Here is a 223,389-nt window from a genome sequence, read left to right on the forward strand (position 1 = left end):
AACCCGGCGGGCGTGCCGGTACGCATCCTCGACCCGCACTGTGTCGCCAAGACCTTCCCCGACTACTTCGAAACCCTGTTCTCGGTCGCCGAAGCCACCGAGGTACCGGTGATCTGCATCGACGGCCCGACCGCCTCCGGCAAGGGAACGCTTGCGGCCGAAGTGGGGCGCCTGCTGGGCTATCACTACCTGGACTCGGGCTCGCTCTACCGCGTGACAGGCCTGGCCATGCGGCGCGCCGGGCTGAGCGCCGAGACCCGACACGAGGCCGAGATCGCCACCCTTGCGGCCGCCCTGCCCCTGCAGTTCACCGATGGCAAGGTGCTCCTCGCCGGCGAGGACGTCAGCGAGGACATCCGTACCGAAGCCGCCGGCATGGACGCCTCGCGGGTCTCCACGCTGCCGGCCGTGCGCGCCGCGCTGCTGGCCCTGCAGCAGCGCTTTCGCCGCCTGCCGGGCCTGGTGGCCGACGGCCGCGACATGGGCACCGTGATCTTCCTCGACGCGGCGCTCAAGGTGTTCCTCACGGCCAGCGCGGCCGAGCGCGCCGAACGGCGCCATAAGCAGTTGATTTCAAAGGGTATTTCGACTACACTCGACAGTCTTCGCTCCGACTTGGAAGCACGTGACGCCCGGGACTCCTCCCGCAGCGTCGCCCCTCTGAAGCCGGCGCAGGATGCCCGCCACCTCGACAACTCCCGGCTGTCCATCGAGCAATCGATCGACACGGTGTTGAACTGGTGGCAGCAAGTACAGCCTTTCAAGTCCGCTTGAAGGGCTCGCGCCAACCGGGTGTTCCGGCGGGCGCATACCGCTCCAGCAGGCTCTTCTCGCGCGACAGCGCACTGGCCTTCTGGTTGTTCAACGAACCCGGGCTCACGCCCAACCAACCGCCGTCTACAGACCCACAGCAGCCGCACGCAATTTCGCACGAGCGCCTGCCAACCCTGCCTGACGGAAGGAACCATAAATGTCTGAATCTTTTGCCGACCTATTCGAAGAGTCCCTGAAGCGTTCCGAAATGCGCACCGGCGAGGTCATCACGGCCGAAGTCGTGCGTGTCGAACACAACCACGTCGTCGTCAACGCCGGTCTGAAGTCCGAAGCGTATGTGCCGATCGAAGAGTTCAAGAACGACAAGGGCGAACTCGAAGTCCAGGCCGGCGATTTCGTTTCCGTTGCCATCGGCAGCGTTGAAAACGGCTACGGCGACACCATCCTCTCGCGCGACACCGCCAAGCGTCTCGCTTCGTGGCTCGCCCTGGAGAAGGCCCTGGAATCGGGCGACTTCGTCACCGGCACCACCAGCGGCAAGGTCAAGGGCGGCCTGACCGTCCTGGTCAACGGCATCCGCGCGTTCCTGCCGGGTTCGCTGATCGACACGCGTCCGATCAAGGACCTGACCCCGTACGAGAACAAGACCCTCGAATTCAAGGTCATCAAGCTCGACCGCAAGCGCAACAACGTCGTGCTGTCGCGCCGTGCCGTGGTCGAAGCCAGCATGGGCGAAGAACGCGCCAAGCTGATGGAAACCCTGAAGGAAGGCGCTGTTGTCCGCGGCGTGGTCAAGAACATCACCGAATACGGTGCGTTCGTGGACCTCGGCGGCATCGACGGCCTGCTGCACATCACCGACATGGCATGGCGCCGTGTCCGCCACCCGAGCGAAGTCGTTCAGGCCGGCCAGGAAATCACCGCCAAGATCCTCAAGTTCGACACCGAAAAGAACCGTGTCTCGCTGGGTCTGAAGCAAATGGGTGACGACCCGTGGATGGGCGTTTCGCGCCGCTACCCGCAATCGACCCGCCTGTTCGGCAAGGTCACGAACATTGCCGACTACGGCGCGTTCGTCGAGCTCGAACCCGGCATCGAAGGCCTGGTGCACGTGTCCGAGATGGACTGGACCAACAAGAACATCGCTCCGAACAAGATCGTCTCGCTGGGCGACGAAGTCGAAGTCATGGTCCTCGAAATCGACGAAGACAAGCGCCGCATCAGCCTCGGCATGAAGCAGTGCAAGGCCAACCCGTGGCAAGAGTTCGCGCAAAACACCAAGCGCGGCGACCGCGTCAAGGGCCCGATCAAGTCGATCACCGACTTCGGCGTGTTCGTGGGTCTGGCTGCCGGCATCGACGGCCTGGTTCACCTCTCGGACCTCTCGTGGAACGAAACCGGCGAAACCGCCGTTCGCAACTACAAGAAGGGCCAGGAAGTCGAAGCGCTCGTGCTGGCTGTGGACGTCGACCGCGAACGCATCAGCCTGGGCATCAAGCAGCTCGACAGCGACCCGTTCACCACGTTCACCACCGTGAACGACAAGGGCCAGATCGTGACCGGCAAGGTCAAGACCGTGGACGCCCGTGGCGCTGAAATCGACCTGGGTGAGGACATCCTCGGCTACCTGCGTGCTTCGGAAATCTCGCGCGACCGCGTCGAAGATGCCCGCAACGTGCTGAAGGAAGGCGACGAAGTCACCGCCATCGTCGTGAATGTGGATCGCAAGACCCGCAACATCCAGCTGTCCATCAAGCAGAAGGACATGGTCGACGAACAAGGCGCCATGGCCAACCTGAGCCAGCAGTCGGCACGCGAGAACGCGGGCACGACGAGCCTGGGCGCCCTGCTGCGCGCCAAGCTCGACAACAGCGACAACAAGTAAGCTGAGGCCGAAGACAGAGCAGGCCCTTGGGGCCGCTCTGTCTTTTTTTTCGTCCACGTTTTTGTGTTTGGCCCATGACCCGCTCAGACCTCGTCGAAGAACTTGCAGCGCGCTTTGCGCAGCTCACGCACCGCGATGCCGAATACGCCGTCAAGACCATCCTCGACGCGATGAGCGACGCACTGGTGCGCGGACACCGCATCGAGATCCGTGGCTTCGGCAGCTTCTCGGTCAACCGGCGTCCGCCGCGCATCGGGCGCAACCCGCGCTCGGGCGAGAGCGTGCAGATTCCAGAGAAGCGGGTGCCTCACTTCAAACCGGGCAAGGCGCTGCGCGAAGCGGTCGATGCAAAGACCGCGGAGCTCGATGCCGGCAAGGAAGCCAGGGCCCGCAAGGCCTGACACGCAGGCGATTCGAAATGCCTGCAAACGTAGAATGCTCCCGGCAACGGGAACAGCTATGAAATACCTCCTGTGGCTGCTCAAGGCAGCCATTTTTTTTACGCTCTTCGCTTTCGCGCTGAACAACCAGCAGGACGCGACCGTCTACTTCTTCTTCGGCACCTACTGGCGCGCGCCGCTGGTGCTCGTGGTGCTCGCGGCATTCGCCGGCGGGCTCGTGGTCGGTGCGCTGGGCATGCTGCCCGGCTGGTGGAAACACCGCGCCGCAGCCGCACAGGTGCCCGCGACGCCCGAAGCCCAGATGCCGATGCCGCCGACCGCCGCGGCGGTTGCCGCCGCAGCGCCCTCCATTTCCGCCACCGACCTTCCCGCCGTACGTCAACATGGACTTTGATCCCAGCTGGCTGCTGATCAGCCTGCCCGTCGCCTTCGTGCTGGGCTGGCTCGCATCGCGCTTCGACATCCGGCAACTCAAGCTCGAGAACCGCCAGGCCCCCAAGGCCTACTTTCGCGGCCTGAACTTCCTGCTCAACGAGCAGCAGGACCAGGCCATCGACGCCTTCATCGAGGCCGTGCAGAACGACCCCGACACGCAGGAACTTCACTTCGCGCTCGGCAACCTGTTCCGCCGCCGCGGCGAGTACCAGCGCGCCGTGCGCGTGCACGAGCACCTGCTCGGACGCGGCGACCTGAGCCGCAGCGACCGCGAACGCGCCCAGCATGCGCTGGCGCAAGACTTCCTGCGCGCCGGCCTGCTCGACCGCGCCGAGGCCGCGCTGCAGAAGCTCGAAGGCACGCGCTACGAGAACGAGGCGCGCCTCTCGCTGCTGGCCATCTACGAACGCTCGCGCGAATGGATGCAGGCAGCCGACGTGGCGCAAAAGCTCGACGAGTCCGACCAGGCCAGCTACAGCACGCGACGCGCGCACCACCTCTGCGAGCAGGCGACCGAGCACGTGGCCTCCGGCGACCTGCCGGGTGCGGCCGGGCTGCTCGCGCAGGCCGTCGCGCTGGCGCCGCAAGCTCCACGCCCCGCCATCGACACGGCCAACCTTCAACTGCGCAACGGCGAGGCGGCCGCGGCCTTCGACACGCTGGTGGCGCTGAGCGGCACCGCCCCGCTCGCGCTGCCGCTCTACGCCGCCGCACTGCAGCAGGCCGCCGTGGCCGCGCACCGCGAAGCCGACGCGCTCGCACTGCTGCAGCGGCGCTATGTGGAGTCGCCGTCGATCGACGTGCTCGAATCGATGATCGCGCTCGGCGGCACGCCGACCGCCACGGCCGAAGACCCGCAGCCCACCCCGCGCGACGGCTACATCGCGCACCTGGCGCAACAGCCCTCGCTGGTCGCGGCATCGCGCTGGCTGGCGGGCGAAAAATTCGAGCACGAACAGTTCCATCCGCAGGTGCAACGCGCGCTCGACCAGGCCACCCGCCCGCTCATGCGCTACCGCTGCGCGGCCTGCGGTTTCGAGGCGCACCAGTACTTCTGGCACTGCCCCGGCTGCCAGGCCTGGGACAGCTATCCGCCGCGCCGCGTCGAAGAACTCTGAGAACTCCGATCACGATTCTGAACAATGGTCACGTGGGCGCTGAATATGCTTTTGCGCGTCAACGCCCCGTTTCCTGCTCCCGTTGAGCGCGGGCCGACGTTCTTGTCGGCTGTCAGCCATACCAACCAATCAGGGAGTAAAAAATCATGTTCAAGAAGATCCTGGCCGCAACCGCCATGCTGTTCGCGGTCGTCTCTTTCGCCGCGGTCGATGTCAACAAGGGCACGGCCGCCGACCTCGACGGCATCAAGGGCGTCGGTCCCTCGATGTCCAAGCGCATCCTCGATGCGCGCAAGGAAGGCGAGTTCAAGGACTGGCCCGACTTCATGCAGCGCGTGAAGGGCGTGAAGGAAAAGAACGCCGAGAAGCTGTCGGCCGAGGGCCTCACGGTCAATGGCCAGAGCTTCGGTGGCGCGGCATCCGCCAAGCCGAAGGAGGCCAAGGCAGCCAAGGCCCCCAAGTCCTGATGCCGGCCTGATGCCGCGCTGATCCCACCCGGATCGATGCAACGCAAGCCGCCTTCGGGCGGCTTTTTCATGCGCGAAGCACATGCGGCGAACATGTGACACGGGCAGGGAAAGGCCGCGGAGAGTCGCAGCCACGAGCACCCTGAAGCGCGGAACAACGCGCCGACAATAGACGCATGCTGCTTCCGATTCTTGCGATCTGCGTCGGCGCCTCGATCGGCGCGCTGGCCCGCTGGGGCCTTGCACTCTGGCTCGGCACCGGCGGCCTCATGCCCTGGGGCACGCTCGCCGCCAACCTGATCGGCGGCTACCTCATCGGCATGGCCATTGCCACCTTCCAACTGCTGCCGGACCTCGATCCGGTCTGGCGACTGGCGCTGGTGACCGGGTTTCTCGGCGGCCTCACCACCTTCTCGACGTTCTCGGCCGAGGTCACGACCATGCTGCTGGAGGGCAGGCTCGGCGTGGCCATGGTGACGGCCATGGCCCACCTCGGCGGATCGCTCTTTTTCACCTGGCTCGGCATCCGAACGGTGCATGCCTTCTCGAGCTGAATGCCCCGAAAACAGCCTTATGTCTTACGGTTATAGATAAGGCTTTCCATAAGGGCGGCCGATAGAATCAACCCCAATGCCCCTGGTCTTTCTCGTCGCACTCCCCTTTATCGCCAGCGTGCTGGCCGCGTTGATGCCGTCCAACGCTCGCAACAGGGAGTCGACCCTTGCGGGGCTGGTCGCACTGGGCTGCGCCATCCAGGCCGCATGGTTCTTCCCGCAGATCGCGCACGGCAATGTGCTGCGGCAAGAAATCGAATGGCTGCCGGCCCTGGGCCTGAACCTCGTGTTCCGCATGGACGGCTTCGCATGGCTGTTCTGCATGCTGGTGCTGGGCATCGGCGCGCTGGTGGTGCTCTATGCGCGCTACTACATGTCGGCCTCCGACCCGGTGCCGCGCTTCTTCTCGTTCTTCCTCGCGTTCATGGGCGCGATGATGGGCGTGGTGCTCTCGGGCAACCTTGTCCAGATGGTGCTGTTCTGGGAGCTCACCAGCCTGTTCTCGTTCCTGCTGATCGGCTACTGGCACCACCGGCGCGACGCGCGGCGCGGGGCGCGCATGGCGCTCACCGTCACCGGTGCGGGCGGGCTGTGCCTGCTGGCCGGCGTGCTGGTGCTCGGGCGCATCGTCGGCAGCTACGACCTCGACGAAGTGCTGGCCTCGGGCGACCTGATCCGCGCGCATGCGCTCTACCCCGTGGCGCTGGTGCTGGTGCTGCTGGGCGCCTTCACCAAGAGCGCGCAGTTCCCGTTCCACTTCTGGCTGCCGCGCGCCATGGCCGCGCCCACGCCTGTCTCGGCCTACCTGCACTCGGCCACCATGGTGAAGCTCGGCGTGTTCCTGATGGCGCGCCTGTGGCCGGTGCTCTCGGGCACCGAGCAATGGTTCTGGCTGGTGGGTGGCGCGGGGGCCATCACGCTGCTGCTCGGCGGCTTCATCGCCATGTTCCAGCGCGACCTGAAGGCGCTGCTGGCCTACTCGACCATCTCGCACCTCGGCCTCATCACGCTGCTGCTGGGCCTGAACAGCCCGCTCGCGGCCGTGGCGGCCGTGTTCCACGTGATGAACCACGCGACCTTCAAGGCCTCGCTTTTCATGGCGGCCGGCATCATCGACCACGAGACCGGCACGCGCGACATCCGCAAGCTCAGCGGCCTGATGCGGCTCATGCCCATCACCGGCACGCTGGCCATCATCGCCAGCGCCTCGATGGCCGGCGTGCCGCTGCTCAACGGCTTTCTGTCGAAGGAAATGTTCTTCGCCGAGACGGTCTTCATCCAGGCCACGCCCTGGGTCGACTTCAGCCTGCCGGTGATCGCCACCATCGCGGGCATCTTCAGCGTGGCGTACTCGGCGCGCTTCGTGTTCGATGTGTTCTTCGGCCCGCCCTGCGGCAACGACGTGCCCAAGCACCCGCACGAGCCACCGCACTGGATGCGCGTGCCGGTCGAACTGCTGGTGCTGGTGTGCCTGGTGGTCGGCGTGGCGCCGGCCTGGTCCATCGGCCCGCTGCTCGCGGCTGCCGCCACGCCGGTGGTCGGCGGCACGCTGCCCGAGTACAGCCTGGCCGTGTGGCACGGCTTCAACCTGCCGCTCATGATGAGCTTCGTGGCGCTGGTGGGCGGCGGCGCGCTGTACCTGCTGCAGCGCCGCCAGCGCGCGCGCGGCGGCCTGGAGCACACGCCGCTGCTGCACCGCTTCGACGGCCAGGTCATCTTCGAACACCTGCTCGCGCTGCTGAGCGAAGCCGGCCGGCGCAGCCGCCGCCTGTTCGGCACACGCCGCATGCAGTGGCAGTTGCTGCTGCTGGTGCTCGTGGCCGTGGCCGGCGCCGCCGCGTCGCTGTGGACCTCGCCCGCCGCACCCGGCACACGCGAGCTGCTTCCCTTCTCGCCGATGTTCGCCATGACCTGGATCATCGGCGGCACCTGCGCGCTGGCCGCTGCCTGGCAGGCCAAGTTCCACCGGCTCGCAGCGCTCATGCTCGCTTCGGGCGCGGGGCTGGTGTCGTGCGTCACTTACATCTGGTTCTCCGCCCCCGACCTCGCGCTGACGCAGCTGGTGGTCGAAGCCGTGACCACGGTGCTGATTCTGCTGGGCCTGCGCTGGCTGCCGATGCGCAGCAAGGACGTCATTCAGCCCGCACGCGTGCGGCTGCGCCCCTGGGGCCGGCGCGGGCGCGACCTGCTGGTGGCCAGCATCGCCGGCGCCGGCATGGCGGCCATGGCCTGGGCCATGATGACGCGCACCTTCCCCCAGAGCATCTCGCCCTTCTTCCTGGAGCGCGCGCTCACCGAAGGCGGCGGCACCAACGTGGTCAACGTGATGCTGGTCGACTTCCGCGGCTTCGACACCTTCGGCGAAATCACCGTGCTCGGCATCGTGGCGCTCACCGTGTATGCACTGCTGCGGCGCTTTCGTCCCGCCATCGAGTCGATGGCCCTGCCGGTCCAGCAGCGCCTGCAGGTCGACGACGGCAGCAGCGACCTGCTGAACCCGCGCCGCGCCACGGACACCGCCGTCGGCTACCTGATGGTGCCGGCCGTGCTGGTGCGGCTGCTGCTGCCGCTGGCGGTGCTGGTGTCGGTGTATTTCTTCATGCGGGGCCACAACGCGCCCGGCGGCGGCTTCGTCGCGGGGCTGGTGATGTCGGTGGCGCTGGTGCTGCAGTTCATCGTGTCGGGCACCGAGTGGGTGGAAGAGCACCTGCGCATCTACCCGCGCCGCTGGATCGCCATCGGCCTGCTGCTGGCGCTGGCCACCGGCGGCGGCGCAGTCGCGATGGGCTACCCCTTCCTGACCACGCACACCGCGCACCTGCACCTGCCGCTGCTCGGCGAAGTGCACGTGCCCAGTGCCCTGTTCTTCGACATCGGCGTGTTCGCGCTGGTGCTCGGTGCCACCATGCTGATTCTGACTGCCCTGGCCCACCAATCGGTGCGAAGCCACCGCTGGGCGGACGAGCAGGCCGAAAAAGAGGCCCAGGCCGCGTCCGAAGCGGCGGAGGGAGCGCACTGATGGAAATCGTGCTCGCACTCGCCATCGGCGTGCTCACCGGCTCGGGCGTGTACATGCTGCTTCGCCCGCGCACCTTCCAGGTCATCATGGGCCTGACGCTGATCTCCTACGCGGTGAATCTCTTCATCTTCAGCATGGGCCGGCTCAAGGTCGACAGCGAGCCGGTGCTCATCAAGGGCTTCGAGGCCACGCTGGCCAACACGGCCGACCCGATGCCGCAGGCCCTGGTGCTCACGGCCATCGTCATCGGCTTCGCCATGACGGCGCTGTTCCTCGTGGTGATGCTCGCCTCGCGCGGCCTCACCGGCACCGACCACGTGGACGGTGAAGAACGGCAGGAGGCGGAGTGAAGGAAATCTTCCACCTGCTCGACGAACTGCTCGAGTTCGGCATGCCGCACCTGGTGGCGGTGCCCATCCTCGTGCCCATGCTCACGGCCGCGCTCATGCTGCTGATGGGCGAGAACCGGCGGCGCACCAAGTCGGCCCTGAGCGTGGTCTCGGGCCTGATCGGCCTGCTGGCCGCGCTGGCGCTGCTGCGCTGGGTGAACGCGGCCGACACCGGCGGCGGCCCGGGCTCCATCGGCGTGTACCTGCCGGGCAACTGGCGCGCGCCGTTCGGCATCGTGCTCGTGGCCGACCGGCTCTCGACCATGATGGTCGCGCTCACGGGCGTCATCGCGTTTGCGGCGTCGATCTATTCCACCTCGCGCTGGGACCGCGCGGGCGTGCACTTCCATCCGCTGCTGCAACTGCAGCTCATGGGCCTGAACGGCGCCTTCCTCACCGGCGACCTGTTCAACCTGTTCGTGTTCTTCGAGGTGATGCTCGCGGCCTCCTACGGCCTGCTGCTGCACGGCTCGGGGCGCCTGCGGGTGCAGGCGGGGCTGCACTACATCGCGATCAACCTGGCGGCCTCGTCGCTGTTCCTGATCGGCGCGGCCATCCTCTATGGCGTGACGGGCACGCTGAACATGGCGGACCTGGGCGTGCGCATCGCCGAGCTCTCTCCCGGCGACCGCGGCCTGGTGCACGCGGCCGCGGCCATCCTCGCCACGGCCTTCTTCGCCAAGGCGGGGGCGTGGCCGCTCAACTTCTGGCTGGTGCCGGCGTACAGCGCGGCGGTGTCGCCTGTGGGCGCGGTGTTCGCGCTGCTGACCAAGCTGGGCATCTACACGATCCTGCGGCTGTGGACCGTGCTGTTCGCGCCCGACACCGGCGACTCGGCCGCCTTCGGGCAGGTGGCGCTGGTCGGCACCGGGCTGGCGACGCTGTTCGTGGGCGCCATCGGCATCGTCGGCACGCAGCGGCTGTCCAACCTGGCGGGCTTCAGCGTGCTGGTGTCGGCCGGCACCTTGCTCGCGGCGGTCGGCCTGGGCCAGCCGGCCGTGTGGGCCGGTGCGCTGTACTACCTGCTGAGTTCCACGCTCGCGGTGAGCGCCTTCTTCCTGCTGATCGACATGATCGAACGCTGGCGCAACGCGGGCATGAGCGTGGCGCCGCACGAGGCGGCCGGCAACGCGCCCTACCTCACCGAAGACCTGCGCGTGCTCTCCGACGTGAACCTCGACGACGAGGCCCAGGCGCTCTACGGCCGCGCGATTCCCGCGGGCGTCGCCTTCCTGGGCCTGAGCTTCATGGGCTGCACGCTGCTGCTCGCGGGGTTGCCGCCGCTGTCGGGCTTCGTCGGCAAGTTCGCGATGCTGTCGGGCCTGCTCGGCACCGGCGGGGTCGGCGTCGCCGGCTGGAGCTTTCTTGCGCTGCTGATCGTCTCTGGCTTCCTGTCGCTGGTTGCGCTGAGCCGCACCGGCATCCGCCACTTCTGGACGCAGCCGCACGCCACCATGCCCTCGCTGCCCGCGCTCGAGGTGCTGCCGGTGGCCGCGCTGCTCGCGGCCTGCGTGGCGCTGACCGTGTGGGCCGAGCCCGTGATGCAGCACGCCAAGGCCACGGCCGAGGGCCTGAAAACGCCCACGGCGTACCGCAACGCCGTGCTCGGCGCCAAGCAGGTTCCCAACCCCGTGAAGAAGGAAGCACCGGCCCCATGAAGCGCCTGATTCCTTCCCCGCCGCTCTCCTTCGCGCTGTTCGTCGTCTGGATCCTGCTCGAGCAATCGCTGGAGGCCGCCACGCTGCTGTCGGCCGTGGTGCTGGCCATTGCGGTGCCGCTCATCACCAAGGGCCTGCGGCCCGCCACCGTGCGCATGCGCCGGCCCGGCGTGGCGCTGCGGCTGTCGCTCCTGGTGACCTACGACATGCTCAAGTCGGCGTACGACGTGGCCCGGCTGCTGCTCACCCGCCGCACCTCGCACATCGAGGCCCGCTTCGTGCAGATTCCGCTGGACATGCGCGACCCCAACGGCCTGGCCGTGCTCGCGATGATCATGTGCCTCACGCCCGGCACTGCCTGGGGCGAAGTGTCGTTCGACCGCAGCATGCTGCTGATCCACGTGTTCGACCTGGCCGACGAAGCGGCCTTCGTGGCGCAGATCAAGCAGCGCTACGAACGCCCCCTGATGGAGATCTTCGAGTCATGACACCCATCCTTTTCTGGGCCCTGAAGTTCGCGCTCTTCCTGCTGGCCGTGGCCATGCTGTGCGCGCTCTCGCGCCTGCTGATCGGGCCCACCGCGCAAGACCGCGTGATGGCGCTGGACTGCCTCTACATCAACGGCATGCTGATGATGCTGGTGCTGGGCATCATCTACGCGAGCAACGTCTACTTCGAGGCGGCGTTGCTGATCGCGCTGTTCGGCTTCGTCGGCTCGACGGCCATCGCCAAGTTCCTGCTGCGCGGGGAGGTGATCGAATGAATGATTTCATCGTCGGGCCGCTGCCGCTGTGGGCGGAGATCGTCACCGCCGTTTTCGCGGTGCTGGGCGCGGCCTTCGCGGCCATCGGCTCCTTCGGGCTGGTGCGGCTGCCCACCTTCTTCCGCCGCATCCATGCGCCCACGCTGGGTGCGACGGTGGGCGTGTGGTGCATGACCATCGCCACCATCGTCTACTTCTCGGTGCAGGGCTTCAGCCTGTTCCTGCACGCGGTGCTGATCGTGCTGTTCATTGCACTCACCGCGCCCATCACCACCATCTTCCTGATGCGCGCGGCGCTGTTCCGCGAGCGGCAAAAGGGCGGCGACGTGCCGCCGCAAGCCAAATCGGGCTGATGGGCTAAGGCGCTGCGCGCTCAGCTCGGCTGCAACTGCTGCATTTCCTTGGCGCGCGCCACCTCGACCTCGCGCGGCAGCGTCACCGCATTCTTCACCGCGAGAATCTCCGCCATCACGCTGACCGCGATCTCAGGGGGCGTCTTGCTGCCGATGTAGATGCCGATGGGTCCGCGCAGGCGCGCGAGCGACGCGTCGGTCTGCTCGAAGTGCTCGATCATGCGGTCGCGCCGCGCGTCGGCATTGCGGCGCGAGCCGATGGCGCCCACATAGAAGGCCTCGCTCTGCAGCGCCTCGAGCAGCGCGAGGTCGTCGAGCTTGGGATCGTGCGTGAGCGCCACCACGCAGCTGCGGCGGTCAGGCCTGAAGGCCAGCACCGCGTCGTCGGGCATCTCGGTGGTGATGTGCACGCCGGGCAACGACCACGCGGTGCGGTATTCCGCGCGGGGGTCGCACAGCGTCACGGCGAAGCCGCTGAACTTGGCCATGGTGGCGAGGTATTCGGCCAGCTGGCCGGCACCGATCAGCAGCATGCGGTACTCGGGGCCGAAGGTGTTGGTGAGCTCGGTATCGTTCACGGTGAGCTCGTCGGGGGCCGTCGCCTGCGCGAGTTGCACCGCGCCGGTGGCGAGCGTCACCGTGCGCTTCATGAGCTTGCCCTGTTCGAGCTGCGCCACCAGCTGGTCGAGCGCATCGGCGTCGGGCGCGTATTCGAGCAGAAGCTCCAGCGTGCCGCCGCAGGGCAAACCGAAGCGATGCGCTTCGTCGGCCGTGATGCCGTACTTCACGAGCGCGGGCGGCGCGCCCAGCGGCACGTCCTCGCCCTTGCCGTGAGCATGGCTGTAGCGCGCGATGAGGTCGTCCTCGATGCAGCCGCCGGAGACCGAGCCGACCACGGCGCCGTCTTCGGCCAGGGCCATGATCGAGCCCACCGGCCGCGGCGACGAGCCCCAGGTGCGCACCACGGTGGTCAGCAGCGCGCGCTTGCCGGCACGCCGCCAGTCGCGCAGCGTGCGCAACACCATGACATCGAGGTTTTCCATGGCGCGGGTCGCTTCCTCAGGCCGCGTCGCCGGGCGCAGCGGGCGCGTCCGGGTCGCCGTCCTTGTCCTTCTTGCCCAGGCCGATCTTCTTCATGAGGCCGGACATCATGCCGGCCTTCTCGGCCGGCGCTTCGGCACCTTCAACAACCGCGGGCGACGGGCCGTAGCGGCTCTGCATCTCGGCGTCGAAGCGCTTGAAGAAATCGTCGGCGGTCGACTTGGCGGCGCCGTCGATCAGGCGCTGGCCGAGCTGGGCGATCTTGCCGCCGACCTGGGCCTGCACGGTGTAGTCGAGCTCGCAGCCGGCGCCCGGCGTCGTGGCGGCCTCGGCATCGGCAGGCGCTGCATCGGCCAGCGGCTTGAGCGAGACGCTCGACGAGCCCTTGGCAAACCCCGCCACGCCGCCCTGCCCCTCGAAAGTCAGCTTGTAGCCGTCGGGCGCCACGATGTCCGACAGCATCACCTTGCCGCTGAACTTGGCCGACACCGGGCCGATCTTGAGCGCCAGCGCAACGCTGTAGGTGTTCTCGCCCGTGAGCTCGAACTTGTCGCAGCCGGGGATGCACTTCTTCAGCGTTTCGGGGTCGTTGAGGGCTTCCCAGGCTTGTTGTTGCGTGACGCCGAGGCGGCGGTTTCCGAGCATTTCCATGGTGGGTTCCTTTTTTGTCCTTGCCGGCAGCGCGCTATCTGCCGGACCGCATCAGGGCGGCCAGGCTCGCAGCCAGCTGCTCCAGTGCGCTGAGATTGTGAACCGCGAGCATCGCGTCCGCATGGCGGTGCAGCACGCTGGCCCCACGGGCCAGAGGGGCGTAGCCGTCGAAGCGCAGCAGCGGGTTGAGCCACAGCAGCCGGCGCGAATGGCGCTTGAGCCACAGCAGTTCGTGTTCCAGCACGGCGGGTTCGCCGGTGTCGAGCCCGTCGCTGATCACCAGCACCAGCGTGCGGCGGCCGGTCAGGCGGCGGGCGTGGGCGCGGCGCAGTTCGCCCAGCGAGTCGCCCAGCCGGGTGCCGCCGGCAAAGTCGTCGATGGCCAGGCCGGCCGCGAGCAGCATGGCGTCGGTGTCGGCCAGCCGGAAGGCCGGGGTCAGGTCGGTCAGGCGGGTGCCGAAGGCGAACACGTCGCGCCGGCCCGCGCGGCGCGTGGCCGCATGCAGGAAGGCGAGCAGCAGCCGCGCATAGCGCTCCATCGAGCCAGACACATCGACCAGCACCAGCAGGGGCAGCGGTTGCTCGCGCCGGGCCAGGCGGGGCAGCCGCAGGATCTCGCCACCGGTGCGCGCCGCTTGCTGCAGCACGCCCGGCCAATGCATGCGCACATGCTGGCGGCCCGCGTCGCCGGCGGGGCGCAGGCGGCGCGACGGCAATGCGGGAATCGGCAGCGTGACGTCACGGGCCAGCCGCTCGACCAGCCGGTACTCCGACGCGCCGAGTGCGTTGAAGTCCGCATGCTGAAGGCGCTGGCGGTCGCTCGCCGTCATGGCGGCGTCGAACTCGACTTCCTTGTCGGGCTTGGCGGGCTCGGCCGGCCGGGCGGCGTTGCGCGGGGCGGTGAGTGCCTCGCGCACGCGCGGGCGGCGCTTCGACGGCTCAGCCTTGCCTTCGGCGCTCGGGAGCATCTGGGCGAGCAGCTTGTTGGCCAGCTCCGGGTCGCGGAACCAGGCATCGAACAGCTCGCGGAACACCATGCGGTCCTGTTCGCGGCTGACCATCACGGCCTCCATCGCGGCGCCCAGGTCGAGCTTGTCTTCCACGCCCACCAGCATGGCAGCCTCGGCGGCCAGCGCGATGCGCATGGCGTCGGTGCGCACGCCTGCGCGGCGCAGCGCCCGGCCGAAGGCGGTGATGTTGCCGGCAAGCTTGCCGCTGCGGACGTCGCCGAGTTGCGGAATGCCGGCCATGCGCATGCCTGGCGCGCTCAGCGCGCGGCCGGCTCCTCGGGCCTGAGCAGGTCCGACGCCAGTTCCAGCGTGAGCGCGGCCACGTCGTCGCGCTGCTTGAACAGGATGCCGGCGGTGTCGACCACCACCTCGGGGTCGAGCTCCACCGTGTCCAGCGCAATCAGCGCCCTCGCCCACTCGACGCTTTCGGCGATGCCGGGTGCGCGCTGGAAGGCGTTGACAAACGGCGCCTCGCGCAGCCGCGCCACGAAGGCCGACACCTGTGCCGAGAGCGTTTCGCCGGCCTGCGGCACCTGGGCGCGCACGATGGCCAGCTCGCGCTCGCGCTCGGGGTAGTCGAGCCAGTGATACAGGCAGCGGCGCTTGACCGCGTCGTTGAGCTCGCGCGTGCGGTTGCTCGTGAGGATGGTCACCGGCGGCACCACCGCGCTCACCGTGCCCAGTTCGGGAATGCTCACCTGGTATTCGCCCAGGTACTCGAGCAGGAAGGCCTCGAAGGGCTCGTCGGCGCGGTCCACTTCGTCGATCAACAGCACGGCGCCGGGCGCGGGCGTTTGCAGTGCCTGCAGCAACGGGCGGCGGATCAGGTAGTGCGGCTGGTAGACCTCGGCCTCCACGTCGCGCGCGGCGCCGCTGGCTTCGGCCGCGCGCATGTGCAGCAGCTGTGCCGCGTAGTTCCATTCATAGAGCGCCTCGCGCTGCTCCAGGCCGTCATAGCACTGCAGGCGCAGCAGCTCGCGGTTCAGTGCCTTCGACAGCGCCTTGGCCAGCTCGGTCTTGCCGACGCCGGGCTCGCCTTCGAGCAGCAGCGGGCGCTGCAGCTTGAGCGCGAGGAACACGGCGGTGGCCAGGCGGCGGTCGGCAAAGTAGCCGGCCTGCACCAACCCGTTGGAGAGGGAATCGATGGTCGGGAAGATCATGGCGCAGCGTAGCGGAAGGCGCGAGGGTGTCGCACCTTCCGGCGTCCGTGGGTGAGACCGGGCTTGTTCAGCCCAGCGCCTTGGTCACCGCGCGTTGCGTCAGCACGCTGATCAGGTTCGCGCGGTAGGCGGCCGAGGCATGCAGGTCGCTGTTCAGGTCGCTCGCGTCGATCTTCACGGCTGCGGCTGCGGCGGCCGCGGCGGTGAAGCTCTTGCTGAGCGCGTCTTCCAGCCCCTTGTGCCGGAACACGCCGTTGCCCGCGCCGGTGACGGCCACGCGCACGCCGCTGTCGTACTGCGCCAGGAAGATGCCGACCAGCGGAAAGTGCGAGGCCTTCTGGCGCAGCTTCTCGTACACGGCGCGCTTCGGGATGGGAAAGCGGATCGCGGTGATCAGCTCGTCGTCCTCCAGCGCCGTGGTGAACAGGCCCTGGAAGAAATCGTCCGCCGCAATCTCGCGCTTCGACGTGACGACCGTGGCACCGGTTCCCAGCACCGCGCTGGGGTAGCACGCCGCCGGGTCGTTGTTGGCCACCGAACCGCCGAGGGTGCCCATCGCGCGTACCTGCCGGTCGCCGATGCGCGAGGCCAGGTCGGCCAGCGCGGGAAAGGCGGCTTTCACGTCGGCGTTGTTCGCCACGTCGAGGTGGCGCGACATGGCGCCGACGGTGAGGCTGTCGCCGTCTTTCTTGATGCCCGTGAGCTCGGCAATGCCGCTCAGGTCCACCAGTTGTTCGGGCGCCGAGAGCCGCAGCTTCATCGACGCCAGCAGGGTCTGGCCGCCGGCCAGCGGCTTGGCGCCGGCGGCAACGAGCTTGGCCGCTTCGGCCGTGGAAGCGGGCCGTTCGAGTGTGAAGGCGTACATGGTGTGGTTCCTTCTTGTTGTTCAGGGTGCGGGACGGCCCTGGGTGCTGGCGGCCAGCGCGGGTTGCTGCGGCATCGCGTCCTTTGCGGCGCTGCCGCTGCCCTTCTGCATCGCTTCCCATACGCGGCTGGACGATGCGGGCATGTCGAAGTCCTTCACGCCCAAAGGCGCCAGCGCGTCGAGCACGGCGTTGATCACGGCCGGCGGCGAGCCGATGGCCCCCGCCTCGCCGCAGCCCTTGGTGCCCAGCGGGTTGTGCGTGCACGGAGTGCACACGGTGTCCAGCTTGAACAGCGGAAACTCGGCCGCGCGCGGCATGGCGTAGTCCATGAAGCTGCCGGTGAGCAGCTGGCCGGTCTCGTTGTCGTACACGCAGTTCTCCAGCAGCGCCTGGCCGATGCCCTGCACCAGCCCGCCGTGCACCTGGCCCTCGACGATCATCGGGTTGATGATGGTGCCGAAGTCGTCCACAGCGGTGAAGCGGTCGACGCGCACCTCGGCGGTCTGCCGGTCGATTTCCACCTCGCAGATGTAGGTGCCGCCCGGAAAGGTGAAGTTGGTCGGGTCGTAGAAGGCGGTTTCGTTCAGGCCCGGCTCCAGCTTGTCGAGCGGGTAGTTGTGCGGCACGTAGGCCGTGAGCGCCACCTGGCCGAACGGGATCTTCTTGTCGGTGCCCTTGACCGTGAACTCGCCGTTGGCGAACTCGATGTCGGCGTCGCTGGCCTCCATCAGGTGCGCGGCGATCTTCTTGGCCTTGGTCTCGATCTTGTCGAGCGCCTTCATGATGGCCGCGCCGCCCACCGAGATGGAGCGAGAGCCGTAGGTGCCCATGCCGAAGGGCACGCGGCCGGTGTCGCCGTGCACCACGTCGACGTTGTCGACCGGAATGCCCAGCCGCGCCGCCACGACCTGCGCGAAGGTGGTCTCGTGGCCCTGGCCGTGGCTGTGCGAGCCCGTGAACACCGTCACGCTGCCGGTGGGATGCACGCGGATCTCGCCGCACTCGAACAGGCCCGCACGCGCACCGAGCGCGCCCGCGATGTTCGACGGCGCGATGCCGCAGGCCTCGATGTAGCTCGAGTAGCCGATGCCGCGCAGCTTGCCCTGCGCCTCGCTCGCCGCCCGGCGCGCCGCGAAGCCGTCGACCTCGGCCAGCACCCGTGCCTTGTCCATGCAGGCATGGAAATCGCCGGTGTCGTACTGCAACGCCACTGGCGTCTGGTACGGGAAGGTGGTGATGAAGTTGCGCTTGCGGATCTCGTCCTGCCCCAGATTCATTTCCCAGGCGCAGCGCGACACCAGCCGCTCCAGCAGGTACGTGGCTTCGGGCCGCCCCGCCCCGCGGTAGGCGTCGACCGGCGCGGTGTTGGTGAACCAGGCATCGACCTCCACGTAGATCTGCGGCGTGGCGTACTGGCCGGCGAGCAGCGTGGCGTAGAGGATGGTGGGCACCGCGGTCGAGAAGGTCGACAGGTAGGCGCCCAGGTTGGCGTCGGTGTGCACCCGCATCGCCAGGAACTTGCCTTGAGCGTCCATCGCCATTTCGGCGTGGCTCACGTGGTCGCGGCCGTGCGCGTCGGACAGGAAGCACTCCGAACGCTCGGCCGTCCACTTGATGTTGCGGTTGAGCTGCTTGGCGGCCCAGGTCAGGCACACGTCCTCGGCGTACAGGAAGATCTTGGAGCCGAAACCGCCGCCCACGTCGGGGGCAATCACCCGCACCTTGTGTTCGGGCAGGCCCAGCACGAAGGCCGTCATCAACAGGCGTTCGACGTGCGGGTTCTGGTTGGACACATACAGCGTGTAGTCGTCGGTGCCGCGGCTGTAGCTGCCGATGGCCACGCGCGGCTCGATGGGGTTGGGAATGAGCCGGTTGTTGACGAGGTCGAGCTTCGTCACATGCGCGGCCGTGGCGAACACCGTATCGACCGCCGCCTTGTCGCCCAGCGTCCACTTGTAGCACTGGTTGTCGGGCGCTTCGTCGTGCAGCGTGACACCGCTGGCCTTCTTCGCGGCGTCGGCCACGCTCACCAGCGCGGTGTGCACGTCGTAGTCGACCACCACCGCCTCGGCCGCGTTCTTGGCCTGCTCCACCGTCTCGGCCACCACCATGGCGACGTGGTCGCCCACGTAGCGCACCTTGTTGATCGCCAGGATCGGATGCATCGGCTCCTTCATGGGAGTGCCGTCGGGGTTGTTGATGAGCCAGCCGCAGGGCAGCCCGCCCATCTTTCCCTCGATGTCCTTGCCGCTGAAGATGCCGACCACGCCGGGCATCTTCATGGCCTCGGCGATGTCGACCGACTTGACGGTGGCATGCGCGTGCGGCGAGCGCACGAAGACCGCGTGGCTCTGGTTGGCCAGCGTGATGTCGTCGGTGTAGTTGCCCGCGCCGGTCAGGAAGCGGTAGTCTTCCTTGCGCCGAAGCGCCTCGCCGATGTGAGGAAGGTTGGAGAAGTCGGAGGCACCCATGATGCTGCTCCCTTCAGGCCGAGACGGTGGCTTTGACCGGGGTGCCCGAGGCCATGGCCTCGCCGCCCATCTTCACGGCCTTCACGATGTTCTGGTAGCCCGTGCAGCGGCACAGGTTGCCGTCGAGCAGCTCGCGGATCTCCGATTCGCTGGACTTGGGGTGGTGGGTGCACAGGTCGATGGCGCTCATGACCATGCCCGGGGTGCAGAAACCGCACTGCAGGCCGTGGCATTCCTTGAACGCCGCTTGCATGGGGTGCATGGTGCCGTCGGCTTCGGCGATGCCCTCGATGGTGGTGATGTCGGCGCCCGTCGCCTGCGCGACCAGGATGTTGCACGACTTGACCGCACGGCCGTTCAGGTGGACCGTGCACGCACCGCACTGCGCGGTGTCGCAGCCGACGTGGGTGCCGGTGAGGTGCAGGTGCTCCCGGATGGCGTGGACGAGAAAGGTGTTGGGAGGAGCGTCGACCTCGACCTGGCGACCGTTGACCTTGAAAGCGACCTGCATGTGGCTGTCTCCGTGAAAGGTGATGGCTGGTTCAGCGAAGCATCTTGATGCCGGCCTTTGGGCCTATCCTAGGCAAAAACCCTTGACACTTGCACAGACCGCGCGAAATTCTCAAAATGAAACAGCTTGCCGTTCGGCGGGCAAGAAAAACCGCCCCACGCGCGAAAACCCACGATGCCCGTCTCCCTTGTTTCGCAGGCGCCAGAGCGCTCCGTCGCCATTGCCAAGGCCCGCCGTGAGCTGATCGACGGCGAACCGGCCCCGATCCGGGCCGAGGCCAGCGTCGACTCATGGATCGCGCGCTCCTGGCAGCGCTGCCTCCAGGCCGGCTGGCGGCCGCAGAACCGGGTCAGTTTCGACCCGGTGAGCCAGGCCGGCAGCCGCGACATCGTCGAGCGCAACCGGGCCCTGGTCGCGGCGGCCCGGCCGGTGATCGAGCGGCTGTCGCGCGCCATTGCCGACACCCGCTATTTCGCCATCCTGACCAATGCCCAGGGCATCGTGGTCGATGTGGGCAACCTGCCCGACGGCACCGACGCCGCCAGCCGCTATGCGCGGGACATCGGGCGCATCGGCGTCGACCTGTCGGAGCGCGCCATCGGCACCAGCGCGATCGGCACCGCCCTGGCCGAGCAGGAATCGGTGTGGCTGCACCGCGGCGAGCATTTCTTCGACGACACCAGCGTCTTCAGCTGCGCCGGGGCGCCGCTGTTCGGTCCCCGGGGCGACTGCATCGGCATGCTCGACCTGAGCGGCGTCCAGGTGATCGAACGGCCGGAACTGCGCCACCTGGCCACGCTCAGCGCGCGCAGCATCGAGAACACCCTGGTGATGCGCGAGCCGTGCGAGCTGCTGCTGCACCTGGCCTGGCCGGGCAATGCCGGCAGCGAGGCGACCGAGGGCCTGCTGTGCATCGACGACGCCGGCCAGGTCACCGGCGCCAATGCGGCCGCCCGCCAGATGCTGCACCAGCCGCTGGCGCACAGCGAACAGGCCCTGCACTTCAACGACCTGTTCGCGCTGCCGCTGCACATGATGTTCGACGCGGCCCGCAGCGGCGATGCGGTGCTCGAGGTGCCTCTGTGGTCGGGGTTGCGGGTGCAGGTACGCCCCCACAACGGCGGCAGCCGCCGCTCGCCGGAGCTGCCGGCCGCCGACGCCCGGCCCCGCCTGCGCGACGTGGAGACCGCGCTGATCCGCAAGGCGGTGGCCGATGCCCGTGGCAATGTGGCGGAGGCCGCGCGGGCCCTGGGCATCAGCCGGGCGACGGTCTATCGCAAGCTGTGGCGCGGCCGGCCCGCTGGCGCCGCCGACTGAGCGCCGCCGGTCAGGCGCCGACCGGCACCTTGTCGAGGAAGCCCGTCACCGAACGCAGCTTGCCCGCGTCGATCTGCGCGAAGTCGGTGCCCTGGATCAGGTCCTCCGCTCCGCTGGGCCCGAGGGTCCACGAGAAGCGCACATGGTCGCCATGCGCGTCGGCCTTGCCCAGCAGGTTGAAGCGAAAGCCCGGGTAGCGCTGGTGCACCGCGCCGACCAGCGCGTGGATCTGCTCGCGGCCGCTGGCCTGCGCCAGCGGGTCGACGTAGCGGGCATCGGGGGCCCAACCGGCTTCGATCAGTTCGGCGCGGCGCGCGGCGTCGGTCTCGTTCCAGACGGCGATGTAGTTGCGGGCGATGGCGGCGGCATCGTGTGCGGCGGTGTTCATGGTGACGATTCCTTTGGCGGTGTCAAACCCGCAACATCGCGGGGTGAAGGAATGGTCGCGCCGCACGCGATGCGCGTCGATGACGTGGCAGGTTATGCGGCGGGCGACGCCGCAGCCTGTGCGGCTGTGTCCATCGACGCATCCGCGTCCAGCGGAAACACCGGGCGGCGCACCTTGCCGAACGGGAACAGGCTGTAGTCCGAGCTGGTCACGCCGGGGCTGTCGCACTCCACCAGCGCGGCCGACAGCGGCTCGAACACCGGCCGGCAGTACATGCGCGACTTCAGCAGCAGGAAGCGCTCGGCGCGCGGATCGAGCCCCGCGCACTCGAACACGCCGATGTCCCACGGCTCCTGCGTGCGCTCGGTCACCACGATGCGCGCCGCGCCGATGTCGAAGAGCACGGTGCGGCCCATGCTGCTGCGCTGGCCGGTGTAGGTGGGGCCGGTGATGACGTACTCGCCGTCGCTGATGACGCGCACCGTGCCGGTCAGGCGCACCGGCGTCTTCGACAGGCCGATGCCGGCGAGCGAGACCTTGTTGCCCAGCGCGACCGTCACCTCGGCGCCCTCGCCCGCCGCGGTCAGCGCGGCCACGGCCTCGGGGTCGCACAGCGGCCCCACGCCGATGCCGTGCAGCCCCTGTGCCAGCGCCTCCTGCAGCACGTCCATGGTGTCGCAGCTGCCGCCCGACATGCAGTTGTCGCCGTGGTCCAGCAGCAGCACCGGCCGCGTGGCCCCCTCGGCGGCCGTCTTGGCGCGCGCAATCGATTGCGCCAATGGCTCGCTGCGGTAGATGAAGGCTTCGCGCTCGTTCCACATCTGCGTGGCGATGCGGTCGGCCGTGGCCTGCGCGCGCTCGGGCGAGTGCGCGTCGACCACGATCACGCTCATGCAGGGCGCCTCGATGTCCGAGAGCGAGAAGCCCGCCAGGATCGACACCGCCAGCGACTCCGACGCCTCGGCCGCCTGCGCCGCCTCGATGGCCCGCTGCATCGCGCCGGTGAACGAGGCGCTGCGCAAGGTGTGCGCCATCAGCGGCAGTTGACGCCACCGCATGTGCGGCTGGCTGCGCCCGGCCAGCAGGTCGAACAGCAGCCGGCCGGCATGCGCGCCGGTTTCGTACATGTCGATGTGCGGATAGGTCTTGAAGCCGACGATCACGTCCGCGTTGCCGACCATGGCCGGCGTGACGTTGGCATGCAGGTCCAGCGCCACGCCGATGGGCACGCCCGGCGCGGCGGCGCGCAGGCGCGCCAGCAGGTCGCCCTCGCCGTCCGTGCTGTTCTGCGCGACCATCGCGCCGTGCAGGTCGAGCAGGATGGCGTCGCAGCCCGGCGCCGCGTCGACGATGCATTGCGTGAGCACGGTGTAGGCCTGTGCGTCCACCGGCCCGCTGGGATTGGCCGAGGCCGACACCGGCGTGACCAGCGTCGCGCCCGCCGCTTCGGCCAGGTCGATGAAGGCCGACATCGCGGTGCGCATGCCCTTGTTGTCGGTGTAGGCCTGCTGGCCGAAGGTCGGGCCGTCGGGCCCGAAGGCCGCGAGCGGCGTGGGCACGGGCGAGAAGGTGTTGGTCTCGTGGTTGAGGCGCGCGATCAGCACTTTCACGACACGACCCCCGCGCTTTGCAGCATCGCCTGCAGCAGCACGTTGCAACCGGCCTCGAGGTGGTCGGGCTGCGCGTCCTCGATCTCGTTGTGGCTGATGCCGTCCAGGCAGGGCACGAAGATCATGGCCGCGGGGCACACACGCGCCAGGTACACGGCGTCGTGGCCCGCGCCGCTGATCACGTTCATCCAGGTGAGGCCCTGCGCCTGCGCGGCGTCGCGCACGGCGGACACGAGCTTCGGCGTGAAAGGCTGCGGCGGGAAGTACACGACCTGCGCCACCGTGGCGGCGACCTTGCCCTTGGTGGCGATGCGCTGCACCGCCTCTTTCAGTTCGGCGTCCATGGCCGACAGCACCACGTCGTCGGCCGCGCGCAGGTCGACGCTGAGCTTCACGCGGCCCGGGATCACGTTGCGCGAGTTCGGATAGTTGTCGATCCAGCCGACCGTGCCGCGCGCATGCGGTGCATGGGCCAGTGCGATGCGGTTCACCTCGATCACCAGTTCCGACGCCGCCAGCAACGCGTCCTTGCGCAGCTCCATCGGCGTGGGGCCGGCATGCGCTTCCATGCCCTGCACCACCACGTCGTACCAGCGTTGGCCCAGCGCGCCCTCGACCACGCCGATCACGCGCTCGTTGGCTTCCAGCACCGGGCCCTGCTCGATGTGCGCCTCGAAGTACGCGCCCACCGGCGACGCGGCGACCGATGCCGGCGTGCTGCCCGCATAGCCGATGGCCTGCAGCGCATCGGCCACGCTCACGCCCTCGGTGTCGCGCTGCGCCAGCGCGTGTTCCAGCGTGAAGGCGTCGACGAACACGCCGGAGCCCATCATCACGGGCACGAAGCGCGAGCCCTCTTCGTTGGTCCACACGGCCACCTCGATCGGCGCTTCGGTCTGCACCTTTGCGTCGTTCAGGGCGCGCACCACCTCCAGGCCGGCGAGCACGCCGTAGTTGCCGTCGAACTTGCCGCCCGTGGGCTGCGTGTCGATGTGGCTGCCGGTGGTCACCGGGGGCAGCGCGTTGTTGCGCCCGGCGCGGCGCGCAAAGATGTTGCCGATGGCGTCGACCCGCACCTCGCAGCCCGCCTCGCGCATCCAGCGCGTGAACAGGTCGCGGCCCTGGCGGTCGAGGTCGGTCAGCGCAATGCGGCAGACGCCGCCTTTTTCGGTGGCGCCGAGCTGCGCCAGTTCCATCAGCGAGTTCCAGAGGCGCTGGCCGTCGATGCGGAGTTCGGTGTGTGTTGTCATGGTTGTGCGAATGAGAGAAGAAGTGCGCCGGGCCTCAAGCAAGCCCCACGCCCAGGTAGCGGTCTTTCACTTCATGGTCGGCCACGAAGTCGGCGTTGGCGGCCTCGTGCACGATCACGCCCTGCTCCACGATGTAGTGGCGGTCGGCCAGTTGCACGCAGACTTCGAGGTTCTGCTCGACCAGCAGGATGGCCACGCCGGCCGCCTTGATGGTCTTGAGCTGCGCGACGATTTCCTCCACGATCACCGGCGCCAGGCCTTCGACCGGCTCGTCGAGGATCAGCAGGCGCGGGTGGTTCATGAGCGCGCGGCCGATGGCCAGCATCTGCTGCTCGCCGCCCGAGAGCTGCCCGCCCCCGTTGCGCCGCCGCTCCTTCAGGCGCGGAAAGATGCGATAGATGTCGTCGAGCTGCCAGGGCGATTCGCGCCGCTGGCCGAGCAGCAGGTTTTCTTCCACCGACAGCAGCTTGAAGACGCCGCGGTGCTCCGGCACCAGGCACACGCCGCGCTGGGCGATGCGGTGCGGCGCCTGGCCCGCCACGTTCTCGCCCTGGAAGCGCACGCTGCCGCCGGTGGGCGTGACCGCGCCCGCAATGCTCTTGAGGGTGGTGGACTTGCCCGCGCCGTTGCGGCCCAGCAGCGTGACCAGCTCGGCCTCGCCCACGGTCAGCGTCACGCCCTGCAGCACGTGGCTCTTGCCGTAGTGGGCGTGCAGGCCTTCGACCTCGAGGATGTTGGCGCTCATGCTTTTCCCCCGGTGATCATGTTGCCCAGGTACGCCGTGCGCACGCGCGCATCGGAGCGGATGTCGCCCGGCAGCCCCTCGGCCAGCACGCGGCCCAGCTGCATCACGGTCACGGTGTCGGAGATGTCCATCACGATGTTCATGTTGTGCTCGATCAGCACCACGGTGTGCGCGTCGCGCAGGCCGCGAATCAGTTGCTTCATGTCGTCGAGGTCGTCGATGCCCATGCCCGAGGTCGGCTCGTCGAGAAAGATCGCCTTGGGCCTGGCGGCCAGCGCCATGCCCACTTCGAGGCGGCGCTGCTGGCCGTGCGACAGCACGCTGGCCGGCGTGTCCGCCAGCCGCTCGAGGCCCACGCGTGCCAGCACCTCGGCCACCGTCTCGGCGCAGGCGCGCTCGCCCACCGGCGCGCGCCAGCAGTTCATGGCCTGGCGCGGCGCGACGCCCTGCGCCGCCACGCGCAGGTTCTCGCGCACCGACAGGCTCGCGAACAGGCTCGTCACCTGGAACGACCGCGCCATGCCGCGCTGCACGCGCCTGTAGTCGGGCTCGCCCGTCACGTCGTGGCCATCGAACAGGATGCGCCCGCCGGTGGTGGTGCCGGTGCCCGTGAGCATGTGGAACAGCGTGGTCTTGCCCGCGCCGTTGGGCCCGATCACCGAGTGCACGGTGTTGCGCCGGATCTTCAGGTCGACCCCGCCGAGCGCGGCGAACTTGCCGTAGTGCTTGGTGACGCCAATGGCTTCGATGAGAACGTCGCTCATGCCTTTTCTCCTTGCGACACCGGCTGTGCAACCGGCGCCTGGGTGGCAGGCACGGTCTTGCGGAAAACGCGGCGCCAGGCGCTCTCGCCCAGGCCCCACAAGCCGCGCTGCATGCCGATGCTCACGCCGATCAGCAGCAGCCCCAACAGCAGCAGCCAGCGCGGCCACAGCGTGGAGAGCCAGTCGGCCAGCAGCACGTAGAAGGCCGAGCCCAGCAACGAGGCGAACAGGTTGCCGGTGCCGCCGATCACGGTGATGACCAGGATCATCTCGCTCGTGTGGTACTCCGCGTTCGACAGCGGCGCGATGCCGGTCATCATCGCGTGCAGGCCGCCGGCCAGGCCGGTGACGGCGCCCGAGATCACGAAGGCCAGCAGCTTGAAGCGCTTGAGGTTGTAGCCCACCGCGGCGGCACGGTCCTCGTTATCGCGAATGGCCAGCAGCGTGCGGCCGAAGACCGAATCGGTCACACGCAAGAGCAACGCGAACGCAATGAGGAAGATCACCGCCACGAAGGCGTAGTACTTCCACGGCGTGTCCATGAAGGCGGGGCGCGGCACGTCGAGCAGGCCGTTGTCGCCGCCCGTGAGGCCCGAGGCGGTGTACGCCACGAAATAGAACATCTGCGCGAAGGCCAGCGTGAGCATCACGAAGTAGGTGCCGCGCTGGCGAATGGCCACCCACCCGACCAGCGCCGCGCCCAGCGCGCCCATGGCCACGGCTGCGAGCAAGGCCAACGGCATGGGCAGTTGCAGGCGCGTGAGCAGGATCGCGATGGTGTAGCTGCCCAGCCCGAAGAAGATGCCCTGGCCGAACGACAGCAGGCCGGTGTAGCCCAGCAGCAGGTTGCAACCGACGGCGGCAAGCGCGTAGATGAGCACCTCGCTCGCGAGCGAACCCGAGCGCAGCACCAGCGGCAGGCCCAGCGCCACGACGAGCGCCAGGAGGAACGAATATTTTCTTGGCATGGCGTGGTTCATCCTCTGCGGCCGAGCAGGCCATGCGGGCGCAGCAGGAGCACGGCCCCCATCGCGACGTAGATCATCAGGCTCGCGCCGGGCGGCCAGATGGTGCTCATGAGGCTCTGCACGATGCCGATCAGCAGCCCGCCGACCAGCGCGCCGCCGAAGCTGCCGAGCCCCCCGATCACCACCACCACGAAGGCGACGCTGAGCGCCTCCACCCCCATGAACGGCTCCGCCCCGCGAATGGGCGCGGCCAGCACGCCAGCCAGCGCCGCCGTGGCCGCGCCCAGCGCGAACACCAGGCTGAACACGCGGAACACGTTGATGCCCAGCAGCGACACCATCTCGGTCGATTCGCTGCCCGCGCGCACCGCGCTGCCCAGGCGCGTGCCTTCCAGCACCCACCACAGCAGCACCGCCAGCACGGCGGTGAAGCCGATCACGAACAGCCGGTACTTGGGGTAGATGAAGTCGCCCCACATCACCACGCCCTGCAGCAGGTCGGGCGTGGGCACGCTGTTGCCCAGCGGGCCCCAGAACACGATGACGATCTCCTGCACCGCGAGCGCCAGGCCCACCGTCACGAGAATGTGGAACTCGTGCGGCTTGGCGTACACGCGGCGCAGCAGCAGCTTCTCGGCCAGCCAGCCCAGCGCGCCCACCGCGAGCGGCACCACCACCAGCGCGGCCCAGAAGTTCAGACCCCACTGCATGGCCTGGAAGCACAGGTAGGCACCCAGCAGGTAGAAAGCGCCGTGCGCGAAGTTCACGAAGCGCAGCAGGCCGAACACGATGGACAAGCCAACGGCCAGCAGGAAATACAGCATGCCGATGCCGATTCCGTTGATGGTCTGGAGCAGGTAGACAGACATGGTGATGCGTAGTGACAGGCTCGAATGCGGTGCCCCTTCGAGAACACCGCGGAACCGGCTTTGCCGGGCCGCAGGTGTTGCCCCCCTAAAGGGGTCGGAGGCCACACGCAGTGGGCAAGCCTGGGGGTTAGCTCAATTTGCAGCCTGTCTTGTCGACGGGCAGGAACGACTTGCCGGAGCTCACCACGTCGACATAGTCGGCCGGGTTCGCCATCTTCGACTTGGCCTTGCCCTTGAGCAGGTAGTAGTCCTTGATGACCTGGTGGTCGGCCTTGCGGATTTCCTCGGCGCCCGTGAGGCCGTCGTACTTCATGCCCTCGAGCGCGGCGATCACGGCCTTCTGGTCGACCGTGCCTGCCTTCACGATGCCGTCGATCAGGATCTTGGTGCAGATGTACGAGCCCGCGAGGCTGTAGTTGGGCACGATCTTGAGCTTGTCGGCCGTGCGCTTCACCAGGTCCTTGTTGAGCGGGGTGTCGGCCGTGTGCCAGTACTGCGCACCGAAGTACACGCCGTCGCACAGGTCGGCGCCCAGCTCGTCGAACTGCTCCAGGCCCGAAGCCCAGGCCATGAGGATCGTCATGTTCTTGTGCATGCCGAAGCTCACCGCCTGGCGCAGCGCGGCCGACGACTGCGCGCCGAAGTTCAGCAGCAGCAGCACGTCGGGCTTGGCAGCCATGGCGTTGGTGAGGTAGCCGCTGAATTCCTTCTCGTTGAGCGAGTGGTAGCTGTTGCCCACGTGCTCGATGCCCTTCTCCTGGAAGATGTTCTTGGCCGCGCTCAAGAGGCCGTCGCCGAACACGTATTGCGGCGTGATCGTGTACCAGCGCTTGGCCTTCGGCATCGAGGCGATCAGCGGGCGCACCGTCTGCTCGATCGCACCGAAGGTGGGCACCGACCAGCGGAAGGTGGCGGGGTTGCAGTCCTTGCCGGTGATTTCATCCGCGCCCGCGGTGGTGATGAACAGGCCGCCGGCCTTCTCGGCTTCCTTGCCCATGGCCAGCGCTTCGGACGACAGGATGCCGCCCGCGAAGAACTTGGCGCCCTGCTGCTGCGAGGCTTCCTGCACCTTGCGCACGGCGGTGGCAGGCTTGCCCTCGGTGTCGAGCACCGTGTAGGCGAGCGGGCGCTTGAGCACGCTGCCGTACTGCTCGATGGCCAGCTTCATGCCCAGGTCGGCGTACTTGCCGTTGGCCGCGAAGGCGCCGGACATCGGCACCGGGCAGCCGAAGCGGATGGCCTCGGCCGACTGCGCAAAGACGGAGCGGCTCGCCAGGAGCGAGGCCGGGGCAGCCGACAGGGCGGCCAGCTGAAGAAGGTGTCTGCGTTGCATGGAGTTCTCCGGTCGTGGTGGGAAACAAGGAAAAGGGGTGCCTGCGGGTGCCGGCGAATTTAAGCGGATAAATCGTATTAATATGCTGGTAAAAACCCGCAAGCAAGCCTTGTGCCCATTGCCAACCCGAGCTCGCCGATGACGCCGTTTAAGATCGCCCGCTGTTGCGCATCCCGCGCATCTTCCGATGGGCATGGAGCGTTTCAATGAGAGTGGGGCAGAACCGCCCGAAGCGGCAAAAGCTCTCGGACGTCATCGTCGAGGACGTCAAGCGCTGGATCGTGGCGGAGCGCAAGCAGCCCGGCGACCGGCTACCGAACGAGAAAGAGCTGATCGAGCTCTTCGGCTATTCGAAGAGCACGGTGCGCGAGGCGCTGAAGGCGCTGGAGGTGCGCGGGCTCATCGCCATTCGCACCGGGCCCGGCGGCGGCGCGTACCTGCAGCAGGTGTCGGTCGACCATGCGTCGGAGCCGTTGCGCAACTTTCTGCACTTTCACCACCTCGACGGGCACCACATCTACCAGCTGCGCAAGGTGCTGGAACCCGAACTGGCCGTGAGCGTGGTGGGCAAGCTGACGCCGGAGCAGTTCGAAAAACTGGAAGACAACGTCCGCCTGTGCACCATCGAGCCAACGAACGAGGACGAACTGCGCATCCAGCGCGAGGCCGAGCTCGCGTTCCACACCATGCTGGCTGAAAGCTGCCCCAATCCGGTGCTTTCCTTCATGTGCCGCTTCCTGAACGACCTGCTGCGCGACCTCGTGGTCTACAAGAAGGCGCTGGACCACCACCACTTCGGCGAGACCAACGTCGACTATCACACCCAGCTGCTGGCGGCCTACCGCAAGGAAGACGCGGCCGAGGTGCACCGGCTGATGTCCGAGCACATGGTCGATGCGGAGCACCACATGCACGAGATGGAAGCGCACATCGGGGCGAAGCATTTGCTGCTGCCGAGCGGGCAGCGCTGAGCCAAGGGACAGAGAGGCCGGATCCAGTCCACGACGACGGCCCAGTCGTCGCGCCGTTATTCCGGGTCCGATGAGTCTCGGCGGGCAGAAGACTCACTCTCGCTGGCCCCCAGGACGATCGCGATCACCGCCCCGACTGCAAAGCCGATACCACCGCCTGCCGCCATGAATATCAGCGTCAGAAGACCATTCAGCATCGTGCCGAGGGTGGGGCCACCTCCAAAGCCGTCACTCATGGCGTAGCCGACAAGAATTCCAATCGCAGTGCTGGCAAGCGTCAGGAGCGTTTTCATGAGTTCTGGATCCGTGGCGAGTTGATGATCCAAAAGTCTGATGCGCGCCAACAGGTGGGACAGCAAACAATAGTCACCCCGCCATGAGCTCAAGAAAGGAATTCAGCCGAGCGTGGGAAATTCACGCACGGGAACGATTCCGTAGAGCCGACCTACCGATGCGCCTGCGCCAGGCACGCCTGAAACGCCAGCACAGCCCGCGACGGCTTCGGTGACCTGCGCAGCAAACTCACGAACCGGCACGCATAGTTGAAGCGTGCCGGCAGCACCGCCTTCATGAGCCCGCGCTGCTCGAACACCTGTGCGTAGTGGTCGGGCAGGAACCCGAGGAAGCGCCCCGAAAGGATCAGCGTGGCAATCGCCTCCTGGTCGAAGCCGGTGGCCTTGCGCGACAGCTTGGCGCGGTGGCTCAGTTCCATGTTCGGCGAGTGGTAACCCAGCCCCGCGAAATGATGCTCGCGCAGCTTGGCCCAGGTGAGCCTGGCGTGACTCGCACCGAACAGCGGATGCCCAGCGCCGCAGTACAGCAGCATGGTCTCGTCGAACAGGTCGGCGTACACCAGGCTCTTGGAGCTGCGGTGCGCCGGAATGATGCCGATCTGGAAGTTGCCCTCCAGCACGCCCTGCTCGATGGCGTTGATCGAGCCCACGTGCAGCGCCAGGCTCACCTCGGGCGCCATCTCGGTGAAGCGCGCAATCGCCTCGCCGATGCGCGCGTTGGGGTTGGTGGCCGTCTTGTCGAACACCGCCACCTCCAGCTGCCCGCCCATGCGGTTGTGGATGTCGTCGATGCTGCCGCGAAAGGCGTCTACCGAGGCCAGCAGGCGCAGCGTTTCGTCATACACGCGCTGCCCTTCGGCGGTGAGAGCGAAGCCGGCGCGCCCGCGCCGGCACAGCACCAGGCCGAGCCGCGTTTCCAGGTCTTTCACATGGCGGCTCACGGTGGAGGTGCCGATGTTCAGCTCCAGTTCGGCGGCCGCCATGCCGCCGCAGTCGACCACGCTCTTGAACACCTTGAGCAGGCGCAGGTCCATGTCGCTGAGCTGCCCCAATACGGCGCGGTTCCGGGTGCCGGAAGCACCGTTCCGGGCTTTCTCTTTTACTTGCATGAATCGTCAAGTGAACATTGATATTGCGCCATTCTCCACACTGAAGGCTGTGCGAACAATCGGCACACCTCATTACCCCCTTCGGAGCCCGCTCGTGCGGGAAGCGCCATGACCCTTGCCACTCCTGCCGTCGAACCGACGTCCACCACGCGCACCGACGCCGCCTGGCTCGAAGCGCACTGGATGCCCTACACGGCCAACCGCAGCTTCAAGGCCGATCCGCGGATCATCGTGGAGGCCAAGGGCGCCTACTTCACCGACATCGACGGGCGCAAGATCTTCGACGGCCTCTCGGGCCTGTGGTGCTCGGGCCTGGGCCACGGCCGCCCCGAGATCACCGAGGCGGTGAGCCGCCAGATCGCCAAGCTCGACTACTCGCCCGCCTTCCAGTTCGGCCACCCGCTCTCGTTCGAGCTGGCCAACAGGATCAAGGAACTCACGCCCGCAGGCCTGGACTACGTGTTCTTCACCGGCTCGGGCTCCGAAGCCGCCGACACCTCGCTGAAGATGGCGCGCGCCTACTGGCGCACCAAGGGCCAGGCGAGCAAGACCCGCCTGATCGGCCGCGAGAAGGGCTACCACGGCGTGAACTACGGCGGCATCTCGGTGGGCGGCATCGGCGCCAACCGCAAGCTCTTCGGCCAGGGCGTTGAAGCCGACCACCTGCCGCACACGCAGCTGGCATCGAACGCCTTCACGCGCGGCATGGCCGACCAAGGCGCCGACCTGGCCGACCGCCTGCTCGACATGATCGCGCTGCACGACGCATCGAACATCGCCGCCGTCATCGTCGAACCCTTCTCGGGTTCGGCCGGCGTGGTGATTCCGCCCAAGGGCTACCTCAAGCGCCTGCGCGACATCTGCACCGCCAACAACATCCTGCTGATCTTCGACGAGGTGATCACCGGTTTCGGCCGCTGCGGCGCGCTCACCGGGGCGGACGCCTTCGGCGTGACGCCCGACATCATGAACATCGCCAAGCAGGTGACCAACGGCGCGCAGCCGCTGGGCGCGGTGGTCGCGAGCAAGGACATCTACGACACCTTCATGGCCGCGGGCGGTCCCGACTACATGCTCGAGTTTCCGCACGGCTACACCTACGGCGCGCACCCGGTGGCCTGCGCCGCCGGCATCGCCGCGCTCGACGTGCTGCAGAAGGAAGACATGATCGGCCGCGTGCAGACGCTGGCGCCGCATTTCGAGAACGCCGTGCACAGCCTGAAGGGCAGCAAGCACGTGAGCGACATCCGCAACTTCGGCCTGGCCGCCGGCCTGACCATCGCGCCGCTGCCGGGCGAGCCCGCACGCCGCCCGTACGAGATTGCGATGAACTGCTGGAAGAAGGGCTTCTACGTGCGCTACGGCGGCGACACCATCCAGCTCGCCCCGCCCTTCATCTCGGAGAAGGCGGAAATCGACCGCATGGTGAACGCGCTGGCTGACGCGCTGGCCGAGACGGCCTGACCCTCGAAGGGACCGCGGCTTCATCGAAGCCCCGGTCCTACAGGCGGCGCGCCGGCCGCCTTCCAATAATCGGCGGCATGACGGCACTGCGCAGCGACATCCCCGCCCGCCTGGACCGCCTGCCGTGGTCGCGCTGGCATTGGCGCGTGGTGATCGCGCTGGGCGTGGCCTGGATCCTCGACGGCCTGGAGGTCACGCTGGTGGGCTCCATCGGCGCGGTGCTCGAGCGGCCCGACACCCTCGGACTCACGGCCGGCGAAATCGGCTGGTCGGGCTCGGTCTACATCGCGGGCGCGGTGGTGGGCGCGCTGGTCTTCGGCCGGCTCACCGACCGGCTGGGGCGCAAGAAGCTGTTCCTGGTCACGCTGGTGGTCTACACCATCGGCACGCTGGCCACGGCCTTCTCGCCCAACTTCGCGTTCTTTGCGCTCTGCCGCTTCGTCACCGGTCTGGGCATCGGCGGCGAGTACGCGGCCATCAACTCGGCCATCGACGAGCTCATTCCGGCACGGGTGCGCGGGCGCGTGAACCTGGCCATCAACGGCAGCTTCTGGATCGGCGCGGCGCTCGGCGCCGGGCTCAGCCTGGTGCTGCTCGATGCGCGCGTGATCGGCCCGGTGTGGGGTTGGCGCGCGGGCTTCGCGCTGGGCGGGGTGCTGGCGGTGGCCATCCTGCTGGTGCGGCGCCATGTGCCCGAGAGCCCGCGCTGGCTTCTGGCGCATGGGCGCACCGAGGAAGCCGAGCGCATCGTCGCGGACATCGAAGCCGAAGTGCGCAAGCACCACGGCCCGCTGCCCGCTGCGCAGGGCCATGTGGCGTACACCGCCGCGCGCGGCCACAGCCCGTCGATGCGCGACGTGGCGCGCGTGCTGCTGAGACGCTACAGCGAGCGCAGCGTGGTGGCCGCGGCGCTGATGGTTTCGCAGGCCTTCTTCTACAACGCCATCTTCTTCACCTACGCGCTGGTGCTCACCCGCTTCTACGCCGTGCCCGATGCGAGCGTGGCGCTCTACATCTTTCCGTTCGCGCTCGGCAACGTGCTGGGGCCGCTGCTGCTGGGCCCGCTGTTCGACAGCGTGGGACGGCGCAAGATGATCGCGCTGACCTATGTGCTGGCCGGCGTCGGCCTGGCGCTCACGGGCTGGGCCTTCATGATGGGTTGGCTCGACGCGAGCAGCCAGGCGCTGTGCTGGTCGGCGGTGTTCTTTCTGGCCTCCGCGGCGGCAAGCTCGGCCTACCTGACGGTGAGCGAGGTGTTCCCGCTGGAAATGCGCGCCATGGCCATCGCGATCTTCTATGCGATCGGCATGGGCGCGGGCGGCTTCGCGGCGCCCGTGCTGTTCGGCCTGCTGATCGAGACAGGCAGCCGCGGCGCGGTGATGGTGGGCTACTGCATCGGCGCCGCACTGGTCATCGTCGCGGGGCTGCTGGCGTTGCGCTATGCCGCCGATGCGGAGCGCAAGCCGCTGGAGGAAGTGGCGCCGCCGCTGTCGTCCGAAGGCGGCGGCGAGCGCTGAGGCCGGGCTACAGCGCGCAGGTGCGAAAGCCGAAGAAGCCGTCGTCGCGCTCAGGCAGCGCGAAGCCGCGGCGCCGGGGTGAGCGAAGACGGGCACGTGTGGCGAACGATGCCCCGCGCAACACCCGCGCCCTGCCGAAGAACGCCGTGGGATCGAACTCGCTGCCCGCGCTCCACGGGTCGGCCCTGAAGCCGGGCCAGGGCTGCAGCGTTCCTGCGGTCCACTCGTGCACATCGGCCCAGCGGAACCCGCGCCGCGCGGCCGTGCTCGCGGCAATTTCCCACTCCACCTCGGTCGCGATGCGGCGCCCCGCCCAGCGCGCCCACGCATCCGCCTCCCACCAGCTCAGGTGCACCGCACTGTGGTGGCCGGCCGCGCGCACCGTGGCGCCGAAGCGCTGCTGCAGCACCGAGCCGCCGCTGCCGTTGCGCGCCACACCGATCTGCTCCACATGGCGCGGTCCGCGCCGCCCCTCGACCTGCGCGGCCAGCCAGCGCCAGCCATCGGCCTGCCACAGCTCCTCGCGGTCGTAGCCGCCGTCGTCGACGAACTCGATGAACTGGCTCCACGTCACCGGTTGCGCGTCGATCTCGAACTCGGGCACGTCGATGCGGTGCGCGCTGCACTCCTGCGCGAAGGCGAAGCCGCGCTCGGGCAGGCCCAGTTCCCAGAGCGTGGCAGGCAGCAGCAACGGCTCGCGCGTGACCGCGACAGGCGCCTGCTCGATGCCCAACGGCAACCCGAGCGTCTGCGCCATCACGACGAGTTGCTCGCCGCGCAGGTCTTCATGGAACAGCGCGAGCCGGTAGAAGTACAGGCCCGCGTCGGTCTCGGCGGCATGTTCGAGCAGCTCGAGCGTGCTCTCCAGCGTCTCGAGCAGATAGGCCTTCGTCTGGCCCAGGTCGGGAAGGTCGGGCGACCAGCGCCGGCCCGGAGCGCTCTGCGCCGGGTTCCACCAGTCGTCGGCACCCGGCTCGATGGCCGCGAGCCGCGTGGGCCGCACCGGGCAATCGACGCCGAAGGCACGCTGCGTGTTGCGCCCGATCCACCATTCGGCGAACCAGCCGATGTGCCCTGCGAGCCAGGCCGGTGGCACCACGCCCTCTTCCTCTGGAACGGGGGGCATGCCGAGCGCTTCGGTGCCCAGCGCCTGCTCGTAGAGCGACAAGAGGTGCAGCGTGTGGTTGCGGGCGTCGATGAGGGCCAGCGACAGCAGCTCGCGGCCGGCGCGGCACATGTCGGGCGAATCGATCGAATGGGGCAAGGCCGTGGTACCCGGAGGCGTCGAAGGCGGAAGGCGCGAAGACATGGGCGATTATGGCAACCGAGCCCGCTTTTCAACGAGTTCGCAGTGGCCTCGAAACGCTGCGATCCCGGGTAAACCCCGCCTCCGTGCCAAGTCAATACAAAGGTTCACCGCGGTAACATCCGCGGCTTTTGTGCAGCCCCCACCAGGGGCCGGCGCTTCACCCCTGGGCTTCGTGGGAGACACCCCTTGTCTGTATTCCTCAAGTTCGCGACCGGCATGGACTGGGTCAGCGAAAAACTCGGCAAGATCGCCGGCTACGCCGTCCTCGGCGCCTCGCTCATCTCGGCCGGCAACGCCCTCATCCGCTACGGTCTGGACTTCAGCAAGAACTCCTGGCTCGAGATCCAGTGGTACCTGTTCGCCGCCACCGTGATGCTCGGCGCACCCGTGGTGCTGCGCTTCAACGAGCATGTGCGCGTGGACATCATCTACGGCAAGCTGAAGGGCTACGGGCCGGTGTATGTCGACCTGTTCGGCCTCACCTTCTTCCTGCTGCCGGTGATGGGCCTGTTCACCTACCTGACCTGGCCGTTCTTCTGGAACACCTGGGTCACCGGAGAGATGTCGGGCAATATCGGCGGGCTGGTCCGCTGGCCCGCGGCGCTGCTGATGCCGGTGGGCTTCGCGGCGATGTTCCTGCAGGGCGTTTCGGAAATCATCAAGCGCATCGCCTACCTGCGCGGCCTGATCACGATGGACACGCACTACGAGAAGCCGGTGCAGTGATGCGCGCCCTTCGCGCACCTTTCGCTTCTCGCCCCCTCCCCCTTCGACGTCCGCACGGCAGGTAAGTAGCAATGCACATGGAAAACTTCGCCCCGATCATGTTCGCGGGGCTCGTGGTGATCATGCTGATCGGATTCCCGGTCGCGTTCTCGCTCTCGGCCCTGGGCCTGATCTGCGGCTTCTTCGCCATCGAGATGGGCTGGTTCCCGGCCGGCTTCATGGCCAACCTCCCGCTGAACGTGTTCGGCATCCTGTCGAACGAAACGCTGCTGGCGATTCCGTTCTTCACCCTGATGGGAGCCGTACTGGAGAAGTGCGGGCTGGCCGAGGACATGCTCGACTCGATGGGACAGCTCTTCGGCCCCATCCGCGGCGGGCTTGGCTACTCGGTGATCATCGTGGGCTTCATCCTGGGCGCCATCACCGGCACGGTGGCCGGCCAGGTGATTGCCATGGCCATGATCTCGCTGCCGGTCATGATGCGCTACGGGTACAACATGCGCTACTCGACCGGCGTGCTCGCCGCGTCGGGCACCATCACGCAGCTGGTTCCGCCCTCGCTGGTGCTGATCGTCATGGCCGACCAGCTCGGCACCGACGTGGGCCAGATGTACAAGGGCGCCTGGGGTCCGTCGATCCTGCAGGTCCTCATCTTCGCGATCTACACCTTCCTGGTGGCGCGCATCCGTCCGCACTACGTGCCCGGCCTACCCGTGAGCGCGCGCACGCTGCATGGCTGGGCGCTGTGGGGCAAGTGCCTGCGCGGCATCATTCCCTCGGCCATCCTGATCTTCGCGGTGCTCGGCTCCATGGGCGGCCTGCCTTTCATGGACCGCGCCATCGCCACGCCAACCGAGGCCGGCGCCATGGGCGCGGTGGGCGCGCTGATCCTGGCGCTCATTCACCGCCGCCTGAACTGGCAACTGATGAAGGACGCCATGGAAGGCACCATGCGCCTGACGGCGATGGTGGTGTTCATCCTGATCGGCTCGCGCGTGTTCTCGCTGGTGTTCCAGGGCGTGGACGGCGCCAGGTGGATCGAGCACATGCTCTCGGGCCTGCCCGGCGGGCAGGTGGGCTTCCTGATCGCGGTGAACATCTTCGTGTTCTTCCTCGCGTTCTTCCTCGACTTCTTCGAGATCGCCTTCATCATCCTGCCGCTGCTGGGCCCCGTGGCTCACAAGCTGGGCATCGACATGGTGTGGTTCGGCGTGCTGCTGTGCGTGAACATGCAGACCTCGTTCATGCACCCGCCGTTCGGCTTTGCGCTGTTCTATTTGCGCGGCATCGCGGACACCCTCTTCAAGAACGGGGCGTTGCCCCGAAAGGTGGAGTCGCGCGACATCTACCTGGGCGCGGTGCCGTGGGTGATGATGCAGCTCCTGCTGGTGGCGATCGTGATCTTCTTCCCGCAGACCGTCACCGTGTTCCTGGACAAGGAAAAGGTCGTGGACATCGAGAAGGTCAACCTGGACATGCCCGCCGACGCCGAGCCGCCGCCCGCGCCCGACAGCAACGGCGTGAACATGGAAGACCCGTTCGGCAACGAGAAGAAGGACGAGCCGCCCGCCGCGTCCGACGCCTCGCCACCGGCTTCCACCGAAGCCGCCAAGCCGTGAGCGAGCGCGGCGCCGCTGAAGCACCACGCGACACGCCGGCCTCCATCGAAAGCGCCGCCTTCCCGCCGCTGCTGCGCACGCTGGCGGTGGTGCTGGTGGTCGATCTCTTCGCCTTCGCGATCTGGAGCCTGCCGTCGCTGCGCACAGCCGACTGGACGACGAGCGCGCTGGTGGTGATGGGCATCGCGGCGCTGTGCGTGGTGTGGGTGGGCTACTGGATCGTGTACAGCCGCACGCGGCTTGAGGGCGACGTGCTGGTGCAGACCTGGCTGTGGGACAAGCGTGTGAAGGCGCAGGACGTGGCACAGCTCAAGCTGGTGCACATCCGCATGCTCGAACGCGTGATTGCGCCGAGGCTGCTGGTGCGACGGCGCTACGGCGGCATCACCTGGTTCCATGCCTGCGACCCCCAGGTGCTGATCGCCTTCGGCCAACGCGTCGCTGAGCTTGCTGTGCCTTCGTCGCCTGCGCCCGCGGCTGAAGCGCAGTAGGCGATTCGGGACGGGTGATCGAGAGGCACCGTTGCAACCCCAAGAAGACAAAAAGCCCCGCCGAACCCGGCGGGGCTTCTTGCTGTGAGGCGAAGCGGATGAGGCTTACAGCTTCTGCTGCTGCATGAACCGGTCGAACGTGCCTTCCGTGTAGCGGAACCAGGCGTTCTGGTCGGCCAGGAATTTCGACCAGTCGCCGTAGATCTTCTTCCACTCGGGGTTGCTGTTGTTCAGGTCCGAGTAGATCTGCTGGGCCGACTTGAAGGCCGCGTTCATCACGTCCTGCGAGAACGGACGCAGCTTGGTGCCCGAGCCCACGAGCTGCTTCAGCGCGATCGGGTTCTTGGCGTCGTACTTGGCGGTCATCGTGATGTTGGCGTGCGCGGCGGCCGCCTCGACGATGGCCTTGTAGTCGGCCGACAGGCCTTCCCATGCCTTGGTGTTGATGTAGAAGTCCAGCTCCGGGCCGCCTTCCCACCAGCCGGGGTAGTAGTAGAACGGGGCGATCTTGTTGAAGCCGAGCTTCTGGTCGTCGTACGGGCCGACCCATTCCAGGCCGTCGAGCGTGCCCTTTTCGAGCGCCGGGTACAGGTCGGCACCGGGAATCGATTGCGGGATCACGCCGAAGGGCTCGAGCACCTTGCCCGCGAACGGGTTGGTGCGGAACTTCAGGCCCTTCAGGTCGGCGACCGACTTGATTTCCTTGCGGAACCAGCCGCCCATCTGCGCGCCCGTGTTGCCGCCCGGCAGGTTGATGATGTTGTACTTGGCGTAGAACGCGCGCATCAGCTTCAGGCCGTTGCCTTCGTACATCCATGCGTTCTGCTGGCGGGTGTTCATGCCGAAGGGCACCGCGCAGCCCAGGCAGAAGGTCGGGTCCTTGCCGTAGAAATAGTACGGGGCCGTATGGGCCATCTCGACCGAGGCGTTCTGCACGCCGTCCACCACGCCGAACGCGGGCATCAGCTCGCCGCCCGCATGCACCGAAATCTGGAACTTGCCGCCCGTCATGTCGCTGACGCTCTTCGAGAACACCTCGGCGGTGCCGAAGATGGTGTCCAGCGACTTGGGAAAGCTCGACGCCAGGCGCCAGCGAACGGTGGCCTGGGCATGAACGGCGGGGGCGATGCCGGCAGCCAGAACGCCCGCGATGCCGGCGTTTTTGATGAGGGAACGACGATCCATTGATAGCTCTCCGAGTTCTTGGGAAAAACAAAACACGGCTTGTGACCGCGTTGGGGACTTTTGTATAAGCCGGGGCGATTGTAAAAACGCACTTACAGCGCCCGGCGGGGGTTTACCCTGCGCCGCACGGCGTGCCGATGCGGCATGGGCCAGGGAGGGTCGGGCCAACGAGGCATAAAATGTTAAATCGCCTTACATCCCTCTCTGACAACGGCATCCAAACATGAGACTCCCTACTTCCTTCAAGCCCGCATTGCTCGCGTTCGCCGCGGCCACCGCTTTCGGCGCGCAAGCGGCCGACATCAAGATCGGCGTTGCCGCCGCCCTGTCGGGCGGTGCCGCCCAGTACGGCTCGGCCATCCGCAACGGCTTTCAGCTGGCAGCCGACGAGATCAACGCCGCCGGCGGCATCAACGGCGACAAGATCGTGCTGGCCATCGAGGACGAACAGGGCAAGAAGGAAGACGCCATCAACGTCTTCAAGAAGCTGATCTTCCAGGACAAGGTCCTGATGACCTTCGGCCCCACGCTGTCGAACTCGGCCCAGGCGGCCGACCCGATCGCACAGGCGTCCAAGACCGTGGCCTTCGGCACGTCGAACACCGCCGACGGCATCACCTCCATCGGCGACTACATCTTCCGCAACTCGGTGACCGAAGCCGACGTGCTGCCCGAGACGCTGCGCGTGGCCATCAAGCACGCCAACGTGAAGAAGGTGGCGGTGCTCTACGGCAACGACGACGTGTTCACCAAGAGCGGCTACGACAACTTCAAGAAGGCCCTGGATGACCTGAAGCTGCCCGTGACCACGACCGAGACCTTCGCCAAGGGCGACGTCGACTTCAAGGCCCAGCTCACCAAGATCAAGGCCACCAACCCCGACGCCATCGTGCTGTCCGCCCTGCTGGCCGAAGGCGCCCCGGTGATGGTGCAGGCCCGCCAGCTCGGCCTGAACGTGCCGATCATCGGCGGCAACGGCATGAACTCGACCAAGATCTTCGAACTGGCCAAGGGCAGCTCGGACAACCTGTACGTCGGCAGCCCCTGGTCGGCCAGCAACGCCACGCCCGAGAACACCAAGTTCCAGAAGGCCTACAACGACAAGTTCAAGGCAGCGCCCGACCAGTTCGCCGCACAGGCCTACGACGGCCTGTACGTGGTGGCACAGGCCCTCAAGGGCGTGAAGCTCTCGGGCAACCTGGCCGCCGACCGCACCGCCCTGCGCGACGCGCTGCCCAGCGTGAAGTGGACCGGTGCCACCGGCGCCTTCACCTTCGCGCGCGCCAAGGACAAGGCCGGCAAGCCCGCCGGCTACGACGCGCAGCAGCAGGCCATCGTGAGCGTCACGAAGGGCACTGCGTTCGTGATCGAGAAGTAAGCAAGGCCGGTTCTTGCTTCTTCGGTGGCGGACCGCACGGCCCGCCACGCCTCTCGCCCCTGGCGCAGGACTGCCGACTGCGCCGTTTTCTTTTTTGATTTGCCGCAACGCCTTCCCGGTTGCGGCCTGACGGAAGCCCATCGTGCTCGATCAGCAGCTTGTCAACGCCTTGTCGCTGGGGTGCGTCTACGCACTCTTCGCGCTCGGCTTCACACTCATCTTCGGCGTGCTCGGCGTCATCAATCTTTCGCACGGCGCGGTGTTCATGGTGGGCGCCTATGCGGCGGCCGAATTCATGCGCGTGTCGGGCATGCCGCTGTGGGTCGGGCTGCCGTTCGCCTTCGCGTTCTGCGGCGTGCTGGGCTTCCTGATCGACGTGCTGGTGCTCAAACCGCTGCGCAAGCGCAACGCACCCCACCTGATCCCGATGATCGCCACCATCGGCGTGGCCATCATCCTGAACAACGGCATCCAGGGCATCTTCGGCGCGGAGAACCTGCGCTTCCCGGCCGGCACCATTCCCGACGACGCGCTGGTGTTCGCCGGCATCCACGTCACCGTGCTCGAACTGGGCATCGTGCTCGCGTCGTTCGTGCTCATGGGCGTGCTGATGCTGTCGCTGCAGCGCACGCAGCTGGGCCGGGCGCTGCGCGCGATCGCCGAGTCGCCCAAGGCGGCGTACCTGGTGGGCGTGAACGTCGAGGGCCTGTTCTTCCTGACCTCGTTCGTGGCCGCCGGCCTGGGCGGCGTGGCGGGCGTGCTGATCGGCCTGTATTCGAACGCCCTCTTCCCGCTGATGGGCCAGCCGATGCTCGAGAAGGGCATCGCGGTCATCATCCTGGGTGGCATGGGCGACATTCGCGGGGCGCTGCTCGGCGGCCTGTTCCTCGGCTTCGCCGAGGTGCTGTCGGTAGCCTACGTGGGCTCCAACATGCGCGACGCTGTCGCCTTCGGCCTGCTGTTCCTGGTACTGCTGGTGCGCCCGAAGGGCCTCTTCGGTTCGTTGAAGGAGCGCAAGGTCTAAATGGAAGCGCTCGACAATTTCTGGTCGGTCTACAGCAACCTGGTGCTCTCGCTGGGCATCAACGGCCTGCTGGCACTCTCGATCTGGCTCACGCTCGCCTGCGGCATGCTCGCCCTGGCCAACGCGGCCTTCATGGGCATCGGCGCGTACACCGCGTCGATCCTCACGCTGAACTACGGCGTGCCCTTTCCGGTGGCCATTGCCGCGGGCATGGCGGCACCGGCGCTGGTGGCCTTCATCATCGGCAAGCCGACGCTGCGGCTGTCGGGCGTGTACCTGGCCATGGCCACGCTGGCCTTCGGCGAGGTGGTGCGCATCGCAATCCTGAACGCCGAGTCGCTCACGGGCGGCGCGCTGGGGCTGAACGGCATTCCGCAATCGACCGAGTGGTGGCACGTCGCACTGGCGCTGGTGCTCGTGCTGCTGGTGCTGTGGCGCGTGCGCCGCTCCAAGGTGGGCCGCGCCTTCGAGGCCATCAAGGAAGACGAGACCGCCGCCGGCTTGATGGGCATCGACGTGGCGGGCCACAAGATGCTGGCCTTCGTGCTGGGCGGCGCCATCGCCGGCCTGGCGGGCACGCTGAACGCGCACCTGACCTTTTTCATCGGTCCGGCCGAGTACGGCTTCAACCGCGCGGTCGACATCCTGACGATGGCGATCCTGGGCGGCATCGGCAGCCTCACCGGCCCGGTGCTGGGCGGCACCATCCTCACGCTGCTGCCCGAGATGCTGCGCGGGCTGGGCGCCTTCCGCCTGGTGGTCAACGGCTTCATCCTGGTGCTGATCGTGCTGTTCCTGCCCAAGGGCATCTGGGACCCGGCGCGCATCCGCCAGTGGTTCGGCCGCAAGGGGAGCGCGGCATGAGCGCCGCGCCGGGCCGCCCCAAGCAAGCTCGCACCGCAGTGCGAAGCACGGAGGTATTCAAATGAGCGACAACACACTTTTGACATTGAAGAACGTGTCGCGCCACTTCGGCGGGCTCAAGGTCCTGCAGGACGTGAACCTCGACATTCCCAAGGGCGGCATCTTCGGGCTCATCGGCCCGAACGGCGCCGGCAAGACCACGGTGTTCAACCTGATCACCGGCTTGCTGCCCACCACCAGCGGCACCATCCACTTCGAAGGCCAGGACCTGGCAGGCCGCAAGCCCTTCCAGATCACCCGTGGCGGCATTGCGCGCACCTTCCAGAACATCCGCATCTTCAAGGAGATGTCGCTGCTGGAGAACGTGACGGTCGGCATGGACGCCAAGCTGCGCTACGGCCCCTTCGGCCTTCTGGCCGGCTCGGGCCTGTTCCGCAGCGAGGAGAAACGCGCGCGCGACCGTGCGCGCGAACTGCTCAGCTGGGTCAAGCTGGACCACAAGGCCAACGACGTGGCCGACAACCTTTCGTACGGCGACCAGCGCAAGCTGGAGCTGGCGCGCGCGCTGGCCACCGAGCCCAAGCTGCTGCTGCTCGACGAGCCGGTCGCCGGCATGAACAGCACCGAGAAGAGCGAGCTGATGGTGGAGATCGAAAACATCGCGCAGCGCGGCTTCACGGTGTTCATGATCGAGCACGACATGCGCTTCGTGATGGGGCTGTGCCAGCAGATCGCGGTGCTGAACTTCGGGCGCATCATCGCGCGCGGCGGCCCCGAGCAGATCCGCAACGACCCGCAGGTGATCGAGGCCTACCTCGGCCGCGAAGACGACGAAGCTACCAACGACCAGGAGGCCGCTGCATGAGCGCGGGGACGATGACGACGACGAACCCCTTGCTGAAGGTGCAGGACCTGAAGGTGTCCTTCGGCCACGTGCAGGCCGTGAAGGGCATCGACTTCGAGCTGCACGAAGGCCAGATCACCACGCTGGTGGGCGCCAACGGCGCCGGCAAGTCGACCACGCTGCTGGCGCTGTCGGGCCTGGTGAAGAAGGCGGCCGGGCTTGTGACGTTCGCGGGCCAGGACATCACCGCGCTGTCGCCGCACAAGATCGTGGCCGGCGGCGTGGTGCAGGTGGCCGAGGGCCGCGCCACGCTGACCACGCTGACGGTGCGCGAGAACCTGGAGCTGGGCGCCTACACGCGGCGCGACGGCACGGCCGCGCGCGTGGCCGACCTGGAGCGCATCTACACCCTCTTCCCGGTGCTGAGGGACCGGGCCGACGGGCTGGCGGGCAACCTGTCGGGCGGCGAGCAGCAGATGCTCGCCATCGGCCGCGCGCTGATGGCCAAGCCGCGCGTGCTGCTGCTGGACGAGCCCTCGATGGGCCTGGCGCCGATCATCGTGCAGGACATCTTCCGCACGCTGCGCGAGATCAACAAGCAGGGTCTGACGATCTTCCTGGTGGAGCAGAACGTGCGCCAGGCGCTGAAGATCGCGGACCGGGCCTATGTGATCGAGACGGGGTCGATCGTGCTGTCGGGCACGGGGCGCGAGCTGCTGGGCAATCCCAAGGTGCAGGACGCGTACCTGGGCACCTGACCTGCATTTCTCCCTCCCCCGCTGGGGGAAGGAGCAAAACCTGAACCTCAGCTGCGGCCGAAGCGGTCGGCGACGGACTTCTCGATGCCGGCCGCATCGAGCCCGATGCTCGACAGCAGCTTCGCCGGATCGCCATGCTCGATGAACCGGTCGGGCAACCCCAGCTGCAGCACCGGCTTCTGCACATTCGCCGCCTGCAGCGCCTCGAGCACCGCACTGCCCGCGCCGCCCATGACGGCGCCCTCTTCCAGCGTGACGATGGCATCGTGCGTGCCCGCCACCTTCAGCAGCAGTTCGACGTCCAGCGGCTTGGCCCAGCGCATGTTGACCACCGTCGCGTCGAGCGACTCGGCGGCGGTGAGCGCGGGGTACAGCAGCGTGCCGAACGCGAGGATCGCAATACGCTTGCCTTCGCGGCGCACTTCGCCCTTGCCGAAGGGCAGCGCGTCCAGGGTGAGATGCGGCGCAACGCCGGCGCCCGCGCCGCGCGGATAGCGCACCGCCACCGGGTGGTTCTGCGCGTACGCACTCGACAGCAATTCGCGGCATTCGCGCTCGTCGGCCGGACAGGCGATGCTCATGTTCGGAATGCAGCGCAGGAACGGAATGTCGTACGCACCCGCGTGCGTGGCGCCGTCCGCGCCGACCAGGCCCGCGCGGTCGAGTGCGAACACCACCGGCAGGTTCTGGATCGCCACGTCATGGATCAGCTGGTCGTACGCGCGCTGCAGGAAGGTCGAGTAGATCGCGACCACGGGCTTGAGGCCCTCGCACGCCAAGCCGGCCGCGAAGGTCACCGCATGCTGCTCGGCAATGCCGACGTCGTAGTAGCGGTCCGGGAAGCGCTGCTCGAACTCCACCAGCCCCGAGCCTTCGCGCATCGCGGGCGTGATGCCCACGAGCCGGCCGTCGGCGGCCGCCGTGTCGCACAGCCACTGGCCGAACACCTGCGTGAAGGTCTGCTTGGCCACCGTGGTCGGCTTGACCAAGCCCACTTGTGGGTCGAACTTGCCGGGGCCGTGGTAGGCCACGGGGTCGACCTCGGCCAGCTTGTAGCCCTGCCCCTTCTTGGTGACCACGTGCAGGAACTGCGGGCCGTCCAGATGCTTGAGGTTTTCGAGCGTGGGCACCAGCGAGTCGAGGTCGTGGCCGTCGATCGGGCCGACGTAGTTGAAGCCGAACTGCTCGAACAGCGTGGCCGGCACGACCATGCCCTTGGCATGCTGCTCCAGGCGCTTGGCCAGCTCGAACAGCGGTGGCGCATTGCGCAGCACGCTCTTGCCCACGTTCTTGGCGGCGGCGTAGAAGTTGCCGCTCATCAGCTGCGCGAGGTAGCGGTTGAGCGCGCCGACCGGCGGGCTGATCGACATGTCGTTGTCGTTCAGGATGACGAGCAGCTTGCAGTCGCACACGCCCGCGTTGTTCAGCGCCTCGAAGGCCATGCCGGCGGTGAGCGCACCGTCGCCGATGATGGCCACGGTGTGGCGGTCTTCGCCCTTCTGCTTGGCGCCCATGGCCATGCCCAGCGCGGCCGAGATGCTGGTCGACGAATGGGCGGTACCGAAGGTGTCGTACTCGCTCTCGCTGCGCTGCGGAAAGCCCGAGATGCCGCCGGCCTGGCGCAGCGTGGGCATGCGCTCGCGCCGGCCCGTGAGGATCTTGTGCGGATAGGTCTGGTGGCCCACGTCCCACACCAGGCGGTCGTGCGGCGTGTTGAACACGTGGTGCAGCGCCACCGTGAGCTCGACCGTGCCGAGGTTGGAGCTCAGGTGGCCGCCGGTGCGCGAGACGTTGTCGAGCACGCAGGCGCGCACCTCGTCGGACAGCTGGCGCAGCTGGGCCCGGTCGTACTGGCGGATCGGTGCGGGGTCGTGGAGTGTGGGAAGCAGCGGGGCCATGGGGTGGTGTGTTCTTTTCTCTCTCAGCGGTCGCGGTCGACCACCATGTGGGCCAGTGCGCGCAAGGCGGCTGTATCGGCCAGGCCGCTCCTGTCGAGGGCGGCGAGCGCATCGGCGAGCAACTGGCGGGCCTGTGCGCGCGCGCCGTCCAGGCCCAGCAGTGAAACGTAGGTGGGCTTGTCGGCCGCGGCATCCTTGCCGGCGGTCTTGCCCAGGGTGTGCGAGTCGGCCACGACGTCGAGGATGTCGTCGACCACCTGGAACGCGAGGCCGATGGCCGCGCCGTAGTCGCGCAGCGCGACCAGCGCCGTGGGGGCGACGGCGCCGCAGGCCGCGCCCATCTCCACGCTGCCCTGCAGCAGCGCGCCGGTCTTCAGGCGATGCATTTCGCGCAGTTGCGCCTCGTTCAGCGCAACGCCCACGCTGGCCAGGTCGATCGCCTGGCCGCCGGCCATGCCCTGGCTGCCTGCGGCACGCGCGAGCAGGCGGCACAGCAGGGCCTGGGTGGCGACCGGAACTTCGTCGCCCTCGGGGGCCAGCAGCTCGAAGGCCAGCGCCTGCAGCGCGTCGCCGGCCAGCAGGGCGTCGGCCTCGCCGAACTTCACGTGCACCGTGGGCTTGCCGCGGCGCAGCACGTCGTTGTCCATGCACGGCAGGTCGTCGTGCACCAGGGAATAGGCGTGGATCAGCTCGGTGGCGCAGGCCGCGCGCAGGGCCGCGGCCGCGTTGCCGCCGACCGCTTCACTCGCGGCCAGCACCAGCAGGGGCCGCAGCCGCTTGCCGCCGTCGAGCACCGCATAGCGCATGGCGTCGCCCAGCAGCACGGGGGCATCGACGCCGACCCAGCGCGACAGCGCGGCTTCGACGCTCGCAAGGTGGGGGTCACTCCACGCGGCGAGGGTCTTGGCGTCCCAGGGGGACGGATTCATCGCGACGGCGCTCATTCAGCCGTCCAGACCTTCAGGCTGCCCGCGTCGAGCACCTTGATCTGGTCTTCGACCGCCTGCAGCTTGTCGCGGCAGAAGGCGAGCAGCACGGCGCCGCGCTGGTAGCTGCCGAGCAGCTGGTCGAGGGGCAACTGGCCCGACTCGAGTTCCGCCACCAGTTGTTCCAGTTCCTGAAGCCCGGCTTCGTAACTGGCGGGCAACGAGCCCGTATCGGGCGTGGCCGCCGGGCTGGACGTGGAAGGAGAAGGCACCTTGGGCATGCAAGCGAAACGTGGGTGAAACCGGGCATTTTAGGACGGGGACCAGATCGGGGGCCCCCGGGTACAATGCGAACTTCTCTCGTTGACCCCATCAACACCCCCTTCGGGCCGTCGAACACTCCTGGCGGCACCTCCGTTCCTTCCTTTTTTTCTCCCTGTGGGGAGCTTGGTCAGGTCCTCCATGTCTGATTTAAGTCTTCAACTGCAGCAGGCCACGAGCCAACTTCCAGTTTCCGCGTATTTCGACGAGGCCCTGTATGCCCGCGAAATGCAGAACCTTTTTGCGCGAGGGCCCCGCTACGTCGGCCATCGCCTGGCCGTGCCCGAAATGGGCAATTTCCACACCTTGCCCCAGGAACACCAGGGCCGCGCGCTCGTGCACACGCCCAAGGGCGTGGAGCTGATCTCCAACGTCTGCCGCCACCGCCAGGCCCTGATCCTTCGCGGCCGCGGCCAGCTCGACAACCAGACCGGCGGCAACATCGTCTGCCCGCTGCACCGCTGGACCTACGCTGCGAGCGACGCGCGCACCACCGGCACGCTGATCGGCGCCCCGCATTTCGATCGGGACCCCTGCCTGAACCTGCACAACTACCCGCTCACCGAATGGAATGGTCTTCTGTTCGAAAAGAACGCCGACGGTTCGGGCCCCGACGTGGCGGCCGACATGGCGGGCCTGGGCCCCCAGGCCGACCTCGACTTCTCGGGCTACGCGCTCGACCGCGTCGAGCTGCACGAGTGCAACTACAACTGGAAGACCTTCATCGAGGTCTACCTGGAGGACTACCACGTGGGCCCGTTCCACCCGGGCCTGGGCAGCTTCGTCACCTGCGACGACCTGCGCTGGGAGTTCAAGCCGCGTTATTCGGTGCAGACGGTGGGCGTGGCCAACCGCCTGGGCCGCGCGGGCAGTCCGGTCTACCAGAAGTGGCAGGAGCAGTTGCTCAAGTACCGCGACGGCAAGCCGCCCAAGTACGGCGCCATCTGGCTCACCTACTACCCGCACGTGATGGTCGAGTGGTACCCGCACGTGCTCACGGTGTCGACCCTGCACCCCGTGAGCCCGACGAAGACGCTCAACATGGTCGAGTTCTTCTACCCCGAGGAAATCGTCGCCTTCGAGCGCGAGTTCGTCGAAGCCCAGCAGGCCGCCTACATGGAAACCTGCGTGGAAGACGACGAGATCGCCGAGCGCATGGACGCCGGGCGCCGCGCGCTCATGCTGCGCGGCGACAACGAGACCGGCCCGTACCAGAGCCCCATGGAAGACGGCATGCAGCAGTTCCACGAGTGGTACCGCGTGGCCATGCAAGACACCACCGCGTGACGGCCGCCTTGCTGCCCGCAGCGAGGCACCATCCGGCAAGTCCCGGGGCAACCCGGGCACGTTTTTCCCCTTTCATGAAGTAGAGACGATGCAAGCGCTCTGGATGGTGCTCGGCGCCTTTTTGTTCGCCACGATGAGCGTGGTCGTGAAGATCGCCTCGGCGTGGTTCAACAGCGGCGAAATGGTGCTGGGGCGCGGTCTCATCGGCATCGTGTTCCTCTGGCTGCTGGCCCGCAACCGCGGCGTGGCGCTCGCCACGCAGTACCCGGGCATGCACGCCTGGCGGAGCACCATCGGCGTGATCTCGCTGGGCGCGTGGTTCTATGCCATTGCCCACCTGCCGCTGGCCACCGCCGTCACGCTCAACTACATGAGCAGCGTGTGGGTCGCGGCCTTTCTCATCGGTGGCGCGCTGCTGGCCTGGGTGCCCGTGCCCGGGCGCGACGGCCGCGTGGAACGCCCGCCGCTGCAAGGCATGCTGGCGATGACCGTGCTCGCGGGCTTCGTGGGCGTGGTGCTCATGCTCAAGCCCACGGTCAACGGCAACGAAGGCTTCGCAGGCATGCTGGGCCTGCTGTCGGGCCTGACGGCCGCCTTCGCCTACATGCAGGTGGTGGCCCTGTCGCGCATCGGCGAGCCCGAGCTGCGCACGGTCTTCTACTTTGCGGTTGGCTCGGCCGTGGCCGGGGCCTTTGCCACGGCGGCCACCGGGTTTTCGGGCGGCAGTTCGTGGACATGGCAGCATGCGCTGTGGCTGCTGCCGATCGGCCTGCTGGCGGCCCTCGGACAACTCTGCATGACACGCGCCTACGCCACCGCCAAGACCCAGGCCGGCACACTGGTCGTCGCCAACCTGCAGTACTCGGGCATCGTCTTCGCGGCGTTCTACAGCGTGGTGCTGTTCGACGACCGCATCGACGCGGCCGGCTGGGGCGGCATGGCCCTTATCATCGCCAGCGGCATTGCTGCAACTGTGTTGCGACAGCGGGCGGTGCCCAAGGCGCCAGCCGAGGAACACTGACACGCCAGCCGAGGACCATCGACACGCCGGCGGAAGAACATTGACCCCCGCGCCTTGCGCGCATCGACCAGCGAAGGACACACGACATGTACACCACCCTCATCAGCGTCGAACAACTCCAGCAGCTGCAGGCAGGCGACACCCCCTTCATGGTGTTCGACTGCACCTTCGACCTCATGAAGCCCGAATCGGGCGCGCAGCAATATGCCGCTGCGCACATCCCGGGCGCGCACTACGCCAACCTCGACACCGACCTGAGCGCCAGGCACGGCGTGCCCGGCGCGCACGGCGAAGTGGTCGTGGCGCAGGAAGACGGCGTGCCCGCCTCGGGCGGGCGCCACCCGCTGCCCAGCCGCGAGAAGTTCGCGCAATGGCTCTCCAGCATCGGCTTCGCCAATGGCATGCAGGCCGTGGTGTACGACCGCAACTGCGCCAACTACTGCGGGCGCCTGTGGTGGATGCTCAAGTGGATGGGCCACGACGCCGTGGCCGTGCTCGACGGCGGCCTGCAGGCCTGGCAGGCCGCGGGCGGCGAGGTCACCAGCCGCGAGGAGCCCGCGCGCTTCCAGTCGAACTTCGTCACGGGCGAGCCGCTTGCGAAGCTGGTCACCACCGACACCGTGGTGCGCCGGCTCGGCCAGCTTGACCAGAGCCTGATCGATGCGCGCGCCGGTGCACGTTACCGCGGCGAGGTGGAACCTCTGGACCCGATTGCCGGTCACATCCCCGGGGCCCTCAACCGGCCCTTCGCCGAGAACCTCGGTCCCGACGGCAAGTTCAAGCCGGCATCGCAATTGCGTGCCGAGTTCGAGTCGCTGCTCGCGGGGCGCGATGCGGCGAGCGTTGTCCACCAGTGCGGCAGCGGCGTGAGCGCCGTGCCCAACCTGCTCGCCATGCAGATCGCGGGGCTGGGGACGACCGCGCTCTATGCCGGCAGCTGGAGCGAATGGAGCAACACGCCGGGGCTGCCGACCCGGCAAGGCGCGCAACCATGACATTGACGAATCGACGAGTCCGCACCCTTCGACGCACCACCGGTCTCGCCCTGGCCGCCGCATGGTTCGCGGCCGCCCCGTTCCTCTCCGCACAGGCCCAGCAGCAGCACGCCCACGTGCACGGCCAGCTCAAGCTCGACGTGGCCATCGACGGCCCCACGGTGGTGATCGACATGGAGTCCCCGCTGGACAACATCGTCGGCTTCGAACGTGCCCCGAAGACCGACGCCGAGAAGAAGGCCGTCGAAGAAGCCGTTGCCCAGCTGCGCGCGGCCGACAAGCTCTTCATCGTCGACCCGGCCGCCAACTGCAAGCTCGGCCCGGTCGACCTGCGTTCCGGCGCGCTGGGCCTGGGCAACCCCGACCCCAGCGAGCCCGCCGGCCATGCCGATCTGGACGCCACCTTCTCCTTCAACTGCACCAGCGCGGCCGCCGCGAGGTTCATCGACGTGAACCTGTTCACCGCGTTCAAGGGCCTGCGCCAGATCGACTCGCAGATCGCCTCCGCACAAGGCCAGTTCAAGCGCCAGCTGAAGCGCCCGGCCGGCGCGCAGGCCGCGCAGCCCGCCCGCCTGAGCTGGGGCAAGTGACACTGTGAGCACCGTCCCCGAGGCTGTGACAGCCGAGACGTCGCCCCTGCGCGTCGTGCTCGCCGCCGAAGCGCTGCGCTTCACATGGCCCGGCGTGAAGACGCCGTGCATCGACATCGAGGCCTTCCGCATCGCCGCCGGCGAGTCGGTGTTCCTGCACGGCCCGAGCGGCTGCGGCAAGAGCACGCTGCTGTCGCTGCTGGCCGGCGTGCTGGTGGCCGACGAAGGGCGCGTCACGCTGCTGGGCCACGACTGGTCCAAGCTCTCGGGCGCCGCGCGCGACCGCAGCCGTGTGGCGCACGTGGGCTACATCTTCCAGCAGTTCAACCTGCTGCCTTACCTGAGCGTGCTCGACAACGTGCTGCTGCCCTGCCGCTTCTCGGCAAGACGTGAGGCGCAGGCCGCGCGCAACGGCAGTTCGCGCGAGGCCGCCGAGCACCTGCTCGACCAGATGGGCCTGGACCGCAACCTGTGGAAGCGCCAGGCGCTGCAACTGTCCGTGGGCCAGCAGCAGCGCGTGGCCGCGGCGCGCGCGCTCATCGGCCAGCCCGAAGTGGTGATTGCCGACGAGCCCACCTCGGCGCTCGACGAAGACCGGCGCGAAGCCTTCCTCGACGTGCTGCTCACCGCCTGCGTGGAGAACCGCAGCGCGCTCGTCTTCGTGAGCCACGACCAGCGCATCGCGCAGCGCTTTGCGCGGCACGTGCTGCTGCCCGAGATCAACCGCGCAGCAACGAGCGCCATGGCGGTGGACGCATGAAGGCGCTCTTCTCGATTGCCTGGCGCAGCGCATGGAACCGGCGCTTCACGCTCGCGCTCACCGTGTTCTCCATTGCGCTGTCGACCTTCCTGCTGCTGGGTGTGGAGCGCATCCGCACCGAGCTGCGCGAGAACTTCGCTTCGTCCGTCTCGGGCACCGACCTGATCGTGGGCGCGCGCACCGGCTCCACGCAGCTGCTGCTGTACTCGGTGTTCCGCATCGGCGCGGCCACCAATAACATCTCGTGGAAGAGCGTGCAGGCGCTGCAGGCGCACCCGGGTGTCGACTGGGTGGTGCCGCTGTCGCTGGGCGACTCGCACCGCGGCTTCGCGGTGCTGGCCACGTCGCCCGAGTACTTCACGCGCTTTCGCTACGGCGACAAGCAACTGCTGAAGATGCGCGAAGGCAAGCCCTTCAGCGAACTGTTCGACGCGGTGGTGGGTGCCGAGGTGGCCGACAAGCTCGGCTACCACGTGGGCCAGAAGATCACGCTGGCACACGGCAGCGGCGAGCTCAACGTGGCCGAGCATGCGGACAAGCCCTTCACCGTGGTCGGCGTGCTCGCGCGCACCGGCACGCCGGTCGACCGCACCGTGCACATCGGCCTGGCCGCCATGGAAGCCATTCACCTCGAGTGGGTGGGCGGCGCGCCGATGCCGGGCGTGCACATTCCGGCCGAGCAGGTGCGCAAGTTCGACCTCACGCCTAAGAACGTGACGGCCGCGCTGGTGGGCCTGAAGAACCGCGCGGCGGTGTTCGGCGTGCAACGCTGGATCTCCACCTACACCGGCGAGCCGCTCATGGCCATCCTGCCCGGCGTGGCACTCGACGAGCTGTGGAGCGTGATCGGCATCGGCGAGAACGCGCTGCTGCTGATGTCCGCGCTGGTCGCGCTGGTGAGCCTGGCCGGGCTGGTGTCGGTCGTGATGGCCGGCCTGAACGAACGCCGCCGCGAACTCGCCGTGCTGCGCGCCGTGGGCGCGGGCCTGCGCCACGTGCTGGCCCTGCTTGCGCTCGAAGGCGCCATGGTCACCGTGCTGGGCGTGGCCTTCGGCGTGGTGATGGCGGTGCTGGGCATTGCCCTGCTCTCGCCATGGCTGCAGGCGCAATTCGGGCTGACACTGAGCCTTTCCGAACCTACACTGAACGAATGGCTGCTGATGGCAAGCCTGCTGGCCGCCGGATGGCTGGCAAGCCTGCTGCCCGGCATCCGCGCCTACCGCCTCTCTCTTGCCGACGGCCTCTCGCCGAGGATCTGAACCATGCACATCGCAAACGCATCGAACTCCTCCAAAGCTTTCACACGGCTTTCAATGCTGATTGCCGGCGCCGGCCTCGCCGCTGCCGCCTGGGCCGCCGAGCCCTCCCCCAAGGACACCACCGCCACCAACCCGCTGGGCGGCAAGGCGGCAGCCCCTGCAGCCGCCGCCAAGCCCGCCGCGGGCCAGGCGCGCCAGATCACCTGGGAAGAGCTGGTGCCCAAGGACTGGGACCCGGCCAAGGAGTTCAAGGGCATGGACCTGAGCGCGCTGGACGACGGCGACCCGCGCGCCAACGAGCTGCTCATGAAGATGCAGGAGGTGTCGAACAACGCACCGACCAACCCGTCGATGAACGGCGTGGAAGTGAAGATCCCGGGCTTCATCGTGCCGCTCGAAGAGGCCAAGGGCGAGGTCACCGAGTTCCTGCTGGTGCCCTACTTCGGCGCCTGCATCCACACCCCGCCGCCGCCGGCCAACCAGATCCTGCACGTGGTGCCGCAAAAGGGCGCCAAGTTCCGCGCCATGGACACCGTGTGGGTCACCGGCAAGCTGCAGACCCTGCGCAACGATTCGATGATGGGCGTGAGCGGCTATCACGTGAGCGCCGCCAACGTCACCAAGTACACCGGCGGCGCCAAGTAAGGCCAAGGCCCTGCAGCCCTTGGCCTCGCGCCTTGTGGCTGTACGCCGACAGCGTTGACGGCGCATCGCCGACACAGTCGGTTGCATCCACGGCGCAGGCTTTGTCATCGCCTGCCGCCGAGCACCGTTGAAAGAGTTCCGGGCCCGACGCCGGCGTCCTCATGGAACTCCGATGACAAACAACAACTTCGCCCCTCGCCTGCTGACGATCTCGCTGTGCATCAGCGCGCTCGTGCTCGCAGGCTGCGACAAGACCCCCGGCACGCCCGCAGCGGCTGCCGACCCGGCGACCTCGATGCCCGCGCCCTCGGTGCCGCAGACACCGGCAGCCGCTCCCGCGGCGCCCACGCCCGTGGCCTACACGCCGCCCTCGGCCGAACAGCTCTACCAGCTGGTCGCCCCCATCGCGCTCTACCCCGACAAGCTGGTGGCCCAGGTTCTGGCGGGCGCCACCTATCCCGAACAGATCACCGCCGCGCACGACTGGCTCGGTCAGAACCGCAACCTGAAGGCCGGCCCGCTGGCCGACGCGGCCAACCAGCAGGCCTGGGACCCGAGCGTGAAGTCGCTCACCGCCTTCCGCTCGGTGGTCGACCAGCTGGCGGGCAACATCCCGTGGACCACGGCACTCGGGCAGGCCTACTACAACGACCCGGCGGACGTGATGAACGCGATCCAGGTCATGCGCCAGCGCGCCTCGAAGGCAGGCCGGCTGAAGAACAACGACAAGCTGCGTGTGGCCAGCGCCTCGGCACCGCAGAACTACGCACCGTCGCCCGACATGCAGCCGGTGTACGGCGGCCCGGCCGTGATCGAGCCGCCGCCGCAGTACATCACCATCGAGCCGGTTCAGCCCGACCTGGTGTACGTGCCGGCCTATGACCCGCAGGTGATCTACGGCGCGTCCGAGCCGGTGTATCCCGGCTATGCGTATGCGCCGCCGGTGCAGGTGGCCCAAGGCTACAGCGGCGGCCAGCTGGCCGCGGCGGGCGCGCTTGCGTTCGGCGCCGGGGTGGTCGTGGGCAGCGCGCTCGAGCGGCATGGCTGGGGCTGGAACTCCTGGAACGTGAACTGGGGTGGTCCGCGCGGTCGTGACCGTGATCGCGACCGTGGCGCGCCGCCGGCCTTCGCACGGCCGGCCGTGGTCTACAACAACAGCACCTACGTGTCGCGCTCGACCACCGTGGTCAACAACGTGAACGAGCGCACCGTCTACAACAACAACGGCGGCGCACGCGGCGGCATGCCGCCCAACTTCGCGGCGGGGCCGGCCTTCGCGCAGCAACAGCAGGCGCAACAGCAACAGGCGCAGCTGGCCCAGCAGCAACAGCAGCGTCAGCAGCAACAACAGCAGCAACAACAGCAGCAAGCGGTGATCGCGCAGCAGCAGGCACAGGCGCAAGCTCAACAACAACAAGCCCAGCAACGCGCTCAGCAGCAACAGCAGCAAGCCCAGCAGCAGCAAGCTCAGCAACAAGCCCGGCAATTGCAGGTGCAGCAGCAGCAGGCGCGCGATCAACAGCAGCAAGCGCGACAGGCACAAATGCAGCAGCGCCAACAGCAGGACGCACAGCAGCAGATGCAGCAAGCCCAGCAGGCGCAACAACCGCGCGGCGGCAATCCGCAGCAAGAGCAGCAACAGGCGCGTGAGCAACAGCAGCGCGCGCAGCAACAAGCGCAGCAACAACAAGCCCAGGCGGAGCAGTCACGCCGGCAGCAAGCGCAGCAACAACAACAGGGTCAGCAACAGGCACGTGATCAACAGCAGCAGGCCCAGCAGCGCGCGCAGCAACAGGCACAGCAGCAACAAGCCCAGGCGGAGCAGTCGCGCCGGCAGCAGGCGCAGCAGCAACAGGGTCAGCAACAGGCGCGCGACCAACAGCAGCAGGCCCAGCAGCGTGCACAGCAACAGGCACAGCAGCAGCAACAGCAGCAGGCGCAGCAACAGCAGGTGCAGAACCAGGCGCGGCAGCAACAACAGGCCCAGCAGGAACAGATGCGCCAACAGCAGCAGGCGCAACAACAGGCCCAGCAAGCACAGCAGGCGGCAAGGGCGCAACAGCAACAGCAGCAACAGGCGATGCAGCAGCAACGCCAGCAGCAGCAGGCCGCCATGGCGCAACAACAGGCACAAGCCCAGCAGCGCGTGCAGCAGCAGGCCCAGCAGCAGCAACAGCAGGTGCAGCGCCAACAGCAACAGGCGCAGCAACAACAGCAGCACCAGCAACAACAAGCGCAGCAACAGCAGGCCCAGCAGCAACAGCGCCTGGCGGCCGCTGCAGCCGCCGCTCAGCAAAGGCGTCCTCCGGGCCGCCCGGGCGAACCCGGACAACAACCTCAATAAGGTCCGGCTGCGCGGCCTGTGACGCCGCCGTCACGATGATCTTGACGCGCAGGTCGGGCGCGGCCAGCCGCGCTTCGCAGGTGGCGCGGGCGGGCATTGCGTCGGCGGGCGCTACCCGTGGTGACCGCAGCCTCCCGGGCCGTGGTGGGTGCTAGCGCGCGTCCAGCTCGACCCGAGGATGATGCTGCACATGTCGGTCCGCCGAAAGGCTGGATCCTTGAACGCCAGCACGTCATCGTTGAACGTGCCGAAAGTGCTGTCGGGGCGGTGCTTCATGCCTTGGTAGAAGGCGTCGATGATGCCGTGCTGGAAGTCGGCCTCTCTCGGAAAGGCCGCGACCACGGCCTCGCGCTGCGCATCCGTGAAATGTTCGTAGCCGCGGCCCGCCACGTCCATGCCCGCCCCCGCCTGCAACAGGGCAATCTCGGGACGCATGAACTGCGGTATGCCGGGCGTGGTGTGCAGCGCGACGGCGTTCCAGACCGTCTCGATGTCGCTCGCGGCGATGCCGTGCCCCTGCAGGAAATCGCGTGCGGCGTTCGCGCCGTCCACCTCGAAGCGCAGCGGGCTGGTCTGGTAGCGCGCGGTGAGGCCGATGTCGTGGAACATGCAAGCCGCGTAGAGCAGTTCGGGGTCGAACTTCAACCCCGTGCGGCGACCCGTCAGGCCGCCCCAGCAATACACCCGCAGCGAGTGGTGGAAGAGCAGATCGCCCTCGGTGTCGCGAATGAGCTGGGTCGCTTCGCGCGCGATCTTGCTGTCGGGGATGCGCACCCCCTGGATTTCCTTGAGCATCATGGTGTTCTCCGATTGCTGAATCCACTGTCCGGACACGGCGTACGCGGCGTACGCGGCGTACACGGCGTACATGCGGCTTGCCGCGAAGTCATGGCGAAAACCCGAAGAGTCGCGTGAAGTCCTGCACGCGCTGCCGCGGCATCCTTGTCTGGTTCACCTCGGCCTGCGGGTCGCCGTAGCCCATGGACATGCCGAAGACGGTCACCTCATCCGCCGCCATGTGCAGGTGCGAGGCGATCACGTCGTGGAACTGTGCGAAGGCAACCTGCGGGCAGGTGTCGACGCCACGCGCCTTCGCCGCGATCATCACGGTCTGCGCGAACAGGCCGAGGTCGATCCAGCTGTGCGGCTTCAATCTGCGGTCGATGCTGAAGATCAGACCGACCGGCGCGTCGAAGAACGCGTAGTTGCGCTCGGTCTGGCGAGTGCGCGCCTCGGCGTCGCTGCGATCGATGCCGAGCGAAGCGTAGTAGCGCCCTCCGAAATCCGTCAGCCTCGCGCGGTACACGTCCGGCAACGGCTCGGGGAAGTGCGCGGGCGCAGGGACGGCTCCGGCGCGGGAAGCGCGGACCAGGGCGTCGGCCAATTCGTCCTTCTTGTCGCCGCTGACGGCGTACACCCGCCAGGGCTGGATGTTGGCGCCGCTCGGGGCGCATGCCGCATCTTCCAGGATCTCTTCCACGAGTTCCCGGCGCAGCGGCTGCGCCTTGAAGGCACGCACCGAGCGGCGCGAGCGCACGACGGTGGCGACGCATCTCGCGATCGCCTCCTGTGGCCATTCCGTTGCCGTGAGGTCCATGGGTCACTCCTGTGGTGCGTCGTGGTACGAGATCCGGCCGGAGGGCAGGAAGAACAGCGCGATCACGGCGCCGCCCCTGGCTTCGGGGTAGTGGTGGCTGCCTGGCGCCGGTGCGGTCCAGCCGCCGGTGCTCCAGCCGTTCGGCCCGTTCAGCGCGGCGCCGGCATTCATCGGCACGACCATGTTGAACTCGCCATAGGGATGGCCGTGGTATTGCCCGCGGAGCCGACGGTCGGAATGACCCTGCCTGTTCCCGGCGCTGTCCATGTAGACAGCCGTGATGCTGAAGTAGCGCGTGCGCTCGGAGGGCTCGGCGATGCGGCTGCGGCGATAGCCCGGGCCGTCGATCTCGACGTTCGCTGCCCATCCGTCCGCCACGCCCGCCCTCACCAGGACGGACAAGGCCTGGTAAAGCTCGCTTTGCGGCCCGTACTTCTGGTTCAACCAGCGTTCGACCGCGCTGCCGGCGGTCATGTCCTTCACTTCATCGAGGAAGGGGATGCAGCGCTCGATCAGCGCCTCCTGCGTGTGGATGAGGGTATCGGCCTTCATGGTTTCGTCTCCAGCTGAATGACTGAACGCGATCATGGGCGATGCGTGAAATGAATGGAACTGATGTATTTGCAGTTTCATAATGCACGCGGTTCAACTTGTGGAGCGAGATCATGAGCATCGGTCGTGTCGACCTGAACCTGCTGAAGGTGTTCGAGGCCGTCTACGAGGACCGCAGCCTGCTCCTGGCGGGCAAGCGCCTCAGCCTGACGCCGTCCGCGGTCAGCCATGCGCTGCGCAGGTTGCGCGAGCTCGTCGGCGACGAACTCTTCATGCGCACCGGAAAGGGCATGGTGCCGACCGGCCGTGCAACGGCGATGGCGCCGGGCGTGCGGGACTCGCTGCGCCGCATCGACGTCGTGCTCGGCGTGGAGCCGTTTTCTCCCGAGAAATCCAGGCGGCGCTTCGTCCTCGCGGCGAACGATCACGTGACTGCCGTGATCGTCGCGCCCTTGTCCCGCGAGCTGCAAAAGGTCGCACCGGGGGTGGAGCTCGTCATCCGGCCTTCCACGCGCCTGGACCTGGCCGAACAGATCGACCTGGGGCGCATCGACCTGGCGATCGGCATCTTTTCGCAGATCCCGCCTCGCCTGAACTCACGAACGCTGATGTCCCAGGGCGAGGCCATCCTGATGCGCAAGGGACACCCCGCTTCCCGCAGGAAGCTGACGCTGCGCGACCTGGCGAAGTACCCCCTCGTCACGCTGTCCGTCGGCGGGGAGGAGGAAGGTGCGGTGGGGGGCTTCATCGTCGAACGCGGCCTCGCACGCCAGTCGGAGATGTTCGACAGGCATGCGCTGGAGGAGGCGCTCCTCGAGTCGAAGGAGGTGCCGCGTTCCAGGGTCACCGTCCCGCACTCGCTCGCCATTCCCGCGCTGCTTCGCGACAGCCACATGCTCTCCGTCGTGCCCGCGTCCCTGGCCGTGGCGCTCACGAAAAGCGGCGATCTGGTTCGCCGACAACCGCCGTACGCAGTTGCGACGTCGGTCACGCGTGCGGTCTGGCACGGGCGCGACGAGCACGACGTGGGTCACGCATGGATGCGGGAGCTGGTCGCGCAGGCAGCTCGGATGGCGGAAACAGCCCCCGGATAGCGCGGCCTTCGCCTGCGTGTTCGGCTGCGGCTGAAGCGAAGGCGCCAGCTCAGCCCTTGCCGCCGCGCGGCGCGTTCTTCGGCGCGTTCTTCGGCACTTTCTTCGGCGCCGCCAGCTTGCGCACCGGCTTCAGCGCAGGCGCCTCGCGCGCGGACTGCATGTGCTCGCTCTCGCCGATCGTCATGCCGATGATGCGCGCCAACTGCCGGCTCACGCTCACGTACGCATGGCCCAGGCGGCTGTCGAAGTACAGCGAGTCGCCGCGCCCCAGGCGCACCACCTCGCCGTTGTCGAAGTGCACGTCGATCTCGCCCGACAGCACATAGGCGAACTCTTCGCCCGCGTGCCGCACGAAGTCTTCCGGCCCGTGCACCTGCCGCGCATGCACGGTGCCGACGATCGGGCTCATCTGCTTGCCCGCCGCCGTGGTGCCCAGGAACTCGTAGGCGATGGCCAGGCCGCGGTACACCACGCCCTTGCCCGCGCGCGTGACCACCGGCCCGTCGAACTGCGCGGGCTTGACGCCGGCGCCCGCGAACATCGCGTTCATGTCCATGTCGAGCGCGCGGCCCAGCGCCGTGAAGTTCTCGTAGCCCAGCGCCAGTTGCCCGCGCTCGGCGCGCGAGATGGTGGTGATCGACACGCCCGAGCGCTCGGCCAGCTCCGCCAGCGTCCAGCCGAAACGCTTGCGCGCGGTGCGCAGGCGATGGCCGAATGTGGTGCGGTCCAGGGTGGGCGGCTGCTCCTTGGGCCTGGTTGCCGGCTTGGTCCCTGTGTGTGGATTCACGCGCGTCTTTCTCTGGTGGTGCAGGCAGATTCTGCCAGTCCGGCGCGCGCCATTGCTGGCGACCCGCTCAACGCGGGCGCAGAAATTGCGTATGCGCAAATTGCGTGAACGCAAATTTCACCGGCGTGGTGCACCATGGTTTCCCCTCGGAGCCTCTGATTTGATTTGCGTATCCGCAAAATTGTTCCTACACTTTTCGCCGATGACTTCTCCAACACCCACACCCATCGTGGCCGACTTCCTCGTGATCGGCGGCGGCATTGCCGGGGCTTCGGCGGCCCACTGGCTGGCACCGCATGCCCGCGTGATCCTGCTCGAGCGCGAGTCCCAACCCGGCTACCACTCCACCGGCCGCTCGGCCGCCCTGTTCATGGAAAGCTACGGCACGCAGCAGGTGCGCGCCCTCACCATGGCGAGCCGCGCCTTTCTCGAACACCCGCCCGAAGGCTTCGCGGAACACCCGCTGCTCACGCCGCGCGGCGCCATGATGGTCGCGGGCGCCGGGCACATGGCCGAGCTCGAAGCCCACTGGGAGGTGCTGCGCGCCATGGACACCGGCGCCTCGCGCCTGAGCGGTGAGCAGGCGCGCGAGATGGTGCCGGTGCTGCGCCCCGACCAGGTACTGGGCGCGGTGTACGAACCCGACGCGGCCGACATGGACGTGCACGCCATCCACCAGGGCTACCTGCGCGGCATGCGCAGGGCCGGCGGCAAGCTGGTGTGCGATGCGGGCGTGACGGCCATCGAGCGTGCGGGCGAGCTCTGGCGCGTGACGGCCGGCGGCGCCGTGTACGAGGCCCCGGTGGTGCTGAACGCGGCGGGCGCCTGGGTCGACGCCGTCGCGCGCATGGCGGGCGTGCCGCCGCTGGGCATCGAGCCGCGCCGCCGCTCGGCCTTCATCTTCTCGCCGCCCGAAGGCGAAAGCGGCGCCAACGTGGCGCACTGGCCCATGGTGTTCGGCGCCGACGAGGGCTGGTACATCAAGCCCGACGCCGGCATGCTGCTCGGCTCGCCGGCCAACGCCGACCCGGTCGAGCCGCAGGACATCCAGCCCGAGGAGATGGACATCGCCATCGCCATGCACCGCATCGAGGAGGCGACCACGCTCACCATCCGCCGCCCCACGCGCACCTGGGCCGGCCTGCGCTCCTTCGTGCCCGATGGCGACCTCGTCGGCGGCTTCGAGCCTGGCGCGCCCGGCTTCTTCTGGGTGGCGGCGCAAGGCGGCTACGGCATCCAGACCTCGGCCGCCATGGGCGAGGCCTGCGCGGCGTTGGCACGCGGACTGCCGCTGCCCGAGCGCATCGCCGGCTTCGGTCTCACGGCCGAGATGCTGGGTCCGCAGCGCCTGCGCGCGGCCACCGCCGGCTGAGCGTTCACAAAAAACAAACATCACGAGAGCCCTCCATGCGTGTCTTCAGTGCCTCCCTTGCCACCGAAACCAACACTTTCGGCCCGATGCCCACCGGCATCGCCTCCTTCAAGGACCGCGGCTACTTTCCCGCCGGCCAGCATCCCGATGCATTGACGATCTACTCGGGCCCGCTGTGGGCCGCGCGCATCCGCGGCAAGGAAAAGGGCTGGACGCTGCTCGAAGGCATGGTCGCGGGCGCGCAGCCCAGCGGCATCACCACGCGCCATGCGTACGAGACGCTGCGCGACGAAATGCTGGACGACCTGCGCGCGGCCCTGCCGGTCGACATGGTGCTGCTCGGCCTGCACGGCGCGATGGTGGCCGACGGCTACGACGACTGCGAAGGCGACATGCTGGTGCGGGTGCGGCAGATCGTCGGGCCCGACGTCATCGTGGGCGCGGAGCTCGACCCGCACAACCACCTCACGCCCGCGATGGTGGACAACGCGAACGTGATGGTCTCGTTCAAGGAGTACCCGCACACCGACGTGCTCGAACGCGGGCTGGAGCTGGTCGACATCTGCGCAGCGGCGGTCGAAGGCAAGGTCAAGCCCGTGGCCGCGATGGTGGACTGCGACATCATCGTCACCGTGCACACCTCGCGCGAACCGGCGCGCAGCTTCGTGCAGCGCATGCAGGCGCTGGAGGGGAAAGACGGCGTGCTTTCGGTCTCGCTCACGCACGGCTTCTCGTGGGGCGACGTGCCCGAGATGGGCACCAAGGTGCTCGTGTACACCGACGGCGACCAGGCGAAGGCCGACGCACTCGCGCGCCAGCTGGCCGACGAGGTGATCGCCATGCGCGACGGCCTCACGGTGAACTACCCGGGCATCGACGCTTCGCTCGACGAGGCGCTGGCCTTCGACGGCGGCCCGGTGGTGCTGGCCGACGGTGCCGACAACCCCGGCGGCGGCGCGGCGAGCGACGCCACCTTCATCCTGCGCCGCATGCTGGAGCGCGGCATCACCAACGCAGCGCTCGGCCCCATGTGGGACCCGATTGCGGTGCGCATCGCCTTCGACGCGGGCGTGGGCGCCAAGCTGCAGATGCGCATTGGCGGCAAGATCAGCCCGCTCTCGGGCGACCCGCTGGACCTGGCCTGCACGGTGAAGGCGCTGCAGCACGACCTGGTGATGACCGGCCTGTCGAACACGCCCACGGCGATGGGCGACTGCGCGCTGGTCGAGGTCGACGGCATCGAGATCGTGCTGATCACGCGGCGCAACCAGGCCATGGGCACCGACCTGTTCACCCAGCTGGGTTGCGACCTGGCCGCGAAGAAGATCGTCGTCGTCAAGTCGTCGCAACACTTCTACGCGTCGTACTCGAAGGTGGCAAAGCACGTGATCTACGCGGGCGCCCCGGGCGCCGTGACGCTGGACCTGACGACCCTGCCCTACCGCAAGGCACGCCTGCCCAAGTGGCCGATCGGCGTGGCGGCCTGAGTTCCTTCTTGCCCTGGTTCTTTTTTTCTTTTCGCCCCACCGACCGGAGATCCGACGATGAAACGACGAACGCTTGCCGCCCATGCCGCGATGGTTGCCCTGACCCTTTCAGCGGCTTGCGCCCTGAGCCTCCCGGCGCTCGCCCAGACACCGCCCAAGACCCTGAAGGTGGTGGCGCACGCCGACCTGAAGATCCTCGACCCGACCTTCACCACGGCCTACATTTCGCGCAACTTCGGCCACATGGTGTACGACACGCTGTTCGCGCAGGACGCCACGGGCAAGCCGCAGCCGCAGATGGTCGAGAAATACACCACCTCGAAGGACGGCAAGCAGTGGAGCTTCACGCTGCGCCCGGGCCTGAAGTTTTCCGACGGCACCGCCGTGACCTCGGCCGACGCCGTGGCCTCGCTGCAGCGCTGGGCCGCGCGCGACAGCCTGGGCCGCGCCATGACGGCCGTGGGCGCCGAATGGAAGGCCACCGACGCGCGCAGCTTCACGCTCACGCTCAACGAGCCCTTCGGCATGGTGCTCGACGCGCTGGCCAAGCCCTCGGGCTTTCCGCCGGTGATCCTGCCGGAGCGCATCGCCAAGCTGCCCGCCACCTCACCGCTCACCGAGGTCATCGGCTCGGGCCCCTTCATCTTCAAGCGCGACGAATGGGTGCCGGGCAACAAGACGGTGTTCGTGCGCAACCCGAACTACGTGGCGCGCAGCGAGCCGCCCAGTGGCCTGGCCGGCAGCAAGAAGACCACCTTCGACCGCGTCGAATGGCTCTACCTGCCCGACGCCAACAGCGCGGTGTCCGCGCTCAAGCGCGGCGAGGTCGACCTCATCGAGCAACTGCCGCCCGACTACATCGCACCGCTGCGCACCGACGCCGGCGTGAAGATCGGCGCCTTCGGCACCTACCAAGGCTTCCTGGTGATGAACCAGCTGCACCCGCCCTTCGACAACCCGAAAGTGCGCCAGGCGCTGCTGCAGGCCGTGAGCCAGGAACGCTTCGTGGCGGCCATGGGCTTTCCGCTGGACATGCGCATGGCCTACTGCGCCACCTACTTCATCTGCGGCAGCCCGAACGACACGGCCGCCGGCGCCGAGCCCTACCGCAAGGCCGACGTGGCCAAGGCGAAGAAGATGCTCGCAGACGCCGGCTACAAGGGCGAGAAGGTGGTGCTGATGGTGCCCAGCGACGTGCCCTACCTCAACGCCGAGGCGCTGATGGCCGCGCAGACCATGAAGAGCATCGGCATGAACGTCGACGCGCAGAGCATGGACTGGGCCTCCATCGGCGCGCGCCGCGCCAAGCGCGACGCGGCCGACGCGGGCGGCTGGAACATGTACGTCACCGTGGCCGGCGAGTTCGACGCCAACTCGCCCATCGCCAACGCCTACCTGGGCGCGGCCTGCGGCAACACGCTGCCCGGCTGGCCCTGCGACAAGCCGCTGGACGAGCTGCGTACCGCCTGGCTGAAGGAGACCGTGCCGGCCAAGCGCAAGGAACTGCTCGACGCCTTCCAGGCCCGCGCCTACGAGGCGGTGCCGTACATCAACGCGGGCCAGTACTCGGCCGCGTTCGCCGCGCGCGCCAGCCTCAAGGGGCTGGACAAGCTGTGGGCCGGCATGCCGACGGTCTGGATGCTCGACAAGTAGCCGCACCCTCGCGCAATCCCAAAGCCAGCACAACGCCAGCACAACGCCAGCCACCCCAGTTCAAGGGCACCGCCATGGGCTACATCCTTCGACGCTTTCTCTCGACACTCCCGGTCATGGCGGTCGTGGCCGTGGTGGTGTTCCTGCTGATCCACCTGTCACCGGGCGACCCGGCCGCGCTCATCGCGGGCGACCTCGCCACCACGGAAGACATCGAGAAGCTGCGCGCCGCGCTCGGGCTGAACCTGCCGCTGTGGCAGCAGTTCGGGCTGTGGGTGGGCAAGCTGTTCACGGGCGACCTGGGCACCTCGATCTTCACGCAGATGCCGGTCACGCAGCTGCTGGGGCAGCGGCTGGAGCCCACCGTGTCGATCGCGGCGCTCACCATGCTCATCACGCTGCTGGTGGCGGTGCCGCTGGGCACGCTCGCGGCCTACCGCGCGGGCAGCTGGATCGACCGGCTGGTGATGCTGTTCGCGGTGCTGGCCTTCTCGGTGCCGGTGTTCCTGGTGGGCTACCTGCTGGTCTACAGCTTCGCGGTGCAGCTGCCGTGGTTTCCGGTGCAGGGCTATGTGCACTTCGGCGAGAACCCCTTCGAGTGGCTGCGCTCGCTGGTGCTGCCCTGCGTGAACCTGGCGCTGGTGTACATCGCGCTGGTGACGCGCATGACGCGCGCCACCGTGCTCGAGGTGCTGCACGAGGACTACATCCGCACCGCGCGCGCCAAGGGCCTGGGCGTGCTGCCGGTGCTGGGGCATGCGCTGCGCAACGCGGCCATTCCCATCGCCACCACCATCGGCGCGGGCATTGCGCTCTTGATCGGCGGCGTGGTGGTCACCGAGACGGTGTTCGCCATTCCGGGCGTGGGCCGGCTCGTGATCGACTCGGTGCAGCGCCACGACTACCCCGTGATCCAGAGCGTGCTGCTGCTGTCGGCGGGCGTGTACGTGCTGATCAACCTGCTGATCGACCTGAGCTACCGGCTGTTCGACCCGCGCATCAGCTACTGAAGAACCCCACGCCATGTCCACGGTACTTCCCTTGCCTCCTTCCTCCGTCAACGACGAAACGCACGACGACGTGCACGACGAAACCCCTTTCGTGCCGCCGCGCTGGCGCTGGGTGCGCAAGCACCCGACGCTGATCGTCGGCGCGCTGCTGCTCATCGCGGTGGCCGTGCTGTCGCTGGCCGCGCCGTGGATCGCCACGCACGACCCGCAGGACATCGACCCGCTCGCGCGCATGCAGACGCCGTCGGCCGAGCACTGGTTCGGCACCGACGCGCTGGGGCGCGACGTGTTCAGCCGCGCGGTGTGGGGCGGGCGCGTGTCGATGATCGTGGGCGCCGCGGTGGCGGTGCTGGCCACCTTCGTCGGCGTCGCGCTCGGCCTGGTGTCGGGCTTCGTGCGCTGGGCGGACGGACCCATCATGCGGGTGATGGACGGGCTCATGGCCATCCCCGGCATCCTGCTGGCCATCGCGCTGATGGCGGTGACGCGCGCCAGCCTGACGACGGTGATCGTCGCCATCACCGTGCCCGAGATCCCGCGCGTGGTGCGGCTGGTGCGCTCGCTGGCGCTCACCTTGCGCGAGCAGCTCTACGTGGAGGCGGCGCACGCGGTGGGCACGCGGCTGCCGATGATCCTGCTTCGCCACGTGCTGCCGAACATCGTGGCGCCGCTGGTGGTGCAGGCCACCTTCGTGGCGGCCGCCGCGGTGCTGACCGAGGCCGCGCTGTCGTTCCTGGGCGTGGGCGTGCCCTCGCAAACGCCGAGCTGGGGAAACATGATGGCCGAGGGCCGCAACTTCGTGACCGTGGCGTTCCACATCATCCTGTACCCGGGGCTGCTGCTGGCGGCCACGGTGCTGGCCATCAACCTGCTGGGCGACGGCCTGCGCGATGCGCTCGACCCGCGCCTGGCGCGTCAACTGTGAGCGAAGCGCCATGACCCTCACCATGTCCCACACCGCCCTCGCCCCCGGCGAGCCGCTGCTCGAGGTCGACAACCTGCGCACCCACTTCCACACGCTGGCCGGCGTGGTGCGATCGGTCGACGGTGTCTCCTATACCGTTCGCGCGGGCCGCACGCTGGGCGTGGTCGGCGAGTCGGGCTGCGGCAAGAGCGTGACGGCGCTGTCGATCCTGCGGCTGGTGCCCACGCCGCCGGGCCGGCACATGGGCGCGGTGCGGCTGCGCGGCACCGACCTGATGCAGCTGAGCGAGCGCGAGATGCGGCAGATTCGCGGCAACCGCATCTCGATGATCTTCCAGGAGCCGATGACCTCGCTGAACCCGGTGCTCACCGTGGGCCGGCAGATCGCCGAGACGGTGCAGCTGCACCAGAAGGCCAGCCGCGCCGATGCGATGCAGCGTGCGGTCGAGATGCTGCGCGTGGTGCAGATCCCCGAGCCCGAGCGCCGCGTGAACGAGTACCCGCACCAGTTGTCGGGCGGCATGCGCCAGCGCGTGATGATCGCCCTGGCCCTGGCCTGCAACCCCGAGGTGCTGATTGCCGACGAACCGACCACGGCGCTGGACGTGACCATCCAGGCGCAGATCCTCGACCTCATCAAGCGGCTGCAGCAGGAGCTGGGCATGGGCGTGGTGATGATCACGCACGACCTGGGCGTGGTGGCCGAGAGCTGCGACCGCGTGGTGGTGATGTACGCCGGCAAGAAGGTGGAGGAAGCCGACGTGATCGACCTGTTCGACCGCCCGCTGCATCCCTACACGCGCGCGCTGATGGCCTCGATGCCCGCGATGAACACCGCGAGCACGCGCCTCACCGAGATTCCGGGGCTGGTGCCGGCCGCGCACGAGCTGGGCCGCGGCTGCGCCTTTGCGGCGCGCTGCAGCCATGCGCGCGAACGCTGCCGCGCCGAAACGCCCAAACTCACCCAGCAAGGCGGCGACCACGTGGTGGCCTGCTTTGCGGTCGAAGAACACTGGGCCGGTGCCGAGGAGATCGCCGCATGACGACCGTTGCAACGCCTCTGCTGCAGGTGCGCAACCTGCGCAAGCACTACATCTCGCCCAAGCGCTGGCTGCGGCCGGCCAAGCCGGCGATACAGGCGGTCGACGGGGTGTCGTTCTCGGTCGCGCGCGGCGAGACGCTGTCGCTGGTCGGCGAGTCGGGCTGCGGCAAGACGACCACGGCCAAGTCGGTCATGCGGCTGGTGGAGCCGACCTCGGGCTCGGTGGAACTGGAAGGCAAGGAGCTGCTGACGCTGCCGGCCGAAGACATGCGCATGCGCCGGCGCGACCTGCAGATCATCTTCCAGGACCCGTATGCGTCGCTGAACCCGCGCCTGACAGCGGGCGACATCGTGGCGGAGCCGCTGAAGAACTTCGGCATGGGCGCGGCGGCCGAGCGGCGTGAGCGCGTGCAGTGGCTGTTCTCGCGCGTCGGTCTGCGGCCCGAGGCCGCGAAGAAATTCCCGCACGAGTTCTCGGGCGGCCAGCGACAGCGCCTGGGCATTGCGCGTGCGCTGGCGCTGAACCCCAAGCTCATCGTGTGCGACGAGCCGGTGTCCGCGCTCGACGTGTCCGTGCAGGCGCAGGTGGTGAACCTGCTGATGGACCTGCAGGCGGAGTTCGGCATCGCGTACCTTTTCGTGGCGCACGACCTGGCGGTGGTGCGCCACATCAGCCACCGGGTGGCGGTGATGTACCTCGGGCACATCGTGGAGATTGCCGACCGCAACACGCTGTTCTCCGCGCCGCTGCATCCGTACACCGAGATTCTGCTGTCGGCCGTGCCCGTGCCCAACCCGCGCACGCCGGCGCGCCGCATGCTGCTGCAGGGCGATCCGCCGAGCCCCGCGAATCCGCCTTCGGGCTGCCGCTTTCACACACGCTGCCCGATGGCGCAGGCGGTGTGCAAGGCGCAGACACCCGCGCTGAGCGAACGTCCCTCGTCTTCCAGCGGCGGCCATTGGGTCGCCTGCCACTTCCGTTGAAAGCACCTCACCGATGACCGACAAGACACCCCACTACGACCTGCTGATTTGCGGCGGCACCGTCATCGACGGCACCAAGGCGCCGCGCTTCGACGCCGATATCGGCATCACCGGTGGGCGCATCGCCGCCATCGGAAAGCTCACGGGCCACACGGCCGAAAAGACGATCGACGCCACCGGCCGCATCGTCGCGCCAGGCTTCATCGACTCGCACACGCACGACGACCAGGCCGTGCTGTCGCAGGCGCAGATGCCGTTCAAGGTGTCGCAGGGGGTGACCACCGTGGTGGCCGGCAACTGCGGCATCAGCGCCGCGCCGCTGCGCACGGACATGGACCTGCCCATGCCGCTGAGCCTGCTCGACTCGCCCGCGGAAGGCCGCTTCACGACCTTCGCCGCCTACCTCGACGCGCTGCGCGCCACGCCCTCGTCGGTGAACGTGGCGGCCATGGTCGGCCACTCGACCCTGCGCGCCGTGGTCATGGCCGACCTCGACCGGCCCGCGAACGACACCGAGATCGCCGCCATGCAGGCGCTGGTCGAAGAAGCGATGCAGGCCGGCGCCATCGGGCTGTCGACCGGCACCTTCTACCCGCCGGCCGTGAAGGCCACCACCGAGGAGATCATCGAAGTCGGCCGCCCCCTCACCGCGCGCAAGGCGCTGTACGTGACGCACATGCGAGACGAAAGCGACCGCGTGATGGAGTCGCTGGAAGAAACATTCCACATCGGCCGCGCGCTCGACATTCCGGTCGTGGTGTCGCACCACAAGGTGCAGAACACGCAGAACTTCGGCAAGACCAAGGTGACGCTGCCCTTTATCAAGGAGGCGATGCAGCACCAGTGCATCGGGCTCGACTGCTATCCGTATACCGCGGGCTCCACCATGATCCGCACCGACCGCGGGATGATGGAAGGCCGCGTGCTCATCGCGTCGAGCGAGCCGCACCCCGAATGCGCGGGGCGCGACCTGAAGGACATCGCGGCCGAATGGGGCGTGTCGGGCGAAGAGGCGGCCGTTCGCCTGCAGCCCGGCAGCGCGATCTATTTCATGATGGACGGGGACGACGTGCAGCGCATCCTCGCGTTCGACGAGACCATGATCGGCTCCGACGGCATTCCGCTGGGCGACAAGCCGCACCCGCGCCTGTGGGGCACCTTCCCGCGCGTGCTGGGCCACTACAGCCGCGACGTCGGGCTGTTTCCCCTGGAGACGGCGGTGTGGAAGATGACGGGGCTCACGGCGCGCAACTTCGGCCTGCACGAGCGCGGCACGCTGAAGCCCGGCCACCACGCGGACGTGGTGATCTTCAACGCCGCGACGGTGCGCGACGCCGCGAACTACGAAACGCCGACGCAGCCGGCCGAAGGCATCGATGCGGTGATCGTGAATGGGGCGGTGACCTGGCGCGACGGTGCGCACAGCGGGGCGCGCAACGGGCAGGTCATCACGCGGCGGGACGCGGCCTGAGGCGCTTCAGTCGGGGGCGTTCATGACGCGGTCGAATTCTTCGTCGGCCGGCACGTTGTCGGCGTCGAGCTCGCTCGCATCCGTCAGGTCGATGCCGGTTTCCTCCGACAGGTCGTCGGAGCCTTCGTTCTCGGGTTCTTCGAAATCATCGGCGGGCGTGTTGTCTTCCTCGTCGTCCTCGGACGATGCGGCGGCACGCGCGGTGGCGTCGATGTTGTTCATGATCGGTTCCTCGGCTGATTGCTGACAGGCCCCCTATGGTGCGCCTGTTTCGGCCGTTGCGGCTCATCCGGCACGCAGCGTCGGTGTCGGAAAGTTTCCCGCCGCGCATGCAGCCCGCCGACGTCGAACTTTCGCGTCAGTCTTTGTGCACGTGGCCGTGCTCGCCATGGCCCGGGTCGTCGTGGCCGTGTTCGTGCCCATGCTCGCCGTGCGCAAGGCGGCTCACGGCCGTGACCAGCACGATGCCCGCGACCAGCCACAGGATCTGCGCGGCGGTCTGGCGCGCCGGCAGGCGCTTTTGCAGCTGCGGAATCAGGTCGGCCAGCGCCACGTACACGAAGCTGCTGCCGGCCAGCACCAGGAAGTAAGGCAGCCAGCTGTGCAGCTGGTCGACCAGCCACCAACCCACGATGCCGCCTAGCGCGGTCATGGTGCCGGCAAGCGACACCTTCACCAGCGCGGCGCGCTGGTTGGAAGAACTCTGCCGCAGCACGACGAGGTCGCCGATGTGGTGCGGAATTTCGTGCGCCAGCACCGCCAGCGCGGCCACCAGGCCCAGGCGCATGTCGGCGGTGAAGGCCGAGGCGATCAGGATGCCGTCGCCGAAGCAGTGCACGCTGTCGCCGGTGAGCACGGCCCAGCCGCCGGTGCGGGGGCCCTGCTCGTGCGCATGGGAATGCGCGTGACCGGCGTGGTGGCCATGGTCGCGCCCTTCGTGCCCGCTCTTTCCGTCGCCGTGGTGGTGCTCATGCCCGTGGTGCCACAGCTCGGCCTTGTCGAGCAGGAAGAAGAACACCAGCCCGAACAGCAGCACTCCGAACAACAGCGCGGGCTCGATGCGGCTTTCGAAGGCCTCGGGCAAGAGGTGCATGAAGGCGGTGGCCAGCAGCGCGCCGGCCGCCAGGCTGAGCAGGTGCTGCGGGTTCACCCCGCCCGAGCCGTTGCGCACGCCCACCTTCAACAGGAGGGCCGCGAGCCAGACGCTGCCGATGCCGGAGACCAGGGTCGCCGCGATGATAACTATCAAATTCATAGCTGCTTGCGCAAGAGGGACGGCCGCTGAAACTGTTTCAGGACCGTGATCCGTTCATAAAAAGAGAAAAGGCCGTCGTTCGACGGCCTTCGGCGGGGGTGGCTACAGGGCGCCGGGTTCAGGCGACGCCATGGGCTTTGAACCAGGCCGTGGCGCGTTGCCAGCCATCGTCCGCCGCGCTCTTGACATGGCTGGGGCGATAGTCGGCATGGAATGCGTGGCCTGCTTCGGGGTACACGACGAAGCTCGATGCCCTGGCCGCCGGAGTCCCATTGGCCAGAGCAGCTTTCATCTTATCAACCGTGTCAAGGGGGATGCACACGGGGCGTGGTGCAGAAAAACGCACGCCGCAATGCAGGCCCAGTCCGCCGGTGGCCCTATGCCCCGAAATTCGGTGGGCTTGGTGTCAAACCCGGGAACCGTACGCACGGCGTGCCAGCGCGGCCGCCAGCACCTGCGCGGGGTCGACCAGGTCCAGCCCGGCCACCGCGGCCGAGCCCTGAAGGCCCAGCGGCACTTCGGTGCAGCCCATGATGATCGTCACGGGCCCATGGCGCTCGGCCAGCCGCAGCGCCACGTCGGAAAAGCACTGCGCGGCCAGCGGCATGTTGCCGGCCTTCACGCCTTCGAAGATGCCGCGCGTGATGATGCGGCGCTCGTCGGCCGACGGAATGTGGCAGCCCAGCCCGGCCTCGGCCAGCGCCTGCTCGTAGAGACGCACGCGGTAGGTGCCTTCGGTGGCCATCAGCGCCACGTCGCTGGCGCCCTGTGCGGCCAGCTGGCGCGCGGTTTCGCGTGCCATGTGCAGCAGCTCGACCTGCGGAAAACGCGCCTGCAGGCTGCCATGCCAGGCGTGCGCCGTGTTGCAGGCGATGGCCACGGCACGGCTGCCCAGCGCAGCCAGGCGGCCCAGGGCCTGCAGCATCGGTTCCAGCGGCTGGTGCGCGCCCTGCTCGGCCGATGCCAGCGCGTCGGTGCGGTCGGGCACCGGCACCTGTGCCAGCCAGTGCTCGGGAAAGGACTGGTCGCGCACCGGCTCGCCGCGCGCGCGCATCTGCTGCGCGCAGGCCTGCACGAAGAGCCGGACGAAGTCGGCGCCCGCCGCGGGGCCCATGCCCCCCAAGATGCCAACTACGTTCGTCGAAGCCATGATCTTTCTCTGTTTCAGGAATACCGCGGAACCGGCTTTGCCGGGCCGCAGGTATTGCCCCCGGCAGGGGGCAGGCGAGGCGACACGAAGTGCGCGCGGCCTGGGGGCGAACTCAAGTCGCCGGCTTGTCGCTGAGGGCCTTGAGGTTTTCCTTCAGCTGGTCGCTCATCGGCAGGTTGAGCGGCACGCCCTTGGGCGGAATCGGCTGCATGAACCACTTGGTGTAGAGCTTCTCGAACTCGCCGCTCTTCATCATGGCGCTGAAGGTGTCGTCCACCAGCTTCTTGAAGGCCGGATCGTCCTTGGGCAGCATGCAGGCGTAGGGCTCGACCTGCAGCGACTCGCCCACCACCTCGTAGTCGGCCGGCGACTTGGAGTTGGCGATCAGGCCGAACAGCAGGATGTCGTCCATGGCGAAGGCCACGGCGCGGTCGCTTTCCACCAGCAGGAACGAGTCGGCGTGGTCCTTGCCGAGCACGATGTCCATGCCGAGGTTCTTCTCGGTGTTGTACTTGCGCATGACCAGCGCGTTGGTGGTGCCGGTGGTGCTGGCCACGGTCTTCTTCGCGAGGTCGGCGTAGTCCTTGATCCTGGAAGACTTCTTCACCAGCAGGCGCGTGCCGGTATAGAAATGGTTGATGGCGAAGGCCACGTCCTTGCCGCGCGCGCTGTTGTTGGTGGTGGAGCCGCACTCCAGGTCGACGGTGCCGTTGGTGATCAGCGGAATGCGGTTCTGCGAGGTGACCGCCATCAGCGAGACCTGCAGGTTGGGCTTGTTCAGCTTCTTCTTCACCGCTTCGACCACGGCGTTGGAGAGTTCCACCGAGAACCCGATCGGCTTGCTGGGGCCGTCCAGGTAGCTGAAGGGCACCGACGACTCGCGGTAGGCGAGCGTGATCTTGCCGGACTCGGCGATCTTGGCCAGCGTGTCGGCCGCTTGCGCCGCCGGAGCGGTGAAGAGCACCGCGGCGGCCAGGGAAGCCATCAGGACGGAGAGTTTCATTCGAGCCTTCATTCAGTGGATTGAACAGAGCGCCAGTGTAAGAAGGAGTGACACAAAGCGACAATTCCAAATGAACCCCTGCCCATGTCCAAAACTCATGGGCCAGCTTTCTTTTGGCATTTCCGCGGGCCGGCGGGCGCACCTACAGTCACGCCTGTCTTCTCAACCTCCGGAAAGTTGCCCCATGCATGTGTGTGTGCTCGGTGCCGGCATCGTGGGCCTGGCCACCGCCTGGCAGCTCGAACGCCAGGGCCATCAGGTCACCGTGATCGACCGTGCCGCCCCCGGCGCGGGCGCGAGCGGCGGCAACGGTGCGCAGCTCAGCTATTCGTACGTGCAGCCGCTGGCCGACCCGTCCATCTGGAAGCAGCTGCCCAAGCTGCTGCTCTCGCCCACCTCGCCGCTGAAGCTGCGCCCGCAGCTCGATCCGCTGCAGTGGCGCTGGGGCATGGAATTTCTCGCGGCCTGCAACGCCGGGACTTCGCGCGACACCACGGCCCGGCTGCTGGCGCTTGCCGCGTCGAGCCGCACCGAATTCGAGGCGATGCGCTCCGACATCGTCCCCGACTGCGACTTCTCCGCCACCGGCAAGCTGGTGCTGTATGCCAGCGCGGCGTCGCTCGAAGGCGCGCGCGCGCAGCTCGACCTGCAGCGCGCCATGGGCAGCGAGCAACGGCTGGTGACGCCGGACGAATGCGTCGCCATCGAGCCGGCGCTGCAGGCCTATCGCGGCCAGGTGGCCGGTGCGGTGTACACGCCCAGCGAATGCGCGGCCGATTGCCTCAAGGTGTGTGCCGAGCTGATGCGGGCGCTGAGCGCGCGCGGCGTGCGATTCATGCTGGACACCGACGTGCACGGCTTCGCGCGCAGCGAGAACCGCATCAGGGCGGTGCGCACCAGCAAGGGTGGCATGGAGAGCGACGTGGAAGCCGACGCCTTCGTCATGGCGCTGGGGTCGGCCTCGCACAAGCTCGGGCGCGCGCTGGGCGCCTACCTGCCCGTGTACCCGCTCAAGGGCTACAGCATCACGGTGGAGGTCGACCCGGCGCCGGGCGCCGCACCGCGCGTGAACGTGACGGACAGCGCGCGCAAGGTGGTGTTCGCACGCATCGGCTCGCGCCTGCGGGTGGCGGGCATGGCGGAGCTGGTGGGGCACGACGCGAGCATTCCGGCCACGCGCATCGAGACACTGGCGGCCGCGACGCGTGCGGTCTTCCCGCAGGCGAGCCGTCTCGAGGAACTGCATCCCTGGACGGGCATGCGGCCTGCCACGCCGAAGGGCCTGCCGATCATCGGGCGGCTGGAGAGCGCGCCGTCGAACATGCTGTTCAATACGGGGCACGGCGCGCTGGGGTTCACGCTGGCGTTCGGGTCGGCGCTTCGGGTGGCGCAGGCGCTGCAGGCCTGAGGCGCCGGGCCTTGGCGGCTCAGTCGCCCGACACCAGCTTGAGCCCGACCACGCCCGCCAGGATGAGCGCGATGCACAGCAGCCGCAGGGGCGCGGCGGAGTCACCCAGCACCACCACGCCCACGATCGCGGTGCCCGCCGCCCCGATGCCCGTCCACACCGCGTAGACGGTTCCCATCGGCAGCGTGCGCATTGAGAACGACAACAGCACGACGCTCGACAGGCCGGCGGCGACCGTCAACACCGAGGGAACCCATCGCGTGAAACCCTCGGACGACTTCATGGCGAAGGCGAACGCGATTTCCAGAATGCCGGCCATGCCGACCAGTGCCCATGCCATGCGTGACAGTTCCACTGCGTGCTGCCCGCGTCAAGCCCTGGCGGCAGCGGGGGTCGAGCGGAACGACACGCCCAGGCGGTTGAACGCGTTCATCAGCCCGATCGCATAGGTCAGATCGGCCAGTTCGGTGTCGCTGAATTCGGCCGCGGCGGCTTCATAGTCGGCGTCGGGAACGCCGGTCTCCGAGACGCGCGTCACCGTTTCCGCCCAGGCCAGCGCAACGCGTTCGCGCTGGCTGAAGACGCCGCCGGCTTCGCGCCACACCGGCACCAGCACGAGCTTGTCGACGGCAAGCCCCGACTTGAGCAGGTCGCGCGAATGCATGTCGATGCAATAGGCGCAGCCGTTGATCTGTGAAACGCGCAGGTAGACGAGGTCGACCAGCGCCTTGGGCAGGCTGCCCTTCTGGAGTGCGGCGTACACGCCTCCGAATGCCTTGCAACCCTCGGGCGAAGCCTTGGTGTAGTCGATGCGATTGCTCATGGCGAGTCCTTTGTCTGCGGGTTGGAAAGGACCCTATCGTGCGACGTCTTGGCCTAGTCAGGAAGGGCCATGATTGGCCTTCGTTACTGGTCCATGATTGCTGGCTGGCTGCCTGCTCTCGACGCGAGCGCTAGCTGCCGGCTTCCAGCAACCGCAGGATGCGCGTGCCGAGCTCGTGCGCCGCCTCCCGCGAATCGATGTTCGTGAAACCGAGCAGCAGGGCCGAATCGCCTTCGTCGTGCGACAGCGCCCAGTCCCTCAGCGCCTCGGCGTACAGGCCCTCTTGCCGCATGCGCGCCACGAGCCGGCGATCGGAGCGCTGGCCCTTCAGGCGAAGGATCAGGTGCATTCCCCCCGGCTGCGAATCGATCCGCACGTGCTGCGCCAGCACGCTTTCCAGCCCTTCGATCGCCGCGGCGCGACGCTCGGCATAGAGCGCGCGCATCCGCTGGATGTGGCGCGCGAAGTGCCCTTCCTTGATGAAGGCCGTGACGATCGCCTGCGTCAGCTCGGGGCTGCCGCCCGCGAAGGCCTGCATGATCTGTTCGAAGCGCCCGACCTGGGTTTCGGGCACGACGAGGTAGGCCAGCCGGAGGCTCGGAAACAGCACCTTGCTGAAGGTGCCCGCGTAGAGCACGCGGCCCTCCCGGTCCAGGCTCTTCAGCGCGGGCAGCGGCCGGCTGACATAGCGATACTCGCCATCGTAGTCGTCCTCGACGATCCAGGCGTTGTTTCGCGCGGCCCAGTCCAGCAGCGCCAGGCGCCGGGGCAAGGCCAGCGACACGCACAAAGGGCTCTGGTGCGCGGGCGTGACGACGGCGGCGCGCGCGCGGGGCGCCAGCCGGATGCCCTCGGCAACGACGATGCCGTCGCGGTCCACCGGCACCGGCACGGCAGCGATGTGCATGTGTGCCAACAGGTCGCGTGTCGGCGGGTAGCCCGGGTCTTCGAGCCAGACGCGGTCGCCCGCCTTCAAGAGCGCAAGGCCGATCAGCGCCATCGTGTGGCGGTAGCCCGAGGTCACGAACACCTGCGACGGCGTGCAGTCGATGCCCCGGGCCACCTGCAGGTAGGCGGCGATCTCGGCTCGCAGGAGTGGGGAGCCGCAGACGGCGGGATGAACCATGTTGGAAGGCTGCGTCGCGCGAATGCATCGCGCGCCCAGCCGCGCCCAGATCTTCCGGGGGAATGCATCCAGGGCGGGCAGGCCCATCTGGAACGGGAGGATCGAGTCCGGGAGAAAACTGTTCGGCGCAACGCCGCTGTCGGCTCGAGCAACGGCGCGCGCTGCAGGTTGTGGCAGCTTCAGGTCCGGCGACACGACAGTCCCCGCCTGGCCGCGGGCCTGGACATAACCCTCGGCGGCCAGCAGGGAATAGGCCGCGTCGATGGTGCCCCTTGCCAGCCCCAGCTCCTGGGTCAACGCGCGCGCGGAGGGGATGCGATCGCCCGGCTTCAGCAGGCCGCTGGCGATGGCATTGCGAAAGCGATCGTAGATTTGCCGGTAGAAAGGCTCGGCCGCCGCAGGGTCCAGCGGCGCCATCTGGCCGACAGGTCCGACAGGTCCGGTGGCGCCGGTCGTTGCCTTCACCATACGCAAGGGCTAGACCGCGCCCTCGATCGCCTGCTGCATGCAGCGCGTGATGCCGCGCACCGCCACCGAGTCGGGCTTGGCGGCAAAGCGCAGCGCGCGGATCGGCACCGGGATGTGCGGCTCCAGGGTGAGCATGTCGACCTTCTCGCGGTCGGCCGAACGCGCCGTGCAGCCGTCGACCAGCGCCACGCCGATGCCGTGGTGCGCCATGGCCAGCGCCGCGTGGTAGGTCTGCACCGTCACCACCGCCTGCTGGAAGCCAACGCCCGCCTGCCGGCACGCCTGGCTCAGGCTGGTGCCCACGGGGTCGCGGCTGTCCAGGCCGATCACCGGCCGGTTGATGAGGTCGTGCAGGGCGACCGAGCCGTTGCGCACCAGCGCGCGCGGCAGCAGGCCCTTGGGCGCGATGCACACCATGCGGCTGTCGGCCAGCGTCTCCTGCGTGAGCGAGGGATGCACGGCCGGGCTGAAGGCGAAGCCCACGTCGGCCTCCTGCAGCAGCAGCGCCGACATGATCTGCGGCGAGTGCAGCGACTCGACCGTGATCTTGTAACCCGGATGCTTCTCGCGAAAGGACTTCAGCGCGCGCGGCAGGATGTCGTAGCTCAGCGCCAGCACGCTGAGGATGCGCAGCTCGCCGCTGTCGCCCGCGGTGCGCAGGTTGGCCGCGAGCCGCTGCACCTCGTCGAGCTGAGCGAACAGCCGCTCGATGTGCGGGTACAGCGTGAGCGCTTCGGTGGTCGGCGTGAGCCGGCCCTTGGCGCGCTGGAACAGCGGAAAACCCAGCTGCAGCTCGGCGTGCTGCAGCGTGCGGCTGACCGCCGGCTGCGTGATGTTGATGAGCCGCGCCGCCGCGCTCACGCTGCCGGTGAGCATGATCGCGTTGAAGACCTCGATGTGGCGCAGGCGCATGATGAATCAGCGATTCAATGACTTCTTCGCGGAACACCGTGGAACCGGCTTTGCCGGGCCACTGGTGTTGCCCCCGGTAGGGGGTTGGAAAAGCGACACGAAGTGCGCGGAGCCTGGGGGCGAGCTCATTTTTCGGCGGTCTTGCCGCGCGCGATGTCCATGATCAGGCGCGTGCCCAGGTACAGGCGCGGCTCGATGGAGTCGACCAGCACGTACTCGGCATCGGCCGAGTGCGCGCCGAAGCCCTGCAGGCCGAAGCGCTCGATGACGGGCGCCTTGGTCTTCAGCGCCGCGAAGGCCGCGTCGGTGCCCCCGCCGGCGGCCTTGTCGTCGGCGCCCAGCGGCAGGCCGAGTTCGTCCTTGTAGATCTGCTGCGCATGGCGGGCCATGGCGCGCGAGGCGTCGGTGGCTTCCAGCGGCGGGCGGCGGCGTTCGAACTTCAGCTCGACCTTGGCCTCGGGAATCAGCTGCTTCTTCACGCGCTCGTTCACCTGCTGCTCGATGCGGTCGTAGTCGCTCACCTTGAGCACGCGCACGTCGGCACCGGCGGTGGCGCTGGCCGGGATCACGTTGCGGTTGCTGCCCGACCTGGAGATGGTCCAGTTCATCTTCAGGCCCGTGGCCGGGTCGGACAGGTCGCGCATCTGCAGGATCTGGTGCGACAGCTCGTACAGCGCGTTCACGCCCAGTTCGGGCGCGGAGCCCGCGTGCGAGGCCTTGCCCGCGACGTGCAGCGTGACCGAGGCGATGCCGGCGGTGGCCAGCGAGAGCTTGTCGTCCTTCACGTAGGCGCCTTCGAAGGACATGACCGCGTCGTGCTCCGCGCCCATGCGCGTGATGAGGGCGCGCGCGCCGGGCGAGCTGATTTCCTCGTCGCCGTTGATCAGCACGGTGAGCGTGCCGTAGTCCTTGAACTTCATTGCCTGCAGCATCGACACGATGTGCGTGATGACGGCAATGCCCTGCTTGTCGTCGGCGATGCCCAGGCCGTAGGCCTTGTCGCCCTCGATGCGGAACGGTTGCTTGTTGAGCATGCCCACGGTGTAGACCGTGTCCATGTGCGCGATGAGCAGGATCTTCTTCTTGCCCGTGCCCTTGAAGGTGGCGCGCACCACGCGGCCCATTTTCTCGGGCGTGTCTTCCATGCGGTAGGCCTCGGCGCTCGGGTCGATCAGCTCGACCTCGCCGCCCAGCGTCTTGAACCTGGCGGCGATGAGGTCGGAGATCTTCTCGAGCCCGTCGAGGTCGCGGCTGCCCGACTCGATGGACACCAGCTCCTTCAGCGTGTCGAGCAGCGCGGGCTTTTCCTTGGCGGCGAGCGCAGCGACGCGGGCGTCGGGGGCGGCGAAGGCGGTGCCCAGGAAGGCGGCGCAGAGGGCGGCGAGCAGGAACTGGCGGTGCGGGAGTTTCATGTGCATGCGAATGTGGATATGGATGTGTTTTGTTGTCTCTTGTTCAGTGCGCCTTGTCCCAGTTGGGACCGACACCGATCTCGGCCAGCAGCGGCACCTTCAGCGCGGCCACGCCGGCCATGAGACGGGGGATTTCGGTGCGCACCCATTCGACCTCTGCCTCGGGCACTTCGAACACCAGTTCGTCGTGCACCTGCATGATCATCCGGGTGCCGCGCTTTTCTTCGTCAAGCACGTTCTGTACCTTGACCATGCTGAGCTTGATCAGGTCGGCCGCGGTGCCCTGCATGGGCGCGTTGATGGCCGCGCGCTCGGCGCCGCCGCGGCGCGGGCCGTTGGGCGAGTTGATCTCGGGCAGGTACAGGCGCCGGCCGAACACGGTCTCCACATAGCCCTGCTCCTTGGCCAGCGCCTTGGTCTCGTCCATGTAGGCTTTCACACCCGGATACCGCGCGAAGTAGCGCTCGATGTACGAGGCCGCGGCCTTGGTCTCGATGCCCAGGTTGCGCGCCAGGCCGAAGCTGCTCATGCCGTAGATCAAACCGAAGTTGATGACCTTGGCATAGCGGCGCTGCTCGCTGGACACCTGGTCGGGCGTGGAGCCGAACACCTCGGCGGCCGTGGCACGGTGCACGTCGATGCCTTCGGTAAACGCACGCAGCAGCGACTCGTCGCCGCTGATGTGGGCCATGATGCGCAGCTCGATCTGCGAGTAGTCGGCGCTGGCGATCACGCTGCCCGCGGGCGCCACGAAAGCCTCGCGCACGCGGCGGCCTTCGGGGGTGCGGATCGGGATGTTCTGCAGGTTGGGGTCGTTGCTGCTCAGGCGGCCGGTGACGGCCACGGCCTGCGCGTAGTGCGTGTGCACGCGCCCGGTGCGCGGGTTGGCGAGCTGGCCGAGCTTGTCGGTGTAGGTGCCCTTGAGCTTCGACAGGCCGCGGTGCTCCAGGATCTTCGCAGGCAGCGGATAGTCTTCGGCCAGTTTCTCCAACACCTCTTCGTCGGTGCTGGGCGCGCCGCTCGGCGTCTTCTTGACCACCGGCAGGCCCAGCTTGGTGAAGAAGATCTCGGCGATCTGCTTGGGCGAGCCCAGGTTGAAGGGCTGGCCTGCGATGTCGTAGGCCTCCTGCTCGAGCGCCATGATGCGCGTGCCGAGTTCGTGGCTCTGCGCGGCCAGCGTGGGTGCGTCGATCAGCACGCCGTTGCGCTCGATGCGGTAGAGCGCCTCGCTCGAATCCATCTCGAGCTGGTAGACGAACAGCAGCTTCTCGTCCTTCTCGAGCTGGGGCCACAGCGTGTTGTGCACGTCCAGCGTCTGGTCGCTGTCCTCGCAGGAATATTCGGCCGCCTTGGCGATGTCGACCTGGCTGAACGAGATCTGGTGCACGCCCTTGCCGCAGAGGTCTTCGTACGAGATGCCGCTGCGGCCCAAGTGGCGCTCGGCCAGGCTCGACAGGCCGTGCGGCTTGTGCACTTCGAGCACGTAGCTCTGCAGCATGGTGTCGTGCGCGTAGCCCTGCACCTCGATGCCGTGGTTGGCGAACACGTGGCGGTCGTACTTGATGTGCTGGCCGAGCTTTTTCTTCTCGCCGTTCTCCAGCCAGGGCTTGAGCTTCGCAAGCACCTCGTCGATGGGCAGCTGCGCGGGCGCATCGGGGTAGTTGTGCGCGAGCGGAATGTAGGCCGCCTCGCCCGGCGTGACGCTGAAGCTCACGCCGACGATCTGCGCGACCATTTCGTCGAGCGACGTGGTCTCGGTGTCGACGGCGGCGAGCTCGGCGGCTTGCAGCCTGGCGAGCCAGGCGTCGAACTGTTCCCAGGTGGTGATCGTGTCGTACCTGAGGTTGCTCGCGGGGGTGGCGGCTTCCAGCGCGTCGAGCTCGGAAGGTTCGTCGAACAGGCCGCCCTGGTCGCTGCTGGCCTTGGAGGCCGACTTCTTCTTGAGGTTTTCCTCGATGAGCTCGGGCGGCACTTCCTGGGCTTCGAGCCCCTTCACCAGGCTCTTGAAGCCGAACTTCTCGTAGAAGGGCTTGAGTTCGGCAGTCTGCGGCGCGCTCACGGGCAACGCGTCGAGCGACGGCAGGCCGGCGACATGGCCTTCGAGGTCGCAGTCGGTGCGAATGGTCACCAGGCGCCTGCTCAGCGGCAGCTTGTCCAGGGCCTGGCGCAGGTTCTCGCCGGCGGCGCCCTTCACCTCGGCGGCGCGTTCGACCAGGGCGTCGAGCGAGCCGTATTCCAGCAGCCACTTGGCGGCCGTCTTGGGCCCGACCTTGGGAACGCCGGGCACGTTGTCGACGGTGTCGCCCACCAGCGTCTGGTAGTCGACCATCAGCGCGGGGGGCACGCCGAACTCGGCCGTCACGCCGGCCACGTCGCGCCGCTTGCCGTTCATGGTGTCGATGATGGTGATGTGCTCGTCCACCAGCTGGCTCAGGTCCTTGTCGCCGCTGGAGACGATCACCTCGACGCCCTGCGCGGCGGCGATCTTGGCCAAGGTGCCGATGACGTCGTCCGCCTCCACGTCGGGCACGCTCAGCACCGGCCAGCCGAGCAGCTTCACCACTTCGTGGATGGGGTCGATCTGGCTGCGCAGGTCGTCCGGCATGGGCGAGCGGTTGGCCTTGTACTCGGGGTACCAGTCGTCGCGGAAGGTCTTGCCGGGGGCGTCGAAGATGCAGGCCGCGTAGTCGGCGCGGACCTCGCGGCGCAGCGCGGTCATCATGTTGATCATTCCCCGGATCGCGCCGGTCGCCGGGCTCTTGGGGTCGCCGGGCACGGCCCGCAGGTCGGGCATGGCGTGGAAGGCGCGGTAGAGATAGCTCGAGCCATCGACGAGCAGCAGCGTTTTCTTGTCGGTCATCGGGGCATTTTGCCGTGCCCGACGCGGCGTCCAGAACCACGATGGCCAGAGGTGGCAACCGACGCGCCGAAACCGGGCGCGCGCCTACAATCGGGGCATGCCTAGCTCCACACTCCTGGTCGCCCGCCGCATCCTGCTGGCGCTGGCTTTCACAGCCCCCCTTGCCACGGTGACCGCCGTGCACGCTCAGCAGCCCGCGCCCGCTGCAGCCACCCCGGCCCAGGCGCAACCCGCGCCGGAGCAGGCCGGCGCCGACGGCCGACGCAACCAGAAGGTGGAGAACCTGCACACCGAGGACAGCGGCGCCTCGGTCGACGAGGTGCGCTACGGCGGCCGCACGCAGAGCATCAACGTCAAGCCCAAGTCCAACGTGCCGGGTTACGAGGTGCTGCCGGCCGACCAGGCCACGGGCCGCCAGGGCTCCTCGGAAACGGGCGCCAACGGACCGCGCGTCTGGAACGTGATGAAGTTCTGATGGCCGTTCGTTCTTCCGCTTTCGTCTTTTCCCCAGCCGCGGCGCCGCGCTGAGTACCGCCATGGCAGTTTTTACCGAAGTCGGTTTCGGCGAGGCGGACGCGCTCGTCCAACGCCTGGGCCTGGGCCCGCTGCGCGAGCTGCGCGGCATCGAGGGCGGCATTGAAAACACCAACTACTTCGCGACCACCGAGTCCGGCGAGTTCGTGCTGACGCTGTTCGAGCGCCTGAGCGCCGAGCAGCTGCCCTACTACCTTTGCCTGATGAAGCACCTGGCGGGAGCCGGCCTGCCGGTGCCCGCCCCCGTGGCCGGCCCGCCTGCCGTCGAGAAGACGAAGAAGGGGCAGATGGCCCTGCCTTCGGGCCCGTCCGCCCCTGCCACCCCTTCCTCCGCTACCGACTGCGACCTGCTCCACACGGTGGCAGGCAAGCCCGCGGCGGTGGTGCTGAAGCTCTCGGGCCGAAGCGAGCTCGCCCCGGGCGCCCCGCACTGCGCCGAACTGGGCGCCATGCTGGCGCGCATGCACCTGGCCGGGCGCGACTACCCGCGCACCCAGCCCAACCTGCGCGGCCTGCCCTGGTGGAACGAAACGGTGCCCGTGGTGCTGCCGTACATCGAGGAAGCCCAGGCCGCCCTGCTGCGCGCCGAGCTGGCCTACCAGAACCACGTGGCCGAGTCCTCCGCCTACGCCGCCATGCCGCGCGGTCCGGTGCATGCCGACATGTTCCGCGACAACGTGATGTTCGCCACCGGCGCCGACGCCGACGCCGATGCCCCCCGCCTGACCGGCGTGTTCGACTTCTACTTCGCCGGCACCGACACCTGGCTGTTCGACCTGGCCGTGTGCCTGAACGACTGGGCCATCGACCTGCCCAGCGGCCGGCACGACGACGAACGCGCCGACGCCCTGCTGTCGGCCTACGAAACCGTGCGTCCGCTGACCGCGGCCGAGCGCGCCCTGCTGCCCGCGATGCTGCGCGCCGCAGCGCTGCGCTTCTGGATTTCCCGCCTGTGGGACTTCCACCTGCCGCGCGAGGCGAGCATGCTCACGCCCCACGACCCCACGCACTTCGAGCGCGTGCTGCGCGACCGCGCGTCCCACCCGCATGCCATGGCCCAGGCGCTGGCGCCCGCCCTGGCGGCCTGACCCTCACACATGAAACTCAACCTCGTGCCGGCGCGCACCGGCTCCGTCTGGGTCCGCCTCGGGCTCAAGACCTTCTGGCGGCAACCGCTGGCCTTCATCTCGCTGTTCTTCCTGCTGATGGCGGTCATCTCGACGCTGTCGATGGTGCCCATCCTCGGCAGCCTGCTGGCGCCGGGCCTGGTGCCGTTCCTGACGCTGGGCCTGATGGTCGCCACTTCGGTGGCCTACACGGACAACGCCGAAGGCGTCGGCCGCGCGGGCGACACGCAGCGGGCCACGGGCTCGGCGATGTTCGTGGCGGTGTTCAACGCCATGCGCACCGAATGGCGCTCGCTGGTGGTGCTGGGCGTGATCTCGGCCGTCTACTTCGTGCTGGCGGTGCTGGTGACGACGCTGGTCGACGGCGGCCAACTCGCCCGCGCCTACCTGCTGGACGACCCGCTCACGCCCGAGATCATTGCCAGCAGCGACTTCCAGGTCGCCCGCACGCTGCTGATGTGCCTGAACCTGCCGCTGTCGCTGGCCATGTGGCACGCGCCGGCGCTGGTGCACTGGCACGGCGTGGCGCCGGTGAAGAGCATCTTCTTCAGCATCGTGGCGCTGTTTCGCAACTTCGGTGCCTATGCGCTGTTCGGCGTGGCGTGGTTCGGCGTGTTCCTGATCGCCGGCATCGGCATGGGCCTGGTCGCCACCCTGCTGATCGGCGTGGGCGCCCTGGGCTCGGGTGGCGCGGCGCTGGCGGTGGGCAATGTGCTGATCATCGGCACGGCGCTGGTGCTCGCAGCCATGTCGCTGAGCTCGACCTGGTTCACCTTCCGCGACACCTTCGAGCCGAACTGACGGCCCCACGTGGCCTGGCGCTCAACGGGGCGGGCTCGCCGCGTCCTTGCGCAGGCTCGCGAACAGCGACCACGCCATGCCGGCCAGCAGCAGCAGGCCGCCTCCCAACGCACCCCACAGCCACCACTTGCGCGATGGCTCCTGCGTGGGAAGTGGCGCCTGCACCGCTGCCGCGACCGCCGCGGTGACGGCCGCCACCGGCAGCGCCACGGTCGCATCGTCGGCCACCACGGGCCTGTCCGCGGCGTAGCCTGGAATCAGCGTGGACAGCGCCAGCGGCGCGCCCGGCACGCTGCCTTCGACCACGTTCGCCTCGGGTGCGGCGCTCCATGCCAGCGCGAACGGCGCCGCGCCCTGCGCCAGGAACACCAGCGTGCGCGGCACGGCGCCCACCGCGATGTCGGGCGGCGTCGCGCCCAGCACGCTGACCGGGCCCGAGGTGCGCAGCCGCAGCCGCGCATGCACCGCGCCGTCGAGCGCCAGCACCGGCGAGCGCGCCTCGCCGCCGGCCTGCGCCAGGCGGTACACCACAGTGTCGACCAGCAGCGCCTCGTCCGGGCTCTCGGTGCGCACCACGGGCCGGCGCTGCGGATGCCGCAAGGCGTAGAGCGGGTTGCGCGGCACCGGCTGCGGCGGCACGGCCGACGCGGGCGCGGGGTCGCGCAGCCCCGAGACGCTCACCTGCGCCAGCGTGTTGACGTCGGCCAGGTCGATGCGCAGGCTCTGCACCGGCAGGCCGCGCGGCAGCAGGTAGTCGCAATAGTCGGTGGCGCAGCGCTCGGGCTTCAGCGCAGCGGACCACTCGATCGGCGCGACGGGTTCCACCTCCTGCACGCTGTCGATGCCCACGCCGGCCAGCACCGCGCCGTGCGCCGGATCGCTCCAGCGCAGCCGCAGGAAGCGCGCGCGCACGTTGTTCAAATCGACCGCGAGGCGCTCGATGGTCTGGCCGCCGTGGGCGAGCCTGATCAATTGCTCCTCACCGCCCGCCGGGCGCCACTGGCGCAGGTCGTCGCTGGCTTCCAGGCGGAAGGCGAACAGGCCGCGCGTGTCGGGCGCGATGTCGAACCGGGCCTGCAGCAGGCTGCCCTTGACCTGGCTCACGTCGATGAGCCATGGCGTCGCGCCGTCGGCCTTGGGGCCAGCCTTGGAGGCGAGCGCCAGCGAGCCGTCGGGCCGCACCGTGAATGCAAGCGCCGTGTCGCCCGAGCCAGCAGCGGCTGCGCCCGGCAGCGCAAAGATCGGCACATTGCGCGAGGCCGTCTGTGGCGCGGCGGCCTCGTTGCGCAGCCAGGCGTAGGGCACCGCATGCCCGGCGGCGTTGCGCACCCGCAGGTCGCGCAAGTCGGCATAGGCCGCGCGGCCGTAGAGGGCCAGGGGCAGCGTGAGCCGGTGGTAAGGGCCCGCGCCCTGCAGTGCGATCGGCGCGGTGGTCGCGGTGGTCGCGGTGGTCGCGGTGGTCACGGGTTGTGCCAGGGCGAATCCGCTGGCCGCGGCCACCAGCACCACGCCCGCGCGAACGGCCCGCACCGACGGCGCGCTCATGCCGCACCGCCTTCGGCCGGCGCCTTCGACGCCTCTTCCTTCTTCGGCGGCACGGGTGCGAAGTACCCCACCAGCAGCAGCAAGGCCCCCACCGCGATGAACGACACGATGCGGAACAGCCCGCCCCGGTCGGCCAGCTCCACGAAGAACAGCTTCAGCACCACCACCCCAAGCAGCGCCGCGCCGGCCACCCACAGCGTGCGCACCCGGCGCGAATGGCCGAGCACCATCGCGACCACGCCGCAGACCGCCCAGGTGATGGAAAGCGCCGCCTGCGTGAGCCACGAGGCATACAGCGCATCGAACGCCCACGCGACACCGGCGTAGTGATGGCAGGTGCGCAGCACCATGCCGGTCAGCAGCGCCAGCCCGGTGAAGCCGGCCGCACCCTTGGCGACCATCGGTTGCACGCGCGCGAACGAGCCCGGCGGCAACGCACGCCACCAGAGCACCAGTGCGAACAGCACCAGCCACTGCGCAAGCTCGAGCGGGTTCAGCAGCGGCACATAGGGCAGCGGCGACGCATCGCCCGGGCTGACCGCGTTGGTCACCCACACCCACGCCAGCAGGTACGCCGCCACCGGCGTGGCGGCGAACTCGAGGTAGGCGCTGCGGAACTCCGCGAGCGGCCAGCGCTGCAGCAGCACGCGCGAACGCAGCGCCCACAGCACCAGCGCTGGCACGATCGCCCAGCCCAGCAATTGCCAGCTCGACCACTCGGCGCCGACGCGGCCCAGCTGCCATTGGCATTCGCGCGCGGCCAGCAGCAGGAACAGCCAGAAGCCGGCGACGTGGAACGGCGTCAGCGCCGAGCCATCGAACCACCGCTTCTGCGCGCGCAGCAGGCGCAGGTGCCACGCCAACGCGAGCGGCCAGGCCAGCCAGCCCAGTGCGCTCGACGGCACGTAGAACAGCGTGGCGCCGCCTGCAATGCCGTAGGCCGCGATCAGGCCGAAGGCCGGCAGCGTGGCGAGCGTCGCCTTGCCTAGCTGCGCCCAGTCGCGGCGGTGCGCCACGACCGCCGCCAGCACCGAGGTGACGAGCACCACGGCCATCGCGCCGGCCGGAATGTGGCTCGCAAGACCCTGGCGGTTCAGCACGCGCACGCTTTCGTCCAGCGTGCCGAACAACCACCAGCCGAGCCCCCAGACCACCGGCGCCCACAGCACGACCGGGTGGGCGCACCAGGCATTGGCCCAGCGCTTGCGCGCCGTGCCAGCCGGCTCGCTCGTGCCCGCAAGATGCGAGCGCGCCTCGTCGCGCAGCCAGTCGCCGGCCAGCAAGGCGGCCAGGCCCAGCACCACCGGCGTCCAGAACCCGAGATGGGCAAAGGCCGGGCGCACCGCGCCCGCGTCATCCGCGGCACTGATGCCGAACGCCACGGCGGCAACGACCTGCAGCACACCCGCCAGCGCCGCGAGCGGAAAGTGCGCCATGCGCAGCCCGACCCACAGCACCGCCATGGCCGTCAGCGGCCACAGCAGCGCGGCCTGCGCCAGGGTCAGCTGGAACAGCATCGCCAGGTGCAGCAGGCCCACGCCCGCGAGCACGCCGACGACATTGCCCACCGACCACACCGGCTGCACGCCGCGCGCCAGTGCCGCGCGGTGCGCCTGCAGCATCGACCAGGCGGCGCTGCCGAGCACGCTGAGCGCGATCAGGCAGGCCACGGCTGCGCCCTGCCAGCCGCTTTGCAGCACCTTGCCGTCGACCACCTCGCCGGTGCTGTGCAGCGTGGCGATGAAGCCCGCCACCGCCAGCGCCTGCATGCCGAAGCTCACGTAGGTCAGTGGCAGCAAGGCGAAGCGGATCGCCACGGCGAAGGTGGCCGAGGCCAGCACGGCGGTGGCCGCGGCGGCCCACGGCGGCGTCCACCACTGCCACAGCAGCAGCGTGAGCGCGGCCATGCCCAGCCACGGCAAGGCGGTGCCGGCCATGGCCTCCACGCCCTTGCCGTCGTCCAGCCTGGCGCGGCGGTGGATGGCCCACATCGCGAAGGCGCTTACCGCCACCAGCACCGGGCCGATGACGGAGCCTTCGAGCAGCGGATGCCCCGGCGCGGCATCGAGCGCCGTGGCTTCCAGCAGCTTGAGCACCGCCCCGGCGAACACCAGGAGCGAGAAGGCGCGCGCATAGGTGCGCTGCTGCCGCGCGCCCAGCCAGTACATGCCCGCCGCCTCGACGGCCCAGGCCGCGCCGGTCCACTGCCCTTCGAGGCCCAGCGGAATGGCCAGCGTGCCAAAGATCACGCCGACGATGGCGTAGGCCTCCGCCAGCAGCGCCAGGCCCTTGGGCTGCGTGGCGAACACCAGCCGCCCGAGCACCAGGTAGAAGGCCGACAGCGCCATCGCGGAGAACGCGGCGCCGTACTCCCACGGGCGCATGAGCAGCACCTGCATACCGAACGCGACCATCGGCGTGCCGAACACCAGCGAGCTGTCGACCCGGCCCGCGCGGCGCAGCGTGTCCAGCGCGCGGCTGGCCAGCGGCTGCGCGGGCTGCACCGGCGCGTCGAACAGCGTGCGGCGCGCGAACAGCAGGCCGATGGCGGTGAACAGCAGGAAGAACACGACCAGGAAGGGCTGCACCGTCGCGAACTGGTCGTCGGTGTAGTACTTGTGCGCCCAGCCGGCCGCCAGCGTGAAGGTGCCGACGAAGCCGATCAGGTTGAGCACGCGCCAGGCCTTGAACCAGGCGATCAGCACGATGCCGACGTCGAGCACCAGCAGGTAGGTGAAGAGCCCCACCGGCTGGTTCGACCCGGTGGATGCGAGCACCGGCGCCGCAAAGCCTTCGAGCGCGGCCACGATGGCCAGCAGGGGCGCGTTCTGCAGCACGGCCAGCGCGGCGCTGAGCACCGCCACGCCGAACAGAAAGGCGAAGCCGATGCTCGCCGGCAGCAGCCCGCTGAGCTTCATGGCCGCGAGCGTGGTCAGGTAGAAGACGCCGATGCCCGCGCCCTGCAGGATCAGCGCGTAGCCGGCGCGCTTGTGGCGCAGCAGCCAGCCCAGCACGAGCAGGCCCGCGCCGACCAGCGCCACGGCCGCATAGCGCAGCTCGATGGGCACGGTGACGCGCTCGGCCGTGTAGCGCAGCAGGAATGCCAGCCCCAGGAACAGGATCAGCACGCCCAGCTTGACCAGCATGTTGCCGCCGAAGATCAGGTTGGCGAGGGGTGCGGGCAGGCGGTCGCGCAGCGGGACCGGCGGCGGTGGGGGCGGCGGGGGTGGGCGGCGAACCGGTGCCGGCGCCGGTGCCGGTGCCGGTGCGGCAACCGGTGGCTGGGCTGCCGGGACGACAGGCGCGGGCGGCGTTGGCGCGGCGGCGGGCGCGGCGGGCGCGGCGGGCGCGTCGGCCGCAGCCTCCTCCTTGGCCACGACCACCGTGGCCTGCATCCGGGACAGGCGGGCTTGCGCGATCTCCGCGGCCCGGCCTTCGAGCGTGGCCACCGGGAGCGATGGCGCCTCGGCGAGCGGCGTGCGTGCCATCGACGTGGCAAGGTCGCCGGAAGCGAGTTGGGGAATGACGGAGCCTTCAGGCTCGGCCTGCGCGCCCAGCGCCAGCCGCCGCTCGAGCGAAGCGACCCGCTGCTCCAGCTCCGACACGCGCTGCTGCAGCTTCAGCATGCCGCCCGCCGGGGCCGGCGTGGCGGCGATCGGTGCCGCCGTCGCGCCCGTGCGCTCAGCCTCGGTGCGATGCGGTTCCGCCTTGCTCTTCCTGCCGAACATCTGCGGCAGCGCGAACGCGCCGACCACCGCGAGCACCAGCGCCACAGGCACCGACTGGAACAGCGCACCGATGAACAGGCCGGCAATGATGCCTATGAACCACATCCCTGACTCCCCTTGTTTGGCGAGTGCGGAGTGTACGGTGGTTCAGGGCAAAAAGTGCCGGTTACGCACGTCCTGTCTGCGTTGTTCGCTATAGCTTTAGTAGCAACCTCAGATCGGCGTGAGCTTGGCCACCGACAGCGCCAGCCACTTCACGCCATGCCGCGCGAACTTGACCTGCGCGCGCGCATCGTCGCCGGATCCTTCCAGCGCGGTGACCGTGCCTTCGCCGAACTTGTTGTGGAACACCTGCATGCCCGAGCGCAGGCCGTGCGAGGGCGCGGTTTTCTGCGGCGGCACGGGCGGGCTGGCGAAGGTGTCCTTGTCGCGGCTGCTGCTCCCGCCGCCGTAGGCGTTGCCGCCGCCATAGGCCCCGGCCCCGCCGCGCGTGCTGCCGTAGCCGCCGCCGTAGCCGAAGGCCGAGGGCGCAAAGCCCTGGTTCTTGGGCGTGAGCCACTTCAGCGCGCCTTCGGGCAGTTCGTCGAAGAAGCGGCTCTTGACGTTGTAGCGCGTCTGGCCGTGCAGCATGCGCGTCTGCGAATGACTCAGGTACAGGCGCTTGCGGGCGCGGGTGATGGCCACGTACATCAGGCGGCGCTCTTCCTCGAGGCTCTCGAAGTCGCTCATCGAGTTCTCGTGGGGGAACAGGCCCTCTTCCATGCCGGTGATGAACACGCAGTCGAACTCCAGGCCCTTGGCGGCGTGCACCGTCATGAGCTGCACCGCGTCCTGGCCGGCCTGCGCCTGGTTGTCGCCCGATTCGAGCGCGGCGTGGGTGAGGAAGGCGGCCAGCGGGCTCATCGTTTCGCCGGTCTCGGCGTCGGGCGCGAGCAGCTCGTCGACCACCGGGCGGGTCAGGTCGATGCCCTGGCTCGCCGGCGACTGGCGCAGCTCGTCGCCCGGCAAGGCCACGGCGTCGCGCCCGAAGCCTTCCTGCGTCACGAAGCTTTCGGCAGCGTTCACCAGTTCGCCCAGATTTTCCAGGCGGTCGGCGCCTTCGCGGTCGGCCTTGTAGTGTTCGACCAGGCCGCTGTGGTCGAGCACCAGCTCGATGATCTCGCGCAGGCTCAAGCCCTGGGTCTGCTCGCGCAGCACGTCGATCTTGGCGACGAAGCCGGTGAGGTTCGAGCCCGCCTTGCCGCCGACCGCGCTGACCGCGTCGTGCAGCGAACGCCCGGCCGCGCGCGATGCATCCTGCAGCGATTCGAGCGTGCGCGCACCGATGCCGCGCGGCGGGAAGTTGACGACGCGCAGGAAGCTGGTGTCGTCGTCCTTGTTCTCCATCAGGCGCAGGTAGGCCAGCGCATGCTTGATTTCGGCGCGCTCGAAGAAGCGCAGGCCGCCGTACACGCGGTACGGCACCGAGGCATTGAATAGCGCCGTCTCGATCACCCGGCTCTGCGCGTTGCTGCGGTAGAGCACGGCCATTTCCTTGCGGTCGAAGCCGTCGCGCACGAGCTGGCGCATTTCCTCGACCATCCACTGCGCCTCGGCCAGGTCGGTGGGCGACTCGTACACGCGCACGGGCTCGCCGGGGCCCTGGTCGGTGCGCAGGTTCTTGCCCAGGCGCTTCTTGTTGTGGCTGATGAGTTCGTTGGCCGAGTCGAGGATGTTGCTGTAGCTGCGGTAGTTCTGCTCCAGCTTGATCTGGTGGCGCACGTCGAACTCGCGCACGAAGTCGGTCATGTTGCCCACGCGCGCGCCGCGAAAGGCGTAGATGCTCTGGTCGTCGTCGCCCACGGCGATCACGCTGTTCTGGCCCGGCGTGAACTGGCCCGCCACCGTGTGGCCCGCGAGCATCTTGATCCAGGCGTACTGCAGGCGGTTGGTGTCCTGGAACTCGTCGATCAGGATGTGGCGAAAGCGCCGCTGGTAGTGCTCGCGCACCGGGTCGTTGTCGCGCAGCAGCTCGTAGCTGCGCAGCATGAGTTCGCCGAAGTCGACCACGCCTTCGCGCTGGCACTGCTCCTCGTACAGGCGGTAGAGCTCGACCTTCTTGCGGTCGTCGTCGCTGCGCGCTTCGATCGCGTCGGGGCGCAGGCCGTCTTCCTTGGCGCCGGCAATGAACCATTGCGTCTGCTTGGCCGGAAAGCGCTCGTCGTCCACGTTGAACTGCTTCATCAGGCGCTTGATGGCCGAGAGCTGGTCCTGCGTGTCGAGGATCTGGAACGTGGACGGCAGGTTGGCCAGCTTCCAGTGCGCGCGCAGCAGGCGGTTGCACAGGCCGTGGAAGGTGCCAATCCACATGCCGCGCACGTTGACGGGCAGGATCGCCGTCAGCCGCGTCATCATTTCCTTGGCCGCCTTGTTGGTGAAGGTCACGGCGAGAATGCCGCCGGCGGAGACCTGGCCGGTCTGCAGCAGCCACGCGATGCGGGTGGTGAGCACGCGCGTCTTGCCGGAGCCCGCGCCCGCCAGGATGAGCGCGTTGCCTTCTGGCAGCGTGACCGCGGCGAGTTGCTCCGCATTCAGGTTCTGGAGCAGCGGCATGTCCGAATGATTCGGGGAGTGGGCGTCAGCCGCGGGATCGTTAAACAACATGGTCCGATTGTAGAAACCACGGCGTATGCGGGTTATACGAAGAATCGGAAGACCCGCCTTCGGCAGACCGCGTAAACTCAATCACCGGGCCCAAGTTTCTTGCGCCCGGTTTTTTGTGGGCGTCTTCCTGGCAAGGCGCACCGCGAAAACCGGCCGGACCAAGCGCTCTTTCGTTCCTTTCAACGATTCCTTTCAGGAGCCTGGTCATGCAGATTTTCGACTACGACAACATTCTTCTGCTCCCGCGCAAGTGCCGCGTGGAGAGCCGTTCCGAGTGCGACACCAGCGTGACGCTGGGCGAGCGCAGCTTCCGCCTGCCGGTGGTGCCGGCCAACATGAAGACGGTGGTCGACGAGTCGATCTGCCTGTGGCTGGCGCAGAACGGCTACTTCTATGTAATGCACCGCTTCGACCTCGACAACGTGCAGTTCGTGAAAGACATGCAGGGCAAGGGCGTGTTCGCCTCCATCTCGCTGGGCGTGAAGAAGCCGGACTACGACACCGTCGACACGCTGGTGGCCGAGGGCCTGGTGCCCGAATACGTCACCATCGACATCGCGCACGGCCATGCCGACAGCGTGAAGAACATGATCGGCTACCTGAAAGAAAAGCTGCCCAAGACCTTCGTCATTGCCGGCAACGTCGGCACGCCCGAAGCGGTGATCGACCTGGAGAACTGGGGTGCGGACGCGACCAAGGTCGGCATCGGCCCGGGCAAGGTCTGCATCACCAAGCTCAAGACCGGCTTCGGCACGGGCGGCTGGCAGCTGTCGGCGCTCAAGTGGTGCGCGCGCGTGGCGACCAAGCCGATCATTGCGGACGGCGGCATCCGCGACCACGGCGACATTGCCAAGAGCGTGCGCTTCGGCGCGTCGATGGTCATGATCGGCTCGCTGTTCGCGGGGCATGAAGAATCGCCGGGCAAGACGGTCGAGGTCGACGGCGCGCTGTTCAAGGAGTACTATGGCTCGGCCAGCGACTTCAACAAGGGCGAGTACAAGCACGTCGAGGGCAAGCGCATCCTCGAACCCGTCAAGGGCAAGCTGGCCGACACGCTGGTCGAGATGGAGCAGGACGTGCAGAGCTCCATCAGCTATGCGGGCGGGCGCGCGCTGATGGACATCCGCAAGGTCAACTACGTCACGCTGGGCGGCGACAACGCGGGCGAACACCTGCTGATGTAAGCCCTGGGCCGCCCCGCGCCCGGGGTCAGGCTTCCAGCAATTGCACCGCATGGCGGTGCAGCGTGTGGGCCGGATCGGCCAGCGCGTCGACCACGCCGAAGTGGTCGAGCCCCGCAAGCACCTCGCACACCGGCACGGTGTTGCGGCCCCACGCGTCGCGGATCATCGCGTTGTGGCGAATGAACTCTTCGCTTTCCTTGCCGCCGACGGCCGCATAGAGCTGGCCGCGCTTCGGTGCCGGCCACAGCGCCGGGCTCGCGCGCAGGGCATCGGCGTCGGTGAGGTTCAGCGTGTGCTCCAGGAACGGCGTGCGCTGCAGCGGACGCAGGTCGTACAGGCCCGAGATCGACAGCGCATTGCGCACCAGTTGCGCGGGCAGGTCGGGCGCGACGGCTTGCCAGTCGCACGCCAGCAGCGCCGCCGCCATGTGCCCGCCGGCGGAGTGGCCCGCGACCGTGATGCGCGAAGGGTCGCCGCCGTACGCCGCAATGTGGCGCCAGGTCCATTCGAGCGCGCGCACCATCTGCAGCAGGATGCTTGGCACCGTCACGGGCTGCCCTGGCGCACCCGGGCACAGCGCGTAGTTGGGCTGGACCACGCAGATGCCGCGGTCGTTGAACGCGGGCGCGATGAACGAGTGGTCCTTCTTGTCCATGGCGCGCCAGTAGCCGCCGTGGATGAAGACCAGCACCGGCGCGTCGGGCACCGGCGCGGGGAACACGTCGAGCGTCTCGTTGACGCCGTTGCCGTAAGGCAGGTCGATGCGGGCCGGCAGGCTGTCGCGCGCGGCGGCCGAATCGCGGGCCCAGCGCGCGAAGTACGCGGGGTGGTCCTTCACCCGTGCGAGGTTGTTGTACATGCCTTCCAGCCAGGCGGGGTCGAACGAGGCCATGCAGCGTTGTGCTCCGTGTTTCTAGAGGCGCGCATCTTGGCACGACGGTGCGTGCTAAGACTGCGGTTCTGCGTTAAATTCGCGTGGTGTCGGGGGGGTAGCTCAGCTGGGAGAGCGCCGCGTTCGCAATGCGGAGGTCGTGAGTTCGATCCTCATCCTCTCCACCACACTTACTTGCAGTAAGTCGTTGATTTAGAACGAAAACCTTTGATGGTATCGTACCTAACCAACAAAATCAACTTACACAATACTTTCACTGGCAAGCGCAGTTTGCCTGCTGCTCAGGCGCTGCAGCGCCCAGCGCTAGCCTCACGGACACGAGCAGCCTGACCGGCACACGGCGCCTCTTTGACGCCATGCCTCGTCCCCTAAGGTTTGCCTGGCCTCGACTTACGGCCAGGAGACCGCATCTTGGTACCTGCCTCGCATAGCAGGCGCATAACTCGCCCCTTACCCATCCGGTATCGCTTGCACAGCTCATCCGCCGTTAGGCCCTCGACCTCGTAGGCTACCTTCATCTCGGCTGGCGAAACCTCTTTGTGGTGCGCGCTTGCGATCTTCTTAGGCGCGGCAGCCAACGCAGCCGGACTCGAAGGCTTGATGGTTGCTCCGCCGCGCATGGCCGCCACGCGGGCAAGGAGTCGCTGGCGCTCGTCCGCCGGTATGCCCATGGGAACGATGATCTTCGGCGGGCGAACCTCTACGGGCTTGAAACCCCAAACGGGATGGCGCCTAAGCGTGAAGTTCTGCCACACCTTTGTGCCGTCCCTCGTGTCGATCAACCGCCGAAGGAGGCGCTGGCCGGGCAAGAGCTTCGCCGATTGCAGCTTCCGGTTCGCGGCCTCGACCTCGGCCAAGGTCGGCACCATGGCCCCCTTCTTCTTTTGAGACGTGGGGCCACTTGGGGCCTCTTCCGGCTTCGCCGGTTTGCCCCGCCTGGGGCCGACAGCCTCCTTCTTCTTGGCGTTGTCGACACTCTGCTGCGGCACATTGCCGCCCTGCCTGGTACGCAGCCACGCGATGAGATCGGCAACGAACCAGCGGACAGAGCGTCCAACCTGAATGGATTCAGGAAAGTTGAGGGCGGGGTCTTTGAGCATCCTACGCAGGGTGTCGCTGCTGATGCTCATGATCTTGCACGCTCCCTTGATATCGACCGTGATTGGCCACGAGCCGGGGAGGTCAGACCCATGCGAGCCGTTCGAGCTTTCAGTATCTTTTGCCATGATGCACCTTGACAAATATGCCGTGGTGCCGTCATTTCGGCACCCCGACGCAGCCTGCGAAAAACCGCAGGAGTCGAGGTGCGAGAGGGCCGTAAGCCAGGGGCCATACCGACAGGATTTTTGGAACTGGTCCCGTCGCCTAACCTGGTATTAGCACTCCCGAATGAGGGAGCGCAGCAGTAGCCCGCACGTAGCTGGTTGGGCAGACCCGGCGCATGTCCGGTTTTTCGCGCGTTGCGATCCCGCTTCAGCTATGACACCGATTCTAGATAAATCGCGGGAAGCTCGTCGATGAGCGCAGAACTCGCGGCATCGGGGTGGTCATTTTGCGATGGGGCCTTGACGAGAAAATGGCCGAGCTCTAGAGTCCATCTGCGAGAACAGACGGAGCGAATATTTGGAGCGGGTCTGTTCTACAGCATTGAGCGTCCAGCGCAGATTGACGACTCAGTGACCCTCTGAACAGCTCATCCGAGCACGCGCCGTCCCATTGCGGATAAAGCGCCTGCCAATCTAAGCGCCGTAGATTGAGCAGGCTAACAGTAGCTCGGCTACTGACGGTTCTTCGAGGTCTTCCCTAACTTGGGGAGGCCTTGGCGACCGCCCCCTTGGCCTTCCCGCAAATGGAGAAGGCATGTTTAGCCTCCCTATTCAGCGCAAAGACCATCCCGCCCATGGCTTGAAGCAGTGCTTCCTGCCGGATCAATTCGCCACGGCCATCTTGTTCGTTGGCTTCCAAGAGGTGGTGGTATGACGAAGCTTTATCGCATTCAAGGCGAAAGTTTCTCGTCCAGACACGTTGGCTACCGCTGCCTTTATCTGCACCTTTCACCTGCGCATCTCGCCGACGCGGCTCGACATCTGCTTTACGCGCGACACAGACGTGATCGCAAACTGCATCAGTTGGAAAGCCACGTGAATGGGTGGACTCACGATCCCGATGGGCGAGAGGTTCGGATGGATCGTTGTGTGCTCAACATCGACGAACGCTCCAGACTCTTCTTTACTACGCGAAGCCTGGCTTGCGACGTAGAAACTATCAAGTTCAACTACGAAGAACTCGCGTTCCCCTGGTTTATTGGCTTGGCGAGCCACACCATCTGCGTGAGTAAGAGCTTCTTTCACGAGTTCGGTACTGCGGCGGAACAGATGTACCCGAGGAGCAAGTACGTGCTCTGGAACCACTACGAGGAAGCAAAGGATAAACAGGGAGACGTGTCTCCGCTGTGAAGCAATGGGCGAGCGTGAAATTTATTGCGAATTGCTCGCGCTCTTCCCCCTCACAAAGAAACTGAGTAAAGCGAGTGAGGTGAGTCAGCGGCCGTATTTATTCATTTTTTACTTGCTTGAATCAAGCAACAAAAATAGCCACAGCACTCACTTCACTCATACCGCTATCGATCCCTGCCTGTACCAGGCATCACCGATGAAGGACTTTCCATGCTTACATGGGATGACGAAGTGACCTCGCAGATTCGCCGCGTGGTCGAGACCGCACACTACCCCGAGCTTCCGTTCACCATCATGCAGATGGCGCCTGATGAGGAGGGTGAGCTTGAGTGCAAGACCTACTACTGCACCTACTCTGAGCATGTCGCGCGCATGAAGGCCGACGGACTTGAGTTGTATGAGGCGTACTTTGCACTATGCGCCAGCAACGACCAGAGCATGCGTGTCGGCAACCACACGGAGTCTTGGGCTGTCGCCGTAGATTTCGACCACGGCCTGCCGGACCTATGCCTCCCAGGTCAACCGCTGGCACCAACCATCGTCATTGCTACGTCGGGTGGACGCTACCACTGCATTTGGCAACTGACTGAGACGATTCCGGCGCATCGGATGGGACGATTGGCCAAGGTCATGGCAAAGCGGCTCGGCGGCGACATGGCCTTTGCCCGCGTGAATCAGATGGTCCGCTTGCCACGGTTCCGCAATCGCAAGTATGGGACGGCTGTACTCCTGCGGGAAGACTTGTGCAGTAGCGCCGAATACTCGCCAGACTTCCTCTGGAAATCGTGCGACGGCGCGTTGTACGAGGCCGGCATTGCCATCAGCAGCCCGAAGGTCAACCACATACATCCGCATGTGCTGCGCGACAGCCCTGACATCACCCTCAAGCACACACGCGCCGCAGTGGACCATCTGAAGAGCCGCCGCTACGCCGAGAACTACGCGACTTGGTTCAAGGTCCTTGTAAACCTCGCGGCGCTGGGCCACGAGGGTCGCCTGATCGGATTGGCGTTCTCAGAGGGCTCGCCGAAGTTCGACGCCGACGCCTTCGAGAAGAAGTGGGCAAGCGTCTGCAAGAGCGGCAACGGTGCGCTATCAACGCTGTTCGCCGTGGCCCAAAAGGAAGGGTGGAAAAACCCGGGCTGGTCTGACTTAGATGGCGGGGAGCCAGCGCGTGCGATCACGGACCGCGAGTTTGGAGACCGCGTAGCTGCCGAAATGGCGGGTACCGTAGTCGCGCTGGACGGAGAACTGACTGCGCGCGGTGTGACGACGCAGTTCTACGAATGGGATGGCACCGTCAACCGGCCGCTTACGGCGCGCCAGAAGCGAGCGCGCGTTGCCGCAGCGGCTGCCGCCGTGATCAAACGCGGCCGCCAAACGGGCAATGAGGCCGCGTGGAAGGCGCACGAGAAGAAGCTGGGCAGCAACAAGCTGCTTGAGGAGGTTTGCGAGCACGTTTCGGAGGCACTGGTTCCCATGTCCGAGCCGCGAATCGTGAGCGGGGCACCGTACCTGCCGGTCGCCAACGGAGTCGTGAACCTGCTTACCCGCCAACTGGTGCCGGTCGACTACCGGGCCATTGCCAAAGTGTCCGCGCCAGTCACCTTCGATCCTGCAGCTAAGGCCGAACGCTTCGTTCGCTTCCTCAACGAGGTGCTTGAGGATGATCAAACCATGATCGCGTATGTAGTGCGGGTGCTTGGCTATGCGCTGATGGGCGATCCGGTGGAACAGGTCATGTTCATCTTGTTGGGCCCCAGCGAGAACGGCAAGTCCACACTCATGGAAGTCGTCCTTGCCATCCTTGGTCCGCTTGCCGGGCGGCTTCGCACCGAAACATTGATGCAGAAGTCGCACGTCAACGATGGAGCCAACCCTGCGCTCGCTAAGCTCAAAAGTTCACGCGTCCTCGTGATCGCCGAGCCAAATCGTACTCACAAGCTCGACACGAGCCTTGTGAAGCAGTTGACCGGCGAAAAAAAGATCTATGTGCGCGGCCTGTACTCCGGCGGCGAGGAGATCGCCATCGAGTGCTGCCTATTCATGACCGCAAACTTCATGCCGTTCGCTGAGGCCCAGGACAAGGGCTTGTGGCGTCGTATCCGGGTCATCCCTTTTGACCGCACGTTTAGGCCGGACCAAATCAACAGGAATCTGACGGAAGAACTGAAGGCCGAAGCTTCGGGCATCCTGAATCTTCTGCTGGGCGGACTTGCAGATTACGTTTCGCAAGGATTGAATCCGCCGGAGAAGGTCGTGCAGGCAGTGGGCGCGTTGCAGCAAGAGGCGGACGCGTTCGAGGTGTTCCTGCAGGAGCGCTGCGCCCTCGACCATATGAAGAGCATCAAGCTGAAAGATTTGTGGGCGGCGTATCTGGATTGGGCGAAGCTGAACAGCAAGTTCCGCGTGCTGACCAAGGTGGAAATGATGAAGCGCTTGCAGGAGCGCTTCAATCGCGCGACCCTCGGTCATTTGCCCGTGTTCATTGGCTTGACCCTAGCGACCGACTAAATCGTCGCCCCGGACCCTCCCCAGGGCCTCTAAAGGCATGCCCGGCGCATTGAACAGCGCATCGGCATGCCGCTGGACGCCAATTTCGTGCTGTAGCCATGTGGCTATCAACGAAGGAGTTCGCCATGGTCACGTTAGGCAGATGGGGCAATGCGCTGGCCTGCCGCATCAACAGCGACATCGTTCGTCTCGCCGGGCTGCGTCCAGGTCAAGTGATGGAGATGCGGCTGAGCGATGACGGTTCTATCCGACTCTGGCCGGTCGGCAGGGCCGCGCAGACGCGAGCAAAGGCCCTGCACCGCCCGCAGGCAGTCGATGCGAGCACCAAGGAGGAAACGAAATGGTGAAGCGAATGCTCGAATTGATGCTCCAGTCGCAACCGCCTGGTCGGCTCTGGATCATCGGGCAAACACGCTCGCAAGCGATGCAGGACGTGGTGAATATTTCCCTGCGGGCGTTGATGATGTTCGGCCCTTTGCTTTGCCATTGACGGGTTCGTCGGGGCAGGTGTGACGGGTTGGTTCAGCACCTTGATGAGTCTGAACCGCTCGCCACGCGTGCGCCTTCGACTTGCTCGATTGCCATCGTGGTTTGGGCCCACAATCGATGAACCTTCACTGGACGCTTGCAAACGAGAGACGACATGGCAAACACAGACACCACCCGGCTGGCAGTTCTTATCGATGCAGACAACGCCTCTGCTTCGGTGGCGAAGGAACTTCTCGAAGAGGTCGCCAAGTTCGGAACCGCCACGGTCAAGCGGGCGTTTGGTGACTGGACCACGCAGAACCTGGTCGGGTGGAAGGCTCACCTTCACCGCCATGCCATCCAACCCATCCAGCAGTTCGCCTATACGCAGGGGAAGAACTCGACGGACTCGGCGTTCATCATCGATGCGATGGACCTCCTATACGCGGGTAATGTCGACGGCTTTTGCTTGGTATCCAGCGATAGCGACTTCACCCGCCTCGCGACGCGACTTCGCGAGGCGGGCAAGGTCGTGTACGGCCTAGGCGAGCGGAAGACACCGGAACCCTTCATCGCCGCGTGCGACAAGTTCATCTTCTTCGAGGTTCTGAAGAGGCCCGTCGAAGCCGCGGCGCCAGTGCAGGTTCCTGATGTGCCCGACCTGAGGGAGTTGCTGACGCACGCCATCCGAGAGACGGTCAGGGACAGCGGGTGGTCTCGACTATCCACCGTCGGTGGCCTCGTGAGCAAGACGCACACGTCATTCGACCCGAGAAACTATGGCTTCAAGAAGCTCAGTGAGCTGGTGCGCGCCCAACCATACCTCGATGTCGTGGATGCGCCGGACGCCACTGGGTTTGTGCACGTCGAGGTGCGGTTGAAATAGAGCAGGAGTCGGCCAGCGGTCGATTGCCGATCCGCGTCGTTCGCTCCTTCAATCCCAAGGTCACCTTTTCAATCAAGAGAAAACAGTCGATGTCAGAAGCGAAAAATATGAGTTACGCCGAGATCCAGAAACGGATCAAAGACATGGATGTTGAGCGTGCAGAGCTTGAGGCAGCGCTCCAAGCCAAGCGTGGCGAGGAAATCAAGGTTCTCGCCGACGCATATGCGAAGAAGCTCCAGGCCGGAGGATTTTCGATCTCCGAGGGCATCAAGGCATTGGCACCATACGACACGGCAACGGCCAAGCGCTCAGCCGCTGCACCGCGTCCGCCGCGCGAGGTAGTCACCGGTACGACGTACAAGAATCCCGAGACCGGCGAGACATGGAGGGCCGGAGCAAAGGGCCGTGTTGTCGGATGGCTTCAGGCTCAGATTGACGCGGGCAAGAGTGCTTCATCATTTGCCACAGACGCAGGCAAATTGGAGAATTAAGAATAACGGAAGTTTCTCGGCCACCAGCACCGGCGAGAGAGCTGGCGGCAACCAAATGGGCAATGCGCCTGCTCGACTCGGGCGACATCCGCGTGCGGCCCGTGAAGAACGTGCAGCCGGCCCACCCTGCGACTGCCGCTGACGGGGAGGTGGACACAGCAGAGACCACGTTGCCTGCGGCTGTGGCGACGACATGGTGAGCCTGCTGCTCGACCTGATCGACCCGCAACCGCCTGGGCGGATGTGGCGCATCGGCCGGACGCCGGCGGGCAAGGCTCGGGATGCGATGAACCTATCGCTCAGGGCCTTGATGCTCTTCGACCCTTTAACTTGCCAGTGACGGGACTGTGGCGGGTTGCTCCATCCTTGTCGTGCGTGATCTCGGCCCTCACGCCACCTACTACTTGTACTGCTGCTGAACCGCGACGAGGCGAGCGAGAGCGGCCCTGGCCTTGACCGTGAGTTCGTCAAGCGCTTTGGCCGTCGCGGACCACACGCTGGCGTCGACGCCGAGAGGTGTGGGCAATGTTGCCAAAACCTCGTTGTTTGCATCGGCAACGATGCCAGCCAGCTCGATGACGTGTCTGAGCACGTTGCCGTCAGGCACATGCTCTGGACCGAACTTGTTCAGGGCATCGAGCGCGCGCGCGAAGTCGGCACCCTTGAAGCCAAGGATGCCGTGCCGGATGTCCAATGGCTTTGTATGGTTGCCGGGCAATTCGGCCATGAGTTCCACCACGTAGTCGGCGAGACCGAGAACGACGGCCATCTGATCAAAGGCGCGCTTGCGGTCTCTTGCCTCTTCACGCTCTCGATCTTGTCTCCGCTGGGACGCCACGACTGCGATGGCCGCGAGGATCGCCATCACCGAAAAGAAGGCTTGCGCCCATGTCGCCCATTCGCCGGTCTGTGACTTAGTGGGCCAGGGCGCATAGACGAAAAGCGCACAGAGGGCGGCTAGGCTGATAACCAATATCGCGGGCAATGCCATGCGCGTGATGCGCCCGGTGAAAGTGTTCATGGTGCCATCTTGAGGGGTAGATCGCGATGTCCCGGAAGAAGGTCACGCTGACCGCGAAGACCGGCATGTTGGCCAAACTCGTTCTCAAGCGCGGCGGTATGTAGTCAACGCGCACGCCGCAGGTCTTTTCTTTCCTCACCTCTTTGCCGCAAATGAATAGTGGGTCTCAGCAACTGTATGGCAGGATCTGGACGTCATCAAACCGCCTCCTACGATATGCAAGTCACCATCAACAACCTCCTCCGTGCGATGGGCCTCAATCTGCATTCCGTCTACGCTTGGGAGGGAATAAACAATAACGTCGCGGTGTTCAAGCTCTGGCGCAAGGACATACTACAGACGACCGGGGGGGTCATTCGCATCGTCTGCCTCAGACCAACCCGTCCTTCAGGATCGAGAGGAAGTCGATGGGAAAGCCGGCGCAACGCGGTTCAACAGGTTGCGTCAGGTGAATGGCAAGGATTCGCCACCATCGGTGATGAGGGTCCAGGAACGCAACGGTCATATGTTGGTTTCGATGCGAGTGGCGCGCACCGCATACTGTCTGTCGAAAAACAACTTGACGGTTCATATGTCGCTACGCTGGCCGAAGACTTATCACCGATTGCAGAGGTCCGAGCTCCGAACCGCATCGACAAGAGCCACTGCGAGGTGTGGCTGGAGGATTCATGGCATTTGCTCGCCGTGACTACGCTCCTTGAGAACGGCAACTATCGAGACCTTATAAAGCGTTGCCCCGTCTGCCATGGACCAGTGCGACTCGAACACCGAAGCGCACCCGACAAGATGAAGGTCATGAAGGATCGGTTCGAACATCAACCTGCGCATCGCGGCTGCCGCCTGGCCTCGACGTTCGACGGCATCGAAACACCGAGCCCTCATGCTGTCAGCCAGCCTCTGGCCACTCTCGAATTGGCCCCCACCATCTCAGACTACATCGATGAAGCCAGCGCCGAGACCATGATCGGTTCCGTTCCCGACAAAACCGTCCGCGAGCAACTATTGCTAGCCCGAGTAGGGCAAGGACGTTTTAGGTCGGCTCTATTGAAGTTGTGGGGCAAATGCAGCGTGACCGGATGCGAGAATTCTGGCCTGCTTGTCGCGTCCCACATCGTGCCATGGCGCGACAGCACCAACGCCCAGCGATTAGACCCATTCAACGGCCTGCTACTGACCCCTTCGCTCGACAAACTCTTTGACCGCCATCTGATCTCATTCGACAACGATGGGCGTATTCACGTTAGTCGACATCTCAACAGCCAAGACCTTGAAGCCCTAGGCGTTTCCGATGCGATGCGCTTGCGCACGTTGCATTCCCGGCAGCGTTTGTACATGGAACGACACTTCCAAATTTATACGATGCTCGCGGCCCGCCCCCTCAGGGCGCGTGGCAGAGCCAAGATTCGCCACTAAAGGCAAGGACGGTAACTGACCGACAACGCTGTCGTTGCCACGCGAGACTTGGCGTTTGATGAAACGACTGCGCCAGCCACGTCCAACGCGGAGACGTCGGTGGTAGAGTGAAAAGAGATTTTGAGCCGGACCATGCCTATTCCAGAGCAGCCTGGCGACGTCGCCGAACTTACGCCTGACGAACGCCTGCATTTCAGAGACCGCTTGCGCGCAGCTCGTTATGCGGCACTCGCCGATGCCGAAGGCTTCGGCGAGATCTGCTTTGCTATCGAAGCGCTGGGTATTCGAGTGCGCGGCTTGCGTCAGACCATGGGGAAGTACAAGCGCTGGATCTTTCCCTATTGGCAGCAGCGACCGTCATTGGATCAGCTCGCACACAACTTCCCCGCTCTGTTCGGCCGGTTCGAAGCGCTCTATGACGCCGTACAGGACGCGCGAAATGATGCGATGCACACAGGAGCCTACGCCCGGCATGTCACTGCTGCGGCCATTGAACTTTGCATAGGACTGGAGGATGCCCTCATGAGTACACCACCGCGTAATAGCGTCGCGGATTTCATGGTCAAGTCACCGATAGTTGTAGAAAACTGGCAACCGGTCGCGCATGCACGCCAACTGATGCTGACGCATTCCTTCTCATACCTGCCGACCTACATCGAAAACCGCTGGCAACTAATCTCCGAGATGGCCATTGCACGTTTTCTTCGCAGCGTTGGAGATCCCTCCTTACTGCTCGCGATGCAGATCTCCGATGCGTGTAGGACTCAGGACGATGAAGGCAACCCCGTTCACTTGGTCGACCGCCCTCACGCGCTCGCTCTCACCTTACCGCGTCTCGTCGAAGCCGGAGACGCTGTGGCGCCGCTGCTCACAGCAGACACCATCACCGACAGGCCTTCGTTGTGGCTGGTCAAAAGCCAAGATCCGAAGCGGTTGAGTGGTGTCTTGTCTCCCTTTGAACTGATGTAGAAGACTTGGCGCAGCTCTGCTCACGGAATCGGTATGCACCTCAGATCACGCTGCCTCGCCAAGATCAACTTATCTCTATTTAATTGAGATCAATGCTCACAGCACATTTGCTCAGGGAGCAAGGTTTTCACAAGCCAGTCACGCACCGCATATGACTCATATAGCGATACGGTGCAGTTATCGATACATTGCCGTGTTCACTGTTGCAATCAATACAGCATAGATCACGCCTAGGTGCTCACAAAGTTTATTAATCCGCGCCAACTAAAGCAACTCGCAAATGGCGAATCCAAACCTAATTCGTTCCGTTCCTAAGTGGTTGAAGGATGCCGCGCAAGGCTTAGCCTACTGGATTGGATACAGCAATGTTCGAGACGCGACACGAGCACCTGAGCTCGCACTTGGGCATGAACTCGCCCGACTCATTGGTGCCAAAGCCAAAGCTCTTGAGGTTAATACTGAGACCTACTACCGCAGGATCCGGAAGTTTCAGAGCAGCGCCATCACGCGGGATGCTCGTGCGGACTTAACCCTTTGGAAGAACGTCGAGCCTCGGCGTGTTAAGCCAACTTTAGAGCTAAAACATGTCATCGAGATCAAACGTGCAAATGCGGACGGCCGAAAAATTCAAGCAGATTTCCGAAGACTCGCGGCAGTCGTAGAGGAACTTCACGATGTGCGAGGATTTTTAGTAATAATCTCCGAACGCGGGCTACCTCCCAAACCATACGCTTCCGAGAAGGGACTACGTTTTACGCCACGAGTCCACGAGATTGCCGGCACAAAATCAGAGTTCGTTGTTACCGGCGTTTATAAGGCAGCACCGGCTTTCCAACACCCGGAGGACGCGCACTATGTATGTATTGCCGAAGTCGCGCGCCGTCCTGAAGTTGATCCGCGCGAGGGCGACGAGGACAGCTAAGGATGTCGAGGGCGGAACGTTGCAAAGAAACAGCGGGAAGCTTGGCGCGGTTGGCAGACGAAGGTTTCTGAGTCGCAATCGCCTGTCTCGTCATTCAGAATATCGCGATTTGTCCATTATGGTTGCACAGGAATCCGGTACATGAGAAAGCTCAACCGCACGGCATCAATCCCACCACCCGAACTGACGGCGTTTGCAGAACGGCATCTGGAACGCGTCCGGCAGTATTTTTCCTCGGGCGAAGCTCAAAGGCCCCCAGAACCGGAATTCGACGGCTCCCTGCTGAGCGCATTGCTAGCCTGCCTACGCGAATGGACCAAAAACAAATGCTCGTACTGCGAAACGTTGCTGGATACATCGAGCATTTTCCTGAATCATTTTCGTCCGGAGGCCGGCGCACTGCGAAGCCGACAAGTAACGGACCGACGTCATTACTGCTGGCTCGCCGCCGACTGGAATAACCTTTTTGCAGCCTGCTCGGCGTGCAATATGTCGAAAGCCAACATATTTCCCGTTAGCGGTCCTTCGCCTTTGGAAGCATCGATCCAAGAATTGCGAAGGAGAGAAAAGGCACAACTCCTGGACCCAAGCTTCGACAAGCCAGAAAAGCACTTCCGGGTGGCCTCAGACGGCGTGCTGATTCCCCTTACTGACAGAGCCGACACGACTATCAGCACACTCCAACTTAACAGGTCCGAATTGATCAACGGCCGCAGACGCGTTATTAACACAATCATTGCGCACTGGGATGCTGCACAGGCCGGCATTCCTCAAGCATTCGAGCATCTGCTGCCGATGTTTTCCGAGAGCGCCGAACACTCCGGCGCTGCCCGCATCTACCTGCGATCCATTGCGGATTTCTCAAGCGAACGCATCGACACACAGAGTGTTAACGGCTCAGCGTTGAGGAGATTGCTAGACGCTAGTCGGTCGATAAATTTCGGCGTCCTCGACAACGTCTCGCGCGACAGCCGAACCCCAACCGCACCACGGAAAACCTTACAGGACTTGTTTGACTACAGAGCCTTTCCTCTTAAGGCGCTGCATTTAAGAAACTTCAAGGGCATACAGCACCTAGACATCGCATTTCCAGAACCATCAGAGAAAACTCAATGGATTGCATTGCTGGGGCCTAACGGCGTGGGCAAGACATCGATCCTGCAAGCTATCGCCTTGTGCCTCTTGGGCCATGAAGCCGCCGGGAAGATAGAACCCGATGCCCGCAAGCTCTTGGTGCGCGGTGCGGACGGAGGCGAGATCCGCATCGATTTCTGGTACAGCGACGCCCCTGCCACTTTGCGCTACACCAGAGGATCAAAGGACTTTTCGGGAGAGCGTACAGAGAAAACCAGGGTGGTCGGCTATGGTGCCTATCGTGTGCTCTCTAAGCGAAAGCTCCCGCCTCACCATCTCCGAAAGGACCGGCGAGTGCAGTCGCTTTTCGACTATCACGCGAAACTCAACGGCCACCATGGCTGGCTGGACAAGGTTGCCCCCGAAAAACTACAAGACACTTTGGAAACGCTGAGCCTCCTATTGTTGGCCGACGACACTGAGGTTCGTATCGCCAAAGGCAAGCTGCAGATTGCCATTGACGGCCGGACACCCCCACTAAATGCGTTGAGCTCAGGCGTCCAGAATGTGTTCCTGATCGCGTCCGAGCTGCTCGAAGTAATCTACGAACTAGGCGATAGTGCAGTTTCCAGTCAAGCCTTCGTGCTGATCGACGAACTCGATGCGCATTTGCATCCGGCATGGCGGATCAAGATCGTGGAACGGTTACGCCGCGCATTCCCCCGTACCCACTTCATTTTCACAACGCACGATCCCCTACCGCTGCGGAGCATGAAGAGCAATGAAGTGCTCATCCTGCGACACGATGCTCAGGGCCGCATTCACGCTGACGGCGCCGTGTCCAAGATCGAAGGTCAAGTGGTGGATGAAATGCTCACCTCCAACCTATTCGGACTCTATAGTACCTACAGCGAAAAGGTTGACGGGCTTTTTGCCCGCTACTACAGCCTGCTAGGCATGGGAGAAGAGAACCTGCGGCCAGCGCAAGATGAGGAATTGGCCGATTTGGAAATTCAACTTAACGGCATGGGGGAAATGGGAAAATCCACGCGCGAAAGGCTGTTTTTTAAGCTGATAGACAGAGCTCTATCCCAAGATAGGGTTGCTCGCGAATTGCAGACATGGCAGGCGAGTACTTTGGAAAGCATCGCTGCGGCAATCGAGGCAATGCCCGAATACAGGAACATGCTTCGTGATTAAACTCGACCGCAGCAATCCTCCTGGCGTCCCAACTGTATTGCTTAGTCAGGCTGCCATCAATGAACGCAAGAGAACTGCAGATTATTATCAAGGCAACAATACCGGATTTCCGGCCTATGCAGGATTTTCCATATACCGCAATGAACAGGTAAGAGAAGCACTCGAACTACTGGCTCATGGAAAATGCGCATATTGCGAATCACAAATGACAAACCAGAGCCCACGAGTAGAGCATTATCGTCCCAAAGGAGGCATTGACTTGACCAGGGGTGGCCAGAGTCTCATTGGCTATTGGTGGCTGGCCTGCGAGTGGGACAATTTATTGCCGGCCTGCGAAGATTGCAATACGGAGAGAAAGCATTCTGTGCCGGGCGGCGAAGACTTTAAAACTGGCAAGGGTAATTACTTTCCTCTCGCGCAGGGACAACAACCAGCAAGCTGCTTGGCCCATCTGCCCCAAGAAGTACCCCTGCTGCTGAATCCGTTCATCGACAATCCTAGACGGTATCTCCGCTTCCGCGTTCGACGCACCGCGAACGAGCGCAAGTCTTTTGTCGTCGGTGTGTGGGGGGCGGCTGCTCTCCTTAAACGTCGCGCCGAGGAGTCGATATCTGGCTACGCGCTCAACCGGGATCGATTGGTACGTGCGAGATCCGAAGAACTCCTACGCCTCGAAGACGCACTTGAAGAATGGAAAGCTTATTTAAAGCTCGCAGATAGCGTTCCGGCTGGAATCCATCAAGAAAATGCGATTAAACATTCCAAGGCGACCTTAGAAAAAATCTTCAAGGTCTACGCCAGCCCTCAATCCAAATACTCGGCGGCATGTTTCGACTACCTCATGGATTGGCTGAAGCAAAACAATTTAAGAATTTAATCTTAAAGACAGAATGGCTTCAGTCAAACGGATTCGCAGTTGCGGAAGATTTATTGGAAGCTCAAGATGTTTCTAAGCGGAGCGCATGCCAGCAGTTTGAAATGCCTGCGCGGCTAGAAATTCGCAACGAACGTTGTGACTTACTACTACGCTGCGCAAAGTCACAGCTTGGTTGCCAGCCTCATCGTCTCTACTGAAAACCTCTACTTATACGTTGTTGATCTTCAAATACCTTATTTTCATATTTAAGCTGTCGCACAACAGGTTCCCCCCTCGTCGGCAGGTTTCCGATTTTCGCGATTTCAGCATTTCTGAGGGTGGATGGAACGCCTTCACAAAGTTGCAATCTCACCTGATCAAATAGCGATACATCGTAAGGAGCCAAAAACGCTCTTTCGTTAAAAAACCAATAATCGCTCTCGATCAATGCCCGTTTCGCTTGAGACCAAGCCTCCACGACCGAAGGCGATAGCCACCATTGCCCATCATGCATCATGCAAGCTTCAATAAATCCCAATGTGTCGAGGTCCGTGCGCACCCTACCAAGGAGCTGATCTGAATCATCAGGGCTGCACACCACAAGCAAAGTGGCGCCAACGGCCGAAGGAACTACAAAAACAAAGGTATCGAAGTATTTACCGTCCCGATGCAACGTATACTTTTTGTGAAGTGCAACCTGACATTTAAATCGAACGCGCCGCAACACAATCGCAGAGTCCATTGAGGCATTTTTGGAAAATGGCGTAAGCAATAGTCTGTCACCGTCAGGCAAGAGTGTTGACGATTCAGGAAATTCCGTGATTAGGTCATAAAAATGTGCAACAGCCTTTGCCGTGCTGATCGCCTTTTTTTTCTCATGCTCATCATTAAAATACCTTGACTCAGCAACTGCATGGCGCTCACTTTTCCGATAAGCGGAGTAACGAAACAACTCGCCGGCAAATGATCGGTAGAGTTGAAGAAATACATCTTTAAAGGTGGTTAAACCACTGCGATCAAGGGTTGCGAATAAGGTATCGTGGTATGGGCAAAAACCCTTGAACGTTGTTGCCTCTTGGATGCCAAGCAGCTTGAATTTTATGTCCTTATAAGCACTTTGATCCATGCGAATGGAGACCGGCGAATACACCTTACCCCCCTCGGCAATCTCGCGCAGTGAATGCTCTTTCGAGAACGCATGGGCATTTATCGCCAACCTTCTACATTCGGGGTACATACACACATGCTTAGCATGCTTCGATAGCACCTTCTGTAGCTCATCATTAAACCTAGACGTAATCCTCCGCGCTTCAGTCACTTGATTTTCCTTATTTTTTCGTCAAATGGACAATCAACGGAACTCCAAATCGCCAAGCGGTCGAAGCACGAGAAGGTCAAAAGACCCCTTGCCTTGAATTTCGGGAAACGCGTTGCACTCGTCTTCAGCAAGTTTGACAACCGCTTCAATCGCTTTCTTCAATTTTCTCAGATGTAAAATCCGAGCATCGAAAAAGCGAATCACTTTACTTCCAAAGGTCGCTGCCAGAAGATCAACGGCTGCTTCACGAGACGGCATCATAATGCGTTTGGTAAACGGCCGTGCGCTTGCGATGCCAAGCTTCGGTGAATTCTTAAAGGTCTTTGCCATCCTAGTCGTTGCAATTTTAATATGCAAAAACTGAGAAATGCCATCGAGGGCCGATAATGCATGCTAGGCAAGCAACATCTTGAAATGCTTTAAAAGTTAAAATTTCACCAGCCATTTATTCTCCGCCAATCGACTCAATTTTTGAAAATAGTGTCCCTGTGCCATTGGAGATATGGCTGATGTTGAGCCTGCAGACGAATCACTAGCGCCTCCGAGCACCCGAGTGCAATTCGCCCCTCGCTGCTTAGCTTGGGGCTGGCGATAACGGCACCGGAACCCGCGATAGTCACCAGACCGACATCAAAGGCGGCATCCCAGTGAGCGGCCAGCAGCAGGCCGTTATAAACGTCTAGGCGTTCGGCGTCATTGCAGGCAACCCAAGGCTTGGCGTGGCTAGCGCGTAAGAGTTCCGGAACGTCCAATCCAGTGATAGCGCAGCGGCCACCCCACAGAGCCATCAGCCCCTCGCGAAACAAGTTTTGTCCCACACGTTGGCGCACGGTAGCTTCGCGTTCGGTGGCACTTATGGCAACCACTGCTTGCTCGAACCGCCTTACCAATGCGTTGGGTAGCGTGCGAGCCAATACCCAGGCGCGCTTCAGTAATGCTTCTAAGGCGGGTAAGTCTGTTGCCATGAAGGCACCCGCAATGTGCATTTTGGTTGGTGGCATCGATCCCGCGGGTATCGCACAGCCCAAATCAACTTCCAGGGCGCAGACCACGTCGCCCATGCACAAGCCGACAATAAAACCGCCATTAAAAGCGGACCACAACACGCACCTCTCAGGAGAGTGACTGCTTTCTCCATATACTGCTCCCACTTGATCGCTCAAGATATCAAAACCAGCCTCACGCGCGGCCTTCCGCACAGCGTGGCTTTCCAGCATAGACAGGCTTGAGCCAACAAAGTTTTGCGATTTGTCCATGCGAGCGTTACTAGCGTTAAAGCTCACCTTGCTCCATGCGGTCCCAAGCTTCCAGCACTAGGCGGCGGGTGCGGTACTCTCCAAGTTGACGGATTTCCTTGTTCTTCAAACCGCGAAATGTCTCGCTTGGGTAGTCGTCGCCCATCACATCGGCCGGGTCAAGGATGTAGCGCAGATCATCGTGGGACAGGCCGTACAGGCGGCCGTAGATGGCGTCAAGTTCAGCGCGCAGGATGGCACGACGCTCAGAGTTCCAACGCCATGGTTGGCCGCGTTCAGGACCAGTACGGGATTCCCACATCGGATTCACGGCCACAACGTCGGCGTAGAAGGGTTGCATATCGTTGCTCGTATAAGTCAATTCAAGCACTCGTGGAACGATTGAGTTGAGTTCAACTGCTGGGAAGACTGCTGGAGGAAGTACCGCCAATTGCTTAGCAATAAAAAAGTTGAGGTGGGTTCCGCCAACCTTATGGCGAGCTTGGAAGTCCAACGCTAACGAAGACAAGCAACCGATGAGCGCTGAGATCAGCCCCGGACTTTGGGCGCTAAACACTAGCGGAAACGGATTGCCAACCCCGACGCGGGGAATGACGTGTGCAATTACTGTTCGCTCGTTCGTCGCATTGGTAATATCCCGAAATCCCAACAGCCAGCCCTTGTCCCACTTTTTCTCTACCAGGCGTGCTTCCGCTTCAGCGCGCTCAACCCAATAGCGCGGCCTTGCCCGCTTATTAGGGTCGGCTTTTTCCGCATCCGTCATTTCCCGCGAATCGTCCTCATCGCCCTCATAAGTTGCCCACCGATGGTCAAACTGGTGCACCATTTTGGCTTCATACAAAGGCACTGGGTCTGTAAGCTCGTTACGCCGACGAACATCTCGGAATGAGCCGCTGTCATCGGACATGTGAAACATTCGCCCTATTTGAAGCTCCCAGGGATTACCATTTTCTTGGCTCTCATTCCAAAGTATTGGCACTCGCTGATAAATTTGAGCGGTAATTTCGGCATCTTTCTGACTGCGAAATACAGGGCAGGTTTTGGTATTCGGGTTGAGGCGAGCAATGTCGGCAGCAGTCAACGTGAAACTACGGCGCGAATCTTTAATTTGCTCCGTGTTAGTCAAGAAAAAAGCGAACTTTGCCTCACTAGTTGCTCCGATAGTGAGCAGGCAAAACTTCATGCGTGAGTCCACCGCTTGAAAGATTTTTTCTCTGTTTTCAAAATCGATCAACTGAACGATGCGCCCTTTACTGATCTCACCAAAGAATCCACTAGTGGATTCATCGGTTGCAATTCCGCTTGGCAGCACCAAACCGGCTCGACCTTGTGGGTGCAATATATGCAACACAGTTTCAGCAAAAAGAGCATAGGTATTTACATCCCCATTACCCGTGAGCGGATATCGTGGCCCATGGCAGTACACGTTACCCGCGTCTGATTTTTGTTTTGCGAGAACGAACTCCTCAAAGACACGCCGCTCCGGAGAATTGATTTCGCAGCAACTTAATGCCTGAATCGCCCTTTCGCGCTCAACCTTGTTGCGAGCGTCTACAACCGTAGGTGCTCGTTCCGCAAAGAACTCTTCTTCCTTAATTTTCATCCGCTCCCAAGGCGGATTGGCCAGAATCACCGAGAAGCCACCGCGTGCAAACACCTGCGCAAAGCCCAGCTTCCAGTGCAGCAGAGGGGTGCGCCTGGCCAGTTGCAATGCGGCCTCTTTCTTGCGCGCCGCCACGGGCTGCCCAAGCAGTGCATTCATTACGTCTTGCGTGGTGGGCACAGCGGAGTCGGCCTCACTATTGCCGTGCTTGGGTAACAGGTAAGCCGCGCAATACAGGTGCAGCGCCAGCGCCAACCCAGCATCGCCGGTACCTTGTTGCAAAGCTTCATACGCCTGGCGTTTGGCTGCGATCTCAGCCAGCGTGGCATCGGGCAGCACATCCAACTGCTGTAAGGGCAAGGCGGTGGCCGACAAGTCCATGGACTGCAGGCTTTGACTGAAACTAGCGGCGGCCCGCATGCGTTGCAGGCCGGTGCGCTCTTGTTTGTTTCGCTTTTTCAAGTCCCGGCAAAGGTCTTTGTTGTCACCGGTCAACTCTTTGTAGGCTTCGTCGGGTACGCCGTCCAAAATCACCTTTAGGTCCATGACACCTAGTAAGGCATTGCCCAACTGAAAATGGTGATCGATAAAGCCCAGGGGAGCATCTGGCGTATATGCCTCCAGCCACAAGGCCATGCGCGCCAACTCCAGCGCCATGGGGTTCATGTCCACACCATAGACGCAATGGGTGACCACATCACGAAGGGCGTGGCGATAGTCCTCTGGAGTGGGCTGTCCGCTGTTGCCTAACAAAGCATCACGCATCTGCGCGCGCACTCGGGCCAGATGCCCAGCAATGCGCCGTGCCGCAGCCAGCAAAAAGTGCCCGCTTCCACAAGCGGGATCGATCACACTTATAGCCAGCAGGGCCAGCACGGCCTCTTCGCCGACCGGATGGGCGGCAAGAATATCGCCGATGACAGGCTCCAGCGCAGAGTCCAACTGCTCTTGCACGAGGGAGTCGTGCGTGTAGTAGCTGCCGCTGGTCTTCCGGGCGTTGCCACGGGTAGCAGCCCCCGTGTGAAACCCGAACTGGCGGTGCTCGTTGCTGAGCATGGGCACCAGTTCCAGCAGACTCTCATAGATGCTACCTAACTCTTCCGGCCCCATGTCGCGCCAGTTGACGCGGGTCAAAGGGGCATTGGCTTCTGGCCGCAACCATGCCAGATGAAATAGCGCATTAAGCAAGTGACGGTTTTCCAGCTTGCAAGCGTCCAGCGTGGGGCACTGTGTGGATTCAAACAAGCCACCCAGGGGTGGCAAGGCCAACAGCGGTTCACCAGTGGCCAAGCCTAGCCAGACTTGTTTCAGGGCTTGCCACAGATCGCCGTGGCGGTCATGGGCGCTACGTCGTACAGCACGCTCACGCAGGCGGCGCAGGCTGTAACCTTCGACATACAGGGCCACGGCTTGAGGATCGGCATCCGTGCGGTGCAGTATTTCGCGCTCTTCCACAGTTTGCAGAAATATCTGCCTGTACACCAGACGCAGCAATTCACGCAGGTAGTCTTGCGGGCTCAGCCGTCCGGTAGCCAGTGCATCTCGCAAAGCCGTGTTGGCCGGGTGACTGACAAAGCCTTGACCCAGCGTTAACAACGCGGCCTCTACACCGCTACGCAGGGTCTCACGAGCGCGGGTGCCTTGTTCGCGACAGGCATTGCGCCACTGCTCCAGGGCGCAGTCTGCAGATACAGAGCCGGACACCCCAAAGCGTGTGGCGTGAAGCAATAGCCACAGCACAGAAAAGTCGGCGTAGCGGTCCTCGGTAAACATACGTTCCAGATCTACCTGCACCCAAGCGGGGCGGGTAAGGCTGGCGTTATCTCGGGCAATGCGAAGCTGCAGACCGTTGGTGGCGACGCCCCAGAGGGCATCGGGTGTGGCGTTTAGACTCTCTTGCAGCAAGCCAAAGGCACTGCGACGGCGGAGGCGTTCGCCCGAGTTGTCACCTAGGCGGTCATGGGCGGTGTCCAGCGGCTTAGCTTCATCGTGTGGCGACACAACCACCGGCACATGCGCATCAAGGGCGCTGAACTGGACCGGATAGTTGCGCTCCGCTATCACCATGGGGGCGCTGTGCTGGGCGAGCTGAAAGGCAAAGCACTGGCGAAGAAGTTCGGTAGCAAAGCGTTGGCTGATGCCCCATGCATCGCCGCCGGGTTGCTGGCGGGCTTGATCGAACTGGTGCCACAAGCTCTGGGCAGACCGCCACGCAAAGCCAATTTCTTCGCGCAGATTAAAGCCCGCGCGCACGCCGTAGTCGGCATCGGCTTGCAGGGGAGCCTGCGATGCGGCCACTTTGGCCAGCCACTCGGCGGTGAACAGGGCACCCTCAATGCTGAGGGTATCGATGTGTAAGACAGTGGAGGTTCTTGGCATTGCGGATCAGATGTCCAGCGCGGGGAGCAACACAAACGCGCCAATCACATCCACTGGCAGCAAAGGGGCGACTTCATAGCGCCCCCGCGAACGAGAAGCCTCGCGCACGCGACGGTGGTCGGCTAAAAGCGCATCGGCGCGCGCACGCGCATAAGCTTCAAGCACAGGCTGCCACTGGTCTTTCCGGGCCAACACTTGGGACACACGGGCCTCTCGGGTTCGGTCATCCAGTATTTCATCGGGTGGGGCAGTAAGCCACCGCATGGGCTCATCGCCTGACACAATTTCGAACCGCTGGCCACCTTCTACAGACCGTAAAGCAACCGCGACGGCCTCTTCCACCAGCAAAGTATCGCCGCCCCGGGCATCCACACTGCTGAGCTGGTGGCGCAAGCGCATCATGAGCACCGTTGTCTGCGCTTGCACAGCAGGGCTGACCCAACAGCCAGTGCGGCCCAGCATGGCCGGGTCGTTGGTGCTTGGATCCATCTCCAAGCCAGCATCGGCAAGGGTTCGCTCCAACAATCCTTCGGCCAGGGTGCTGACCAATGGGTGGCTACGATGCACAAACCGGGTGCCCGCCGGCGGCGGCACAGTAAAGCTCAAGCCCACGGTGCCTTTGAGGCCATCAGCTAGCAGGCGTTCGCGCAGGTCTTCCGGGAGGTTTGTGAGTTGCGCGCGGTAGCCTTTGTCGGCAGAAATACTACGCAATTCCAGTGCACCACCCAAGCGACGCAGGGCACGCTGGATAAAGCGTTGCACGTCATCCGCATTGCCCAAAGCAGCTTGCATCTTTTTCCACTCGGGCAGCACATCCTCTGGCTTGATGCGGTTTTGGGCGAACACGGTGCGGTTCCTTTTGGCCCGTTCGGCCATGTCGGTCCAGGCCACTTCAAGTTGCTGCACAGCAGGCAGATCGTCAAAATCAAAAACTTCTTGGCGCTGTCGCCCCCGTTGGCCGCCCAGCACGGCTTGCATCAAAGCCTGTGTCAAAGAATGGTCGTTATCCGGCAAGGGCACCGGCACACCCAGCTCTTCCCGAATCTTTTGAGCCTTGCGCAAAATCACTTTGAGCACCACGGCATCCACCGGGTTATTGCGGCCGTACATCAGAGTGGCACGCACCACGCGGCTGTCTTGCCCGAAGCGGTCAACCCGCCCCTCGCGTTGCTCATGCCGCGTGGGGTTCCAGCTCAGGTCGTAATGCACCACCGCATTGAAGTGTTCTTGCAGATTGATACCTTCAGACATGCAATCGGTGGCGATCATCAGTGGACGCTCCGACTCGCCCAATTCGGCCACCAGAGCTTTGCGCTCTTCGGGTGCCAGTTCTCCAGTGACTACCCCTACCGTTACGCCGGGGAAGCGATTTTTCAGGTGCTTATGCAGATAATGCGCAGTGGCGATGTAACGACAAAAAACCACAGGCGCAAAGTTGTGATTTAGCAATTCGGTTTCAAGATGAGTGCGCAACGCAGCCAGTTTGGGGTCGCCACCTTCTCCGGCAAGCAATTCGGCTTGGGCGATCAGGCCTCGCAGGCCGGGGTCAGCATTGTCGGCGGGTAGCTCGACGTCATCGTTCACCATAGAGTCGTCGGAGCCGTCAAAGACGCGCTCACGCAGGGCATCTTCATCAACTTCGGTCGCTTGAGTGGCCATGCGGGTACGCAGCGATTGCAGCGCGGCAGCCGGGCTGCTGGCGGCGCTACGCATCAGAGCCAAGGTGCCCCAAAAGTTCAGGCGCTGGCGGCGTTGGTCGGAGCCAGCACGCTCTACAACTTCAGAGCAATAGTCCAGCACGGCGTCAAAAAACACGGCCCATCCGCCACCCAGCAGATAAGGCAAGTCAGTGGTTTCGCGGCGTGGGAACACGCCTTCGTCGTTCCACTCGTCGATGTCCTGGCGGCGACGTTGCACAAAGTGCGGGGCCAAGCGGGAACGCAAAGCATCTCGCGCTGCGCCAGTGACGTTACCAAGTTGCTGAAAGTCCGTATGCAGCAACCCCAACAAGCTATGAAAGCTGTCTTCATCTCCCGAATGAGGAGTGGCGGTTAGAAAGAGCATGTGCCGCTCGGCATCTGCAGAAAGCAAGCGCAGCAGGTCATGCCTTTGGTGCCGCCCGCCACCACCGCCAGCACAGGTGTGGGCTTCGTCCACAACCACTAGTTCGGGGCAACGGCTGGAAAAATCGCCACGCCGCCTGTCGCTTTTGATGTAGTCCAGGCTCACAACTGTGTGTGGGTACACAGTGAAAATGTTGTCGGTGACCGACAAACCACGCTCCAGCCGAGCGGCGCTGGCTGCGGTAACAGCCACGGCCTTGATGTGAAAGCGATCATCGAGTTCCTGCACCCACTGCTCCACCAGATGCGGGGGACATAACACTGCAAAGCGCCTGATTTCACCTCGGTCCAACAACTCACGGGCAATCATCCCGGCCTCAATAGTTTTGCCGATACCCACGTCGTCAGCAATCAACAAACGAATCACGTCCTGCTTGAGCGCCATGAGCAAAGGCACCAACTGGTAAGCGCGGGGCTGAAAAGCCAGATTACCAAAGCTGCGAAATGGGCCAGCCCCCCGCCGCAGAGACATGAGCAAGGCATCACGCAACAGCAATGCTTCTTCGTGATTGGCGGCTTGGGCCACGGTGGGAACTGGAAAACTGGCGGGTACTACGGCCTCATACGTGGCTTCCAGCGCGGGGGATACCACGGCCACATCAACCTCACTGCCCGAAAGAGGCCGCAGACGCAACCGCTCAGGACTACTGCCAGGCATAACAATCCATTCGCGGCCACGCGCACGCACCAGCGCACCAGGCGGGAAGACTGTCCCTTGTAAATCGGACGGAACTGCACTCATGAATAGGAATCTCAGGAAAGAAGGCTGGCGAGGCGACTGATGGCATTGGCTTGTTCAGATGGTGCGGCAGGCCAAATCACCACTTCCAAACCACGATCCAGCAAGTAACTGACATCTATGCCTTCGGCGACCAAGGCAACACGCTGAGTGCGCCAAAGGGCCACAGCAGGCATACCTGCTATGGGCGTTCCCACATCGCTGGGCAACGGCAAGCCAAAGGTTGCTGCATTGAATTCGGCGGACGTACTGAGCGATGGCGTGTCCACAGCTACTGAGGGCGCGCCAGTTAATTCGCACAGGGCTATGGAAACCGATGGTGCTCGTCCATCCAGTGCCGGTAGCAGTTGGGTTCGCCCGACAGCAAGGCGTAAAAGCAAGGCACGCGCAGCGCGGTCGCGTCGGTCGATCACCAGATGGTCCGGCTGGTTGTAGTACGACAAAACGCAACGGTAGCAGCCAGCCACACACTGCGTGCCGGCCACATCGTTCAAGTCGTCCAGTGCGGGCAAGGGCTCACCCACGGCCGGCAAATCAAAATGCAGCATCTTGAGGGCCGCATAGGCCACGCGGGACAGCGCCTGGTCGTCGCGTACCAGGCGGGTCAGCACACCGGCACCGCCTTCGGTGGCCTCGTAGAACAACACGCCATTACGGCTTTTGCGGTCTGGCAAGGGCTCAGCTAACAGTTCAGACTCTTCCAACTGATAAACCGATTCAATGCCACGCTTCAAGGCGTATTGCAAGGTGGCAACAGTGACCTCCGGCGCGCCTTCATCGGCAAGCTGCAACAGCAACGCGTTCTTACGGTCCATGACCCACGGCACAATCAATTGATTCGGTGTACGGGTAGGATCCGGATCGGCTACATCGTCTTCATCCATCTTGGCCCAATTGCCGTTCAAAGGATTCACTGCGAATCCATGCTGATTCGGGTCAGCGCGGCGCCGCAATCCTTTATTCAGGCGGCTGATCTCTGCTCCCGGACCATAGCGTAGGGTGGCAATTGCGCCTTCTTTATCTTCAGCAAGCACCGTGCGCACGTCCGGGTGGCCACTTTCACGCCGTGCCCAACGGAAGATGGTTTGCAACTCAAAGCCCTGGTGTTGGCGTTCTTCATCGTTGACGGTAATGCGCTCTGCGGGAGAGGTACGCACGTTTTCGATGCGATACAGGTTGAGAACGATGTCGGCATTGTCCGTCAACGGTGCATCACAAGCCCGGCAGTGGCTGCGACCTCGGTCGCCCGGATCCGAATGGAAATGCGCACCGCCGCAACTGCGGCAGATGGTTGCCGTGTCGGTATTGAGCGCGCCACTTGCCGTGTCCCCGCGGGTGGACAACTGGGCAGCGGAAACCCGGTATGCTCGCCCCTCGTGGTAGACCAGACTGCGCGGACCGAATTCTGAAAGCGCAAGGAACCGTGGCCGCTGTAAGTACGCGCCCTTGGTATTGCGGTCGCCACTTCCGGGAATAAAGGCTGTAAGCGGCAGGCGGGGAAAGTTGTACCCCGGTAAAAACGCCTCGGTAGCCAGGTAGCGGTAGGTATAAAAATCGCTGGCAGAACTGTCAGAGCCACGCTGCAAAAGGTTTAACTGGTCGATGGCCTGGGCGTGTAGAGAGCGCGCTGCATCGCGTTCCCGCTGCGGCAAATTGTGTGTATCCATGGTGCGGCGGGACTGATCGCGTTGGCGCGCCGCACTGCGAAATAGCTCTCGCCACCGCTCAAACGCACTGTCCAACCGTTTGACGGCACCGTCGGTAATGTCTTGAGTCAGTGCAGCCGCTCCGTTAAACCAAGGGGCATCGTCCGGGTTCAGGTCAGCTTGTAAAAGCACCAAAACCTTATTGATTCTCTGTATTGCCAGGGGGGCAATTTCCGGCCTCTCCAGAGATTTTTTAACAGAAGCGTAGAGTGGCAAATCCTTTTGCTCGTTGGCCTCCACAACGTCAGAAATAGCGGCGCTGATAGGGGTGTTGGTACATGCCAGCCACACAGCCTGCAAATGGCAACGTACCAGTTCTTCGTTACCCAAATCGAGCGTGGGAGCACGCACTTCACCATGCACCATCCCCGGGGGGTCTGCAAAGAAATACTGATCATGTGGACTTCGTGCCGCGCAATAGGTAAGCACCAGCGCGGGCATGCCGCTGCGCCCTGCTCGACCGCTCCGCTGCGCGTAGTTGGCCGGAGTCGGGGGCATGTTGCGTAGATACACCGTGTTCAACGCAGAAATATCAACACCGAGCTCCATGGTGGGCGAACAGAACAGCACGGGAAGGAAGCGTTGCTGTTCGCCGAGTTCGGTTAACAGTTGCGCATTTTCCTTCAACCGTCTTTTGTCTTCTGTGCCATAACGGAAGCGCATTTCACGAGCCTCGCGCCGGTTCTTGTCCACCTGAGCGGTGTGCTCACGGGCCTCAAAGCCGAAGTAGTGAAAATCGGACGCAATGGCTTGTGACAAGTTCAGGTACAGGCCGCGGTAAAACGCGTTGTCCATGCCGCCGCGTTCGGCCTTACCTTCACCAGTGTGAAATTCAATGCAGGCGTTCTTCAGTTGCCAGCCAAGTGACGTGCCAAACGGTGTGGCCACCTGCGCTACTAGACCCGCCTTGCTGGCGGCGTTCAGCAGACAACTCAAGAGTTTTTGATAATCGAGTTTTTTTAGTAACCGGACATCTGACCGCTCCCACAACTCGGGCTTGCGAAGGTCTCGCCCCAAACCAGAGAGATAACCGGCGCGCAACAATTTATCTTCGTCCGCCAGCGAGTTCTCCCGGCGTGCTGGTGGGAACTCCATCAGAAAACGTGCTGTGCGCATCTGCTCTTCGCGGCCGAGCCCCCATGGAGAACGCAGTGTATTTAAAGATCGCCCACGCAATGCATCCTGTTCTGCAGATTCCAGCACCTCGGGGTCCAGAGCCAGTCCTTGGCGCATCATGTCCAATAGAACCCGATAGGCACGCTTACGCACCGCTGCACTGGCATTAGCTAGAATGGGTGGCGCATCGGCAAAGTTGGCATCGTTGGCACATAGGTCGTCCAAGCCGATGTACTCCACCCGCACCAGGCCTAATTGTTCAAGGTTAGGGTTAGTGAAGCGCCAACCACGCCGCTGATCAAACCATGCTCGATACGCCAGCACCTGTCGCATTGCCTTCTGTGCGTTGACGAAATTAGCGCCCTGCAATTCGGAATCTAGCAACCATTCAGATCGTAGACCAGACTCGCCGGGACGCTCAAAACCGAGTGCTTTGAAGACCGACAGACCAAGCCTGTCAGCCGACAGTCCTTCCGGACCGGCCTTGGTAATAGCACCGAGAAATGCAGCGCGAAATAGACTGACAAACAAAAAATCGTTGAAATGCCCGGCTTGTAGTGCCGCATCTTGGCGGTTGTCGGTAAAGCCAAGCATCTTGCGACGATCTACCGGAATGGCTTCTTGCGAATGCATCCATCGCAACACAGAATGGGTGAGCAAAGTCGTCGCCGATGAACGCCCCTCGGCGGACAAGGCTGCCAAGCGGTTTTTATCTTTGCCTTGCGCTGCGTGAACGACCTTGCAGTTCAAGCAAAATCTGAATTTCCCCGGAATGAACCAAGCATAGGCTCCAGTGCCCAACCGACCCGTGGGGGCTACAGAAATTCGCTCGGCTTTATTCTTGCGCGCATCTGACTTTAATCGGATATCGCCATGACGATCCTCTTCAAGCCATGCATCAGGATAGTCTTCATCGCGTCCGGCGAACTCTAGTGAACCATCCAAGGGCTCAGGCATCAGGAAGCCGAATTTCGGCGGGTCGGTGCCATCTGATTCTTCACTACGTTTGACAGTTGGGGGGACGTCGTCAATCTCTCTTGGCAAGACTTGCGCCTCTGCTCCCAACTCAAGGAATACTGGGTGGTACTCTTGCCCGCAGTCTCGACAGAAGTGGACGGGATACAAACGCTTGTCCGGCTGCTCTGGTAGGAACTGCTGCGCGTTAACCGTTAGCGTGCGACTGCCAGACGGGTCAATGGTAGCGTAGGCTGTGCCAGCGCCCGAAATGAATTGGTGCAACTTGAAGGCAAAAAAGCCGCGCTTGCCGGAGTTGCGCCCCTCCTGCCGGTCAGACTCGGCCATTGAGGTAATCAATAAAAACTGACGCAGCATGTCTGAGCATTGCTCCGATTGCATGCTGGAGTCTTCCGACAACCACTGAGTCGCCGTTTGCAGAGTTTGAGGCCGGGCACGTACCCACTTGGCTCCTTCCCATGTCAGCCCCAAACGAGTCTCAATCCAGATGGACAGGGGGTGTACTTCCAGCTCAGCATCGGTAATTGTGGGCGACAGCCCAGCGGCAATCGCGGAGGCCAATTGCGATTTGACCGTGCCGTGGTGCAGACTAGGGGTCGTGGCCCGCACCAGCGTTTCGCCGATGACATCGGTCGGCAACACAGTAGCCCCAAATAGTTTCGACGCAACGGATGCCACAGCCGTTCGCCGGTCGTCCTCAGACCCGCTGGCCATGGTTGCGGAAGTACCAATGCATTGCAAGCTGTCTGATGCCAGCAAGGCACGTATGCGGCGCACCAGTAATGCAACGTCCGCGCCTTGACGACCCCGATATGTATGGAGTTCGTCAAGCACCAGGTATTGCAGATTTTGGCAATGGCTGATGACCGTCTGATCAGTGGCATCCTGCCGCGTCATCAGATATTCCAGCATCATGAAGTTAGTCAGCAGAATGTCAGGAGGGTTAGCTGCGATGCTGCTGCGCTCCTCGCTATCCTCTTGGCCGGTATAACGCGCAAACGAGATGGGCTGAGCCGGGCATACGTGTTTAAGAAATTTCTCCAGCTCCTCCATTTGACTGTTGGCCAGCGCATTCATGGGGTACACAATGATGGCCCGGGTGCGCTTGGCGTTATCGGTCGCCTTGGCCCGCAGGATGGCATCAATGATGGGGACGAAGAAACAAAGTGATTTACCGGACCCGGTGCCGGTGGTCACGACATAGCTGCGCCCTTGCTTGGCCGCTACCAGGGCCTGCACTTGGTGCGTGTGGAGTTGCAAAGGCAGCGCCGGCTCGTCCGGCACACGGAAGATTTTTGCGGTGGTGGGGGTTACCTCCCCGGAGGCGGCCAGTTCATCAAGCGAAGCGCCCCGTTCGTAATGAGGCGTGATCTGTAGCAGCGGCTCTGGCCAGAACTGGTCTTTGGCATAAATAGCGTCGATCTGACGTTTGAGGTCATCCGCCCTAACACGGGTAAATGAACGCGCAAAGTTGGCGTAATCCCGAACTATCTGCTGACGCAAGTCAAAAACATCCATCCCTGCCCCCCCGTTTTGATGCCCAAATCGCTGCAACTTGACGAGAACCAGAGCGGCCGGTTTCGTTTTTCGTTACAACATCCCCTAAAACAGCGACAGAATCCGTCGCTTGTGCACCGAACACTGCCGTCTTGACGATTTACGCCACGACTGAGGGGTCAAGACGCGCGCCTTTGTAACATTATCGCGCCGATTGATTGGGCGAAGCAGCGGGCCGCTTGATATGCCCGCCTGCTCCATCCAAGTTCTCAAAGCGATCACCTGGCAACGATCTGCTGAGTTGCCAGCGACAACAAGATAGTTCCTCCTCTCCCTCCTGATCAGTTTTAGATCGAACAATGCGCAGTTCGATACCGTGGGCACCGTCTACCGTTCTCCTCGCGTGGGAACGGTGAGCGGTGTGAGCTTTATGCCGCACCGCAAGCCATGAAATGACTCAAAGGAGGCTCGGAATCTTTCGCTTGACCACCGGCCGGATGTACTTGGCCAACGTCACGTCCGACTTGTGCCCTGTCTGCTCCCGTATCTGCCACGGCGCCATGCCCACCAGCGCCGCCTCCGTGCAGTAGCCCGCTCGCAAGCTGTGGCCGGAGACCGCCTTGGTGGCGGCAGCGCCGTGCACACGCTTCACGGAGCGCTTGACGACCAGCGCCACCGACTGCGATGTCAGCCCCTTGGTGCCGACGAGATTGCCGTGTCGGCTGACCCACCGGAACACAGGGCCGCGGTCGATGCCCGAGAGCGTCAGCCATTGATCGAACGCCGCGACAGGACAACGCTCGGCATCCTCCGCATGCGGAATCCATACGGCGCGCCCTACCCCCTCCTGGTCTGTCTTGGAACGCCTCAGCAAAATTTCCATTCCAGCCTCGAAACGTGTGATGTCTGCGCACTGGATCGCCACCAGTTCGGAGCGGCGCAGCGCTCCTGCAAAGCCGACCAACAACAACGCTCTGTCGCGCGCCGCCTTCAAGGGCTTCTGCCGGTTCACCATGACCAGTATTTCCAGAAGGTCGGTCTTGACGAGCGCCTTCACGCGCCGTTGCGCCACGCCGAATGTGCGGCGGATACCCTGCATGGTGCGCTTGACCAGGCGGTCCACGACGGGCGACTTCAGTCCCTGCTCGGTGTGCGCCTGGTGGATCGCGATCAGCCGCCGCTGGATCGTCGCGACCGCCAGGACGCCTGCAAACTTCGCGGCGTAGTTGGCCACCATCTGAGGCGTGGCCGGTATCTTGCCGCCGTGCATTCGGAAATGCCTCAGGTCGCCGGCATACGACCGCGTCGTAGCTGCACTCTGCGCTGCGGCCGTGAAGCCGACGACCGCCGCAGAAGGCGACTCAACCGGCGCTTTCGGTGCCGGCCTGGGCACGTTGCGTGCGGTCGACTGGTGAGGCGAGCGCGCGGACATTGCTTTGCCGGACATCAATATTCATCCGGGTGCAAAAGGGTACTCACGACCCTCCGCCCATCATCCATTGCTGCGTCGGTGATCACCCATATGACGACGAAGGCGACGAGGTAGGAACTGATGATCCGGGCGCCTGACCGGAGAGCAGCGTTGTTGGCCTTGGCGTCCTCCGGGTCCACATTGCCCCAGTCGCCATGCTGGTGGCGCGACAGCAATGCGGCAGGGAAGACAGCGTGTTGCGCGAGATGGGCAAGTACCGCTGGCGTTGCGACGCACTGCCCGAGATCGAAGAGTGGCTTGTTGGACTTGAGGGTTTGAACATCCTGTTCAGGCACAGGCTCTTTGTCGTTCGACATGGGAACTCCTTGGGTTGAGGTTGATTCGGGGGAACGCAGAAACGACAAAGCACGCCGGGCCGCACCTGATGGCGCGAGCGGCGTGCTCTGTGGGGGATGCCGTAGATGGCTACGGCGGTGATGGGACTGGCGTGGTTGCTACATCAATCGTTCAGCAAGTTCTTCTGAAAGTGCGCGAGCCAGAGGTCGTAGCCGATGCGCTCCTTGTCGCGATGACCGCTCATGTGGCCGCGGAATTTGCAGGAGTCGCGCATTGCGGTGTAGCCCTCCGGCGTGCCAGGAAACTCCTGGCCGGTGGCGTCCAGCACGAACTTGTCGCCAGTGCGGGTGTTGGCGCACTTGCTGGTGTTTTCGGCGCCAGCTCTTCGCAGACGCCATGGCCCGTCGAAGTCGTGATACTCATCCGGGATGATCATGATTTCCGCACTGCCGCCGCGCGCATTCATCCATGTGACCTGCCGCTCGCACTCGGTCGCCAGGGCAATGTCATCCTTCTCTCCGTGAATGATCAGGAATGGCGTCTTCTTGAACCTCTATATCGTGTTCTTTTCGATGCAGGACGGGTAGATCGCAACGACAGCGTCGAAGTCGCGCAGCTTGCCCGTTTGCTGTTTGACGATCTGCCCGATGTAGGGACGCACAACGTTGATCGCCGACGCTCCCGACATGCTTTCGCCCATGTAGCCGATCTTGGCGTTCGTCCATTCCGGCATCGCGCCAAACGTTGCCGCAGCCACCATTGCGTCGATGGACATGTTGAAACCGTCGAGCCCCTTGGTGCGACCCGTCGAAAGATCGGCCGGCGTACCGCTGGACTGGCCGCGCGCCGCAAAGCTGTCGAGCACCACGGCATTGATGTTGTGCTCCATCAGGAAGCGCGCGTAGTCACCATGCCGCTTGTCCAGCCCACCGGCGTTTCCGTTGAGGATCACCAGCGCCTTGCGGTTGCCATCCTTGGCGCGGCCCACATAGGTCGGAATCTGAATCGAGGCGCACTTGAAGCTGGGCGTCTGCCAGAAGCCGGAGCAGTTGTAGCCGGGGGTGTAGGACTGCTGAAGGCCGGCGGGACTGAAGGCGACGTCCTGTTGCGGAGCCTGCGCGTGCACTGCGGAAGACAGCGCAACGAACAGCGAAGCGCAGATCGAGGCAAGTTTCTTCATGGGGTTGTTCCTCACTCTCCGAGGTCGGAGGTGACGCGAATGCGGCCGCGCGCATTGCCGGCGACCAAGTGGATGCACTCGTCGCGCTTGAGCTTGTCGCTGAAGTCGATGCGCCGTGAACCAAAGTCGCCATGGAGGAATAGGCTCTTTCCAGCCTGCCGCGTGATCCACTGAACGTCCACTAAGGCCAGTCGGTCGAAGGAGTTGTAGTTGCGAAGCACCGGCAACACCATCAGGTAGTCGGTGACGTCCAGGTTGGCTGAGGAGTTGAGGAACAGCACTTCGCCCTTGTCGTAGTCGACGACCACGCCGAGGAACGCCCGCGCCTGTACCTGACCCAGCCAGTTGAAGACGAATAGGCCCAGCGGCACCGTCGCATACAGACTGGCCGGGGTCTGTTCATAGAGCGCCCACACGATGGTGCAGTAGCCGACCGCTAACACGCCCGTTTCGAGGATCGCGCGCCAACTGTTGCCCATGTCGAAGATGCGACGCACCTGAGGCCCGTGCGCGTACTGCCGCTTGAAGCGCAGGAAGTGCACCGTACTGAACACCAACAGGACAGCCGCCGCGGCCATGGCTGCCAGGAACATGTTGCCGTTGTTGTCTTTCTTGCGGGAAGCCATGCGGATTGATCTCCATGTGTTTTTTCGTTTGTCACTGGTCGAAGGTCCAGGGGGCAAAAATAGTCACTCGTACTATAGTCGCTGGACGCACTATAGTGCGATACGGAAACTTGCGGCTCGATGTCTGAGCCCGCAATTGATCCGTATGAGAAAGCCTTGCGGCAGGTGTTTGCGACCGCCATCAGCAAGTGCCGGAAAGATCTCGACCTCAGCCAGGAAACCCTTGCCGAGTTGACCGACATGAGCACGAGCTACATCAGTCTTCTGGAGCGTGGGCGGCGCAACCTGACGGTGCTGGCCGCCTCAAGAATCGCTAACGCCTACGGCATGAAGCTGTCCGATTTCGTGGCGCTGGCAGAAACATATGGCGAAAGCGAGTAGAGGGGCGACGTACTACGCTTTACCCTTCGCAGTCGCCTTCGCCGAGATCTCCAAGTAGAAGATGTTCGACTTCGGCGTGATGAGTCGTTGCTGAATATCTGTTGTCACGATGTGCTGCGACGGGTCGATCCAATACGCTGGGTCAATCACGTAATGGAAGGACTTGACCTTGGCTGTGGCCCTGACGTGGTGCCACAGTGCCCAGCGTCCAAAAAGCGTCGCTGGGTCGAAATGCGCTGTAATGAGGGCCACGTCTGGCAGCGCGTCGATGGTCGAGCATTCCTTCTCCTCTGCGTTGAGCCCGTAGTCGCGCAAGATGCTCTGAAGCTGTGATGCGTAGCACCAGGTGGGCCCGTGCTCGGCGACGCCGTGCTGGAAAGCCGCCTTCATGATCGTGTCTAGCGGCTGGTTCGTCAGCATCGCGATACAGGCCATGCCATCGTCTATACGGATGTTTGGCTGCATCTCGACGCGCTTGAACGGTGACACGAAGCCCGCGGGCAAACCTGTCTCGGCGGGCGTGCTGTCGGTGGCCGTGGTAGGCGCTGCGGTCTTCGCGGTGGCTGCGATTTTGGTCTTGGTAGCCATGGAATAGATGATCCTCTGTGAAATGAAGGGACGAACGTCCAGCACAGCGAAGTTCCACGCCGCAACGCGACCCGACCTGTCAGCCGATGACTGAGGAAGGGATGCGAAGAGGAAAGGGAGAAGGTCTGCGAGATTGAGGCTCAAGGCCTCAGTTCGCGTCTTGCTGCACTGCTGTGCGCTCGGTCAAAACCCGGCTTCGGCACGCGAAAACAGCGCTTTGACAACCAAATCATAGCCGCCTGCTGCCACTAGGGGGCGAACAAATAACTTTGCCAGGCGGCGACAAAATCGCCGCACCAGAACGGGCCAAAGTTCACTTTTTTGTGTCTTGCGCCCCCGCAACCACCGCCTCTGGCCGCGCGCAGTACTCCGCCCACGCATCCATCATCACGCGACGCCGGTCCAGTCGCGTTGTACGAAGATACGCGGCCTCGGTCTTATCGCCAACGATGTGCGCCAAGGCCGCTTCGGCCAGTTCGCGAGGGAAGTCGGTTTCATCGGCTGCCCAGTCTCGGAAGGTGGAACGCATGCCGTGGGGCACAGCTTCGAGGTTCATCCGGCGCATGACGTTCAGCATGGTCATGTTCGAGATGTGCGTGCCATGCTTGATGCCTCGGAAGACGTACTTCTCGTCGGGCAAATGCGAAATGTTCTTGATGATGTCCACAGCGCGCTGGCTCATGGGCACTTCATGAATGCGCTGGCCCTTCATGCGCTCAGCCGGGACCGTCCAAACCTTGCCGTCAAGGTCGAACTCATCCCATTGCGCCCCGATCACCTCGCCGGTGCGGCTAGCAGTCAGGGTCAGAAACTCCAACGCCCGAATGCCCATGCCGTCTTTTTGCATGCGCATGTCTCGTAGAAACTGCGCAATCTCGCGATGGGGAACCGCTGGATAGTGCACAACCTTCGCAACCTTGCTCGGCTTGGGCAGCAATTCGCTGAGATAGGCAGTCCAGCGGGCTGGATTTTCTGAACTCCGATAGCCATTGACGGCCGCCCAGCCCAGGATACGTTCGATGCGACCGCGCAACCGTGTGGCAGTTTCCGTCTTTGTGCGCCAGATCGGCTCCAGCACTGCCATGACCGCGTGCTGATCAACGTCCTTCACTGGAAGCGATCCCATCTTCGGGTACGCAAAGTGCTCTAGGGATTGACGCCACTGATAGATGTGCTTCGCGTTCTTCCAGTCTTCTTTGTGGGCTTCGATGTACTTGTCTGCGCACCATCGGAATGTCTGCTCGGCGGCTGTGTTTTGACGGATTTTTTCGCGTTCGCGCTCGACCTTGGGGTCGATGCCCTTTTGGACAAGGCTCCGTTGCCGCTGTGCCAGTTCCCGAGCATCGGCCAGGCTCAGGCTATTGACGCCACCCAAACCGAAGGTCTGCGGTTTGTTGTTGAACGTATATCTAAAAAGAAAGGACTTGGAGCCCTGCGGGGTTACTTGAAGGTATAGACCTCCACCATCAGCGATCAGCCTCGGGGTGTTGGGGGTAGCGCTGGGTTGGGCATTCTTGATTTCAAGGGCGGTCAGTCGATTCAGTTCTCGGGCCATAGTGTTAGTCAATACCAATACAGATTGACTTACAGATCAAGTTGCACTGTGGAGCAATTCGGGGCGACATTCTGCGACACGATACCGATACTCTTGCTGTACGGTACCGGTGAAACGGACGCATATCGCCCCCCTGCGGCCATACTTGTCGCACATCCTCTCCACCAACCGATATGAAAAAGGCCCTGGCATCCGCCAGGGCCTTTTCTTTTTCCGGCTCAGGCGTCCAGCGCCAGGTGCTGCCCATGCAGCGCGGCCGCTGCGGGCGATGCCAGAAAACCGATGGTCTGCGCCGCGACCGAGGTCGAGACCCACTCCGCGGGGTTCGCATCGGGCATTGCCTGCCGGTTGGCCGGCGTGTCGAGCACGCTCGGCGCCACGCTGTTCACGTTGACGCCGTGCGGCGCCGCCTCGGCCGCCATGGCTTCCACCAGGCGCTGCAGTGCGCTCTTCGACGCGATGTACGCAGCCATGGCCGGCAGGCCGCGCGCCGCTACCTTTGCCGTCACCGCAATGATGCTGCCCGCGCGGCGCTCGATCATCGAGGGCAGCACCGCCTGCGTCACGGCCACGAACGACCATGCGTTGAGATTCATCATGCGGTCCCAGCTTGCGCGGGTGAGCGCATGCGTCGCTTCGCCCATCTCGAAGCCGCCCGCGATGTGAACGAGCGCATCGATGCGGCCGAAAGACGTGAGCACCTGCTGCGCGAGCCCGGCCATCTCTGGCGCCGAGGTCACGTCGCCCGCCAGCAGCAGATGCTGCGAGTTGTCGAGGCCCGGAAAAACTTCGGCGAGCCGGCCTGCATGGTGATCGACCAACGCAAGGCGCGCGCCCTGCTCCAGGAAGTGCTGGGCCACGGCGCGGCCCAATGCGCCCGCGGCGCCGGTGATCAAGACATGGGGGGTGGTGCTTGCGTCGCTCATCGAAATTCTCCTGGTTGAACCTGCTCGAGGGCGGTGCCCCGCCGGTGATGACGAATCCTAACGGCGTGAGTGCAAATTTTTTGGACGAGCTCAAAAACTGGGATATACTCGTGGTCTTGCCAGATAGCAGCAAACGCTTTCTAAGCAAGGGCTCTTAGCTCAGTTGGTAGAGCAGCGGACTCTTAATCCGTAGGTCGAGTGTTCGAGTCACTCAGGGCCCACCAACCAACATCGCGGAAACGCTGAAAAGCCCGCTACCTCACCGGTAGCGGGCTTTTTTCATTGCGCCGCGCCCGGCCGTGCGAGCCAGTCGTCGACGCAGCGCGCAAGCAGATCACGGCGCTCGCTCACCTCCGCCATCAGATACTGCCGCGCGTGCGTTTGCGCCAGATCGCTCGACAGGAACCACTGCTCCCGCTCGCGGCTGCCTTGCGCAGGCGGCGTGCCCCAGGCCGCGTTGCGGGCACCGAGAAAAGCCTCGGTCACCGGTAGGCGTCCATCCGTCTTGCCGAGGGCCGACAGCGCATCGCGCGGCCCGTCCAGCGCGATGCGAACTTTCACGATCTCCTCGTCGGCTTCGATGACCGCGCCGAGGCCGCCCGACCGATGCACCTGCCAAAGCTGCGCGGCGGACGCATTGCGCACCCAGCTTTCGAGGGCACGCGTCAAGCTCTCGAGAATCGTTTGTTTGTTCATGCGTGAATCTTTCACAGTTTTCTGCCTGGCCGAAAAGCCAGAACCGGCGTTGATGTTCGAAGGCCACGGAATGAACGGGCCCGGCGTTATGAATCCAGGCGTGAGCTATATTTCCTCCCATGGAAAACGCGTCCGACATAGGCAAACCCACTGTACCCATCGACCTGATCGGGCCGGATCACTGGCCGCGCTCGAAGCGCGGCGGCGGCAAGGCAACCAAGTTGCTGCTCGCCGTGGTGGGCGGGATTGCAGCAGCAGGCGTGATCGCCTACCGCTTCTTCGGCGTGGGACGCTGACAACTTACTCCTCTCCCTACCGCCAACGCAAGGAGCCCGCTGTCCGAAAGACAGCGGGCTCTTTTCATGTGCGCGGAGCGTCGTCACGACCACGCACTCACTGCAGCCGCGAGCCCTTGGGCAGGCGCCTCGCAAGCCACTCGTGCACATCCGCGCGGATGTTCCGGCCTTCGAGCAGAAAGTTCTCGAAGCGGCTCGGCACATACGGCAGGTAGACCAGCGGCATGCCCGCCTCCTCCGGCGTGCGCGCAGCCTTGCGGTTGTTGCAGACCGCGCATGCGCTCACGAGGTTGGTCCAGGTCCAGGGGCCGCCGCGCGACTCCGGCAGCACGTGTTCGCACTGCAGGTCGCGTTCGTGGAACACATCCGCGCAGTACGCGCAGGTGTGGCGGTCGCGTCGCAGCAGCTTGCTCTTGGTGACGCTCGGAACCACGTCGAACAGGTTGATCTTCGAGGCACCGCGCAACGCGATGATGGGCGCCACCTCGATGCGCGACTGCGCACCGCGTGCCACATTGAAGCCGCCGCGCAGCGTGGCCAGCGGCAGGCCGCCCTCTTCCCACGCGACGGAGTCGGTGGCGTAGTGCAACACCGCCTGCTCCAGCGAGATCCAGGCCTGCGGCGTGCCCTGAATGTCGAGTTGCAGGACGTGAGATTGCATGGGTCGCCTCCTTCATGGGCGATGGTTGTGAAGTTGAAAAATGAATGAAAGACAACGAGGGACGAGGCGCGCTACCACTCGCCCGATGCACGCACGCGTTGATCGAGGTCGAGCCCGTCGCGCTGCAATTCACCGCCCTGCGCCTCGCGCTGCGCACCTGTCACGATGCCGAAGCGCCGGACCAGGGCGAGCACCACGCGCCTGCGCGGCTGTGCCGGGCGCACGGTGATCATCCGGATCGGGGTGTTTCGCTTGCGCATGATGGTTCTCCTTGGGTGCGTGACAGCAAACAGCAAAAAGTGGCCCCACGTGCACGACTCGAACGTGCAACCCCTTGCTTCGTAGGCAAGTGCTCTGATCCATTGAGCTAACGCGGGTCTGAAAAACACTGCGGTGCTTTCCATTTCGGTTGTGTCCTCACGCGACGGACAGCGCGCTGGGCGCTGCCCCGTACGACGTCGCTGCACAGGAGTGATCAATTCCTGCACATCCCGCCAGACCGTCTACGCGGTGGGCCCTGGCGGTGTGGTGAAGGCACACCCGAAATGGCAAACAAAAAGGCCCGGAACCTTTCGGTGTCCGGGCCTCTGCATGAGAGAGCTTGGAAGGTATGCGCCTATGCGCAACCTCCACCCGGTAGCACCTGATCCTCGTTTTTTTCGACGCGCAGGCTGGCTGCGGCTGTCGCGGAATACACGTGGCTCTGGTGCTGATTCGGTCGGACCGACGGCATGCCGTCGAAACCACCGCACGCCCAGACGCGCACGAGCATTCGGCCCGAGGCGGGTCGAATGCTGGTGAGGTGCAATGCGGTGTTCACGATGGTTCCTGGATCAAAAATTGCCGATGTCGGCCGTCAAGGGTGGGAAAGATGGTACGGCTTGTGCCGCGAGTGAAGGCAACTGTAAATAGTGTTTACGGAGGCGTCAACAACCGGGACAATCTTTTCTTGTCTTGTTGTTGTTTTTGAACAGTGCCCAATGTCACCGTCGCGCGCCGTTGCAATGCCCTCGCGTTGCATCGCCGCTTTCTCGAAGAGGCCGTGGCCGCCGGCCTGCCGGCCAAGGGCCTGGACCAGGCGTTCGCCAGGAAGATCGAAATCTCTCCCAGCATGTGGAGCCAGATCAAGAGTGCCCGCCCCATCGGCGACAACCTCGCACGGCAGATCGAAAGGCACTGCAACGTGGAGATCGGCTGGCTCGACAAGGAAGACCGTCCCTCCGAGGTGCCCGACGCGGCAGAAGAGCGCTTCATTGCGTATGCGCGCGAGGCCTGGCGCACGGCCAATGCCAAGGGCAAGAAGGAATTGAGCGGCTGGCTGAAGAAGCGCGCGCAGGACGCTGCCGGCAACCCGCCGGCGCCCTGACCGGCCGCTCAGCCCGGCGCAGGCGCGTTGCGCAGGATGGCCGTGCGCATGTCGTCCGGAATGGCGACAGAGCGGTGCGTCTCGAGCGACGTGGTCACGATCACCTGCGTCATCTGCATGCGCACCTCGCCGGTCTGCGCGCCGAAGCAGCGCACCGCCAGCGTCATCGAGCGCGAGCCCAGCCGCTGCACGCAAAGGCCGAGCACCACCTGGTCGCCCATGCGGCTCACGGCGCGGAAATCGACGTCGAGCTTCACGGTCGGCAGGCCGATGCGGCGCTGCGCCACCAGCCCGTGGTAGCTGAGCCCCAGGCCTTCATTGACCCAGTCCTCCACCAAGCCGTTGAGCATCACGAAGTACTGCGGATAGAAGACGATGCCCGCCGGGTCGCAATCGGAAAAGCGGATCAGCCGCGGCCGGCGGAACTCGCCGCTCGCGACCGTCAGGTCGACATGGCTGGCTTCGCCCATGGTCAGCCTTCTTCGCCCGCGGGCTCGCCGCGCATCACATGCACGCGCAGCAACCCGAGCTGCGTGTGCATCTGCTTGACCGTCTTCATGTCGAGCCCCGAGAACATCTCGAGGATCCATTGCTCGTGCTCGCTGGCCATGGTCTCGAAGGTGCGGCGGCCGGCGGGTGTGAGGCTCACGATCCACGCGCGACGGTCGTCGGGGCTGGGCGCGCGCGCCACCATGCCTTCGCGCTCGAGCTCGTCCGTCAGGCCCGTGACGTTGCCGCCGGTCACCATCAGGTAGCGCGACAGCACGCGCATCTTCAGGCCGTCCTTGTAACGGTAGAGCTGCGCCATGTAGTCGAAGCGCGCAAGCGAAATACCGAAGCGCTCTCGCAGCCGGCGGCGGATTTCGGCCTCGATCTGCGTGGTGCTGGCCAGCATGCGCAGCCAGAGCTTGAGCATCGCGTGGTCTTCGTGACCGGCGCGCCCCTCGTGCCCCAGTTCTTCGGCATCGCTCAGCACCGCATGCGAAGCGTCGTTGCGTGTCATGTCACTTCCCCCCCTGAGACCGAGATCGACTGCCCGGTGACCGATGCGGCGCCCGCGCCGCACAGCCAGCGCACGGTGTCGGCCACTTCCGAAGGCTGCACGATGCGCTTCTGCGGGTTGACGCTCGAGAATTCCGCCAGCGCATCGGCTTCGCTGCGGCCGGTCTTGCCGACCACGTTGGCCACGCTGTTGCGCAGGATGTCGGTGTCGGTGTAGCCCGGGCACACGGCGTTCACCGTGATGCCCTTGCGTGCCACCTCCAGCGCCAGCGAACGCGTGAGCCCGACCACGCCGTGTTTGGCCGCGGTATAGGCCGCCACGTAGGCGTAACCCTTCTGCCCCGCCGTGCTGGCGATGTTGACGATGCGGCCCCAGCCGGTGTCGAGCATGTCGGGCAGCGCGGCCTGCGCGCACAGGAAGCTGCCCGTGAGGTTGACCGACAGCATGCGTTGCCAGAGCTCGAAGGACGTCTTGAGGAACGGCGCGCTCTCGGCCGCGCCCGCGTTGTTCACCAGAACGGCAATGCGGCCGCGCGCGGCGCGGGCTTCGGCGAAAGCCGCCTGCACCGCCTCCGGGTTGGCGACGTCGGCCGTGGCCACGCCGTGCCCACTGCCCGCGAGCGTGTCGGCCACGCGCTGCAGCGCCTCGCGGTCGCGGCCCAGCAGTGTCAGAACGGCGCCCTCGGCGGCCAGGGTGCGGGCGATTTCGGCGCCGATGCCGCGCGCAGCGCCCGTGACGAGTGCGTGGCGGCCAGTCAGTGAATTTGAGTGCATGCCTGAATGTTTTAGTTCTGAATCATTTTAGCGGCATGCGTCGGCCCGTGCTGTGAGCGCATGAAACGCTTCCTCAGCTGCGCTGGCCCCGCGCGGGCCGGCCGTCCCAGGTCTGGGGCCCCACGCCGCGCTCGCGCAGCTTGAACTTCTGCACCTTGCCGTTTTCTGTGCGCGGCAGGTCGGCCAGCAGGTCGATGTAGCGCGGCACGGCGAAGTACGGCAGGCGGGCTTCGCAGAAGCGTGCGACTTCGACGGGGTCGATCGTCGCGCCGTCGCGCGGCACCAGCGCGGCCATCACCTCGTCCTCGGCCAGTTCGGAGCGCACCGGGTACACCGCGCACGAAGCCACGCCCGGATGGCTCAGCAGCACCTGCTCCACCTCGAACGACGAGATGTTCTCGCCGCGCCGGCGGATCGCGTCCTTGATGCGGTCGACGAAACGAAACGCGCCGTCGGCATCGCGCACCACGCGGTCGCCGGTATGGAACCAGAGGTTGCGCCAGGCCTCGACCGTCTTCCCGGGCATGTTGAAGTAGCCGCTCGCGAAGGCGTAGGGCTCGTCGGCGCGCAGCAGCAGCTCGCCGGCCTCGCCGGGCGGCAGCGCCGCATCGTCTTCATCGGCCACGCGCGCCTGGAAGCCCGTGCGCAGCCAGCCCATGACACCGCCGCGCGGCGAATCGGGCACGGTGGCGATGGCGAAATTGGTCTCGGTCGAGCCGTAGCCTTCGAGCAGCGCCACGCCCGTGCGCGCCTTGAATGCGGCGCCGGCGGCAGCAGGCACGCCCGGCCCGAGCCCGATGCGCACACGGTGGTCCCGTTCGCCCTCCCCTTCGGGTTGCGCGAGCAGGATGGGCACCATCGCGCCCAGCAGGTAGACGACGGTCGCGCCGCTGGCGCGCATCGACGGCCAGAAGCCCGATGCAGAGAAGCGTGACTCGAACACCACCTCGGCCCCCGTCAGCGCCGCCTGTGCGAAGGTGTTCAGCGCGTTGATGTGGAACAGCGGCAGCGTGGTGCACAGCACGTCGTCGGCGCCCACGGCTAGCACTTCCGCGCTGTTCACGCCCCACCAGAAATACTGCGCGTGCGGACAGATCACGCCCTTGGCCGGTCCGGTGGTGCCGGAGGTGTACAGGATGGCCAGCGGATCGCCGGACTGCACCGGCGCCGGTGCAATGGGCTCGGCGCCTTCGGGGTACGGCACCACACGCACGCCAGCAGGCGTCGGCCATGGCGCCGCCTGCGCCTCGCCGACCACCCAGATCTCGCGCAACGCGGTGCGCCCGAGGTCGGCCGTGGCGAGCCGCTCCAGAAAGGCCGCCTCGATCACCAGCAGCCTCGCCTCGCTGTTGGCGAGGAAGTATTCGATCTGCGGCCCCATCGATGCCGAGTTGATGGGCACCACGGACGCGCCCAGCCAGCCCGCGCCCAGGAAGCTCTCGAGAAACTCGATGCGGTTGCCGCAGATCACCGCCACGCGGTCGCCGCGCGCCACACCGGCGAGCGCCAAGGCCCCGGCGCGAACGGCTGCTGCCTGCGCCGCATCGCGGTGCGCCCAGGCGCGCCCCGCGATCCGCAGCAGCGCGCGCGACCCGAACAGCCCGGCCTGGCGCTGCAGCATGGCCGGCAGCGTGCGTTGCGCGGGCGGCACGGCGCGCGGGTCACTCGTCATCGTGCGTGCCTCCGCCCAGGTACGTCGCCTGCACCCGCGGGTCGCTCGCCAGTTCGGCCGAAGCGCCCGAGAGCGCGATCTCGCCCGTCTCGAGCACATAGCCCTGGTCGGAGCTTTCGAGCGCGGCGCGCGCGTTCTGCTCCACCAGCAGGATCGACACGCCGTCCTCGCGCAGCTTGCGCACGATGGTCAGGATGTCGCGCACGATCAGCGGCGCCAGGCCCAGGCTGGGCTCGTCGAGCATCAGCAGGCGCGGCGCCGACATCAGCGCGCGTCCCACCGCCAGCATCTGCCGCTCGCCGCCCGAGAGCGTGTCGGCGCGCTGCGAGCGGCGCTCGGCCAGCCGTGGAAAGCGGTCGTACACAGACTGCAGCCGCTTCTTCATCGCGTCGCCGCGCAGCCGCTTGGCATAGGCGCCAAGCTGCAGGTTGTCGAGCACGGTGAGCTCGCCGAACAGCTCGCGCTTCTCGGGCACCAGGCACAGGCCGCGCTCCACGCGCGCCTCCACGTCCAGCCCCTGCAGGTCTTCGCCTTCGAAGCGCAGCGTGCCCTTGCAAGGCAGCAGGCCCATGGCCGCGGCCAGCAGCGTGGTCTTGCCCGCGCCGTTCGGGCCGATCACCGAGATGATCTGCCCCGGCTGCAAATCCAGCGACACACCCCTTACAGCCTCGACCTGCCCATACGACACATGCAAGTCCCCAATCTCCAGCATCGCGGTCATTTCGCTACCCCCAGGCTTGTCACTTCGTGTACTTCTCCTGCCCCCTGAAGGGGGCCCGCGCCTTCGGGCGGCCGTGCGGCGCTCATACAACGCTCCCCAGGTAAGCCGCCTGCACCCGCTCGTCGGCGCGCACCGCCGACGGCACGCCCTCCACGAGCTTGGAGCCGAAGTTCATCACCACCAGCCGGTCCACCAGTTTCATCACGAAGTCCATGTCGTGTTCGACGATGAGGATGGTCACGCCCTCCTCGCGCAGCTTGCGCAGCAGGTCGCCGAGCGCCATCTTTTCCTTGCGGCGCAGGCCGGCCGCTGGCTCGTCGAGCACCAGCAGCACCGGGTCGGCGGCCAGCGCGCGCGCAATCTCCAGGATGCGCTGCGTGCCCAGCGGCAGGCTGCCCGCCAGTTCGTGCGCGCGGTCGCCCAGCCCGATGCGGTCGAGTTGCCGCTGCGCCTCCTGCAGGATCTGGCTTTCTTCCGCGCGGTCCAGCCGCAGGCCCGCCTTCAGGATGCCCGAGCGCGTGCGTGAATGCGCGCCCAGCGCCACGTTGTCGAGCAGGCTCATGCGCGGGCGCAACTTCACGTGCTGGAAAGTGCGCGCCAGGCCCAGCCGCGCCACCTGCCGCTGCGGCATGCCGGCGATGTCGTGGTCCAGGAAGCGCACCTGGCCGGCGCTCATCGGCAGCGTGCAGGTCAGCAGGTTGAACATGGTCGACTTGCCCGCGCCGTTCGGCCCGATCAGCCCGACGATCTCGCCGGCCTTCACGTCGAAGCTCACGTCGTTCACCGCCACCAGTCCGCCGAAGCGCTTGACCGCGCCGTTCACCGACAGCACCTGCGCCCCGCGCGCGGGCAGCGTGCGATGCGCCAGCGGCGCAACCGGCGCGGCGTCGTGGCGCGACGGCCCTTGCGAGCTGCCTCGACGGCGCGTCCAGCGGCGCAGCAGCCCCATCACGCCGCCGCGCGCAAAGTGCAGCAGCAGGATGAACAGCGCGGCGAAGGCCACGGCCTCCAGTTGGCCGGCGCGCTGCGTGAGCATCGGCAGCACGTCCTGCAGGCCGTTCTTCAGCACCAGCACCAGCGCGGCGCCCACCAGCGCGCCCGCCAACTGGCCGAGCCCGCCGGCCACCGCCATCAGCAGGTACTCGATGCTGGCACGCACGTCGAAGGGCGAGGGGCTCACGAAGCGGTTCATGTGCGCATAGAGCCAGCCCGCCAGCCCCGCGAACAGCGCGGCCGTGACGAACAGCGACAGCCGCACGCGGTACGCATCCGCACCCACGCTGGCCAGCAACGTGGCGCCGCCGCGCAAGCCGCGAATTGCACGCCCCGGCCGCGACTGCAGCAGGTTGTGGCTGAACAGGCAGGCCAGCCCGACGATCACCCAGATCAGGTAGTACATCGCGCGCGGCTCGGCCAGCGACCAGCCCGCGACCTGCAGCGCCGGAATGTTCGACAGGCCCGTATGGCGCCCGAGCGCATCGACGTTGCCGAACAGCATGGCGATCGACAGGCCCCACGCGATGGTGCTCAGCGGCAGGAAGTGCCCGCCGAGGCGCAGCGTGAGCATGCCGATGGCCAGCGCCGACAGCCCCGTGAGCAGCAGTGCGAACAGCAGCCCGATCCACGGCGACATGCCCTGCGTGGTCGTCAGCCAGGCCGTGGCATAGGCTGCGATGCCCACGAAGGCCGCCTGCCCGAACGAGGTGGCGCCGCCAACGCCCGTGAGCAGCACCAGGCCCAGCGCCACCAGCGCGCCGATGCCGATGTCGTTGAGCAGCGAGACCGTGAAGCTGCCCGCCACCGCCGGCACCAGTGCCAGCACCGCGACCACCGCGGCGATCCACGCCATGCGTTTGCGGTTCGTGTTCATTGGTCCACCTCGTCTTCTTCCTCTTCGGCGTGCGCGGCCATGAAGGAGCGCAGCATGAGCACCGGAATCAGCAGGCTGAACACGATCACGTCTTTCAGCGCGCCGCTCCAGAACGAGGCAAAACTCTCCACCACGCCGACCGCGAGCGCGCCCACGGCCGTCATGGGGTAGCTCACCAGCCCGCCGATGATCGCGGCCACGAAGGCCTTCAGGCCGATGATGAAACCGGAGTCGTAGTACATGGTCGTCACCGGCGCGATCAGCACGCCGATGAGCCCCGCCAGCAGCGAGGCGCAGCCGTAGGCAAGCAAGGCCGTGCGCACCGGCCGGATGCCAACCAGCCGCGCGCCCACCCGGTTCACGGCCGTGGCGCGCAGCGCCTTGCCGGCCACCGTGCGCTCGAACACCAGGAAGAACAGGCCGCTCAGCACGATGGCCGCTCCCACCATCAGCACCACCTGGCCGCTGACGGTGAAGCCGTCGCCCAGCGTGAACACGGCGCTGGTGAGCGGCGTGGTGCGCGAGCCTTCGGGCCCGAAGAACAGCAGGCCCAGGCCCGACAGCAGGAAATGCAGCGCCAGCGACACGATCAGCAGCACCAGCACCGACGCATCGGCGATCGGCTGGAACACCACCCGCGCCAGCAGCGGCGCGATCGGCACCACCAGCAGCACGGCCACCGCGATGTGCACCGCCACCGGCACGCCGGGCCGCGCGGCCAGCCATGCGAGCACGCACGGAATGGCCGGCAGCACGCCCCACATCAGCACCGCCTTGGGAATGCGCGCGGCCTCGCCACGCCGCAGCAGGCTGCCGATTTCGGTGGCCAGCGCCAGCGCGGCCAGCACGGCCACCATGCCGATGGTCGGCGGCACGCGGCCGGTCTCGAAGGCCGCCAGCGACAGGGCCGCGAAGGCCGCGATGTCGCCGAACGGCACGAACACCACCCGCGTGACGGAGAAGATGAGCACCAGCCCCAGGCCGGCCAGCAGGTAGACGGCGCCGTTGGCCAGGCCGTCGGTGAGAAGAATGAGGGCCACGTCCCATGTCATCGCGCGGCCCTCCCGAAGAACGAAGGCGTGCGGTTCAAGGTGCGAGCTTCCATTGGCCGTTGTCGAGCTTGACGATCACCCGGGCGCGTTCGTCCACGCCGTAGAGGCTGCCGGGCTTGAAGGTGTACACGCCGTGCGTGCCCACCACTTCCTTGGTGCTGAAGATGGCGTCGCGCAGCGCCACGCGGAACTCGGGCGTTCCCGGCTCGGCCTTCTTCATGGCGCGCGAGGCCGCATCGGCGAACACCAGCCAGCCGTCGAACGAGTAGGCCGAGAAGGCGTCGCTGGTCGGTGCGTTGTTGACCTTCTGGAACACCGCGCGGAACTCGGTCGCGATCTTCTTGGTCGGGTAGCCGTCGGGCAACTGCTCGGCGACGATCACCGGGCCTGTTGGCATCAGCGCGTTCTGGCCGGCGGCGCCGACCACGCGCACGAAGTCGGGGTTGATCAGCCCGTGCTGGCCGTACACCCCGCCCTTGAACCCGCGCTCCTGCAGCGCCAGGAACGGCAGCGCGCCCGGCGTGCCGGCGCCGCCGGTCATCACCGCGTCGGGGCGCAGCGCCACGATCTTGAGCACCTGGCCCGTCACCGAGGCGTCGGCGCGCGCATAGCGCTCGTTGCTCACCACCTTGATGCCGGCGCCGGGCGCGGCCTTCATGAGCGCGTCGTACACCAGGTCGCCCCAGGCGTCGGTGAAGCCGATGTAGCCCACCGTCTTCACGTTGTTGCGCTTCATGCGCTCGACCACCGCGTCGATCATCAGCTGCGTGGGCTGCGCCACCGTCATGACCCACGGGTTCTCCGCGGGGTCGAGCAGGATGGGCGTGAGGCCGATCATCGGCGTCTTCGCGTCGCGGCCCACCTGCGCCATCGCGATGGCGGCCGGCACGCCCGAGGTGCCCATGAGCACGTCGACCTTTTCTTCCTCGACCAGCTTGCGCGCGTTGCGTCCGGCCGTGGTCGGGTCGGAGCCGTCGTCCAGCACGATGAGCTGCACCTTGCGGCCGTTGATCTCGGGCTTGTAGGCCAGCGCCGCCTGCATGCCCTTGGCATAGGGCACGCCCAGCGAGGAGTTCGGCCCCGACAGCGACACGCTGAGGCCGACCTTCAGGTCGGCCGCCAGCGCGCTCGCAACACCACAGGCGGTCAGCGCCGCGGCGAGTGCGCCGCGTGTCAAGGTCTGCAACAGGCTCTTCATGTCGTAGCTCCGGTGAGGATGGTTGGAATGGACAGGTAACTCAGATGAACAACTGGATGGCCGGCAGCGCGCGCGCCGCGTTGAGCAGGTCGACGCGCTTCTCACGGATGCGCCAGCCCGCGGGCGTGCGAACCAGGTGGTGGCGGACGGTGCCGCTCAGCAACACCTGGTCGTCGCCGCGTGCCTCGACGTAAAGGAAAGGCGTGCGCAGCCGCACCTCGTCTGCACTCTCGTGCTCGATGCGCGAGGGTTGCAGCACATGCTGGCTGTGGCTGGCCGGATGCTGCGAATGCGCGCGCGGGTTCTTCAGCCGCTCCACGCGCAGCTGCAGCAGCAACCGGTCTTCGTAGGCCAGCGAGTTGTGCGAGAACGGATCGGCCTGCGCCGCGCCGAGCAGCGGCACCCAGTAGTGGCCGTCTTCGGCGAACAGGGCCAGCCATTCGTCCAGGCGCCGCTCGTCGAGCAGGGCCGCCTCGTGGGCGACGACATCGCGCGGATCGTTCATGGCGCAGCCTCCACGCCCGCCGCCATGGACTTCGCCCAGGCGCGGAACTGGTTGCGCATGAGCAGCTCGTTGGTGCCGTTGGTGGTGATCGTCGATTGCGTGAGCTCGGCCGCATCGAAGTTGCGGTGCAGGCTCACCCATTCGTTGCCGCCCGCGCGCAGGCCCTGCTGGATGCTCTCGAACAGGTGCACGTCGTCATGCGCCACCACCGACATGGGTGAGAACACGAGGCGGTTGTAGCTCATGGCGCGCTCGAACAGCAGCGCGGGCGCGCCGGCCGCTCTGAAGCTCCAGGCCTCGATCAGCGTGCGGTTGGCGGCCAGCGGCCGGATCACGCGGATGGCCTGCGGCGAACCCTTGACCGACAGGCTCGGATAGAAGACCGAGTTCTGCGGCGAGCGCTGCAGAATTTCGGTGGCGCGCGCCTCGCCGTGCGCGGCGCGCATCGCGGCCTCGTACTCGGGCAGTTGCGCATAGTTGGAGTGGATGCTGAAGTTCACCCCCAGCACGCTGTGGCCGTTGGCGAACACGCGCCCGCCCATCTTGTCGAAGAACTCATAGCCCGAGCCGAAGGGCAGTATCTGCTCCATCGCCATGGGCTTGGGGTCGGTGGGCGCATGGCCTTCCCACAGCGCCTCGGCCGCCTTGGTGGCCGACTCGTGCGTGGACATCGGGTGCACCGTGTCGTTGATGTTCTCAAGGTACATCTTCCAGTTGCAATGCACGATGTTGCGCAGCACGCCGCCGCCCACGGCAAGCTTGCCTTCGGGGGAGCGGTCGACCATGTTGTCGATCGCGCCCAGCACCTCGCCGAAATAGTCCTCGAAAGCGGGGCCGGTGTCGGACAGCCGCACGAAGACGAAGTCGCGGTACACCTTCACATGCTTCACCACCGACAGCCCCTGCCCCGATTCGCAGGCCTTGAGCTGCGTGCCCTCGTAGCCGTTCTTCAGCGGCACGCCGAGCGGCGCGCCGTCGAGCTTGTAGGTCCACGCGTGGTACGGGCAGCGAAAGAAGCGGCCGGTGTTGCCGCTTTCGTCCGTGACCAGTTGCGTGCCCTTGTGGGCGCAGCGGTTGTAGAGCACATGCACCGCGCCGTCGGGCTGGCGCACCATGAGCAGCGGCCGACCCGCGATGTCCTGCGTGACGAAGTCGCCGGGCTCGGGCACCTGGCTCGCATGGCCGAGAAAGACCCAGGTGTTGGCGAACAGCCGCTCCTGTTCCAGCGCGAAGATCTCTTCGCTGAGGTACAGGTCGCGGTGGACACGGTCGTCCCGAACCAGCGCCGCGACAAGATCGGGGCGATTGCGGTAGGTGGTCATGGCGGTGTGCTCGGAGACTGGACGACGACTAGGGCACCAGCTTCCACTGGCCCTTGGTCATCTGCACGATGACCACGCCGCGCTGGTCGGAGCCGTAGCGATCGTCCGGCTTGAAGGTGTAGACACCGTGCGTGCCCACCAGCTCCTTCGTGCTCACGATCGCGTCGCGAAGCGCCGTGCGGTACTGCGGCGTGCCCGGCTCGCCCTTGGTGCGCGAGGCCGCATCGGCCAGCAGCAGGTAGGCGTCGTAGGTGTACGACGAGAAGGCATCCGTCGGCACTGCGCCGTTGACCTTCTGGTAGGCGTTGCGAAAGCCCATCGACACCTTCTTGATCGGGTTGCTGTCGGGCAGCTGGTCGGCCACCAGCACCGGGCCGCTGGGCACCTGCAGGCCTTCGATGGAGGCACCGCCCACGCGCACGAAGTCGGCGTTGATGAGGCCGTGCGTGCCGTAGATCTTTCCCTTGTAGCCGCGCTCGGCCAGCGCAAGGTACGGCAGCGCGCCGGGCGTGCCCGAGTTGCCGGCGAACACCGCGTCGGGCCGTGTCGCGACGATCTTCAGGACCTGCCCGGCCACCGACGAATCGCTGCGCGCATAGCGCTCGTTGGACACGACCTTGATGCCGGCGGCGTCGGCGCTCTTCACGAGCGAGTCGTAGGCCAGGTCGCCCAGCGCGTCGGAAAAGCCGATGAAGGCCACGGTCTTCACGCCCGACTTCTTCATGCGATCGACCACCCCCGCGACCATGAGCGGAAACGGTTGCGACACCGTGACCGTCCATGCGCCTTCGGGGCCGGCGATGGTCACCGGGGTGGGCGAGATCAGCGGCGTGTTCAGCTCGCGGGCCACCGCGGCGATGGCCATGGCGCCGGGCACGCCCGAGGTGCCGATGAGCACGTCGACCTTGTCCTCGGTCACCAGCTTGCGCGCATTGCGCCCGGCGGTGGTGGGGTCGGAGGCGTCGTCAAGCACGATCAGCTGCACCTTGCGCCCGGCAATCTCGGGGTGCTCTGCAATCGCTGCACGAATGCCCTTCTCGTAGGGAATGCCGAGCGCGGCCACCGGGCCCGACAGCGAGCTGATGAAGCCGATCTTCAGGTCGGCCGCCAGGGCCTGCGAACTTGCCAGCGCAAGCACCGTGGCGCCGAGGATGTGGGTGAGTTTGTTCTTCATCTCAGGTTTCCGTGGTGTTTGTGATGCCGGGCTGGTGCTCAGGGCACCAGCTTCCACTGACCCTTTTCAAGCTTCACGACAACCCGCGAGCGGTCGTCCGAGCCATAGCGGTCCGTCGGCTTGAAGTTGTAGACCGAGTGCGTGCCGACCAGCTCCTTGGTGCTCACGATGGCATCGCGCATGGCCAGGCGGAATTGCGGCGTACCCGGCTCCGTCTTGGTGGCCAGGGCGCGTTGCGCGGCATCGAGGCAGATCAGCCAGGCATCGAAGCTGTAGGCCGAGAAGGTGTCGGTGGGCGCCGCGCCGTTGGCCTTCTGGTAGGCGGCGCGGAAGTCCATCGAGATCTTCTTCATCGGGTTGGTGTCGGGCAGCTGCTCGGCCACCACCACCGGACCCGTGGGCGCCAGCAGGCCTTCGACCGACGGACCGCCCACGCGAATGAAGTCGGGGTTGATCAGCGAATGCATGCCGTAGATCTTTCCCTTGTAGCCGCGCTCGGTCAGCGCCAGGTACGGCAGCGCGCCCGGCGTGCCCGAGGCGCCGGTGATCACCGCGTCGGGCTTCAGCGCCACGATCTTCAGCACCTGGCCGGCCACCGACGAATCGCTGCGCGCGTAGCGCTCGTTCGACACCACCTTGATGCCGGCCGAGGGCGTGGCCTTCATCAGCGCGTCGTACACCAGGTCGCCCCAGGCATCGGAGTAGCCGATGTAGGCCACCGTCTTCACGCCGGCCTGCTTCATCTTCTCGACCATCGCGCCCATCATCAGCGGCGCGGGTTGCGGCAGCGTCACCATCCAGGCGCCCTCCTCGCCGGCCAGGTCGGCGTTGGCGATGGAGATCAGCGGCGTCTTCATTTCACGCGCCACCCCGGCAATGGCCAGCGAACCCGGTGCACCGGCCGTGCCGATGACGACGTCGACCTTGTCCTCCTCGATCAGCTTGCGCGCATTGCGCGCGGCCGTGGACGGATCCGATGCATCGTCGAGCTGGATCACCTGCACCTTGCGCCCGCCCACCTCCGATTTGTAGGCCAGCGCGGCCTTCATGCCCTTGTCGTACGGAATGCCGAGCGACGACACCGGTCCCGACATCGACGTGATGAAGCCGACCTTCAGGTCAGCGGCCCACGCGCCCGCGGCGCTCAACGCGCCGAGGCCCGCGGCAATGGCCGCGAGTGTGCGAATTCGGTTCAGGACTTTCATGGCGATGCTCCAGAGTGGTTTGGGTGAACGTGAGGAAAGCAACAAAAAGAGGTCAGAGCGCCAGGCTGCCGACGCTGGTGCCGCCGCAGACATACAGCACCTGCCCGGTGACGAAACTGTTGTCGGCGTCGGCAAAGAAACGCACGGCGCGTGCCACGTCGGCCGATTCGCCCAGGCGCCTGACGGGCACCGAAGCGGCGAGCGCGCGTTCCTTCTCGCTGCCGGCCTCGACCACGTCGTAGAACATGTCCGTGCGAATGGGCCCCGGGGCCACCACGTTCACGGTGATGCCGTCAGCCGCGAGCTCCAGCGCCCAGGTGCGGGCCATGCCGAGCATGCCGGCCTTGGTGGCCGAGTAGCTGGTGCGTGTGGCCAGGCCGAGCGCGGCGCGCGACGACAGCAGCACCACGCGACCGAAACCTTGTGCGCGCATGGCGGGCAATGCGCCTTGCACGAGCTGCACGGCGCAGCCCAGGTGCAGATCGACCAGCATGTCGAGGTCGTCGAGCTTCACGTCGGGCAACAGGGCCGCACGGATCACGCCGGCGTTGTGCACGATGGTGGTCGGCGCAAACCGCGCGACCAGGTCGCGCACGGCTTCGCCGGTGGCGGCGCGGTCGCTCAGGTCGACCTCCATGCTGTGCAGCTTTGGATGGTCGATCTCGGCCTTGCGGCGCGCGAGCGAAATCACCTCGTAGCCCTGCGCGAGCAGGTCTTCGCAGATGGCCTTGCCGATGCCGGCGCTGCCGCCGGTGACGGCCGCGACCTTCGGTGCGCTCATGCCGACGCTCCCACCAGGGCCAGCACGCGCAGTGGGCTCCCGCTGCCCTTCTCGATCTTCAACGGCGGGCAGATCAGCACCGCGCCGGCGGGCGGCAGCAGGTCGAGGTTGCTCAGGCACTGCAGCCCGTAGCGCCCCGCGCCGTGCATGTAGTAGTGGCACGGATACGGCGGCCGCAGGTGATAGCCCTGGCCCGCGTCGGTGCCGATGGCCTCCGAGCCGAAGCCCAGCACGTCGCGCTGCTCCACCAGGAAGCGCACAGCCTCGGTGCTCGGCCCCGGCGTGTGCTGGCCGGTCTCGTCGAAGTTCTGGTACGCCTCGGGGTCGCTGCGCTTGGACCAGTCGGTGCGCATCAGCACCCACGCGCCCTTGGGGATGCGGCCGTGCGCAGCCTCGTAGCGCTCGATGTCGGCCACGCTGAGCAGGTAGTCGTCGTTCGACTGCACGTCCGCCGAACAGTCGATCACACACGCCGGTGCCACGAAGTTCTGCACAGGAATGGTGTCCACCGAGTTGTTCGGCAGGTCGCGGCCCGAGATCCAGTGGATGGGCGCATCGAAGTGCGTGCCGGTGTGCTCGCCGCACGAGAAGTTGTTCCAGTACCAGCCAGGGCCGCGCTCGTCGTACTTCGACACTTCCTCGATGCGGAAGGGCCAGCACTGGCCCATCTCGGGCGGCAGCGCGATCTGCGGGAACTCGGGCGTGAGCGTCTGCGTGAGGTCGATCACGCGGATGCGGCCGCTGGCCATCGCGGTCACGAGGCCGCCGAGAATTTCTGCCGCGGACATCAGTTCGGTGGTTGTCGTCATCGTGTGTTCCTGTCTCAGCCGCCTGCGGCCAGCTCGCGTTCGAGCACCTTCGGGTTGTCGCGCCAGCGCTCCAGCCACTCCTGCGCCACGTCGCCCGGGTAGATGTCCTCCACGCCGTCGCGCAGCGCCTTCACGATGGCATTGGCCAGCGCGGCGGGTGCGAGCTTGGGCGGCGGCGTGTGCTGGTTCCATTCGTCGTCGATGGGCCCCGGGAACACGTTGATCACGCGGATGCCGGCCGGCCGCATCTCCGCACGCAGGCATTGCGCGAGCGAATGCGCTGCCGCCTTCGAGGCGCTGAAGGTGCCGTGCGGCGGAAAGTTGCTGAGCGCGTAGATCGACAGCAGGTTGACCCAGGCCGTCGCACCCGTCGTGCCGTCGGCCGAGCGGCCCTTGAGCGCGGGGCCGAATTCCTGCGCCAGGCGCAGCAGGCCGAAGTAGTTGATGTCCATCTCGGCCTTCGCCACGTCGGTGCCACGGCGCGCGCCGATGCCGAAGGTGCGGTGCACCTCGGCGTTGTTGATCACGATGTCGACCTTGCCGCCGATGGAGCCCGCAAGCTCCGTCACCTGGCGGCCATTGGTCAGGTCCAGCGGCACCAGCGTGACCTGCGGCAGCGCGGAGATGTCGTCCAGCCCGTCGCCCATCTTCTTCCAGGGCTCGGCATGGCCGACCCAGACGATGTCGGCACCGGCCTTCACCAGCGCGCGCACGATGGCCTGCCCGGTCTCGGTCTTGCCGTCGGTCACCAGCGCCTTGCGGAACTTGGGGTCGCTGGTCATCTCGCGCAGCATCTTGTCGTCGGCCATGTGGGGACTCCCTTCATTCGGAAAACCAATGAGAACGGCCTGGCCGGAGCGGTCGAGCCGGGCGCCGACACGGACGCGCGGAAGCGCGTCCCCGTCTGAATGCCCGCAGGTGGGCGCATCGCCCACCTCGCCGTGCAGGTGGACCATGAGCGTGGGGCCGGCATCCAGATGCACCAGCCCCAGCCGCCAGGGCAGCCGCTCGCGAAAGAACAGGTCGTTGCTGTGGTGCAGCGTGGTGCTGCCCAGCAGCTCGCCCTCGCCGCTCTGCGCGCGCCAGCGCAGGGCGGCCGACAGGCACTTGTGGCAGACCTCGCGCGGCGGGTACTGCACCGTGCCGCAGTCCTCGCAGGTCTGCAGTTCGAAGCGGCCCTCGGCGGCAGCCGCCGTGAGGCCGAGCGCCACGCGGCCACGCGCGCCGGGCGGCAGATTCATCTGCCGGGTGCGCAGCACCGGGTTCTTGCGCGGGGGGCGCATCAGGGGCATGGTCATGCGGCTCTCCCGAGGATGACGGCGCCTGTGCACAGGCAGCGGTCGTAGGTCACCATGCCGAAGCCGGCGACCAGGCCCAGTTGGGCATCGGGCACCGAACGCGGCCCAGCTTCATCTGTCAATTGGCGGATCGCCTCGACCATGCCGAGGAAGCCTCCGGCCGCGCCCGCTTGGCCAGCGGACAGCTGCCCGCCGCTGGTGTTGTTCGGAAAGCTGCCGTCGAAGGTCATGGTGTGCGACTGCACGAAGGCCGGGCCCTCGCCCTTCTCGCAGAAGCCCAGGTCCTCGAACTGCATCATTGCGATGACGGGGTAGTCGTCGTAGGTCTGCACGAAGTCCAGCGCGGTAGGGGGCACACCAGCCTGCGCGTACAGGTCGTCGCGGTCCTTGCGCCAGCCGCCCTGCACCATCACCGGGTCTTCGGCATAGGCGTTGTGGCGTTCGATGGCGCCGCGGATCACCACGTGCGCCAGGCCCAGGTCGCGTGCGCGCTCCTCGCTCATCACCAGGAAGGCCTCGGCACCGGCGCAGGGCATCACGCAGTCGAACAGGTGGATCGGGTCGGAGATGGGGCGCGCCGCCATGTACTCGTCGAGGGTCAGCGCCTTCTTGAACATCGCGTTCGGGTTGCCGAGCGCGTTGGTGCGCTGGTCCACGCAGATGCGGCCGAAGTCCTCGCGCCGCGCGCCATAGGTGCGCATGTAGTTGGCGGTGATGAACGCGAAGATCGAGTTCGGCCCGCCCGAGCCGTAGGGGTAGCTCGCGTCACGCGCAAAGTTGCTGAAGCTGCCCAGCGTCTGGCGGAAGGAGTCGACATGGTTGGTGTCCGCGCCCACGCAGGCCACGATGTCGGCATCGCCCGCCTGCACGGCGCGCGCGGCGCGGCGCAGGCACATCACGCCCGACGCACCGCCTGTGGGCACGTGGTCGAGCCAGCGCGGCGACAGGCCCAGGTGCTGCGTGACGCCCACGGCCGTGTCGGGCGCGAGCGAGAAGCTGCTGAGGCACAGGCCGTCGATCTGTTCCTTGGGCACGCCGCTGGCTTCGACCAGCGCCTGCACGGCCTGCCCGATGAACCAGTGCGCGGTGCGCGTGGAATAGCGCACGTAGGGCACGGTGACGGGCACCGCGACCGCGACGCCTTCGTAGGAGAGCCGGCGTGCCGTCATGCGTGCCCTGCCTGTCTTTTCTTCATGGCGCGCGTGTCGATGCAGTGGCCCTGCCCCGGCAGCGACTGCGCCATCTCTCGCAGCTGGCCGCGCTGGATCTTCTGCGACGGCGTGAGCGGCAGCGCGTCCACGAAGGCCACATAGCCGGGCGCCTTGTAGTAGGCCAACTGGTCCAGCGCATGTTGAACGATGCTGGCCGCGGTTTGCGCGGGCTGCGAGGCGTCCGCGTCTTCGCGCATCACGATGCAGGCCAGCACCTCGTCGCCGCGCACCGCATCGGGCGTGGCGGCCACGGCCGAGGTCTTCACGGCCGGGTGCTGGTTGAGCACGCTCTCGACCTCGACGGCCGAGATGTTCTCGCCGCTGCGGCGGATCACGTTTTTCTTGCGGTCGACGAAGAAGAAGTTACCCTCGGCATCGCGGCGCACCAGGTCGCCGGTGTGGAACCAGCCGTCGGCCCAGGCTTCGCGCGTGGCCTCCTCGTCCTTCAGGTAGCCGGAGAAGAAGTAGCGCTTGGGGTCGTTGCCGGCCGAGCGCACCAGCAGCTCGCCCGGTGCATCGACGCCGACTTCGCCGCCGTCCTCGCCCACGAGGCGGATCTCGACGAAGTCTTCCTGCCGCCCGAAGCAGCTGGTGCCCACGAGACGCGGCTCGCGGTTGGCCATGATGCAGGCGGCGGCGCCGGTCTCGGTCATGGCCCAGGCCTCGACCAACGGGAAGCCGAAGCGCGCTTCGAAGGGCGCGTGGTTCTTGCGGTCCACGCCGGCGCCGAAGCCCCATCGGATCGCATGGTCGCGGTCGGCCGCCGACGCGGGCGCCGACAGCAGCATGGCCGGCATCACGCCCAGGTAATGCACGATGGTGGCGCCGCTCTCCTTGGCGCTGGCCAGCCAAGTCTTCGGATGGAAGCGGTCGAGTTGCACCAGGCAGCCGCCCGCCACCAGCACCACCATGGTGGAAAACGCCATCGCGTTCATGTGGTTGAGCGGCAGCGGCGTGATGACACGCTCGGCGTCGGGGCGAATGCCGCACACGCCGTCCAGCGCGGCATACCACTCGCCGGCACGCAGGAAGTAGGCGTTGGCGAGGATGCAGCCCTTGGGCCGGCCCGTGGTGCCCGAGGTGTAGAGCAGGCCGCACTCAGTGTCGGCGCCCACGGGCTCATGGGCACGCGGTGCGGGTGTCTTCGCGCTCGGCACCGCATCGTCGGGGCCCATCGTCTCGAAGGCCACGCCCGCCAGCGCCGCCGCGGCGCGCAGGTCGGCCGCGCGGCCCGGCAGCGTCACGGCCAGGCCGATTTCGCTGTGCCCGATCAGGTAGACCAGTTCGGCCGAGCGCATGTCGGCGTTGATGGGCACCACGCTCGCGCCCAGTGCGTTCAGCGCGAGCCAGTGGAAGATGAAGGCGGGCCTGTTCTCCAGCAGCAGGCCGACGCGGTGGCCGTGGCCGTAGCCGGCCTGGGCATAGGCCGCGCGCAGGCGCTCGACCTCTGCCGCCGCCTCGCCCCAGCGGATCGCGCCGGGCGCGATGCCATAGGCGGCTGCGGTCACCGATTCGGTGAACAGGAACTCGGCCTGCGGCGTGCGCCTGGCAGTCGCTGTGAAGACCTGGTGGACGGTGTCGTGTGCCATCTCGTCCTTCAGATGAAAAGCTGCACGGCCGGCAGGGCCGCGTCGCAGTTGAGCAGGTTCACGCGCTTGAGCGTCATGCGCAGCGCGCCATCGTGCACGGTGAGGTGGTGATAGAAGGTGCCCACGTAGAACTGCAGCTCGTCGCCCTGCGACTCGGTGTAGTGGAACTCGGTGCGCACCACGAAACGGTTGGCCTCGGTGTCGAACTGTTCGACCACCGGCACTTGCAGCAGGTGGTGGCAGCGGCTGGGCGGCTGCTGCGAGAAGGCGCGCGGGCTCTTCAAGCGTTCGATGCGCAGGTCGCGCAGCAGCTTGTCCTCGTAGAGGTGCGAGGTGTGGTTCAGGCCGTCCTCCTGGTCGGGCACCAGCGGAATCCAGTAGAAGGCGTCGTCGGTGAAGAGCGCGTTCCAGTCTTCGTAGCGGCGCGTGTCGAGCAGGTGCGCTTCGTTCACGACGAAGTCGATCAGGTCCTGGCGGGTGACGTCGGTGCCGGCCATTACATGGTCTCCGTCATGCGCTGTACCCAGCTGCGATATTGGTTGCGCATCGGCAGCTCGTTGGTGCCGCCCGTGGTGATCTCGCCGCCCTTCAGCTCCGAAGGGTGGTAGTCGCGGTGCAGGCTCACCCACTCGTTGCCGCTCGCGTGCAGCCCGGCCTGCATGCCGCGGTAGGCCTGCAGGTCGTCGTGCCCCACCACCGAGAATGGCGAATTGATGAGCCGGTTGTACATGGTGGTGCGCTGCAGCAGCTCGGGCGGCGCGCCCTTGAGGCGGAAGGTCCAGCTCTCGATCAGCGTCTTGTCGGCCGAGATCGGCTTCACCACGCGAATGGCCTGGATCGCGCCCTTGATCGTGAGGTTCGGGTAGTACACCGTGTTGTGCCGCGCCATGCCGAGGATCTGCGCCGTCTTCTCTTCGCCGTAGCGCGCCTTCATGGCGTCGTCGTACGCAGGAATCGCCTTGTACTTGCTGTGGATGCTGAAGTGCACGCCCGTGAAGCTGTGGCCGTTGTCGTAGGTGCGGATGCCCATGTCCTCGAAGAACTTGTAGTCCGACATGAAGGGCGCGAACTGCTCCACGGCCATGGGCTTGGGCGCGTCTTCGGGCTTGTCGGCCCACATGCGCTTGGCAGTGCCGGCCGAGGACTCGTGCGCCACCATCGGGTGCATGGTGTCGTTGAGGTTCTCCACGAACATCTTCCAGTTGCACTGGTGCATGAAGCGCAGGCAGCCGCCCGCGATTTCGAGCTCGCCTTCGGGCGAACGGTCGGCCATGTTGTCGATGGAGCTCAGCGAGTCGCCGAAGTACTCGTCGAAGCCGGGGCCCGCGTCGTTGATCTTCACGAAGATGAAGCCGCGGTGGCTGCGCACGTGCTTCAGCGTGGTGAGGCCCTTGCCCGACTCGCATTCGTGCAGCTGCGTGTGCTCGTAGCCGGTCTTCAGCGGAATCGCCAGCGGCGCGCCGTCGGTCTTGAAGGTCCAGGCGTGGTACGGGCAGCGAAAGAACTTGCCGGTGTTGCCGCAGGGCCCGTTCACCAGCCGCGAGCCCTTGTGGGCGCAGCGGTTCATCATGGCGCGCACGCTGCCGTCCGTATGGCGCACGATGATGAGCGGGCGGCCCGCGATCTCGTTGCTGATCCAGTCGCCCGCCTTCGGCAACTGGCTCTCGTGGCCCACGTAGTTCCAGGTGTTGGCGAAGAAGTGTTCCTGCTCCAGCTCGAACAGCTCCTGGCTGGTGTACAGGTCGCGGTGCACGCGGTCGTGCTGCACCAGGGCGCGCACGGCATCGGGGTTGTCTCGGTACGAAGTCATGGGTGGAGTCGCTCCTTGCTTCAGAGGTCGAGCACCAGCCGCTCGCCCTTGGCGCGCGAGATGCAGATCTGCATGACGGTGCCCTCCGCCTTCTCGCGGGCGGTGAGCACGTAGTCGCGGTGGTCGATCTCGCCTTCGATCACGGGCACGGCGCACACGCCGCATTCGCCGCGCTTGCAGTCGAACATGGGGTCGCAGCCGTTCTCGATGAGGCAGTCGAGGATGCTCTGGTCGGCCGCCACGGTGAAGCGCTGGCCCGACTGGGCGAGCTCGACCTCGAAGGGCTGGTCGCCTGCTTCGGCGACCGGCTCGGTGAACAGCTCGAAGTGCACGCGGCCATGGTCCCAACCGCGTGCCTGCGTGCGGGCGAGCACGGCGTCGAGCATGACCTTGGGGCCGCACACGTAGAGGCGGTCGCCGGCCGGCACGCCGTCGAGCAGCGCATCGATGTCCAGCGGCGCACCGGCTTCAGCGTCGGCATGCACGCGCAGGTCGTCGCCCAGCAGCGCCTGCAGTTCCGGCAGGAAGGCCATCAGCTCGCGGCTGCGGCCGGCGTAGTGCATGCGCACGGGGGCCTCTTCGGCGCGGCGGCGCGCGGCCATGGTGGCGAGCGGCGTCACGCCGATGCCGCCGGCCACCAGCACCGTGCCGCCCGGGCCCGTGTGCAGGGGAAAGTCGTTCTTCGGTGCTTCGACGGCGAGCATGTCGCCTTCTTTCAGCCGCTCGTGCATGAAGCGCGAGCCGCCGCGGCCTTCGGCTTCCTTGCGCACGGCGATCACGTACTCCGTCGGCGCGTTGGTGGCATTGCGTGCGGTGGCGAAGTTGATCAACGAGTAGTGGCGCCAGTCGGCCTTGCCGTCGGGCAGCGACACCTGCACGCGGATGTGGGAGCCAGCCGCGAAACCCGGCAACGGGCGGCCGTCTTCCGCGCGCAGGCGCAGCATGCGGATCAGCGGATTGAGTTCGCGCACTTCGGTAACGCGAAGCTGGAGCGTGGCGGTGGGAGCGGTCATCGTGCGTTGTCTCTTCAGGCCAGTGCGTGCTGCGCCAATGCAGCCTGCAGCTTGTGACCGTGTTCGTCGGCGAGCGCCGCGTCGCGCAGCTCGCGCAGCGTGGCCGGTGCCAACCCCGCGCCGGCGCGCTCGAAGGCGCGCATGACGGTGTCGTAGTTGCGAATGCCGCGCTCGTGCGTGTCGCTGTAGCCCTTGACCAGGCGCTGGCACTGGGCCAGCTCCACGGCAAGCTCAGGGTTGCGCTGCGCGGTGGCGGCGATGCGCTGCAGCCATTCCTCGATGCGGCGGTTTTCCTCGGCATAGCGCATGGTGGACAGGCGCCAGCGCTTGCAGGCCGCCACGGCGCGCAGCATCAGGTAGCCGCGCAGCGAGCTGGTCTGGATCACGCGGCCATGCTGCGTGAAGCGCTCGACGAGCTTCTTGGGCAGAGTGGAACCCATGAGCCAGCGGCCGATGCCGCCGGGCAGCGTCTCGCAGATCTCCTGCAGGCGCGGGTGCATGTATTCGTTGATGGCGAGCACCTGCCCGGGCTGCACGCGCGCCTCGCCGCGCACGCGCTCGAAGCGGGTCGCCCGGGTCTTCAGGGCTGCGACGCGGGCCGTGTCTTCGTAGGACATCCACAGCGCCAGGTGGCGCGCAGTCTCGCGCAGCAGGCGGTGGTCGACCTGGGCCGGCAGCGCCGCGATAGCAGCCGAGCGGTCGAGGTACAGGCCGGCGTAGGCCACGTCCTGGTAGTCGATGAGGCGGCGCACGCCTTCGAGCAGAAAGTCTTGCGCCTGCGCCGGAAAGTCGCGCTGCACGCGCTCCACCAGCGCGCGTACGGCAGGGTGGCGCGGTTGCGGCGTGGGCGTGGCGAGCGGGGCTTCCAGCGCCGGCTCGCCATCGTCGCCGCCCTGTGCGCGAGTGAACGCCGCACCGAAGGCCTTGAGGCTGGGCTTGACGCCCACGCCGCCGCGCTCGACGGTGGCCTCAAACTGCGCGCGGCTGAACGGCAGCACGCCCGAGCCCGCGAGCGCACCGAAGAGCACGGCGCTGATCACGCTGCCCGAGGCCTCGGCTGCTTTTTCCATGTCGAAGCGGATGAACCGCTTGGCGGCCTTGGCAGTGTGCGCAAGCAATTGGGTGCTGTCGACGCGGCCATCGCCCAGCGCGCTCTTCTCCGCAATGGAGAAGACGCGGTGCGTCGATGCAATCAGCGTGGTGCGGTCGCGGGTGACGAGTCCGCGCTGCACCGCGCGGCCCGCTTCCATGAGCTCCGATGCAAGCACCACGTCGACATCGCCCGGCAGCGGCATCAGTGCCAGCACGGGCCGGCCACCGTCCGCCTCGGCCTGCGCCGTCGGGTACAGCTCGACGTAGTAGATGGTCGCGCCGGTGCGCTGCGCCACGCCCGGAACCGAGGTGGTCTGGGCCACGTAGCCGTTGGCCTCGCCCATGTCGACGATCCAGTCGGCGAGCACGCCGCCGCCCTCCCCGCCCATGGCGAGGATGGCGATCTTGAGGGGCTGTGGCTTGTTCGTCATCGCTTCAGAAGGCATAGGCTTCACGGCGGCGCGCGTCGCTGCGCTGCAGCCAGCCGATGACGGCGGCACGCACACGTTCGCGCAGCACGTCCCAGCGGCTGGGGTTGCTCACGATCTGCGCCTTGTAGAACGACGGGCACAGTACCGCGGCATGGGACACCTCGCCGCACACGCCGCAACCCACGCAGCTGTCGAGCACGGTGGCCACCGGGTCGGTGCGCAGCGGATCGGGGTTCGGCTTGATCGACAGCGACGGGCAGCCCGACAGGCGGATGCACGAGTGGTCGCCGGTGCAGGTGTCGGAATCGACGCCAAACTTCTCGCGCACCATGCGCTTGCCGTCGGCGATGGCCTTGCGCACCAGCGGCTTCTCGCGGCGCTGCTTGTTGAGCATGCATTCCGACTGGGCGATGAGCACCTTGGGGCCGCGGGTCTTGGTGGTGAGTGCGTCTTTCAGCGCGTCGCGCATGCCGGCCACGTCGTAGGTGCGGCGCAGCGTCTTCACCCATTCCACGCCCACGCCGCGCACGGCGCGCTCGATGGCGTGGCCGGTGCTGCGCGTCTTGTTGACGGCATGCGACGACAGGATGTCCTGACCGCCGGTGGCCGAGGTGTAGTTGTTGTCGACGACGATGGTGAGGTTGTCGCTCTTGTTGAAGACCGCATTCGCCACGCCGCTGGTGAGGCCGTTGTGCCAGAAGCCGCCATCGCCCATCATCGAGATCGCTCGCTTGCCGGCCGGTGCATTGAGCGCCGAAGCACCCGCGCCGCCCAGGCCGTAGCCCATGGTGGTGTTGCCGATGTTGAAGGGCGGCAGGATGGAGAACAGGTGGCAGCCGATGTCGGCGCTCACGTGGTGCGCGCCGAGTTCGCGCTCCACCAGCTTCATCGCGCTGAAGATCGGGCGCTCGGGGCAGCCGGTGCAAAAGCCCGGAGGGCGGGCATGCACGACTTCGCCGAGCGCGGTGGAAGGCACGGCCGGCTCCGGCGCGGCATCGACGCCGATGGCGGCCACCTCCTTGAGCGGAATCACCTTGCGCACCGCAACCGGCACGGGCAGCGGTGCCAGGCGGTCGTAGCGCTCGCAGAAGGTGCGCGCGCCCTTGAGCAGTTCGGACGATGTGTACTCGCCGGCCACGGGCAGCATGTCCTTGCCGTGCAGCGCGGTGGTCGAACCGGCCTGGCGCAGGATGGTCGCGAGGTTCTGCTCGACGAAGTTGGGCTGGCCCTCTTCCACGATCATCACCGCGCGCTTGCCTTCGCAGAAGCGGATGACTTCGCTCTCGATGACGGGGTACGCCACGTTCATCACATAGAGCGGCACCTTGGTGTTGCCGTACACGTCGGCGAGGTCGAGCCGCTCCAATGCGCGCAGCAGCGTGTTGTAGCTGCCGCCCTGCACGATGATGCCGATGTCGTCGGCGTCCTCGGAGAAGAACTCGTTGAGCTTGCGCTCCTCGATGAAGCGCACGGCCGCAGGCCAGCGGTCCTTGATCTTCTCCTGTTCATGCACGAAGCTCGCGGGCGGCAGCACGATGCGGCTCACGTCGCGCTGCGGGTTCTCCAGCGCCTCCTGCAGCGTGAACTTCGCGCGCTTGTTGTCGCCGGCGATGAAGTGGCCGTGAACGTGGCAGGCGCGGATGCGCAGCTGCAGCATCACGGGCGTGTTGCTGGCCTCCGAAAGGTCGAAGCCCTGCTTCACCGCATCGACGATGCTCGGCAGGTTGGGACGCGGGTCGAGCAGCCATATCTGCGACTTCATGGCGAACGCATGGCTGCGCTCTTGCATGATCGACGAGCCCTCACCGTAGTCCTCGCCCACGATGATGAGCGCGCCGCCGGTCACGCCGCCGGAGGCCAGGTTGGCCAGCGCGTCGGACGCCACGTTGGTGCCCACGGTGGCCTTGAAGGTGACTGCGCCGCGCAGCGGGTAGTTGACGGAAGCGGCGAGCGTGGCGGCGGCGGTGGCCTCGCTGGCGCTGTTCTCGAAGCGGATGCCCTGCTCCGCGAGGATGTCCTGCGCATCGGCCAGCACGTCCATCAGGTGCGAGATGGGCGCGCCCTGGTAGCCGGCCACATAAGACACTCCGGACTCCAGCAAGGCCTTGGTGACGGCCAGAATGCCCTCGCCGCGAAACACATCACCACCGGAAAGCCGCAGTTTCTTGACTTCTTCGACGAACGAACGCTCAGCCATTTGGGTCCTTGTTGTCTATCGTGGGACGATGCGCTTCAGCTGCCACATCATGCTTTCTATAATGTTGACAAATGAATGTATCCACAATCATGAATTACCCTAGACATGCAAACAGCGTGCCCGCCTCATGCACCGGGTGCGTTCATGGCTGAGCCGGCGGCACCGCATCGCTTCGTCGATGACTACCTGCCCGCGCTGCTGGCGCAGGCCAGCCAGCTGATTTCCTCGGAGTTCCACGAGGTGGCGCGGCAGCAGGGCTTTTCCATTTCGGAGTGGCGCGTGATGGCCTCGCTCGCGGGCAGCGACGCCGTCAGCATCGGCCAGCTTGCGCAGGTGACGGTGACCAAGCAGCCCACGGTCACGCGGCTGCTGGACCGCATGGAAGCGCGCGGACAGGTGGAGCGCCTGCCCCATGAAAGTGATCGCCGCATCACGCTGGTGCGCATCACGCGCAAGGGCCTGAAGGCGGTGGAACACCTGATGGAACTCGCACGCGAGCATGAGCGGCGCGTGCTAGAACCCTTCGGCTTGCGGCGCGCCGAAGAGCTCAAGCAGACCCTGCGGCAGATGATCGACCTGCACGTGCATGTGCCGGTGGGGGAGCCGGAGGAAGACTGACCCTGCGTCCCCGTTGCCCGATCGCTCAGAGGCGAGGCACGAGGACTGCGCGGCCGCGGTGGCCGCGCTGCGCGATCCAGTCGAGCGCAAGGGCCGCATCGGCGAGCGCGAAGCGTTGCACGGCCAGGTGCAGTCGCCCGTCGGCCAACCTTGCCAGCAGCTCGGGCGCGGCGGCACGGCCCGCCGCTTCACGCCGAAACATGTTGAGCGGCAGCAGCGCCACATCGCGTTGCAAAAAGTGTGAGATGTCGAGTTGCAGCGTCGGCCCGGCGGTGTAGCCGACCAGCACCGCACGCCCGCCAGCGCGCACGGCGGGCAACACCTTCGCGAGCACATCGCCGCCCACGGTGTCGATCAGCAGGTCGGCGCTGGCAGCGGCGGGCGGCTCGGCGTTCGGATCGACGGCCGTCGCCGTGCAGCCGGCGTCGCGTGCGAGCTGCATCACGAGCGAGCCGACGGCGCCGCTCGCACCGGTCACCAGCACCTGCTCACCGGCCTGCAGCTTCGCGACCTCGTGCAGCGCGACCCACGCCGACGTGCAGGGCGAAAAGAATGCGGCGCCCAACGGCATCGGCACGTCGTCCGGCAGCACGCCGAGCGCTTCATCGGGCGCGTCGACCAGCTCGCTCCAGGTGCCGTCGAACATCGTGCCCAGTCCGCTGCCGCGCAGCCACACGCGCTGGCCGGTGGCGTACCGCCCGCTCGCGATGACGACGCCCGCCGCCTCCACACCCGGCGTGTAGGGCAGCGGCGGATGGCGCAGGAAGCTGCCGCGCCACACGGTGCGGTCGATGTGCCCGACCGTCGCGGCCTCCATGCGCACCAGGGTGCGGCCGGGCCGCGCCACCGGGTCGGCAACGTCTTCCAGCACGGGCACGGCGTCGAAGCCGTGGATGCGCACAGCCTTCATGGCAAGGTTTCCAGAAACTCGAGCACGGCGCGCGCGAAGGCCTCGGGCATCTGGTCGGGCAAGGGCACCATGCCGCCTTCGATGTCGGCGATGCGCGCATGCGGCAGGTGGTGCTGCAGTTCTTGCGCATGCGGCGCGGCGAACGGGTCTTCGGTGGCGCGCACGATGAGCGTGGGCTGCGTGACATGGCCGATGCGGTCCTCCATGCGGTACGACGCAACGGCACGGTGCCCCTCCTCCACGCGCTCGACCTTCAATGCGTCGCGCACGAAAGCTTCGAGCAGTTCGGGCCGGCCCGGCGGATAGAAGCCCTGGCGCTTCTGCCACAGCGCGGCGAGGTGCGAGCCGTCTTCGCTGGGCGCGACTTCGTCGATGGGTGGGCGCTGTGCCCGCGCGCGGCGAAAGGCTTCGTCGGTGTAAGGCGTCGAAGACAGCACGAGGCTGCGCACGCGATCGGGGAACGCCGCCGCAAGCTCGACGGCCACGACACCGCCCGTGTGATGGCCCACCACGTCGGCCTGAGCGATGTTCAGCGCGTCGAGCAGCTCGCAGGCCACGCGCGCCCATTGCGCGATGCTCGCGGGCACGCCGCCATCCGCGGAGTCGCCGAAGCCGGCGGTGTCCATCGCGATGGCGCGGCGCCGCGCGCCGATCAGCGGCAGCACCGCGCGGTACTCGGCCCAGCTGCGCGGCGACTGGTGCAGCAGCAGCACCGCCGGCGCTTGCGGATCGCCGCAGGCCGCGTAGTGCACCTGCCCCACCGACAGGTCTGCGAAGGCGCGGCGGATGTTCATGACAGCGTCTCGTCGGCGGGTGCGCGCCACAGGCCCGCGTGCCGCAATTCACCGAGCGTGCGCGAAAGCACGTCGCGCCGGTAGGCTGCAATGTCGCGGCCGGCGTAGTCGTAGAAGCCGCTGCCGCTCTTCAGGCCGAGCCGCCCTTCCTCGACCATGCGTGCGACGATGGCCGGCGCGGTGTAGCGGCCCTTGTCGAGCGACACCGACATCTCGCGGCTGGCGTGGTGCAGGATGTCGCAGCCGCCGAAGTCGATGAACTCGACCACGCCGAGCGCGGCGAAGCGAAGGCCCAGGCCGTAGCGCGTGGCCTTGTCGATTTCCTCGGCGGTGGCGGCGCCCTCCTCGATCATTCGCGCGGCCTCGTTCATCACCAGCGCCTGCAAGCGCGGCACGATGTAGCCGGGCGAGGCGCCACAAACCACGGGGAGCTTGCCGATCGCCTCCATCAGCGCCTTGGTGCGCGCGAGCACGGCGGAGTCGGTGCCGGGGTGGCAGCTCAGTTCGACCACGGGGATCAAATAGGCCGGGTTGAGCCAGTGCATGTTGAGGAAGCGCTCCGGCAGCCGCACCAACGCGGCCAGCTGCGTCACGAGGATGCTGCTGGTGGTGGAGGTGAGGATGGCATCGTCGCGGCAGTGGCGGTTGATGTGCTCGAACGCCTCGCGCTTGGCTTCGATGGTCTCGGGCACGCCTTCGAACACGAGATCGGCCGCGGCGAGCGCTTGCGGCGCCGCGGCTGCGTCGACGAAATCCACGCGCGCGGCAATGCGCTCGACCTGCGATGCATCGATCACGCCGAGCTGCGCCAGGCCCAACAGGCTGGCCTCGATTTCGGCCTTCGCCTCGTCTCGCAGGCGTTGCCACGCATCGCCGCTGCGCTGGCGCAGGTCGATCAGCGAGATGCGGTGCCCCGCATACGCGAACGCGATGGCGATGCCGCGCCCCATGCGGCCCGCGCCGACCGCGGCGAAACGGGGCAGCGCGGCGTCATTCGCCATCGTGCAGCCTCTGGCGCAGTTGCGACGCGCTCAGGTCGGCGAGGCCCAGGCTTTCGAAGGTGCGCGGGCCGCGTCGCAGGTCGCGGCCGAGAAAGCCGCCGACGATGGCCAGCAGGCCGTGCGCGATGGGCGCGTCGACGCCGGCATGGCGCGCAGCCGATGCAAGAAATGCCAGGCCGAGCTCGGTGTCTTCCGTGATGTAGCGGTGCGTGTGCAGGTCGATGTTCTCGCGCCAGTCGCCCGACTTCACGAGCTGCTTGTGCGCGTCACCGTACATCCACCGGTCGTTGTCGTAGTGGTCGGCCAGCGGATAGTGCGGCGCGCCCTGGCCGAAGGCTTCCCGCACCGCGATGCGCTCCTGGTCGAGGCGGTCGGTCACGTCGCGCACGGCGCGCTGGGTGCCTTCGTTGTGGATGTCCCAGCGCTCGAAGTGCTGCAGCGGCGCGGCGTTCATCACCATCAGCGGCGGGTGGATGACGGGGCCGGCATTCATGAGTGCGCCCGACAGTGCGTCGCCGCAGCCGTGCACGGCCGGGTAGGCCTGGCGAATCACCTCGATGGCCTGCGCCTCCCTGCGCGCCGGATAGACGCCCGTGGGCAGCCGGATCGCGCGGATGGTGACGCTCACCTCGCGCTCGCCGTGCTTGCGCGCCAGGTAGGGCAAGGTGCCGGTCTCGGCCCAGGCGATGTCGGCGCGGCTGCCGGCCTCCTTGACGGTCTTCGCCATCACGTAGCTGCCGAAGGTGCCCGGCGGCAGGAACACGACCTGGCCGTCGACCAGGTGCGGCGCCATGGCGAGCGCGATGTCGTGCTGGGCAATGGCGGGCGTGGGAACGACGATGAGCTCGGCGCCTTTCAGGGCCGCGCCGATGTCGGCGGTGGCCAGCGCGATGGGCACCTCGCGCACACCGTCGGCATCTTTCAGCGTGATGGCGCCAGCATGCACGAGCGGCGCAAGCGCCGCGGCATCGCGACGCCACAGGCGCACTTCGTGGCCGGTTTCAGACAGGTCCGCGGCGGCCGCGTAGGCGCCATGACCACCCCCAAGAATCGCAATTTTCATGTCGAAAGTCGAAAAGCAGGTGTCGATGAACCGGTGGCCGCAGGACGGACCCGGGGAAGCAATGCGCCATTACATTACTTTTCATCGATTCAGGTGTCAATCAAAATTCGACTGCACCGGCCTGCTCGGAAACCCGAAATGAAAAAGCCCGCGTTCGTGAGAAGCGCGGGCTTTTTGGGGGGCGATGCGGCTGTCAGGCCGCTCGCTGGGGATCAGCGCGTGGGCTTGAAGCTGCGCTTTTGCGCGTCACGGGGCACGAACACCTTGCCCGGGCCGCCATGGCCTGCGCCATTGCCGCGCGGAGCGAAACCCTCGCGGGGTGCGAAGCCTTCACGCGGTGCGAAACCTTCGCGGGGAGCGAAGTCGCCCCGGCCGCCATGGTTGGCGCCACCGCGCGGGGCGCTGTCGCCCCAGCCCGGCTTGCGACCGAAGCCGCCGCCGTTGTTGCCGCCTTCGTCACGGCCGCCGCCGAAACCGGCGTTATGGCCGCCACCACCCTGGCCGCCGAAGCCGCCGCCACGGGGTGTCGGAGGACGCGAACCACGGTCGTTGAAGCCGCTGGCGCCCGCATAGTTGCCGCCGCCATTGCCGCCGCCGAAGCCGCCGCCATTGCCACGCGGAGCGCCGCCGAACTTGCGATCGCGCGACTGGTTGTCGCCACGGCCGCCGCGGTACTCGCCCATCGGCGGACGCGATTGCGGCATGCGCTGCTGCGGCTCCATGCCCGGCACCACTTCCGCCTTGAACTGCTGGCGGCTGTACTGCTCGATGTCCATGATCTTGCGGCGATCGCGGAATTCGGCGAAGGTGATGGCCAGGCCGTCGCGGCCTGCACGGCCGGTGCGGCCGATGCGGTGGGTGTAGTCCTCGGCCTTCATCGGCAGGCCGAAGTTGAACACGTGGGTGATGGTCGGCACGTCGATGCCGCGGGCGGCAACGTCGGTGGCCACCAGGATCTGGACCTGGCCTTGGCGCAGCGCCATCAGGCGGCGGTTGCGCAGGCCCTGGCTCAGGGCGCCGTGCAGTGCCACGGCGCTGAAGCCGTCTTGCTGCAGGTCGGCGGCAAGGCCGTCGCACTCGACCTGCGTGCTCGCGAACACGATGGCCTGGTTGATGGTGGTGTCACGCAGCCAGTGGTCGAGCAGCTTGCGCTTGTGCTGGCTGTTGTCGGCCCAGTACAGCGACTGCTTGATGTTGGCGTGCTTTTCCTGCGGGCTGTCGATGGTGATGCGTTGCGGCTCGCGCATGACGCGCTGGGCCAGCTGCTGGATGCGCGGCGCGAAGGTGGCGCTGAACATCATGGTCTGCTGGCGCTCGATGGTGAGCTGGTTGACTTCAGCCAGGTCGTCGGAGAAGCCGAGGTCGAGCATGCGGTCGGCTTCGTCGACCACCAGGAACTTGACCTGGTCGAGCTTGAGCTGCGACGAACGTTGCAGGTCGAGCAGACGGCCAGGGGTGGCAACCACGAGGTCGGCGTTCTGCAGCTTGGCGATCTGCAACTGGTAAGGCATGCCGCCCACCACATTGGCAATGCGCAGGCCGCGGCAATGCTTGACGAGTTCGATGGCATCGTGCGCGACTTGCTGCGCGAGTTCGCGCGTCGGGCACAGGATCAGGGCGCCGGGAGTGGCAGCCTTGAAATGACGGGTGTTGGTCGGGTCCTTGCGCTTGGGCTTCTTCGGCGCGGCTTCGCCGCGGGCGGCAGCTTCGGCGGCCAGGCGCTGGAACTCGGCCTTGGCTTCGGCTTCGGCTTCGGCCTGGCGCTTGAGCAGCGTGTGCAGCACGGGCAGCAGGAAGGCGGCGGTCTTGCCCGAACCGGTCTGGCTGGAGACCATCAGGTCGACGAAACGGGCCTTGCCGTCCTGGCCGGTTTCACCGCCCATGGCCAGCGGGATCACCTTGTCTTGCACGGTGGTGGGCTGGGTGAAACCCAGGTCGGCCACGGCGGCGATCAGTTCAGGGGCGAGGCCCAGGCGGACAAAGCCGTTGGGCAGAGTGGGTTCTTCCACTGCGGCCACTTCGGGAGCGGCTGCGTCGAGCGCCTCGAGAATGGGGGCCTCGGACACGGTGTCCACCGGAGCGGTGAATTCGTTATGGATAGAGGATTGCACAGGCGCGAATTCGCCCTGCGCTTCAAAAGCGTCGGTCATGAATATCAATCTCAAACGCGAGCGCTGCCGTAGGCGGCGCCCCGTTGGTGGTTAAAAACATCAACCATCCAACGACATTCAACTTCGGGCTGACGCCTGAGGCTGTGGCCCTTTTTGATCAGCGAATGCGATCGGGCGCGGTGTGCAAGATAGGGAGATGCAAGAGTCGCTGGCCGGGCTTGAAATACCTGCCCGATCAGCGAAGCCTGCGATTATGGCACGAACTCGGGGTTTTACCTAGTCCTTTGTCCGCTGACTTTGTTTATTCAGTCGGTCAGCTTCAGGAAAGTCTCGCGATAGTGCGCCAGTTCCTCGATGGACTCGTGCACGTCGGCCAGCGCGGTGTGCGCCTGCTGCTTCTTGAAGCTGCTGTAGGCGGTGGGCTTCCAGCGCTTGGCCAGTTCCTTGAGGGTGCTGACGTCGAGGTTGCGGTAGTGGAAGTACGCCTCCAGCTTGGGCATGTACTTGACCAGGAAGCGCCGGTCCTGACCGATGGTGTTGCCGCACATGGGCGAGCCGCTGCGCGGGATGTACTTGGCGATGAATTCCAGCAACTGCTGCTCGGCGGCGGCTTCGTCCAGCGTGGAGGCCTTCACCTTGTCGATCAGGCCGCTGCGGCCGTGGGTGCCCTTGTTCCAGGCGTCCATGGCGTCGAGCACGGCGTCGCTCTGGTGAATGACCAGCACGGGACCGTCGATGCGGGGCGTGAGGTCGGGACCGGTCACGACCACGGCAATTTCGAGCAGGAACTCCTTGTCGGGGTCCAGGCCGCTCATTTCGCAGTCCAGCCAGACCAGGTTCAGGTCGCTCTTCTTCAGGGTGGGCGCGGTGGCCGGGGGTGTCGGGGCGATGGATTCGGGCATCGCAGGATTGTCGTCGAAGGCCTGCGGCCCCAGATACCGGGGACTAAACTCGCCGCTCCATGTCCTATTCGCTCATCTTCACCATTGCCTTTGCGGTTGCGCTGGTTGCGGGGCTGCTCGTGAAGTTCTGGCTGGCCTCGCGGCAAGTGCGCCATGTGGCGCAGCACCGCGGCACGGTCCCGCCCGCCTTCGCGCAGACCATCACCCTCGCCGCCCACCAGAAGGCGGCCGACTACACCATCGCCAAGGCGCGCTTCGGCCTCATCGAAATGGCCTGGAGCGCAGCACTGCTGCTGGGCTGGACGCTGCTTGGCGGGCTCGACGTGCTCAACAACCTGCTGCTCCTGTGGCTCGGCGGCGGCATGGTGCAGCAACTGGTGCTGCTGGGCGCCTTCGCCTTGATCGGCGGGCTGCTGGAACTGCCCTTCACGCTCTGGCAGACCTTCCGGCTCGAGGAGCGCTTCGGCTTCAACAAGATGACCTGGAAACTCTGGCTGGCCGATACGCTCAAGTCGACCTTGCTCGGCGCCGTGATCGGCCTGCCGATCGCCGCCCTGATCCTCTGGCTCATGGGTGCCGCAGGACAGCTCTGGTGGCTGTGGGCCTGGGGTGCGTGGATGGGCTTCAACCTGTTGCTGATGCTGATCTACCCGACCTTCATCGCCCCGCTGTTCAACAAGTTCAAGCCGCTGGACGATCCCACGCTGAAGGCGCGCGTCACGGCGCTCATGAAGCGCTGCGGCTTCGCGGCCAAGGGCCTGTTCGTGATGGACGGCAGCACGCGCAGCGCGCACGCCAATGCCTACTTCACCGGCTTCGGTGCCAGCAAGCGCGTGGTGTTCTACGACACGCTGCTGCGGCAGCTGAACGCCAGCGAGGTCGAAGCAGTGCTCGCCCACGAACTCGGCCACTTCAAGCACCGCCACATCGTCAAGCGGCTCGTTGCCATGTTCGCGCTGAGCCTGGCGGGCTTCGCGCTGCTGGGCTGGGTGTCGACGCAGGTGTGGTTCTATGCCGGACTGGGCGTGCAACCCAACCTCACCGCACCCAACAGTGCGTTGGCGCTGCTGCTGTTCATGCTGGCGGTGCCGGTGTTCGGCTTCTTCATTGCACCGCTGCCCGCCCGCCTGTCGCGCAAGCATGAGTTCGAAGCCGATGCCTATGCCGTGGCGCAGACCAGCGGCGCCGACCTGTCGGCCGCCCTGCTCAAGCTCTACCAGGACAACGCCTCCACGCTCACGCCGGACCCTCTGTTCGTGAGCTTCTACTACTCCCATCCGCCCGCCTCCGAGCGCCTTGCGCGCATGACGGCCTCGGCGTGATGCATCCACTTTTCATTTCTTCGCGAAGCCCCTCATGAGCAGCATGTTCAAGCCCAAAGACTGGAAGAGCCTTCCCGCACGCAAAGCGCTGAGCGCCACCGAAATCGTGGCCGCCCTGGCGCGCCTCGACGGCTGGAAGCTCACCGGCGACGGCGCCGACGTCGCCATCGAAAAGACCTTCACCTTCGCCAACTACTTCGAAACCATCGCCTTCGTGAATGCGCTGGCCTTCGTGGCGCACACACAGGACCATCACCCCGACCTTTCGGTGCACTACAACCGCTGCTTGGTGCGCTTCAACACGCACGACGTGGGAGGCCTCTCGGCCACCGACTTCGACTGCGCGCGCCAGGCCGATGCGCTGGTCGCAAGCCCCGGTCCCGCCGCATGACGGACCGCGCACTTGGCTAAGTCGAGCCGCACCGCCGCTTCCGCAGCATCCGCTGCGAAGACGCTGAACGACGGTCTTGTTGTCGCCAGCCACGGCCGTCACTGCCTGGTCGAAACGCCCGCGGGCGAGCGCCTGATCTGCCACCCGCGCGGCAAGAAGAGCCAGGCCGTGGTCGGCGACCGCGTGCTCTGGCAGGCCAGCGAGGACGAAGGCACCATCGAGCAGGTGCTGCCGCGGCGCAACCTGTTCTACCGGCAGGACGAGATCCGCACCAAGTCGTTCGCGGCCAACCTCGACCACGTGCTGATCCTGATCGCCGCCGAGCCGGAGTTCTCCGAGCATCAGTTGGCACGTGCGCTGATCGCGGCCCAGGCCGAGCGCATCACACCCATCATCGCGCTCAACAAGAGCGACCTGGTCGAGCCCTTCGCGCGCGCCTGGGCCAAGCTGGCGCCCTACCGGCGCATGCACCACGGCGTGCTGCCGCTGTCGCTGAAGGCATCGGGCGAGGCCGACTACGCCTCGCTGATGAAACTGCTTGCGGGCAAGTGCACGCTGGTGCTGGGCCCTTCAGGCTCGGGCAAGAGCACGCTGACCAACCTGTTGGTGCCGGGCGCCACCGTGCTGACGCAGGAGATCTCGCAGGCGCTGAATTCGGGCAAGCACACGACCACGAGCACCACCTGGTACTGGATCGACGAAGCCCGCACCACAGGCCTGATCGATTCGCCGGGCTTCCAGGAATTCGGCCTGAACCACATCGAACCGATGCAACTTGCCGGCCTGATGCCCGACATCGCCGAACACATGGGCGACTGCAAGTTCTACAACTGCACCCACCTGCACGAGCCGGGCTGCGGCGTGATCGCCAACGTGGGGGCGGCCAATGAAACGGGCAACGGCATCAGCCCGAGCCGCTACAAGATCTACGGCGAGCTGTTCGCCGAGCTGAGCCAGAAGCGCTACTGAAGCGCCGGCGTCAGCCGAGCCAGACGCGGTAGGACTTCCAGGTCGGGTCGAAGGCAAGGTCCAGCGTCACGGGAAGGTCCATGCCCTCCTGCAGCGACTGCGCATGCGCGATCGCCGCAGCGGCATCGGCCACCTGGAAGTTGACGGTGCGCACACCCTCTTCCAGGACGACGTGCGTGCAGCAGCCCGCCTCGTGCGTCTGCAGCAGCGCGGTCAGCCGGTCTTCGTAGACGCGGGCCGCTTCCAGTTCTTCGCCCGATTCCACCGGGATCGCGGCCGACAGGTGGTGGCCCAGGTCCGCTCGGCCCAGCAGCGCGGCGGCCGTGTCGTTGCGCATCACGACCATCTCGATCTCGCTGCCGTCCTCGGCTTCGCGCGTGGCGGTCAGGCCCGACCAGGCGTGCTCGCCCGTGGGAAACACACCGGTGTGGCCGAGTTCGTCGCGCCAGCAGGCGTCGAACACCGGCACGAAGTCGTCGAGCGACACGCCGTCGAAACCCGCGCTGTCGCCGGCGTCGGCATAGTCGACCGGGCCGACCTTCACCGCCGCGTCGTACTCGCCCAGGATGTGGTCGAGCATGATGAGGCTCGTGTGGCGCGCGTGGTCCCGCATGTCCATGGGAATGGGCTTGGCGAAGCCGATCTCCAGCGCCACGAGGCCGTCGTAGGGCTCGTGCTTCACGAGAATGTCGGAACTCGCCAGTTCGAAGTCGCCCATGCGAATGCCGAAGCCCTGGCCAGTGCGCTGGCGGAAAGCCTCCACCTCGACCTGCGGCAACGCGGGGCTGCTCTGCACCAGCGCCATGACGTCGTCGAAGTCGTCCATCGAGCCATGGGCGGTCAGCACGAGCTTGAACGCGGGCGGCTCACCGGCCACTTCCGCGGCCAGGCGTGGAAAGAGGGGCTGCAGCAGTGCGTTCAACGCCGGCACCAGTTCGTGCCCGGGCAGGGTGCGAAGGCTGTCGAGCTGGGCGCTCACCGCTTGCCAGAAGCTTGCGCAGGCCGCTGAGCGCGGGTCGGAGTCATGGGTCGGCATGGCCGGGAGTTCCTTCAAGAATGGGGGCCAAGAATATCCTGCAGTCGCTGCACCAGCGCGCCGCACTGCTCTCGGGTGCCGATGCTGATGCGCAGGTACTGCGCGATGCGCGCCTGCCTGAAATGCCGCACCAGCACGGCCCGCTCGCGCAGCAGTGCGGCGAGTTCAGCGGCGTCGCGCTGCGCATGGCGCGCAAAGACGAAGTTGGCTTGCGAGGGCAGCACCTCGAAACCCAGGTCTTCGAGCTGGAGACACAGCCCTTCGCGGGTGTCGACGATCTTGTCGCGCGTGCCGCGGAACCAGGCCTCGTCGTCGAGCGCGGCCACCGCGCCGGCCGAGGCCAGCCGGTCGATCGGGTAGGAGTTGAAGCTGTCCTTCACGCGCACCAGGGCGTCGATCAGGTGGGCCTGCCCGCAGGCGAAACCGACCCGAAGGCCCGCCAGCGAGCGCGCCTTGGAGAGCGTCTGCACCACCAGCAGGTTCGGATATTTGTCGATCAGCGGCAGCGCGCTTTCGCCGCCGAAATCGATGTACGCCTCGTCCACCAGCACCACGCGCTCCGGACAGGCCTGCAGCAATTGCTCGATGCGCGACAACGGCTGGCCGATGCCCGTGGGCGCGTTGGGATTCGCGATGACGACGCCCGCGCAGCCCTCGCGGGCACGCGCCGCCAGGGCGTCGATGTCGACGCACAGGCCGTCGTCCACCGGCTGCAGCGCGCAGTCGATGCCGTACAGCTGCGCATAGACCTTGTAGAAGCTGTAGCTCACATCGGGCATGAGCAGCGGCGCGGCCTGCTGGAAGAACGCGAAGAAGGCGTGCGCGAGCACCTCGTCGGAGCCGTTGCCCGCGAACACTTGGTCGGCCTGCAGCCCATGCCGCCGCGCGACCGCTTCGCGCAAGGCGAGCGAGGTCGGGTCCGGGTAGCGCTCCAGCCCGTGCTCGGCCGCGCGCCGGATCGCCTCGATGGCCATCGGCGACGGCGGGTACGGGTTCTCGTTGGTGTTGAGCTTGACGAGGTTCTCGATGCGCGGCTGCTCTCCGGGCACGTAGGGCTCGAGCGCGCCGATGCGCGGGCTCCAGTAAGCCGGCACTGCGGTAGTCATGAAATCCTCCCGCGGCTCAGCCCAGCAGGCGAGCCAAGGTCAGCAAGGCCAGCAGCACCATCCACATGACGACCGAGCGCCAGACCAGGCCCACGACGCTGCGCAGGTGGCCAGGCTCGGGCTCTCGCCCAGGCGTACTGCCGCTGTCTGTACGACGGCCGTCGGCCATTGATTCGCCGGCCTGGGCGCGCGACAGCGAATCGGCGACGGGAATCGGGCTCAGCGAGCCACCGCCCAGGCGCACGTTGACCGCGCCCGACGTCGCCGCGAGGATCACGCCGTCGTTTTCGTTGGGGAAGCGCTGCGCGTCGTTGCGCCAGCAGTCGATGGCTTCCTCGAAGCTGCCGACCACCGCGAAGCCCAGCGCGGTGATGCGCGCGGGGAGCCAGTCGATCGCGTGCCAGGCACGCCCCGCGGCCTCCTGCACCGCGACACTCGACGGTTGCACCGCGGCGCCGTTCTTGTGCGCCCAGTAGCGCGAGACGAACTCGCTCATGCGGTAGAACACCGCGCCGGCCGGCCCGAGTCCGATCGCCGCAATGACCGAGAACCACGCCAGCACGCCGAACACATGGCGGTGCGCGGCGATCACCGAGTGCTCGATCACGTGGCGCACGATTTCGCTGCGCGGCAGGTCGGCCGCATCCACACCCTGCCAGTGCGCAAGCAGCGAGCGCGCGAGCGGCTCGTCGCCCTCGTCGAGCGCGTCGCGGATGTCGGTGAAGTGATGGCTGAACTGCCTGAAGCCCAGCGTGACGTAGAGCACCGCAATGCTCCAGAGCACCGCGAAGGGCAGGCCGAGCGTGAGCACCAGCAGCCAGTGCACGCCCAGCGACAAGAGCGTGGGCACGAAGACCGCGAGCCCCCAGGCGATCCATCCGTGGTGCGGCTTGCCCGCGTCGAAGTTGCGGCTGGTCCAGCGTGTCCACGCCAGAACCCCGCCGTACACGGGGTTGTGCGGGCCCAGCGGCCGCACCTGCTCGATCAGCAGCGCGCACAGGATGGCAAAAAAGCTCATCCTTCGATGATAGCGAGAGCGCCCGAAGTTTCGGGCCCTGCGCGCAAGAGACTCAGGCGGCGAGGAAGCGGTAGAGATTGCGCAGCATGCCTGCGGTCGCGCCCCAGACGAAGCGCTCGTCGGGCCCGTCCTGGTAGGGCATCGAATACCACTCGCGCCGGCGGCCGTCCACCGCGCTCACCGAATGGCGGCGGTGGTTGGCAGGGTCCATCAACCAGGCCAGCGGCACCTCGAAGGCATGGGCCACTTCGTAGGGATTGATGGTGAGTTCGAAGTCGGGCTGCACCAGCGCAACGACCGGCGTCACGATGAAAGAAGTCACCGTGGTGTAGGTCGGAAGACTGCCGAGCACTTCGATGAACTGCGCCGACAAGCCGACCTCCTCCCATGCCTCGCGCAATGCGGCGGCGGAAATGTTGGCGTCTTCCGGGTCGACGCGGCCGCCCGGAAACGCCACCTGGCCCGAGTGGTTCGACAGGTGCGTAGTGCGCTCGGTGAGCAGCACGGTCGCGCCGTGGGGACGCTGCACGATCGGCACCAGCACGGCGGCCTGCGCGGGCGGGCGGTCGATCATGCGGGGCTCGCGCCTGAGCTCGGGCTCCCACGCGGGCGGCGCGGCGAAGCGCGCGCGCAACGCCTGCGCCGTCAACTGGTCGGCCGCCACCGCGGGCAAGCCGTCGCTGCCGTCCACGAAGGGCGCCTCGCGCGGATCGAACTGCAGCAGCGTGGGCGGCACCACGGCATTGATGGGTTCGAGGGGAGCGGGTTGCATGGAAGCGACGGTGGAGGAGAAAGAGGTCAAGAGGCTTCGAGTAGAGCGTAAAAAAGCCAAGCTGTCTTTTCGTGCGGGGCACCAATGCAAAAAGCCGCCAGAGCGGCGGCTTTTCTTGCACGACAGGACTGCTTATTTGGCAGCGGCCGTCGACTTGCTCGGCAGCTTTTCCTTGATGCGTGCCGAACGACCGCTGCGCTCGCGCAGGTAGTACAGCTTGGCGCGGCGCACATCGCCGCGGCGCTTGACTTCGATGCCGGCGATCAGCGGGCTGTAGGTCTGGAACGTACGCTCCACGCCTTCGCCGCTGGAGATCTTGCGCACGGTGAAGCCGCTGTTGAGGCCACGGTTGCGCTTGGCGATCACGACGCCTTCGTAGGCCTGCACGCGCTTGCGGGTGCCTTCGACGACGCTCACGCTGACGATGACCGTGTCACCGGGCATGAAATCGGGAATGGTTTTGCCGAGGCGGGAAATTTCTTCCTGCTCGAGGGTCTGGATGAGGTTCATGATTTCCTGATAGTCGATCGTGTCGGGCTACACAAAGGGCGCCTGGGCTTTCATCGGATGAACCGGCGAAAAGTCCGGCGCGGCCGGGCAGAGGATCGGGGAGCCCGAGATTATAGCTTTTTTTTCAGCGCGGCCTCATCGGCCTTGGCAAGGCGTCCCGCCGCGCGGGCCGCGTCGATCAGTTCGGGGCGCCGTGCGGCCGTGATGGCCAGGCGCTGGTCGCGCCGCCACCGCTCGATCTGCACATGGTGGCCCGAAAGCAACGGCGCCGGCACGCCCTGCCCGTTCCATTGCTCGGGCCGGGTGTAGTGCGGGCAGTCGAGCAGGCCGTCGAGGGCGGGATTGAAGCTGTCCTGCACGTGGCTGGCTTCGTCGCCGAGCACTCCCGGCTGCAAACGCGCGACCGCATCGAGCAGCGCCATGGCCGCGATCTCTCCGCCGGAGAGAACGAAATCGCCGAGGCTGATCTGGTGCGTGACGCGCGTGTCGATGAAACGCTGGTCAATACCTTCATAGCGCCCGCAGACCAGCACCGCACCCTTGCTGGCCGACCAACGCTCGACCGATGCATGCCGCAACGCCTCGCCGATGGGAGAAAACAGCACGACGGGTGCTTCTGCGCCGCGGGCCGCGAGCGCCGCGTCGAGGCAAGCCGACAACGGCTGCGCCATCATGACCATGCCGGGGCCACCGCCGAACGGGCGGTCGTCCACACGCTTGTAGTTGCCAGGGGCGAAATCGCGCGGGTTCCACAGCACCACCTCGACTTGCTTCGACTCGTAGGCGCGGCGCGTCACGCCGCTGGCCATGAAAGGCGCGAACAGTTCGGGAAACAGCGTGAGGACGTCGAAGCGCATGCGCGCAGTCGCCGGTCAGTATTCGGGTTGCCAGTCGACCGTGATCAGGCGGCCGGGCAGGTCGACCTTGTCGACGAAGACGGAGACGAAGGGCACCATGCGCTCGACGGCCTTGCCGTCTTCTTCGGCGGCGAGCACCAGCGTGGTCTGCGGACCGGTGGCAAGCAGCTCGCGAACCTCGCCGAGCACGACGCCTTCGCGGTTGACCACCGACAGGCCGATCAGGTCGACCCAGTAGTACTCGTCGTCGCCGGCCGTTGGAAAGCTCGAACGCGACACGAACACGCGCGCGCCGCGCAGCGCTTCGGCCGCGTTGCGATCTGGCACATCGTCGGACGTGGCGACGATGCAGCTGGAATGTTCTTTGGCTTCGCGGATCGCGAGCCGGAAAGCGCCGCTCGCCGCAGCCCCGGGGGCCTGCAGGAACCAACGCTTGGAAGAAAAAAGCGCCTCGGGCTGGGCGCTGTGGGGCAGGACCTTGAACCAGCCCTTGATGCCCCATGCATCGGCGATGCGCCCTACTTCGATCGCGTCCGCCGGCAATTCGGCGGTTTCGAGTGCGGGCAACATCGCCGTGCGGGACGGCTTAGGCCGCCGCCTTGGGTGCTGCCGAAGCAGCTTGCTTGATGATGCGCAGAACGGTGGGCGAAGCTTGTGCGCCGACGCTCTTCCAGTAGGCCAGGCGGTCCTGGGCAATACGGATGCTTTCTTCGTTTTCCTTGGCGGTCGGGTTGTAGAAACCCAGACGCTCGATGAAACGGCCATCGCGGCGAACGCGCTTGTCCGACACGACGATGTTGAAGAACGGACGGCCTTTGGAGCCGCCGCGGGAAAGTCGAATGACGACCATGATTTATCCTTGGGTGGTCAGCAGGCCCTATGGATGAAGAAGAGGCCCGCTCACAATGTTCTTCCAGCGTCGAGACACGCGACATGGCCACCCGGCCAGCGACACGCTGAAAAGCCTGCGATTATAGCCCGACACGCGTTTTCTCCGAATTCCGGCCTCGCGCCACCTGTTTTCATCCGCATGCCCCTCACCATCCGCCCCAGCCGCGACGAAGACGTTGCAGCCGTCACGGCCATCTATGCCCACCACGTGCTGAACGGCACCGGCACCTTCGAAACAGAGCCTCCCTCCCCCACCGACATGGCCGCCCGTCGCGCCGACGTGCTGGGCAAGAAACTGCCGTACCTGGTTGCCGAAGAAAATGGCGAAGTGTTGGGTTTTGCCTACTGCAACTGGTTCAAGCCGCGCCCGGCCTACCGTTTTTCGGCCGAGGACTCGATCTACATGTCGGAGTCAGCGCGCGGCAAGGGTCTGGGCGCGAAGCTGCTGGCGGCGCTGTCGCAAGCAGCCGAAGCCGCAGGCGTGCGCAAGCTGATCGCGGTGATCGGCGACTCGGCCAACGCCGGTTCCGTCGGGGTGCACCGTAGCCAGGGCTTCACCCACGTCGGCGTGCTGAAGGACTGCGGCTGGAAGTTCGGCGAATGGCGCGACGTGGTCCTGATGGAGAAGGTGCTCGGCGAAGGCAGCACCACCAAGCCCGAATGACCTCTGAATGACACCCGAATGAAAAACAAGACCACCGCCGCCTGGCTCACCTTCCTTGGCGGCCCGCTGGGACTGCACCGCTTCTACCTGCGGGGCATCGGCGACTGGCTCGGTTGGCTGCTGCCCATTCCCACGGCGCTGGGCGTCTACGGCATCGAACGCGTGCGCCTGTACGGCGTGGACGACGGCCTGAGCTGGGCGCTGATTCCGTTGCTGGGCTTCACCATCGCGGGCTGCGCGCTGGTGGCCATCGTCTACGGCCTGATGACACCCGAGAAGTGGAATGCGCGCTTCAACGCAAGCGCGCCGTCGGATGCCAAGCCGGGCCAGACCAACTGGTTCACCATCGGCGCGGTGGTGATGTCGCTGTTCTTCGGCAGCACGATCCTGATGGCCAGCATCGTGTTCAGCTTCCAGCGCTACTTCGAACACCAGATCGAAGAAGGCCGGAAGATTTCGCAGTAACGATCAGAACAGCTGGATGCTGATCCAGTAGGCAATCGCCGCCACGAAGGCCGACGCCGGGATCGTGAAGATCCACGCCCACACGATGTTCCCCGCCACGCCCCAGCGCACCGCGCTCGCGCGCTGCGTGGAGCCGACGCCGACGATGGCGCCCGTGATGGTGTGGGTGGTCGACACCGGAATGCCCAGCGCGGTGGCCAGGAACAGGGTCAGCGCCCCGCCCGTCTCGGCGCAGAAGCCGCCCACGGGCTTGAGCTTGGTGATCTTCTGGCCCATCGTCTTCACGATGCGCCAGCCGCCGAACATGGTGCCCAGCGCAATCGCGGTGTAGCAGCTCACGATGGTCCACAGCGGCGGCGCGGCGTCGCTGGCCGAGGCGTAGCCGGTGGCGATCAGCAGCATCCAGATGATGCCGATGGTCTTCTGCGCGTCGTTGCCGCCATGGCCCAAGCTGTAGGCGCCGGCCGAAACCAGCTGCAGCCGCCGGAACCAGCGGTCCACCCGCGACGGCGTGGCGCGCCTGAAGCCCCAGGCCACCGCGATCATCATCATCGAGCCCAGCAGGAAGCCCAGCAGCGGCGACACGAAGATGAAGGCCACCGTCTTCCAGATGCCCGAGGCCACCAGCCCGCTGGTGCCGGTCTTGGCAATCACCGCGCCCACGATGCCGCCGATGAGCGCGTGCGACGAGCTGCTTGGAATGCCGTAGTACCAGGTGACCAGATTCCAGCTGATGGCACCGACGAGCGCGCCGAACACCACGTGCACGTCGACCACGCCGGGCTGGGCGATGCCCTTGCCCACCGTGGCCGCCACGCTCAGGTGGAAGATGAAGATCGCGATCAGGTTGAAGAAGGCCGCGAACACCACGGCCTGCCCCGGCTTGAGCACGCCGGTGGAGACCACCGTCGCGATCGAATTCGCGGCGTCGTGGAATCCGTTCATGAAGTCGAACAGGATCGCCAGCGCGACCAGCACCATCACCACCCAGAGGGCGACCTGAACCGTTGCCATGCGTGGCTACCCGCTCAGGAGTTCTCGAGGACGATGCCCTCGATCACGTTGGCCACGTCCTCGCACTTGTCGGTGATCGTTTCCAGCAGCTCGTAGATCGCCTTGAGCTTGATCACCTCGCGCACATCGGGCTCCTCGCGGAACAGCTTGCTCATGGCGCTGCGCATCACGCGGTCGGCGTCCGATTCGAGGCGGTCGATTTCCTCGCAGGTCTTGAGCACCGCCTCGGCCACCGCCGGATCGGCGATCTTGCCGAGGAACTTGACGGCGTCCTTCAGTCGGTCGCAGCACTTCACGCTCAGGGCCGTGAGGCGCACGATCTCGTCGGTCATGTGGCGCACGTCGTACAGCGCCATGGTCTCGGCCGAGTCCTGGATCAGGTCGGCCACGTCGTCCATCGTGTTGATGAGCTTGTGGATCTGCTCGCGGTCGATGGGCGTGATGAAGGTCTTGTGGATCAGCCGGTTGACGTCGTGCGTCACGCGGTCGGCGGCGCGCTCGGCGTTGTCGACATCGCGGTTGTACTGCTCGCGCAGGTGCACGTCGTTGTAGTTGGCGACGAGTTGCTCGAAAGCCCGCGCCGCCTCGACGATGCGATCGGCGTGCTGGTTGAACATCTCGAAGAAATTGCCCTCGCGGGGCAGCAGCTTGCCGAACATGGAAACTCCTGGGGTGCGCCACAACCACAACGGTATGACGCCTTCATGAAAAACCGGCGAAGTTTAACGGGCATGACGGTCCGGCCCGCACGGACCGGCTTTCGAAGCGCTGCGCGCGCGTCCCGCTGCCCTCGAATTCAGCCCGTCGCTCAGCCTGGCAAGCGCAGCACCGGCAAGCGCGAGCCGCCGTGGATGCCGCCCAGGCGCCGCGCCACGATCAGCAGCACGCCGGCCAGTCAAGTCCCCGCATGGCCGGCCGCCAATGCCCGCTGACCGCGAACACCGTCACACCGGCCAGATCGAGTGCATAAAGCAGCAGCGCGGCCGCGTCAGACGATGCGCTTGACCACCTGGCCCGTGACGCGTGCCAGCGCCGCGCGCGGCACCTTGTCGGGTGCGATTTCAGCCAGCGGCTTCAGCACGAAGGCGCGCTCGCGCATGCGGGGATGCGGCAGGGTCAGCGTGGGCGTGTCCATCACCGAGTTGCCATGCATCAGCAGATCGAGGTCGAGCGTGCGCGGTGCATTGGGAAAAGGCCGTTCGCGGCCGGCCTGCGTTTCCAGGCGCTGCAACGCCACGAGGAACTGCTCGGCATCCAGGCCGGTGCGCACGGCCACCACGGCGTTGACGAAATCGGGGCCTTCGGCATCCACCGGTTCGCTGCGGTAGAGCGACGAACGGGCCGTCACCTGGGTGCGCTGCAGCGCGCCGATGGCGGCCATGGCCGCCTTCACGGCCGCCTCGGCATCGCCCAGGTTGGCGCCGATGGCGACAAAGGCCTGCACGGTCGGGTAGTCCTCGCGCGGACCGCGCGGGCGGCTCGTGGGGGCGCGGGCGGGCGAGCGGCGCGCGGGCGGGCCGCTTCGGGCGCCGGCCGTCGGGGGCTTGCCCCCGGTGCTGCGCGGTGGCGCGGCCTTGGGGACCTTGCTCACCTTGCTCACCTTGCTCACCTTGCATACCTTGGCAATGGCCTTGGCCGCGGGGCTCTTCCTGCCGCCGTCCGGCCGGTCAGGCGCGCTCATTCGCCAGCGGCGTGGCCGCCGCCCTCACCGCCGCCGTCGCCACCGCCCGCGGGACGCGGCTTGCGGCGGCGCCGGCGCTTGCGCGGCGCGGCTGCTTCGCCGTCGGGGGGCACGGCACCGGCTTCGACTTCGACCTCTTCGTCCGAGTCCGTCTCGGCGGCCGGGGCCTGGCGCACCACAGGCTCGCTGCGCGGCTTGGGCGGCGGGTTCTCGCGCACCCGCACGCGCTGGCGCACCTTCTGGTCTTCGCGCACCTGCTCCAGCAGGTCCTGGCGGCGTACGTCGTCGGCGGTGCTGAACTCCTGCCACCACTCGGCAATGGCCTCGCTCACCTCGCCCACGTCAGCGCGCAGGCGCATGAAGTCGAAGGCCGCACGAAAGCGCGCCTGCTCGACCAGGCTGTGGGGCGTGGAGCCGGTGCGCTTGTCGAAGCGCGGCTGCATCATCCAGATCTCGCGCATGTCGGCGGCCAGCTTGCCGCGGCCCGACACGTCGCCGATGCGCGAATTGAACACGTCGTCGATGGCGTCCTGCAGCGCCGGGAACGGCGGCTGCGGGCGCTGGCCGTGGCGGCCTTCCTGGCGCTGGGCCCAGCCGTCGCGCACGTCGGCCCACAGCACGCAGGCCAGCAGGAAGCTGGGCGCCACGGGCTTGCCCTCGCCCACGCGGCGGTCGGTGTCCTGCAGGGCGGCCTTCACGAAGGGCTGATCGGCGCGCTCCACCACCACGTCGAGCAGCGGGTAGATGCCCCGCGCCAGGCCGAGCTTGTTGAGCTGCTCGATGGTCGCGATGGCATGGCCGGTCTGCAACAGCTTGAGCATTTCGTCGAACAGGCGACTCTGCGGCACGTCGGCCAGCAGCTTGCTCGAATCGATCAGCGGCGCCGCCGTCTTGGCTTCCATCTTGAAGCCCAGCGCGGCGAGCTTGGCCGAGAAGCGGATGGCGCGAATGATGCGCACCGGGTCTTCACGGTAGCGCGTGGCCGGGTCGCCGATCATGCGCAGCGTGAGCTTCTGCGCGTCCTTGATGCCGTTGTGATAGTCGACCACCACCTGGTTGGCCGGGTCGTAGTACATGGCGTTCACGGTGAAGTCGCGGCGCGCCGCGTCTTCTTCCTGAGGGCCCCAGACGTTGTCGCGCAGCACGCGGCCGCTGGCGTCCACGGCGTGCTTCATGCTCGCGAGTTCGCCTTTGCTGGTGCGCTCGTTGCCCGCCACCTGCTCGGCCGCGGTGTTGTCCATGTAGGCGCGGAAGGTCGAGACCTCGATCACCTCATGCTCGCGCCCGCGGCCGTACACCACGTGCACGATGCGAAAGCGCCGCCCGATGATGAAGGCGCGGCGGAACAGCGACTTGACCTGCTCGGGCGTGGCGTTGGTGGCCACGTCGAAGTCCTTGGGGCGCAGCCCCAGCAGCAGGTCGCGCACCGCGCCGCCCACCACATAGGCCTCGTACCCCGCCTGCTGCAGCGTGGTGACCACGTTTTTCGCGCGTTCGTCGACCAGGGCCGGATCGATCCCGTGAACCTCCGCCGGCACCTCCTGGCGCTTGCCGAAGCGGCTCTTGCCCTGTGTGCCGCCAGCGGATTTGCCGAGCAGCTTGTCGATGAATTTCTTGATCATTGTTTGGTTGGAAGCTCTTATTCGTTCTCAAGCATGGAGCGGATCAGCGGAATGGTGATCGCGCGTTGGGTCTGCAGGGCATAGCCGTCGAGCTGCGTGAGCAGCTCCATCAGGCTGCCCAGGTCGCGGCTGAAGCGGTGCAGCATGTAGTCGAGCACGTCGTCGGACAGCATCACGCCGCGCGCATCGGCCGCCTGGCGCAGCACCGCGCGGCGTTCGCTTTCGCTGAGCACCTGCAGGTGGAACACATGGCCCCACCCCAGGCGGGTGCGCAGGTCCTCGCGCAGCGCCAGGTCGGCCGGCGGCAAGGCGCCAGCGGCCACCACGCCGCGCTGCAGGGTCTGGGCGTTGACGAACCAGTTGAAAGCCGCGTGCTGTTGCACGGCGGTGTAGAGGTGCACGTCGTCGAGCAGCACGGCGCCCCAGCGCTCGTCGAACTCGGGCGGCTCCAGCAGGCCGGCGTGCAGCCAGCCCACGCTGGCGCCCTGCTCCCTCAGTGCGACACGCACCGATTCGAGCAGATGGGTCTTGCCACTGCCGCCTTCGCCCCACAGGTAGGTCGGCACCGGCGAGTGCAGCGCAGGGCTGCCGGCGCCGCCCACCCACACTTGCAGGTGGCGCAGCGCCGCCTCGTTGGGGCCGGCAAAAAAGGCGTCGAAGCTGGGGCCCGTCGCAATGCCGATATCGAGCGCGAGCTGTTTCATCCCGGGAAGGTTCATGGAGGGGGCCACGAGGGCCCTTAAAATCGTGAGGAATTCTATCGGCCCGGCCAACATGGTTGCCGGCACCCTCTTCAGTTCCTCCTCTTCGCATACTTTCGCGTCCTTTCGCGGCCTTTCGCGCTCTTCCCGACCTCGACCATCTATGACCTCCCCTACGCCCACCCCGCTCAGCTACAAGGATGCCGGTGTCGATATCGACGCAGGCGACGCCCTGATCGACCGCATCAAGCCGCTGGCGAAGAAGACGCTGCGCGAAGGGGTGCTGGCCGGCATCGGCGGCTTCGGCGCCCTGTTCGAGGTGCCCAAGCGCTACAAGGAGCCGGTGCTGGTGAGCGGCACCGACGGCGTGGGCACCAAGCTCAAGCTGGCTTTCGAATGGAACATGCACGACACCGTCGGCATCGACCTGGTGGCCATGAGCGTGAACGACGTGCTGGTGCAGGGCGCCGAGCCCCTGTTCTTCCTGGACTATTTCGCCTGCGGCAAGCTGGACATCGACACTGCAGCCGCCGTGATCGGCGGCATCGCCCGCGGCTGCGAGCTCTCGGGCTGCGCCCTGATCGGCGGCGAAACCGCTGAAATGCCCGGCATGTACCCCGCCGGCGAGTACGACCTGGCGGGTTTCGCGGTCGGCGCGGTCGAAAAATCGAAGATTCTCACGGGCCAGAACGTCAAGCCCGGCGACGTGGTGCTGGGCCTGGCCTCGGCCGGCGTGCATTCCAACGGCTTCAGCCTGGTGCGCAAGGTGATCGAACGTGCCGGCGCCGACCTGCCCGCCACGCTGGACGGCAAGCCCTTCCGCGAAGCGGTGATGGCGCCCACCCGCCTGTATGTGAAGCCCGTGCTCGAGGCGCTGGCCAAGCACCCGATCAAGGCGCTGGCCCACATCACCGGCGGCGGCCTGCTCGAGAACATTCCCCGCGTGCTGCCCGAAGGCACGGCCGCCCACCTGACAAAGGGCAGCTGGCCGCAGACCGAACTGTTCGCCTGGCTGCAGAAGGTGGCCGGCATCGACGACATCGAGATGAACCGCACCTTCAACAACGGCATCGGCATGGTGGTGGTGCTCGACGCGGCCGAAGCCGCCGCCTGCGCCGCCACGCTGCGCGCGGCCGGTGAATCGGTGCATGAAATCGGCGTGATCGCCGCGCGCGGCCAAGGTGCCGCAGTGGTCGTCGGCTGAACGCCGGCTGCTCCGTCCACATGTCCTGAGCAGAGCACCGAAACCCCGGATGGCCAAGAAGCCGCAACCCACCACTTCCGCCGCGATCCCGCCCCCCGCGGCCCCCGCCTACCGCCCCACCGCCTCGCGCGGCGTGATGGTCGCCAGCTACCTGCTGATGCTGGCGGCCCTGCTGCTGGTGATGTGGGAGCACCTGCTGCCGGGGCTGCTGTGCGTGTGCATCGGCTTCCTGGCGACGCGCTGGTTCGCGCGCGTGCTGACCGGCGGCCTGCTGCGCATGCCGGCACTCGCCAGGCGCGCCGACCGCACCCAGGGCTGGGCCAACGTGCTGGCCGTCATCCTGGTCCTGCTGGGCCCTATCGCCCTGGTCACGCTGCTGCTGTCGCAGGCGCGTGAATACATCGTCGACGCGCCCGACCAGTACCGCGAGCTGCTCGACTACACGGCGCGCACTGTGCTCGAGCTGCGCTCCAAACTGCCGGTCGAAATCGCGGCCTACCTGCCGGAAGGCGCGGCCGAAATCCAGCGCGTGATCGCCAACTACCTGCGCGCGCAGGCCGGCTCGCTGGCCATGGCGGGCCGGGCCTGGCTGCACGGGCTGCTCTTTTCCTACGTGGGGCTGATCGTCGGCGCGCTGGCCGCGGTGGCGCACGCGCCGCTGCGCCGCCGTCCGCTGGCCGAGCAGCTGCACCAGCGCGTGCAGACCTTCGGCGAGGCTTTCGGGCAGATCGTGGCGGCCCAGTTCTGGATCGCGGCCTTCAACACGCTGCTGACCGCCATCTTCCTGCTGTTCGTCATGCCGATGTGGGGCGCGCACCTGCCGTACACGCCGGCGCTGATCACCCTGACCTTCCTGGCCGGGCTGGTGCCCATCGTCGGCAACCTGGTGTGCAACTCGGTGATCACGCTGGTGGGCCTGTCGGTGTCGCCCGTCACCGCGCTGGCCTGCCTGATCTTCCTGATCGTGATCCACAAGGCCGAGTACGTCATCAACGCCAAGGTGGTGGGCGCGCGCACGCAGATGAGCGTTTGGGAGCTGCTGGCCGTGATGTTCGTGGCCGAGGCGGTGTTCGGACCGGCCGGGCTGGTGGCGGCGCCGCTGTACTACGCGTACCTGAAGAAAGAACTCCAGGCGGCGGCGCTGGTCTGATCGGCTCCCGGGCTTCAATGTCCGGATCTGATCGGTTCCGGTCCGTCTCCGAACGGACCATGGGCTGGTAACGCAGAAGAATAGGCGGCATCATCCACTCCGCCCCAGCGAGACCCGCCATGAAAACCTGTCTGATTGTGATCGACGTGCAGGAGTCTTTCCGCCAGCGCCCCTACTGGGACCCGCGCCTCGCGGCCCCCTACCTCACTGAACAGAACGCGCTGATCGCCGGCTGCGCCGCTGCCGGCGTGCCGATCGTGCGGATCTTCCACACCGACGGGCCGGCCGACGCCGGCAACCCGTTCGCCGTCGAGTCGGGCCATGTGCGGCCCCTCGAGGGCCTGGCGCCCTTCGAGGCCGCGGCCACCTTCACCAAGCGCCGCCACAGCGCGCTGGTCAATACCGGGCTGGACGTCTGGCTCACGCAGAACGGCATCGGCCGGCTGATCGTGAGCGGCATCCGCACCGAGCAGTGCTGCGAAACCACCGCGCGCCACGCCTCGGACCTGGGCTGGGAGGTCGACTACGTGACCGACGCCACGCTGACCTTCGACATGGTGCAGCCCGACGGCCGCCCGCTGCCGGCCGCCGACATCAAGGCCCGCACCGCCACCGTGCTGCAGGGCCGCTTCGCCACCCTGTGCAGCGTGGCGCAGGCGCTGGAACGGGCCACGGCATGACGCCATTGCGCGTGCTCATCCTGGCCTTCGACGGCGTCGAGGCGCTGGACTTCGCCGGCCCCTTCGAGGTGTTCACCACCGCCAGCCGCGTCGCCCAGCGCATGCAGCCCGGCAGTGCGGCGCCGTTCGACGTGGCCGCGGTCGCCGAGGGGGCCGCCGGCCAGCCCGTGCAGGCCCGCGCCGGATTGCAGCTGCTGGCCAGCCACACGCTCGCAAGCGGCCCGCAGGCCGACGTGCTGGTCGTTCCCGGCGGCGTGGTCGATGCACCCTTGTCCAGCCGCGGCACCCTGCGCTGGATCGCCGATCAGGCCGCCGGGGCGCAGGTCGTGGCCTCGGTCTGCACCGGCGCCTTCCTGCTGGCCGCCAGCGGCGTGGTGACCAACGACGCCGTCACCACGCACTGGGAAGACATCGCCGACCTGCGCGGGCAGTTCCCGGCGCTCGACGTGCGCGATGGCGTGCGCTGGGTCGACAACGGCCGCATCGTCAGCTCGGCGGGCATCAGCGCCGGCATCGACATGAGCCTGCACCTCGTGGCGCGGCTGGCCGGGCGCGAGCTGGCCGAGCGCACCGCGCGCCAGATGGACTACGCATGGAACCGCAACCCCGTCATCCAGCCATCCGCGTAGTCTTCGCGCTGCTGCCCGGCAGCCTCGTGCTCGACTGGGCGGGCCCGGCCGAGGCGCTGCGCATCGCCAACCAGCGGCTGCGCGCCATGGGCCAGCCCGAGCGCTTCGCGATCGAGTTCGCGAGCCCGCGGCCCACGTCCATCGGCTCGGTCGGCGTGGCGCTGGCCGGGCTGTCCCCGTTGCCGACCCAGTGGGACGGCCCCGGCTGGGTGGTGCTGGTCGGGCTGCCCGGCGACACCATCGCCATCGACAACCCCGAGGCGCAGGACCTGCTGCACTGGCTGCGCGGCCTGCGCTTCGGGCGCGGGCGGCTCGAGCTGGTGACCATCTGCGCCGGTGCGCTGCTCGCCGCGCATGCCGGCGCGCTCGCGGGCCGGCGCGCCACCACGCACCATCACCACCTGGCCGAGCTGCGCGCCGTGGAGCCGCGCTGCGACGTGGTGAGCAACCGCGTGTTCGTGATCGACCCGCCGCTGTACAGCAGCGCGGGCGTGACGACCGGCATCGACCTGGTGCTGCACCGCATCGCCGAACTCTGCGGCGAGGCGCTCGCGGCGCAGGTCGCGCAGACCATGGTGGTGGCGCTGCGCCGCGGCCCCGACGACCCGGAGCTGTCGCCCTTTCTCGCCTACCGCAACCACCTGCATGCCGCGCTGCACCGCGTGCAGGACGCGGTCAGCGAGCAGCCGCAGGCCGACTGGAGCGTGCCGCGCATGGCCGAGGTGGCGCACACCTCGGCGCGGCATCTCACGCGGCTGTTCATGGAGCATGCAGGCGTCGCACCGCTGGCCTACCTGCGCAGGCTGCGTCTGGCGGTGGCGCAACTCGCGCTGGCCTCGGGTGCGAGCGTGACGCGGGCGGCGGAACAGTCGGGCTTCGGCTCCGACACACAGTTGCGCCGCGCCTGGCACCAGTTCGGCTTGCCGGGCTCGCCCTCGGAGGCCGGCCAGGCTTTCAAGGCCTGAGCCACGGCCTGAGTCACGGCCTGCGCAGTGGCACTCAGCGCCAGACCTTCACTCGGCGATGCAGGCACGCGCACGCGCCAGCAGCAACGCGCGCTCGCGCGTGTTGCGCGTGAGCGCGGCGGCGCGGTCGAACTCCTTGCGGGCCTCGTCGTGGCGGCCGAGCTTGAACAGCAGGTCGCCGCGCACCGCCGGCAGCAGGTGGTAGCCCTTGAGCGCGGGTTCGTCCATGAGCGCGTCGACCACCTCCAGCCCCGCCGCGGGCCCGAAGGCCATCGACAGCGCGACCGCCCGGTTGAGCTCGACGATGGGTGACGGCGCGAGTTCGGCCAGCGCGTCGTAGAGCGCGGCGATGCGCGCCCAGTCGGTTTCATCGGCGGCGCGCGCACGGCCGTGGCAGGCGGCAATGGCGGCCTGCAGGGCATAGGGGCCAAGCGCGCCGCCGAGCGATTCGGCGCGCGCGAGCGCGACCAGGCCGCGGCGAATCAGCAGGTGGTCCCAGCGCGCGCGGTTCTGCTCGAGCAACAGCACCGGCTCACCCGAGGCGCCGACGCGCGCGGCGGTGCGCGAGGCCTGGATTTCCATGAGCGCGACGAGGCCGTGCACCTCCGCCTCCTTGGGCACCAGCTCGGCCAGGATGCGGCCAAGGCGCAGGGCTTCGTCGCACAGCGCAGGGCGCATCCAGTCGTCGCCGGCGGTGGCCGAATAGCCTTCGTTGAAGATCAGGTAGATCACTTCGAGCACCGAAGCGAGCCGGCCTTCCAGCTCGTGGCGGCGCGGCACCTCGAAAGGCACGCGCGCCTCGGCCAGCGTGCGCTTGGCGCGCACGATGCGCTGCGCCACGGTGGCCTCGGGCACCAGGAACGCGCGGGCGATCTCGTCGGTCGCGAGGCCGCCCATGAGACGCAGCGTGAGCGCCACGCGCGCCTCGGTCGACAGCACCGGGTGGCAGGCGGTGAACACCAGCCGCAGCAGGCCGTCGCCGATGTCGTCGTCCAGCGCCGAATCGACCGCGTCGGCGAAGTCGGCCCGCGCCATTTCGTGTTGCGCATCGAGCTCGCGGCCGATCTCGCCGGCCTTGTGCTCTGCCAGTTGCAGGTGGCGCAGGCGGTCGAGCGCGCGGCGCTTGGCCACGGCGGTGAGCCAGGCGGCCGGGTTGTCGGGCACGCCTTCGCCCGGCCACTGCTCGAGCGCCGAGACCAGCGCGTCCTGCGCCAGTTCTTCGGCCAGGCCCACGTCGCGCACCCTGCGCGCGACGGTGGCGATGATCTTCGCGGACTCCATGCGCCACACCGCCTCGACGGTGCGGCGGATGGCGTCTTCGCGGCCCTCCCCTGCGGTCACGGCGGCTCCCGCGATGCGCCGGGCGGTGTCAGCCGCCGGTCTTGCCGCGCGCCTCGGTCTCGGCGCGCAGGCGGTCTTCCTGGGCGAGCAGCTCGGGCGTCATCGAGTCACCGAAATCGGCGGCCTCGAACACCTGGCGGATCTCAATCTCGCCTTCCTGGAACGGGCTGCGCTTGATCCACTCGATGGCTTCTTCCTTCGACTTGACCTGGAACAGCCAGAAACCGGCCAGCAGTTCCTTGGTCTCGGCGAAGGGGCCGTCGATGACGGTGCGCTTGGTCGGGCCTTCGCAGCGCACGCGCGCGCCCTTGGAGCTGGGGTGCAGGCCCTCGCCGGCCAGCAGCACGCCGGCCTTGACCAGTTCTTCGTTGAACTTGCCCATGGCGGTGAGGATTTCGGTGCTGGGCATCACGCCGGCTTCGGAATCTGCATTGGCCTTGACCAGAATCATGAATCGCATGTCGTTTCTCCTGAAGTTGATGAGGCTGGGAGCCGCTGGAAACTGCCTGCTCCTGTTCACACGTCGGCCGAGCGGAAGCCGGATCGACACGACCGCATCGATCTGCTTGTAATTTTTTGCTTCCAGGGCCGAGAGAGGGCGTTCAGGCCAGGTAGCCGCAGAAGCGCAGCACATGCCCGTCGGGCTCGCGGATCGCGAATTCCCGCAGGCCCCAAGGCTGCGACACAGGCGGCTCGATGACCGCGACGCCCCGCTTCACATAGGCGGCGTGCAGGCCGTCGATGTCCTTGCCCACATGGATCACGATCTCGCCGCGCCAGGGCTTCGCGTCGCGCGCGTTGCATTGCCACAGCCGCAGGTAGACCGGGTCGCCGTAGCTGCGGTCGCCCTTTTTCACGCGGGCGTAGCTGGGCGGTTCTCCGGCGATGAAATCGAGCTCGAAGCCCAGCACGTCGCAAAACCAGCGCGCGGCGCGCGACACATCCGACACCGGCAGCACCGGCTGCACGCCATGGAATTCATGCAGGGTGCCCAGGTCGGGCGCCGGGCTCACACCGGCCTTGGCGTTCATCAGCTGGCCATTCGGCGCAATGCGGCGACGCGCTCGGCGATCAGGTCGATGTCCAGCGCGTCTTCGGCCTTGGCCAGGTAGGTCTCCAGGTCGCGCACGGCCTGCACGGTGTTGCCCTGCTCGGCATGGGCGATGCCGCGGTCCCGGTACTCGCCCCAGGCGCTGGGCAGCAGCACGACCAGGCGGTCCTGCACGGCGATGACGCGCTGCCAGTCTTCCTGCGCCTGGTGCACTTCCTTCAGGTTGCGCAGCATGCGGGCGATGATCTCGCGCGAGCTGGAGGGCTGCAGGTACAGGCCCAGCGGCACGTCGAAGTCGCCGACCAGGCCGTTGCTGCGCTTGTAGGGCTCCAGCCGCTCGCCCAGCTCCTCGCGCGAGAGCGACTTGCCGGTGAACGGGTCGATCACCACCTGCCCCTTGGGCAGCGTCACCTTCAGCATGAAGTGCCCCGGAAAGCCGACGCCGCGCGCCTGCAGGCCCAGGCCCTGCGCCAGTTCCATCCACAGCACGGCCAGCGAGATCGGAATGCCGCGGCGGGTGCGCAGCACGGCGTTCAGGTAGCTGTTGTCGGGGTCGTAGTAGTCGTTGACGTTGCCGCCGAAGTTCAGGTCGTTGAAGAAGAACTGGTTCAGGGCTCGCAGCCGGGCCAGCGGCGCGGCGTCGGGCGGCAGGCGGCGCTTGAGGCGGGCCAGGAGCTGGTCGACATCGCCGAGCACCTGCTGCACGTCGAGCTCGGGGTACTCGTCCTGCGCGAGGCTGGCGGCGGCTTCGAGCAGCGGAAAGTGATCGTCGCTGCGCACCAGCGATTCGAAATACTCCAGTGCGGTGGGAAGCTGAAAGCTGAACGTCATGTGTCTTTGTAGAGGAGCCCGCCCGGAGCGTCAAGGCGGGGCGGATGCAGGGTGCCGGCGCCCTGCGGGCGCATTCAGCGGCGAAGGAAGTTGCGCAGCCGCACGCCCACCGCCGCCAGCACGGCGAAATAGAGCAGCGCGGCAGCGGCGATGAGCGCGGCGAGCAGGCCGATGCGCAGCAGCCGCTGCTCGCGCAGGCCGACCCAGTCGAAATGCTGCGAGCCCCAGGCCAGCAGGGCCGCCAGCACCAGCGTGCCCACCAGCACCTGCAGCGCGAACTTGCCCCAGCCGGGCTCGGGCTTGTAGCTGCCGCGGCGCATCAGGCCGACCAGCAGCCAGGTCGCGTTGACCAGCGCGCCGATGGCAATCGTCAGGGTCAGCGCCGCGTGCTGGAGCACCGGCACCAAGAAGACATTGAGGACCTGGGTCAGGACGAGCACCCCCACGGCGATCAGCATCGGCGTGCGGGTGTCCTGCTTGGCGTAGTAACCCGGCGCCAGCACCTTCACGGCCACGATGCCGACCAGCCCGACGCCGTAGCCCATCAGCGCCAGGGTGGTGCGCCCGACGTCCTCGCCGGTGTAGGCGCCGTTGTGGAACAGCACGGCCACCAGCGGCTTGGCGAACAGCAGCAGCGCGACGGCGCAGGGGGCGGAGAGCATCACCACCAGGCGCAGGCCCCAGTCGAGCAGCGACGAATAGCGGGCGTCGTCCTTGGCGGCGCGCGCACCGGCCAGCTGCGGCATCAGCACCACGCCGAGCGCCACGCCGAGCATGGCGGTGGGGAACTCCATCAGCCGGTCGGCATTGGTCACCCAGGTCACGCTGCCCACGGCAAGGTGGGAGGCGATCTGCGTGTTGATGAGCAGCGAGATCTGCGCCACGCTCACGCCAAGCAGCGCGGGCAGCATCAGCTTGAGCACCTTGCGGGTGGTCGGGTCGGTCCAGGCGGTGCGCAGCGCCTTGAAGCTCGCGCCGATGCGCGGCATGAGCCCGAGCTTGCGCAGCGCGGGCACCTGCAGGGCCAGCTGCAGCACGCCGCCCACCAGCACACCCACGCACTGGGCATAGATCGGCTCGATGCCCCAGCGGCGGAACAGCGGCGCGCCGACCGAGATCGACAGGATCAGCGCGATGTTGAGCAGCACCGGCGACGCCGCCGGCACCGCGAACTTGCGCCAGGTGTTGAGAATGCCGCCCGCCAGCGCCACCAGCGACATGAAGCCGATGTACGGGAACATCCAGCGCGTCATGACCACGGCCGCGTCGAAGCCAGGCAGCCCGCTGGCCATGGCCCAGACCAGGAGCGGCGCCCCGGCCACGCCGGCCACGCACACGACCACCAGCGTCCAGGTCAGCAGCGTGGCGACATGGTCGATCAGCTGCTGGGCGCCCTCTTCGCCGGCTTCTGTCTTGCGCGCGGCCAGCACCGGCACGAAGGCCTGGCTGAAGGCGCCTTCGCCGAACACCCGGCGAAACAGGTTGGGAATGCGGAAGGCGACGTTGAAGGCGTCGGTCAGCGCGCTGACGCCGAAAACCGAAGCGAACAGCACGTCCCGCACGAGGCCCGTGATCCGCGATGCGAGGGTCAGCAGGGAGACGGTAGAGGCGGATTTGAGCAGTGACACGGGGGCCGAGTGTAGGCCCCGCCCAGGGCCGTAACGGGCCGACACGAGGCCGGATTGGGCGAAACCGCCAACCCGGCCTATAATGGAGGGCTTTGCTGCATCATCCTCAGACACCTAAGGAATAAATCATGGCATCCGCCAAGCCCAAGAAAAAGAACCCGCGCCTCGCCTCCGGCCGTAAGCGCGTCCGCCAGGACACCAAGCTCAACGCTGCGAACACCTCGCTGCGCTCCAAATACCGTACCGCGGTCAAGAACGTCGAAAAGGCTGTTCTGGCCGGCGACAAGACCAAGGCAAGCGAACTGTTCGCGAAGGCCCAGAGCATCGTCGACACCGTCGCCGACAAGGGCATCTTCCACAAGAACAAGGCAGCCCGCGACAAGAGCCGCCTGTCGGCCAAGGTCAAAGCCCTCGCCCTCGCGCCTGAAAAGGCCGCAGCCGCCTGACACCTGTCAGGCAAGCCCGGACCGGAATTCTCCGGTCCGCCGTTTGATCGGGGTGCGCTGCAGCAAAGTGTAAAAACCGCCTTCGGGCGGTTTTTTCATGGGCGGTCGGTCTTGGGCTGCTCGACGGGGATCACAGGCGCGACGGGGTCGGAGCGCACCACGGCGGCCACCGGGGTCTGCGCGGCCTTCGGCACGGCCGGTGCGGGGGGTGCCGGCGACACCTCGGACACCTGCAGGTCGTTGTCCTTGGCGAAGTTCACGCAGAAGTCCCAGGCCATGGGTTCGGCGTCGCGCAGGTCGCGGTTGACGATCACGCACTTCACGCCGTTGATCGAAGTCGGCACGCACCAGGGGGAATAGCTCAGGTAGCTGCCCGGAAAGGCACCGCCGGGGCGGAAGGAGCTCATGACACCGGCAAGGCGCTCGGCCCAATCGCTCGGGCGAAAGGTCCGGCCATCCTTGGTGATGCCCTGGATGAAGATTTCTTTGGCGGTGGGGGAAATCATCGTTGATTGAGGCGACCGGAACAGGTGCTGCGGTGCAGCAAGCGATTCTATCCGCGCCACTTTTTGCATCCTGAACATGGGGCATTGCTGTGATGCGCAATCCTCAACGAAGCCGTCAAATCGCGCGCCTAGAATTCGCGTTCCCTTTCTGGAGATACCGAATGAGCGCCACTGCCCAGCCCACCTCGCCCCACGTCATGAACACCTACGGTCGCCTGCCGATCGCGCTGTCGCACGGCCAGGGCTGCCGAGTCTGGGACACCGCGGGCAAGGCCTACATCGACGGCCTGGGCGGCATCGCCGTGAACACGCTGGGCCACAACCACCCCGAGCTGGTGCCCGCGCTGCACGACCAGCTGACCAAGCTGATCCACAGCTCCAACTACTACCACGTGCCCGGCCAGGAACAGCTCGCTGCCAAGCTGACCGAGCTTTCGGGCCTCACCAACGCCTTCTTCTGCTCCACCGGCCTCGAAGCCAACGAAGCCGCCCTGAAGCTGGCGCGCAAGTTCGGCCACGACAAGGGCATCGAGCGCCCCGAGATCGTGGTGTACGAAGCCGCCTTCCATGGCCGCAGCATCGCCACCCTGTCTGCCACCGGCAATCCCAAGGTGCAGGCCGGCTTCGGCCCGCTGGTCGAGGGCTTCATCCGGGTGCCGCTGAACGACATCGAGGCACTGAAGAAGGCCACCGAAGGCAACCCCAACGTGGTCGCCGTGTTCTTCGAGACCATCCAGGGCGAAGGCGGCATCCACCCGATGCGCGTCGAGTACCTCAAGCAGGTGCGCGCCCTGTGCGACGAGCGCGACTGGCTCATGATGATCGACGAGGTGCAGTGCGGCATGGGCCGCACCGGCAAGTGGTTCGCCCACCAGTGGGCCGGCATCAAGCCCGACGTCATGCCGCTGGCCAAGGGCCTGGGCTCGGGCGTGCCGATCGGCGCCGTGGTGGCCGGCCCCAAGGCCGCCCACATCTTCGGCCCGGGCAACCACGGCACCACCTTCGGCGGCAACCCGCTGGCCATGCGCGCCGGGGTGGAAACCATCCGCATCATGGAAGAGCACAAGCTGCTCGAAAACGCCGCCACCGTGGGCGCCCACCTGAAGGCCGCGCTGGAACGCGAAATCGGCGAGCTGCCCGGCGTGACGGACATCCGCGGCCAGGGCCTGATGCTGGGCATCGAGCTCGACAGGCCCTGCGGCGTGATCCTGAACCGCGCCTGCGACGCCGGCCTGCTGCTCAGCGTGACGGCCGACAAGGTGATCCGCCTGGTGCCGCCGCTCATCCTGAGCATTGCCGAGGCCGACGAAATCGTCGCCATCCTCGCGCCCATCGTCAAAAACTTCCTGTCGGAGCCTGCCGCCCAATGACGACCGCCACGACAACAGCCACACCTGCCGCCATCCGGCACTACCTGCAGTTCTCCGACCTCACGGCCGACGAGTACACCTACCTCTTCGACCGCATGGCGGTCATCAAGAAGAAGTTCAAGACCTACGAAAAACACCAGCCGCTGACCGACCGCACGCTGGCCATGATCTTCGAGAAGGCCAGCACGCGCACCCGCGTGAGCTTCGAGGCGGGCATGTACCAGCTCGGCGGCAGCGTGGTGCACCTGACCACCGGCGACAGCCAGCTGGGCCGCGCCGAGCCCATCGAGGACAGCGCCAAGGTCATCAGCCGCATGGTCGACATCGTGATGATCCGCACCTACGAGCAGACCAAGATCGACACCTTTGCCGCGCACTCGCGCGTGCCGGTCATCAACGGGCTGACCAACGAGTTCCACCCCTGCCAGATCCTGGCGGACATCTTCACGTACATCGAGCACCGCGGCTCCATCCAGGGCAAGACGGTGGCCTGGGTGGGCGACGGCAACAACATGGCCAACACCTGGCTGCAGGCGGCCGAGATTTTGGGCTTCACCGTGCACGTGAGCACGCCCAGCGGCTACGAGGTCGACCAGTCGATCGCGGGCATCCGCTCGGGCGACAGCTACAAGGTCTTCAAGGACCCGATGGAAGCCTGCCGCGGCGCCGACCTCGTCACCACCGACGTCTGGACCAGCATGGGCTACGAGGCCGAGAACGAGGCGCGCCGCAAGGCCTTCGCCGACTGGTGCGTGGACGAGGACATGATGCGCATCGCCCAGCCCGGCGCCCTGTTCATGCACTGCCTGCCCGCCCACCGCGGCGAAGAGGTGCAGGCCGAAGTCATCGACGGGCCGCAGTCGGTGGTGTGGGACGAGGCCGAGAACCGCCTGCACGCCCAGAAGGCGCTGATGGAGTTCCTGCTGCTCGGCAGGCTCTGAGCGCCCGGAGCAGCCGCCGCATGTCCGATTGCCAGCAATGCGGCGCCTGCTGCGCCAGCTACCGCGTCGACTTCAGCGTGCACGAGCTCGACGACAACGGCGGCAAGGTGCCCTCCGGCCTGGCCGTCGACGTGAACGACGCCATCTGCCGCATGCGCGGTACCGACCACACCCCCATGCGCTGCGCCGCGCTCACCGGCAAGATCGGCCAGGCCGTGGGCTGCGGCATCTACGAATGGCGACCCAACCCCTGCCACGAGCTGCAGGCCGGCAGCGACGCCTGCGAGCGTGCACGCGCCCGGCACGGCCTGCCCGCGCTGTCTTCGTTGCACTGACCGGTTCAACTCGTCACGTGCTGTGTTGGAAATAACCGACACCACGACCCCTCGGCCGGCGCTAACTTCGCGCCATGGCTTCTTCACACTCGCAACGCATCTGGGACATTTCGCCGCCCGTGCATGAAGGCACGCCGGTCTTTCCCGGCGACACGCCCTACCAGCAGCGCTGGGCGGCGACCATTTCACCGGGCTGCCCGGTGAACGTCAGCGAGATCAAGCTCTCGCCCCACGTCGGCGCGCATGCCGACGCACCGCTGCACTACGACCCCGAAGGCCAGACCATCGGCCACGTCGACCTCACGCCCTTCCTCGGCCCCTGCCGCGTGATCCACGCGATCGACAAGGGAGCGCTGGTCGAGTGGGAGCACATCGCCCACGCCGTGGACAGCCAGCTGCCGCCGCGCGTGCTGGTGCGCACCTACACCACCATGCCCGTGGGCCAGTGGGACCCGCAACTTGCGGCCTACGCGCCCGAGACGGTCGAGCGTCTCGCGGCCATGGGCGTGAAGCTCATCGGCATCGACACCGCCAGCATCGACCCGGCCGACAGCAAGACGCTGGAAAGCCACCAGCGCATCCGCCGCCTCGACCTGCGCGTGCTCGAGAACCTGGTGCTCGACGACGTGCCCGAAGGCGACTACGAACTCATCGCGCTGCCGCTGAAGCTGGTCAGCGCCGATGCCTCCCCCGTGCGCGCCGTGCTGCGCGAACTTTCCCGCTGAAACCTCCACCATGACGACCCTTGCAGACTGCCGCGCGCTCGACGCGCAAGACCCGCTGCGCGCCCTGCGCGCGCAATTCACCATCCCCGCCGATGTGCTCTACCTCGACGGCAATTCGCTCGGCGTGATGCCCGCGGCCGCGCCCGCGCGCATTGCCGAAGTGGTGACCCAGGAATGGGGCCAAGGCCTGATCCGCTCGTGGAACACCGCGAGCTGGTTCGACCTGCCGCAACGCCTGGGCGACAAGGTGGCCCGCGTGATCGGCGCCGCGCCCGGCGAGGTGGTGTGCACCGACAGCACCTCGGTCAACCTCTACAAGGTCTTGTTCGCCGCGCTGTCGCAGCAGAAGGAAAGCGGACGCAAGCTGGTGGTGAGCGAGCGCAGCAACTTCCCGACCGACCTCTACATTGCCGAGTCGCTGTGCCGCGAGCGCGGCTTCACGCTGAAGCTGATCGACGCGAGCGAACTGCAAGGCCCGGACTCGGTGCTGACCGACGACGTGGCCGTGCTGATGCTGACGCACGTCAACTACCGCACCGGCGCGATGCACGACATGAAGGCCGTCACCGCCGCCGCGCATGCCGTGGGCGCGCTCACGGTATGGGACCTCGCGCACAGCGCGGGCGCCGTGCCCGTCGCGCTGAACGACAGCAATGCCGACTACGCGATCGGCTGCGGCTACAAGTACCTGAACGGCGGCCCCGGCGCACCGGCCTTCGCCTGGGTGAACACCAAGCATGCGGGCCAGTTCGAGCAGCCGTTGTCCGGCTGGTGGGGCCACGCGGCCCCCTTCGAGTTCACGCCGCACTACCGCCCTGCCCCGGGCGTCGGCCGCTACCTGTGCGGCACGCAACCCATCATTGCGCTGGCCGGACTCGAATGCGGGCTCGACACGGTGCTGGCCGCCGAAGCCTTCAACGGCACGAACGGCGCCATGGCGGCGCTGCGCACCAAGTCGCTTGCGCTCACCGACCTGTTCATCGCACTGGTCGAAGAGCGCTGCGCCGGACAAGGCCTCTCGCTCGTCACGCCGCGCGACCACGCACAACGTGGCTCGCAGGTGTGCCTGAGCCGCAAGAACCCGGAAGATCCGCAAGGCGGCTCGGGCGCCTACGCCATCGTGCAGGCGCTGATCGCGCGCGGCGTCATCGGCGACTTCCGCGCCGGCGATTCGCAGATGCCCGACATCCTGCGCTTCGGCTTCACGCCGCTCTACATAGGCTTCGAGGATGTGTGGAACTCGGTCGAACACCTGGCACAGGTGCTCGAAACGGGCGAGTGGAAGCGCGAGGAATTCAACCGCAAGAACGCGGTCACCTGAGCCCTCGGCGCCTTTCATGAAACGCACGACACACCGGCTGCTCGCAGCACTTGCACCGCTCCTGCTGCTGGGCGCACCCGCGCTCGCGCAGCAGCCGAACTTCACCCTGCCGCAGCTCAAGGCCTTCGTCGCCCTCTCGCCCGATGCTTTCCGCCAGGAGATCAAGCGCCAGGGCTTCTCCTACCGGGACAAGACCGTGACCGAGGAGATCAGCATGATCGAGTACGAAAAATTCGTCGACGGCCAGACGACCAACCTCATGAAGTCCACCTACGTGGAGAGCCGCGCCGACGAGAACAGCGTGCAGCTGTCGCTGACCGACAAGGCGGCCTTCGACAAGCTAGTGAAGGAAGCACGCGAGACCGGCTATACGCCGGCCGAGAAGGGCCGCATCCCGGGCGGCGAGACCTACCAGCAGTTCAAGCGCAAGAGCGACGCCCTGCGCTTCGTCTATCCGAAGAAAGAGTCCGGCATGGGCCTGCCTTCCTACACCGCCGTGGTCTGGCGATGATCCGCCAACAAGCACACATCATGCGCACCGACAAGACACCCGAGCACATCGTCCACGAAGAAAAGGCGCAGCTGGACTTCAGCAAGTCCATGAGCTACGGCGACTACCTGCACCTGGACGAGATCCTCAACGCGCAGCATCCGCTCTCGCCCGCGCACGACGAGCTTCTGTTCATCGTGCAGCACCAGACCAGCGAGCTCTGGATGAAGCTCATGCTGCACGAGCTGCGCGCCGCCACCAAGTGCATCGCCGACGAAAGACTTGCCGACGCCTTCAAGATGCTCGCGCGCGTGAGCCGCATCATGGAACAGCTGGTGAGCGCATGGACCGTGCTGTCGACCATGACGCCGCCCGAGTACACCGCGATGCGCCCGTACCTGGCCAACTCCAGCGGCTTCCAGAGCGCGCAGTACCGCTGCATCGAGTTCGCGCTGGGCAACAAGAACGCCGCCATGCTCAAGCCGCACCAGCACCGCGCCGACCTGCTCGCGCAGGTCGAAGAGGCCTACCGCGCACCCTCGCTGTACGACGAGTCGCTGCGCCTGCTGGCGCGACACGGCGTGCCGGTGCCGGCCGACCGGCTGGAGCGCGACTGGACGCAGCCCTACGAATCGAGCGAGGGCGTCGAGGCCGCATGGCTCGCGGTCTACCGCGATCCGCATGCGCACTGGGACCTGTACCAGCTCGGCGAGAAGCTCACCGACCTCGAGGACGCCTTTCGCCTCTGGCGCTTTCGCCATGTGACGACCGTCGAACGCGTGATCGGCTTCAAGCGCGGCACCGGCGGCACGGGCGGCGTGAGCTACCTGCGCAAGATGCTCGACGTGGTGCTGTTTCCGGAGATCTGGAAGATTCGCACCGATCTCTAGCCGGGTCGCGCCAACGCCCCTCATGAACCTGGGGTGGCACGGATTGCCCCGTCGAAGCAAAGCGCTACAGTTTTGCAAACAACGGAGACCCCGCATGAACGACACCCGGTTCACACCCGACGAGCTCTCCAGCCTTCGCGAACACGGCATCGTGCTGTTCGCCAACCGCGTGATCTTCGACGCACAGCCGCCGATGACCGAGCTGCAGATCGACGCCGTGCAGGCGCAGTGCGCAGGCCCTGTTCCCGAAGCGCTGCGCGCGCTGTGGAAGACCACGGCGGGCGGCCGGCTCGACTACGACCTGTCGCTGGAGATGAACGGCAACCTCGAAGCCATCAGCTGGAGCGAACTGTTCTGGAACGGCAGCGACGGCTACCACGACCTGCAGGGCTGGATCGACCACGAGCTGGAACTCGCCGGGGAAGCCGCGCGGGACAACGGCACGCCGTCGAGCGGCAAGCTCACGCACCTGCCCTTCGGCGGCTTCGAGTACACCGACCGCATCTACGTGGTGGTGGAGCCGGGTGCCGAGCACGGTCAGGTGGTCGCCTGGAAGAAGGGCCTCCCACCCGCATGGACGCACGCGCTGCATGAAGACAGCGTGAACACCGTTGCCGCCGACGTGCACGGCGCCCTTGCAGCGCTGCACCTCGACGAAGACCCGCTGGCGCCCACGAGCGACTATTTCTCCGGGCAGACGCTGCTCGAATACCTGGACGACCGGCACGAGGAACACGGGCTCGACCTCGACCTGATGGACAGGCTGGTGGCCTTCTACAGCCGCGCCGTGGTCGACTGGCGCACGCCGCTGGCCGAGGGCACGCTGCGCCATCACCCCTCGCTCGCGCGCGCGGCCTTGAACCATGCCATCGGGACGGACGATGCCGAGCTGGTCGCCGAGCTTGCCGCCGCGGGCGTGGGCTTCGACGGGCCGCAGCAAGGCAGCGCGCTGGCCACCGATGTGGCCGTGGGACATGGCGCCTTTGCCGCAGCCGCCGCGCTGGTGCGCGCGGGCGCCCCGGTGGCGGCCGACGCCTTGGGCAACATCGACGGTCAGATCTCGCCCGAACTCACGAAGGCGTTGCTGGACAACGGCGCGGAGCCCAGCGTGGCGGCCATCGTGAAGTGCGCGGCCTGCGGTGCGCCCGCGAGCGCGCACCTGATCGCAGAGGCCTGTGCGAAAGCGGGCATCGACGTGCCGCCCGCTTTCATCGAGGACCGCGACGCGATGCTGATCGACCTGGAAAGCACGCTCTCCAAGATGCAGGAGGGCGCGTACGGCCACTACCTCGGGCAGGAGGGGATCGCGGAGCGCATCGAGCATCTTCAGACCTTCAGGCTCTGAAATCTTTAGCTCCGTTGTGCATTGAGCGCGTGGTTCAGCGCGCGCTCGTCTTTCGCTCAGCCGCCGTACAGCCAGGGCTGGTCCAGCAGCTTCGCACCCAGCAGGCGCATCGCCATGTCGCGCCCCAGGCGCACAGCCCCCGTGGCATGGAAGATCTCGCCATTGCGGCGGGCCCGCGCCTGTACCTGCGCGTTGCGCGCCCAGCGCGACTCGGCATAGCGCGCGAACGCGGCCGGTACCTGGACCGCGCCGCCATCGCCGAGTGCATCGGCCAACGCCACCGCGTCCTCGATCGCCATGCCCGCGCCCTGCGCGAGGTACGGGACCATCGGGTGCGCCGCGTCGCCCACCAGCGCCACGCGCTCGTTCGCCATGTCGGCGGCGCTCGTCATGGGCGCACGGTCGCCGAGCGACCATGCACGCCAGCCGGGCATCGCATCCAGCAAGGCCTGCAGGCCCGCGCAGCTGCGGCCCATGGCCTGCTTCAACGCGGCAATGCTGCCGGACTGGTCCCAGTCGCGCGCGTCGCCGGCGGGTGCCGATTCGGCGATCACCACCACGTTGAGCCATGCCCCGCCGCGCACCGGATACGCCACCGCATGCAGCCGCGGGCCGAGCCAGACATGGACCTGCGTGCGGCGCAACGCGGCGGGCAGGCGCGACTGCTCGGCCATGGCGCGCCATGCCGTGTGACCGGTGACGCGGGGCGGTTCGTCGGCCGATGGCGTGTCGAGCTGCCGGCGCACCATGCTCCACAGGCCGTCGGCCCCGACGATCGCCTCGCCTTCCCAGGCGCGGGCGTCGGTGCTCGACAGGCAGACGAGCTCGTCGCCGGTCTCGACCTGCTGGATGCGGGCAGAGGTGACCAGGGTGCCGTTGCCCCGTGCGCGCACGGCGTCGAGCAGCAATCCGTGCAGGTCGGCGCGGTGCACGCAAAAGTAAGGCGCGCCGTAGCGCTGGCGCATGGTGTCTCCCAGCGGCATGCGGGCCAGCTCCGAGCCGCTGTCGGCGCTGTGGACCACGAGCGCGTCGGGCTGCGCCGCGATGGCCGCGAGCCCTGTGCCGAGGTCGAGTTGCTGAAGGCGCCGCGTGGCGTTGGGGCCGAGCTGCACGCCGGCGCCGATTTCACCGAAGGCCGCGGCCTGCTCGAAGACGTCGGCGCGGTGATGCCGACGTGAAAGCGCCAGCGCAGTGGCCAGCCCCCCGATGCCGCCGCCGGCGACCAGGATGTGCGCGGGCATCGGTCTCAGCGGCTGTGCGTGGACGACTGCGCGCTGGGTGCGTGGGGGGTGGCCTGGCCGGCTTCCGGTTGCTTGACGGGGGCCTTGGGTGCGCAGCTGCCGCAGCTGTCGCACGAGCCGCAGCCCGAGGTCTTGGCCAGCGAGGCGGCGAGCGCCCTGGCGCGCTCTTCGTCGACCCAGCCCGCGCGGTGCGTGCCGGCCGCGAGCTTCTGCGCGGCGCCGCGCCGCCAGCCCGCGGGCATCCAGCGCCAGACCGCGTAGAACGCGGCCGCCGCGACGATCAATCCGACGATCAGTTGCTGTGCCATTTCTTGTTGAGCCCTTTCGCTGTCGGTTTTAACCTGCGCCGAGTGCCACCGCAACGCGGTAGGTGATGAAGCAGGCGGCGTAGGCCAGCGCGAACAGGTAGCCCGCCATGATCCACACGTACTTCCACGAGCCCGTCTCGCGCTTCACGGCCGCCAGCGTCGAGATGCACTGCGGCGCGAATACGTACCAGACCAGCAGCGACAGCGCGGTGGCCAGCGACCAGCTGCCGGCGATCAGCGGCTCGAGCTGGCCCGCCACGTCGTCGCCGGTGGAAGACAGCGCATACACAGTCCCCAGCGCCCCCACGGCCACCTCGCGCGCCGCCATGCCCGGCACCAGCGCGATCGATATCTGCCAGTTGAAGCCGATGGGCGCGAAGATGTGCTCCAGCCCGCGCCCGATCATGCCGGCCAGGCTGTACTGGATGGCCGGCCCCGTCGCGCCTTCGGGCGGCGACGGAAAGGTCGACAGGAACCACAGCAGGATGGTCAGCGTGAGGATGATCGTGCCCACGCGCTGGATGAAGATCCAGGCCCGCTCGTACAAACCCAGCGCCAGGTTGCGCGGGTTGGGCCAGCGGTAGGCCGGCAGCTCCATCAGCAGCGGCGAATGCGAGGTGTTGTCGCGGAAGCGCTTCATCACCCAGGCCACGGCCATGGCCGAGACGATGCCGAACACATACAGCGCGAACAGCACCACGCCCTGCAGGTTGAAGATGCCGCCCACGGTGCGCGCCGGAATGAAGGCCGCGATGAGCAGCGCATACACCGGCAGCCGCGCCGAGCAGGTCATCAGCGGCGCGATCATGATGGTCGTGATGCGGTCGCGCCAGTTGCTGATGGTGCGCGTGGCCATCACGCCCGGAATGGCGCAGGCAAAGCTCGACAGCAGCGGAATGAACGAGCGGCCCGACAGCCCCACGGTGCCCATCACGCGGTCGAGCAGGAAGGCCGCGCGCGGCAGGTAGCCCGAGTCTTCCAGCGCCAGGATGAAGAGAAAAAGAATCAGGATCTGCGGCAGGAAGACGATGACGCCGCCCACGCCCGCGATCACGCCGTCGACCAGCAGGCTCTGCAGCATGCCCTCGGGCATGGCCGTCTTCAGCAGCCCGCCCAGCGCCTCGGTGCCGGCCTTGATGGCGTCCATCGGCACGTTGGCCCAGCTGAACACGGCCTGGAACATCAGGAACATGGTGACGGCCAGCACCAGCATGCCCCACACGGGATGCAGCACCACGCGGTCGATGCGGTCGCTGGTGGCCAGGCTGCCGACCGGCTCCCGCACCGCCAGGCCCAGAATGCGGCGCACCTCGCGCTGCGTGGCCAGCACGTCGTCGAGCCCCGGCGCCTGCCAGGGCTGCGGCGCGGCGGCGGCCACGGGCGTGTCGAGCGCTTCGAGCAGGTCCTTGGCGCCGCCGGTGTGCACGCCGACGGTCTCGATGACGGGTATGCCGAGTTCGCGCGACAGCACGGCGGTGTCGACCACGATGCCCTGCTTCCTGGCCATGTCGGTCATGTTGAGCGCCATCACCATCGGCAGGCCGAGCCGCCTGGCCTCGAGCACCAGCCGCAGGTTCAGCCGCAGGTTGGTGGCGTCGGTGACGCACACCAGCAGGTCGGGCAGGGCCTCCTTGCTCTGGCCGGTGACGACGTCGCGCGTGACGGCCTCGTCGGCGCTCAGCGCATTCAGGCTGTAGGCGCCCGGCAGGTCGAGCACGAACACGCGGCGGCCCGAGGCGGTGCGCAGCGTGCCTTCCTTGCGCTCGACCGTCACGCCGGCGTAGTTGGCCACCTTCTGGCGGCTGCCGGTCAGCAGGTTGAACAGCGCGGTCTTGCCGCAGTTGGGGTTGCCCAGCAAGGCGATGCGCCCCGGCTGCGCAGTGGCGGCGAGGCGACCCGGGCCCTGGATGACGGCTTCAACCATGGTTGGCGGCTCCCGGCGTGACATGGATCAGCGCGGCCTCGTGGCGGCGCAAGGCGAAGGTGGTATGGCCCAGGCGAACCGCCAGCGGCTCGCGGCCCGGGATGCCGCTTGCGACGATGCGCACGGCTTCGCCGGGAACAAAGCCGATTTCGGTCAGGCGCAGCACGAGTTCGCGGTCGTCCGCCCCCTCGGGGCGGGCCACGTCGAGCACGGTGGCCCACTGGTTGTTCGGAAGCTGGTCGAGGCGCAGGGCGGCGGAGGCCGGCACTGCGCCGAGGTCGTTGGTTTGCACGGTGAGAGGGCGCCAGGAATATCGGGCACGCCAGTAAGCAATACCCGGATGCTAGCAATTCTCAATCGCACAAACCTGACCAACCCCGCAAAAAAGGGGGCCGCAAGGCCAGAAACACCGAGGAACCGGCTTTGCCGGGCCTCTGGTGTTGCCCGCGCCAGGGGGTTGGAGATGCGGCACGAAGTGCGCGAAGCCTGGGGGCGAGCCTAGTTCAGCCCGAGCATGCCGCGCAGTTTCGACAAGTCTTCGGCCAGCGTGTTGACGCGGCCGGCCAGCAGCTTGCGGTCGCGTTCGGTGAGCTTCGCGTAGGTTTCGAAGCCGCCGTCAGCCGTCCTGTACTTGGCCAGGGTGTCGAACACCACCTTGAAGTTGGCGTCGGTCTTGTCCGAGAAGGCCTTGTTTTCCTTCACCACCAGCGGGCGCAGCAGCTCGACGATCTTGAAGGCGCCCTCGAAGTTCGACTGGAAGTCCCACAGGTCGGTGTGGCTGTAGCGGTTCTCCTCGCCCGAAATCTTGGTGGCGGCCACCTCTTCCATCAGCACCGCGGCGCCGCCCACCACCTTCTCGGGCGGAAAGGTCAGCGCGACCAGGCGCTTCTGCAGCTCCAGCACGTCGGCCAGCAGCTTGTCGGCCACGGGGTTCAGGTCCTTGGTGCTCTTTTGCGTCCACAGGCCGTACTCGATGCGGTGGAAGCCGCCGAAGGCCGGGTCTTTCTCGGCCTTCTCGTGGTCGTCGGCGCGCGAGTCGATCGCCTTGTCGAGGTCGTTGAACAGCTCGGCCACGGGCTCGATGCGCTCGTAGCTCGTGCGCGTCGGCGCGTACAGCTTCTTCGCCTTCTCGATGTCGCCGGCCTTCACCGCGGCGGTGAAGGCGCGCGTGTCCGCGGCCAGCTTGCGCACGTTCTCAGCCACGTAGATCTTGTAGTCGGAGATCGGTCCGACCAGCTCGAGCGGCGACACGGCGGCCTGTGCGCCCACGGCATAGAGCCCGGCGAAGCCGGCGACGAAAGTGGCGAGGAAGTGGCGGCGGAACTGCACGGTCATGGATCTCCTGGAGGTTCGAGGTCGTGAAAAAAACTTGGGGGCGGCGAGCGAATGCCGCTCAGGCAGCCAGCAGCGAACGGCCCAGCCAGTCCTGCGCGTCCTGCACGCCCGGCAGCGTGAAGAAGAAGCCGCCGCCGATGGGCTTGATGTATTCCTCGAGCGGCTCGCCGTCCAGGCGCGTCTGCACGGCGATGAAGCCGTTCTCCAGGTTGGCCTGGTAGCAGATGAACAGCAGCCCCATCTCGAGCTGGCCCGACTTGGTGACGCCGTTCGAGTAGTTGAAGGGCCGGCGCAGCATGAGGTTCCTGTCCGAGGCCCTGGTGCGCGGGTTCGCCAGGCGGATGTGTGCGTCCATGGGGGTGCGCTTGCCTTCGGGGTCCGTGGTGTAGTCGGGGACGTCGTGCTCGGTCCTGCCGCCGTCCATCGGCGCGCCGGTGGGCTTCATGCGGCCCATGATGGCCTCCTGCTCCTGCAGCGGCGTGCGGTCCCAGCGCTCCACGAAGTTGCGGATGATGCGCACCGCCTGGTAGCTGCCGCCCACGGCCCAGGCCGGCTCCTCGCCGCCGGGCTGCACCCACACGATGCTGTCCATGAGCTTGTTGTCGGCCGAGTCGGGGTTGGCCGAACCGTCCCGAAAGCCCAGGAAGTTGCGCGCGCTCTCCGAAGGCTTGCCGGGCACGGCCGGAATCGGCGGCACGGTGCCTTCCTGCTTCCAGTGCAGCACCAGCAGGTCGGGCGTGTTCTTGATGATGTCGCGCAGCGCGTGGATGTTGGTGTCCGGTGTGTTGGCGCAGAACTGGATCGACAGGTCGCCGTGGCACAGCGCGGCGTCCAGTGCGTCGTTCGGGTGGCGCTGCATCTGGTTGAGGCGCACCGGCTTCTTCTTCGCGAGGCCGAAGCGTTCGTCGAACAGCGAGGTGCCGACCGAGACCGTCACCGTCAGCCCGTCGGGCTGCACCACCGGCCCGAGGATGCCGGAGCCCGCGGGCGGCAGCTTGGGATCGGGGTCGGCCTGCGGGCCGCCCTGCGTGAGAAAGGCGATGCGCTCGGTCAGCGTGCGGAACAGGCGCTCCAGGTCGGCGCGGTTCTCGGCCAGCACGAAGAAGGAGGCAACCATGCCGGCCACCGGGCGCGGCGTGACGATGCCCGCCTGGTGCTTGCCGCGGAATGGCACGCGGTCTTGCGTGTGGGTGCTCTCGGGCGCGTCGGTGACCTGGGCGCCGCTGTCGGGTGTGCCGGCCGCAGGGGCCGCATGGGCCGAATGGGCCGCGGCGGCCAGGCCTGCGAATGCCACGCCGGCGGCGCCGAGCATGCGGCGGCGGTGCGGGGAGGCGGGTTGCCCTTGGGGGGCGACGGTTGCGTTCTTCGACTTTTCCATGGGGGGTTCTTGCTTGCGGTCTCGCTTTCGACTCATTCCAGCCCGAGCGCGGCATTCACCTTGCCGAGTTCCTCGGCCAGCGCGCGCACGGGTTCGGCCAGTGCCTTTCTTTGCGCCTCGTCCAGCGGCGCAGCCTTGAAGCCCTCGCCTTCGCGGTACGGCGCCAGTGCGGCGTCGAAGGCCGCGAAGCGTTCGTCCACGCTCCTTTGCAGCGCGGGCGCGGCCTTCACCAGCAGCGGCTGAAGCAGTTCGGAAATCTTCTTCGTGCCTTCGTAAGTGCCCTGCAGGTTCACCAGCTCGGCATGGCCGTAGTGGTCTTCGCCGCCTGCAGGCAGGTTGTCGGCCACGCGGCGCAGCAGCTTCGACGCCGAACCGGCCAGCCGTTCGGGTGGCATGTTCAGCGCGCGCAGGCGCTCCTTCAGCACGCCGATGTCGGCCAGCAACTGCTCGACCACGGGCGCCAGCGACTTCACGTCGTTCTGGCTGTACAGCGCGTACTCGATGCGGTGGAAGCCGGTGAAGCCCGCATCGGCCTCGCGCTTCTCGAAGTAGTCGGCGCGCGCATTGATGCGCGTGTCCAGGTCGGCGAACAGCTCGGCCATCGGCTCGATGCGCTTGTAGGCCTGGTGCGCCGGCGCGTAGAGCGCCCTCGCCTGCGGCAGGTCGCCCGCCTTCACCGCGTCGGCCAGTGCGCGCACCGCGTCGTCGAGCGAGCCGGCTTCCAGCCGCAGGAACACCTGGTACTCGGCCAGCGCGCCCACGTAGTTGACCAGCGACGGCCGCGCCGCTTCTGCGTCGGACGCGGCCGAGGGCGTCACGCGCAGCTTGCCGCGCGGGTTGCTCAGGAGGCCGCAGGTGATGGCGAACTCGCCCGGCTGAAGCTTCACGGTCATGGTCTGCGAAAAGCCCGGCGCGATGTTCTCGCGCTCTTCCACCACCATCACGCCGTCGAGAATTTCCCATTCCAGCGCACGGTTCGACTTGTTGACGATGGTGAAGGTGGTGCGCCCCGCGGGCACGGTGATCTCGTTGGGGTCGCAGGCGTTGCCCTGGATGGTGACGGTCACGGCGTTGTCGGCGGCCTTGGCCGGCGCCTTCCTGGCCTCGTTCGAGGCGTACCAGAAGGCGGCGAGGCCGGCCACGACCAGCAGGGCCGACGCGGCCACCGCCACGCGCATGAGGGTGGACGAAGGGGCTTTGGTTTCGGGAGAAGACATGACTGCGTTTCAGCCGGCCGCAGCCGCGCGTGGCGCCGCGGCCGGGGCCGGGCGCAGGAAGAAGAACAGGGCCACGGCCAGGAAGGCCAGGTAGACGACGACCTCGCCCACCACGGGCGCGGCCTGGTAGCCCAGCAGGCCCGAGAGCACGGCGCCCACGGGGCTGTCCATCGGCAGCGTCTCGCTCATGTCGAACACCACCGCCTGCAGGTGGTTCCACACGCCGCCCTCGTGCAGCTTGCGCAGCACGCCGGCCAGCAAACCGGCCGCCACCAGAAGAATGAACAGGCCCGTGTAGCGGAAGAAGCGGCGCAGGTCGAGCCGCACGCCGCCCGAATACAGGCCCCAGCCGATCGCCACCGACACGGCGATGCCGGCCAGCGCGCCCACCGGGGCTTCCCAGCCGCTGCTCTGCTGGAACACGGCCAGCAGGAAGAACACCGATTCCAGGCCTTCGCGCGCCACGGCGAGAAACACCATGCCGATGAGCGCCCAGCCCTGCCCGTCCGCGCCGCGGGTGAGCGCCTTGTCGATGGAGGCCTGCAGCTCGCCCTTGATGGAGCGCGCGGCCTTGCGCATCCAGAACACCATCGAGGTCAGCATGACCACGGCGATGAGCCCGACCACGCCTTCGAACAGCTCCTGCTGCTTCTGCGGAAACTCGGCCGCCAGCAACTGCAGGCCCGCGCCCGCGAACAGAGACAGCGCGGTGGCCAGCAGCACGCCGACCCACACCGCGGGCATCAGCGCGCCGCGTCCGCTTTGCTTGAGGTAGCTGGCAACGATGCCGACGATCAGCGCGGCTTCGATGCCTTCGCGCAGCATGATGAGAAAGGGAATGAGCATCGGCTTCGGGATCCAGGGCAGAGAAAACCCTCCGGAGCCGGCACGTTCAGCAGCGCTTGGCGTTGGCTCCACGGAGGAGCGAACGAGGATAACCCATCAAATAAGATGCATTCTCATTTGTGGTCTTTGCTTGCCGAATGGCAATGATTGCCCGGCCTCGCTCACCGACCGCTCAGACGGCGAGTTCGACGATGCGCGCGCTGACGGCGTCGCCGTCGATCAACAGCTCGGCCACCGCGATGGGCAAGGTGAAGCGGCGCGGCCCCGCGCTGCCCGGATTGACGTAGAGCACGCCGCCGCGCTCCTCGATCTTCGGCTTGTGCGAATGGCCCGAGACGACCACGCGCACGCCGGCGGCGGCCGGGTCGATGTCGAGCAGCGCAAGGTCGTGAAGGGCATGAAGATGCACGCCGCCGAACGCCACCCGCTCGGTCTCGGCAATGCCCTCGGCCCACGGTTCGCGGTCGTTGTTGCCGCGCACCACCGTCAGCGGCGCCATGGCGCGCAGCGCATCGAGGATGCCGGCGTTGCCGATGTCCCCGCCGTGCACGATGAAGTCGCAGCCCCGCAGGGCTGCCACGGCCTGCGGGCGCAGCAGGCCGTGGGTGTCGGAGATGAGCCCTATCCGCAGCAAGGGATCAAGGCGTCAAGCCGACAGCAGCTGCCGCAGCACGAACGGCAGGATGCCCCCGTGCCTGTAGTAGTCGACCTCGATCGGCGTGTCGATGCGCAGGCGCACCGTCACCTCCTGGTGGGTGCCGTCGGGGCGGTGCACGACGAGCTTCACGTCCATCTGCGGCTTGAGCTCGCTGCCGATCACCACGTCGATCTTCTCGTCGCCCGTGAGGCCCAGCGTCTGCCACGAATCAGCGCCGCGGAACTGCAGCGGCAGCACGCCCATGCCGACCAGGTTGGCGCGATGGATGCGCTCGAAGCTGCGCGCCACCACGGCCTTGATGCCCAGCAGCTGCGTGCCCTTGGCGGCCCAGTCGCGCGACGAGCCGGTGCCGTACTCCTCGCCGCCGAACACCACCGTGGGGGTGCCCTCTTCCATGTACTTCATGGCGGCGTCGTAGATGAACATCTTCTGGTTGCCGGGCTGGAACAGCGTGACACCGCCTTCCTCCTGCGTGCCGTTGGCGTCCGGCGGAATCATGAGGTTCTTGATGCGCACGTTGGCGAAGGTGCCGCGCATCATCACGTCATGGTTGCCGCGGCGCGAACCGTAGCTGTTGAAGTCGGCCTTGGGCACGCCGTGCGCCTTGAGCCAGATGCCCGCGGGGGAGCTGTCCTTGATGGAGCCGGCCGGCGAGATGTGGTCGGTGGTGATCGAGTCGCCGAACAGCGCCATGATGCGCGCGCTCTTGAAGCCCGCGTCGGACGCGTGCGGCTTCATCTTGAAGCCCTCGAAGAACGGCGGCTCGGCGATGTAGGTCGACTTGGGCCAGTCGTAGACCTGCCCGTCGGTGCCCTTGATGCTGCTCCAGAACTTGCCCGGATCGGTCTTGACCTTGTCGTAGTTCGCGCGGAACGACTTGGCGTTCATGGCGTAGCGAAGGTTGTCGTCGATTTCCTTCGGCGTGGGCCAGATGTCGCCCAGGTACACGTCCTTGCCGTTCTTGCCCTTGCCCACGGGCTCGGTCATCAGGTCGGTCATGACGTTGCCGGCGATGGCAAAGGCCACCACCAGCGGCGGCGAAGCCAGGAAGTTGGCCTTCAGGTTCGGGTGGATGCGCGCCTCGAAGTTGCGGTTGCCCGAGAGCACGGCCGCGCCGATGAGGTCGTTCTTGGTGATGGCCTCGTTGATCTCGGGCGTCAGGTCGCCGGCGTTGCCGATGCAGGTGGTGCAGCCGTAGCCGGCCAGGTAGAAGCCGAGCTTCTCCAGGTACGTGAGCAGGCCGGCCTTCTCGAGGTATTCGGTGACGATGCGCGAACCCGGCGCCAGCGAGGTCTTGATGTGCGGCTTGACCGTCAGGCCCGCCTCCACCGCCTTCTTGGCCAGCAGGCCGGCAGCCAGCATCACGCTCGGGTTCGAGGTGTTGGTGCACGAGGTGATGGCCGCGATCAGCACGTCGCCATTGCCGATGGTGACCTGGCCCTTGGGGGCGCTCGGTGCGGTGGCGCTGGTGTGCGCGGCAGCCTTGGTCGAGCGGTTGGCCACCATCTCGACCACGTCGCGCGGCGAACCGGCGGGCGGCGCGGCGGCTTCGTCGTCGCTGCCCTGGGGCGCGGTGACCAGCGGGTAGCGCAGCTTGAGCTTGTCGGCCGGCTGGTTGAAGCCGTTGGCGTCGTTGGGCTTGCTGTAGAGCTCCGAGAACTTGGTGGCCAGGTGGCCCAGGTCGATGCGGTCCTGCGGGCGCTTGGGGCCGGCCAGGCTGGGCGACACGGTGCCCAGGTCGAGGCGCACGATCTTGGTGTAGTCGATGTCGCCGGGCGCAGGCATGCCGTACAGGCCCTGCGCCTTGTAGTAGGCGGCGAAGCGCTCGACCTCTTCCTTGGTGCGGCCGGTGCCTTCGAAGTACGCCACGGTCATGTCGTCGACCGGGAAGAAGCCCATGGTCGCGCCGTACTCGGGCGCCATGTTTCCGATGGTCGCGCGGTCGGGCACGGCAATGGACGCGGCGCCGGGGCCGAAGAATTCGACGAACTTGCCCACCACCTTTTCAGCCCGCAGGATGGCCGTGACGAACAGCACCAGGTCGGTGGCGGTCACGCCTTCACGCAGCTTGCCGGTGAGCTCGAAGCCCACCACGTCGGGCGTGAGCATGTAGACCGGCTGGCCCAGCATGGCCGCCTCGGCCTCGATGCCGCCCACGCCCCAGCCGACCACGCCCACGCCGTTGATCATGGTGGTGTGGCTGTCGGTGCCGACCAGCGAGTCGGGGTAGTAGGTGGGCACCTCGGCCTTGTCGTGCGGGCTCTTGTAGACGCCGCGCGCAAAGTACTCGAGGTTGACCTGGTGGACGATGCCGAAGCCCGGCGGCACGACACGGAAGGTGTCGAAGGCCTGCATGCCCCACTTCATGAACTGGTAGCGCTCGTTGTTGCGCTGGAACTCCAGCTTCATGTTGAGGTCGAGCGCCTTGGGCGTGCCGTAGTAGTCGACCATCACCGAGTGGTCGACCACCAGGTCCACCGGCACCAGCGGCTCGATGGTCTTGGGCGACTTGCCCAGCTTGGCGGCCACGCTGCGCATGGCGGCCAGGTCGGCCAGCAGCGGCACGCCGGTGAAGTCCTGCAGCACCACGCGGGTGACGACGAAGGGAATTTCGTCGGTGCGTTCTGCATTGGGGGCCCAGTGCGCCAGCTCTTCGACGTGCTTGGGCAAGACCTTCTGCCCGTCGCAGTTGCGCAGCACGGATTCGAGCACGATGCGAATGGAAACCGGCAGGCGCTCGATGGTCGGGTATTGCTTGGCCAGCTCCTTCAGGGACCAGTATTTGCCGGACTTGCCCGATGCGGTCTTGAAGGTCTTGAGGGTGGACGCAAAGGCGTGAGCCGGTGCTTTGGCCATAGGGAAACTCCTGTGTGTTCGTGGAAGCTCCCAAAGGATAGCGGGGATCAATGTCAGCTGTTGTAGTCAGGTAACTGAAGTCGCCCCGGCGGCGAAGCCGGTTCCACGGTGTTTTCCGAACGATCCGGGCCCCGTGGGCAGGACGTTCATGACCTGGGAGGTCATGGCGTCTGGCCGCCGCGGCGCCAGAATGCAGCCCCATGAGCACCCCCCGCCCCCATTCGTCCAAGGCCGCCCAGCCCGGCGCGCGCGACCCGTTCGGCGTGCACCTGCGGCACTGGCGCACCCACCGCCGCCTGAGCCAGCTCGACCTGGCGCAGGAGGCGGACGTGTCGACCCGGCACCTGAGCTACGTGGAAACCGGGCGCGCCGCGCCCAGCCGCGAGATGGTGCTGCGCCTGGCCGAGCGGCTGGACGTGCCGTTGCGCGAGCGCAATGCGCTGCTGGTGGCGGCCGGTTTCGCGCCCATGTACCGCCAGCGCTCGCTGGACGACCCGGCCATGGCGGCCGCGCGCCGCGCGGTCGACCTGGTGCTGAAGGGCCACGAGCCCTTCCCCGCGCTGGCGGTGGACCGCCACTGGAACCTGGTGGCGCACAACGCGCTGGTGCCGATGCTGATGGAAGGCGCCGCGCCCGAGTTGCTGCGCGCGCCCATCAACGTGCTGCGCCTGAGCCTGCACCCCGACGGCGTGGCACCGCGCATCGCCAACCTCGCGCAATGGCGCGCCCACCTCCTCGAGCGGCTGCAGCAGCAGATTGCCGCCACGGGCGACGCCGCGCTGCAGGCGTTGCACGACGAACTGGCGGCCTACCCCGCGCCCAGGGTGAGTCACGACGCGCCGGCCATCGACACGGCGCTGTCGGCCGTGGCGGTGCCGTTCCAGCTGGTCACGCCGAACGGGGTGCTGAGCTTCATCAGCACCATCACCATCTTCGGCACGCCGGTGGACGTCACATTGCAGGAACTGGCGGTGGAGTCGTTCTTTCCGGCGGACGAACGGACGGCGGCGGCACTGAGTGCACTGGCGTCGCAGCCGAACGGCTGAGTTCCGCACGCTGCCGCGCCGGGCCCTCGAAGTCGTCCACCTGGATCACCTTGTCGGCCGCCTTCAGGTAGGCCAGCGCCAGCGCCGGGTCGGGCGCCGAGCGGGCCGCCGCTTCGAGCGAGTTCGTGCGGCGCAGCACCTTGTTGAACGCGGCCGTCGTGTCGCCGAGTTGCGCACCCAGTTCCATCGCATGCATCAGGTCGCGCAGTCCGCCCGGGGCGGGCTGGCTGAGGTCGGGCGCCAGGCGCGCCATGGTGCGCGGGTTCTTGCGCAGCAGCTCGGCCAGCTCGAGCAGTTGCACATCGCGCAGCGGCGCCAGGTGCGCGGTGCCGCGCAGCACCAGCGCGCCCATCACGCGCCGGCCGGCCGTCGGCAGGTTGGCATACAGGTCGCGCAGGATCTTGCCGGCCTCGTCCAGCTGCAGGCGGATGGCGGCGCGCGCGAAAGGCAGCATCTCGGGCGCCGCGTCCACGCGGTAGCGCCATATGCATGAGCTGGCCAGGTAGAGGTGCGCCAGCACGTCGCCCAGCCGCGCGGACAGCAGCTCCATGCGCTTGAGCTTGCCGCCGAGCGTGCCCATGGCCAGGTCGGCCGTGAACGCGTACTTGGCGCTCATGCGCGCCAGCAGCTTCGCTTCGTGCATCAGGTCTTCGGGCGGCTCGCCGAGCACCGGCGCGCCGAACAGGCTGTGCCACAGGTTCGCCGCCACGTGCTTGCCGTGTGCGATGAGCGCCTTGCCCAGCGCGGCCTCGTCATTGGCCTGCACCGCGGCCATTTCGTCGAGCACATGCGGGTGGCAGCGCACCGCGCCCTGCCCGAACACGATGAGCGCGCGCGTGAGGATGTTCGCGCCCTCCACCGTGATGGCGATCGGCGCCTGCCGGTAAGACACGCCCAGCAGGTTCGAAGGGCCGGCGATGATGCCCTTGCCCCCAAGGATGTCCATGCCGTGGTTGACAGCGCGTCGCCCCGCCTCGGTCAGCTGCACTTTCAGGATGGCACTGGCCACGCTGGGCTGCTCGCCCTTGTCGAGCGCGGCGGCGGTGAAGCGCCGGGCGGCATCGGTTGCATAGAGCTCGGCGGACATCCGCGCGACGAGCCCCGCTATGGCATGGAACCTGCCCACCGGCATGCCGAACTGCTCGCGGATCTGGCCGTAGCCGTTGCTCACGTACAGCGCGGTCTGCTGCATCGCCGAGCCCAGCGCAGGCAGCGAAATGGCGCGGCCCGCGGCCAGGCACTCCATCAGCATGCGCCAGCCTTGCCCGACCTGCTTCTCGCCGCCGATGATCCATTCCATCGGCACGAACACCTGCCGGCCGCGGATGGGGCCGTTCATGAAGGCGCTGTCCATCGGGCGATGGCGCCGGCCGATCTCCATGCCTTCATGCGGCACGGGAATCAGCGCGCAGGTGATGCCGAGTTCGCGCTCGCCCTCGGGCCTGCTTTCGTCGACCGCATGGAAGGCCAGCCCCACGACCGTGGCGACCGGGGCGAGCGTGATGTAGCGCTTGTCGAAGTCGACCAGAAAGCCGCGCGTCATGCGCCCGTTGAACTCGCGCTCGACCACCACGCCGCGGTCGGGAATGGAGGCCGCGTCGGAGCCCGCATAGGGCGAGGTCAGGCCGAAGCACGGCAGTTCCCGGCCGTCCGCCAGGCGCGGCAGGTAGTGGTCTTTCTGCGCGTCGGTGCCGTAGCGCAGCAGCAGTTCCGCAGGGCCCAGCGAGTTGGGCACCATCACCGTGACGGCGGTGGCCGTGTTGACGGTGGCGATGCGCGTGACCACGGTGGCATGCGCGAAATGGCTGAAGCCGAGCCCGCCGAAGTCTTCGGGAATGATCATTCCGAAGAAGCGCTTCTCCCGCAGGTAGCGCCACACTTCGGGCGGCAGGTCGCGGGCCTGGTCGATGGCGTGGTCGTCGAGCATGCGGCAGAGTTCGCGAACCTCGCGCTCCAGGAAGGCCTGCTCTCGGCCGGTGAGCTGGTTCGGCCCCATCTCGGCCAGCACGTCGAAGTCGGGCGTGCCCGAGAAGAGCCGCCCTTCGAAACCGACGGTGCCGGCCTCGAGCGCCGCCCGCTCGGTGTCGCCCAGCGGCGGGAGCGCCTTGGAAAATGGCTGCATGGCCCATCGACCGATGAGTGTCGCCAGAAGCATGATGCGTCTCCTTCCGCGGCAAGGCGCGCGGATTGTCATCATTGTTCGGACTTGTTACCGCCCCCGCGGGCCGGTCAAGGACGTCCCTGCGTGTCGGACAGGCGCGATCAGCGCTTCCTGGGCATCTGCCCCGTCTGGGGGGCGGAAGGGGCCGCGGCGGCCGCGGCCGGCACCGTGCCGGGGTCTTTCCAGCCGTACTCCACATAGCGCCGGATGACCAGGCAGCCCGGCGGCGAGTCGATCAGCGAGACCGACGAAGTGGGCTCCCTGTCGTCGGTGTACACGGCGAAGTTGGGCAGCAGCCGGGTCATGCGGTAGCCGGCCAGCTCCTGCTGCGCGACACTCTCGCAGGTGAAGGGCGCCACCGAGATGCGCTCCGCCGACACGGTGCAGTTGCCGCTGTCGTCGGGAATCGCCGTGATCGACGCCGCCACGCCGGCGTTCGGGTACTGGATGCCGATGAGCGAGAACATCGGCCCCGCATCGGGGCGCCTGCGGTCCCAGTCGAGCAGCACGTCGTGGCTTCGGCTGCCCTGCACCGTGAGCGCGGACAACCGGGAGATGGCGGGCAGGCAGCGCTTGACACCCGCGCTGGTGGCGGCGCGCGTGAGCGTGTCCTGCGCCGCCGCCGGGGGTGCCTGCGGCACGAGCACGCCCTGCGCAAGCGCGGCGCCGGCGGCGGCCCCAGCGACAACGGCGGGCAGCAGCCGCTGCAATGTCTGGGTGGGCTTCATGGCGATCCTTGCGCGTACAGGTGCTCGATGGCCGCCGTGTAGGCGCGGACGTTTTCCTCGCCCTCGGGGGCCAGCGTGGCAATGAACCGGCATGCGCGCTCGCGGTAGGCCGGCAGGTCGGCGTCGTGCTCGGCAAAGGCGCGCTGCAGCGCCCGACCGCCCTCTTCGCAGTCGAAGCCGTGGTAGCGGTAGCCGCAGCCGCCGATGAGGTGCGAGTTGTGGACCAGCGGGTAGCCGCCGTACAGGGCTTCGTAGAAGAGGTAGTTCTGCGCGTTCTCCCAGTGGTGCGCAAACACCGCATCGATCTTGCCGGGCATCACCTGGTACACCGGAAAGCGGCCCTCGAAGCTCGCCAGCCCGTGCTGCACGATGTCCAGGCTCTGCGCAAAACCGACGAACAGCGGCTTCTCCTTCAGGTGGAAGCTGTTGTAGACCCACATCTTTTCGATCAGCCGCGGCTGCGCGCGGTGCGCCGCCTCGCAGCCGAGCATGGGAATGAAGCTGGTCTTCACCAGGCAGATGTTGGGCTCGAAGATGGCCACGCGCCACTGCTGGCGTCCGGGCTCGTAGGCGAAGGCCGGGCCCTCGGGCGCACGGGCCATGCCACGCTCCAGCACCATCGGGCTCCACAGGTGCGGCATCAGCCGCACCGGCGCGCGGAAGGTGGCCTCGAAGTAGGGCTTGCACGAGCTTTCGTACTCGGGAATGGTCCAGACCTCGTCGTACGGCGCACCGGAGATCAGCAGGCCGTGCGGCTTGTCGAAGATCATGCGTTCGATGTCGATCACGTAGTCGTTGCCCACGCGCATCGAGACGATCTTGCCGCCCTTGCCGCGGAACGCCACCGACCATTCGCGCGCCAGCTGCGCGCTCATCTCGATCATGAGGTCGAGTTCCTGGGCGGCAGTGGCCATGTCGATGATGGGCACCGGCGAATCGGCCAGGAAGCCGGTGGCGTCCGCGGGGCCGCCGTCGCCGCCGCCGGCCACCAGCACGGCGCTTCGCACGCGCGGCGAACGCAGCAGCAGCATCACGAGGAACAGGCAGTTCTGGTAGACGCCGTTCTCCCACAGGCTCTGCTCGCCCTTGCGGATGAAGATCGATACACCGACCTTGAGCCTGTCTGGCATGGCGGTGCGTGCCGTTTCGCTCATGCCGCGCTCAATCTGCCGGCGCGGAACGCGGCATTGCCGCCCACGAGGTGCAGCAGGCGCTGCGCATAGCCGTCGACGTTCGCGGGGCTGAGCGGGTCGACCGACGCGAACACGCGCTGCGAGCGCGCGCGGTAGTCTTCGAGCTGCGCGTCGTGCGTGCGCACGGCCTGCAGCAATTGCCGCGCGCCGGCGGCGATGTCGAAGTCCGGGTACCGGTAGCCCGCGTCGCGCAGCCAGGGCGAGTTGTGCACCAGCGGGTAGTCGCCGTACAGCGCATCGAGGTAGCTGTAGTTCTGCTCGTTCTGCCACTGGTGCGAGACCACCGCGTCGGCGTGCTGCACCATGAAGCCTGCGAAGTCGTTGCGGCCGTGGAAGACCGCCTTGTGTGCGCGCACGAGGTCCAGCGAGTTCGCCAGGTACAGCATGGTCGGGTGGTCCTTGATGTGCAGGGTGTTGAGCACCTGCATCGACGCCACTGCGGCCGGCTCGGCCCGGTAGGCGCCGTCGCAGACCAGCATGGGGATGCTGCTGGACTTCACCACCGAGATGTTGGGCTCGAAGATCGCCACGCGGAACCCGGGCTGCGCGGGCGTGCGCGGCGTGTAGCCGAAGCGCCATCCCGCCGCCTCGACCTCGGCGATGCGCTGGGCCAGGAACTGGGGCGCCCAGAGGTAGGGCACTTCGAACACCGGGCAGCGGTGCAGCGTGCGCATCATCGGCGTGAAGACCTCGTCCTTGGGCAGCAGCCACACCTCGTCGCAGCGGTCGGGCCGGCTGAAGTGGCCCTTGTCGGTGAACACGATGGGCTCGGCCAGGGCCACGAAGGGCTGGCCTACGCAGTGGAAAACGACACGGCCGCCGCAGGCGCGGAAGTAGGAAAGCCATTGCACGTCGAGCGCACCGGCCATTTCGATGACCACGTCCAACGCGTCGGTCAGCTCCCGGGCGCGCGCTAGAGCCAGCCCCCTCGCGGCCAGGTCGACCTGGGGCGGCATGTTCGGCTGGTCGCCGGCGTCGACCAAGGTCACCGATTCGACGAATTCGATCTGCTGCAACAACTCGGCCAGGAACAGCACGTTCTGGCCCATGCCGTTTTCCCAGATGTTCTGGCCGGCGTGGGTGAGGACCGAAATGCCAATTCGCATGGTCGCGCAGTGTGTACCCAAAAAAGAGTCGCGCGCAATTCGGCAATGCATGCCGAGGATTCAGTTCGCCGATGGAAGCGGCAGCTCGTTCCGCCAATTTCTCCCGAAGAAACAGATTTCGTCCACCTGCTGCTGCGCCTACACTTTTGCAGGCGCGGACAGGCATTGCAGCTTGCAGATCCAAGAGTTCACCGGCTGCCGGGAAGTGAATTTCCACCGTTTCAATTCAAGCCGCGCCATCGCCGCCATCGCCGCCATCAATTAACAATTGCAAGGCAATGAGATGAATTCCGCAGCCAGGCTTCGAGTCGGCGTCACCATCGGCCTCCACCACGAAGCCGAAACCCTGTGGAACAACGGCATCAAGCAAAACGCCGTCTTCCTGGCAGAAGCGCTGAAGCATTGCCCCGCTGTCGAGTCCGTGGTTCTGGTCAACACCACCGCGACCCCTATCACCCCCGCGCTGCCCTGGGACCAGGCACGCTGGCCCACCCTGGGCTTCGAATCGGCCAAGGACAGCGTGGACGTGCTGATCGAACTCGGCGGCCAGATCGATGCAGCGCAAACCGACCACCTCAAGGGCCGCGGTGCGCGGCTGGTGTCTTACTGCTGCGGCTTCGAGTACGTGCATGCGATGGAGTCGATGCTGTTCGACCGGCCCCTCTGGGGTTCCAAGCTCTTCGTGAACCAGCGCTACGACGACATCTGGATGGTTCCGCAGGTGGCGCACCTCAGCCGGCCCTACTTCGAGGTGCTGCGCCGTGCCCAGGCGCGCGCCGTGCCCTTCGTCTGGAGCCCGGTGTTCCTGGACGAACGCACCCGCGCCCTGCCCGGCGCCGGCGTCTACCAGCCGCGCAGCGGCCCGCGCAGGCTCAGCGTCATGGAGCCCAACATCGACGTGGTGAAGTTCTGCCTCTACCCGGTGCTCATCGCCGAACTGGCGTATCGCGCGCGGCCCGAGGCCATCGAACGGCTGCAGGTCACCAACACCGAGCGCATGGCCACAGGCAACATGGAATTCATCTCGCTGATGAACCAGCTCGACCTGGTGCGCCAGCACAAGGCCGTGTTCCTGGGCCGGCACGAGACGCCCGTTTTCCTGGCGCAGAACACCGACATCGTGGTCTCGCACCAGTGGGAGAACCCGCTCAACTACTTCTACCTGGAAACCTGCTGGCAGGGCTATGCGCTGGTGCACAACGCACACCTGTGCGCGGACTTGGGCTACTACTACGCCGACAACGACGTGGCCGGGGGCTGCGCGCGCCTGCTCGAAGCCATCGACACGCACGATGCGCAGGCCCCGGCCTATCGCGAACGCCAGCGCGGCCTGATCGCACGCTACCTGCCCGGCAACCCGGCAGCCACCGAGGTCTACAACGCCCTGCTGCTCGCCCTCTTGCAGCACCCCGCCCGATAACAGGACCTGTTCATGCTTGAACCCGCCGCGCTCGCCCAGTTCTTTCCCGTGATCGTCACGCCGAGCCACGACGGCAAGTTCTTCCAGAACTACGTCGTATCGATGATGAACTTCGCCATCGAGGCCGAGCGCGTCGGCATGCGCCTGCAGGTGCTCTTTCACCAGGGCGAAAGCCTGGTGACCCGGGCGCGCAACAACTGCGTGGCGCAGTTCCTGGCCAACCCGCACTGGACCCATCTGTTCTGGATCGACGCCGACATCGGGTTCTCCGCGCAGGCGGCGTTCCGGCTGCTGCTGGCCGACTACGACATCGCCGCCGGCGTGTACCCGCTGAAGCGGGAAAACTGGCCGGCCGAGGGCGTGGCCGCGGGCACCACGCGCCAGCAGTTCGAAGCCACGTTCACGCGCTACACGGTCAATGCAAAGGCGTCGGAGACCAGCGCGAAGGTCGAGCTCGACGTGCAGCCCGACGGCTTCATGAAGATGACCGAGGCGCCTACCGGCTTCATGGCCATCAAGCGCGGCGTGTTCGAACGGCTCATGGCGAGCTACCCCGACCTGCGCTACGTGCCCGACGGCATCGGCGACGCCGACCTGGGCCTGCACTACCGCTTCTTCGACGTCATGGTCGATCCGCAGACGCGGTGCTACCTCTCGGAAGACTATGGGTTCTGCCGCCTGTGATCGGAGCTGGGCGAGTCGGTGTACATCGATGCCAACTCGAACCTGACGCACCAGGGCGCCAAGCTCTACGGGGGCGACTTCGCCAGCTCCCTGGTGACCTCGCTGCCGCATGCGGTGGGTGGGCCTGTCGGGGCCGCCATGGTGCTCAAGGGCCAGCAATACCTGCAGTCCAACGCGCCGCCTGCCTGAGAGGCCCCACAGGACGGCGCCCATGAAAAAAGCCCCGCAGAGCGGGGCTTCTTCTTGGCAAAGGCGCCGGGCGGATCAGCAGGCCGCTGCGGTTTCGCTCACCTTGTAGTCGTCGATCTTGTCGAAGTTCAGGTACTGGTAGATCTGCGCGCTGGAGGCATCGAGCACGCCCGTGGCGGCCATGTACTCTTCCCTGGTCGGGATGCGGCCCAGGCGCGAGCAGATGGCAGCCAGCTCGGCCGAGCCGAGGTACACGTTGGTGTTCTTGCCCAGGCGGTTGGGGAAGTTGCGCGTGCTGGTCGACATCACCGTGGCACCTTCGCGCACCTGGGCCTGGTTGCCCATGCACAGCGAGCAGCCCGGCATTTCGGTGCGGGCACCGGCATTGCCGAACACGCCGTAGTGGCCTTCCTCGGTGAGTTGCTGCGCGTCCATCTTGGTGGGCGGCGCGATCCACAGCTTGACCGGGATGTCGCGCTTGCCTTCGAGCAGCTTGGAGGCTGCGCGGAAGTGGCCAATGTTGGTCATGCACGAGCCGATGAACACTTCGTCGATCACGGCACCGGCCACGTCGCTGAGCGTCTTCACGTCGTCGGGGTCGTTCGGGCAGGCCACGATCGGTTCGTGGATCTCGGCCAGGTCGATCTCGATGACGGCGGCGTACTCGGCGTCGTCGTCACCCTGGAGCAGTTGCTGGTCGGCCAGCCAGGCTTCCTGGGCGGCGATGCGGCGTGCGAGCGTGCGTGCGTCGGCGTAGCCTTCGGCAATCATCCACTTCATCAGCGTGATGTTGCTGTTGATGTACTCGGCGATCGGCTCCTTGTTCAGGTGCACCGTGCAGCCGGCGGCCGAGCGTTCGGCCGAAGCGTCGCTCAGCTCGAAGGCTTGCTCCACCTTCAGGTCGGGCAGGCCTTCGATCTCGAGGATGCGGCCCGAGAAGATGTTCTTCTTGCCTTGCTTGGCCACGGTCAGCAGGCCCGCCTTGATGGCGTACAGCGGAATGGCGTTGACCAGGTCGCGCAGCGTCACGCCGGGCTGCATCTTGCCCTTGAAGCGCACGAGCACCGATTCAGGCATGTCCAGCGGCATCACGCCGGTGGCGGCCGCGAAGGCGACCAGGCCGGAACCTGCGGGGAAGCTGATGCCGATGGGGAAACGGGTGTGGCTGTCGCCGCCGGTGCCGACGGTGTCGGGCGTCAGCAGGCGGTTGAGCCACGAATGGATCACGCCGTCGCCCGGGCGCAGCGACACGCCGCCGCGGTTGGCCATGAACTCGGGCAGTTCGTGGTGCATCTTGACGTCGACCTTCTTGGGGTACGCCGCCGTGTGGCAGAACGACTGCATCACGAGGTCGGCCGAGAAGCCCAGGCAGGCCAGGTCCTTCAGCTCGTCGCGCGTCATCGGGCCGGTGGTGTCCTGCGAGCCGACCGAGGTCATCTTGGGTTCGCAATACGTGCCCGGGCGAACGCCCTGGCCTTCGGGCAGGCCGCAGGCGCGACCGACCATCTTCTGTGCCAGCGAAAAGCCCTTCTTGGTGTCGACCGGGCTGGTCGGCAGGCGGAACAGGGTCGACACGGGCAGGCCCAGCGCCTCGCGTGCCTTGGTGGTGAGGCCGCGGCCGATGATCAGCGGAATGCGGCCGCCGGCGCGCACCTCGTCGAACAGCACGTCGCTCTTGACGGTGAATTCGGCGATGACCTTGCCGTCCTTCAGCGCCTTGCCTTCGTAGGGGCGCAGTTCGACCACGTCACCCATGTTCATCTGCGTGACGTCGAGCTCGATGGGCAGTGCGCCCGAGTCTTCCATGGTGTTGTAGAAGATGGGAGCGATCTTGCCGCCGAGGCAGACGCCGCCGAAGCGCTTGTTCGGCACGAAGGGAATGTCTTCGCCGGTGAACCACAGCACCGAGTTGGTGGCGCTCTTGCGCGACGAACCCGTGCCGACCACGTCGCCGGCGTAGGCCACGAGGTGGCCGCGCGCGCGCAGGTCTTCGATGAACTTCACCGGGCCGCGCTTGCCGTCTTCTTCAGGGACGATGCCGGGGCGCGCGTTCTTGTGCATCGCCAGGGCGTGCATCGGAATGTCGGGACGCGTGGTGGCGTCGGGGGCGGGCGACAGGTCGTCGGTGTTGATTTCGCCGGCCACCTTGAAGATGCTGACGGTGATGCTCTGCGGCACTTCGGGGCGGCTGGTGAACCACTCGGCATCGGCCCAGCTTTGCAGCACGCCCTTGGCGTGGACGTTGCCCTTGTCGGCCTTTTCCTTGACGTCGTGGAACTGGTCGAACATCAACAGGGTTTTCTTCAGGCCTTCTGCTGCCACGGCGCCGACGTCGGCGTCGTCGAGCAGGTCGATCATGGGGCTGATGTTGTAGCCGCCGAGCATGGTGCCGAGCAGTTCGGTGGCGCGGGCGCGCGAAATGAACTCGCTCTTCTCGGTGCCGTGGGCCACGGCCGCGAGGTAGCTCGCCTTGACCTTGGCGGCGTCGTCGACACCGGCGGGCACGCGATGGGTGAGCAGATCGAGCAGGAAGGCGCCGTCCTTGGCGTTCGCGCTCTTGAGGAGCTCGATGGCTTCAGAGGTCTGCTTCGCGCTCAAGGGCAGCGGCGGGATACCGAGCGCGGCGCGTTCGGCAACATGGTCAACGTAGGCTTGCAACATCTTTTTTTCTCCGGAAACTGGTCTGACGGGCGAGCGAGGCGGCCCCAGCGGTCAAGCAAGAGCCGCGCCGCACCCCGTTTTGGTCGGTACGCTTACTTCGCGCCGTCCGCACCTTCGAAAAGGGCCTTCGGCGGGTTCTTCTTCATTTCGGCGGCGAACGCGACTTGCGCGTCGGTCTGGCATTCATCGGCAATGCGCAGGCCGGCCTTCTGGTTCATCAGCATCGACTTGTTGCCCAGCTGCAGCCACATGGCGCCGGCACGCGGGTCTTCGAGGCGGATGGCACCGGTGCGGCTTTCGACCGGGTGCATGCGGAACTTCTGGCCCTTGGTGGTGATGTTGAAGAAGCCGGGCTTCTTCTCGTCGGGCGTCACGGTCACGTCGGCGCCGAGTTCGCACTGGGCCTTGCCGATGGACACGCGCTGGGCGACGGCCAGGTCGGCGTCGGTGAGCACGATGTTGGTCTCGTCGGCGATGGGGGTGACTTCCTCGACAGCCTTGGCTGCCTTGCGGGTGACCTGGCGCTTGGGAGGCGCCTTCTTGGCGTCGGCCTTTGCGGTCTTCGCGGCAGGCTTTGCGGCCGGGGTGGCGGTCTGGGCCATGGCGGCGAACGGCAATGCCAGGGCGACAGCGGCGATCAGGGCAATTTTCTTCATGTGTGGGTTTCCTTGAGGCTGGGTTTGGATGGTTTCAGGAGGCCGCGAATGCAAACCAGGCTTTCGCCTCGGAGGGCAATGCGCGCCCTGTTGCGTGGGCGCGCGTCAGAACTTGCCAGAAATGGCGATAACTCGCGCGGTCGTGCAATGTGCCATCAATTTGTGTCGGCGCCCAATCCGCCGCTGCCGCCTTTACAAGGATTTTTGTGGCAATTTGAATCTGAGCCTCGTCGGGCGCGAAAGCCTCGAGGATCGGGCGGATCTGGTTGGGGTGGATGCTCCACATGCGCGTGTAGCCGAATTCGGTCGCCGCCCTGCGGGCCGCGGTGCGCATGGCATCGGAGTCGTTGAACTCGGTGACCACGCAGTGCGACGGCACCTTGCCCCAGGCATGCGCCGCCGACGCGATGGCCAGCTTGGCGCGCACCACCAGCGGGTGGCTGAACTGCCCCGCCGCGCCCATGCCGTCGGCCGGAATGGCGCCGGCGTGGGCCGACACGAAATCCATCAGGCCGAAGCTCAGCGACTGCACGCGCGGGTGGGCGGCGATGTCG

210 protein-coding genes, 3 tRNA genes and 2 pseudogenes (2 of these 215 running past the window's edge) are annotated in these 223,389 nt (G+C 66.4%); 89 read left to right on the plus strand and 126 right to left on the minus strand.

Translation table 11 applies throughout. The features are described 5' to 3' along the window. From AC1DJH_RS03360 to mnhG, 13 genes are all read left to right on the plus strand, one after another. Positions 1–774, plus strand: the 3' portion of a protein-coding gene (locus AC1DJH_RS03360; RefSeq protein ID WP_478184710.1) for a bifunctional 3-phosphoshikimate 1-carboxyvinyltransferase/cytidylate kinase. 1,278 nt of this gene lie to the left of the window's left edge; the window shows 774 of its 2,052 coding nt (coding positions 1,279–2,052); its start codon lies beyond the left edge, outside the window; the stop codon is at positions 772–774. Positions 775–970: 196 nt separating this feature from the next. Continuing rightward, complete coding sequence (gene rpsA, locus AC1DJH_RS03365) at positions 971–2,659, plus strand: 30S ribosomal protein S1 (protein WP_187108569.1); 1,689 nt, start codon at positions 971–973, stop codon at positions 2,657–2,659. A gap of 74 nt (positions 2,660–2,733) precedes the next feature. Continuing rightward, positions 2,734–3,060, plus strand: a complete 327-nt coding sequence (locus AC1DJH_RS03370) for an integration host factor subunit beta (RefSeq protein ID WP_108134806.1) — start codon at positions 2,734–2,736, stop codon at positions 3,058–3,060. A gap of 58 nt (positions 3,061–3,118) precedes the next feature. Further along, entirely contained in the window at positions 3,119–3,454 is a 336-nt protein-coding gene (locus tag AC1DJH_RS03375; RefSeq protein WP_435435449.1) for a LapA family protein, read from the plus strand. Next, on the plus strand, positions 3,444–4,613 hold the full coding sequence (gene lapB, locus AC1DJH_RS03380) for a lipopolysaccharide assembly protein LapB (protein WP_435435448.1): 1,170 nt from the start codon (positions 3,444–3,446) through the stop codon (positions 4,611–4,613). The genes AC1DJH_RS03375 and lapB overlap by 11 nt, the downstream gene beginning before the upstream one ends. Positions 4,614–4,759: 146 nt before the next feature. After that, the gene (locus tag AC1DJH_RS03385) at positions 4,760–5,080 is read left to right on the plus strand and encodes a ComEA family DNA-binding protein (RefSeq protein ID WP_478184711.1); all 321 of its coding nucleotides are present in this window, start codon (positions 4,760–4,762) and stop codon (positions 5,078–5,080) included. A gap of 176 nt (positions 5,081–5,256) precedes the next feature. Beyond that, a complete protein-coding gene (crcB, locus tag AC1DJH_RS03390) occupies positions 5,257–5,634 on the plus strand; it encodes a fluoride efflux transporter CrcB (RefSeq protein ID WP_478184712.1) in 378 nt (125 codons plus the stop codon). A 76-nt stretch (positions 5,635–5,710) separates the two neighbouring features. Continuing rightward, on the plus strand, positions 5,711–8,653 hold the full coding sequence (locus AC1DJH_RS03395; RefSeq protein ID WP_478184713.1) for a monovalent cation/H+ antiporter subunit A: 2,943 nt from the start codon (positions 5,711–5,713) through the stop codon (positions 8,651–8,653). Then, positions 8,653–9,003, plus strand: a complete 351-nt coding sequence (locus tag AC1DJH_RS03400; protein ID WP_093124545.1) for a Na+/H+ antiporter subunit C — start codon at positions 8,653–8,655, stop codon at positions 9,001–9,003. The genes AC1DJH_RS03395 and AC1DJH_RS03400 overlap by 1 nt, the downstream gene beginning before the upstream one ends. 41 nt (positions 9,004–9,044) lie before the next feature. Beyond that, on the plus strand, positions 9,045–10,700 hold the full coding sequence (locus tag AC1DJH_RS03405) for a monovalent cation/H+ antiporter subunit D (protein WP_478184989.1): 1,656 nt from the start codon (positions 9,045–9,047) through the stop codon (positions 10,698–10,700). Further along, entirely contained in the window at positions 10,697–11,188 is a 492-nt protein-coding gene (locus AC1DJH_RS03410; protein WP_478184714.1) for a Na+/H+ antiporter subunit E, read from the plus strand. The genes AC1DJH_RS03405 and AC1DJH_RS03410 overlap by 4 nt, the downstream gene beginning before the upstream one ends. Then, complete coding sequence (locus AC1DJH_RS03415; RefSeq protein WP_435435442.1) at positions 11,185–11,463, plus strand: K+/H+ antiporter subunit F; 279 nt, start codon at positions 11,185–11,187, stop codon at positions 11,461–11,463. The genes AC1DJH_RS03410 and AC1DJH_RS03415 overlap by 4 nt, the downstream gene beginning before the upstream one ends. After that, on the plus strand, positions 11,460–11,816 hold the full coding sequence (mnhG, locus tag AC1DJH_RS03420) for a monovalent cation/H(+) antiporter subunit G (protein ID WP_472117837.1): 357 nt from the start codon (positions 11,460–11,462) through the stop codon (positions 11,814–11,816). The genes AC1DJH_RS03415 and mnhG overlap by 4 nt, the downstream gene beginning before the upstream one ends. A 20-nt stretch (positions 11,817–11,836) precedes the next feature. On the opposite strand, the gene AC1DJH_RS03425 is transcribed toward mnhG, so the two are convergent. The 7 genes from AC1DJH_RS03425 to AC1DJH_RS03455 all read right to left on the minus strand — a co-directional run bounded on the left by AC1DJH_RS03425 (position 11,837) and on the right by AC1DJH_RS03455 (position 19,525). After that, positions 11,837–12,859: an XdhC family protein gene (locus tag AC1DJH_RS03425; protein ID WP_478184715.1), complete on the minus strand. Its 1,023-nt coding sequence runs from the start codon at positions 12,857–12,859 to the stop codon at positions 11,837–11,839. A gap of 16 nt (positions 12,860–12,875) precedes the next feature. Next, complete coding sequence (locus tag AC1DJH_RS03430) at positions 12,876–13,508, minus strand: CoxG family protein (RefSeq protein WP_478184716.1); 633 nt, start codon at positions 13,506–13,508, stop codon at positions 12,876–12,878. A gap of 34 nt (positions 13,509–13,542) precedes the next feature. Continuing rightward, positions 13,543–14,757 (minus strand): vWA domain-containing protein, encoded by a 1,215-nt coding sequence (locus tag AC1DJH_RS03435; RefSeq protein WP_472117843.1) that lies wholly within the window; start codon positions 14,755–14,757, stop codon positions 13,543–13,545. A gap of 17 nt (positions 14,758–14,774) precedes the next feature. Next, a complete protein-coding gene (locus AC1DJH_RS03440; RefSeq protein WP_435483237.1) occupies positions 14,775–15,677 on the minus strand; it encodes an AAA family ATPase in 903 nt (300 codons plus the stop codon). Positions 15,678–15,744: 67 nt separating this feature from the next. Then, complete coding sequence (locus tag AC1DJH_RS03445) at positions 15,745–16,542, minus strand: FAD binding domain-containing protein (protein ID WP_478184717.1); 798 nt, start codon at positions 16,540–16,542, stop codon at positions 15,745–15,747. A gap of 21 nt (positions 16,543–16,563) precedes the next feature. Continuing rightward, positions 16,564–19,014, minus strand: a complete 2,451-nt coding sequence (locus tag AC1DJH_RS03450) for a xanthine dehydrogenase family protein molybdopterin-binding subunit (RefSeq protein ID WP_478184718.1) — start codon at positions 19,012–19,014, stop codon at positions 16,564–16,566. Positions 19,015–19,027: 13 nt separating this feature from the next. Further along, positions 19,028–19,525 (minus strand): (2Fe-2S)-binding protein, encoded by a 498-nt coding sequence (locus AC1DJH_RS03455; RefSeq protein WP_472117852.1) that lies wholly within the window; start codon positions 19,523–19,525, stop codon positions 19,028–19,030. A gap of 174 nt (positions 19,526–19,699) precedes the next feature. On the opposite strand from AC1DJH_RS03455, the gene AC1DJH_RS03460 reads away from it, so the two are divergent. Continuing rightward, a complete protein-coding gene (locus AC1DJH_RS03460; RefSeq protein WP_478184719.1) occupies positions 19,700–20,842 on the plus strand; it encodes a helix-turn-helix domain-containing protein in 1,143 nt (380 codons plus the stop codon). Positions 20,843–20,852: 10 nt separating this feature from the next. On the opposite strand, the gene AC1DJH_RS03465 is transcribed toward AC1DJH_RS03460, so the two are convergent. From AC1DJH_RS03465 to AC1DJH_RS03500, 8 genes are all read right to left on the minus strand, one after another. Then, the gene (locus AC1DJH_RS03465) at positions 20,853–21,230 is read right to left on the minus strand and encodes a nuclear transport factor 2 family protein (protein ID WP_435483232.1); all 378 of its coding nucleotides are present in this window, start codon (positions 21,228–21,230) and stop codon (positions 20,853–20,855) included. 92 nt (positions 21,231–21,322) lie between these two features. Then, positions 21,323–22,840: a M81 family metallopeptidase gene (locus AC1DJH_RS03470; RefSeq protein ID WP_478184720.1), complete on the minus strand. Its 1,518-nt coding sequence runs from the start codon at positions 22,838–22,840 to the stop codon at positions 21,323–21,325. Further along, complete coding sequence (locus AC1DJH_RS03475; RefSeq protein WP_478184721.1) at positions 22,837–24,090, minus strand: Zn-dependent hydrolase; 1,254 nt, start codon at positions 24,088–24,090, stop codon at positions 22,837–22,839. The genes AC1DJH_RS03470 and AC1DJH_RS03475 overlap by 4 nt, the downstream gene beginning before the upstream one ends. A 34-nt stretch (positions 24,091–24,124) precedes the next feature. After that, the gene (locus AC1DJH_RS03480; protein WP_435435430.1) at positions 24,125–24,835 is read right to left on the minus strand and encodes an ABC transporter ATP-binding protein; all 711 of its coding nucleotides are present in this window, start codon (positions 24,833–24,835) and stop codon (positions 24,125–24,127) included. Beyond that, positions 24,832–25,599 carry an ABC transporter ATP-binding protein gene (locus AC1DJH_RS03485; protein ID WP_435483228.1) on the minus strand — a complete coding sequence of 256 codons (768 nt, stop codon included), beginning with the start codon at positions 25,597–25,599 and terminating at the stop codon, positions 24,832–24,834. The genes AC1DJH_RS03480 and AC1DJH_RS03485 overlap by 4 nt, the downstream gene beginning before the upstream one ends. Continuing rightward, positions 25,596–26,567 (minus strand): branched-chain amino acid ABC transporter permease, encoded by a 972-nt coding sequence (locus tag AC1DJH_RS03490; protein ID WP_478184722.1) that lies wholly within the window; start codon positions 26,565–26,567, stop codon positions 25,596–25,598. The genes AC1DJH_RS03485 and AC1DJH_RS03490 overlap by 4 nt, the downstream gene beginning before the upstream one ends. Before the next feature lie 8 nt (positions 26,568–26,575). After that, positions 26,576–27,436, minus strand: coding sequence for a branched-chain amino acid ABC transporter permease (locus tag AC1DJH_RS03495; RefSeq protein WP_435435427.1), 861 nt, complete (start codon positions 27,434–27,436; stop codon positions 26,576–26,578). A gap of 127 nt (positions 27,437–27,563) precedes the next feature. Further along, complete coding sequence (locus AC1DJH_RS03500; RefSeq protein WP_435483226.1) at positions 27,564–28,769, minus strand: ABC transporter substrate-binding protein; 1,206 nt, start codon at positions 28,767–28,769, stop codon at positions 27,564–27,566. Between the two features lie 206 nt (positions 28,770–28,975). Here AC1DJH_RS03500 and AC1DJH_RS03505 point away from each other — a divergent pair, with 206 nt between their 5' ends. Next, complete coding sequence (locus tag AC1DJH_RS03505) at positions 28,976–29,740, plus strand: FadR/GntR family transcriptional regulator (RefSeq protein ID WP_435483225.1); 765 nt, start codon at positions 28,976–28,978, stop codon at positions 29,738–29,740. A gap of 56 nt (positions 29,741–29,796) precedes the next feature. On the opposite strand, the gene AC1DJH_RS03510 is transcribed toward AC1DJH_RS03505, so the two are convergent. Together AC1DJH_RS03510 and AC1DJH_RS03515 are read right to left on the minus strand one after the other, a co-directional pair. Then, positions 29,797–30,033: a hypothetical protein gene (locus tag AC1DJH_RS03510; RefSeq protein ID WP_478184723.1), complete on the minus strand. Its 237-nt coding sequence runs from the start codon at positions 30,031–30,033 to the stop codon at positions 29,797–29,799. Positions 30,034–30,185: 152 nt separating this feature from the next. Next, the gene (locus AC1DJH_RS03515; protein WP_478184724.1) at positions 30,186–31,142 is read right to left on the minus strand and encodes a LysR family transcriptional regulator; all 957 of its coding nucleotides are present in this window, start codon (positions 31,140–31,142) and stop codon (positions 30,186–30,188) included. A 108-nt stretch (positions 31,143–31,250) separates the two neighbouring features. Between AC1DJH_RS03515 and aptA the strand changes: the two genes are divergently transcribed. After that, positions 31,251–32,606 (plus strand): omega-aminotransferase AptA, encoded by a 1,356-nt coding sequence (gene aptA, locus AC1DJH_RS03520; protein ID WP_478184725.1) that lies wholly within the window; start codon positions 31,251–31,253, stop codon positions 32,604–32,606. A gap of 77 nt (positions 32,607–32,683) precedes the next feature. Next, positions 32,684–34,123, plus strand: a complete 1,440-nt coding sequence (locus tag AC1DJH_RS03525) for an MFS transporter (RefSeq protein WP_478184726.1) — start codon at positions 32,684–32,686, stop codon at positions 34,121–34,123. 7 nt (positions 34,124–34,130) lie between these two features. Here AC1DJH_RS03525 and AC1DJH_RS03530 read toward each other — a convergent pair whose 3' ends face one another. Next, positions 34,131–35,432, minus strand: a complete 1,302-nt coding sequence (locus tag AC1DJH_RS03530) for an SUMF1/EgtB/PvdO family nonheme iron enzyme (protein WP_478184727.1) — start codon at positions 35,430–35,432, stop codon at positions 34,131–34,133. A 186-nt stretch (positions 35,433–35,618) separates the two neighbouring features. Between AC1DJH_RS03530 and AC1DJH_RS03535 the strand changes: the two genes are divergently transcribed. The 3 genes from AC1DJH_RS03535 (at position 35,619) to AC1DJH_RS03545 (ending at position 38,268) form a co-directional block, all read left to right on the plus strand. Beyond that, positions 35,619–36,158: a TRAP transporter small permease subunit gene (locus AC1DJH_RS03535; RefSeq protein ID WP_435483220.1), complete on the plus strand. Its 540-nt coding sequence runs from the start codon at positions 35,619–35,621 to the stop codon at positions 36,156–36,158. Positions 36,159–36,229: 71 nt separating this feature from the next. Continuing rightward, positions 36,230–37,777 (plus strand): TRAP transporter large permease, encoded by a 1,548-nt coding sequence (locus AC1DJH_RS03540; protein WP_435483219.1) that lies wholly within the window; start codon positions 36,230–36,232, stop codon positions 37,775–37,777. Continuing rightward, complete coding sequence (locus AC1DJH_RS03545) at positions 37,774–38,268, plus strand: hypothetical protein (protein ID WP_478184728.1); 495 nt, start codon at positions 37,774–37,776, stop codon at positions 38,266–38,268. The genes AC1DJH_RS03540 and AC1DJH_RS03545 overlap by 4 nt, the downstream gene beginning before the upstream one ends. Before the next feature lie 105 nt (positions 38,269–38,373). Here the strand turns inward: AC1DJH_RS03545 and AC1DJH_RS03550 are convergent, their stop codons facing one another. After that, positions 38,374–39,453 carry a TRAP transporter substrate-binding protein gene (locus tag AC1DJH_RS03550; RefSeq protein ID WP_435483217.1) on the minus strand — a complete coding sequence of 360 codons (1,080 nt, stop codon included), beginning with the start codon at positions 39,451–39,453 and terminating at the stop codon, positions 38,374–38,376. A gap of 223 nt (positions 39,454–39,676) precedes the next feature. On the opposite strand from AC1DJH_RS03550, the gene AC1DJH_RS03555 reads away from it, so the two are divergent. The 5 genes from AC1DJH_RS03555 to AC1DJH_RS03575 all read left to right on the plus strand — a co-directional run bounded on the left by AC1DJH_RS03555 (position 39,677) and on the right by AC1DJH_RS03575 (position 44,321). Beyond that, complete coding sequence (locus AC1DJH_RS03555; RefSeq protein ID WP_435483216.1) at positions 39,677–40,831, plus strand: ABC transporter substrate-binding protein; 1,155 nt, start codon at positions 39,677–39,679, stop codon at positions 40,829–40,831. 142 nt (positions 40,832–40,973) lie between these two features. After that, entirely contained in the window at positions 40,974–41,855 is an 882-nt protein-coding gene (locus AC1DJH_RS03560; RefSeq protein WP_435443360.1) for a branched-chain amino acid ABC transporter permease, read from the plus strand. Then, a complete protein-coding gene (locus AC1DJH_RS03565) occupies positions 41,856–42,719 on the plus strand; it encodes a branched-chain amino acid ABC transporter permease (protein ID WP_435483214.1) in 864 nt (287 codons plus the stop codon). A gap of 61 nt (positions 42,720–42,780) precedes the next feature. Then, positions 42,781–43,584: an ABC transporter ATP-binding protein gene (locus tag AC1DJH_RS03570; RefSeq protein ID WP_435483213.1), complete on the plus strand. Its 804-nt coding sequence runs from the start codon at positions 42,781–42,783 to the stop codon at positions 43,582–43,584. Next, positions 43,581–44,321, plus strand: coding sequence for an ABC transporter ATP-binding protein (locus tag AC1DJH_RS03575; protein ID WP_478184729.1), 741 nt, complete (start codon positions 43,581–43,583; stop codon positions 44,319–44,321). Before AC1DJH_RS03570 ends, AC1DJH_RS03575 begins: the two co-directional genes overlap by 4 nt. Positions 44,322–44,368: 47 nt before the next feature. Here the strand turns inward: AC1DJH_RS03575 and dxs are convergent, their stop codons facing one another. The 3 genes from dxs to xseB are packed head-to-tail and all read right to left on the minus strand — an operon-like array spanning position 44,369 to position 47,426. Then, the gene (dxs, locus tag AC1DJH_RS03580) at positions 44,369–46,219 is read right to left on the minus strand and encodes a 1-deoxy-D-xylulose-5-phosphate synthase (RefSeq protein ID WP_478184730.1); all 1,851 of its coding nucleotides are present in this window, start codon (positions 46,217–46,219) and stop codon (positions 44,369–44,371) included. A gap of 23 nt (positions 46,220–46,242) precedes the next feature. Beyond that, entirely contained in the window at positions 46,243–47,163 is a 921-nt protein-coding gene (locus AC1DJH_RS03585) for a polyprenyl synthetase family protein (RefSeq protein WP_478184731.1), read from the minus strand. Beyond that, the gene (gene xseB, locus AC1DJH_RS03590; RefSeq protein WP_435435415.1) at positions 47,160–47,426 is read right to left on the minus strand and encodes an exodeoxyribonuclease VII small subunit; all 267 of its coding nucleotides are present in this window, start codon (positions 47,424–47,426) and stop codon (positions 47,160–47,162) included. Before xseB ends, AC1DJH_RS03585 begins: the two co-directional genes overlap by 4 nt. A gap of 181 nt (positions 47,427–47,607) precedes the next feature. Here xseB and AC1DJH_RS03595 point away from each other — a divergent pair, with 181 nt between their 5' ends. The 8 genes from AC1DJH_RS03595 to AC1DJH_RS03630 all read left to right on the plus strand — a co-directional run bounded on the left by AC1DJH_RS03595 (position 47,608) and on the right by AC1DJH_RS03630 (position 56,367). Continuing rightward, positions 47,608–48,753, plus strand: coding sequence for an aromatic ring-hydroxylating oxygenase subunit alpha (locus tag AC1DJH_RS03595; protein ID WP_435483208.1), 1,146 nt, complete (start codon positions 47,608–47,610; stop codon positions 48,751–48,753). 88 nt (positions 48,754–48,841) lie between these two features. Continuing rightward, positions 48,842–49,774 carry a DMT family transporter gene (locus tag AC1DJH_RS03600; protein WP_478184732.1) on the plus strand — a complete coding sequence of 311 codons (933 nt, stop codon included), beginning with the start codon at positions 48,842–48,844 and terminating at the stop codon, positions 49,772–49,774. 86 nt (positions 49,775–49,860) lie between these two features. Next, positions 49,861–50,769, plus strand: coding sequence for a sulfurtransferase (locus tag AC1DJH_RS03605; RefSeq protein ID WP_478184733.1), 909 nt, complete (start codon positions 49,861–49,863; stop codon positions 50,767–50,769). Next, positions 50,766–51,359 carry a DUF2796 domain-containing protein gene (locus AC1DJH_RS03610; RefSeq protein ID WP_478184734.1) on the plus strand — a complete coding sequence of 198 codons (594 nt, stop codon included), beginning with the start codon at positions 50,766–50,768 and terminating at the stop codon, positions 51,357–51,359. The genes AC1DJH_RS03605 and AC1DJH_RS03610 overlap by 4 nt, the downstream gene beginning before the upstream one ends. Before the next feature lie 4 nt (positions 51,360–51,363). Next, on the plus strand, positions 51,364–52,119 hold the full coding sequence (locus AC1DJH_RS03615) for an ABC transporter ATP-binding protein (RefSeq protein ID WP_435483204.1): 756 nt from the start codon (positions 51,364–51,366) through the stop codon (positions 52,117–52,119). Continuing rightward, positions 52,116–53,378 (plus strand): ABC transporter permease, encoded by a 1,263-nt coding sequence (locus AC1DJH_RS03620; RefSeq protein WP_472117918.1) that lies wholly within the window; start codon positions 52,116–52,118, stop codon positions 53,376–53,378. Before AC1DJH_RS03615 ends, AC1DJH_RS03620 begins: the two co-directional genes overlap by 4 nt. A gap of 3 nt (positions 53,379–53,381) precedes the next feature. Next, positions 53,382–54,023 (plus strand): DUF3299 domain-containing protein, encoded by a 642-nt coding sequence (locus AC1DJH_RS03625; protein WP_478184735.1) that lies wholly within the window; start codon positions 53,382–53,384, stop codon positions 54,021–54,023. A 172-nt stretch (positions 54,024–54,195) separates the two neighbouring features. Next, positions 54,196–56,367 (plus strand): DUF3300 domain-containing protein, encoded by a 2,172-nt coding sequence (locus AC1DJH_RS03630; protein ID WP_478184736.1) that lies wholly within the window; start codon positions 54,196–54,198, stop codon positions 56,365–56,367. A 111-nt stretch (positions 56,368–56,478) separates the two neighbouring features. Here AC1DJH_RS03630 and AC1DJH_RS03635 read toward each other — a convergent pair whose 3' ends face one another. The 3 genes from AC1DJH_RS03635 to AC1DJH_RS03645 all read right to left on the minus strand — a co-directional run bounded on the left by AC1DJH_RS03635 (position 56,479) and on the right by AC1DJH_RS03645 (position 58,516). Next, a complete protein-coding gene (locus AC1DJH_RS03635; RefSeq protein WP_478184990.1) occupies positions 56,479–57,162 on the minus strand; it encodes an HD domain-containing protein in 684 nt (227 codons plus the stop codon). Positions 57,163–57,253: 91 nt separating this feature from the next. Further along, positions 57,254–57,964 (minus strand): nitroreductase, encoded by a 711-nt coding sequence (locus tag AC1DJH_RS03640; RefSeq protein ID WP_478184737.1) that lies wholly within the window; start codon positions 57,962–57,964, stop codon positions 57,254–57,256. A 3-nt stretch (positions 57,965–57,967) separates the two neighbouring features. After that, a complete protein-coding gene (locus tag AC1DJH_RS03645) occupies positions 57,968–58,516 on the minus strand; it encodes a 4-hydroxylaminobenzoate lyase (protein ID WP_478184738.1) in 549 nt (182 codons plus the stop codon). Positions 58,517–58,629: 113 nt separating this feature from the next. Here AC1DJH_RS03645 and AC1DJH_RS03650 point away from each other — a divergent pair, with 113 nt between their 5' ends. Then, complete coding sequence (locus AC1DJH_RS03650) at positions 58,630–59,610, plus strand: LysR family transcriptional regulator (protein ID WP_478184739.1); 981 nt, start codon at positions 58,630–58,632, stop codon at positions 59,608–59,610. Between the two features lie 49 nt (positions 59,611–59,659). Here AC1DJH_RS03650 and AC1DJH_RS03655 read toward each other — a convergent pair whose 3' ends face one another. After that, the gene (locus AC1DJH_RS03655; RefSeq protein WP_478184740.1) at positions 59,660–60,397 is read right to left on the minus strand and encodes a helix-turn-helix domain-containing protein; all 738 of its coding nucleotides are present in this window, start codon (positions 60,395–60,397) and stop codon (positions 59,660–59,662) included. A 202-nt stretch (positions 60,398–60,599) separates the two neighbouring features. On the opposite strand from AC1DJH_RS03655, the gene AC1DJH_RS03660 reads away from it, so the two are divergent. From AC1DJH_RS03660 to AC1DJH_RS03695, 8 genes are all read left to right on the plus strand, one after another. Further along, on the plus strand, positions 60,600–61,769 hold the full coding sequence (locus tag AC1DJH_RS03660) for an NAD(P)/FAD-dependent oxidoreductase (protein WP_478184741.1): 1,170 nt from the start codon (positions 60,600–60,602) through the stop codon (positions 61,767–61,769). A 35-nt stretch (positions 61,770–61,804) separates the two neighbouring features. After that, complete coding sequence (locus AC1DJH_RS03665) at positions 61,805–63,256, plus strand: M81 family metallopeptidase (protein WP_478184742.1); 1,452 nt, start codon at positions 61,805–61,807, stop codon at positions 63,254–63,256. A gap of 57 nt (positions 63,257–63,313) precedes the next feature. Then, positions 63,314–64,909 carry an ABC transporter substrate-binding protein gene (locus AC1DJH_RS03670; RefSeq protein ID WP_478184743.1) on the plus strand — a complete coding sequence of 532 codons (1,596 nt, stop codon included), beginning with the start codon at positions 63,314–63,316 and terminating at the stop codon, positions 64,907–64,909. 74 nt (positions 64,910–64,983) lie between these two features. Beyond that, positions 64,984–65,919 (plus strand): ABC transporter permease, encoded by a 936-nt coding sequence (locus AC1DJH_RS03675; protein WP_435483183.1) that lies wholly within the window; start codon positions 64,984–64,986, stop codon positions 65,917–65,919. Positions 65,920–65,932: 13 nt separating this feature from the next. Beyond that, entirely contained in the window at positions 65,933–66,844 is a 912-nt protein-coding gene (locus AC1DJH_RS03680; protein WP_478184744.1) for an ABC transporter permease, read from the plus strand. A 10-nt stretch (positions 66,845–66,854) separates the two neighbouring features. Then, on the plus strand, positions 66,855–67,886 hold the full coding sequence (locus tag AC1DJH_RS03685; RefSeq protein ID WP_478184745.1) for an ABC transporter ATP-binding protein: 1,032 nt from the start codon (positions 66,855–66,857) through the stop codon (positions 67,884–67,886). Continuing rightward, positions 67,883–68,869 (plus strand): ABC transporter ATP-binding protein, encoded by a 987-nt coding sequence (locus tag AC1DJH_RS03690; RefSeq protein WP_435483181.1) that lies wholly within the window; start codon positions 67,883–67,885, stop codon positions 68,867–68,869. Before AC1DJH_RS03685 ends, AC1DJH_RS03690 begins: the two co-directional genes overlap by 4 nt. Positions 68,870–68,882: 13 nt before the next feature. After that, the gene (locus AC1DJH_RS03695) at positions 68,883–70,340 is read left to right on the plus strand and encodes an N-acyl-D-amino-acid deacylase family protein (protein WP_478184746.1); all 1,458 of its coding nucleotides are present in this window, start codon (positions 68,883–68,885) and stop codon (positions 70,338–70,340) included. A gap of 6 nt (positions 70,341–70,346) precedes the next feature. Here the strand turns inward: AC1DJH_RS03695 and AC1DJH_RS03700 are convergent, their stop codons facing one another. The 5 genes and pseudogenes from AC1DJH_RS03700 to AC1DJH_RS03720 all read right to left on the minus strand — a co-directional run bounded on the left by AC1DJH_RS03700 (position 70,347) and on the right by AC1DJH_RS03720 (position 73,748). Continuing rightward, positions 70,347–70,562: a hypothetical protein gene (locus AC1DJH_RS03700; RefSeq protein ID WP_435483179.1), complete on the minus strand. Its 216-nt coding sequence runs from the start codon at positions 70,560–70,562 to the stop codon at positions 70,347–70,349. 136 nt (positions 70,563–70,698) lie between these two features. Then, the gene (locus AC1DJH_RS03705) at positions 70,699–71,595 is read right to left on the minus strand and encodes a ZIP family metal transporter (protein WP_478184747.1); all 897 of its coding nucleotides are present in this window, start codon (positions 71,593–71,595) and stop codon (positions 70,699–70,701) included. A gap of 118 nt (positions 71,596–71,713) precedes the next feature. Continuing rightward, positions 71,714–71,911, minus strand: a pseudogene (locus tag AC1DJH_RS03710) (dienelactone hydrolase family protein); the annotation flags it as partial. Between the two features lie 90 nt (positions 71,912–72,001). Beyond that, entirely contained in the window at positions 72,002–72,745 is a 744-nt protein-coding gene (locus tag AC1DJH_RS03715; RefSeq protein ID WP_435483177.1) for an aspartate/glutamate racemase family protein, read from the minus strand. A 112-nt stretch (positions 72,746–72,857) separates the two neighbouring features. Next, the gene (locus AC1DJH_RS03720; RefSeq protein WP_478184748.1) at positions 72,858–73,748 is read right to left on the minus strand and encodes a transporter substrate-binding domain-containing protein; all 891 of its coding nucleotides are present in this window, start codon (positions 73,746–73,748) and stop codon (positions 72,858–72,860) included. A 184-nt stretch (positions 73,749–73,932) separates the two neighbouring features. On the opposite strand from AC1DJH_RS03720, the gene AC1DJH_RS03725 reads away from it, so the two are divergent. Then, positions 73,933–75,156, plus strand: coding sequence for a D-amino acid dehydrogenase (locus AC1DJH_RS03725; protein WP_478184749.1), 1,224 nt, complete (start codon positions 73,933–73,935; stop codon positions 75,154–75,156). Positions 75,157–75,175: 19 nt separating this feature from the next. On the opposite strand, the gene AC1DJH_RS03730 is transcribed toward AC1DJH_RS03725, so the two are convergent. The 6 genes from AC1DJH_RS03730 to polA form a co-directional block, all read right to left on the minus strand. Beyond that, positions 75,176–75,496, minus strand: coding sequence for a DMT family transporter (locus AC1DJH_RS03730; RefSeq protein ID WP_478184750.1), 321 nt, complete (start codon positions 75,494–75,496; stop codon positions 75,176–75,178). A 30-nt stretch (positions 75,497–75,526) separates the two neighbouring features. Then, positions 75,527–75,979: a carboxymuconolactone decarboxylase family protein gene (locus tag AC1DJH_RS03735; protein WP_478184751.1), complete on the minus strand. Its 453-nt coding sequence runs from the start codon at positions 75,977–75,979 to the stop codon at positions 75,527–75,529. A 130-nt stretch (positions 75,980–76,109) separates the two neighbouring features. Continuing rightward, complete coding sequence (pdxR, locus tag AC1DJH_RS03740; RefSeq protein WP_478184752.1) at positions 76,110–77,522, minus strand: MocR-like pyridoxine biosynthesis transcription factor PdxR; 1,413 nt, start codon at positions 77,520–77,522, stop codon at positions 76,110–76,112. A gap of 60 nt (positions 77,523–77,582) precedes the next feature. Beyond that, positions 77,583–78,485, minus strand: coding sequence for a LysR family transcriptional regulator (locus AC1DJH_RS03745; protein ID WP_478184753.1), 903 nt, complete (start codon positions 78,483–78,485; stop codon positions 77,583–77,585). Positions 78,486–78,610: 125 nt separating this feature from the next. After that, a complete protein-coding gene (locus AC1DJH_RS03750; protein WP_478184991.1) occupies positions 78,611–79,897 on the minus strand; it encodes a M20/M25/M40 family metallo-hydrolase in 1,287 nt (428 codons plus the stop codon). A 43-nt stretch (positions 79,898–79,940) separates the two neighbouring features. Next, positions 79,941–82,757 (minus strand): DNA polymerase I, encoded by a 2,817-nt coding sequence (gene polA / locus AC1DJH_RS03755; RefSeq protein ID WP_478184754.1) that lies wholly within the window; start codon positions 82,755–82,757, stop codon positions 79,941–79,943. A 97-nt stretch (positions 82,758–82,854) separates the two neighbouring features. On the opposite strand from polA, the gene AC1DJH_RS03760 reads away from it, so the two are divergent. From AC1DJH_RS03760 to AC1DJH_RS03770, 3 genes are all read left to right on the plus strand, one after another. Further along, positions 82,855–83,232 (plus strand): hypothetical protein, encoded by a 378-nt coding sequence (locus tag AC1DJH_RS03760; RefSeq protein WP_472117972.1) that lies wholly within the window; start codon positions 82,855–82,857, stop codon positions 83,230–83,232. A 61-nt stretch (positions 83,233–83,293) separates the two neighbouring features. After that, the gene (locus AC1DJH_RS03765) at positions 83,294–84,379 is read left to right on the plus strand and encodes a homoserine kinase (protein WP_478184755.1); all 1,086 of its coding nucleotides are present in this window, start codon (positions 83,294–83,296) and stop codon (positions 84,377–84,379) included. 9 nt (positions 84,380–84,388) lie between these two features. After that, the gene (locus AC1DJH_RS03770) at positions 84,389–85,219 is read left to right on the plus strand and encodes a BPSS1780 family membrane protein (RefSeq protein WP_478184756.1); all 831 of its coding nucleotides are present in this window, start codon (positions 84,389–84,391) and stop codon (positions 85,217–85,219) included. A gap of 21 nt (positions 85,220–85,240) precedes the next feature. Here the strand turns inward: AC1DJH_RS03770 and AC1DJH_RS03775 are convergent, their stop codons facing one another. From AC1DJH_RS03775 to AC1DJH_RS03785, 3 genes are all read right to left on the minus strand, one after another. Next, complete coding sequence (locus AC1DJH_RS03775) at positions 85,241–86,764, minus strand: DUF3999 domain-containing protein (protein ID WP_478184757.1); 1,524 nt, start codon at positions 86,762–86,764, stop codon at positions 85,241–85,243. After that, the gene (locus AC1DJH_RS03780) at positions 86,761–90,597 is read right to left on the minus strand and encodes a DUF2339 domain-containing protein (protein WP_478184758.1); all 3,837 of its coding nucleotides are present in this window, start codon (positions 90,595–90,597) and stop codon (positions 86,761–86,763) included. The genes AC1DJH_RS03775 and AC1DJH_RS03780 overlap by 4 nt, the downstream gene beginning before the upstream one ends. Before the next feature lie 108 nt (positions 90,598–90,705). Then, the gene (locus AC1DJH_RS03785) at positions 90,706–93,135 is read right to left on the minus strand and encodes a UvrD-helicase domain-containing protein (RefSeq protein ID WP_478184759.1); all 2,430 of its coding nucleotides are present in this window, start codon (positions 93,133–93,135) and stop codon (positions 90,706–90,708) included. Between the two features lie 206 nt (positions 93,136–93,341). Here AC1DJH_RS03785 and AC1DJH_RS03790 point away from each other — a divergent pair, with 206 nt between their 5' ends. Beyond that, a complete protein-coding gene (locus AC1DJH_RS03790) occupies positions 93,342–94,319 on the plus strand; it encodes a GMP reductase (RefSeq protein ID WP_435435383.1) in 978 nt (325 codons plus the stop codon). Positions 94,320–94,344: 25 nt separating this feature from the next. On the opposite strand, the gene AC1DJH_RS03795 is transcribed toward AC1DJH_RS03790, so the two are convergent. Beyond that, the gene (locus AC1DJH_RS03795) at positions 94,345–95,211 is read right to left on the minus strand and encodes an alpha/beta hydrolase (protein ID WP_472116846.1); all 867 of its coding nucleotides are present in this window, start codon (positions 95,209–95,211) and stop codon (positions 94,345–94,347) included. A 91-nt stretch (positions 95,212–95,302) separates the two neighbouring features. Between AC1DJH_RS03795 and AC1DJH_RS03800 the strand changes: the two genes are divergently transcribed. Then, positions 95,303–95,378, plus strand: a tRNA-Ala gene (locus AC1DJH_RS03800). A 201-nt stretch (positions 95,379–95,579) separates the two neighbouring features. Here AC1DJH_RS03800 and AC1DJH_RS03805 read toward each other — a convergent pair. Both AC1DJH_RS03805 and AC1DJH_RS03810 read right to left on the minus strand, forming a co-directional pair. Further along, positions 95,580–96,437 (minus strand): helix-turn-helix transcriptional regulator, encoded by an 858-nt coding sequence (locus AC1DJH_RS03805; protein WP_478184760.1) that lies wholly within the window; start codon positions 96,435–96,437, stop codon positions 95,580–95,582. 577 nt (positions 96,438–97,014) lie between these two features. Then, entirely contained in the window at positions 97,015–97,176 is a 162-nt protein-coding gene (locus AC1DJH_RS03810; RefSeq protein ID WP_478184761.1) for a hypothetical protein, read from the minus strand. 11 nt (positions 97,177–97,187) lie between these two features. On the opposite strand from AC1DJH_RS03810, the gene AC1DJH_RS03815 reads away from it, so the two are divergent. The 7 genes from AC1DJH_RS03815 (at position 97,188) to AC1DJH_RS03845 (ending at position 102,366) form a co-directional block, all read left to right on the plus strand. Further along, the gene (locus tag AC1DJH_RS03815) at positions 97,188–97,667 is read left to right on the plus strand and encodes a hypothetical protein (RefSeq protein WP_478184762.1); all 480 of its coding nucleotides are present in this window, start codon (positions 97,188–97,190) and stop codon (positions 97,665–97,667) included. Between the two features lie 210 nt (positions 97,668–97,877). Next, positions 97,878–100,181, plus strand: a complete 2,304-nt coding sequence (locus AC1DJH_RS03820) for a phage/plasmid primase, P4 family (protein WP_478184763.1) — start codon at positions 97,878–97,880, stop codon at positions 100,179–100,181. Between the two features lie 125 nt (positions 100,182–100,306). Next, positions 100,307–100,528 carry an AbrB/MazE/SpoVT family DNA-binding domain-containing protein gene (locus AC1DJH_RS03825; RefSeq protein ID WP_478184764.1) on the plus strand — a complete coding sequence of 74 codons (222 nt, stop codon included), beginning with the start codon at positions 100,307–100,309 and terminating at the stop codon, positions 100,526–100,528. After that, positions 100,522–100,671: a hypothetical protein gene (locus tag AC1DJH_RS03830; RefSeq protein WP_478184765.1), complete on the plus strand. Its 150-nt coding sequence runs from the start codon at positions 100,522–100,524 to the stop codon at positions 100,669–100,671. Before AC1DJH_RS03825 ends, AC1DJH_RS03830 begins: the two co-directional genes overlap by 7 nt. Before the next feature lie 153 nt (positions 100,672–100,824). Further along, the gene (locus AC1DJH_RS03835) at positions 100,825–101,535 is read left to right on the plus strand and encodes an NYN domain-containing protein (protein ID WP_478184766.1); all 711 of its coding nucleotides are present in this window, start codon (positions 100,825–100,827) and stop codon (positions 101,533–101,535) included. Between the two features lie 23 nt (positions 101,536–101,558). After that, entirely contained in the window at positions 101,559–102,026 is a 468-nt protein-coding gene (locus AC1DJH_RS03840; protein ID WP_478184767.1) for a hypothetical protein, read from the plus strand. 193 nt (positions 102,027–102,219) lie between these two features. Further along, positions 102,220–102,366, plus strand: coding sequence for a hypothetical protein (locus AC1DJH_RS03845; RefSeq protein WP_478184768.1), 147 nt, complete (start codon positions 102,220–102,222; stop codon positions 102,364–102,366). Positions 102,367–102,426: 60 nt separating this feature from the next. Here AC1DJH_RS03845 and AC1DJH_RS03850 read toward each other — a convergent pair whose 3' ends face one another. Next, on the minus strand, positions 102,427–103,047 hold the full coding sequence (locus AC1DJH_RS03850; protein WP_478184769.1) for a hypothetical protein: 621 nt from the start codon (positions 103,045–103,047) through the stop codon (positions 102,427–102,429). 216 nt (positions 103,048–103,263) lie between these two features. Here AC1DJH_RS03850 and AC1DJH_RS03855 point away from each other — a divergent pair, with 216 nt between their 5' ends. The 5 genes from AC1DJH_RS03855 to AC1DJH_RS03875 all read left to right on the plus strand — a co-directional run bounded on the left by AC1DJH_RS03855 (position 103,264) and on the right by AC1DJH_RS03875 (position 109,502). Next, a complete protein-coding gene (locus tag AC1DJH_RS03855) occupies positions 103,264–104,460 on the plus strand; it encodes an HNH endonuclease (protein WP_478184770.1) in 1,197 nt (398 codons plus the stop codon). Between the two features lie 132 nt (positions 104,461–104,592). Further along, positions 104,593–105,429: a hypothetical protein gene (locus AC1DJH_RS03860; RefSeq protein WP_478184771.1), complete on the plus strand. Its 837-nt coding sequence runs from the start codon at positions 104,593–104,595 to the stop codon at positions 105,427–105,429. Positions 105,430–105,709: 280 nt separating this feature from the next. Continuing rightward, entirely contained in the window at positions 105,710–106,351 is a 642-nt protein-coding gene (locus AC1DJH_RS03865) for a hypothetical protein (RefSeq protein WP_478184772.1), read from the plus strand. A 141-nt stretch (positions 106,352–106,492) separates the two neighbouring features. Continuing rightward, the gene (locus AC1DJH_RS03870; protein ID WP_478184773.1) at positions 106,493–108,625 is read left to right on the plus strand and encodes an AAA family ATPase; all 2,133 of its coding nucleotides are present in this window, start codon (positions 106,493–106,495) and stop codon (positions 108,623–108,625) included. After that, positions 108,618–109,502 (plus strand): retron system putative HNH endonuclease, encoded by an 885-nt coding sequence (locus tag AC1DJH_RS03875; protein WP_478184774.1) that lies wholly within the window; start codon positions 108,618–108,620, stop codon positions 109,500–109,502. Before AC1DJH_RS03870 ends, AC1DJH_RS03875 begins: the two co-directional genes overlap by 8 nt. 190 nt (positions 109,503–109,692) lie before the next feature. On the opposite strand, the gene AC1DJH_RS03880 is transcribed toward AC1DJH_RS03875, so the two are convergent. From AC1DJH_RS03880 to AC1DJH_RS03930, 11 genes and pseudogenes are all read right to left on the minus strand, one after another. Then, entirely contained in the window at positions 109,693–110,718 is a 1,026-nt protein-coding gene (locus tag AC1DJH_RS03880) for a hypothetical protein (RefSeq protein WP_478184775.1), read from the minus strand. Positions 110,719–110,832: 114 nt separating this feature from the next. Further along, positions 110,833–111,129, minus strand: coding sequence for a hypothetical protein (locus AC1DJH_RS03885; protein WP_478184776.1), 297 nt, complete (start codon positions 111,127–111,129; stop codon positions 110,833–110,835). A 134-nt stretch (positions 111,130–111,263) separates the two neighbouring features. Further along, the gene (locus AC1DJH_RS03890) at positions 111,264–112,055 is read right to left on the minus strand and encodes an HNH endonuclease (RefSeq protein ID WP_478184777.1); all 792 of its coding nucleotides are present in this window, start codon (positions 112,053–112,055) and stop codon (positions 111,264–111,266) included. A gap of 16 nt (positions 112,056–112,071) precedes the next feature. Then, positions 112,072–116,037: an Eco57I restriction-modification methylase domain-containing protein gene (locus AC1DJH_RS03895; RefSeq protein ID WP_478184778.1), complete on the minus strand. Its 3,966-nt coding sequence runs from the start codon at positions 116,035–116,037 to the stop codon at positions 112,072–112,074. 6 nt (positions 116,038–116,043) lie between these two features. Then, entirely contained in the window at positions 116,044–118,902 is a 2,859-nt protein-coding gene (locus AC1DJH_RS03900; protein ID WP_478184779.1) for a helicase-related protein, read from the minus strand. 11 nt (positions 118,903–118,913) lie between these two features. Further along, the gene (locus AC1DJH_RS03905) at positions 118,914–124,214 is read right to left on the minus strand and encodes a DEAD/DEAH box helicase (protein WP_478184780.1); all 5,301 of its coding nucleotides are present in this window, start codon (positions 124,212–124,214) and stop codon (positions 118,914–118,916) included. Positions 124,215–124,650: 436 nt separating this feature from the next. After that, positions 124,651–125,463 (minus strand): site-specific integrase, encoded by an 813-nt coding sequence (locus tag AC1DJH_RS03910; RefSeq protein ID WP_478184781.1) that lies wholly within the window; start codon positions 125,461–125,463, stop codon positions 124,651–124,653. Positions 125,464–125,639: 176 nt separating this feature from the next. Further along, entirely contained in the window at positions 125,640–125,981 is a 342-nt protein-coding gene (locus AC1DJH_RS03915) for a hypothetical protein (protein ID WP_478184782.1), read from the minus strand. A gap of 143 nt (positions 125,982–126,124) precedes the next feature. Then, a pseudogene (locus AC1DJH_RS03920) lies at positions 126,125–126,496 on the minus strand (hypothetical protein); the annotation flags it as partial. An 18-nt stretch (positions 126,497–126,514) separates the two neighbouring features. Then, positions 126,515–127,141 (minus strand): dienelactone hydrolase family protein, encoded by a 627-nt coding sequence (locus AC1DJH_RS03925; protein ID WP_478184783.1) that lies wholly within the window; start codon positions 127,139–127,141, stop codon positions 126,515–126,517. A gap of 11 nt (positions 127,142–127,152) precedes the next feature. Continuing rightward, positions 127,153–127,767: a hypothetical protein gene (locus AC1DJH_RS03930; protein ID WP_478184784.1), complete on the minus strand. Its 615-nt coding sequence runs from the start codon at positions 127,765–127,767 to the stop codon at positions 127,153–127,155. A gap of 120 nt (positions 127,768–127,887) precedes the next feature. Between AC1DJH_RS03930 and AC1DJH_RS03935 the strand changes: the two genes are divergently transcribed. Beyond that, positions 127,888–128,148, plus strand: coding sequence for a helix-turn-helix domain-containing protein (locus AC1DJH_RS03935; RefSeq protein WP_478184785.1), 261 nt, complete (start codon positions 127,888–127,890; stop codon positions 128,146–128,148). A gap of 12 nt (positions 128,149–128,160) precedes the next feature. On the opposite strand, the gene AC1DJH_RS03940 is transcribed toward AC1DJH_RS03935, so the two are convergent. The 3 genes from AC1DJH_RS03940 to AC1DJH_RS03950 all read right to left on the minus strand — a co-directional run bounded on the left by AC1DJH_RS03940 (position 128,161) and on the right by AC1DJH_RS03950 (position 131,217). Next, positions 128,161–128,736 carry a hypothetical protein gene (locus tag AC1DJH_RS03940; RefSeq protein ID WP_478184786.1) on the minus strand — a complete coding sequence of 192 codons (576 nt, stop codon included), beginning with the start codon at positions 128,734–128,736 and terminating at the stop codon, positions 128,161–128,163. 313 nt (positions 128,737–129,049) lie between these two features. Next, the gene (locus AC1DJH_RS03945; RefSeq protein WP_478184787.1) at positions 129,050–130,291 is read right to left on the minus strand and encodes a tyrosine-type recombinase/integrase; all 1,242 of its coding nucleotides are present in this window, start codon (positions 130,289–130,291) and stop codon (positions 129,050–129,052) included. A 218-nt stretch (positions 130,292–130,509) separates the two neighbouring features. Then, positions 130,510–131,217, minus strand: a complete 708-nt coding sequence (locus tag AC1DJH_RS03950; RefSeq protein ID WP_478184788.1) for an SDR family NAD(P)-dependent oxidoreductase — start codon at positions 131,215–131,217, stop codon at positions 130,510–130,512. A 148-nt stretch (positions 131,218–131,365) separates the two neighbouring features. On the opposite strand from AC1DJH_RS03950, the gene AC1DJH_RS03955 reads away from it, so the two are divergent. After that, a tRNA-Lys gene (locus tag AC1DJH_RS03955) sits at positions 131,366–131,441 on the plus strand. A 55-nt stretch (positions 131,442–131,496) separates the two neighbouring features. Here AC1DJH_RS03955 and AC1DJH_RS03960 read toward each other — a convergent pair. Further along, on the minus strand, positions 131,497–131,913 hold the full coding sequence (locus AC1DJH_RS03960) for a hypothetical protein (protein ID WP_478184789.1): 417 nt from the start codon (positions 131,911–131,913) through the stop codon (positions 131,497–131,499). A 119-nt stretch (positions 131,914–132,032) separates the two neighbouring features. On the opposite strand from AC1DJH_RS03960, the gene AC1DJH_RS03965 reads away from it, so the two are divergent. Then, entirely contained in the window at positions 132,033–132,209 is a 177-nt protein-coding gene (locus tag AC1DJH_RS03965; protein ID WP_435483164.1) for a hypothetical protein, read from the plus strand. 97 nt (positions 132,210–132,306) lie between these two features. On the opposite strand, the gene AC1DJH_RS03970 is transcribed toward AC1DJH_RS03965, so the two are convergent. From AC1DJH_RS03970 to AC1DJH_RS03980, 3 genes are all read right to left on the minus strand, one after another. Continuing rightward, complete coding sequence (locus AC1DJH_RS03970; RefSeq protein ID WP_478184790.1) at positions 132,307–132,870, minus strand: HNH endonuclease; 564 nt, start codon at positions 132,868–132,870, stop codon at positions 132,307–132,309. Between the two features lie 71 nt (positions 132,871–132,941). Beyond that, on the minus strand, positions 132,942–133,130 hold the full coding sequence (locus AC1DJH_RS03975; RefSeq protein ID WP_472116833.1) for a short-chain dehydrogenase: 189 nt from the start codon (positions 133,128–133,130) through the stop codon (positions 132,942–132,944). A gap of 40 nt (positions 133,131–133,170) precedes the next feature. Continuing rightward, positions 133,171–133,247 (minus strand) — tRNA-Arg (locus tag AC1DJH_RS03980). Positions 133,248–133,885: 638 nt separating this feature from the next. On the opposite strand from AC1DJH_RS03980, the gene AC1DJH_RS03985 reads away from it, so the two are divergent. Then, complete coding sequence (locus AC1DJH_RS03985; RefSeq protein WP_478184791.1) at positions 133,886–134,236, plus strand: helix-turn-helix domain-containing protein; 351 nt, start codon at positions 133,886–133,888, stop codon at positions 134,234–134,236. An 8-nt stretch (positions 134,237–134,244) separates the two neighbouring features. Here the strand turns inward: AC1DJH_RS03985 and AC1DJH_RS03990 are convergent, their stop codons facing one another. The 22 genes from AC1DJH_RS03990 to AC1DJH_RS04095 form a co-directional block, all read right to left on the minus strand. Then, on the minus strand, positions 134,245–134,706 hold the full coding sequence (locus AC1DJH_RS03990; RefSeq protein WP_472116827.1) for an acyl-CoA thioesterase: 462 nt from the start codon (positions 134,704–134,706) through the stop codon (positions 134,245–134,247). Between the two features lie 2 nt (positions 134,707–134,708). Further along, entirely contained in the window at positions 134,709–135,239 is a 531-nt protein-coding gene (locus tag AC1DJH_RS03995) for a MarR family winged helix-turn-helix transcriptional regulator (RefSeq protein WP_435435374.1), read from the minus strand. Further along, a complete protein-coding gene (locus AC1DJH_RS04000; protein WP_478184792.1) occupies positions 135,236–136,012 on the minus strand; it encodes an SDR family NAD(P)-dependent oxidoreductase in 777 nt (258 codons plus the stop codon). Before AC1DJH_RS04000 ends, AC1DJH_RS03995 begins: the two co-directional genes overlap by 4 nt. A gap of 73 nt (positions 136,013–136,085) precedes the next feature. Beyond that, the gene (locus tag AC1DJH_RS04005; protein ID WP_478184793.1) at positions 136,086–137,684 is read right to left on the minus strand and encodes an ATP-dependent acyl-CoA ligase; all 1,599 of its coding nucleotides are present in this window, start codon (positions 137,682–137,684) and stop codon (positions 136,086–136,088) included. After that, entirely contained in the window at positions 137,674–138,405 is a 732-nt protein-coding gene (locus AC1DJH_RS04010) for an ABC transporter ATP-binding protein (RefSeq protein ID WP_478184794.1), read from the minus strand. The genes AC1DJH_RS04005 and AC1DJH_RS04010 overlap by 11 nt, the downstream gene beginning before the upstream one ends. 82 nt (positions 138,406–138,487) lie before the next feature. Beyond that, the gene (locus AC1DJH_RS04015; RefSeq protein WP_435483156.1) at positions 138,488–140,275 is read right to left on the minus strand and encodes a branched-chain amino acid ABC transporter ATP-binding protein/permease; all 1,788 of its coding nucleotides are present in this window, start codon (positions 140,273–140,275) and stop codon (positions 138,488–138,490) included. Further along, entirely contained in the window at positions 140,272–141,327 is a 1,056-nt protein-coding gene (locus tag AC1DJH_RS04020) for a branched-chain amino acid ABC transporter permease (protein WP_435435370.1), read from the minus strand. Before AC1DJH_RS04020 ends, AC1DJH_RS04015 begins: the two co-directional genes overlap by 4 nt. A gap of 34 nt (positions 141,328–141,361) precedes the next feature. After that, the gene (locus AC1DJH_RS04025) at positions 141,362–142,525 is read right to left on the minus strand and encodes an ABC transporter substrate-binding protein (protein ID WP_435443270.1); all 1,164 of its coding nucleotides are present in this window, start codon (positions 142,523–142,525) and stop codon (positions 141,362–141,364) included. Between the two features lie 40 nt (positions 142,526–142,565). Beyond that, positions 142,566–143,030, minus strand: a complete 465-nt coding sequence (locus AC1DJH_RS04030; RefSeq protein ID WP_435483155.1) for an aromatic-ring-hydroxylating dioxygenase subunit beta — start codon at positions 143,028–143,030, stop codon at positions 142,566–142,568. Continuing rightward, on the minus strand, positions 143,027–144,352 hold the full coding sequence (locus AC1DJH_RS04035) for an aromatic ring-hydroxylating dioxygenase subunit alpha (RefSeq protein WP_478184795.1): 1,326 nt from the start codon (positions 144,350–144,352) through the stop codon (positions 143,027–143,029). The genes AC1DJH_RS04030 and AC1DJH_RS04035 overlap by 4 nt, the downstream gene beginning before the upstream one ends. A 28-nt stretch (positions 144,353–144,380) precedes the next feature. Further along, entirely contained in the window at positions 144,381–145,526 is a 1,146-nt protein-coding gene (locus tag AC1DJH_RS04040) for an ABC transporter substrate-binding protein (protein WP_435483153.1), read from the minus strand. A gap of 38 nt (positions 145,527–145,564) precedes the next feature. Further along, positions 145,565–146,731, minus strand: a complete 1,167-nt coding sequence (locus tag AC1DJH_RS04045) for an ABC transporter substrate-binding protein (RefSeq protein WP_478184796.1) — start codon at positions 146,729–146,731, stop codon at positions 145,565–145,567. Positions 146,732–146,783: 52 nt separating this feature from the next. Further along, entirely contained in the window at positions 146,784–147,512 is a 729-nt protein-coding gene (locus tag AC1DJH_RS04050; protein WP_472116800.1) for an SDR family oxidoreductase, read from the minus strand. Beyond that, positions 147,509–148,321 (minus strand): cyclase family protein, encoded by an 813-nt coding sequence (locus tag AC1DJH_RS04055; RefSeq protein WP_478184797.1) that lies wholly within the window; start codon positions 148,319–148,321, stop codon positions 147,509–147,511. The genes AC1DJH_RS04050 and AC1DJH_RS04055 overlap by 4 nt, the downstream gene beginning before the upstream one ends. Positions 148,322–148,335: 14 nt before the next feature. Then, on the minus strand, positions 148,336–149,619 hold the full coding sequence (locus tag AC1DJH_RS04060) for an SDR family NAD(P)-dependent oxidoreductase (RefSeq protein WP_435483149.1): 1,284 nt from the start codon (positions 149,617–149,619) through the stop codon (positions 148,336–148,338). Then, on the minus strand, positions 149,616–150,788 hold the full coding sequence (locus tag AC1DJH_RS04065) for a thiolase family protein (RefSeq protein ID WP_478184798.1): 1,173 nt from the start codon (positions 150,786–150,788) through the stop codon (positions 149,616–149,618). The genes AC1DJH_RS04060 and AC1DJH_RS04065 overlap by 4 nt, the downstream gene beginning before the upstream one ends. After that, entirely contained in the window at positions 150,785–152,419 is a 1,635-nt protein-coding gene (locus tag AC1DJH_RS04070; RefSeq protein WP_435483147.1) for an AMP-binding protein, read from the minus strand. The genes AC1DJH_RS04065 and AC1DJH_RS04070 overlap by 4 nt, the downstream gene beginning before the upstream one ends. Before the next feature lie 8 nt (positions 152,420–152,427). Continuing rightward, on the minus strand, positions 152,428–152,916 hold the full coding sequence (locus tag AC1DJH_RS04075) for an aromatic-ring-hydroxylating dioxygenase subunit beta (RefSeq protein ID WP_435483146.1): 489 nt from the start codon (positions 152,914–152,916) through the stop codon (positions 152,428–152,430). After that, on the minus strand, positions 152,916–154,229 hold the full coding sequence (locus AC1DJH_RS04080; protein WP_478184799.1) for an aromatic ring-hydroxylating dioxygenase subunit alpha: 1,314 nt from the start codon (positions 154,227–154,229) through the stop codon (positions 152,916–152,918). Before AC1DJH_RS04080 ends, AC1DJH_RS04075 begins: the two co-directional genes overlap by 1 nt. A gap of 20 nt (positions 154,230–154,249) precedes the next feature. Continuing rightward, positions 154,250–155,242 (minus strand): PDR/VanB family oxidoreductase, encoded by a 993-nt coding sequence (locus AC1DJH_RS04085; RefSeq protein WP_478184800.1) that lies wholly within the window; start codon positions 155,240–155,242, stop codon positions 154,250–154,252. A gap of 14 nt (positions 155,243–155,256) precedes the next feature. Continuing rightward, positions 155,257–156,765 (minus strand): indolepyruvate oxidoreductase subunit beta family protein, encoded by a 1,509-nt coding sequence (locus AC1DJH_RS04090; protein ID WP_478184801.1) that lies wholly within the window; start codon positions 156,763–156,765, stop codon positions 155,257–155,259. A gap of 4 nt (positions 156,766–156,769) precedes the next feature. Next, positions 156,770–158,962 carry a thiamine pyrophosphate-dependent enzyme gene (locus AC1DJH_RS04095; RefSeq protein ID WP_478184802.1) on the minus strand — a complete coding sequence of 731 codons (2,193 nt, stop codon included), beginning with the start codon at positions 158,960–158,962 and terminating at the stop codon, positions 156,770–156,772. 144 nt (positions 158,963–159,106) lie between these two features. Here AC1DJH_RS04095 and AC1DJH_RS04100 point away from each other — a divergent pair, with 144 nt between their 5' ends. Further along, on the plus strand, positions 159,107–159,580 hold the full coding sequence (locus AC1DJH_RS04100) for a MarR family winged helix-turn-helix transcriptional regulator (RefSeq protein ID WP_435483141.1): 474 nt from the start codon (positions 159,107–159,109) through the stop codon (positions 159,578–159,580). A 25-nt stretch (positions 159,581–159,605) separates the two neighbouring features. Here the strand turns inward: AC1DJH_RS04100 and AC1DJH_RS04105 are convergent, their stop codons facing one another. The 6 genes from AC1DJH_RS04105 to orn all read right to left on the minus strand — a co-directional run bounded on the left by AC1DJH_RS04105 (position 159,606) and on the right by orn (position 166,361). Beyond that, entirely contained in the window at positions 159,606–160,490 is an 885-nt protein-coding gene (locus tag AC1DJH_RS04105) for a quinone oxidoreductase family protein (protein WP_478184803.1), read from the minus strand. Next, positions 160,487–161,284, minus strand: coding sequence for an alpha/beta fold hydrolase (locus tag AC1DJH_RS04110; RefSeq protein WP_478184804.1), 798 nt, complete (start codon positions 161,282–161,284; stop codon positions 160,487–160,489). Before AC1DJH_RS04110 ends, AC1DJH_RS04105 begins: the two co-directional genes overlap by 4 nt. Next, a complete protein-coding gene (locus AC1DJH_RS04115) occupies positions 161,281–162,285 on the minus strand; it encodes a 3-hydroxybutyryl-CoA dehydrogenase (RefSeq protein WP_478184805.1) in 1,005 nt (334 codons plus the stop codon). The genes AC1DJH_RS04110 and AC1DJH_RS04115 overlap by 4 nt, the downstream gene beginning before the upstream one ends. Further along, on the minus strand, positions 162,275–163,348 hold the full coding sequence (locus tag AC1DJH_RS04120; protein ID WP_478184806.1) for an NAD/NADP octopine/nopaline dehydrogenase family protein: 1,074 nt from the start codon (positions 163,346–163,348) through the stop codon (positions 162,275–162,277). The genes AC1DJH_RS04115 and AC1DJH_RS04120 overlap by 11 nt, the downstream gene beginning before the upstream one ends. Positions 163,349–163,560: 212 nt before the next feature. Further along, complete coding sequence (locus AC1DJH_RS04125; RefSeq protein WP_478184807.1) at positions 163,561–165,498, minus strand: DEAD/DEAH box helicase; 1,938 nt, start codon at positions 165,496–165,498, stop codon at positions 163,561–163,563. Positions 165,499–165,764: 266 nt separating this feature from the next. Continuing rightward, positions 165,765–166,361, minus strand: coding sequence for an oligoribonuclease (gene orn, locus AC1DJH_RS04130; protein ID WP_478184808.1), 597 nt, complete (start codon positions 166,359–166,361; stop codon positions 165,765–165,767). Positions 166,362–166,420: 59 nt separating this feature from the next. On the opposite strand from orn, the gene AC1DJH_RS04135 reads away from it, so the two are divergent. From AC1DJH_RS04135 to rsgA, 3 genes are read left to right on the plus strand one after another with little or no spacing between them, the layout of a single operon-like run. Next, positions 166,421–167,683: a M48 family metallopeptidase gene (locus AC1DJH_RS04135; protein ID WP_478184809.1), complete on the plus strand. Its 1,263-nt coding sequence runs from the start codon at positions 166,421–166,423 to the stop codon at positions 167,681–167,683. A gap of 34 nt (positions 167,684–167,717) precedes the next feature. Then, positions 167,718–168,074, plus strand: coding sequence for a 4a-hydroxytetrahydrobiopterin dehydratase (locus AC1DJH_RS04140; RefSeq protein ID WP_478184810.1), 357 nt, complete (start codon positions 167,718–167,720; stop codon positions 168,072–168,074). A 12-nt stretch (positions 168,075–168,086) separates the two neighbouring features. Further along, positions 168,087–169,043 carry a ribosome small subunit-dependent GTPase A gene (rsgA, locus tag AC1DJH_RS04145; RefSeq protein WP_478184811.1) on the plus strand — a complete coding sequence of 319 codons (957 nt, stop codon included), beginning with the start codon at positions 168,087–168,089 and terminating at the stop codon, positions 169,041–169,043. A gap of 10 nt (positions 169,044–169,053) precedes the next feature. Here rsgA and AC1DJH_RS04150 read toward each other — a convergent pair whose 3' ends face one another. From AC1DJH_RS04150 to rpsP, 8 genes are all read right to left on the minus strand, one after another. Then, positions 169,054–170,079 (minus strand): hypothetical protein, encoded by a 1,026-nt coding sequence (locus tag AC1DJH_RS04150; RefSeq protein WP_478184812.1) that lies wholly within the window; start codon positions 170,077–170,079, stop codon positions 169,054–169,056. A gap of 14 nt (positions 170,080–170,093) precedes the next feature. Beyond that, on the minus strand, positions 170,094–171,185 hold the full coding sequence (hisC, locus tag AC1DJH_RS04155) for a histidinol-phosphate transaminase (protein WP_478184813.1): 1,092 nt from the start codon (positions 171,183–171,185) through the stop codon (positions 170,094–170,096). 16 nt (positions 171,186–171,201) lie between these two features. Further along, entirely contained in the window at positions 171,202–172,203 is a 1,002-nt protein-coding gene (locus AC1DJH_RS04160) for a CobD/CbiB family protein (RefSeq protein WP_435435342.1), read from the minus strand. Positions 172,204–172,255: 52 nt separating this feature from the next. Then, positions 172,256–172,975 carry a CoA pyrophosphatase gene (locus tag AC1DJH_RS04165; RefSeq protein WP_478184814.1) on the minus strand — a complete coding sequence of 240 codons (720 nt, stop codon included), beginning with the start codon at positions 172,973–172,975 and terminating at the stop codon, positions 172,256–172,258. A gap of 132 nt (positions 172,976–173,107) precedes the next feature. Further along, the gene (gene rplS / locus AC1DJH_RS04170) at positions 173,108–173,485 is read right to left on the minus strand and encodes a 50S ribosomal protein L19 (RefSeq protein ID WP_116908189.1); all 378 of its coding nucleotides are present in this window, start codon (positions 173,483–173,485) and stop codon (positions 173,108–173,110) included. A gap of 110 nt (positions 173,486–173,595) precedes the next feature. Next, positions 173,596–174,342: a tRNA (guanosine(37)-N1)-methyltransferase TrmD gene (gene trmD / locus AC1DJH_RS04175; protein WP_472116746.1), complete on the minus strand. Its 747-nt coding sequence runs from the start codon at positions 174,340–174,342 to the stop codon at positions 173,596–173,598. 15 nt (positions 174,343–174,357) lie between these two features. Next, positions 174,358–174,912 (minus strand): ribosome maturation factor RimM, encoded by a 555-nt coding sequence (gene rimM / locus AC1DJH_RS04180; RefSeq protein WP_472116742.1) that lies wholly within the window; start codon positions 174,910–174,912, stop codon positions 174,358–174,360. Positions 174,913–174,928: 16 nt separating this feature from the next. After that, on the minus strand, positions 174,929–175,192 hold the full coding sequence (gene rpsP / locus AC1DJH_RS04185; protein WP_093124286.1) for a 30S ribosomal protein S16: 264 nt from the start codon (positions 175,190–175,192) through the stop codon (positions 174,929–174,931). Positions 175,193–175,372: 180 nt separating this feature from the next. Here rpsP and AC1DJH_RS04190 point away from each other — a divergent pair, with 180 nt between their 5' ends. Both AC1DJH_RS04190 and AC1DJH_RS04195 read left to right on the plus strand, forming a co-directional pair. Beyond that, positions 175,373–175,897 carry a GNAT family N-acetyltransferase gene (locus AC1DJH_RS04190; RefSeq protein ID WP_472116739.1) on the plus strand — a complete coding sequence of 175 codons (525 nt, stop codon included), beginning with the start codon at positions 175,373–175,375 and terminating at the stop codon, positions 175,895–175,897. Positions 175,898–175,915: 18 nt separating this feature from the next. Next, positions 175,916–176,362: a TM2 domain-containing protein gene (locus AC1DJH_RS04195; RefSeq protein ID WP_435483125.1), complete on the plus strand. Its 447-nt coding sequence runs from the start codon at positions 175,916–175,918 to the stop codon at positions 176,360–176,362. A 3-nt stretch (positions 176,363–176,365) separates the two neighbouring features. On the opposite strand, the gene AC1DJH_RS04200 is transcribed toward AC1DJH_RS04195, so the two are convergent. The 5 genes from AC1DJH_RS04200 to hda form a co-directional block, all read right to left on the minus strand. Next, the gene (locus AC1DJH_RS04200) at positions 176,366–177,376 is read right to left on the minus strand and encodes an inorganic phosphate transporter (RefSeq protein WP_472116733.1); all 1,011 of its coding nucleotides are present in this window, start codon (positions 177,374–177,376) and stop codon (positions 176,366–176,368) included. A gap of 14 nt (positions 177,377–177,390) precedes the next feature. Next, positions 177,391–178,035 (minus strand): DUF47 domain-containing protein, encoded by a 645-nt coding sequence (locus tag AC1DJH_RS04205; RefSeq protein ID WP_435435335.1) that lies wholly within the window; start codon positions 178,033–178,035, stop codon positions 177,391–177,393. A gap of 329 nt (positions 178,036–178,364) precedes the next feature. Beyond that, positions 178,365–179,057 carry a 2-amino-4-hydroxy-6-hydroxymethyldihydropteridine diphosphokinase gene (folK, locus tag AC1DJH_RS04210; protein ID WP_478184815.1) on the minus strand — a complete coding sequence of 231 codons (693 nt, stop codon included), beginning with the start codon at positions 179,055–179,057 and terminating at the stop codon, positions 178,365–178,367. After that, positions 179,054–180,679: a polynucleotide adenylyltransferase PcnB gene (gene pcnB / locus AC1DJH_RS04215; RefSeq protein WP_478184816.1), complete on the minus strand. Its 1,626-nt coding sequence runs from the start codon at positions 180,677–180,679 to the stop codon at positions 179,054–179,056. Before pcnB ends, folK begins: the two co-directional genes overlap by 4 nt. A 17-nt stretch (positions 180,680–180,696) precedes the next feature. After that, on the minus strand, positions 180,697–181,383 hold the full coding sequence (hda, locus tag AC1DJH_RS04220) for a DnaA regulatory inactivator Hda (protein WP_435435332.1): 687 nt from the start codon (positions 181,381–181,383) through the stop codon (positions 180,697–180,699). Between the two features lie 160 nt (positions 181,384–181,543). On the opposite strand from hda, the gene purM reads away from it, so the two are divergent. The 5 genes from purM to AC1DJH_RS04245 all read left to right on the plus strand — a co-directional run bounded on the left by purM (position 181,544) and on the right by AC1DJH_RS04245 (position 186,008). Further along, positions 181,544–182,584 carry a phosphoribosylformylglycinamidine cyclo-ligase gene (purM, locus tag AC1DJH_RS04225; protein ID WP_478184817.1) on the plus strand — a complete coding sequence of 347 codons (1,041 nt, stop codon included), beginning with the start codon at positions 181,544–181,546 and terminating at the stop codon, positions 182,582–182,584. A gap of 49 nt (positions 182,585–182,633) precedes the next feature. Continuing rightward, the gene (locus AC1DJH_RS04230; protein WP_435483121.1) at positions 182,634–183,734 is read left to right on the plus strand and encodes an AI-2E family transporter; all 1,101 of its coding nucleotides are present in this window, start codon (positions 182,634–182,636) and stop codon (positions 183,732–183,734) included. 119 nt (positions 183,735–183,853) lie between these two features. Next, positions 183,854–184,414, plus strand: a complete 561-nt coding sequence (locus AC1DJH_RS04235) for an isochorismatase family protein (RefSeq protein ID WP_478184818.1) — start codon at positions 183,854–183,856, stop codon at positions 184,412–184,414. Further along, entirely contained in the window at positions 184,411–185,043 is a 633-nt protein-coding gene (locus AC1DJH_RS04240) for a DJ-1/PfpI family protein (protein WP_478184819.1), read from the plus strand. Before AC1DJH_RS04235 ends, AC1DJH_RS04240 begins: the two co-directional genes overlap by 4 nt. Next, the gene (locus tag AC1DJH_RS04245; protein WP_435435327.1) at positions 185,007–186,008 is read left to right on the plus strand and encodes a GlxA family transcriptional regulator; all 1,002 of its coding nucleotides are present in this window, start codon (positions 185,007–185,009) and stop codon (positions 186,006–186,008) included. Before AC1DJH_RS04240 ends, AC1DJH_RS04245 begins: the two co-directional genes overlap by 37 nt. Before the next feature lie 48 nt (positions 186,009–186,056). Here AC1DJH_RS04245 and AC1DJH_RS04250 read toward each other — a convergent pair whose 3' ends face one another. The 5 genes from AC1DJH_RS04250 to murJ form a co-directional block, all read right to left on the minus strand. Beyond that, the gene (locus AC1DJH_RS04250) at positions 186,057–187,289 is read right to left on the minus strand and encodes an RNA polymerase sigma factor (protein WP_478184992.1); all 1,233 of its coding nucleotides are present in this window, start codon (positions 187,287–187,289) and stop codon (positions 186,057–186,059) included. A gap of 88 nt (positions 187,290–187,377) precedes the next feature. Further along, positions 187,378–187,809 carry a YciI family protein gene (locus AC1DJH_RS04255; protein WP_422087763.1) on the minus strand — a complete coding sequence of 144 codons (432 nt, stop codon included), beginning with the start codon at positions 187,807–187,809 and terminating at the stop codon, positions 187,378–187,380. Between the two features lie 142 nt (positions 187,810–187,951). Then, positions 187,952–188,380 carry a bleomycin resistance protein gene (locus tag AC1DJH_RS04260; RefSeq protein WP_435483115.1) on the minus strand — a complete coding sequence of 143 codons (429 nt, stop codon included), beginning with the start codon at positions 188,378–188,380 and terminating at the stop codon, positions 187,952–187,954. Continuing rightward, positions 188,380–189,231 (minus strand): SirB1 family protein, encoded by an 852-nt coding sequence (locus AC1DJH_RS04265; protein WP_478184820.1) that lies wholly within the window; start codon positions 189,229–189,231, stop codon positions 188,380–188,382. Before AC1DJH_RS04265 ends, AC1DJH_RS04260 begins: the two co-directional genes overlap by 1 nt. A gap of 74 nt (positions 189,232–189,305) precedes the next feature. After that, the gene (murJ, locus tag AC1DJH_RS04270) at positions 189,306–190,859 is read right to left on the minus strand and encodes a murein biosynthesis integral membrane protein MurJ (protein ID WP_478184821.1); all 1,554 of its coding nucleotides are present in this window, start codon (positions 190,857–190,859) and stop codon (positions 189,306–189,308) included. A 128-nt stretch (positions 190,860–190,987) separates the two neighbouring features. Here murJ and rpsT point away from each other — a divergent pair, with 128 nt between their 5' ends. Next, positions 190,988–191,305: a 30S ribosomal protein S20 gene (rpsT, locus tag AC1DJH_RS04275; protein WP_409166639.1), complete on the plus strand. Its 318-nt coding sequence runs from the start codon at positions 190,988–190,990 to the stop codon at positions 191,303–191,305. 95 nt (positions 191,306–191,400) lie between these two features. On the opposite strand, the gene AC1DJH_RS04280 is transcribed toward rpsT, so the two are convergent. After that, the gene (locus AC1DJH_RS04280; RefSeq protein ID WP_435435321.1) at positions 191,401–191,811 is read right to left on the minus strand and encodes a DUF3579 domain-containing protein; all 411 of its coding nucleotides are present in this window, start codon (positions 191,809–191,811) and stop codon (positions 191,401–191,403) included. A gap of 161 nt (positions 191,812–191,972) precedes the next feature. Between AC1DJH_RS04280 and AC1DJH_RS04285 the strand changes: the two genes are divergently transcribed. The 8 genes from AC1DJH_RS04285 to AC1DJH_RS04320 all read left to right on the plus strand — a co-directional run bounded on the left by AC1DJH_RS04285 (position 191,973) and on the right by AC1DJH_RS04320 (position 199,228). After that, positions 191,973–193,181, plus strand: a complete 1,209-nt coding sequence (locus AC1DJH_RS04285) for an acetylornithine/succinylornithine family transaminase (RefSeq protein ID WP_472116702.1) — start codon at positions 191,973–191,975, stop codon at positions 193,179–193,181. After that, positions 193,178–194,122, plus strand: a complete 945-nt coding sequence (gene argF, locus AC1DJH_RS04290; protein ID WP_435483110.1) for an ornithine carbamoyltransferase — start codon at positions 193,178–193,180, stop codon at positions 194,120–194,122. The genes AC1DJH_RS04285 and argF overlap by 4 nt, the downstream gene beginning before the upstream one ends. A gap of 20 nt (positions 194,123–194,142) precedes the next feature. Further along, a complete protein-coding gene (locus AC1DJH_RS04295) occupies positions 194,143–194,457 on the plus strand; it encodes a YkgJ family cysteine cluster protein (RefSeq protein ID WP_435483109.1) in 315 nt (104 codons plus the stop codon). Between the two features lie 74 nt (positions 194,458–194,531). Continuing rightward, positions 194,532–195,182 carry an arylformamidase gene (gene kynB, locus AC1DJH_RS04300; protein WP_472116694.1) on the plus strand — a complete coding sequence of 217 codons (651 nt, stop codon included), beginning with the start codon at positions 194,532–194,534 and terminating at the stop codon, positions 195,180–195,182. A gap of 10 nt (positions 195,183–195,192) precedes the next feature. Further along, positions 195,193–196,503: a kynureninase gene (gene kynU / locus AC1DJH_RS04305; RefSeq protein WP_478184822.1), complete on the plus strand. Its 1,311-nt coding sequence runs from the start codon at positions 195,193–195,195 to the stop codon at positions 196,501–196,503. Positions 196,504–196,519: 16 nt separating this feature from the next. After that, positions 196,520–197,014 carry a hypothetical protein gene (locus tag AC1DJH_RS04310; RefSeq protein ID WP_478184823.1) on the plus strand — a complete coding sequence of 165 codons (495 nt, stop codon included), beginning with the start codon at positions 196,520–196,522 and terminating at the stop codon, positions 197,012–197,014. Positions 197,015–197,034: 20 nt separating this feature from the next. Next, positions 197,035–197,883: a tryptophan 2,3-dioxygenase gene (gene kynA / locus AC1DJH_RS04315; protein ID WP_472116689.1), complete on the plus strand. Its 849-nt coding sequence runs from the start codon at positions 197,035–197,037 to the stop codon at positions 197,881–197,883. Between the two features lie 94 nt (positions 197,884–197,977). After that, positions 197,978–199,228 (plus strand): SMI1/KNR4 family protein, encoded by a 1,251-nt coding sequence (locus AC1DJH_RS04320; protein WP_478184824.1) that lies wholly within the window; start codon positions 197,978–197,980, stop codon positions 199,226–199,228. Between the two features lie 56 nt (positions 199,229–199,284). On the opposite strand, the gene AC1DJH_RS04325 is transcribed toward AC1DJH_RS04320, so the two are convergent. The 10 genes from AC1DJH_RS04325 to AC1DJH_RS04370 form a co-directional block, all read right to left on the minus strand. Further along, on the minus strand, positions 199,285–200,469 hold the full coding sequence (locus AC1DJH_RS04325) for an FAD-dependent monooxygenase (RefSeq protein WP_478184825.1): 1,185 nt from the start codon (positions 200,467–200,469) through the stop codon (positions 199,285–199,287). A 5-nt stretch (positions 200,470–200,474) separates the two neighbouring features. After that, a complete protein-coding gene (locus AC1DJH_RS04330; protein WP_478184826.1) occupies positions 200,475–200,777 on the minus strand; it encodes a DUF6587 family protein in 303 nt (100 codons plus the stop codon). Between the two features lie 28 nt (positions 200,778–200,805). Then, a complete protein-coding gene (gene feoB / locus AC1DJH_RS04335; RefSeq protein ID WP_478184827.1) occupies positions 200,806–202,701 on the minus strand; it encodes a ferrous iron transporter B in 1,896 nt (631 codons plus the stop codon). Then, on the minus strand, positions 202,694–202,993 hold the full coding sequence (locus tag AC1DJH_RS04340) for a FeoA family protein (protein ID WP_472116675.1): 300 nt from the start codon (positions 202,991–202,993) through the stop codon (positions 202,694–202,696). The genes feoB and AC1DJH_RS04340 overlap by 8 nt, the downstream gene beginning before the upstream one ends. Positions 202,994–203,199: 206 nt before the next feature. After that, entirely contained in the window at positions 203,200–204,036 is an 837-nt protein-coding gene (gene efeO / locus AC1DJH_RS04345) for an iron uptake system protein EfeO (RefSeq protein WP_435435309.1), read from the minus strand. A 58-nt stretch (positions 204,037–204,094) separates the two neighbouring features. After that, a complete protein-coding gene (gene efeB / locus AC1DJH_RS04350; protein ID WP_478184828.1) occupies positions 204,095–205,414 on the minus strand; it encodes an iron uptake transporter deferrochelatase/peroxidase subunit in 1,320 nt (439 codons plus the stop codon). Positions 205,415–205,446: 32 nt separating this feature from the next. Further along, positions 205,447–206,631 (minus strand): iron uptake system protein EfeO, encoded by a 1,185-nt coding sequence (gene efeO / locus AC1DJH_RS04355; protein WP_478184829.1) that lies wholly within the window; start codon positions 206,629–206,631, stop codon positions 205,447–205,449. Between the two features lie 9 nt (positions 206,632–206,640). Beyond that, positions 206,641–207,477 carry an iron uptake transporter permease EfeU gene (efeU, locus tag AC1DJH_RS04360; RefSeq protein ID WP_435435306.1) on the minus strand — a complete coding sequence of 279 codons (837 nt, stop codon included), beginning with the start codon at positions 207,475–207,477 and terminating at the stop codon, positions 206,641–206,643. A gap of 172 nt (positions 207,478–207,649) precedes the next feature. Further along, the gene (locus AC1DJH_RS04365; RefSeq protein WP_478184830.1) at positions 207,650–208,111 is read right to left on the minus strand and encodes a metallophosphoesterase family protein; all 462 of its coding nucleotides are present in this window, start codon (positions 208,109–208,111) and stop codon (positions 207,650–207,652) included. Between the two features lie 12 nt (positions 208,112–208,123). Further along, on the minus strand, positions 208,124–210,991 hold the full coding sequence (locus AC1DJH_RS04370; RefSeq protein WP_478184831.1) for an aconitate hydratase: 2,868 nt from the start codon (positions 210,989–210,991) through the stop codon (positions 208,124–208,126). A 200-nt stretch (positions 210,992–211,191) separates the two neighbouring features. Here AC1DJH_RS04370 and AC1DJH_RS04375 point away from each other — a divergent pair, with 200 nt between their 5' ends. Continuing rightward, on the plus strand, positions 211,192–212,037 hold the full coding sequence (locus AC1DJH_RS04375) for a helix-turn-helix domain-containing protein (protein WP_478184832.1): 846 nt from the start codon (positions 211,192–211,194) through the stop codon (positions 212,035–212,037). Here AC1DJH_RS04375 and AC1DJH_RS04380 read toward each other — a convergent pair. From AC1DJH_RS04380 to AC1DJH_RS04395, 4 genes are all read right to left on the minus strand, one after another. Further along, positions 211,943–214,192, minus strand: a complete 2,250-nt coding sequence (locus AC1DJH_RS04380) for an acyl-CoA dehydrogenase (protein ID WP_478184833.1) — start codon at positions 214,190–214,192, stop codon at positions 211,943–211,945. The two genes, AC1DJH_RS04375 and AC1DJH_RS04380, sit on opposite strands and share 95 nt — an antisense overlap. A 107-nt stretch (positions 214,193–214,299) precedes the next feature. After that, positions 214,300–214,926, minus strand: a complete 627-nt coding sequence (locus tag AC1DJH_RS04385; protein ID WP_478184834.1) for a hypothetical protein — start codon at positions 214,924–214,926, stop codon at positions 214,300–214,302. Continuing rightward, positions 214,923–216,080 (minus strand): DUF2827 domain-containing protein, encoded by a 1,158-nt coding sequence (locus AC1DJH_RS04390; protein WP_478184835.1) that lies wholly within the window; start codon positions 216,078–216,080, stop codon positions 214,923–214,925. Before AC1DJH_RS04390 ends, AC1DJH_RS04385 begins: the two co-directional genes overlap by 4 nt. Continuing rightward, positions 216,077–217,225, minus strand: a complete 1,149-nt coding sequence (locus AC1DJH_RS04395; protein WP_478184836.1) for a DUF2827 domain-containing protein — start codon at positions 217,223–217,225, stop codon at positions 216,077–216,079. Before AC1DJH_RS04395 ends, AC1DJH_RS04390 begins: the two co-directional genes overlap by 4 nt. Here AC1DJH_RS04395 and AC1DJH_RS04400 point away from each other — a divergent pair. Genes AC1DJH_RS04400 through AC1DJH_RS04415 form a run of 4 tightly spaced genes read left to right on the plus strand, consistent with a single transcriptional unit; the run spans position 217,212 to position 219,518 of the window. Then, the gene (locus AC1DJH_RS04400) at positions 217,212–217,490 is read left to right on the plus strand and encodes a hypothetical protein (RefSeq protein WP_478184837.1); all 279 of its coding nucleotides are present in this window, start codon (positions 217,212–217,214) and stop codon (positions 217,488–217,490) included. The two genes, AC1DJH_RS04395 and AC1DJH_RS04400, sit on opposite strands and share 14 nt — an antisense overlap. An 18-nt stretch (positions 217,491–217,508) precedes the next feature. Next, positions 217,509–218,645 (plus strand): DUF2827 domain-containing protein, encoded by a 1,137-nt coding sequence (locus AC1DJH_RS04405; protein ID WP_478184838.1) that lies wholly within the window; start codon positions 217,509–217,511, stop codon positions 218,643–218,645. Between the two features lie 12 nt (positions 218,646–218,657). Continuing rightward, complete coding sequence (locus AC1DJH_RS04410) at positions 218,658–219,329, plus strand: hypothetical protein (protein WP_478184839.1); 672 nt, start codon at positions 218,658–218,660, stop codon at positions 219,327–219,329. A gap of 18 nt (positions 219,330–219,347) precedes the next feature. After that, on the plus strand, positions 219,348–219,518 hold the full coding sequence (locus AC1DJH_RS04415; RefSeq protein ID WP_478184840.1) for a hypothetical protein: 171 nt from the start codon (positions 219,348–219,350) through the stop codon (positions 219,516–219,518). Positions 219,519–219,593: 75 nt separating this feature from the next. On the opposite strand, the gene AC1DJH_RS04420 is transcribed toward AC1DJH_RS04415, so the two are convergent. From AC1DJH_RS04420 to AC1DJH_RS04430, 3 genes are all read right to left on the minus strand, one after another. Beyond that, positions 219,594–222,179 (minus strand): bifunctional aconitate hydratase 2/2-methylisocitrate dehydratase, encoded by a 2,586-nt coding sequence (locus AC1DJH_RS04420; protein WP_478184841.1) that lies wholly within the window; start codon positions 222,177–222,179, stop codon positions 219,594–219,596. A 92-nt stretch (positions 222,180–222,271) separates the two neighbouring features. Beyond that, entirely contained in the window at positions 222,272–222,835 is a 564-nt protein-coding gene (locus AC1DJH_RS04425) for a hypothetical protein (RefSeq protein ID WP_472116635.1), read from the minus strand. Between the two features lie 34 nt (positions 222,836–222,869). Beyond that, positions 222,870–223,389: the 3' portion of an HpcH/HpaI aldolase/citrate lyase family protein gene (locus tag AC1DJH_RS04430; RefSeq protein WP_472116632.1), read on the minus strand. 479 nt of this gene lie beyond the right edge of the window; the window shows 520 of its 999 coding nt (coding positions 480–999); the start codon falls outside the window, past its right edge; its stop codon occupies positions 222,870–222,872.

The sequence above is a fragment of the Variovorax sp. 10N412 genome (assembly GCF_056394985.1).

Bases quoted from the DNA above. Each gene is read 5' to 3' on its own strand.
- rpsA (WP_187108569.1), top strand. From the start codon at position 971: ATGTCTGAATCTTTTGCCGACCTATTCGAAGAGTCCCTGAAGCGTTCC.
- AC1DJH_RS03370 (WP_108134806.1), top strand. From the start codon at position 2,734: ATGACCCGCTCAGACCTCGTCGAAGAACTTGCAGCGCGCTTTGCGCAG.
- AC1DJH_RS03375 (WP_435435449.1), top strand. From the start codon at position 3,119: ATGAAATACCTCCTGTGGCTGCTCAAGGCAGCCATTTTTTTTACGCTC.
- lapB (WP_435435448.1), top strand. From the start codon at position 3,444: ATGGACTTTGATCCCAGCTGGCTGCTGATCAGCCTGCCCGTCGCCTTC.
- AC1DJH_RS03385 (WP_478184711.1), top strand. From the start codon at position 4,760: ATGTTCAAGAAGATCCTGGCCGCAACCGCCATGCTGTTCGCGGTCGTC.
- crcB (WP_478184712.1), top strand. From the start codon at position 5,257: ATGCTGCTTCCGATTCTTGCGATCTGCGTCGGCGCCTCGATCGGCGCG.
- AC1DJH_RS03395 (WP_478184713.1), top strand. From the start codon at position 5,711: ATGCCCCTGGTCTTTCTCGTCGCACTCCCCTTTATCGCCAGCGTGCTG.
- AC1DJH_RS03400 (WP_093124545.1), top strand. From the start codon at position 8,653: ATGGAAATCGTGCTCGCACTCGCCATCGGCGTGCTCACCGGCTCGGGC.
- AC1DJH_RS03405 (WP_478184989.1), top strand. From the start codon at position 9,045: ATGCCGCACCTGGTGGCGGTGCCCATCCTCGTGCCCATGCTCACGGCC.
- AC1DJH_RS03410 (WP_478184714.1), top strand. From the start codon at position 10,697: ATGAAGCGCCTGATTCCTTCCCCGCCGCTCTCCTTCGCGCTGTTCGTC.
- AC1DJH_RS03415 (WP_435435442.1), top strand. From the start codon at position 11,185: ATGACACCCATCCTTTTCTGGGCCCTGAAGTTCGCGCTCTTCCTGCTG.
- mnhG (WP_472117837.1), top strand. From the start codon at position 11,460: ATGAATGATTTCATCGTCGGGCCGCTGCCGCTGTGGGCGGAGATCGTC.
- AC1DJH_RS03425 (WP_478184715.1), bottom strand. From the start codon at position 12,859: ATGGAAAACCTCGATGTCATGGTGTTGCGCACGCTGCGCGACTGGCGG.
- AC1DJH_RS03430 (WP_478184716.1), bottom strand. From the start codon at position 13,508: ATGGAAATGCTCGGAAACCGCCGCCTCGGCGTCACGCAACAACAAGCC.
- AC1DJH_RS03435 (WP_472117843.1), bottom strand. From the start codon at position 14,757: ATGGCCGGCATTCCGCAACTCGGCGACGTCCGCAGCGGCAAGCTTGCC.
- AC1DJH_RS03440 (WP_435483237.1), bottom strand. From the start codon at position 15,677: ATGATCTTCCCGACCATCGATTCCCTCTCCAACGGGTTGGTGCAGGCC.
- AC1DJH_RS03445 (WP_478184717.1), bottom strand. From the start codon at position 16,542: ATGTACGCCTTCACACTCGAACGGCCCGCTTCCACGGCCGAAGCGGCC.
- AC1DJH_RS03450 (WP_478184718.1), bottom strand. From the start codon at position 19,014: ATGGGTGCCTCCGACTTCTCCAACCTTCCTCACATCGGCGAGGCGCTT.
- AC1DJH_RS03455 (WP_472117852.1), bottom strand. From the start codon at position 19,525: ATGCAGGTCGCTTTCAAGGTCAACGGTCGCCAGGTCGAGGTCGACGCT.
- AC1DJH_RS03460 (WP_478184719.1), top strand. From the start codon at position 19,700: ATGCCCGTCTCCCTTGTTTCGCAGGCGCCAGAGCGCTCCGTCGCCATT.
- AC1DJH_RS03465 (WP_435483232.1), bottom strand. From the start codon at position 21,230: ATGAACACCGCCGCACACGATGCCGCCGCCATCGCCCGCAACTACATC.
- AC1DJH_RS03475 (WP_478184721.1), bottom strand. From the start codon at position 24,090: ATGACAACACACACCGAACTCCGCATCGACGGCCAGCGCCTCTGGAAC.
- AC1DJH_RS03480 (WP_435435430.1), bottom strand. From the start codon at position 24,835: ATGAGCGCCAACATCCTCGAGGTCGAAGGCCTGCACGCCCACTACGGC.
- AC1DJH_RS03485 (WP_435483228.1), bottom strand. From the start codon at position 25,599: ATGAGCGACGTTCTCATCGAAGCCATTGGCGTCACCAAGCACTACGGC.
- AC1DJH_RS03490 (WP_478184722.1), bottom strand. From the start codon at position 26,567: ATGCCAAGAAAATATTCGTTCCTCCTGGCGCTCGTCGTGGCGCTGGGC.
- AC1DJH_RS03495 (WP_435435427.1), bottom strand. From the start codon at position 27,436: ATGTCTGTCTACCTGCTCCAGACCATCAACGGAATCGGCATCGGCATG.
- AC1DJH_RS03500 (WP_435483226.1), bottom strand. From the start codon at position 28,769: ATGCAACGCAGACACCTTCTTCAGCTGGCCGCCCTGTCGGCTGCCCCG.
- AC1DJH_RS03505 (WP_435483225.1), top strand. From the start codon at position 28,976: ATGAGAGTGGGGCAGAACCGCCCGAAGCGGCAAAAGCTCTCGGACGTC.
- AC1DJH_RS03510 (WP_478184723.1), bottom strand. From the start codon at position 30,033: ATGAAAACGCTCCTGACGCTTGCCAGCACTGCGATTGGAATTCTTGTC.
- AC1DJH_RS03515 (WP_478184724.1), bottom strand. From the start codon at position 31,142: ATGCAAGTAAAAGAGAAAGCCCGGAACGGTGCTTCCGGCACCCGGAAC.
- aptA (WP_478184725.1), top strand. From the start codon at position 31,251: ATGACCCTTGCCACTCCTGCCGTCGAACCGACGTCCACCACGCGCACC.
- AC1DJH_RS03525 (WP_478184726.1), top strand. From the start codon at position 32,684: ATGACGGCACTGCGCAGCGACATCCCCGCCCGCCTGGACCGCCTGCCG.
- AC1DJH_RS03530 (WP_478184727.1), bottom strand. From the start codon at position 35,432: ATGTCTTCGCGCCTTCCGCCTTCGACGCCTCCGGGTACCACGGCCTTG.
- AC1DJH_RS03540 (WP_435483219.1), top strand. From the start codon at position 36,230: ATGCACATGGAAAACTTCGCCCCGATCATGTTCGCGGGGCTCGTGGTG.
- AC1DJH_RS03550 (WP_435483217.1), bottom strand. From the start codon at position 39,453: ATGGATCGTCGTTCCCTCATCAAAAACGCCGGCATCGCGGGCGTTCTG.
- AC1DJH_RS03555 (WP_435483216.1), top strand. From the start codon at position 39,677: ATGAGACTCCCTACTTCCTTCAAGCCCGCATTGCTCGCGTTCGCCGCG.
- AC1DJH_RS03565 (WP_435483214.1), top strand. From the start codon at position 41,856: ATGGAAGCGCTCGACAATTTCTGGTCGGTCTACAGCAACCTGGTGCTC.
- AC1DJH_RS03570 (WP_435483213.1), top strand. From the start codon at position 42,781: ATGAGCGACAACACACTTTTGACATTGAAGAACGTGTCGCGCCACTTC.
- AC1DJH_RS03575 (WP_478184729.1), top strand. From the start codon at position 43,581: ATGAGCGCGGGGACGATGACGACGACGAACCCCTTGCTGAAGGTGCAG.
- dxs (WP_478184730.1), bottom strand. From the start codon at position 46,219: ATGGCCCCGCTGCTTCCCACACTCCACGACCCCGCACCGATCCGCCAG.
- AC1DJH_RS03585 (WP_478184731.1), bottom strand. From the start codon at position 47,163: ATGAGCGCCGTCGCGATGAATCCGTCCCCCTGGGACGCCAAGACCCTC.
- xseB (WP_435435415.1), bottom strand. From the start codon at position 47,426: ATGCCCAAGGTGCCTTCTCCTTCCACGTCCAGCCCGGCGGCCACGCCC.
- AC1DJH_RS03595 (WP_435483208.1), top strand. From the start codon at position 47,608: ATGTCTGATTTAAGTCTTCAACTGCAGCAGGCCACGAGCCAACTTCCA.
- AC1DJH_RS03600 (WP_478184732.1), top strand. From the start codon at position 48,842: ATGCAAGCGCTCTGGATGGTGCTCGGCGCCTTTTTGTTCGCCACGATG.
- AC1DJH_RS03605 (WP_478184733.1), top strand. From the start codon at position 49,861: ATGTACACCACCCTCATCAGCGTCGAACAACTCCAGCAGCTGCAGGCA.
- AC1DJH_RS03610 (WP_478184734.1), top strand. From the start codon at position 50,766: ATGACATTGACGAATCGACGAGTCCGCACCCTTCGACGCACCACCGGT.
- AC1DJH_RS03620 (WP_472117918.1), top strand. From the start codon at position 52,116: ATGAAGGCGCTCTTCTCGATTGCCTGGCGCAGCGCATGGAACCGGCGC.
- AC1DJH_RS03625 (WP_478184735.1), top strand. From the start codon at position 53,382: ATGCACATCGCAAACGCATCGAACTCCTCCAAAGCTTTCACACGGCTT.
- AC1DJH_RS03630 (WP_478184736.1), top strand. From the start codon at position 54,196: ATGACAAACAACAACTTCGCCCCTCGCCTGCTGACGATCTCGCTGTGC.
- AC1DJH_RS03635 (WP_478184990.1), bottom strand. From the start codon at position 57,162: ATGCTCAAGGAAATCCAGGGGGTGCGCATCCCCGACAGCAAGATCGCG.
- AC1DJH_RS03640 (WP_478184737.1), bottom strand. From the start codon at position 57,964: ATGGACCTCACGGCAACGGAATGGCCACAGGAGGCGATCGCGAGATGC.
- AC1DJH_RS03645 (WP_478184738.1), bottom strand. From the start codon at position 58,516: ATGAAGGCCGATACCCTCATCCACACGCAGGAGGCGCTGATCGAGCGC.
- AC1DJH_RS03650 (WP_478184739.1), top strand. From the start codon at position 58,630: ATGAGCATCGGTCGTGTCGACCTGAACCTGCTGAAGGTGTTCGAGGCC.
- AC1DJH_RS03660 (WP_478184741.1), top strand. From the start codon at position 60,600: ATGACTTCTCCAACACCCACACCCATCGTGGCCGACTTCCTCGTGATC.
- AC1DJH_RS03665 (WP_478184742.1), top strand. From the start codon at position 61,805: ATGCGTGTCTTCAGTGCCTCCCTTGCCACCGAAACCAACACTTTCGGC.
- AC1DJH_RS03670 (WP_478184743.1), top strand. From the start codon at position 63,314: ATGAAACGACGAACGCTTGCCGCCCATGCCGCGATGGTTGCCCTGACC.
- AC1DJH_RS03675 (WP_435483183.1), top strand. From the start codon at position 64,984: ATGGGCTACATCCTTCGACGCTTTCTCTCGACACTCCCGGTCATGGCG.
- AC1DJH_RS03680 (WP_478184744.1), top strand. From the start codon at position 65,933: ATGTCCACGGTACTTCCCTTGCCTCCTTCCTCCGTCAACGACGAAACG.
- AC1DJH_RS03685 (WP_478184745.1), top strand. From the start codon at position 66,855: ATGACCCTCACCATGTCCCACACCGCCCTCGCCCCCGGCGAGCCGCTG.
- AC1DJH_RS03690 (WP_435483181.1), top strand. From the start codon at position 67,883: ATGACGACCGTTGCAACGCCTCTGCTGCAGGTGCGCAACCTGCGCAAG.
- AC1DJH_RS03695 (WP_478184746.1), top strand. From the start codon at position 68,883: ATGACCGACAAGACACCCCACTACGACCTGCTGATTTGCGGCGGCACC.
- AC1DJH_RS03700 (WP_435483179.1), bottom strand. From the start codon at position 70,562: ATGAACAACATCGACGCCACCGCGCGTGCCGCCGCATCGTCCGAGGAC.
- AC1DJH_RS03705 (WP_478184747.1), bottom strand. From the start codon at position 71,595: ATGAATTTGATAGTTATCATCGCGGCGACCCTGGTCTCCGGCATCGGC.
- AC1DJH_RS03715 (WP_435483177.1), bottom strand. From the start codon at position 72,745: ATGGCTTCGACGAACGTAGTTGGCATCTTGGGGGGCATGGGCCCCGCG.
- AC1DJH_RS03720 (WP_478184748.1), bottom strand. From the start codon at position 73,748: ATGAAACTCTCCGTCCTGATGGCTTCCCTGGCCGCCGCGGTGCTCTTC.
- AC1DJH_RS03725 (WP_478184749.1), top strand. From the start codon at position 73,933: ATGCATGTGTGTGTGCTCGGTGCCGGCATCGTGGGCCTGGCCACCGCC.
- AC1DJH_RS03730 (WP_478184750.1), bottom strand. From the start codon at position 75,496: ATGGCATGGGCACTGGTCGGCATGGCCGGCATTCTGGAAATCGCGTTC.
- AC1DJH_RS03735 (WP_478184751.1), bottom strand. From the start codon at position 75,979: ATGAGCAATCGCATCGACTACACCAAGGCTTCGCCCGAGGGTTGCAAG.
- pdxR (WP_478184752.1), bottom strand. From the start codon at position 77,522: ATGGCGCCGCTGGACCCTGCGGCGGCCGAGCCTTTCTACCGGCAAATC.
- AC1DJH_RS03745 (WP_478184753.1), bottom strand. From the start codon at position 78,485: ATGCGCCTGCGCCACATCGAGGTCTTCAACGCGATCATGCTCACCGGC.
- AC1DJH_RS03750 (WP_478184991.1), bottom strand. From the start codon at position 79,897: ATGAAACTCCCGCACCGCCAGTTCCTGCTCGCCGCCCTCTGCGCCGCC.
- polA (WP_478184754.1), bottom strand. From the start codon at position 82,757: ATGACCGACAAGAAAACGCTGCTGCTCGTCGATGGCTCGAGCTATCTC.
- AC1DJH_RS03760 (WP_472117972.1), top strand. From the start codon at position 82,855: ATGCCTAGCTCCACACTCCTGGTCGCCCGCCGCATCCTGCTGGCGCTG.
- AC1DJH_RS03765 (WP_478184755.1), top strand. From the start codon at position 83,294: ATGGCAGTTTTTACCGAAGTCGGTTTCGGCGAGGCGGACGCGCTCGTC.
- AC1DJH_RS03770 (WP_478184756.1), top strand. From the start codon at position 84,389: ATGAAACTCAACCTCGTGCCGGCGCGCACCGGCTCCGTCTGGGTCCGC.
- AC1DJH_RS03775 (WP_478184757.1), bottom strand. From the start codon at position 86,764: ATGAGCGCGCCGTCGGTGCGGGCCGTTCGCGCGGGCGTGGTGCTGGTG.
- AC1DJH_RS03780 (WP_478184758.1), bottom strand. From the start codon at position 90,597: ATGTGGTTCATAGGCATCATTGCCGGCCTGTTCATCGGTGCGCTGTTC.
- AC1DJH_RS03785 (WP_478184759.1), bottom strand. From the start codon at position 93,135: ATGTTGTTTAACGATCCCGCGGCTGACGCCCACTCCCCGAATCATTCG.
- AC1DJH_RS03790 (WP_435435383.1), top strand. From the start codon at position 93,342: ATGCAGATTTTCGACTACGACAACATTCTTCTGCTCCCGCGCAAGTGC.
- AC1DJH_RS03795 (WP_472116846.1), bottom strand. From the start codon at position 95,211: ATGGCCTCGTTCGACCCCGCCTGGCTGGAAGGCATGTACAACAACCTC.
- AC1DJH_RS03805 (WP_478184760.1), bottom strand. From the start codon at position 96,437: ATGGCAAAAGATACTGAAAGCTCGAACGGCTCGCATGGGTCTGACCTC.
- AC1DJH_RS03815 (WP_478184762.1), top strand. From the start codon at position 97,188: ATGACGAAGCTTTATCGCATTCAAGGCGAAAGTTTCTCGTCCAGACAC.
- AC1DJH_RS03820 (WP_478184763.1), top strand. From the start codon at position 97,878: ATGCTTACATGGGATGACGAAGTGACCTCGCAGATTCGCCGCGTGGTC.
- AC1DJH_RS03825 (WP_478184764.1), top strand. From the start codon at position 100,307: ATGGTCACGTTAGGCAGATGGGGCAATGCGCTGGCCTGCCGCATCAAC.
- AC1DJH_RS03830 (WP_478184765.1), top strand. From the start codon at position 100,522: ATGGTGAAGCGAATGCTCGAATTGATGCTCCAGTCGCAACCGCCTGGT.
- AC1DJH_RS03835 (WP_478184766.1), top strand. From the start codon at position 100,825: ATGGCAAACACAGACACCACCCGGCTGGCAGTTCTTATCGATGCAGAC.
- AC1DJH_RS03845 (WP_478184768.1), top strand. From the start codon at position 102,220: ATGGTGAGCCTGCTGCTCGACCTGATCGACCCGCAACCGCCTGGGCGG.
- AC1DJH_RS03850 (WP_478184769.1), bottom strand. From the start codon at position 103,047: ATGAACACTTTCACCGGGCGCATCACGCGCATGGCATTGCCCGCGATA.
- AC1DJH_RS03855 (WP_478184770.1), top strand. From the start codon at position 103,264: ATGCAAGTCACCATCAACAACCTCCTCCGTGCGATGGGCCTCAATCTG.
- AC1DJH_RS03860 (WP_478184771.1), top strand. From the start codon at position 104,593: ATGCCTATTCCAGAGCAGCCTGGCGACGTCGCCGAACTTACGCCTGAC.
- AC1DJH_RS03865 (WP_478184772.1), top strand. From the start codon at position 105,710: ATGGCGAATCCAAACCTAATTCGTTCCGTTCCTAAGTGGTTGAAGGAT.
- AC1DJH_RS03870 (WP_478184773.1), top strand. From the start codon at position 106,493: ATGAGAAAGCTCAACCGCACGGCATCAATCCCACCACCCGAACTGACG.
- AC1DJH_RS03880 (WP_478184775.1), bottom strand. From the start codon at position 110,718: ATGTACCCCGAATGTAGAAGGTTGGCGATAAATGCCCATGCGTTCTCG.
- AC1DJH_RS03885 (WP_478184776.1), bottom strand. From the start codon at position 111,129: ATGGCAAAGACCTTTAAGAATTCACCGAAGCTTGGCATCGCAAGCGCA.
- AC1DJH_RS03890 (WP_478184777.1), bottom strand. From the start codon at position 112,055: ATGGACAAATCGCAAAACTTTGTTGGCTCAAGCCTGTCTATGCTGGAA.
- AC1DJH_RS03895 (WP_478184778.1), bottom strand. From the start codon at position 116,037: ATGCCAAGAACCTCCACTGTCTTACACATCGATACCCTCAGCATTGAG.
- AC1DJH_RS03900 (WP_478184779.1), bottom strand. From the start codon at position 118,902: ATGAGTGCAGTTCCGTCCGATTTACAAGGGACAGTCTTCCCGCCTGGT.
- AC1DJH_RS03905 (WP_478184780.1), bottom strand. From the start codon at position 124,214: ATGGATGTTTTTGACTTGCGTCAGCAGATAGTTCGGGATTACGCCAAC.
- AC1DJH_RS03910 (WP_478184781.1), bottom strand. From the start codon at position 125,463: ATGCACGGCGGCAAGATACCGGCCACGCCTCAGATGGTGGCCAACTAC.
- AC1DJH_RS03915 (WP_478184782.1), bottom strand. From the start codon at position 125,981: ATGTCGAACGACAAAGAGCCTGTGCCTGAACAGGATGTTCAAACCCTC.
- AC1DJH_RS03925 (WP_478184783.1), bottom strand. From the start codon at position 127,141: ATGAAGAAACTTGCCTCGATCTGCGCTTCGCTGTTCGTTGCGCTGTCT.
- AC1DJH_RS03930 (WP_478184784.1), bottom strand. From the start codon at position 127,767: ATGGCTTCCCGCAAGAAAGACAACAACGGCAACATGTTCCTGGCAGCC.
- AC1DJH_RS03935 (WP_478184785.1), top strand. From the start codon at position 127,888: ATGTCTGAGCCCGCAATTGATCCGTATGAGAAAGCCTTGCGGCAGGTG.
- AC1DJH_RS03940 (WP_478184786.1), bottom strand. From the start codon at position 128,736: ATGGCTACCAAGACCAAAATCGCAGCCACCGCGAAGACCGCAGCGCCT.
- AC1DJH_RS03945 (WP_478184787.1), bottom strand. From the start codon at position 130,291: ATGGCCCGAGAACTGAATCGACTGACCGCCCTTGAAATCAAGAATGCC.
- AC1DJH_RS03950 (WP_478184788.1), bottom strand. From the start codon at position 131,217: ATGAGCGACGCAAGCACCACCCCCCATGTCTTGATCACCGGCGCCGCG.
- AC1DJH_RS03960 (WP_478184789.1), bottom strand. From the start codon at position 131,913: ATGAACAAACAAACGATTCTCGAGAGCTTGACGCGTGCCCTCGAAAGC.
- AC1DJH_RS03965 (WP_435483164.1), top strand. From the start codon at position 132,033: ATGGAAAACGCGTCCGACATAGGCAAACCCACTGTACCCATCGACCTG.
- AC1DJH_RS03970 (WP_478184790.1), bottom strand. From the start codon at position 132,870: ATGCAATCTCACGTCCTGCAACTCGACATTCAGGGCACGCCGCAGGCC.
- AC1DJH_RS03975 (WP_472116833.1), bottom strand. From the start codon at position 133,130: ATGCGCAAGCGAAACACCCCGATCCGGATGATCACCGTGCGCCCGGCA.
- AC1DJH_RS03990 (WP_472116827.1), bottom strand. From the start codon at position 134,706: ATGGGCGAAGCCAGCCATGTCGACCTGACGGTCGCGAGCGGCGAGTTC.
- AC1DJH_RS03995 (WP_435435374.1), bottom strand. From the start codon at position 135,239: ATGACACGCAACGACGCTTCGCATGCGGTGCTGAGCGATGCCGAAGAA.
- AC1DJH_RS04000 (WP_478184792.1), bottom strand. From the start codon at position 136,012: ATGCACTCAAATTCACTGACTGGCCGCCACGCACTCGTCACGGGCGCT.
- AC1DJH_RS04005 (WP_478184793.1), bottom strand. From the start codon at position 137,684: ATGACGAGTGACCCGCGCGCCGTGCCGCCCGCGCAACGCACGCTGCCG.
- AC1DJH_RS04010 (WP_478184794.1), bottom strand. From the start codon at position 138,405: ATGACCGCGATGCTGGAGATTGGGGACTTGCATGTGTCGTATGGGCAG.
- AC1DJH_RS04015 (WP_435483156.1), bottom strand. From the start codon at position 140,275: ATGAACACGAACCGCAAACGCATGGCGTGGATCGCCGCGGTGGTCGCG.
- AC1DJH_RS04020 (WP_435435370.1), bottom strand. From the start codon at position 141,327: ATGACATGGGACGTGGCCCTCATTCTTCTCACCGACGGCCTGGCCAAC.
- AC1DJH_RS04025 (WP_435443270.1), bottom strand. From the start codon at position 142,525: ATGAAGAGCCTGTTGCAGACCTTGACACGCGGCGCACTCGCCGCGGCG.
- AC1DJH_RS04030 (WP_435483155.1), bottom strand. From the start codon at position 143,030: ATGAACGATCCGCGCGATGTCGTCGCCCACGAGGCGGCCCTGCTCGAC.
- AC1DJH_RS04035 (WP_478184795.1), bottom strand. From the start codon at position 144,352: ATGACCACCTACCGCAATCGCCCCGATCTTGTCGCGGCGCTGGTTCGG.
- AC1DJH_RS04040 (WP_435483153.1), bottom strand. From the start codon at position 145,526: ATGAAGAACAAACTCACCCACATCCTCGGCGCCACGGTGCTTGCGCTG.
- AC1DJH_RS04045 (WP_478184796.1), bottom strand. From the start codon at position 146,731: ATGAAAGTCCTGAACCGAATTCGCACACTCGCGGCCATTGCCGCGGGC.
- AC1DJH_RS04050 (WP_472116800.1), bottom strand. From the start codon at position 147,512: ATGAGCGCACCGAAGGTCGCGGCCGTCACCGGCGGCAGCGCCGGCATC.
- AC1DJH_RS04055 (WP_478184797.1), bottom strand. From the start codon at position 148,321: ATGACGACAACCACCGAACTGATGTCCGCGGCAGAAATTCTCGGCGGC.
- AC1DJH_RS04060 (WP_435483149.1), bottom strand. From the start codon at position 149,619: ATGACCATGCCCCTGATGCGCCCCCCGCGCAAGAACCCGGTGCTGCGC.
- AC1DJH_RS04065 (WP_478184798.1), bottom strand. From the start codon at position 150,788: ATGACGGCACGCCGGCTCTCCTACGAAGGCGTCGCGGTCGCGGTGCCC.
- AC1DJH_RS04070 (WP_435483147.1), bottom strand. From the start codon at position 152,419: ATGGCACACGACACCGTCCACCAGGTCTTCACAGCGACTGCCAGGCGC.
- AC1DJH_RS04075 (WP_435483146.1), bottom strand. From the start codon at position 152,916: ATGGCCGGCACCGACGTCACCCGCCAGGACCTGATCGACTTCGTCGTG.
- AC1DJH_RS04080 (WP_478184799.1), bottom strand. From the start codon at position 154,229: ATGACTTCGTACCGAGACAACCCCGATGCCGTGCGCGCCCTGGTGCAG.
- AC1DJH_RS04085 (WP_478184800.1), bottom strand. From the start codon at position 155,242: ATGACCGCTCCCACCGCCACGCTCCAGCTTCGCGTTACCGAAGTGCGC.
- AC1DJH_RS04090 (WP_478184801.1), bottom strand. From the start codon at position 156,765: ATGACGAACAAGCCACAGCCCCTCAAGATCGCCATCCTCGCCATGGGC.
- AC1DJH_RS04095 (WP_478184802.1), bottom strand. From the start codon at position 158,962: ATGGCTGAGCGTTCGTTCGTCGAAGAAGTCAAGAAACTGCGGCTTTCC.
- AC1DJH_RS04100 (WP_435483141.1), top strand. From the start codon at position 159,107: ATGGCTGAGCCGGCGGCACCGCATCGCTTCGTCGATGACTACCTGCCC.
- AC1DJH_RS04105 (WP_478184803.1), bottom strand. From the start codon at position 160,490: ATGAAGGCTGTGCGCATCCACGGCTTCGACGCCGTGCCCGTGCTGGAA.
- AC1DJH_RS04110 (WP_478184804.1), bottom strand. From the start codon at position 161,284: ATGAACATCCGCCGCGCCTTCGCAGACCTGTCGGTGGGGCAGGTGCAC.
- AC1DJH_RS04115 (WP_478184805.1), bottom strand. From the start codon at position 162,285: ATGGCGAATGACGCCGCGCTGCCCCGTTTCGCCGCGGTCGGCGCGGGC.
- AC1DJH_RS04120 (WP_478184806.1), bottom strand. From the start codon at position 163,348: ATGAAAATTGCGATTCTTGGGGGTGGTCATGGCGCCTACGCGGCCGCC.
- AC1DJH_RS04125 (WP_478184807.1), bottom strand. From the start codon at position 165,498: ATGACCGACGCTTTTGAAGCGCAGGGCGAATTCGCGCCTGTGCAATCC.
- orn (WP_478184808.1), bottom strand. From the start codon at position 166,361: ATGCCCGAATCCATCGCCCCGACACCCCCGGCCACCGCGCCCACCCTG.
- AC1DJH_RS04135 (WP_478184809.1), top strand. From the start codon at position 166,421: ATGTCCTATTCGCTCATCTTCACCATTGCCTTTGCGGTTGCGCTGGTT.
- AC1DJH_RS04140 (WP_478184810.1), top strand. From the start codon at position 167,718: ATGAGCAGCATGTTCAAGCCCAAAGACTGGAAGAGCCTTCCCGCACGC.
- AC1DJH_RS04150 (WP_478184812.1), bottom strand. From the start codon at position 170,079: ATGCCGACCCATGACTCCGACCCGCGCTCAGCGGCCTGCGCAAGCTTC.
- hisC (WP_478184813.1), bottom strand. From the start codon at position 171,185: ATGACTACCGCAGTGCCGGCTTACTGGAGCCCGCGCATCGGCGCGCTC.
- AC1DJH_RS04160 (WP_435435342.1), bottom strand. From the start codon at position 172,203: ATGAGCTTTTTTGCCATCCTGTGCGCGCTGCTGATCGAGCAGGTGCGG.
- AC1DJH_RS04165 (WP_478184814.1), bottom strand. From the start codon at position 172,975: ATGCAACCCGCTCCCCTCGAACCCATCAATGCCGTGGTGCCGCCCACG.
- rplS (WP_116908189.1), bottom strand. From the start codon at position 173,485: ATGAACCTCATCCAGACCCTCGAGCAGGAAGAAATTTCCCGCCTCGGC.
- trmD (WP_472116746.1), bottom strand. From the start codon at position 174,342: ATGCGCTTCGACGTCCTCACGCTGTTTCCCGAACTGTTCGCGCCTTTC.
- rimM (WP_472116742.1), bottom strand. From the start codon at position 174,912: ATGTTGCCCGCACTCGAAACCGCCGAATTGCCGGCGGACGCGATCGAA.
- rpsP (WP_093124286.1), bottom strand. From the start codon at position 175,192: ATGGTCGTCATTCGACTTTCCCGCGGCGGCTCCAAAGGCCGTCCGTTC.
- AC1DJH_RS04190 (WP_472116739.1), top strand. From the start codon at position 175,373: ATGCCCCTCACCATCCGCCCCAGCCGCGACGAAGACGTTGCAGCCGTC.
- AC1DJH_RS04195 (WP_435483125.1), top strand. From the start codon at position 175,916: ATGAAAAACAAGACCACCGCCGCCTGGCTCACCTTCCTTGGCGGCCCG.
- AC1DJH_RS04200 (WP_472116733.1), bottom strand. From the start codon at position 177,376: ATGGCAACGGTTCAGGTCGCCCTCTGGGTGGTGATGGTGCTGGTCGCG.
- AC1DJH_RS04205 (WP_435435335.1), bottom strand. From the start codon at position 178,035: ATGTTCGGCAAGCTGCTGCCCCGCGAGGGCAATTTCTTCGAGATGTTC.
- folK (WP_478184815.1), bottom strand. From the start codon at position 179,057: ATGAGCGCGCCTGACCGGCCGGACGGCGGCAGGAAGAGCCCCGCGGCC.
- pcnB (WP_478184816.1), bottom strand. From the start codon at position 180,679: ATGATCAAGAAATTCATCGACAAGCTGCTCGGCAAATCCGCTGGCGGC.
- hda (WP_435435332.1), bottom strand. From the start codon at position 181,383: ATGAAACAGCTCGCGCTCGATATCGGCATTGCGACGGGCCCCAGCTTC.
- purM (WP_478184817.1), top strand. From the start codon at position 181,544: ATGACCTCCCCTACGCCCACCCCGCTCAGCTACAAGGATGCCGGTGTC.
- AC1DJH_RS04230 (WP_435483121.1), top strand. From the start codon at position 182,634: ATGGCCAAGAAGCCGCAACCCACCACTTCCGCCGCGATCCCGCCCCCC.
- AC1DJH_RS04235 (WP_478184818.1), top strand. From the start codon at position 183,854: ATGAAAACCTGTCTGATTGTGATCGACGTGCAGGAGTCTTTCCGCCAG.
- AC1DJH_RS04240 (WP_478184819.1), top strand. From the start codon at position 184,411: ATGACGCCATTGCGCGTGCTCATCCTGGCCTTCGACGGCGTCGAGGCG.
- AC1DJH_RS04245 (WP_435435327.1), top strand. From the start codon at position 185,007: ATGGAACCGCAACCCCGTCATCCAGCCATCCGCGTAGTCTTCGCGCTG.
- AC1DJH_RS04250 (WP_478184992.1), bottom strand. From the start codon at position 187,289: ATGGAGTCCGCGAAGATCATCGCCACCGTCGCGCGCAGGGTGCGCGAC.
- AC1DJH_RS04255 (WP_422087763.1), bottom strand. From the start codon at position 187,809: ATGCGATTCATGATTCTGGTCAAGGCCAATGCAGATTCCGAAGCCGGC.
- AC1DJH_RS04260 (WP_435483115.1), bottom strand. From the start codon at position 188,380: ATGAACGCCAAGGCCGGTGTGAGCCCGGCGCCCGACCTGGGCACCCTG.
- AC1DJH_RS04265 (WP_478184820.1), bottom strand. From the start codon at position 189,231: ATGACGTTCAGCTTTCAGCTTCCCACCGCACTGGAGTATTTCGAATCG.
- rpsT (WP_409166639.1), top strand. From the start codon at position 190,988: ATGGCATCCGCCAAGCCCAAGAAAAAGAACCCGCGCCTCGCCTCCGGC.
- AC1DJH_RS04280 (WP_435435321.1), bottom strand. From the start codon at position 191,811: ATGATTTCCCCCACCGCCAAAGAAATCTTCATCCAGGGCATCACCAAG.
- AC1DJH_RS04285 (WP_472116702.1), top strand. From the start codon at position 191,973: ATGAGCGCCACTGCCCAGCCCACCTCGCCCCACGTCATGAACACCTAC.
- argF (WP_435483110.1), top strand. From the start codon at position 193,178: ATGACGACCGCCACGACAACAGCCACACCTGCCGCCATCCGGCACTAC.
- AC1DJH_RS04295 (WP_435483109.1), top strand. From the start codon at position 194,143: ATGTCCGATTGCCAGCAATGCGGCGCCTGCTGCGCCAGCTACCGCGTC.
- kynB (WP_472116694.1), top strand. From the start codon at position 194,532: ATGGCTTCTTCACACTCGCAACGCATCTGGGACATTTCGCCGCCCGTG.
- kynU (WP_478184822.1), top strand. From the start codon at position 195,193: ATGACGACCCTTGCAGACTGCCGCGCGCTCGACGCGCAAGACCCGCTG.
- AC1DJH_RS04310 (WP_478184823.1), top strand. From the start codon at position 196,520: ATGAAACGCACGACACACCGGCTGCTCGCAGCACTTGCACCGCTCCTG.
- kynA (WP_472116689.1), top strand. From the start codon at position 197,035: ATGCGCACCGACAAGACACCCGAGCACATCGTCCACGAAGAAAAGGCG.
- AC1DJH_RS04320 (WP_478184824.1), top strand. From the start codon at position 197,978: ATGAACGACACCCGGTTCACACCCGACGAGCTCTCCAGCCTTCGCGAA.
- AC1DJH_RS04325 (WP_478184825.1), bottom strand. From the start codon at position 200,469: ATGCCCGCGCACATCCTGGTCGCCGGCGGCGGCATCGGGGGGCTGGCC.
- AC1DJH_RS04330 (WP_478184826.1), bottom strand. From the start codon at position 200,777: ATGGCACAGCAACTGATCGTCGGATTGATCGTCGCGGCGGCCGCGTTC.
- feoB (WP_478184827.1), bottom strand. From the start codon at position 202,701: ATGGTTGAAGCCGTCATCCAGGGCCCGGGTCGCCTCGCCGCCACTGCG.
- efeO (WP_435435309.1), bottom strand. From the start codon at position 204,036: ATGACCGTGCAGTTCCGCCGCCACTTCCTCGCCACTTTCGTCGCCGGC.
- efeB (WP_478184828.1), bottom strand. From the start codon at position 205,414: ATGGAAAAGTCGAAGAACGCAACCGTCGCCCCCCAAGGGCAACCCGCC.
- efeO (WP_478184829.1), bottom strand. From the start codon at position 206,631: ATGTCTTCTCCCGAAACCAAAGCCCCTTCGTCCACCCTCATGCGCGTG.
- efeU (WP_435435306.1), bottom strand. From the start codon at position 207,477: ATGCTCATTCCCTTTCTCATCATGCTGCGCGAAGGCATCGAAGCCGCG.
- AC1DJH_RS04370 (WP_478184831.1), bottom strand. From the start codon at position 210,991: ATGGCCAAAGCACCGGCTCACGCCTTTGCGTCCACCCTCAAGACCTTC.
- AC1DJH_RS04375 (WP_478184832.1), top strand. From the start codon at position 211,192: ATGAGCACCCCCCGCCCCCATTCGTCCAAGGCCGCCCAGCCCGGCGCG.
- AC1DJH_RS04380 (WP_478184833.1), bottom strand. From the start codon at position 214,192: ATGCTTCTGGCGACACTCATCGGTCGATGGGCCATGCAGCCATTTTCC.
- AC1DJH_RS04385 (WP_478184834.1), bottom strand. From the start codon at position 214,926: ATGAAGCCCACCCAGACATTGCAGCGGCTGCTGCCCGCCGTTGTCGCT.
- AC1DJH_RS04390 (WP_478184835.1), bottom strand. From the start codon at position 216,080: ATGAGCGAAACGGCACGCACCGCCATGCCAGACAGGCTCAAGGTCGGT.
- AC1DJH_RS04400 (WP_478184837.1), top strand. From the start codon at position 217,212: ATGCCAATTCGCATGGTCGCGCAGTGTGTACCCAAAAAAGAGTCGCGC.
- AC1DJH_RS04395 (WP_478184836.1), bottom strand. From the start codon at position 217,225: ATGCGAATTGGCATTTCGGTCCTCACCCACGCCGGCCAGAACATCTGG.
- AC1DJH_RS04405 (WP_478184838.1), top strand. From the start codon at position 217,509: ATGAATTCCGCAGCCAGGCTTCGAGTCGGCGTCACCATCGGCCTCCAC.
- AC1DJH_RS04410 (WP_478184839.1), top strand. From the start codon at position 218,658: ATGCTTGAACCCGCCGCGCTCGCCCAGTTCTTTCCCGTGATCGTCACG.
- AC1DJH_RS04420 (WP_478184841.1), bottom strand. From the start codon at position 222,179: ATGTTGCAAGCCTACGTTGACCATGTTGCCGAACGCGCCGCGCTCGGT.
- AC1DJH_RS04425 (WP_472116635.1), bottom strand. From the start codon at position 222,835: ATGAAGAAAATTGCCCTGATCGCCGCTGTCGCCCTGGCATTGCCGTTC.